This is a genomic window from Isoptericola luteus, from assembly GCF_020297055.1.
GTDB lineage: Bacteria > Actinomycetota > Actinomycetes > Actinomycetales > Cellulomonadaceae > Isoptericola > Isoptericola luteus.
The window spans coordinates 1-188,946 of the sequence record NZ_JAIXCQ010000001.1; the positions used below are offsets into that span (position 1 = coordinate 1).

176 protein-coding genes and 2 pseudogenes are annotated in these 188,946 nt (G+C 73.3%); 93 read left to right on the forward strand and 85 right to left on the reverse strand.

What is annotated here, in order from left to right; all coding sequences use genetic code 11:
- The first annotated feature begins 64 nt into the window (after positions 1 to 64).
- From LEP48_RS00005 to LEP48_RS00025, 5 genes are all read left to right on the forward strand, one after another.
- A complete protein-coding gene (locus LEP48_RS00005) occupies positions 65 to 355 on the forward strand; it encodes a hypothetical protein (RefSeq protein WP_225563467.1) in 291 nt (96 codons plus the stop codon).
- Positions 355 to 1,647: a DUF308 domain-containing protein gene (locus LEP48_RS00010; protein WP_225563468.1), complete on the forward strand. Its 1,293-nt coding sequence runs from the start codon at positions 355 to 357 to the stop codon at positions 1,645 to 1,647. Before LEP48_RS00005 ends, LEP48_RS00010 begins: the two co-directional genes overlap by 1 nt.
- A 5-nt stretch (positions 1,648 to 1,652) precedes the next feature.
- Complete coding sequence (locus tag LEP48_RS00015) at positions 1,653 to 2,351, forward strand: hypothetical protein (protein WP_225563469.1); 699 nt, start codon at positions 1,653 to 1,655, stop codon at positions 2,349 to 2,351.
- A complete protein-coding gene (locus LEP48_RS00020; protein ID WP_225563470.1) occupies positions 2,348 to 3,649 on the forward strand; it encodes a hypothetical protein in 1,302 nt (433 codons plus the stop codon). The genes LEP48_RS00015 and LEP48_RS00020 overlap by 4 nt, the downstream gene beginning before the upstream one ends.
- A 91-nt stretch (positions 3,650 to 3,740) precedes the next feature.
- The gene (locus LEP48_RS00025) at positions 3,741 to 4,697 is read left to right on the forward strand and encodes an endo alpha-1,4 polygalactosaminidase (protein WP_225563471.1); all 957 of its coding nucleotides are present in this window, start codon (positions 3,741 to 3,743) and stop codon (positions 4,695 to 4,697) included.
- A gap of 3 nt (positions 4,698 to 4,700) precedes the next feature.
- Here the strand turns inward: LEP48_RS00025 and hrpA are convergent, their stop codons facing one another.
- Complete coding sequence (gene hrpA / locus LEP48_RS00030; RefSeq protein ID WP_225563472.1) at positions 4,701 to 9,350, reverse strand: ATP-dependent RNA helicase HrpA; 4,650 nt, start codon at positions 9,348 to 9,350, stop codon at positions 4,701 to 4,703.
- A 162-nt stretch (positions 9,351 to 9,512) separates the two neighbouring features.
- Here hrpA and LEP48_RS18905 point away from each other — a divergent pair, with 162 nt between their 5' ends.
- Entirely contained in the window at positions 9,513 to 9,842 is a 330-nt protein-coding gene (locus tag LEP48_RS18905) for a LacI family DNA-binding transcriptional regulator (RefSeq protein ID WP_225563473.1), read from the forward strand.
- 198 nt (positions 9,843 to 10,040) lie between these two features.
- Here the strand turns inward: LEP48_RS18905 and LEP48_RS00040 are convergent, their stop codons facing one another.
- The 8 genes from LEP48_RS00040 to LEP48_RS00075 all read right to left on the reverse strand — a co-directional run bounded on the left by LEP48_RS00040 (position 10,041) and on the right by LEP48_RS00075 (position 17,733).
- On the reverse strand, positions 10,041 to 10,955 hold the full coding sequence (locus LEP48_RS00040; RefSeq protein ID WP_225563474.1) for an NADP-dependent oxidoreductase: 915 nt from the start codon (positions 10,953 to 10,955) through the stop codon (positions 10,041 to 10,043).
- A gap of 87 nt (positions 10,956 to 11,042) precedes the next feature.
- Positions 11,043 to 11,474 (reverse strand): cupin domain-containing protein, encoded by a 432-nt coding sequence (locus tag LEP48_RS00045; RefSeq protein ID WP_188524003.1) that lies wholly within the window; start codon positions 11,472 to 11,474, stop codon positions 11,043 to 11,045.
- A gap of 96 nt (positions 11,475 to 11,570) precedes the next feature.
- Complete coding sequence (locus LEP48_RS00050) at positions 11,571 to 13,508, reverse strand: heavy metal translocating P-type ATPase (protein WP_225563475.1); 1,938 nt, start codon at positions 13,506 to 13,508, stop codon at positions 11,571 to 11,573.
- Positions 13,509 to 13,823: 315 nt separating this feature from the next.
- Positions 13,824 to 14,243: a hypothetical protein gene (locus tag LEP48_RS00055; RefSeq protein ID WP_225563476.1), complete on the reverse strand. Its 420-nt coding sequence runs from the start codon at positions 14,241 to 14,243 to the stop codon at positions 13,824 to 13,826.
- Positions 14,244 to 14,710: 467 nt separating this feature from the next.
- Positions 14,711 to 14,950: a heavy-metal-associated domain-containing protein gene (locus LEP48_RS00060; RefSeq protein ID WP_154795784.1), complete on the reverse strand. Its 240-nt coding sequence runs from the start codon at positions 14,948 to 14,950 to the stop codon at positions 14,711 to 14,713.
- A gap of 130 nt (positions 14,951 to 15,080) precedes the next feature.
- Positions 15,081 to 15,902 (reverse strand): Crp/Fnr family transcriptional regulator, encoded by an 822-nt coding sequence (locus LEP48_RS00065; RefSeq protein WP_225563477.1) that lies wholly within the window; start codon positions 15,900 to 15,902, stop codon positions 15,081 to 15,083.
- A 79-nt stretch (positions 15,903 to 15,981) separates the two neighbouring features.
- Positions 15,982 to 16,203 carry a hypothetical protein gene (locus LEP48_RS00070; protein ID WP_168631482.1) on the reverse strand — a complete coding sequence of 74 codons (222 nt, stop codon included), beginning with the start codon at positions 16,201 to 16,203 and terminating at the stop codon, positions 15,982 to 15,984.
- Positions 16,204 to 16,215: 12 nt separating this feature from the next.
- Positions 16,216 to 17,733, reverse strand: a complete 1,518-nt coding sequence (locus LEP48_RS00075; RefSeq protein ID WP_225563478.1) for a molybdopterin-dependent oxidoreductase — start codon at positions 17,731 to 17,733, stop codon at positions 16,216 to 16,218.
- 873 nt (positions 17,734 to 18,606) lie between these two features.
- On the opposite strand from LEP48_RS00075, the gene LEP48_RS00080 reads away from it, so the two are divergent.
- From LEP48_RS00080 to LEP48_RS00090, 3 genes are read left to right on the forward strand one after another with little or no spacing between them, the layout of a single operon-like run.
- Positions 18,607 to 19,206 (forward strand): recombinase family protein, encoded by a 600-nt coding sequence (locus tag LEP48_RS00080; protein ID WP_225563479.1) that lies wholly within the window; start codon positions 18,607 to 18,609, stop codon positions 19,204 to 19,206.
- 3 nt (positions 19,207 to 19,209) lie between these two features.
- Complete coding sequence (locus LEP48_RS00085; RefSeq protein ID WP_225563480.1) at positions 19,210 to 20,607, forward strand: Mu transposase C-terminal domain-containing protein; 1,398 nt, start codon at positions 19,210 to 19,212, stop codon at positions 20,605 to 20,607.
- Entirely contained in the window at positions 20,604 to 21,422 is an 819-nt protein-coding gene (locus LEP48_RS00090; RefSeq protein ID WP_225563481.1) for an AAA family ATPase, read from the forward strand. The genes LEP48_RS00085 and LEP48_RS00090 overlap by 4 nt, the downstream gene beginning before the upstream one ends.
- A gap of 269 nt (positions 21,423 to 21,691) precedes the next feature.
- Here the strand turns inward: LEP48_RS00090 and LEP48_RS00095 are convergent, their stop codons facing one another.
- Positions 21,692 to 22,570, reverse strand: a complete 879-nt coding sequence (locus LEP48_RS00095; protein ID WP_225563482.1) for a sigma-70 family RNA polymerase sigma factor — start codon at positions 22,568 to 22,570, stop codon at positions 21,692 to 21,694.
- A gap of 77 nt (positions 22,571 to 22,647) precedes the next feature.
- Between LEP48_RS00095 and LEP48_RS00100 the strand changes: the two genes are divergently transcribed.
- Positions 22,648 to 23,028 (forward strand): DoxX family protein, encoded by a 381-nt coding sequence (locus LEP48_RS00100; protein ID WP_225563483.1) that lies wholly within the window; start codon positions 22,648 to 22,650, stop codon positions 23,026 to 23,028.
- 330 nt (positions 23,029 to 23,358) lie between these two features.
- Positions 23,359 to 23,976 carry a phosphoribosylglycinamide formyltransferase gene (gene purN / locus LEP48_RS00105; protein ID WP_225563484.1) on the forward strand — a complete coding sequence of 206 codons (618 nt, stop codon included), beginning with the start codon at positions 23,359 to 23,361 and terminating at the stop codon, positions 23,974 to 23,976.
- Positions 23,977 to 24,616: 640 nt separating this feature from the next.
- On the opposite strand, the gene LEP48_RS00110 is transcribed toward purN, so the two are convergent.
- The 3 genes from LEP48_RS00110 to LEP48_RS00120 form a co-directional block, all read right to left on the reverse strand.
- The gene (locus LEP48_RS00110) at positions 24,617 to 24,826 is read right to left on the reverse strand and encodes a hypothetical protein (RefSeq protein WP_225563485.1); all 210 of its coding nucleotides are present in this window, start codon (positions 24,824 to 24,826) and stop codon (positions 24,617 to 24,619) included.
- A gap of 62 nt (positions 24,827 to 24,888) precedes the next feature.
- On the reverse strand, positions 24,889 to 25,338 hold the full coding sequence (locus LEP48_RS00115) for a hypothetical protein (RefSeq protein ID WP_225563486.1): 450 nt from the start codon (positions 25,336 to 25,338) through the stop codon (positions 24,889 to 24,891).
- Positions 25,339 to 25,381: 43 nt separating this feature from the next.
- On the reverse strand, positions 25,382 to 26,332 hold the full coding sequence (locus LEP48_RS00120; protein WP_225563487.1) for a helix-turn-helix transcriptional regulator: 951 nt from the start codon (positions 26,330 to 26,332) through the stop codon (positions 25,382 to 25,384).
- 132 nt (positions 26,333 to 26,464) lie between these two features.
- Here LEP48_RS00120 and LEP48_RS00125 point away from each other — a divergent pair, with 132 nt between their 5' ends.
- Positions 26,465 to 27,601, forward strand: coding sequence for an epoxide hydrolase family protein (locus tag LEP48_RS00125; RefSeq protein ID WP_225563488.1), 1,137 nt, complete (start codon positions 26,465 to 26,467; stop codon positions 27,599 to 27,601).
- Positions 27,602 to 27,613: 12 nt separating this feature from the next.
- Here LEP48_RS00125 and LEP48_RS00130 read toward each other — a convergent pair whose 3' ends face one another.
- Positions 27,614 to 28,084: a pyridoxamine 5'-phosphate oxidase family protein gene (locus tag LEP48_RS00130; RefSeq protein WP_225563489.1), complete on the reverse strand. Its 471-nt coding sequence runs from the start codon at positions 28,082 to 28,084 to the stop codon at positions 27,614 to 27,616.
- 77 nt (positions 28,085 to 28,161) lie between these two features.
- Between LEP48_RS00130 and LEP48_RS00135 the strand changes: the two genes are divergently transcribed.
- A complete protein-coding gene (locus LEP48_RS00135) occupies positions 28,162 to 29,010 on the forward strand; it encodes a siderophore-interacting protein (protein WP_225563490.1) in 849 nt (282 codons plus the stop codon).
- Between the two features lie 49 nt (positions 29,011 to 29,059).
- Here the strand turns inward: LEP48_RS00135 and LEP48_RS00140 are convergent, their stop codons facing one another.
- A complete protein-coding gene (locus LEP48_RS00140) occupies positions 29,060 to 29,533 on the reverse strand; it encodes a hypothetical protein (RefSeq protein ID WP_225563491.1) in 474 nt (157 codons plus the stop codon).
- A 139-nt stretch (positions 29,534 to 29,672) separates the two neighbouring features.
- Here LEP48_RS00140 and LEP48_RS00145 point away from each other — a divergent pair, with 139 nt between their 5' ends.
- Complete coding sequence (locus LEP48_RS00145) at positions 29,673 to 31,373, forward strand: hypothetical protein (protein WP_225563492.1); 1,701 nt, start codon at positions 29,673 to 29,675, stop codon at positions 31,371 to 31,373.
- 106 nt (positions 31,374 to 31,479) lie between these two features.
- Here LEP48_RS00145 and LEP48_RS00150 read toward each other — a convergent pair whose 3' ends face one another.
- On the reverse strand, positions 31,480 to 32,241 hold the full coding sequence (locus LEP48_RS00150; protein WP_225563493.1) for an IclR family transcriptional regulator: 762 nt from the start codon (positions 32,239 to 32,241) through the stop codon (positions 31,480 to 31,482).
- 152 nt (positions 32,242 to 32,393) lie between these two features.
- Here LEP48_RS00150 and hutH point away from each other — a divergent pair, with 152 nt between their 5' ends.
- The 3 genes from hutH to hutI are packed head-to-tail and all read left to right on the forward strand — an operon-like array spanning position 32,394 to position 37,166.
- Positions 32,394 to 34,127 carry a histidine ammonia-lyase gene (gene hutH / locus LEP48_RS00155; protein WP_225563494.1) on the forward strand — a complete coding sequence of 578 codons (1,734 nt, stop codon included), beginning with the start codon at positions 32,394 to 32,396 and terminating at the stop codon, positions 34,125 to 34,127.
- Between the two features lie 16 nt (positions 34,128 to 34,143).
- Complete coding sequence (hutU, locus tag LEP48_RS00160; RefSeq protein WP_225563495.1) at positions 34,144 to 35,877, forward strand: urocanate hydratase; 1,734 nt, start codon at positions 34,144 to 34,146, stop codon at positions 35,875 to 35,877.
- Positions 35,878 to 35,879: 2 nt separating this feature from the next.
- The gene (gene hutI, locus LEP48_RS00165; RefSeq protein WP_225563496.1) at positions 35,880 to 37,166 is read left to right on the forward strand and encodes an imidazolonepropionase; all 1,287 of its coding nucleotides are present in this window, start codon (positions 35,880 to 35,882) and stop codon (positions 37,164 to 37,166) included.
- 39 nt (positions 37,167 to 37,205) lie between these two features.
- Here hutI and LEP48_RS00170 read toward each other — a convergent pair whose 3' ends face one another.
- On the reverse strand, positions 37,206 to 38,186 hold the full coding sequence (locus LEP48_RS00170) for an arginase family protein (RefSeq protein WP_225563497.1): 981 nt from the start codon (positions 38,184 to 38,186) through the stop codon (positions 37,206 to 37,208).
- A 459-nt stretch (positions 38,187 to 38,645) separates the two neighbouring features.
- Here LEP48_RS00170 and LEP48_RS00175 point away from each other — a divergent pair, with 459 nt between their 5' ends.
- The 13 genes from LEP48_RS00175 to LEP48_RS00235 all read left to right on the forward strand — a co-directional run bounded on the left by LEP48_RS00175 (position 38,646) and on the right by LEP48_RS00235 (position 52,497).
- Complete coding sequence (locus LEP48_RS00175; protein WP_422723783.1) at positions 38,646 to 40,094, forward strand: dicarboxylate/amino acid:cation symporter; 1,449 nt, start codon at positions 38,646 to 38,648, stop codon at positions 40,092 to 40,094.
- A 236-nt stretch (positions 40,095 to 40,330) separates the two neighbouring features.
- Entirely contained in the window at positions 40,331 to 41,062 is a 732-nt protein-coding gene (locus LEP48_RS00180; RefSeq protein WP_225563498.1) for an ABC transporter ATP-binding protein, read from the forward strand.
- Complete coding sequence (locus LEP48_RS00185; protein WP_225563499.1) at positions 41,059 to 41,886, forward strand: ABC transporter permease subunit; 828 nt, start codon at positions 41,059 to 41,061, stop codon at positions 41,884 to 41,886. Before LEP48_RS00180 ends, LEP48_RS00185 begins: the two co-directional genes overlap by 4 nt.
- Positions 41,887 to 41,930: 44 nt before the next feature.
- The gene (locus LEP48_RS00190) at positions 41,931 to 42,734 is read left to right on the forward strand and encodes a hypothetical protein (RefSeq protein ID WP_225563500.1); all 804 of its coding nucleotides are present in this window, start codon (positions 41,931 to 41,933) and stop codon (positions 42,732 to 42,734) included.
- Positions 42,735 to 42,776: 42 nt separating this feature from the next.
- Positions 42,777 to 44,171, forward strand: coding sequence for a sensor histidine kinase (locus tag LEP48_RS18640; RefSeq protein WP_225563501.1), 1,395 nt, complete (start codon positions 42,777 to 42,779; stop codon positions 44,169 to 44,171).
- The gene (locus tag LEP48_RS00200; protein WP_225563502.1) at positions 44,171 to 44,869 is read left to right on the forward strand and encodes a response regulator transcription factor; all 699 of its coding nucleotides are present in this window, start codon (positions 44,171 to 44,173) and stop codon (positions 44,867 to 44,869) included. The genes LEP48_RS18640 and LEP48_RS00200 overlap by 1 nt, the downstream gene beginning before the upstream one ends.
- A 188-nt stretch (positions 44,870 to 45,057) precedes the next feature.
- A complete protein-coding gene (locus LEP48_RS18645; protein WP_225563503.1) occupies positions 45,058 to 46,947 on the forward strand; it encodes a M15 family metallopeptidase in 1,890 nt (629 codons plus the stop codon).
- A gap of 25 nt (positions 46,948 to 46,972) precedes the next feature.
- Positions 46,973 to 47,485, forward strand: coding sequence for an aminoacyl-tRNA deacylase (locus LEP48_RS00210; RefSeq protein ID WP_225563504.1), 513 nt, complete (start codon positions 46,973 to 46,975; stop codon positions 47,483 to 47,485).
- Positions 47,486 to 47,655: 170 nt separating this feature from the next.
- Entirely contained in the window at positions 47,656 to 48,024 is a 369-nt protein-coding gene (locus LEP48_RS00215) for an STAS domain-containing protein (RefSeq protein ID WP_225563505.1), read from the forward strand.
- A 22-nt stretch (positions 48,025 to 48,046) separates the two neighbouring features.
- Entirely contained in the window at positions 48,047 to 49,234 is a 1,188-nt protein-coding gene (locus tag LEP48_RS00220) for a winged helix DNA-binding domain-containing protein (protein WP_225563506.1), read from the forward strand.
- Between the two features lie 77 nt (positions 49,235 to 49,311).
- Complete coding sequence (locus LEP48_RS00225) at positions 49,312 to 50,586, forward strand: FAD-binding protein (protein ID WP_308009939.1); 1,275 nt, start codon at positions 49,312 to 49,314, stop codon at positions 50,584 to 50,586.
- A 157-nt stretch (positions 50,587 to 50,743) separates the two neighbouring features.
- Positions 50,744 to 52,333, forward strand: coding sequence for a sodium-dependent transporter (locus LEP48_RS00230; RefSeq protein ID WP_225563507.1), 1,590 nt, complete (start codon positions 50,744 to 50,746; stop codon positions 52,331 to 52,333).
- Positions 52,330 to 52,497, forward strand: a complete 168-nt coding sequence (locus LEP48_RS00235; protein WP_225563508.1) for a methionine/alanine import family NSS transporter small subunit — start codon at positions 52,330 to 52,332, stop codon at positions 52,495 to 52,497. The genes LEP48_RS00230 and LEP48_RS00235 overlap by 4 nt, the downstream gene beginning before the upstream one ends.
- A 124-nt stretch (positions 52,498 to 52,621) precedes the next feature.
- Here LEP48_RS00235 and LEP48_RS00240 read toward each other — a convergent pair whose 3' ends face one another.
- Both LEP48_RS00240 and LEP48_RS00245 read right to left on the reverse strand, forming a co-directional pair.
- On the reverse strand, positions 52,622 to 53,038 hold the full coding sequence (locus tag LEP48_RS00240; RefSeq protein ID WP_225563509.1) for a phage holin family protein: 417 nt from the start codon (positions 53,036 to 53,038) through the stop codon (positions 52,622 to 52,624).
- Between the two features lie 96 nt (positions 53,039 to 53,134).
- Complete coding sequence (locus tag LEP48_RS00245; RefSeq protein WP_225564085.1) at positions 53,135 to 53,518, reverse strand: LLM class flavin-dependent oxidoreductase; 384 nt, start codon at positions 53,516 to 53,518, stop codon at positions 53,135 to 53,137.
- 72 nt (positions 53,519 to 53,590) lie between these two features.
- Here LEP48_RS00245 and LEP48_RS00250 point away from each other — a divergent pair, with 72 nt between their 5' ends.
- The 3 genes from LEP48_RS00250 (at position 53,591) to LEP48_RS00260 (ending at position 56,418) form a co-directional block, all read left to right on the forward strand.
- Positions 53,591 to 54,520 carry an ABC transporter substrate-binding protein gene (locus LEP48_RS00250; RefSeq protein ID WP_225563510.1) on the forward strand — a complete coding sequence of 310 codons (930 nt, stop codon included), beginning with the start codon at positions 53,591 to 53,593 and terminating at the stop codon, positions 54,518 to 54,520.
- A gap of 114 nt (positions 54,521 to 54,634) precedes the next feature.
- Positions 54,635 to 55,606, forward strand: coding sequence for an amino acid ABC transporter permease (locus LEP48_RS00255; protein ID WP_225563511.1), 972 nt, complete (start codon positions 54,635 to 54,637; stop codon positions 55,604 to 55,606).
- A complete protein-coding gene (locus LEP48_RS00260) occupies positions 55,603 to 56,418 on the forward strand; it encodes an amino acid ABC transporter ATP-binding protein (RefSeq protein ID WP_304608319.1) in 816 nt (271 codons plus the stop codon). Before LEP48_RS00255 ends, LEP48_RS00260 begins: the two co-directional genes overlap by 4 nt.
- A 47-nt stretch (positions 56,419 to 56,465) precedes the next feature.
- Here the strand turns inward: LEP48_RS00260 and LEP48_RS00265 are convergent, their stop codons facing one another.
- Positions 56,466 to 57,212, reverse strand: coding sequence for a hypothetical protein (locus LEP48_RS00265; RefSeq protein WP_225563512.1), 747 nt, complete (start codon positions 57,210 to 57,212; stop codon positions 56,466 to 56,468).
- Between the two features lie 167 nt (positions 57,213 to 57,379).
- Between LEP48_RS00265 and LEP48_RS00270 the strand changes: the two genes are divergently transcribed.
- Together LEP48_RS00270 and LEP48_RS00275 are read left to right on the forward strand one after the other, a co-directional pair.
- Positions 57,380 to 57,913, forward strand: a complete 534-nt coding sequence (locus tag LEP48_RS00270) for an RNA polymerase sigma factor (protein ID WP_225563513.1) — start codon at positions 57,380 to 57,382, stop codon at positions 57,911 to 57,913.
- Positions 57,910 to 58,692, forward strand: coding sequence for a hypothetical protein (locus LEP48_RS00275; RefSeq protein WP_225563514.1), 783 nt, complete (start codon positions 57,910 to 57,912; stop codon positions 58,690 to 58,692). The genes LEP48_RS00270 and LEP48_RS00275 overlap by 4 nt, the downstream gene beginning before the upstream one ends.
- A 10-nt stretch (positions 58,693 to 58,702) precedes the next feature.
- Here LEP48_RS00275 and LEP48_RS00280 read toward each other — a convergent pair whose 3' ends face one another.
- Positions 58,703 to 59,653 carry an excalibur calcium-binding domain-containing protein gene (locus LEP48_RS00280; RefSeq protein ID WP_225563515.1) on the reverse strand — a complete coding sequence of 317 codons (951 nt, stop codon included), beginning with the start codon at positions 59,651 to 59,653 and terminating at the stop codon, positions 58,703 to 58,705.
- 196 nt (positions 59,654 to 59,849) lie between these two features.
- On the opposite strand from LEP48_RS00280, the gene LEP48_RS00285 reads away from it, so the two are divergent.
- A complete protein-coding gene (locus tag LEP48_RS00285) occupies positions 59,850 to 63,809 on the forward strand; it encodes a TM0106 family RecB-like putative nuclease (RefSeq protein WP_225563516.1) in 3,960 nt (1,319 codons plus the stop codon).
- A 67-nt stretch (positions 63,810 to 63,876) separates the two neighbouring features.
- Here LEP48_RS00285 and LEP48_RS00290 read toward each other — a convergent pair whose 3' ends face one another.
- The 3 genes from LEP48_RS00290 to cspE all read right to left on the reverse strand — a co-directional run bounded on the left by LEP48_RS00290 (position 63,877) and on the right by cspE (position 65,574).
- Positions 63,877 to 64,443 carry a GrpB family protein gene (locus LEP48_RS00290; RefSeq protein ID WP_225563517.1) on the reverse strand — a complete coding sequence of 189 codons (567 nt, stop codon included), beginning with the start codon at positions 64,441 to 64,443 and terminating at the stop codon, positions 63,877 to 63,879.
- A 32-nt stretch (positions 64,444 to 64,475) separates the two neighbouring features.
- On the reverse strand, positions 64,476 to 65,237 hold the full coding sequence (locus LEP48_RS00295) for a hypothetical protein (RefSeq protein WP_225563518.1): 762 nt from the start codon (positions 65,235 to 65,237) through the stop codon (positions 64,476 to 64,478).
- A gap of 133 nt (positions 65,238 to 65,370) precedes the next feature.
- Positions 65,371 to 65,574 (reverse strand): transcription antiterminator/RNA stability regulator CspE, encoded by a 204-nt coding sequence (gene cspE / locus LEP48_RS00300; RefSeq protein WP_079576569.1) that lies wholly within the window; start codon positions 65,572 to 65,574, stop codon positions 65,371 to 65,373.
- 257 nt (positions 65,575 to 65,831) lie between these two features.
- Here cspE and LEP48_RS00305 point away from each other — a divergent pair, with 257 nt between their 5' ends.
- Together LEP48_RS00305 and LEP48_RS00310 are read left to right on the forward strand one after the other, a co-directional pair.
- The gene (locus LEP48_RS00305) at positions 65,832 to 66,686 is read left to right on the forward strand and encodes an aldo/keto reductase (RefSeq protein ID WP_225563519.1); all 855 of its coding nucleotides are present in this window, start codon (positions 65,832 to 65,834) and stop codon (positions 66,684 to 66,686) included.
- 167 nt (positions 66,687 to 66,853) lie between these two features.
- The gene (locus tag LEP48_RS00310) at positions 66,854 to 68,152 is read left to right on the forward strand and encodes an ABC transporter substrate-binding protein (RefSeq protein ID WP_225563520.1); all 1,299 of its coding nucleotides are present in this window, start codon (positions 66,854 to 66,856) and stop codon (positions 68,150 to 68,152) included.
- 221 nt (positions 68,153 to 68,373) lie between these two features.
- Here LEP48_RS00310 and LEP48_RS00315 read toward each other — a convergent pair.
- The 4 genes and pseudogenes from LEP48_RS00315 to LEP48_RS00330 form a co-directional block, all read right to left on the reverse strand.
- A pseudogene (locus tag LEP48_RS00315) lies at positions 68,374 to 69,150 on the reverse strand (ABC transporter ATP-binding protein); the annotation flags it as partial.
- A complete protein-coding gene (locus LEP48_RS00320; protein ID WP_225563521.1) occupies positions 69,147 to 70,127 on the reverse strand; it encodes an ABC transporter ATP-binding protein in 981 nt (326 codons plus the stop codon). The gene LEP48_RS00320 and the pseudogene LEP48_RS00315, both read right to left, overlap by 4 nt.
- A complete protein-coding gene (locus LEP48_RS00325) occupies positions 70,117 to 71,118 on the reverse strand; it encodes a branched-chain amino acid ABC transporter permease (protein WP_225563522.1) in 1,002 nt (333 codons plus the stop codon). The genes LEP48_RS00320 and LEP48_RS00325 overlap by 11 nt, the downstream gene beginning before the upstream one ends.
- A gap of 13 nt (positions 71,119 to 71,131) precedes the next feature.
- Complete coding sequence (locus tag LEP48_RS00330; RefSeq protein ID WP_225563523.1) at positions 71,132 to 72,625, reverse strand: branched-chain amino acid ABC transporter permease; 1,494 nt, start codon at positions 72,623 to 72,625, stop codon at positions 71,132 to 71,134.
- Positions 72,626 to 72,975: 350 nt separating this feature from the next.
- Between LEP48_RS00330 and LEP48_RS00335 the strand changes: the two genes are divergently transcribed.
- The gene (locus LEP48_RS00335) at positions 72,976 to 75,300 is read left to right on the forward strand and encodes a S9 family peptidase (RefSeq protein ID WP_340162847.1); all 2,325 of its coding nucleotides are present in this window, start codon (positions 72,976 to 72,978) and stop codon (positions 75,298 to 75,300) included.
- On the opposite strand, the gene LEP48_RS00340 is transcribed toward LEP48_RS00335, so the two are convergent.
- Positions 75,290 to 76,243 (reverse strand): diacylglycerol kinase catalytic domain-containing protein, encoded by a 954-nt coding sequence (locus tag LEP48_RS00340; RefSeq protein ID WP_225563524.1) that lies wholly within the window; start codon positions 76,241 to 76,243, stop codon positions 75,290 to 75,292. The two genes, LEP48_RS00335 and LEP48_RS00340, sit on opposite strands and share 11 nt — an antisense overlap.
- Position 76,244: 1 nt before the next feature.
- Positions 76,245 to 77,291: an SPFH domain-containing protein gene (locus LEP48_RS00345; RefSeq protein WP_225563525.1), complete on the reverse strand. Its 1,047-nt coding sequence runs from the start codon at positions 77,289 to 77,291 to the stop codon at positions 76,245 to 76,247.
- 117 nt (positions 77,292 to 77,408) lie between these two features.
- On the opposite strand from LEP48_RS00345, the gene LEP48_RS00350 reads away from it, so the two are divergent.
- The 3 genes from LEP48_RS00350 to LEP48_RS00360 all read left to right on the forward strand — a co-directional run bounded on the left by LEP48_RS00350 (position 77,409) and on the right by LEP48_RS00360 (position 79,884).
- Positions 77,409 to 78,200, forward strand: a complete 792-nt coding sequence (locus LEP48_RS00350) for an NUDIX hydrolase (RefSeq protein ID WP_225564088.1) — start codon at positions 77,409 to 77,411, stop codon at positions 78,198 to 78,200.
- A gap of 116 nt (positions 78,201 to 78,316) precedes the next feature.
- Positions 78,317 to 79,597, forward strand: a complete 1,281-nt coding sequence (locus LEP48_RS00355) for an inorganic phosphate transporter (RefSeq protein WP_422723784.1) — start codon at positions 78,317 to 78,319, stop codon at positions 79,595 to 79,597.
- Complete coding sequence (locus tag LEP48_RS00360; protein WP_225563527.1) at positions 79,594 to 79,884, forward strand: hypothetical protein; 291 nt, start codon at positions 79,594 to 79,596, stop codon at positions 79,882 to 79,884. Before LEP48_RS00355 ends, LEP48_RS00360 begins: the two co-directional genes overlap by 4 nt.
- Positions 79,885 to 79,939: 55 nt before the next feature.
- Here LEP48_RS00360 and LEP48_RS00365 read toward each other — a convergent pair whose 3' ends face one another.
- The 3 genes from LEP48_RS00365 to LEP48_RS00375 all read right to left on the reverse strand — a co-directional run bounded on the left by LEP48_RS00365 (position 79,940) and on the right by LEP48_RS00375 (position 82,617).
- On the reverse strand, positions 79,940 to 81,031 hold the full coding sequence (locus LEP48_RS00365; RefSeq protein WP_225563528.1) for a glycoside hydrolase family 3 N-terminal domain-containing protein: 1,092 nt from the start codon (positions 81,029 to 81,031) through the stop codon (positions 79,940 to 79,942).
- A 140-nt stretch (positions 81,032 to 81,171) separates the two neighbouring features.
- Positions 81,172 to 81,645, reverse strand: coding sequence for an SRPBCC family protein (locus LEP48_RS00370; protein WP_225563529.1), 474 nt, complete (start codon positions 81,643 to 81,645; stop codon positions 81,172 to 81,174).
- A gap of 84 nt (positions 81,646 to 81,729) precedes the next feature.
- Positions 81,730 to 82,617 carry a redoxin domain-containing protein gene (locus LEP48_RS00375; RefSeq protein WP_225563530.1) on the reverse strand — a complete coding sequence of 296 codons (888 nt, stop codon included), beginning with the start codon at positions 82,615 to 82,617 and terminating at the stop codon, positions 81,730 to 81,732.
- A 134-nt stretch (positions 82,618 to 82,751) separates the two neighbouring features.
- On the opposite strand from LEP48_RS00375, the pseudogene LEP48_RS00380 reads away from it, so the two are divergent.
- A pseudogene (locus LEP48_RS00380) lies at positions 82,752 to 83,948 on the forward strand (MFS transporter); the annotation flags it as partial.
- Between the two features lie 56 nt (positions 83,949 to 84,004).
- Here LEP48_RS00380 and LEP48_RS00385 read toward each other — a convergent pair.
- Both LEP48_RS00385 and LEP48_RS00390 read right to left on the reverse strand, forming a co-directional pair.
- Positions 84,005 to 85,183, reverse strand: coding sequence for a threonine aldolase family protein (locus tag LEP48_RS00385; protein ID WP_255640492.1), 1,179 nt, complete (start codon positions 85,181 to 85,183; stop codon positions 84,005 to 84,007).
- A gap of 104 nt (positions 85,184 to 85,287) precedes the next feature.
- On the reverse strand, positions 85,288 to 85,497 hold the full coding sequence (locus LEP48_RS00390) for a dodecin family protein (protein ID WP_225563532.1): 210 nt from the start codon (positions 85,495 to 85,497) through the stop codon (positions 85,288 to 85,290).
- A gap of 274 nt (positions 85,498 to 85,771) precedes the next feature.
- On the opposite strand from LEP48_RS00390, the gene LEP48_RS00395 reads away from it, so the two are divergent.
- From LEP48_RS00395 to LEP48_RS00405, 3 genes are read left to right on the forward strand one after another with little or no spacing between them, the layout of a single operon-like run.
- Positions 85,772 to 86,794: a 3-oxoacyl-ACP synthase III gene (locus LEP48_RS00395; RefSeq protein WP_225563533.1), complete on the forward strand. Its 1,023-nt coding sequence runs from the start codon at positions 85,772 to 85,774 to the stop codon at positions 86,792 to 86,794.
- Entirely contained in the window at positions 86,788 to 89,427 is a 2,640-nt protein-coding gene (locus LEP48_RS00400) for an alpha/beta fold hydrolase (RefSeq protein WP_255640494.1), read from the forward strand. The genes LEP48_RS00395 and LEP48_RS00400 overlap by 7 nt, the downstream gene beginning before the upstream one ends.
- Positions 89,424 to 90,419: an NAD-dependent epimerase/dehydratase family protein gene (locus LEP48_RS00405; RefSeq protein WP_225563535.1), complete on the forward strand. Its 996-nt coding sequence runs from the start codon at positions 89,424 to 89,426 to the stop codon at positions 90,417 to 90,419. The genes LEP48_RS00400 and LEP48_RS00405 overlap by 4 nt, the downstream gene beginning before the upstream one ends.
- Here the strand turns inward: LEP48_RS00405 and LEP48_RS00410 are convergent.
- Positions 90,398 to 91,441 carry a LacI family DNA-binding transcriptional regulator gene (locus LEP48_RS00410; RefSeq protein WP_225563536.1) on the reverse strand — a complete coding sequence of 348 codons (1,044 nt, stop codon included), beginning with the start codon at positions 91,439 to 91,441 and terminating at the stop codon, positions 90,398 to 90,400. The genes LEP48_RS00405 and LEP48_RS00410 overlap by 22 nt on opposite strands.
- A gap of 111 nt (positions 91,442 to 91,552) precedes the next feature.
- Between LEP48_RS00410 and LEP48_RS00415 the strand changes: the two genes are divergently transcribed.
- A complete protein-coding gene (locus LEP48_RS00415; RefSeq protein ID WP_225563537.1) occupies positions 91,553 to 92,707 on the forward strand; it encodes a Gfo/Idh/MocA family protein in 1,155 nt (384 codons plus the stop codon).
- Positions 92,704 to 93,777, forward strand: coding sequence for a Gfo/Idh/MocA family protein (locus tag LEP48_RS00420; protein ID WP_225563538.1), 1,074 nt, complete (start codon positions 92,704 to 92,706; stop codon positions 93,775 to 93,777). Before LEP48_RS00415 ends, LEP48_RS00420 begins: the two co-directional genes overlap by 4 nt.
- Positions 93,778 to 93,811: 34 nt before the next feature.
- Here the strand turns inward: LEP48_RS00420 and LEP48_RS00425 are convergent, their stop codons facing one another.
- The gene (locus LEP48_RS00425; protein ID WP_225563539.1) at positions 93,812 to 94,114 is read right to left on the reverse strand and encodes a putative quinol monooxygenase; all 303 of its coding nucleotides are present in this window, start codon (positions 94,112 to 94,114) and stop codon (positions 93,812 to 93,814) included.
- Positions 94,115 to 94,174: 60 nt separating this feature from the next.
- The gene (locus LEP48_RS00430) at positions 94,175 to 94,981 is read right to left on the reverse strand and encodes a class I SAM-dependent methyltransferase (protein ID WP_225563540.1); all 807 of its coding nucleotides are present in this window, start codon (positions 94,979 to 94,981) and stop codon (positions 94,175 to 94,177) included.
- 241 nt (positions 94,982 to 95,222) lie between these two features.
- Between LEP48_RS00430 and LEP48_RS00435 the strand changes: the two genes are divergently transcribed.
- Positions 95,223 to 95,417 (forward strand): helix-hairpin-helix domain-containing protein, encoded by a 195-nt coding sequence (locus tag LEP48_RS00435; RefSeq protein ID WP_225563541.1) that lies wholly within the window; start codon positions 95,223 to 95,225, stop codon positions 95,415 to 95,417.
- A 39-nt stretch (positions 95,418 to 95,456) separates the two neighbouring features.
- Here LEP48_RS00435 and LEP48_RS00440 read toward each other — a convergent pair whose 3' ends face one another.
- From LEP48_RS00440 to LEP48_RS00515, 16 genes are all read right to left on the reverse strand, one after another.
- A complete protein-coding gene (locus LEP48_RS00440; protein WP_225563542.1) occupies positions 95,457 to 96,671 on the reverse strand; it encodes an NAD(P)/FAD-dependent oxidoreductase in 1,215 nt (404 codons plus the stop codon).
- Between the two features lie 134 nt (positions 96,672 to 96,805).
- The gene (locus LEP48_RS00445) at positions 96,806 to 97,237 is read right to left on the reverse strand and encodes an Hsp20/alpha crystallin family protein (RefSeq protein ID WP_225563543.1); all 432 of its coding nucleotides are present in this window, start codon (positions 97,235 to 97,237) and stop codon (positions 96,806 to 96,808) included.
- Between the two features lie 140 nt (positions 97,238 to 97,377).
- Positions 97,378 to 99,093, reverse strand: coding sequence for a BCCT family transporter (locus LEP48_RS00450; RefSeq protein WP_225563544.1), 1,716 nt, complete (start codon positions 99,091 to 99,093; stop codon positions 97,378 to 97,380).
- Between the two features lie 122 nt (positions 99,094 to 99,215).
- Positions 99,216 to 100,121 (reverse strand): HNH endonuclease, encoded by a 906-nt coding sequence (locus LEP48_RS18650; RefSeq protein WP_225563545.1) that lies wholly within the window; start codon positions 100,119 to 100,121, stop codon positions 99,216 to 99,218.
- 98 nt (positions 100,122 to 100,219) lie between these two features.
- Positions 100,220 to 101,053 carry a phosphoribosyltransferase family protein gene (locus LEP48_RS00460; RefSeq protein WP_225563546.1) on the reverse strand — a complete coding sequence of 278 codons (834 nt, stop codon included), beginning with the start codon at positions 101,051 to 101,053 and terminating at the stop codon, positions 100,220 to 100,222.
- On the reverse strand, positions 101,050 to 101,970 hold the full coding sequence (locus LEP48_RS00465; RefSeq protein ID WP_225563547.1) for a phosphoribosyltransferase family protein: 921 nt from the start codon (positions 101,968 to 101,970) through the stop codon (positions 101,050 to 101,052). The genes LEP48_RS00460 and LEP48_RS00465 overlap by 4 nt, the downstream gene beginning before the upstream one ends.
- Positions 101,967 to 102,737: an HAD family hydrolase gene (locus LEP48_RS18655; RefSeq protein ID WP_225563548.1), complete on the reverse strand. Its 771-nt coding sequence runs from the start codon at positions 102,735 to 102,737 to the stop codon at positions 101,967 to 101,969. The genes LEP48_RS00465 and LEP48_RS18655 overlap by 4 nt, the downstream gene beginning before the upstream one ends.
- Positions 102,734 to 103,324 (reverse strand): TerD family protein, encoded by a 591-nt coding sequence (locus tag LEP48_RS00475; protein ID WP_225563549.1) that lies wholly within the window; start codon positions 103,322 to 103,324, stop codon positions 102,734 to 102,736. Before LEP48_RS00475 ends, LEP48_RS18655 begins: the two co-directional genes overlap by 4 nt.
- 19 nt (positions 103,325 to 103,343) lie before the next feature.
- Positions 103,344 to 104,018 (reverse strand): TerD family protein, encoded by a 675-nt coding sequence (locus LEP48_RS00480; RefSeq protein ID WP_225563550.1) that lies wholly within the window; start codon positions 104,016 to 104,018, stop codon positions 103,344 to 103,346.
- A gap of 1 nt (position 104,019) precedes the next feature.
- Positions 104,020 to 105,201 carry a DUF475 domain-containing protein gene (locus tag LEP48_RS00485; protein ID WP_225563551.1) on the reverse strand — a complete coding sequence of 394 codons (1,182 nt, stop codon included), beginning with the start codon at positions 105,199 to 105,201 and terminating at the stop codon, positions 104,020 to 104,022.
- 31 nt (positions 105,202 to 105,232) lie between these two features.
- Positions 105,233 to 105,820, reverse strand: coding sequence for a TerD family protein (locus LEP48_RS00490; RefSeq protein ID WP_225563552.1), 588 nt, complete (start codon positions 105,818 to 105,820; stop codon positions 105,233 to 105,235).
- Positions 105,821 to 105,839: 19 nt separating this feature from the next.
- Positions 105,840 to 106,427 carry a TerD family protein gene (locus LEP48_RS00495; protein WP_225563553.1) on the reverse strand — a complete coding sequence of 196 codons (588 nt, stop codon included), beginning with the start codon at positions 106,425 to 106,427 and terminating at the stop codon, positions 105,840 to 105,842.
- Positions 106,424 to 107,302: a hypothetical protein gene (locus tag LEP48_RS00500; protein WP_225563554.1), complete on the reverse strand. Its 879-nt coding sequence runs from the start codon at positions 107,300 to 107,302 to the stop codon at positions 106,424 to 106,426. Before LEP48_RS00500 ends, LEP48_RS00495 begins: the two co-directional genes overlap by 4 nt.
- Complete coding sequence (locus LEP48_RS00505; protein WP_225563555.1) at positions 107,299 to 107,862, reverse strand: TerD family protein; 564 nt, start codon at positions 107,860 to 107,862, stop codon at positions 107,299 to 107,301. Before LEP48_RS00505 ends, LEP48_RS00500 begins: the two co-directional genes overlap by 4 nt.
- Positions 107,863 to 108,390 carry a hypothetical protein gene (locus LEP48_RS00510; protein WP_225563556.1) on the reverse strand — a complete coding sequence of 176 codons (528 nt, stop codon included), beginning with the start codon at positions 108,388 to 108,390 and terminating at the stop codon, positions 107,863 to 107,865.
- On the reverse strand, positions 108,387 to 109,571 hold the full coding sequence (locus LEP48_RS00515) for a toxic anion resistance protein (protein WP_225563557.1): 1,185 nt from the start codon (positions 109,569 to 109,571) through the stop codon (positions 108,387 to 108,389). The genes LEP48_RS00510 and LEP48_RS00515 overlap by 4 nt, the downstream gene beginning before the upstream one ends.
- A 259-nt stretch (positions 109,572 to 109,830) precedes the next feature.
- Here LEP48_RS00515 and LEP48_RS00520 point away from each other — a divergent pair, with 259 nt between their 5' ends.
- Both LEP48_RS00520 and LEP48_RS00525 read left to right on the forward strand, forming a co-directional pair.
- Positions 109,831 to 110,478 (forward strand): DUF4352 domain-containing protein, encoded by a 648-nt coding sequence (locus LEP48_RS00520; RefSeq protein WP_225563558.1) that lies wholly within the window; start codon positions 109,831 to 109,833, stop codon positions 110,476 to 110,478.
- Positions 110,479 to 110,723: 245 nt separating this feature from the next.
- Complete coding sequence (locus tag LEP48_RS00525; RefSeq protein ID WP_225563559.1) at positions 110,724 to 111,188, forward strand: hypothetical protein; 465 nt, start codon at positions 110,724 to 110,726, stop codon at positions 111,186 to 111,188.
- Here LEP48_RS00525 and LEP48_RS00530 read toward each other — a convergent pair.
- Genes LEP48_RS00530 through LEP48_RS00540 form a run of 3 tightly spaced genes read right to left on the reverse strand, consistent with a single transcriptional unit; the run spans position 111,161 to position 112,564 of the window.
- Positions 111,161 to 111,748: a hypothetical protein gene (locus LEP48_RS00530; protein WP_225563560.1), complete on the reverse strand. Its 588-nt coding sequence runs from the start codon at positions 111,746 to 111,748 to the stop codon at positions 111,161 to 111,163. The two genes, LEP48_RS00525 and LEP48_RS00530, sit on opposite strands and share 28 nt — an antisense overlap.
- Positions 111,749 to 111,791: 43 nt before the next feature.
- Entirely contained in the window at positions 111,792 to 112,130 is a 339-nt protein-coding gene (locus tag LEP48_RS00535) for a HepT-like ribonuclease domain-containing protein (protein ID WP_225563561.1), read from the reverse strand.
- Positions 112,127 to 112,564, reverse strand: coding sequence for a helix-turn-helix domain-containing protein (locus tag LEP48_RS00540; RefSeq protein ID WP_225563562.1), 438 nt, complete (start codon positions 112,562 to 112,564; stop codon positions 112,127 to 112,129). Before LEP48_RS00540 ends, LEP48_RS00535 begins: the two co-directional genes overlap by 4 nt.
- A 218-nt stretch (positions 112,565 to 112,782) precedes the next feature.
- Between LEP48_RS00540 and LEP48_RS00545 the strand changes: the two genes are divergently transcribed.
- The gene (locus LEP48_RS00545) at positions 112,783 to 114,423 is read left to right on the forward strand and encodes a glycoside hydrolase family 10 protein (RefSeq protein WP_225563563.1); all 1,641 of its coding nucleotides are present in this window, start codon (positions 112,783 to 112,785) and stop codon (positions 114,421 to 114,423) included.
- 48 nt (positions 114,424 to 114,471) lie between these two features.
- On the opposite strand, the gene LEP48_RS00550 is transcribed toward LEP48_RS00545, so the two are convergent.
- Positions 114,472 to 114,849: an ArsR/SmtB family transcription factor gene (locus LEP48_RS00550; protein WP_225563564.1), complete on the reverse strand. Its 378-nt coding sequence runs from the start codon at positions 114,847 to 114,849 to the stop codon at positions 114,472 to 114,474.
- A 93-nt stretch (positions 114,850 to 114,942) separates the two neighbouring features.
- Between LEP48_RS00550 and LEP48_RS00555 the strand changes: the two genes are divergently transcribed.
- On the forward strand, positions 114,943 to 116,361 hold the full coding sequence (locus LEP48_RS00555) for an FAD-dependent oxidoreductase (protein WP_225563565.1): 1,419 nt from the start codon (positions 114,943 to 114,945) through the stop codon (positions 116,359 to 116,361).
- 74 nt (positions 116,362 to 116,435) lie between these two features.
- Here the strand turns inward: LEP48_RS00555 and LEP48_RS00560 are convergent, their stop codons facing one another.
- On the reverse strand, positions 116,436 to 116,855 hold the full coding sequence (locus LEP48_RS00560) for an arsenate reductase ArsC (protein ID WP_225563566.1): 420 nt from the start codon (positions 116,853 to 116,855) through the stop codon (positions 116,436 to 116,438).
- Positions 116,856 to 117,013: 158 nt separating this feature from the next.
- Between LEP48_RS00560 and LEP48_RS00565 the strand changes: the two genes are divergently transcribed.
- Entirely contained in the window at positions 117,014 to 117,901 is an 888-nt protein-coding gene (locus tag LEP48_RS00565; RefSeq protein ID WP_225563567.1) for an oxygenase MpaB family protein, read from the forward strand.
- Positions 117,902 to 117,920: 19 nt separating this feature from the next.
- On the opposite strand, the gene LEP48_RS00570 is transcribed toward LEP48_RS00565, so the two are convergent.
- The 3 genes from LEP48_RS00570 to LEP48_RS00580 all read right to left on the reverse strand — a co-directional run bounded on the left by LEP48_RS00570 (position 117,921) and on the right by LEP48_RS00580 (position 121,702).
- Positions 117,921 to 119,957, reverse strand: coding sequence for a hypothetical protein (locus LEP48_RS00570; RefSeq protein WP_225563568.1), 2,037 nt, complete (start codon positions 119,955 to 119,957; stop codon positions 117,921 to 117,923).
- Positions 119,958 to 120,051: 94 nt separating this feature from the next.
- Complete coding sequence (locus LEP48_RS00575; RefSeq protein ID WP_225563569.1) at positions 120,052 to 120,447, reverse strand: YchJ family protein; 396 nt, start codon at positions 120,445 to 120,447, stop codon at positions 120,052 to 120,054.
- A gap of 4 nt (positions 120,448 to 120,451) precedes the next feature.
- On the reverse strand, positions 120,452 to 121,702 hold the full coding sequence (locus LEP48_RS00580) for an MFS transporter (RefSeq protein ID WP_225563570.1): 1,251 nt from the start codon (positions 121,700 to 121,702) through the stop codon (positions 120,452 to 120,454).
- A gap of 60 nt (positions 121,703 to 121,762) precedes the next feature.
- On the opposite strand from LEP48_RS00580, the gene LEP48_RS00585 reads away from it, so the two are divergent.
- Positions 121,763 to 122,713, forward strand: a complete 951-nt coding sequence (locus tag LEP48_RS00585; RefSeq protein WP_225563571.1) for a coiled-coil domain-containing protein — start codon at positions 121,763 to 121,765, stop codon at positions 122,711 to 122,713.
- A 242-nt stretch (positions 122,714 to 122,955) separates the two neighbouring features.
- Positions 122,956 to 124,281 carry a serine hydrolase domain-containing protein gene (locus LEP48_RS00590; RefSeq protein ID WP_225563572.1) on the forward strand — a complete coding sequence of 442 codons (1,326 nt, stop codon included), beginning with the start codon at positions 122,956 to 122,958 and terminating at the stop codon, positions 124,279 to 124,281.
- A 125-nt stretch (positions 124,282 to 124,406) separates the two neighbouring features.
- Here the strand turns inward: LEP48_RS00590 and LEP48_RS00595 are convergent, their stop codons facing one another.
- Positions 124,407 to 126,083 carry a glycoside hydrolase family 53 protein gene (locus LEP48_RS00595; protein WP_225563573.1) on the reverse strand — a complete coding sequence of 559 codons (1,677 nt, stop codon included), beginning with the start codon at positions 126,081 to 126,083 and terminating at the stop codon, positions 124,407 to 124,409.
- Between the two features lie 82 nt (positions 126,084 to 126,165).
- Complete coding sequence (locus LEP48_RS00600; protein ID WP_225563574.1) at positions 126,166 to 128,277, reverse strand: beta-galactosidase; 2,112 nt, start codon at positions 128,275 to 128,277, stop codon at positions 126,166 to 126,168.
- Between the two features lie 226 nt (positions 128,278 to 128,503).
- Here LEP48_RS00600 and LEP48_RS00605 point away from each other — a divergent pair, with 226 nt between their 5' ends.
- From LEP48_RS00605 to LEP48_RS00620, 4 genes are all read left to right on the forward strand, one after another.
- Complete coding sequence (locus LEP48_RS00605) at positions 128,504 to 129,826, forward strand: ABC transporter substrate-binding protein (protein WP_225563575.1); 1,323 nt, start codon at positions 128,504 to 128,506, stop codon at positions 129,824 to 129,826.
- 67 nt (positions 129,827 to 129,893) lie between these two features.
- Positions 129,894 to 130,877, forward strand: a complete 984-nt coding sequence (locus tag LEP48_RS00610) for a carbohydrate ABC transporter permease (protein WP_225563576.1) — start codon at positions 129,894 to 129,896, stop codon at positions 130,875 to 130,877.
- Positions 130,878 to 130,879: 2 nt separating this feature from the next.
- Entirely contained in the window at positions 130,880 to 131,818 is a 939-nt protein-coding gene (locus tag LEP48_RS00615; protein ID WP_225563577.1) for a carbohydrate ABC transporter permease, read from the forward strand.
- 38 nt (positions 131,819 to 131,856) lie between these two features.
- Positions 131,857 to 132,873: a LacI family DNA-binding transcriptional regulator gene (locus LEP48_RS00620; RefSeq protein ID WP_225563578.1), complete on the forward strand. Its 1,017-nt coding sequence runs from the start codon at positions 131,857 to 131,859 to the stop codon at positions 132,871 to 132,873.
- A gap of 28 nt (positions 132,874 to 132,901) precedes the next feature.
- Here LEP48_RS00620 and LEP48_RS00625 read toward each other — a convergent pair whose 3' ends face one another.
- The 3 genes from LEP48_RS00625 to LEP48_RS00635 all read right to left on the reverse strand — a co-directional run bounded on the left by LEP48_RS00625 (position 132,902) and on the right by LEP48_RS00635 (position 136,268).
- Positions 132,902 to 135,118, reverse strand: coding sequence for a hypothetical protein (locus tag LEP48_RS00625; protein ID WP_225563579.1), 2,217 nt, complete (start codon positions 135,116 to 135,118; stop codon positions 132,902 to 132,904).
- Entirely contained in the window at positions 135,115 to 135,429 is a 315-nt protein-coding gene (locus LEP48_RS00630; protein WP_225563580.1) for a hypothetical protein, read from the reverse strand. Before LEP48_RS00630 ends, LEP48_RS00625 begins: the two co-directional genes overlap by 4 nt.
- Before the next feature lie 107 nt (positions 135,430 to 135,536).
- Positions 135,537 to 136,268, reverse strand: a complete 732-nt coding sequence (locus LEP48_RS00635; protein WP_225563581.1) for a hypothetical protein — start codon at positions 136,266 to 136,268, stop codon at positions 135,537 to 135,539.
- 238 nt (positions 136,269 to 136,506) lie between these two features.
- Between LEP48_RS00635 and LEP48_RS00640 the strand changes: the two genes are divergently transcribed.
- From LEP48_RS00640 to LEP48_RS00650, 3 genes are all read left to right on the forward strand, one after another.
- Complete coding sequence (locus LEP48_RS00640; protein ID WP_225563582.1) at positions 136,507 to 137,385, forward strand: alpha/beta fold hydrolase; 879 nt, start codon at positions 136,507 to 136,509, stop codon at positions 137,383 to 137,385.
- Between the two features lie 68 nt (positions 137,386 to 137,453).
- A complete protein-coding gene (locus LEP48_RS00645; protein ID WP_225563583.1) occupies positions 137,454 to 138,212 on the forward strand; it encodes a MerR family transcriptional regulator in 759 nt (252 codons plus the stop codon).
- A gap of 159 nt (positions 138,213 to 138,371) precedes the next feature.
- Complete coding sequence (locus LEP48_RS00650) at positions 138,372 to 138,797, forward strand: hypothetical protein (RefSeq protein WP_225563584.1); 426 nt, start codon at positions 138,372 to 138,374, stop codon at positions 138,795 to 138,797.
- Positions 138,798 to 138,846: 49 nt separating this feature from the next.
- On the opposite strand, the gene LEP48_RS00655 is transcribed toward LEP48_RS00650, so the two are convergent.
- Positions 138,847 to 139,812 carry a hypothetical protein gene (locus LEP48_RS00655; RefSeq protein ID WP_225563585.1) on the reverse strand — a complete coding sequence of 322 codons (966 nt, stop codon included), beginning with the start codon at positions 139,810 to 139,812 and terminating at the stop codon, positions 138,847 to 138,849.
- A 164-nt stretch (positions 139,813 to 139,976) separates the two neighbouring features.
- Between LEP48_RS00655 and LEP48_RS00660 the strand changes: the two genes are divergently transcribed.
- The 3 genes from LEP48_RS00660 to LEP48_RS00670 all read left to right on the forward strand — a co-directional run bounded on the left by LEP48_RS00660 (position 139,977) and on the right by LEP48_RS00670 (position 143,329).
- Complete coding sequence (locus LEP48_RS00660; protein ID WP_225563586.1) at positions 139,977 to 141,227, forward strand: GmrSD restriction endonuclease domain-containing protein; 1,251 nt, start codon at positions 139,977 to 139,979, stop codon at positions 141,225 to 141,227.
- Between the two features lie 22 nt (positions 141,228 to 141,249).
- Complete coding sequence (locus LEP48_RS00665; RefSeq protein WP_225563587.1) at positions 141,250 to 141,753, forward strand: heme-degrading domain-containing protein; 504 nt, start codon at positions 141,250 to 141,252, stop codon at positions 141,751 to 141,753.
- Positions 141,754 to 141,838: 85 nt separating this feature from the next.
- Entirely contained in the window at positions 141,839 to 143,329 is a 1,491-nt protein-coding gene (locus LEP48_RS00670; RefSeq protein WP_225563588.1) for an amidohydrolase, read from the forward strand.
- Between the two features lie 29 nt (positions 143,330 to 143,358).
- On the opposite strand, the gene LEP48_RS00675 is transcribed toward LEP48_RS00670, so the two are convergent.
- Positions 143,359 to 145,011, reverse strand: coding sequence for a glycerophosphodiester phosphodiesterase (locus LEP48_RS00675; protein ID WP_225563589.1), 1,653 nt, complete (start codon positions 145,009 to 145,011; stop codon positions 143,359 to 143,361).
- 128 nt (positions 145,012 to 145,139) lie between these two features.
- Between LEP48_RS00675 and LEP48_RS00680 the strand changes: the two genes are divergently transcribed.
- Both LEP48_RS00680 and LEP48_RS00685 read left to right on the forward strand, forming a co-directional pair.
- Positions 145,140 to 145,487, forward strand: coding sequence for a TraR/DksA family transcriptional regulator (locus tag LEP48_RS00680; RefSeq protein ID WP_225563590.1), 348 nt, complete (start codon positions 145,140 to 145,142; stop codon positions 145,485 to 145,487).
- A 120-nt stretch (positions 145,488 to 145,607) separates the two neighbouring features.
- Positions 145,608 to 146,264 (forward strand): nucleoside/nucleotide kinase family protein, encoded by a 657-nt coding sequence (locus LEP48_RS00685; protein WP_225563591.1) that lies wholly within the window; start codon positions 145,608 to 145,610, stop codon positions 146,262 to 146,264.
- A 12-nt stretch (positions 146,265 to 146,276) separates the two neighbouring features.
- Here the strand turns inward: LEP48_RS00685 and LEP48_RS00690 are convergent, their stop codons facing one another.
- The 3 genes from LEP48_RS00690 to LEP48_RS00700 all read right to left on the reverse strand — a co-directional run bounded on the left by LEP48_RS00690 (position 146,277) and on the right by LEP48_RS00700 (position 148,118).
- Positions 146,277 to 147,026 (reverse strand): VOC family protein, encoded by a 750-nt coding sequence (locus LEP48_RS00690; protein ID WP_225563592.1) that lies wholly within the window; start codon positions 147,024 to 147,026, stop codon positions 146,277 to 146,279.
- Between the two features lie 339 nt (positions 147,027 to 147,365).
- Positions 147,366 to 147,839: a hypothetical protein gene (locus LEP48_RS00695; protein ID WP_225563593.1), complete on the reverse strand. Its 474-nt coding sequence runs from the start codon at positions 147,837 to 147,839 to the stop codon at positions 147,366 to 147,368.
- Positions 147,840 to 147,935: 96 nt separating this feature from the next.
- Positions 147,936 to 148,118 (reverse strand): hypothetical protein, encoded by a 183-nt coding sequence (locus LEP48_RS00700; RefSeq protein ID WP_225563594.1) that lies wholly within the window; start codon positions 148,116 to 148,118, stop codon positions 147,936 to 147,938.
- A gap of 20 nt (positions 148,119 to 148,138) precedes the next feature.
- Between LEP48_RS00700 and LEP48_RS00705 the strand changes: the two genes are divergently transcribed.
- The 3 genes from LEP48_RS00705 to LEP48_RS00715 all read left to right on the forward strand — a co-directional run bounded on the left by LEP48_RS00705 (position 148,139) and on the right by LEP48_RS00715 (position 149,793).
- Positions 148,139 to 148,630, forward strand: a complete 492-nt coding sequence (locus LEP48_RS00705) for a phage holin family protein (RefSeq protein WP_225563595.1) — start codon at positions 148,139 to 148,141, stop codon at positions 148,628 to 148,630.
- The gene (locus LEP48_RS00710) at positions 148,627 to 149,238 is read left to right on the forward strand and encodes a DUF3618 domain-containing protein (RefSeq protein ID WP_225563596.1); all 612 of its coding nucleotides are present in this window, start codon (positions 148,627 to 148,629) and stop codon (positions 149,236 to 149,238) included. The genes LEP48_RS00705 and LEP48_RS00710 overlap by 4 nt, the downstream gene beginning before the upstream one ends.
- Positions 149,239 to 149,478: 240 nt before the next feature.
- Positions 149,479 to 149,793 (forward strand): hypothetical protein, encoded by a 315-nt coding sequence (locus LEP48_RS00715; RefSeq protein ID WP_225563597.1) that lies wholly within the window; start codon positions 149,479 to 149,481, stop codon positions 149,791 to 149,793.
- On the opposite strand, the gene LEP48_RS00720 is transcribed toward LEP48_RS00715, so the two are convergent.
- Positions 149,783 to 151,060, reverse strand: a complete 1,278-nt coding sequence (locus tag LEP48_RS00720) for an APC family permease (protein WP_225563598.1) — start codon at positions 151,058 to 151,060, stop codon at positions 149,783 to 149,785. The genes LEP48_RS00715 and LEP48_RS00720 overlap by 11 nt on opposite strands.
- 62 nt (positions 151,061 to 151,122) lie before the next feature.
- On the opposite strand from LEP48_RS00720, the gene LEP48_RS00725 reads away from it, so the two are divergent.
- The 8 genes from LEP48_RS00725 to LEP48_RS00760 all read left to right on the forward strand — a co-directional run bounded on the left by LEP48_RS00725 (position 151,123) and on the right by LEP48_RS00760 (position 159,843).
- On the forward strand, positions 151,123 to 151,809 hold the full coding sequence (locus tag LEP48_RS00725; RefSeq protein ID WP_225563599.1) for a TetR/AcrR family transcriptional regulator: 687 nt from the start codon (positions 151,123 to 151,125) through the stop codon (positions 151,807 to 151,809).
- Positions 151,810 to 151,866: 57 nt separating this feature from the next.
- Positions 151,867 to 152,832, forward strand: a complete 966-nt coding sequence (locus tag LEP48_RS00730) for an ABC transporter ATP-binding protein (protein ID WP_225563600.1) — start codon at positions 151,867 to 151,869, stop codon at positions 152,830 to 152,832.
- On the forward strand, positions 152,829 to 154,430 hold the full coding sequence (locus tag LEP48_RS00735; protein WP_225563601.1) for an ABC transporter permease: 1,602 nt from the start codon (positions 152,829 to 152,831) through the stop codon (positions 154,428 to 154,430). Before LEP48_RS00730 ends, LEP48_RS00735 begins: the two co-directional genes overlap by 4 nt.
- A 506-nt stretch (positions 154,431 to 154,936) precedes the next feature.
- Positions 154,937 to 155,380, forward strand: coding sequence for a hypothetical protein (locus tag LEP48_RS00740; RefSeq protein ID WP_225563602.1), 444 nt, complete (start codon positions 154,937 to 154,939; stop codon positions 155,378 to 155,380).
- Positions 155,381 to 155,392: 12 nt separating this feature from the next.
- A complete protein-coding gene (locus tag LEP48_RS00745) occupies positions 155,393 to 156,613 on the forward strand; it encodes a peptidoglycan-binding protein (protein WP_225563603.1) in 1,221 nt (406 codons plus the stop codon).
- Positions 156,610 to 157,275, forward strand: a complete 666-nt coding sequence (locus tag LEP48_RS00750; RefSeq protein WP_225563604.1) for an ABC transporter ATP-binding protein — start codon at positions 156,610 to 156,612, stop codon at positions 157,273 to 157,275. The genes LEP48_RS00745 and LEP48_RS00750 overlap by 4 nt, the downstream gene beginning before the upstream one ends.
- On the forward strand, positions 157,272 to 158,396 hold the full coding sequence (locus LEP48_RS00755; protein ID WP_225563605.1) for an FtsX-like permease family protein: 1,125 nt from the start codon (positions 157,272 to 157,274) through the stop codon (positions 158,394 to 158,396). Before LEP48_RS00750 ends, LEP48_RS00755 begins: the two co-directional genes overlap by 4 nt.
- Before the next feature lie 52 nt (positions 158,397 to 158,448).
- The gene (locus LEP48_RS00760; RefSeq protein ID WP_308009940.1) at positions 158,449 to 159,843 is read left to right on the forward strand and encodes an amino acid permease; all 1,395 of its coding nucleotides are present in this window, start codon (positions 158,449 to 158,451) and stop codon (positions 159,841 to 159,843) included.
- Between the two features lie 18 nt (positions 159,844 to 159,861).
- Here LEP48_RS00760 and LEP48_RS00765 read toward each other — a convergent pair whose 3' ends face one another.
- Positions 159,862 to 161,142, reverse strand: coding sequence for an NAD(P)/FAD-dependent oxidoreductase (locus LEP48_RS00765; RefSeq protein ID WP_225563606.1), 1,281 nt, complete (start codon positions 161,140 to 161,142; stop codon positions 159,862 to 159,864).
- 139 nt (positions 161,143 to 161,281) lie between these two features.
- Here LEP48_RS00765 and LEP48_RS00770 point away from each other — a divergent pair, with 139 nt between their 5' ends.
- Positions 161,282 to 161,944, forward strand: a complete 663-nt coding sequence (locus LEP48_RS00770; protein WP_225563607.1) for an MOSC domain-containing protein — start codon at positions 161,282 to 161,284, stop codon at positions 161,942 to 161,944.
- A gap of 15 nt (positions 161,945 to 161,959) precedes the next feature.
- Here LEP48_RS00770 and LEP48_RS00775 read toward each other — a convergent pair whose 3' ends face one another.
- On the reverse strand, positions 161,960 to 163,066 hold the full coding sequence (locus LEP48_RS00775; protein WP_225563608.1) for a hypothetical protein: 1,107 nt from the start codon (positions 163,064 to 163,066) through the stop codon (positions 161,960 to 161,962).
- A gap of 755 nt (positions 163,067 to 163,821) precedes the next feature.
- Here LEP48_RS00775 and LEP48_RS00780 point away from each other — a divergent pair.
- Positions 163,822 to 165,240 (forward strand): HNH endonuclease signature motif containing protein, encoded by a 1,419-nt coding sequence (locus LEP48_RS00780; protein WP_225563609.1) that lies wholly within the window; start codon positions 163,822 to 163,824, stop codon positions 165,238 to 165,240.
- Between the two features lie 98 nt (positions 165,241 to 165,338).
- On the opposite strand, the gene LEP48_RS00785 is transcribed toward LEP48_RS00780, so the two are convergent.
- Positions 165,339 to 165,872: a PH domain-containing protein gene (locus tag LEP48_RS00785; protein ID WP_225563610.1), complete on the reverse strand. Its 534-nt coding sequence runs from the start codon at positions 165,870 to 165,872 to the stop codon at positions 165,339 to 165,341.
- 40 nt (positions 165,873 to 165,912) lie between these two features.
- Entirely contained in the window at positions 165,913 to 166,551 is a 639-nt protein-coding gene (locus tag LEP48_RS00790) for a histidine phosphatase family protein (protein WP_225563611.1), read from the reverse strand.
- 141 nt (positions 166,552 to 166,692) lie between these two features.
- Here LEP48_RS00790 and LEP48_RS00795 point away from each other — a divergent pair, with 141 nt between their 5' ends.
- The 4 genes from LEP48_RS00795 to LEP48_RS00810 all read left to right on the forward strand — a co-directional run bounded on the left by LEP48_RS00795 (position 166,693) and on the right by LEP48_RS00810 (position 169,796).
- Positions 166,693 to 167,163, forward strand: coding sequence for an NfeD family protein (locus tag LEP48_RS00795; RefSeq protein WP_225563612.1), 471 nt, complete (start codon positions 166,693 to 166,695; stop codon positions 167,161 to 167,163).
- Positions 167,164 to 167,243: 80 nt separating this feature from the next.
- Positions 167,244 to 168,722 (forward strand): flotillin family protein, encoded by a 1,479-nt coding sequence (locus LEP48_RS00800; RefSeq protein WP_225563613.1) that lies wholly within the window; start codon positions 167,244 to 167,246, stop codon positions 168,720 to 168,722.
- A gap of 77 nt (positions 168,723 to 168,799) precedes the next feature.
- On the forward strand, positions 168,800 to 169,468 hold the full coding sequence (locus tag LEP48_RS00805; protein ID WP_225563614.1) for a DsbA family oxidoreductase: 669 nt from the start codon (positions 168,800 to 168,802) through the stop codon (positions 169,466 to 169,468).
- A 148-nt stretch (positions 169,469 to 169,616) separates the two neighbouring features.
- On the forward strand, positions 169,617 to 169,796 hold the full coding sequence (locus tag LEP48_RS00810) for a hypothetical protein (protein ID WP_225563615.1): 180 nt from the start codon (positions 169,617 to 169,619) through the stop codon (positions 169,794 to 169,796).
- 31 nt (positions 169,797 to 169,827) lie between these two features.
- Here LEP48_RS00810 and LEP48_RS00815 read toward each other — a convergent pair whose 3' ends face one another.
- Entirely contained in the window at positions 169,828 to 170,757 is a 930-nt protein-coding gene (locus tag LEP48_RS00815) for a DNA-3-methyladenine glycosylase family protein (protein WP_225563616.1), read from the reverse strand.
- On the reverse strand, positions 170,750 to 171,334 hold the full coding sequence (locus LEP48_RS00820; RefSeq protein ID WP_225563617.1) for a ribonuclease H family protein: 585 nt from the start codon (positions 171,332 to 171,334) through the stop codon (positions 170,750 to 170,752). Before LEP48_RS00820 ends, LEP48_RS00815 begins: the two co-directional genes overlap by 8 nt.
- Positions 171,335 to 171,525: 191 nt before the next feature.
- Here LEP48_RS00820 and LEP48_RS00825 point away from each other — a divergent pair, with 191 nt between their 5' ends.
- The 4 genes from LEP48_RS00825 to LEP48_RS00840 all read left to right on the forward strand — a co-directional run bounded on the left by LEP48_RS00825 (position 171,526) and on the right by LEP48_RS00840 (position 177,367).
- Positions 171,526 to 172,653, forward strand: a complete 1,128-nt coding sequence (locus LEP48_RS00825) for a VIT1/CCC1 transporter family protein (protein WP_225563618.1) — start codon at positions 171,526 to 171,528, stop codon at positions 172,651 to 172,653.
- A 103-nt stretch (positions 172,654 to 172,756) separates the two neighbouring features.
- A complete protein-coding gene (locus LEP48_RS00830; protein ID WP_225563619.1) occupies positions 172,757 to 174,067 on the forward strand; it encodes a hypothetical protein in 1,311 nt (436 codons plus the stop codon).
- Between the two features lie 78 nt (positions 174,068 to 174,145).
- Positions 174,146 to 175,846: a hypothetical protein gene (locus tag LEP48_RS00835; RefSeq protein ID WP_225563620.1), complete on the forward strand. Its 1,701-nt coding sequence runs from the start codon at positions 174,146 to 174,148 to the stop codon at positions 175,844 to 175,846.
- Between the two features lie 195 nt (positions 175,847 to 176,041).
- Positions 176,042 to 177,367: an MFS transporter gene (locus LEP48_RS00840; RefSeq protein ID WP_225563621.1), complete on the forward strand. Its 1,326-nt coding sequence runs from the start codon at positions 176,042 to 176,044 to the stop codon at positions 177,365 to 177,367.
- Positions 177,368 to 177,414: 47 nt separating this feature from the next.
- Here the strand turns inward: LEP48_RS00840 and LEP48_RS00845 are convergent, their stop codons facing one another.
- Positions 177,415 to 178,680 carry an MFS transporter gene (locus LEP48_RS00845; RefSeq protein ID WP_225563622.1) on the reverse strand — a complete coding sequence of 422 codons (1,266 nt, stop codon included), beginning with the start codon at positions 178,678 to 178,680 and terminating at the stop codon, positions 177,415 to 177,417.
- Between the two features lie 57 nt (positions 178,681 to 178,737).
- Between LEP48_RS00845 and LEP48_RS00850 the strand changes: the two genes are divergently transcribed.
- Positions 178,738 to 179,046 (forward strand): GNAT family N-acetyltransferase, encoded by a 309-nt coding sequence (locus LEP48_RS00850; protein WP_225563623.1) that lies wholly within the window; start codon positions 178,738 to 178,740, stop codon positions 179,044 to 179,046.
- An 18-nt stretch (positions 179,047 to 179,064) separates the two neighbouring features.
- Here the strand turns inward: LEP48_RS00850 and pgm are convergent, their stop codons facing one another.
- Positions 179,065 to 180,753, reverse strand: a complete 1,689-nt coding sequence (gene pgm / locus LEP48_RS00855) for a phosphoglucomutase (alpha-D-glucose-1,6-bisphosphate-dependent) (protein WP_225563624.1) — start codon at positions 180,751 to 180,753, stop codon at positions 179,065 to 179,067.
- A gap of 35 nt (positions 180,754 to 180,788) precedes the next feature.
- Between pgm and LEP48_RS00860 the strand changes: the two genes are divergently transcribed.
- Entirely contained in the window at positions 180,789 to 181,121 is a 333-nt protein-coding gene (locus LEP48_RS00860; protein ID WP_225563625.1) for a rhodanese-like domain-containing protein, read from the forward strand.
- A 4-nt stretch (positions 181,122 to 181,125) separates the two neighbouring features.
- Here LEP48_RS00860 and LEP48_RS00865 read toward each other — a convergent pair whose 3' ends face one another.
- From LEP48_RS00865 to LEP48_RS00875, 3 genes are read right to left on the reverse strand one after another with little or no spacing between them, the layout of a single operon-like run.
- Positions 181,126 to 182,721, reverse strand: coding sequence for a Na+/H+ antiporter NhaC family protein (locus LEP48_RS00865; protein WP_225563626.1), 1,596 nt, complete (start codon positions 182,719 to 182,721; stop codon positions 181,126 to 181,128).
- Between the two features lie 59 nt (positions 182,722 to 182,780).
- Positions 182,781 to 184,154, reverse strand: coding sequence for a M20 family metallopeptidase (locus LEP48_RS00870; RefSeq protein WP_225563627.1), 1,374 nt, complete (start codon positions 184,152 to 184,154; stop codon positions 182,781 to 182,783).
- A gap of 35 nt (positions 184,155 to 184,189) precedes the next feature.
- The gene (locus LEP48_RS00875; protein ID WP_225563628.1) at positions 184,190 to 185,818 is read right to left on the reverse strand and encodes a glycoside hydrolase family 10-like protein; all 1,629 of its coding nucleotides are present in this window, start codon (positions 185,816 to 185,818) and stop codon (positions 184,190 to 184,192) included.
- A 214-nt stretch (positions 185,819 to 186,032) separates the two neighbouring features.
- Between LEP48_RS00875 and LEP48_RS00880 the strand changes: the two genes are divergently transcribed.
- Complete coding sequence (locus LEP48_RS00880; protein WP_225563629.1) at positions 186,033 to 187,043, forward strand: peptidoglycan DD-metalloendopeptidase family protein; 1,011 nt, start codon at positions 186,033 to 186,035, stop codon at positions 187,041 to 187,043.
- A 13-nt stretch (positions 187,044 to 187,056) separates the two neighbouring features.
- Here the strand turns inward: LEP48_RS00880 and LEP48_RS00885 are convergent, their stop codons facing one another.
- The gene (locus LEP48_RS00885; RefSeq protein ID WP_225563630.1) at positions 187,057 to 187,869 is read right to left on the reverse strand and encodes an SDR family oxidoreductase; all 813 of its coding nucleotides are present in this window, start codon (positions 187,867 to 187,869) and stop codon (positions 187,057 to 187,059) included.
- A 113-nt stretch (positions 187,870 to 187,982) separates the two neighbouring features.
- On the opposite strand from LEP48_RS00885, the gene LEP48_RS00890 reads away from it, so the two are divergent.
- Positions 187,983 to 188,946, forward strand: a 964-nt coding sequence (locus LEP48_RS00890; protein WP_479691259.1) for a helix-turn-helix transcriptional regulator, incomplete at its 3' end; no start/stop codon positions are given.

Below are 188,946 nucleotides of genomic sequence, written 5' to 3' on the forward strand. Positions count from 1 at the left end.
ACGCGGGCGGGCCCATGTGAAATCCTCTGCGTCGAGACGTACACCGACCCCGGGGAGACCGCGCGTGACCGGCGACATCGTCATGAACGACGAGTTCCTGTCGGAGGTCGAGACCGACCTCGGGCGCATGAAGGAACGCCTCTACGAGCCGCTGGACGCGATCCGGTCGGCGGATCCGGCCGCGGTCGGCGAGCCGGAGCTCATCGAGAAGGTGTCGCACTTCCGCGACAAGTGGGACCACAGCATCGACCAGATGTGCGAGGCCACGGGCAACGCCAAGGACCAGCTGCTGAAGATCCGCGAGGGCTTCGCCAAGATCGACGCCGACCTCGCCGCGGCGCTCGGGGGCGAGTGATGGTCCACTACGAGCACATCGGGTACGACCCGGCACCCGGCGACCATGTCGTCACCGGCAGCCTCGCCAACGGCCTGACGGGCGGGCACGAGACCCTCGAGCGGGTGAAGTTCCTGCTCGGCAGCGTCGACGAGGGCGAGTGGGTCGGCGAGGTCGCGGTCGCCTTCCGCAGCATGCTGCACGACGACTTCGAGCCGAAGGTGATCGAGGCGGAGGAGGCCTTCCGCACGGCGGCCTCCGCGCTCGAGACCTGGGCCACCAAGCTCGAGAGCTACCGCGACCGTGCGAACACCCTGAACCACGAGCTCGGCGAGGCGAAGGCCGCTCTCAGCTCGGCCGAGTCGAACCTCTACGGCATGCCCGAGGGCCGCCGCCCGGAGGAGGACGCCCCGCAGCACGAGTGGGACCAGTACCAGGACGACGAGCGCGCCCGCGGTGTCGCGGAGGAGGCCCGCGCCGACGCCCAGGGGGTGGTCGACGGCGTCTGGACGCGCATCGAGACCCTCGTCGAGCAGTACGGCGCGGCGTCGCGCGCGCTGCTGGGGAAGTTCGAGACGGCCGCCGCGATGGCGCCGGACGACCCGTCGTGGTGGGACCGTGCGGTCGACTGGGTCGGCGACCGCTTCGAGGACATCGGCGACGCGTTCGCCGACCTCGGCGACATGATCCTCGAGTGGGCGGCCGAGAACGCCGGGCTGCTCGACCTGATCTCCGACATCATGGGCGTGGTCAGCCTCGTCGCCGGGATCATCTCCCTGCTGCCCATCCCCGGCGCGCAGGTCTTCGCGCTGGTCAGCGTCCTGGCCAGCGGGATCGGCACCCTCGCCGCCTACCTCAGCGCGGCGGGCCAGGCCGGGTCGTTCTCCGGCGGCTTCACCCCGGGCGTCATCATGGGCATGGTCGCGACGGCGCTGGGTGCCGGCGGTCTCACCGCGACGTTCCGCGCGGTGGCGGCGTCGGCCACCGCGGCGGGTCGCACCGCGCCGACGTTCCTGCAGTTCATGAACCCGGCGTCCAAGGTGGGGCAGGCCGCGACGAGCGCGTTCCCCGGGTTCTTCACGCTGGCGGCCAAGGGCGGGAGCATCGACTCCGTCGCGGAGCTGGGCTGGCGCACGGCCGACATCATGTTCGACCAGGGGATCTTCCTCGTCGCGGAGCCGTTCAACTGGTTCAGCGACTACGGGCACCTCAAGGGCGACGACTACAACGGCGTCCTGCCCGACTGGGGTGCCACGGCTGGCGAGACGGACGGCGAGGGCGCGCTGCTGCGCACCCAGCTCGAGAACAGGTGAGCGTGATGACCGAGAGCGACGTCCTCGACGCCGACAACCCCACCCGCTGGAAGCTCCGGATCCGTGTGCCCGACGACTGGGTGGAGCTCGCCGGGACGCAGACCGCCCAGGAGGCGGTCGGCGTCATCCGCGGGGCGCTCGACGCGGTGGACGTCGAGCTGCCGGCCCATGACGCCGGGCTGCTGCTCGACGGGCTGCTCGCCTGGCGGGACGTGTGGAGCGACCGGTCCGTGCTGCTGCACGGGCTCGTCTATCAGGGCAAGGAGTTCCGCGGCCCGACGGCGATCGACGAGGAGATCTTCCTCAACGTCGTGGGTTCCGTCCGGCAGATCGACGCGTTCGACGGACCGCTGTCGCTGCTGGAGGTGATCCGCCGGGTCGTCGCGGCGAAGATGGGCTTCGACCTGTCCGCCGCGTACACCGAGGCGTTCGAGACCGGCATCGGGCCGGCCCTCGGCATGACGGTGACCTACTCCGTCGACGCGCGGCTGCCCGGCGCGGCGGCAGGTTCCGCCCCGCCCGCGAAGCGCGACCTGGGGCTCGCCGTCGTCGTCACGGCACCGTCCGACGGCGGGCCGGGGCTGGTGCTCGTGGGGTGGTCGAGCGAGCCCCAGCACGTGCGCGCCGTCGGGATGCTGCTCGCCGCGATGGCGGGGCCTGCGAAGATCGTGCCGGTGGACGCGCAGGGCGAGGAGATCGGGTGACGGTGGCGCAGGCGGAGGTTCCGGGCGAGGAGGTCACGAGGCGCGGTCGTGCGCCGTTGCCCCCGTCGCCGCGCGATGTGCCCCTGCCTGCGACGTTCGGCGACTGGTACGACCTCGCGGCGGCGCACCTCGGGACCGCCCAGCGCCGTGACGGCGGCGGTCGCCGCATGCTGGCCGGGCTGCTGCTGCTCCTGGGCCTCCTCGCCGGTGCGGGGATCGGGACCCGGCCCGTCCTGGTGCTCCTGGGGCACGGTGCGGACGGCGACCGGGCGGACGTCGCGTCGCTCGTCGTCGGTGGCGTGATCGTCGCCGTGACGCTCACCTGGTGGCTGCGCCACCGGCGCGACTGGGGGCGCGCCCGCGTCCTGCGGCGCGCCTGGTCGCGCGCGCTGCGGCGGCCCGACGTCCTGGCGCTGCCGGTGCGCGAGCCCCGGCCCGCGGACGGTGTCGACCCGGAGGCGATGCACCACTTCCGCGCCCGCAGGCACGCGGAGCTCGAGCCGTACCCGGGGGTCAAGCCCGTGGACGGGGCGACGGGTCTCCTCGACGCCGCGCGCGCCGTCCTCTACCCGATCGTCGCGGCGGTCGGGCTGCTGCTGGTGGCCGTGGGTCTCGACCAGCAGCCTCTCGCGGACGGCGCCGTCGCGCTCGCGCCCGGCGTGGTGGTGCTCGTCGTCGGGCTCGCGGCGTCGGTGCGCGCCTGGTGGCGGCTCGCGGACGGGTTCGCGCTGGTGGGCCTCGAGCACGACGACGCCGCCCGGTGGTCCGGGTGGCGGGTGCTGCACGGGCTGCAGGAGCCCGCCCTGCTCCGGCCGTGGTGGAGGCGGCTCAACGTCGCGTTCCTGCCGATCGCGGGGGGCGGTCTGATCCTCGTCGTGGCGCGGCTGGGCACGGGCTCGATGCGGGTCGACGGCGTCGCCGTGGCCGTGGGCGTCTGCGTGCTGCCCGTCCTGGCCGTCTACGCCTCGTTCGCGCTGCGCGCCCTGGCCGGCCGGCTGCGCGCCCGCGGTGCGGACGTGGAGGTGCTGGTGCTGGCGGACGACGTGCCGGCCCTCGGCCCGGTCGTCGTCCCGCCGGGGCCGGCGCTGCTCCGGCTGGACGGGACGCCGGAGCTGCGCCCGGCGGGCGGGGTCCCGGTCCCGCTCGACGGCGCGACCCTGATCAGCGGTGCGCCGCACATGGTCGCGGCGCGCCGGCACTGGCTGGTGCTGGCCGACGCGTCGCAGGTGCCGCTGGTGTGCGCGGACGTCAGCCGCCTCCGACGCCGTGCGGCGGATGCCGGGCTCCGCGTGCTCTGAGCCGGCGCCGGGTGAACGCGCGCCCGGGTGCCGTCGCCCCGAGAATGGGGTGGGACGGCGAACGTCGTCGGTCCAGGCGAGGGGGAAGTCGATGCGTCGAACGGCGGCCGTGGTTCTCGGGTGCGCGCTGGCGCTGTCGGTCGTTGCCTGCGCCGAGGTGCCCGCGGACGCCGACCCGGTGCCGCACGTGGACGGCGCGCAGGGAGCGCAGGCCCCGGGGGACGACGCCTCGCTCGCCGGGGCGCCCGCTCCCGCGAAGCAGGTCGTGCTCCCGCCGGTGCGTGGCACGTTCGACTACCAGCTCGGCGGCGCGTACGACGCGGTGCCCGGCGGCGAGGGCGACGGCGGCGACGGCGGCGACGGCACGCCGACGATCGACGTCGTCGTCCGGGACGCGACGGCCGACCCGCTGCCCGGCGCGTACAACGTCTGCTACGTCAACGGCTTCCAGACCCAGCCCGACGCGGCGGGCCTGTGGACCGACGAGCACCCGGACCTGCTGCTGCGTGACGCCGACGGCGAGCTGGTCGTCGACCCGGACTGGCCGGACGAGTACGTCCTCGACCCGTCCACGGAGCCGCAGCGGGACGGGATCCTCGCGGTGATCGGGCCCGTGGTCACGGGCTGCGCGGACGCGGGCTTCGACGCCGTCGAGATCGACAACCTGGACACGTGGACGCGGTTCGACCAGATCGACGACGCCGGCGCGTACGCCCTCGCGAGCGCCTACGTCGACCTCGCCCACGCGCAGGGGCTGGCGATCGCGCAGAAGAACGCCGCCGAGATCGCGCCCGTGGCCCACCGCGAGCTCGGCTTCGACTTCGCCGTCACCGAGGAGTGCGGCGCCTGGTCCGAGTGCGCGGACTACACCGACGTCTACGGGGACCACGTGCTCCAGGTCGAGTACCCCGACGCGCTCGACGAGGCGGGGCTGACGTTCGACGACGTGTGCGCCCTCGACGACCGGGCACCGCTGACCGTCCTGCGGGACCTCGACCTCGTGGCGCCCGACGCGGAGGGCTACGTCTACGAGGCCTGCGCCGGCTGAGCTCTACCAGCCGTTCGGGCTGAGGATCTTGCGGATGCGCTTCTCGCTGACGGCGCCGTCGGTGCCGAGCTGCTGCGCGAACAGCGAGACCCGCAGCTCCTCGACGAGCCAGCGCACCTCGGCGAGCTCGGCGGCGCGCGCCGGGTCGGCGGGGCCCGTCGCGTAGGCGGCGCGCGCCTTGTCGTAGGCCTCGGTGACGTCGTGCACGCGCCAGGCCAGCTCGGCGTCCCGCGTGGGGTTGCCCTGGGCCTTCTCCAGGCGGGCCGACGCCGCACGCAGGTAGCGCACCAGGTGCGGGAGGCGCCGCGGCGGGGTCGCGGCGACGAACCCGTCGTGGACGATGCCGGCCACCTGGCCGCGGACGTCCTGGAGCGTGTTGAGCAGCGCCAGGGACGACGACGCGCGCACCTCGCCCTCGACGGTGCGCCAGGCGCTCAGCGCGGCGACGGCGTGCCCGACGACCCGGTGCACCTCGTCCTCGAGGTGCCGCCGGACGAACGCCACCGCGTCCACGTACGACGCGGCGTCCACGACACGGGCGGCCACGGGACCGCCCGTGGGGGTGCCGTGCGCCTTCGCCGCGTCCGGGCTGGTCAGCGCGGTGACGGCCGCGAGCTGCAGGTCGGCCACGAGGGCCTCGGTGTTCCGGTACGGCGCCGCCGCGAGCGTGAGCGACTGCGACGCCGTCCAGCGCGAGGTGATCCGCCCCGCCTGGAGCGCGGTCTCGCCCAGCAGCAGCCTCCGCACGCCGCGGGCGTGCGCGTCGTCGCGGCCCGACACGTCGGCCAGGACCCGCAGCGCCACCGACGGCCTGCGCTTGGCGTCCTCCTCCTCGACGAGCGCCGGGTACCCGCGCACGACGACGCCCCCGCCGAGGTCGGTCGACACGGCCGACGGCAGCGCGCCGTCGGGCAGCCCTGTGGGCCACGTGCTCAGGCCCACCTGCTCGGCCACGACCCGGGGTGCGCCGCCGGACCCGTCCGCGGCGGGAGCCGCCGCGCGGGCGGACGGGCTTGCGGGGGTGGTGGGCGGGAGCCCCGGAGGTCCGGCCTGGCGTCCGGGCGTGCCCGACGCGGCCGGGGCCCGCACCCCGGCCCCGGTGGCGGACGCACGGCGTGCCTCCTCGAGGGCGACGCCGACCGCGCCCTTGACGGCGGCCCGCACCGCGGCCTCGGACCTCGCGGCCAGCCTCCGCTGGAGGGCGAGCAGGTCCTTGGACTCGTCGACCAGGGCCGGGGCCGCCGCGCGGGGCTTGCGGCCGCGGCCCTTGCCCTGGGGGCCCGGGGCGTCCTGCGCGGGAGCACGCGGGCCCTCCTCGACGCGGAACGTCATGCGCAGGTGCGCGGGCAGCCGCTCGACCCGCTCGGCGTCCCAGACCTCGTCCGGGATGTCGACGCCGCGCAGCGCCCGGACGGCGCGCGTGAACTCGACGTGGAAGGGCGCGGCCATGTCCCCGGCACGGGTCAGGTCGTCCCACGACGGCGTGTGCTCGCGCAGCCAGCCGGCGACGGCGGCGCCGATGTCGGGCGCGGGCACGAGCTCGCGCCGCACCGTCTTGGGCAGGGAGCGGATGGTGGCGACGCACAGCTCGTCGAGCAGGCCGGGCACCATCCAGTCGAAGCCGTCGGGGGTGACGCGATTGAGGATCGACAACGGCACGTGCACCGTGACGCCGTCGGCCGCGGTGCCGGGGGAGAACTGGTAGGTGAGCGGCAGGGTGACCTCGCCCTGCGTCCACGCCTGGGGGAACTCGCCCGTGTCGACGGCGTCGGTGTCCACGAGCTGGTCGAGCGTGAACGTCAGCAGGTCCGGGGTCTCGCGCTGCGCCTGCTTCCACCAGGTGTCGAAGTGCGCGGCGCTGACGACGGACGCCGGCACCCGCTCGTCGTAGAACGCGAACAGGTCGTCCTCGGAGGCGACGAGCCCGCGCCGGCGGGAGCGCGCCTCGAGCTCTTCGGCCTCGGCGAGCAGGCGCCGGTTCTCGGCGAAGAACCGGTGGTGCGTGGTCCACTGCCCTTCGACGAGCGCGTGCCGCACGAACATCTCGCGCGCGGCCTCGGCGTCGACCTTGGCGAACAGCACGGGGCGGTCGGCGACGATCGGCACCCCGTACAGCAGCACCTTCTCCGTGGCCACGGCCGCGCCCTGCTTGGTGGACCAGTGCGGGTCGGAGTAGGTGCGCTTCGCGAGCGGGCCTGCGAGCTCCTCCGCCCACTCCGGCCGGATGCGGGCGACGTCGCGCGCCCAGAGCCGCGACGTCTCGACCAGCTCGCCCGCCATGATCCACTCCGGCGGCTTCTTGCTCAGCGGCGAGCCGGGGAAGATGGCGAACCGCGCGCCGCGGGCGCCCACGTACTCGTTGCGCGCCCGCTTGGCGGCCTGCCGCAGCGCGCGGGCGCGGGCCTCGCCCCGCAGGTGCGCGACCGACGACGCCTTGATCTCGCCCGTGTCCTGCATGCCGAGCTGGCTGAGCAGCCCCGCCAGCAGCGAGCGGTGGATGGTGTCGCCGTCCCAGCTGTGCCGATGGTGCGCGAGGTCCGCGGCGTCGGTGCTCGGGCTACCATCCGCGCCGCTCGTTCCTCGCGACGCTCCCGCCAGACCCTCCACGCCCTTCGCATCCGACGCCGCGGACCCCGCGCCGTCGCGCCCGGACGGCCGGGTGGTGTTGGGGGTGTAGCGCATGTCGATCCCGAGCGGCTTGGACATCTCGCGGAGCTGGGCGACGACGTCCTGCCACTCGCGGATCCGTAGGAAGTTCAGGTGCTCCGCCTTGCACATGCGGCGGAACGCGGACGAGCCCATCTCGTGCTGCTGGCCGCGCACGTACTCCCACAGGTTGAGGTAGGTGAGGAAGTCGGAGTGCGGGTCGGTGAACCGCGCGTGGAGCTGGTCGGCCTGGGCCCGCGTCTCGGCGGGACGCTCCCGCGGGTCCTGGATGGACAGGACGGCGGCGATGATCGCGACCTCGCGCGCCACGCCCTGCTTCGCGCCCTCGATGATCATGCGTGCCAGGCGCGGGTCCATCGGGAGCTGGGCGAGGGTGCGCCCGACGTCGGTGAGCCGGGTCCGGCCGTCCTGGTTCGCCAGGGCGCCGAGCTCGGTGAGGAGCTGCACGCCGTCGCGCACCGAGCGGGTGTCGGGCGGCTCGACGAACGGGAAGCGCGCGACGTCGTCAGGCGTGGAGACGACGCCGACGCTGATCATCTGCAGCAGCACGGACGCGAGCGAGGTGCGCAGGATCTCGGGCTCGGTGAACTCCGGCCGGCCGAGGAAGTCCTCCTCGGAGTACAGGCGGATCGCCACGCCGTCGGCCACCCGGCCCGAGCGGCCGGATCGCTGGTTGGCCGACGCCTGGCTGACGGGCTCGATCGGCAGGCGCTGCACCTTGGTCGCCTTGGAGTAGCGCGAGATGCGTGCGGTGCCCGGGTCGACGACGTAGTGGATGCCCGGCACGGTCAGCGACGTCTCGGCGACGTTCGTCGACAGCACGATGCGCCGGCCCGCGTGGGACTCGAAGACGCGGTGCTGCTCCGCGGCCGACAGCCGCGAGTACAGCGGCAGGATCTCGACGTGCTGCGGGTGCTTCGGGTCGCGGACCCGCTCCTTGAGGTGCCCTTCCAGCGCGTCGGCGGCGTCGTGGATCTCCCGCTCGCCGGAGAGGAAGACGAGGATGTCACCCGGCCCCTCGCGCATCAGCTCGTCGCAGGCCTCCACGATGCCGGTGACGAGGTCCTTCTCGTCGCGGTCGGAGCCGCCCTTGGCCTTCTTGGGTTGGTCCGGGTCGGTGTCGGGGGAGAGGGGCCGCCAGCGGATCTCCACCGGGTACGTGCGCCCGGTGACCTCGACGACGGGCGCGGCGTCGGGCAGGACGTCGACCACGGCCTCGGGCGCACCACCGACCTCCGCCAGGTGGGCCGGCGAGAAGTGTGCCGCGAAGCGCGCCGAGTCGATCGTCGCCGACGTGATGACGAGCTTGAGGTCCGGACGCCGGGGCAGCAGGCGCGACAGGTAGCCGAGCAGGAAGTCGATGTTCAGCGACCGCTCGTGCGCCTCGTCGATGACGATCGTGTCGTAGGCCAGCAGGTCCGGGTCCCGCTGGATCTGCGCCAGCAGGATGCCGTCGGTCATGACCTTGACGAGCGTCGAGTCGCTGGACTGGTCGGTGAACCGCACCTGGTAGCCGACGACGCCGCCCAGCTCGGTCCCGAGCTCGGACGCCACCCGCTCGGCGACCGACCGGGCCGCGATCCGGCGCGGCTGCGTGTGCCCGATCTGCCCGGCGCGCCCGCGGCCGAGCTCCAGCAGGATCTTGGGCAGCTGCGTCGTCTTGCCCGAGCCGGTCTCGCCCGCGACCACGACCACCTGGTGCGTGCGGATCGCGGACGCGATGTCCTCCCGGCGGGCCGAGACCGGGAGCTGCTCCGGGTAGACGATAGGCGGCACCTCGACGGCGGCACGCTTCGCGGCCGCCTTCTCGAGCTGCTCGCGGCTGACCCGGCGGGGGCCGGAGCGCTGGGGGGCGCCGCGGTTCCCGGCGCGGTTCTCGCGGCCCTGGCCGCCGCCCTGGCCGCGCCCGCGGCCCCGGCGGCGGGGACGACGCGCACCGCCGTCGTCCGACGACGACTGCGGTGCGGGGCTGGGCTCGGTGCTCACGACGTCCCATTCTCTCAACGTCCGCAAGGTGATTCGCGCGCTCAGGGGGAATGGCGCGCGACGGCGGGAGGCGAAGGGGTCTCGCCCGCGAAGGCGGACCTGCTGGGAGCGGTTCCATGATCGGGCCGCCGCAGTGGCCGACCACGACCGGAGGAGGCGCCGATGAGGGGACGCGTCACGACGCTGCGGGACGTCGCCGACCGGGCGGGCGTCTCACCCACCACGGTGACGCGGCTCATCAACGCCCACGGCTTCGTCAGCCGGGACGCGCGAGCCGCGATCCGGCAGGCCATCGACGACCTGGGCTACGTGCCGTCGGCGCTACCGACTCCCCGGCCGGGCACCGCCGACTCCCGATCGTCGCAGTCATCGCGGCCGCCGCCATCGCGACCGCGCTGGCCTACCGCGGCATGGTCCTGTTCGGACTCGAGGTCGCCGGCATGGTGCCCGCCGAGGCATACATGCTCGCCGGGTTTCTCGAGATCGCCCTGATCGCCGTCGCGCTCATGGCGCGCAGCGCGGCCCTCGACGGCCGCCCATACGAACTCCCAGATGTGACTTGCGCCGTTATATGGCGGGGTTCTATCGGGGTTGTGTGGCGGCCGGGTCAGCTGACGCCGATGACGAGGGTGCTCGCGGTGCTACCGGGCCCGGCCCAGGTGCTTCACATGCGCAACCGGTCAACCCGCGTCAGGCGTTGTGAGGCTGGATGACGATCTTGCCGGTGGCGTGGCCGCTCTCGACCGCAGCAATGGCTTCGCCCGCGTCCTCCAGCGGGTAGAGGGCCGAGACGTTGGGGTCGACGAGGTTGTATTCGATGACGCCGGTGATCTTCTCCAGTGCCTCGGTGGTGCGCTTCAGGGGACTGCCGCCGAGCTCGGTGACGGTGTCGGGGTCGGCGGCGGAGATGATCCTGGCCGGGTCGGTGACGAGTCCGGCGACCTGACGCAGGGCATCGCCACCGACGAGGTCCAGGATCAGGTCTACCCCCTCGGGGGCGATCTGGCGCACCTGGTCGGCGACATTTGCACCGGAGGGGATGAACGTTGCTCCGGTGGCTTGAACGATCTCGCGCTTGGCCTGCGAGGCGATGCCGATGACGGTGAACTGGTGGACCTTGCCGATCTGGGCGGCCATGAGTCCGACACCGCCGCCGGCCCCGAGGATGAGGAGCTGCTGGCCGGGCTCGAGCTCGATCTGGTGGGTGGCGTCGTAGGCGGTGGCCCCGGCGACGGGGATGGTGGCCGCGTCGGCGAAGGCGATCTCGTCCGGCTTGGCCACGGCATCGGTAGCGCGCACGAGGGTGTCCTCGGCGAAGGCGCCGTAGTCCGGGACCACATGGCCGAGGATCTCGTCGCCCACGGCGAAGCTTTCGACTCCCTCACCGAGGGCGGTGACGACACCGGAGACCTCCTGACCCATGGGGGCCGGCAACGGCTGGTCCCGACGGTAGCGGCCGGCGCGGATCTTGTAGTCGACGGGGTTGACACCGGCGGCGCGGACCCGGACGGCGAGCTCACCGGGGCCGGGCTGCGGCGCTGGACGGTCGATGAGTGCCTGGGTCTCGGGGCCGCCGAAGTCGGTGAATACGTACACCTTGGACATGGGGTTCTTCTCCTTCTGCTGTGTGTTCGAAGCGGGTGAGACAGGTGCGGCCAACAGCCGCTGAGTTCGCTGCGCGGGGATGGCCGGTCAGGCGGCGGTGGGAGGTTCGTCCTGGCCAGCGGCCTCGGCGGCGTCGGCTTCTTCCTTGGTGGGGTAGGCGCCGTCGGCCGCGTGCTCGGGCGGGGAGTAGATGGTGTAGAGCACGAGCGGCTCGTCGCCGGTGTTGCGGAAGTTGTGCCGGGCGCCGGCGGGGACGGCGCACTGGTCACCGGCCTCGATCGGGTGGGTATGGCCGTTGAGGTCGGCCTGACCGGCCCCGCTGACGAAGGTCAGGATCTGGTCGGTGTGCTCGTGGACCTCCTCACCGATCTCGCCACCGGCGGAGATCGTCATGATGACGATCTGGGCGTGCTGGCCGGTCCACAGCACCCGGCGGAAGTCGGGATTGTCCTGGGCGACCCGCGCGATGGTGAAGTGCTCGACGTTGCCCTCGATGGTGAAGTGTTCTTCGTTACTCATGATTCCTCCTGTTGTGGTTGTGCCGGGCTTACCCGGCGGTGATACATCCGCGCCTGGCCGGGACGGTGGATGAGGCGTCCCGCCCGGGGTAGAGGGTCAGGACCGGACCGCAGCTGGGATCGGTGCGGCGGTGGCTGGCGCGGAAGGTGTCGCCGTGGTGCTGGTGGTGTCCTGGTGGCGGCGCAGCAAGCGCATGGCGTTGACGATCACGACCAGGACCGAGGCTTCGTGGACGAGCATCCCGATGGACATGGTCACTCCGCCGAGCAGCACTCCGGCCAGCAGCACGGCCACGGTGATCAGGGCGATGGTGATGTTCTGGCGCATGTTGTTCACGGTGCGCCGGGCCAGGCCGATCGCTTCGGGGAGCTTGAGCAGGTTGTCGCCCATGAGGGCGATGTCGGCGGTCTCTACGGCCACGGCCGAGCCGGCCGCACCCATGGCTACGCCGATATCGGCGGTGGCCAGGGCCGGGGCGTCGTTGACGCCGTCACCGACCATGGCCACGACGTGACCCTGACGCTGCAGGTCCGCGACTGCGTCGAGCTTGTCCTCGGGCAGCAGGCCGGCGCGGACCTCATCGACCCCGGTCGCCGCACCAACTGCCTTCGCCACCAGCGGGGCGTCACCGGTGAGCATGACCACCTTCTTCACCCCGGCGTCGTGCAGACGGGCGACCATCTGCGCCGCGTCGGGACGGACCTCATCAGCCACCGCGACCACACCAGCCACCGCATCCTCCACGGCCACGATCATCGCCGTCCTGCCCGCTGCGGCGAGCTCCTCAGCGGCCTGCCCGGCGCCAACAGTGTCGGCGATGCCGTACTGCTCCAGCAGCGCCACGTTGCCGATGAGGACCCGGCGCCCGCCGATGGTGGCAGTGATGCCCTTGCCAGGCACGGGCTCGGTGACCTCGGGCAGCCCCGACGTGGCCAGCCCCTCCGCGGCTGCTGCCTCCAGGATGGGTCGGGCGAGCGGGTGCTCGGAGCCGGCCTCGGCCCGGGCTGCCCAGGTCAGCACCTGGGCGCGATCCATGGCTGGGGCCAGGACGACGACGTCGGTCAGGTGCGGGCGGCCCTTGGTCAGGGTGCCGGTCTTGTCCACCGCGACGGCGGTGATCTTGCCGGAGGTCTCCAGGTACTCCCCACCCTTGATGAGGATGCCGTCCTTGGCGGCCCGGCCGATGCCGGCGACGATGGAGACCGGGATGGAGATGACCAGCGCGCCGGGGCAGCCGATGACCAGCAGGGTCAGCCCGAGCACGACGTCACCGGTGAGCAGGCCCACCACGAGGGCCAGGACCATGATGGCCGGGGTGTACCAGGCGGAGAACCGGTCCATGAACTGGGCGGTCTTGGCCTTGGCGTCCTGGGCGTCCTCCACGCGGTGGATGATGCGGGCCAGCGTGGTGTCGGCGCCGATGCCGGTGGCGAGCACCTGGAGGAACCCACCCTTGGCGACGGTTCCGGCGAAGACGTGGTCGCCCTTGGACTTCTCCACGGGGATGGACTCCCCGGTGATGGAGGCCTCGTCCAGGGCGCCGGTGCCGGCCACGACCTCGCCGTCCACCGGGACCTTAGCGCCGTTCTTGACCAGGACGATCTCGCCCATGGCCACGCTCGCAGCGGGCACCTCCACCTGCACGCCGTCGCGCATGACCACGGCCACGTCTGGGGCCACGGCCACCAGCTCGGCCAGTGCCGAGCGGGTCTTGTTCAGCGTTGCGGACTCCAGGGCGTGCCCGATGGCGAAGAGGAAGGTCACCGCGGCGGCCTCCCAGTACTCCCCGATGATCACCGCGCCGATCGCGGCCACCGAGACCAGCAGGTCGATGCCGATGACCCGGGCCATGAGCGCCCGGGCTGCCTTGGTCACGATCGGGGTACCCGCGACCACGGCGGCGGCCACCATGAAGGCGTTGCTCCACGCATCGGAACCGAGGCCGCGGGCCACGAAGAACGAGATGAGGATCAGCGCCCCGGAGACCACTGGGATCGCCCACCTGCCGTACCACCACTGCTGCAGCTTGTTCATAGCTGTTCGACCTTCCTGTAGCTGTCCAACCCCAGTTCGGGGTGCTGACAACGACGTTATGAAGATCGGCACCGGGCAACCATGACCGGCGTCAATCAACCGCACACCCATCCGTGCACCGCCGCCGGGGCTGCTCTAGCGTGCTGGCGCAATGAAGAGCGTCACCGCCGAGTTGATCGGCGGTGACGCTTAGCTGGTCCGGCTCAGAATGCGACCGGACGAGCCACGTAGCCTCGGCCCGCGGGCGCCCATGACCACACCCCAGTCCGCGGGGCCCGTGGGGCCGGGTGTCACGCGCATGGCGGGACGGCCCCGTCAGGTTCGCCTGGTTGCCAGTTCCTCCACCATCAGGCCCAGACCGCTACCGAGCATGAAGACGTCCCGAGCGATCCCCATGCCAGCCGGCGCTGGACGGATTCCGTCATCACGGGTGAACCCTGGCGTCTTGAGGTACACGGCCATCAATGCGGCCGAGAATCCACTTAGGCCGGCCGCGGCCACCTGGGTGGGTACCATCGGGGCTAGTAGCGCCGTGCCCAGAGCGATCTCGAAGGTCGACAACGCCTTCCCGAAGCGGACCGGGTCCATCTTCTTCAAGAACGGGAACGCGTTGGCGGCCTGGTCCCGCAGCCCCGTTGCCCCGTCGACGTCCAATGACCGCTTAGTGATTCCGGTGTTCAATATGAAGGCCCCGCTCGCCAGGCGCGGCGGGACATGGTGAAGCTTGACGCTCATAGCAATCTCTCCTGAGTTCTTGGGACGTGGGTCTACCAGCGGTTCACACGTGAGAATGCAGCGGGCAGGCTTCCGCTGATCATTGACGGGCCCGGCGGCCCGGTGCGGCCCTCATGGGTGGCGGGATGACGCCCGGGCAGTGCGCTCGCGCTTGGTCTGGGCACCGGTCGACGTCCCTGGTCGCCCTAGTGGAGGCGGGTCCTAGGTCCTCCGAGATAACGCTTGCGGTAACGCCGGCACCGCCGACGGTCACCAGGATGTCCTCGACGTCCAAGCGTCGGGGGTCGTAGTCGACGTCAACCCGGTGCGAGTGCAGATCGATGTGCACGGCCTGCACCCCGGAAGACGCTTCAGGTGCCGGTTGATGTCGGTGGCGCACGAGGGGCAGAAAAACTCGCCCAGGCGCAGCTGCAGGTGCGCCGCCTGTGCCATGACGCTCACTGTCCTTCTCCTTGGCGCGGCGGGCGTCAGAACGCGGCAGGCTTGGCGACGTACCCGGCCTTGCCCACAGCGGCGATCAGGTCCTCGACGCTGGCCTTGGCCGGGTCGTGGTCGACCTCGATGCGTGCCGAGGCGAACTGGACCTTCACGGCGCTGACGCCGTCCAGGCGTCCGACACGCTTCTCGATCTTCGCCACGCAGGAGGGGCAGGAGAAGCCTTCGGCGCGCAGGGTCGTGTGGGTGGTGGTGGGAGCGGTGGTGCTCATGGTGTGTTCCTTCCTTCTCTGACGAGGTCTCACCCTTCTTGGGTGCTGACTACGACGTTACGAGCGGGCCAGGAACCGAACCATGACGTGCATCAATCAACCGCAGCAGACGTGAGAGAGTCCTCGCCCCTCAGGCACTGGCGGCCACGGTGGCGAGCAGACGGTCGCCGTCCAGGATGGCGGTCCATCTGCGGCCGGAGTCGATGATGCCGTCCTTGCGGAGCTGGCTCATTACCCGGGAGACGGACTCCGGTGTCGAACCGGTCATGCCGGCCAGGTCAGTGCGAGACAGCGGCAACTGGATCAATGTGGCACCGGAGGAGCTGTCCTGGCCGAACTTCTCGGCTAGGCGCAACAGCGTGGTCGCTACCCGCTGGGCGACGGTGGCGGTGGATTGCGCGGTGACGTCCGCACGCGCTTGCGCTAGCAGCGCGGTGACGTCGTCCACCACCCGTAGGGCGACCTCGGGGTGTTGCGTCATGACATCGCGGAAAGCGCGTGTGTCGATGCGTAACGCGCAGGTGGTGGTCAGGGCGCGAACGGTTTCGGGGTAGGTGGGCTGGCCCAGGGTGTGCATGCCTCCGAAGAGGTCGCCAGGGGCCAGGAGATCGACGACGACGTCCTGGCCGTTCGGGGTCGGGCGGGAGACCTTGGCGCGCCCGGCTGCCATGACGTAGAGATGTTCGGCCACGTCGCCGGCTGTGTAGAGCGGGTCGTCCTCAGCCCAGGACAGCGAGACCATGCGGTGGTCGATACCGACAAGATCCTCGTGGGACAGACCGGCGAAGAGCGGCACCTGGCCGAGAACCTTCATGCGTACCGGCAATGGACAGTGATGGGGCTGGGCGCAGGTTGAGCGCAGCGGGACTCGTCGTCGGCCAGGTGCGCCGGTAGCCGAATTGACCGGGGAGGATGCACCGTGCGATGCGGCGGAGCCGGGTTCGCTGCTCACGATTGCCTCCTGAAAGTGATGCTAGATGCGCCGAGACGAATAAGCACGTGCTTCGTCTCATTATTGGTAGCCGTAATGGTCAGGCGAGCGTGTATTCGCCCGCCTCCTGCACGGCTGCCTCGATGGCCGAGCGGTTCAGCTCGACGTCGTCCTTGTGCTTGAGGATGATGCGCGCTTCGCCGTCGGGAATGATCTCGGTGGCGACGGCACCGATACCTGCCACGAGATAGAGCCTGTCCTTGATGGCCCGCGCATCCTCGGCTGTGGTCATGCCGGCGACGGTGTAGATAGTGCTGATCATGCCCTGCTCCTGTCAGATCCGGCCGTTGAACGCCTGCATCGCGGCGTCCTCACGGGTGCCGCCACGACCCTCACCGTACGCGGCGTAGTCGGTGATCCACTCGATGGACTTGATCCACTTGACCATCTTGTACCCATGGTTCGACTCCACCCGCAGCCGCAGCGGCGCGCCCAGATGCACCTCCAACGGGTGCCCGTTGCGCTCGTACGCCAGGATCGTGTCGTCCTCGGCGACCGTGTCGAGGTCCAGCACCGCGTAGAACGGTTCCCGCGGCCGGTGGTCCCACATCTCCTGGGCCAGGCCGTGGGAGGTGATCATCACGTAGTTGGCACCCTCCGGGGGAGGTCCGAGGACCTCGAGGAGGTCACGGAGCCGGACGCCGGCCCATTTGGAGGTGGCCGACCAGCCCTGCATGCAGGTGTGGACCGCGATGTACTCGGTCTTCGGGAGCTGACGCAAGTCCCCCAGGCTCAGCTGCAGCGTCTTACCGCTCAGCTCACCACCGAGCTCGAGGCGCCAGTCACGGAAGCCGCTGTCCCGGTGGGCGAGCCACTCCGTGGACTCGTCCTTGGTCGGCGGGAGCCCGTTGGTCCAGTGGAACTCCGAGATGTCCTTCTCGGTGTAAGTACTCTGGCGTCCCATGCGGGGCTTCATCCAGTTCAGGGTGACCTTGCGGATCGGCTCAGTCAGCGCCACGAGCACGCGCTGGGAGCGCGGGCGGTCGGCCAGCGTGAGGTAGCTCAGAGCGATCCACAAGCCGATAACGACGACGATCGTGGCGATCGCGATGGTGAAGGCCTGCGCGTATCGGGCGGTGTCGGTGACACCGAAGACCATGTGCGGCAGGTTGTACTCGGGGTGGACCAAGAACACCAGACCGATGTGCATCACGATGAAAATGCTCATCAGGACCATGCCGATGAAGTGCAGCGAACGAGCGCCCTGGTGCCCACCCCACAGCTTCAGGTACCAGGGGAAGCGCGAACGCACGGCCGGGGACATCGCGATACCTGTCAGGATCAGCAACGGCGCCAAGATGAAGACGACGCCGGTGTAGGTGAGCATCTGCAGCGCGTCGTAGGGCTGGAAATGCTCGATCGAGGGCACGCCGAAGCCGAGGTAGATCCGCATGGATTCCCACGCCTCGGGGAACACATCCCACGAGTTCGGCACGATCCGCCGCCACAGGCCGGTGCCGAACAGCAGGACGACGTAAAGCAGGCCGTTGATCAACCACAGCGTCACTCCCAGTCCGTGCCAGTGCCGCCCCAGGCCGATGTTCTTCTTCCCCGGCAAGGTCAGCAGCGGGCTGGCGGATCGCTCGTCCATGAGGGAGGTGTAGACGCCCTCCTCCTTCGGCAGCTCCCGGCGGGTGAACTTGATCCACTCAGTGCCCGGCTTGGAGTCATTGCGCCACCACAGGCGGGGCAGCGAGGCGAGAATTTCCCACCCGCTGCGCAGCACAATCCCCATTAGGACAAAGTTGAGCAGGTGTGTAGCCCGCAGCCAGAGCGGGAAATCCGGGTCCAAGAATGCCTCCATAGATCGTCGCCGGCTGTAGCCGCGCCTGTCCTCGCCACACTAAGCCGCCCACCTATCCCGGGCATCTACGGGCTGCTCGATGCCGGTCCGCTGCCATCGGTCGGATCCCGTGTTGGCCTTCCATCCCGGGCATCTACGGGCTGCTCGATGCCGGTCCGCTGCCATCGGTCGGATCCCGTGCTGGCCTTCCACGGCAGGCTGCGGTGGGAGCTTTGGTGCGGGAGCCCAGACGTAGATGCTCGGAGAGCCGCCCTGTGCCCCGCGCTCGCATCGGAATCGGACAGAGGGAGTGGAACTCAACCCAGCGGCACACCCTGTGCGGCCATGGGAAAGGTTCGGGGTCGATGGGCTGGCCGTCGATGTGGACGGCGTACTGCAGGTGGTAGCAGCAGGCGAAGTTCCCGGCGTCGCCAACCAGGGCGATGACTAGCCGCAGGCGGCCCCCGAAGTCGGTGCCGTAGTGAAACATGCCGCCCAATAACTTGCGGGGCCCGAAACGTGAGGTGATCGGTGCATCCAGCGGCGCGGGCCGTCACCGAAGCGCTGGTGCCCCAACACCCCAACGCTCGGGCAGCCGTCGCTGCCTGCATGGCCAGAGTCCTCAGCGAGGTCGACGGCAGGCCCCTGACGTTCCACGGGCCATCAGCGATCCGCACTTCTCTTGGCAGCCACGACGCACCACTCGCAGTCTGCTGTACGTAATCGAACGATTCCGCTACAGCGGCGACGAGGGCTCGGCGCCCTCTTCAGGATGCTTGACGGTTCGCGGTTCTCGGCCCACGCCATTTGTAACGAAACTCAGTGCCGGATTCTATGGCTCGATACTTCCCGTGCTGAACGAGTATCGCTACAGTCAGCGCCATGGGGCATCTGCTGGGGTATGCGCGTGTGTCGACGACCGATCAGGACGCTGCGCTGCAGATCGATGCGCTGACTGCGGCGGGGTGTTATCGGGTCTTCGTCGATACGATCTCTGGCTCCCTGGATCACCGGCCCGAGCTGGCGAAGTTGATGGACCAGTTGCGCCCGGGGGACACGCTGGTGGTGTGGCGGCTGGACCGGTTGGGTCGCTCGATCAGGCATCTGATCGACCAGCTGCAGGTCCTGTCCGAGCAGGGCGTGGGGTTCCGCTCCTTGCAGGAGACGATCGACACGACCTCCTCGGGCGGGCGGCTGGTGTTCCACGTCTTCGCCGCGCTGGCCGAGTTCGAACGTGACCTGATCCGTGAGCGCACCCACGCAGGACTGGCCGCCGCCCGGGCCCGTGGCCGCAAAGGCGGGCGACCGCCCGCCCTGTCGCCGGACCAGGTCAAGGCGGCCCGTCGGATGTATGAGCAGAATGAGATGACGGTGGCGCAGATCGGTGCGGTCTTGGGCGTCAGCCGGGCCACCATCTACCGCGTGCTCAACCGCCAAAGTGTCCCAGTGGTCGAACCACGACAGTCGAGAAGCGCCGTGTAGGTCATGGACGCGGCCGGGCGCTGGCAGATCCTCAGGCTTCACGTCGAGGACCAGATCCCGCTCGCCGCCCTGGCCCGGGACACCGGGATCGGGTTGCGCACGCTGGAGCGGTGGCACGCCCGCTACCGCACCGAGGGATACGCAAGCCTCGATAGGCGGCAGCGCGCTGATGTCGGCAGCCGCCGCCTGCCCGCTGAGCTCGTGTCGTTGGTCGAAGGGCTGGCGTTGAGGAAGCCTCGGCCGGCGATCATCACCATCCACCGCAAGGTCAGCGCCATCTGCGAGGAGCAGGGATGGCCCGTGCCCTCCTATGGCGTCGTGCGCGCGATCATCGCCGACCTCGATCCGGGCATGGTCACCCTGGCCCTGGAAGGGCCGGCGTCCTACCGGGACAAGTACGAGATCGCGCTGCGCCGGCAGGCCGAGCGGCCGAACGCGATGTGGCAGGCCGATCACACCCTGCTCGATGTCCTCGTGGTGGGCACCGACGGCAAGCCCGCCCGGCCGTGGCTGACGACGATCATCGATGACTGCTCGCGCGCTATCTGCGGGTACACCGTGTTCCTCGGTGCGCCCTCGGCGATGAACACCGCGCTGGCGCTGCGTCAGGCGATCTGGCACAAGACCGACCTCTCCTGGCCGATGTGCGGCCTGCCCGAGGTGCTCTACGTCGATCACGGCAGCGACTTCATCAGCAACCAACTCACCGGCACGGCCGTGGACTTGCATATCCGACTCATCCACTCTGCCGTCGCGCGTCCTCAGGGGCGCGGCAAGGTGGAGAGGTTCTTCGGGACCGTGAACACCGAGCTGCTGGCTGGTCTGCCTGGGTACATCGCCGAGGGACACCACTGGCCGACGCCGAAGCTGTCCCTGGCTGAGCTCGACGCTGCGATGGAGGAGTTCGTAATCACCTACAACGACCAAACTCACAGCGAGCTCGGCACCTCCCCGCGCGCTGCCTGGATCGCCGATGGCTGGCTACCGCGCATGCCGGAGAGCCTGGAGGACCTCGACGGGCTCCTGCTCACCGTCGCCCAGACCAGGGTCGTGCGCCGCGATGGCATCCACTTCCAGGGCCTGCGCTACATCTCCCCGACCCTGGCCGGTTACGTCGGCCGGTCGGTCGTGATCCGCTACGACCCCAGGGACATCACCGAGATCCGCGTGTTCGACCACGAGGACTTCATCTGTAAGGCCATCAACCAGGATCACCACGACCAGAAGGTCAGCCTCAAGGAGGTCCAGGCCGCCCGCAACGCCCGGCGCCGGGCGCTGCGTCAGGGCATCAACGAGCGGATCGCCGTCGTGGCCACGCAGACCGACCCTGCACCAGCGACCGAGGCGCCGCCGCCGGCGCCTCGGCGGAAGTTGCAGGTCTATAGAGAGGACCTGAGGTGAGTCAGCGCTTCATCGTGACCAAAGAACACCGCCGCTTCACCGAGTTCGCCGACGCCGTGCGGCGCGGGCACACCATCGGCCTGTGCTTCGGACCAGCCGGCGTGGGAAAGACGCTCTCCGCGCGCCGCTACGCCCGCTGGGACAAGGCCCACGACCTGCTGACCTACTGGGGACCGCGCTCCGACAGTGACGCGAAGATCTACGCCGCGCTGGCCAAGAGCCGTACCGTGCTCTACACCCCCAGCGTGCTGACCACGCCACGGGCCCTGAAGGAGGAGCTCGACCAGGTCATCTCCCGCACCAATATCTGCATCGAGCAGCACCTCGCGCCGGCCGGACAGGTCACGCCAGAGACGCGCGGGTGGCGCCACAGCAGGAACTACGTCGAGCTGATCATCGTCGATGAGTCCGAACGCCTACGCCCCACCGCACTGGAACTGCTGCGCGATCGCTACGACCGCGACAACATCGCCCTCATCCTGATCGGCATGCCCGGCCTGGAGAAGCAGTTCAGCCACTACCCCCAGTTCTACAGCCGCGTCGGCTTCGCCCACCAGTACCGGCCCCTGGGCAAGGACGAACTGCTCTTCGTCCTTCAACGGCACTGGCGCGCCCTCACCAAGACCCTCGACCCAGAGGACTTCACCGACGCCCAAGCCATCGCCGCCATCGCCCGCATCACCCGAGGGAACTTCCGACTCCTGGAACGACTCTTCCCCCAGATCGAGCGCGTCCTGAAGATCAACGAACTCGACACCATCACCAACGACGTCATCGAAGCCGCCGCCAGCACCCTTGTCATCGGCGTCAGTTGACAGGCCGCCACATAGCACCTACAGAACCCCGCCATTTATCGGCGCAAGCCACAACTCCCAGAACCCGATTCTGGCGTGCCTCAGAATCGGTCAGTTCTGAAGCGACGACCTGACTTGTGGGAACGGGCCAAGACGTAGCAGTCGATGCCCTCAGGGTGACTCTGCTATGCCCGGGCCGAACCAAGGCGCCAGAGACGTGCCTCCTGTAGCCCTGGTCACGAATGCGCGGGATGGCGATCGAACCTGGACGGATCCTGGCGGCGAACAGGTCATGCCAGGTCCGGAAGCTCCATCCGGCCTAGCGTCGCCCTGTCGGCGACTGCGGTGATCGCCGTCATACGCCGGTGCTCCACGGTGCAGGTCATCAGGCCCACGGGACGACCGGTGGGAGCGAAGGCGAGGACCCCGGGTCGCCCGTCCACCACGACCTGGCGAGCGGTGAACCCCAGCTCGCTCCCCCGCACGACGGCGCGGACGAGTTCTGCACGGCCTCGTCTCACCGTCACGCCCCGCGGGCTGCGCACCTCCCAGACCAGGTCCGGGTGGAGGACCTCGAGCAGGGCCTCGAAGTCGCCGTCGCGGGCGGCGGCCAGGAACGCGTCGACCACAAGTCGTTGCCGGCGGTGACTACCAGTGGGGCGTGCGGCGTCACGGACCTTGCGGCGAGCACGGCTCGCTGCCATCTTTGCGGCGTCGACCGACTTGTCGATGATCACGCCGATCTCGGCGAACGGGACACCGAACACGTCGTGCAGCACGAAGGCGAGCCGTTCATCTGGCCGGAGCGAGCCCAGCACAGTGAGCAGAGCCAGGCCGAGTGCCTCGCTGTCGATCGCGTGGCTCTCCGGGTCCCCGTCGGTGGAGACGACGTCGGCCGTGACGACCGGGTCGCGGAACTGCGCTTCGAAGGACGTCTCGCCCTTTGCCGCCCGGGAGCGCAGGACGTCAATGCTCAGCCGCCCCACCACGGTGGTCAGCCATGCGGCGAGGTTCTCGATCGTTGCGGGGTCCTGACGGGCGAGACGCACCCACGCCTCCTGCACGACGTCCTCCGCGGAGCTCGCGCTCCCGAGCACCCGGGTCGCGATCGCCAGCAGACGCCCGCGCTCTGCCTCGAAGTTCTCTGCCAGGTCGGTCTGGGAGCTCATCGTTACCTCTCCTCGGTCTGTCCCGTCATCACGATGACGGGCCCGAGCGGGCCGACGTAACGACGAAGGAGAAGTTCGTGAACCTCGCCCTGTGGATCCTCGCCGGCGCACTCGCCATCGCCTACACCGCGGGCGGCACCAGCCTGCTGCTGATGCCCAAGGAGCGGTACCGCGCACTCGGGGCCAGCCAGCACTGGGTCGACGACTTCGAGGACCGGCACCTCAAGGTCATCGGCGTCGTCAAGATCATCGGGAGCCTCGGCCTCATCCTCCCGGCAGCGCTCGGCGTCGCACCGCTCCTGACTCCTCTCGCGGCCAGCGGGCTCGCACTCTTCATGGCCGGCGCCGCAACCACGCGCTTCCGTCGCAGCGAATGGAAACTGATGCTCATTGACGTGTTCTACCTCAGCCTCTTCCTCGTGCTGGCCTGGGGGCGGTTCGACCTCCAGCCGCTCTAGGTCTAACCGGCCACGACTTCGATGCCAGTTCGTGTTGTCGAAGTGAGGGTCTCCGGTTCGCGCAAGTGCCCGAACAGGAAGGAGCCCCCCTGAAGTTCCGAAAACTCCAGAACCCGATTCTGGCGCGCCTCAGAATCGGTCAGTCTTGGAGCGTTGACAGTGATTGTTGGGGCTCGACAGAACCGCCACTACTCCAGCGCGGCAGTCGTCACGTCGTGTGGATGAAACGAGGTCGACCCGGCCCTGCGCACCCACTATCGACCGCCCACCGGCCGCAGCGCACTCGTCACCGCGGTCTCACGCCGCAAGGGCGTGACGTACCGTGTCGCCATGTCGAGCGCCAGCGCCCCCACGCATCTCGCGATCTTCGCCTCGGGTGAGGGGAGCACGGCCGCGCGGATCATCGACGCGGCGGGCCGAGGGCTGGACGCCGCGGTCCGTCTGGTCGTCAGCAACAACAGCGGCTCAGGTGCGCTCGAGCACGCGCGCTCCCGAGGCGTGCCGACGCGCCACCTTAGCGGCCGGACCCACTCCGACCCCGAGGCGCTCGCCGCTGCAATCGCGGGGGCGCTCCACGAGGCCGGCGTCGAGCTCGTGGTGCTCGCTGGCTACATGAAGAAGCTCGGCCGCCGCGTCCTGGCTGGTTGGGACGGGCGCATCGTCAACACCCACCCGGCCTTGCTGCCCGCCTACGGCGGCGTCGGGATGTATGGGGACCGCGTCCACTCGGCCGTCCTTGCCGACGGGGCCACCATTACCGGCGCCTCGGTCCACGTCGTCACCGCCGAGTACGACGAGGGTCCAGTTCTCGCGCAGTGCCCCGTGCCGGTCGAGCCCGACGACGACGTCGCGAGCCTCCGCGCGCGCGTCCAGGCGGCCGAGAAGGAGCTCCTCATCTCGTGGCTCACCGCGTCCTGCGGCGTCCGCGAGACCGCCCTGCCCACCTGAGCCGCAGGCCGTCCCGCAGATCCGTCCTGCTCACCGCGTCCTCCGCCCTGCTCACCGCGCCCCCGTGGGCCGGATGCGAGTGAGCCGGCAACGATGCTCACCCAGCGAACCAGGTGACCGTGCGACATCGAACCGTCATCCGGTCCGGGCTGGTGCGGCTTCCGCTGCCTCCGTGTGGTCAGTCGGCCACGGCTCGTCAGGTTCCGAAACTCCCAGAACCCGATTGTGACGCGTCTCAGAATCGGTCGGTTGAGCGGTGTCTGAGAACTTGGCAGGCACACGGTGGCACTACGCGTCGTTGTGCTTCCGGTTCATGGAGTGGGCGCGGGCCAGGCGAGCAAGAAGTGTTGTTGGGACTGCTGCACGGATAGGTGACAGTGGTTCTCAGGCGGCGAGTGCGACCTGAGTGGTGATGATGGCTTCGTACTCGATGGGGGTCAAGCGTCCCGCCGCTCGAACCTGATTTTCTCGTCGTCGATGTCCACGACTTGATCGTCGACGGTGCGCGCGGTCGAGGGCTGCGGCGGTCCGGGCCGGATCACGCGCTAGCTTTCGGCCTTCGTGCGCGATATGTGGCCGGCCTGGAAATGCTGGACCAAGGTGACCGCAGCGAAGGTTGCCGCTTCCGCGTCTGCTCCACTCACTCCGAGAGGACCTCCGGGTCATCGGTCCCGTGACGGTCGAACTCGCTGCGCCACACCATCCCCGTCAGGTGGTGGATCGTGACGCGTGAGTCGTTGCGAATCAGCTTCCCGAGAGTCGCGTCGTCGTCATCGGGGGCGAACGTGCTCTTGCCCGCGGCTTCCACGCCGACGCCTACCAGACGGAGTACAACACCCTCCGCCCGCACGAGGCCATCGCGTGGAACCGGCCCCTGGACGCTGCGGCGCACCACCCGGACGGCGGCGGGCGTCAGATCGACGTGGCGATGCTGTCCACCGACGAGTACGAGGAGATCGCCGCGAAGAATCCGCCGAACATCGCGAGCACGATGAACAGCACGTACAGCACCCAGAACGACGTGAAGATGATCGACAGCCACAGCCCCCACCTGCCGAGGGTGTTGGGGTAGCCCACCTTCTTCGACTCCGACAGGGCCATCGCGGAGACGACGATCCCGGCGGGGGAGATGATGAACGCGAGGATGAAGCCGACGATGCCCATCGTCTTGCCGGGCGGGTCCGGGGCGTAGCCCGGGTAGCCGTAACCGGGCGCCGGGTACGGACCCTGGGGGTAGCCGGCCTGGGGGTAGCCGGCCTGGGGATAGCCGTGCTGGTCGTAGCCAGGCTGGGCGTAGCCCTGCGGAGGCTGCTGCGGGTTCTGCTGCGGGGACGGCTCGCCGGCCGGATACGGATCGCTCACGGGGACAGTGTCGTGGATCGACGGCGTCCGGCGCCAGCACGTGTCAGCCGTCGACCGCCCGGGCGTAGCGCACGGACAGGACCCGCAGGTGCTCGACGAGCTCCGGCGGCTCGGCCGCGTGGAAGTCGAGGCCGAGCATGCCGATCCACACGGCGACCACCTCGACGCTGTCGCCGCCGGTGACGAGCACGCTGCGGCCGTCCGGCAGCGGCTCGACGGTGCCCACGGCGGGGTTGATCCGCGCCAGCACCTCCTCGGCCGGGGCCTCGACGGTGATGCGGGCGTGCACCGCCCAGCCGGTACGCGCCACCTCCTGCACGACGAACGTCGTGAGGTCGCCGGGGAACGGGGCGGGGACGAAGCGCCGCCCGCCCGGGGTGCGTAGCCGCAGCCAGTCGACGCGGTACGGCGTCCACGCGCCCGTGGCGACGTCGCGTCCCACCAGGAACCACCGGCGCTGCCACGAGACCAGGTGGTACGGCTCGATCTCGGCGGGCTCGTCCGCGTAGAGGCAGCGCAGGCTCTGGTGGTCGCGGACGGCGTCGGCCACCGCCGCCAGCGTGGCGGAGTCGACGCGCGGGTCCTCGACGTTGGAGCCGGTGTTCTCGGGGCCGGCCGTGCTGGCGTCGCGGATGGCGGCGAGCCGGCGGCGGAGGCGGTCGGGCATCACCTGCTCCAGCTTGGTCAGCGCCGACTGCCCGGACTCCTCGAATCCCGCGGTGCCCGTGACGGTGCGCAGGCCCACGGCCACGGCGACGGCCTCGGTGTCGTCGAGCAGCAGCGGGGGCAGGCGGGCGCCCGCCCCGAGCCGGTACCGCCCGCCCGGGCCCCGGACGGCATGGACGGGATAGCCCAGCTCACGCAGCCGTGCCACGTCGTTGCGGACGGTGCGGTCGGTGACGTCGAGGCGTTCGGCAAGCTCGGCTCCCGACCAGTCCGGCCGTGACTGGAGGAGGCCGAGCAGCGTCAGCATGCGCGCCGAGGTGGAGCCCATCGCGACCTCCGGAAGTTCGTCGAGAAGTGGTCGAACCCTCCCAGAATAAAGGAAGGAACCTTTCCTGAACCGTCACTACGGTGGTCTCAGGAGCTGGGGCGAGGGCCCGGCTCACGACACCGGGAGAACGCCATGACCACCACCACCGCCGGTCAGGCCGGCATCGAGCTCCGCCCGTTCACCGCGGCGGCCCCGCAGGCCGACCTGGACGACCTGCGGCAGCGGCTCGAGCGGACCCGCTTCGCCCCGGCAGCCCCCGGCGACTCGTGGGACTACGGCACGCCGGAGTCCTACCTGCGCGACATGGTCGAGCGGTGGAAGGGCTTCGACTGGCGCGCCGTCGAGGCCCGGCTCAACGCCTTCCCGCAGTTCACCACCGAGATCGACGGGCAGACGGTCCACCTCCTGCACGTGCGTTCCGCGCACGCGGACGCGACGCCGTTGCTGCTGGCGCACACCTACCCCGGCTCCGTGCTCGACTTCCTCGACATGATCGACCCGCTGGTCGACCCGGTCGCGCACGGTGGCCGCGCCGAGGACGCCTTCGACGTCGTCGTCCCGTCGATGCCGGGCTTCGGCTTCTCGACCCCGCTGGTCGGGGAGTGGACGATGGCGCGGGTCGCGCAGACCTACGACACCCTGATGCGGGGGCTCGGCTACGAGTCCTACGGCATCCACGGCAGCGACGGCGGGGCGATGGTCGCGCGCGAGCTCGCCGTGCTCGACCCCGAGGGCTTCCTCGGCGCGCACGTGCTGCACCTGTTCTCCTTCCCGTCCGGCGCGCCGGGGGAGATGGACGGGTTCGGCGAGAAGGAGTACGCGGCGCTCGCCCACGCGCAGTGGTTCCAGTCGGTGGGCGCGTACAACGTGATGAACGCGTCGCGGCCGCAGACCGTCGCGGCCGGGCTGGCGGACTCGCCCGTGGCGACCCTGGCCTACTCCGAGCTCTTCGAGAGCTTCGGCAACGGCACGTCGCTGGTGCGCCCGGAGCAGGTGCTGGCGCAGGCCACGCTCTACTGGCTGACCAACACCTACGCCACGGCCGCGCGCTACCACTACGCGGAGCAGCGCTCCGGTGCCGAGCCCGTCGTCAGCCAGGGGCGGATCGGCGTCGCGGTCTTCAAGGACGACTTCCAGACCATCCGCAGCCTCGCCGAGCGGGACAACGCGCGCATCGAGCACTGGTCCGAGCTTCCCCGCGGCGGGCACTTCGCCGCGATGGAGGTGCCGGACGACGTCGTCGCCGACCTGCGGGTGTTCTTCGGCTGACGAGCCGGCGCATCATCCGAGCGGCACGGGCACCCGGCGGTCGGTGCCCGTGCCGCGCTCCGGATCACGGCCCCGCACCAGGACCTCCCACCGATCGACCTCCAGGAGGTACAGGCGGAGGTCGGACCCGCCGGCCAGCTCCTCAGGCGTGAACGACACCCCGTCGCGGGTGTCGGCGTACGCCGCGGCGCAGCGGGTCCCGAGCTCGTCGTCGGGCACGCGCCGTGCCCGGCCCGTGAGGTACACGGCCTCCGCGGACCCGACCCGGACGGTGGAGTCGAAGACGACGCCCTCGACGCGCGGCTCGCGCTCGACGTTCCGGGAGTGGTGCGCGGCGGGGGACGACACCCAGTAGACGTGGTGACCGTCCCGAGTGAAGAACACCGGCGAGACGCGGGGGGCGCCGTCCGGGTCGATCGTCGCGAGCGCGACGTAGCGGACGGTGGCCAGGACGCGTGCGGCGTCCGAGGTGAGGTCGGTCATGGTCGGCGGACCCGGCGTCGGCCGCGAACTCATCGGACGGTGGACCCGTCGGCGGGACCTCGTGATGGAATCGACGGGTGTTCACGCGATCCCGCACCCGCTTCGACCTCGTCCCCCGTCGCGTGCGCGTGCACGCCGTCACCGAGCTGACCGGCTCGATGCGTCGCACGACGTTCCGTGACGTCGACGGAGCCGACCCCGGCGCGCCGACGTCGCTGGCCGCGCTCCGGGCCCCTGGCCCGGAGGACCACGTCAAGGTCTTCCTCCCGGACCCGGCCACCGGCGAGCTGCACGCCCCGACGACCGCCCCTGACGGCGGGCTGCAGCGGCCCACCGGCGTCGTCTCCATCTCGCGGGACTACACGGTGCGTGCCACGCGCACGGTGGACGGCGTGGCCGAGCTCGACGTCGACTGGGTGCTGCATGGCGACGAGGGCCCGGCCTCCGCGTGGGCGGCGCGCGCCGCCGTGGGCGACGAGGTGGTGCTCGCCGGGCCGCGCGGCAGCGTGGGGGTGCCCGACGGCGTCGCCCGGCTCACGCTCGTCGGCGACGAGACGGGTCTGCCGGCCCTCGCGCGGTGGGTCCGGTCGACGGGGCCGCAGGTGCCGGTGACGGCCGTCGTCGAGATCGGCGACGACGTCGACGAGGAGTTCGTCGAGGCCGAGCTGGGGCGCGCGGAGGTCGAGATCCTCTACCGCACCGACGGCCCGGGGCAGCTCGAGACCGCGGTGCGCTCGCTCGGCGGACTGGAGGACGGCGAGTTCCTCGTGGCGCTCGGCGAGGCGGGCGAGCTGGTGCCGGTGCGTCGCTACCTGCGCCGGGAGCTCGGCCTGCCCGCCGAGCGGCTGTCCCTCGCCGGGTACTGGCGCCGGGGCACGGTCAACCTGGACCACCACCTGCCGCTGGACCCGAGCGACCCGGACTGACGGGAGGTGCCCCGCCCGCCGGGGCCGCGGTGAATGGCAGCGGGCCCGGTCAGCCGGCGGCGCGGTCGGTCTCGCCGCGCAGGGTGTCGATCTGCTCCTGCAGCCCGCCGAGCAGCCGCGCCACGTCGTCGGCCCCGGCGTCCGCGGCCTCCTGCGTCACGTGCCTGACCTCGGCCGACGCGGCCTCGAGCGCCACCTGGGCGTCCTGGAGCGCGACGACGGCGCCGTCCTTCGAGTCCTGGGCGCGCTGGAGCGCGTCCCGGGCCTCCTCCGTGGCGGCGGTGGCGGACGCCACGGCGTTCGTGACGTCGCCGGCCAGCGCGGCGGGGAGGTCGGACGCCTGCTGCTCCAGGCGCTGGAGGTCGTCCTCGATGGCCTGCGCCTGGTTCTGGGCATCGGCGATGAAGCGTTCGACGTCGGCGGGGGCGGAACACGCGCCGAGCATCATCGCGAGGGCGAGCAGGCTCGCGGCGGCAAGACGGGTGGTCGTCTTGCCCTTCGTCGATGTCGGCGCTGACGTCATGGACCGATTCTGCCCTGAGACGCCGCCGGTGCAGGGGTTCGAATCCACAGAAGGTGTGGAGATCTTGGACACGCTCGGCCGGGTCGGGACAGTGCTGGAAGGATTCGGGCAGCGAAGGGCCGCGACCGAGGGAGTGGCGATGACCGACGGGATCCGGGCCGACGGTGGCCGCGTCGCCGGCCTGGCCGCCCTCCTGCGGCACGGCGCGAGCACCTGGACCCAACGGGCGGACGCCACCGCGCTGACCGGTCTGGGACCGGGGGTCGCCGACGCCGCCACGCAGGCCGCGGCCACCTGGCGCGCCGAGCTCACCGTCGGCGGCGACGCCGTCCGCGACCTCGCCCGCTCCCTGGACGACGGGCTCGCCACCCTGCGGCAGACGGACGACGACGCCGTCCGCCGGGCCGGGCAGGTGCGGCACACCTCCTTCGCCGCCCCGACGCCGTCCGGCGTCGGCGTGCGGACGCAGGGCGCCCAGGCCGCCGCCCGCCGCTGGGGCGGCGACGTCCTCACCGCGCCCGAGGGAGCGCCCGACGACGTCCGCGCGGGCGCAGGCGAGTACGAGACCACGGCGGACCTCCTGGACGAGCGGGCGGACACGCTGACCGCGACGGCCCACGAGGTCACCGACGCCGACGCCGAGGCCGGGACGGCGGCGGCGCAGGGCGCGCTGGCACTCGCCGACCTGGCCCGCCTCGAGGCAGGCGGCTGCCGGATCATCGCCGCCGGGCTGCGCGCCTACGCGACCGCGCTCGACGGCGCGCAGAAGGACCACGCCGCGACGTCCGGGGCTGCTGCCGGCGCGGAGGACGCCCTGCGTCTCGCCCTCGGCGACGCCGCCGGGCACGCCCGGCTCGCGGGTTTCGCCCCGACCGGCACGGTCACCGCGCTCGACGCGGCGGCGGCGCTCGCGGCCGGTGTCGGCGACCCGGACAAGGCCGTCGTGTCCGCGGCCGAGTGGGCGGCGTACCTCGCGGTCCGCGACGACCTCTCCGACGCGGAGCTGGCCCGGTTCGACGCCGTGCTGGCGGACGCCCGGACCCCCGAGGAGCGGCAGGCGGTGATCGCCGCCCTCGCCACGGGGGCCGGACTGCCGCTCGCGCTCGCGCTCGCCCGGCGGCTCCGGCAGATGACGCCTGCCGAGGTGCGCGCCGTCGCGTCGCTCGGCCTCGCCGACGTGGGTGCGGGCGTCTCCGGGGTGGCGCTCGGGACGCCCGACGGCACCGACCTGATCCAGTTCACCGGCACCACCTGTGGTTCCGCGTCCCTGCTCCTGCTGGCCGCGCAGCGCGACCCGTACCTGGCGCTGTTCCTCGCGACCGGCGAGACCGTGGACGGCCACGTGCCCGACTACCTCGCCGACATCCCGCGGATCGACCGCCTCGCGGGCGCCGGGCTCACCACGGGCGAACGGCTGCGACACGTGCAGGAACAGGTGCGCGTCCAGACCAACAGGTTCACGTTCTGGCCGGGTCGCTGGCTCGGGTCCGCGCCCTGGGGCTACGGCGACGAGGTGAGCAGGATCCTCGGCGGGCAGGACGTCGACATGTCGTACAGCCTGCTGAGGCCGAAGGGCGGCGCGCGCGACCTGGTCGCGCGCGCCGTCGCCTCCGTGGACGCCGGGACGCCCGTGCCGTTCCTCGTGGGTCCGAGCGGTACCGACGTGCCGCGCCACTACGTGCTGCTCGTTGGGCACTCGGACGGTGAGCTGCAGTTCTACGAGCCCGGCAGCGGCGAGGTGCGCAGCGTGTCCGTCCAGGACGCCGTCGCGGGGACCGGCCCCGTCGGGGCGTTCGGCAACTGGCACGCCATCTACGGGGCGGCGGTCCCGGAGGGCTGAGCTGCCCGGGCCGTCGCGACCAGGAGGGTCGACGTCGCGCGGTGCGCGCGAGGGCGGCGGGACCTCAGGGCCAGCGGGGTTGGCGGAGCGCCCTCGCCAGCACCGGTCAGCCGCGAGCGCCCAGGCGCCGGCTGACCTCGGCGGCGGCCCGCCCGGCGGCCGCGGCCAGCTCCGCGCGGCGGGCGTCGTCGACGTCGTCGGACCAGAACGTCAGGGCGACGCCCGCGACCGGGTAGCCCGTGTGGTCGAGGGCGGCGTGCGCGACGGACGCCAGGCCGGGCGTCACCTCGCCGTCCTCGGTGGCGTGGCCGCGGCGCCGGACGTCACGGAGCACCTCGCGCAGGTCACGCAGCGTGCGCGGTCCGACGCCGGTCCGGTCGGCCAGGGCGACGGCGCTGGGGAACAGCGCCCGCACCTGCGCGGCGGGCAGCAGGGCGAGGACGGCGCGGCCGCTGGCGGTGAGGTGGCCCGGCAGCCGCACGTCGACGTCGGTGACGAGCGACGGCCGGTGCGGGGCGCGCTGCTCCACCAGGTAGAGCACCTCGCGCCCGTGCAGGACGGCGAGGTGCGCGCTCTCGCCCGTCGTCTCGACCAGGCGCGCGACGACCGGGCGCGCGAGGCGGGCGAGCGGCGCCTGGCGGGTGTACGCCGACCCGAGGGAGAGCGAGGCCACGCCCAGGCCGTAGCGGTGCTCCTCCGGCAGGTGCGTCACGAACCCCTCGTCGACCAGCACCGACAGCAGGTGGTAGACGGTGGAGCGCGGCAGCCCCAGGTGCTGGGCCACGGCCGCCGCCGGGGACGGCCCGGGCTGCGCCGCCAGGTAGGTGAGCACCCGCAGCGTGCTGCGCGCCGCCGGCACGTCCGCCATCGTCCCTCCCTTCGCGCGAGGTCGGGCCCCGCGTGCCGCCGGGGCCGCCGGGCCGCGGACACGAGGCACGGCCGCCGCGCGTGTCTGGGATACCAGACTGAACTTCCCGCCGGCCGGTGTCCAGCCGCCCAGCGGCGGTGTGTGCTGGCCGCATGACCGTCACCACCCCCTCGGCGGCCCCCGGCGCCGTCGCCGACGTGGAGCTCACCGGCGAGCCCCTCACCGTCGACGACGTCGTCGCCGTCGCCCGCCACGGTGCCCCCGTCCGCATCGCCGACCGTGCGCTCGAGGCGATGGCCGCCAGCCGCGCCGTCGTCGACGACCTCGCAAACGACGACCGTCCGCACTACGGCGTCTCCACCGGCTTCGGCGCGCTGGCCCGGACGCACATCCCTCCCGAGAAGCGGGCGCAGCTCCAGGTCGGCCTCGTGCGCTCGCACGCCGCGGGCTCCGGCCCGGAGGTGGAGCGCGAGGTGGTGCGCGCCCTGCAGCTGCTGCGGCTGGCCACGCTCGCCACCGGGCGCACCGGCGCGCGGCCGGTCGTCGCCGAGACGTACGCGGCGATGCTGAACGCGCGGCTCACTCCCGTCGTGCACGAGTACGGCTCGCTCGGCTGCTCGGGCGACCTCGCGCCGCTGGCGCACGTCGCGCTCGCCGCGCTCGGCGAGGGGCCGGTCCGCGACGACGACGGCGTCCTCCGCGACGCCGACGAGGCGCTCGCGGCCGCGGGGATCGCCCCGCTGGAGCTGCGCGAGAAGGAGGGCCTGGCCCTCATCAACGGCACCGACGGCATGCTCGGCATGCTGTGCCTGGCCCTGGCGGACCTGCGCTCCCTGCTCACGACGGCGGACGTCGCCGCGGCCTCCAGCGTGGAGGCGCTCCTCGGCTCGGACGCGCCGTTCGCCGCGGACCTGGTCGGCATGCGTCCCCACCCCGGCCAGGCGGCGTCGGCCGCGAACCTCCGGGCGCTCCTCGCGGGGTCGCCCGTCGTGGCGAGCCACCGCCGGCTCGACGCCGACGGCCGCCCCGAGTGCACCCGCGTCCAGGACGCGTACTCGCTGCGCTGCGCCCCGCAGGTGCACGGCGCGGCGCGGGACACGCTGGACCACGCGGCGTCCGTCGCCGGCCGCGAGCTCGCCGCCGCCATCGACAACCCCGTGGTCACGGTGGACGGCCGCGTCGAGTCGAACGGCAACTTCCACGGCGCCCCCGTCGCCTACGTGCTGGACTTCCTCGCCGTCGCCGTGGCCGACGTCGCCGCGATGAGCGAGCGTCGCACCGACCGGTTCCTCGACGTGGCGCGCAACGAGGGGCTGCCGCCGTTCCTCGCCGACGACCCGGGCGTCGACTCCGGGCTGATGATCGCGCAGTACACCGCCGCGGGGATCGTGAGCGAGCTCAAGCGGCTCGCCGCGCCCGCGAGCGTCGACTCCATCCCGTCGTCGGCCATGCAGGAGGACCACGTGTCCATGGGCTGGGCCGCTGCCCGCAAGCTGCGCCGCGGCGTCGACGGGCTGGGCCGGGTGCTCGCCATCGAGCTCATGACCGCCGCACGCGCCCTCGACCTCCGCCTCGCTGACCTGTCGGGGCGAGAGTTGTCAGGACGTGGTGCACGCATCGATGCACGTGAGCCTGACAACTCCACGGGGCGAGAGTTGTCAGGACGTGGTGCACGTCGTGATGCACGTGAGCCTGACAGCTCCGCGGGCTCGCCAGGGTGGCGGGCCGCCGAGGGCACCGGGGCCGTCCACGCGCTGCTGCGCACCGCCGTCGAGGGGCCCGGACCGGACCGCTTCCTCGCACCCGAGATCGAGGCCGCGACCCGGCTGGTGGCGGACGGCGCGGTCGTCGCGGCCGCGGCCGCCGCCGTCGGACCGCTGAGCTGAACCGAAGGAGACACCGATGTCCCACCCCACGACGTACGACCGGGGCACCCCGGTCCCCGTGCGCGCACCGCGCGGCACCACCCTCACCGCGCGCAGCTGGCAGACCGAGGCGCCGCTGCGCATGCTCATGAACAACCTCGACCCCGAGGTGGCGGAGCGACCCGACGACCTGGTCGTCTACGGCGGCACCGGCCGCGCCGCGCGCGACTGGCCGAGCTACCACGCCATCGTGCGCACCCTGACGACGCTCGCCGACGACGAGACCCTGCTGGTCCAGTCCGGCAAGCCCGTCGGCGTGCTGCGCACCCACGAGTGGGCGCCCCGGGTGCTGATCGCCAACAGCAACCTCGTCGGCGACTGGGCGACCTGGCCCGAGTTCCGCCGCCTCGAGGCCCAGGGCCTGACGATGTACGGGCAGATGACGGCCGGCTCGTGGATCTACATCGGCGCGCAGGGCATCCTGCAGGGCACCTACGAGACGCTCGCCGCCGTCGCGGCCAAGCGGTTCGGCGGCACCCTGGCCGGGACGCTGACGCTCACCGGCGGCTGCGGCGGCATGGGCGGCGCGCAGCCCCTGGCGGTGACGCTCAACGGCGGCGTGTGCCTGGTGGTCGACGTCGACCGGTCCCGCCTGGAGCGGCGGGTGCGCGAGCGCTACCTCGACGAGGTCGCGGACTCGCTCGACGACGCCGTGCGCCGGGTCTCGGCGGCGCGTGCCGCGAGGCGGGCGTTGTCGGTCGGGGTCGTGGGCAACAGCGCGCACGTCGTGCCGGAGCTGCTGGAGCGCGGGGTCGAGGTGGACGTCGTCACGGACCAGACGTCCGCGCACGACCCGCTGTCGTACCTGCCCCTCGGCGTCGACCTCGACGCCTGGGCCGACTACGCCGCCGCCAAGCCGGAGGAGTTCACCGACCGGGCGCGCGAGTCGATGGCTCGGCACGTGGAGGGCATGGTCGGCTTCCTCGACGCCGGCGCCGAGGTGTTCGACTACGGCAACTCCCTGCGTGACGAGGCCCGCAGCGGCGGTTACGACCGGGCCTTCGAATTCCCCGGCTTCGTGCCCGCGTACATCCGGCCGCTGTTCGCCCAGGGCAAGGGGCCGTTCCGCTGGGCCGCCCTGTCGGGGGACCCCCGCGACATCGCCGCCACCGACCGGGCCGTGCTCGACCTCTTCCCTGACGACGACCACCTGCACCGGTGGATCCGCGCGGCCCAGGAGCGGGTCGCGTTCCAGGGGCTGCCCGCGCGCATCTGCTGGCTCGGCCACGGCGAGCGCGACCGGGCGGGCCTCGCGTTCAACGACCTGGTCGCGTCGGGCGAGGTCAGCGCGCCGGTCGTCATCGGCCGCGACCACCTCGACGCGGGCTCCGTCGCGTCCCCGTACCGGGAGACGGAGGGCATGGCCGACGGCTCCGACGCCATCGCGGACTGGCCGCTGCTCAACGCTCTCACCGCCGCGTCGTCGGGCGCGACCTGGGTGTCGCTGCACCACGGCGGGGGCGTCGGGATGGGTCGCTCGATCCACGCCGGGCAGGTCTCCGTGGCGGACGGGACGCCGCTGGCCGCCGTGAAGCTGGCGCGCGTGCTGTCGAACGACCCGGGGCTCGGCGTGCTGCGGCACGTCGACGCCGGCTACGACGACGCCACGGCCGCCGCCGAGCGCGGCGGCCTGCGCGTGCCCATGCTGGAGGCGGGGGACGCCGGGGTCACCGGGGTCACAGGGGTCACCGAGCCGCAGCGGGAGGACTGAACGTGCCGGAGGTCGAACATCCCGGGGATGCGACGCTGATCCTCGGGATCGGCGAGCTGACGACGAACGCGCCCGGGACCGACGGCGCCGTCGGCCCCGACGACCCGACCGGCGTCGTCCGCGACGCCGCGCTGCTGCTCGACGGCGGCCGCGTGGCCTGGGCGGGCCCGGAGAGCGCCTGCGCGGCCGGGGTGGAGCGCGTGCTCGGGCGCGCGCCGGACCGCGTCGTCGAGGTGGACGGCCGCGCCGTCGTCCCCGGCTTCGTGGACAGCCACACGCACCTCGTGTTCGCGGGCGACCGGTCCGCCGAGTTCGAGGCGCGCATGGCCGGGCGCCTCTACACGGCGGGCGGCATCCGCACCACGGTCGCGGCGACGCGCGCGGCGTCGGACGACGCGCTGCGAGCCAACCTGCGCCGGCACGTCGCCGAGGCGCTGGCGCAGGGCACCACGACGCTCGAGGTCAAGAGCGGCTACGGGCTGAACGTCGCCGACGAGGAGCGGTCCGTGCGGCTGGCCCGCGAGGTCACCGAGGAGGTGACGTTCCTTGGCGCGCACGTCGTGCCGACCCGGTCCGCGGGGGACGCACCCGCCGACCGCGACGCGTACGTCGACCTCGTCACCGGTGACATGCTCGCCGCCTGCGCCCCGCACGCGAGGTGGGTCGACGTCTTCTGCGAGATCGGCGCGTTCACCCCCGAGCAGGCGCGGCGGGTGCTGACGGCAGGCGCCGCCGCGGGCCTCGGCGTGCGGGTCCACGCGAACCAGCTCGGCCCGGGCCAGGGCGTGCGTCTCGCCGTCGAGCTCGGTGCGGCGTCCGTGGACCACTGCACCTACCTGTCGGACGACGACGTCGCGGCGCTCGCGGGCTCGTGGCGGGACGGCGAGGGGACCGTCGCGACGCTGCTGCCCGGGGTCGAGTTCTCCACCCGGCACCCGTACCCCGACGCACGGCGGCTGCTCGACGCGGGGGCGGTGGTCGCCATCGCCAGCGACTGCAACCCCGGGTCGAGCTACACGTCGTCGATGCCGCTCATGGTGGCGCTCGCCGTGCGGGAGATGGGGATGACCGTGGCGGAGGCCGTCTGGGCCGCCACCGCGGGCGGCGCGCGTGCCCTGCGTCGTGACGACGTCGGGCACCTGGGCCGTGGCGCCCGCGCCGACGTCGTGGTCCTGGACGCGCCGTCGCGCACGCACCTGGCGTACCGCCCCGGCGTGCCGCTGGTGCACGCGGTCTGGAGGGACGGCCACCAGGTGGTGGGCCGGTCCGGTCGAACCGCGCCGGGATAGAGAGTCGTCAGGCCTCTCTATCTCGGCAGGGTGGGCTCTCTATCTCGGCGGGGTGGCCTCGCTGTCTCGGCGGAGGGCGACGCCGGCGAGGACCTCGAGGACGCACAGCGCCGCGAGGCGCACCGTGCGGCCGTCGGGAGCGTCGGCGGTGGCGTCCACCTCGGCGACGTCGACGGACCGCACGCGCTCGTCCTGCGCGGCGGCGCGCACCAGCGCGCGCAGCTCCCACGCCGCGAGCCCGCCCGGCACGCTGGCCGGGCACCCGGGCGCCACGGACCGGTCGCAGACGTCGACGTCCACGTCCAGGTGCACGGGCCCGCCCGCAGCGCCGGCGACGTCGAGGGCCTCGCGGACGAGGTCGTCGAGCCCGCCGATGCCGTCCCGACCACCCGCGCGCCGCACGTCGTCGAGCGTCACGACCGTGATCCCCAGGTCCCGCGCCCGCCGCACGTACGCCGCCGAGTTCGCGAAGTCCGCGATCCCGACCTGCACGACGCGGGACGGGTCCAGCCCCGCCTCGACGAGCCGGCGCACGGGCGAGCCGTTGGAGACGCCGTCGCGCAGGTCGTGGTGGGCGTCGAAGGTGACCAGCCCGGCCGTCGCCAGCGTCTCGCCCCACGCCCCGAGCGCGACGGGCACGGTGAGCGCGTTGTCGCCCCCGAGCGCCACCAACGCCCGTGCCCCGGCGAGCGCGGCGGCGACGGCGTCGCGCGCCCGCGCCTCGCCGTCGGGCCCGTCGGGCTCGTGGACGTCGCCGTGGTCGACGACGGCCAGGGCGCCCAGGTCGACGGGGTCGCCGCCCGGGCCGCGCACCAGGGCGGGGCCGTACCGCCGCAGCGCGTCCCGCACGGCGGCAGGCGTGGCGTGCGCGCCGGTCGCGGACAGAGACGTGCGCCACGTCCCGACGCCGAGCAGCGCGAGGTCGGCCGTCGGCCCGGGGGTGGCGGCGTCCGGCGACGGACCAGGCCAGCCGCCCGCACGCGGCCAGAGCGGGTCGTGGGGCAGGGGTGGGGTGCTCACCCGGCGACAGTACGTCGGCGTATGACGACGGTCACGTGGGGGAGCATCGGCGCCTCGACGCTGCTAGCCTCCTCGTGTCCGCGGGTCACCGGCCCGCGCCGTATCGCCCACGACTCCGTTGGAGATCCCGTGACCGTCAGCGTCCCCGTGAGGAACCTCCTCACCGCGCGCCTCGATGTCGACTTCCGTCGCGTCGCCAGCGCGCTGTGTCGCTGACCCTTCGCTGACCGCCGTCGACGCCGACGGCGTAGCACCCCGGCGCCTGCCGATCCCTGGTCCTCGGTGACCGCCGTCGTCCCCTGACGACCGCGCCGCCCCGACCGCCCCGGCCTGTGAGCGCCCGCCGCACGCGTCCGTGCGCCCGTCGTCCCCGGACGACGTCCCCTGCCCGACGGCGCCCCTACCCTTGCGCGCCGCCATCCCCGGTGCCACCCGGCACCAGAGGCGAAAGGTTCCCTCGTGTCCCGCACCTCCACGGCGAAGATCCCCGGCACGTCTGCGCGTGCCCGCGGACTGCGTCTTCCCTCGTTCTCCGTCCAGATCCTGCTGGGCCTGGTGCTCGGCGTGCTGCTCGGCTGGGCGGCCCTGGCCCTGGGCCCGCAGGCCGACGGCGAGACGCCCAACGGCCTGACCACGACGCTCGACACCATCGGCTCGTCGTTCGTCACCCTGCTCAAGGCGATCGTGCCGCCGCTGATCTTCACGGCGATCGTCGCGTCGATCGCCAACCTGCGCACCGTCACGAACGCCGCCCGCCTGGCCGGCCAGACCCTGCTGTGGTTCGCGATCACCGCCGCGATCTCCGTGGCCATCGGCATCGGCCTGGGCCTCGTGTTCCAGCCCGGCAACACCACGACGCTCACGACGGCGGACGCCGCCGAGCCGTCGCGCACCGGCACGTGGCTGGACTTCCTCAACGGCCTGATCCCGAGCAACGTGCTGGGCCTGGGCGCCTCGACGTCGGTCGAGGCGGGCGCCGACGGCGCGCTCAGCGCCGAGACGGGCGTGAGCTTCAACGTGCTGCAGATCCTCGTGGTCGCGCTCGTCATCGGCATCGCGGCGCTCAAGTCGGGCGCCAAGGCGGACCCGTTCCTGGCGTTCAACCGGTCCGCACTCGCCATCGTGCAGAAGGTGCTGTGGTGGATCATCCGCCTGGCACCGCTGGGCACGATGGGCCTCATCGGCTACGCCGTCGCGACGTACGGCTGGGAGTCGCTGCGCTCGCTCGCGTCGTTCGCGGCGGCGGTCTACGTGGGCCTCGCCCTGGTGCTGTTCGTCGTCTACCCGGTGCTGCTGCGAGTCAACGGCCTGAGCGTCCTGTCCTGGTTCCGCGGCGCGTGGCCGGCGATCCAGCTCGCGTTCGTGTCCCGCTCCTCGATCGGCACCCTGCCCGTGACGGAGCGCGTCACCGAGCGCAACCTCGGCGTCCCGAGCGAGTACGCGTCGTTCGCCGTGCCGCTGGGTGCCACCACCAAGATGGACGGCTGCGCCTCGATCTACCCCGCGATCTCGGCGATCTTCGTGGCGCAGATCTTCGGCGTCGACCTGTCGGTAACGGACTACCTGCTCATCGCGTTCGTCTCCGTGGTGGGCTCGGCGGCGACCGCCGGCCTCACCGGCGCGATGGTCATGCTCACGCTGACGCTGTCGACGCTGGGGCTGCCGCTCGCGGGCGTCGGGCTGCTGCTCGCCGTCGACCCGATCCTCGACATGGGCCGCACCGCGGTGAACGTCGCGGGCCAGACTCTGGTGCCGACGATCGTCGCCAAGCGCGAGGGCATCCTCGACCTCGAGCGGTTCCGCGCCGCGTCGGCGGAGCACCTGTTCGCCGACGACGAGCCGGAGTCCGCGGACGCCGCCGAGGCGCCCGCCGAGCGTGAGCTGGCGGAGGCCACCGCGCGCGGCTGACCCTGAGGTCGTTGTGAGCGGGCGTCTGGCCCGGTTCGGGACTCCGAACCGGGCCAGACGCCCGCTCACAACGTTGTGCCGGGGGCCCTCGGGTGGACGACCTCCTCCTCGAGGAGGAGGTCGTGCGGCCGCCGATCTCGGCCGTGCGCAGGTGACGGCGCCGTGCGGTGCGTCCCTACCGTCGACGACGACGGGCGGCACGACACCGACGCACGCCGCCGACACCAGGAGGACGCATGATCTCAGTGACGGCGCTCACCAAGCGCTACGGGCCCACCACGGCCGTGGACGGGCTGACGTTCACGGCACCGTCCGGGGCGGTGACGGGGTTTCTCGGGCCGAACGGCGCGGGCAAGTCCACGACGATGCGGATGATCGTGGGCCTCGAGCGGCCCACGTCCGGCACGGCGACGGTCGACGGCCGCCCGTACGCCGAGCTCGCCGCACCGCTGCGCACCGTCGGCGTCATGCTCGACGTCCGCTCCGCGCACCCCGGGCGCACCGCGTTCCGCCACCTGCTGGCGCAGGCGCGCACCCACGGCATCCCCCGGTCCCGCGTGGACGAGGTGATCGCCCTCACCGGGCTCGAGGCCGTGGCGCACCGCCGGGCGGGCACGTTCTCGCTCGGCATGGGCCAGCGGCTCGGCATCGCCGGCGCGCTGCTCGGCGACCCGGGGACGCTGATCCTCGACGAGCCGGTCAACGGGCTCGACCCCGACGGTGTCCTGTGGGTGCGCGACCTGGTGCGCCGCCTCGCCGCCGAGGGCCGCACCGTCCTGCTCTCCTCCCACCTGATGCACGAGCTCGCCCTGTGCGCCGACCGGGTCGTCGTCATCGGCCAGGGCCGGCTGCTCGCGGACGCGACCGTGCCCGAGCTCGTCGACGGCACCGAGGGCGGATCCCTCGAGGAGGCCTACCTGCAGCTCACCGCCGGCGCGGTGCAGTACCGGGGCGGTGACGTCCGATGACGGTGACCCTGCGGCGCGTCGTCGCCTCCGAGTGGACCAAGCTCTCCGGCCTCCGTGGCCCCGCCGCGATCGTCGTCGCCACCGTCGTGGTGTCCGGCCTCCTGACGTACGCCGCCGCGAACGCGTCGTCCGTGGACCCGGGGTTCGACCCGATCGACTCGCTCACGGCGGGCCTCGTGCTCGCCCAGGTGGGCCCCCTGATCCTGGGCGTCCTCGTCGGGACGGGGGAGTTCGGCTCCGGCACGTACCGCGCGACGTTCACCGCGGTCCCGCGCCGGCTCCCCGTCCTCGCGGCCCAGACCCTCGTCACGGCCGCGGTGGCGCTGGTCACCGCCCTCCTGGCCGTCGGCGCCGCCGTGGTCGCCCTCCTGCCGCCCGCCGCGTCGCGAGGGATCGCCCTCGACCTGACGTCGGACGGGACGCCGCAGGTCCTGGTGGGCATGGTGGCCTTCCTCGTGGGGCTTGCCCTGCTCGGCCTCGGGGTCGGGGCGCTGCTGCGCCGTCCGGTGCCGTCCGTCGTGGCCGTGGTCGCCGTGGCCCTCGTGCTGCCGATCGCGCTCGTGCTGGCGGCCGACGCCGGGACCGACCCGATGGCGGGCGCGGCGGGGAGCACCAGCCTCCAGGACACGGTCAACACCGTCGTCACCCTGCTGCCGAGCGGCGCGGGCGCGCTCCTGGCGACCCCGCCGGGGACAGGCGGTGTCGAGGGGGCCCCCGACCTCGGCCCGTGGGGCGGCGGGCTCGTCCTCCTCGCGTGGATCCTCGTGCCGCTGGCCGCGGCGGCGGCGCGCCTGCGCGGCCGGGACCTGACCGGGTCCCGGTGAGAGTCCCGGTGAGAGCCCTGGTGAGAGTCCTGGTGAGAGTCCCGGTGAGGCGGACGGTCGCCGGGCACGCCGGCGTCACCGTGACCCGCGTGGTCGCCTCGGAGTGGACCAAGCTGGCCGGCCTGCGCGCGCCGGTGTGGGTCGTCGTGGCCACCGTCGCCGCAGCGGCGGCGCTCGCGGCAGTGCTCGGGATGTTCCTGCGGCCGGGGGACGGCGGCAGCGGGGCCACGCTGGTCGTCTCGGGGCACCTGCTCGTCCAGCTCGGACCGCTGGTGCTGGGCGTGCTGGTGGGTGCGGGCGAGTACGGCGCCGGCACCGCGACGACGACGTTCACCGCCGTCCCCCGGCGGCTGCCGGTGCTCGCGGCGCAGGTGGCCGTGACGGCCGTCGTCGCGCTCGGCACCGCGGCCGCCGCCGTCGCCGCGGCGGCATGGGCGACGGCCGGCGTGCGGGCGGGCTCGGGGCTGGCGCTCGACCTCGGGGACGGCGAGACCGCCCGGGTCCTCGCCGGGTACGTGCTCTCGCTGACGGGCGTGGCCCTCCTGGGGCTCGGCCTCGGTGCCCTGCTGCGCCGTCCCGCGGCGGCGTTCGGTGCGGCCGCGCTGCTGCTCGTCGTCGTGGACCACCTGCTCGCGACGAACCCGGGTCGGGTGACCGACACGGTCCGCGCCCTCCTGCCGGGCGCCGGGTCGCGCCTGCTGCTCGACGACGCAGGGCTGGCGTCCCTGGACGCGGCGAGCCTCGGCCCCGACCTCGGGCCGTGGGGCGGGGGCGTCGTCCTCGGACTGTGGGTGGCCGGCCTGCTCGCCGCCGCCGCGCTCCGGCTGCGCCGTGGCGACGTCGTCTGAGCGCGGGGAGCGGTCGTGACGGGCGGTGGGAGAGTGGGGGACGTGACGACCCACCGCGCGGCCGGCGCCCTCACCGCGGGGCAGGTGCAGCACCAGGGCCCGGTGCGGCGCCTGCTCGCGTCCCGGCCGTGGGTCGCCGACGTGGCCCTCCTCGGGCTCGTGCTGCTGCTCGGGCTGTTCGCCGCGGCGCTCGCCCTGCAGACCGTCGAGGGGTCCACCCGCATCGGCCTGTACCGGCCGGGCGACCCTGCCGGATGGCGGGTGCCGGCGGCGTCGCTGGCCGGCACGGTCGCCGGTGCGGGCCTCCTGACCCTGCGTCGCCGACGGCCGCTCGCGGTCGTCGTGGCGCTGGTGGCGCTGTCCGCCGCCTCGCTCGCGCTCGCGGGCGTGCTGGGGGTGCTGGGGGTCTGTCTCGCGGGTGCGCTGTACGCCGTGGCGGACGCCCGCAGCCCCGGGACCGCCTGGGCCGTCTGCGCGGCCGTGTTCGCCGTGCTGTCGGTGGCGATGTGGTCGTGGCAGGAGATCGGCCTCGCGGAGATCCTGCTGTGGAGCGAGCCGATCATGGATCCCGCGGGCGAACCGGCCCGGCAGCTCGACGAGCCACCCTTCTCGGCCGGCCGGCGCTCGGCCTCGGTGTCCCTCCTGCTGGCGCTCCTGGTGCTGGGTGTCGCCGCCGGTTCGGCGGTGCGGGCCCGCCGCCTGCACGCCCTGGACATCGTCGAGCGGTACGAGGCGATGGCGCGGGACCGGGACCAGAGCGCCGCGATCGCGCGCACGTCGGAGCGCGCCCGCATCTCCCGCGAGATGCACGACGTGGTCGCGCACAGCGTCTCCGTCATGGTGGCGCTCTCCGACGGGGCGGGCGCCGCGCTCGACCGTGCGCCCGAGCGCTCCCGCGAGGCGCTGCGGGAGCTGTCCCGCACCGGCCGGGAGGCGCTGTCGGACCTGCAGCGGGTGCTGGGCGCCCTCGACCCCGGTGACGACGACGCCGCACCCGCCGACCCGGGGACGGAGCCCGTCGGGACGGACCTCGGTGCTGTCGTCGAGCGGTTCCGCGCCGCCGGGCTGCCCGTGACCGCGCGCGGCCTCGACACCCCGCTGCCGCCGGACACCTCGCTGCGCCTCGCCGTCGTGCGCATCGTGACCGAGGGCCTGACCAACGTGCTCCGGCACGCGCCCGGCACGTCCGGCGTGCACGTCGCCGTGGAGCGCGGCACGGGCACGGTCGAGGTGGAGGTGCTCGACGACGGCGGCACGCGGCCGCCGTCCGGTGGTGGCAGCGGCCGCGGCATCCTCGGGATGCGGGAGCGGGCTGCGCTCCTCGGCGGGCGTGTCGACGCCGGCCCCCGGGCGGGCGGCGGGTGGCGGGTCCGCGTCGTGCTGCCCTGGGACGAACGGACCGACCCCCGCCCCGAGGACGACGAAGGAGACCGGTGATGACCACGGTGCTGCTCGTGGACGACCAGGCGCTGCTGCGCATGGGCTTCCGCCTCGTGATCGAGTCCACCGACGACCTCGACGTCGTCGGTGAGGCGTCGGACGGCGCGAGCGCCATCGAGCAGGTCGCCGCGCTCGCCCCGGACGTCGTGCTCATGGACATCCGCATGCCGCGCATGGACGGCATCGAGGCCACGCGGCGCATCGTCGCGGAGCACCCGGCGGTGCGTGTGCTCGTGCTGACCACCTTCGACGTCGACGAGTACGCGTTCGCCGCGCTGCGCGCCGGGGCGAGCGGGTTCCTCCTGAAGAACGCGCGCCCCGACGAGCTCCTCGACGCGATCAGGACGGTGGCGACGGGGAGCTCGGTCGTCGCGCCGCGCGTCGTGCGCCGCATGCTCGACCTGTTCGCGCGGCACCTGCCCTCCGGGCAGCCGGACGACGGCGACGCCGCGGGGGACGGGCTGGACCCGCGGCTGCGTGCGCTCACGCCCCGCGAGCTCGACGTGCTGCGCGGGATCGCGGACGGGCTGTCCAACGCCGAGATCGCGGAACGTCTCGTCCTGTCGGCGACGACCGTGAAGACCCACGTCGGGAACGTCCTGGCCAAGCTCGCCGTCAGGGACCGGGTGCAGGCCGTGATCGCCGCGTACGAGTGCGGGCTCGTCGAGCCGGGCCAGGGGTTCAGGACCCGCTGACCCCGCGATGACCGTTGAGTGAATTCTGCTCTGGCGGGTGGCATGGCGCGGCAGCCTGGCGCACAGTAGGAACACGATGTGGTCGCCCGCGTCATCCGTGCGCGGGCCGATGTGCAAAGATGCGAGCGCTGCCGCATCGAGGCCAAGGGAGGTTCGCGGTCGTGACGCTTGCGCAAGGCGCTGACCAGGTGGAACGCCCTGGGTCGCGGACGTCCGGACGGCGGCTGCTGCGCCTGCTCGGCTCCGGCATGGCGGCCGGCTTCCTCGCGGTCGGCCTCGTCGCACTCCCGGTGATCGGCTCGCCCTCCGACCAGGCGCTGCTGCACGCGGACCAGGAGCTGCCCGCGCAGGGTGCGGGCAGCCCGACGGGCGAGGGCGTGTCCGTCGGGATGATCGGGTCGGCGAACGACCGGCCGACGACCGTCGACGAGGTCCTGGACGTCCTCGAGCGCGCCGAGCTGGCCGCCCACGACGCCGGGGTCGAGATGACGCCGCAGATCGAGCAGGCGGCCGCCGAGCTGGGCATGCTCCTGAGCAGCTACCTCGGCCACCAGGAGAGCGTCGTGGAAGGGCTGCGCACGTTCGCGGCGCCGTCCGACGGGGACCAGGCCGCGTCGCTCGCGCCTCCGGTGCTGGCGCCCGAGACGGAGGCGCCGGCGCAGACGCCGGTCACGGTTCGGCCCGTCGCCCGCGTCGTGGGCCTCGGCCAGGGTGCGGAGCCGGACGACGAGGCTCCCGCCGGCGAGGTTTTCGCGGACGACGAGGCTGAGGCACGCGACCACGAGGCCGACGAGGTCACGTTCGACGACGTCGTGGTCGCCGCGACGCGTCTCGCCGGGCTGCTCGACCCGTCGACGGCGATCGGCGTCTCGGCGATCGTCCCGGCCGGCGGCGCCGACGGGAGCGCGGCGGTCCTCACGGCGAGCCTGCGCGCCGTCGTCGCGAAGTACGCGGGCAGCACGTCCGGGTTCGCGAACGGACGCATCCCGACATCGGCGCTGTGCCCCCTCGACTTCGCCCCCGGCCACATGCTGCGGTGCGACGCGGCCGATCAGCTCACGGCCCTGAACGAGCTGTACGAGAAGGAGTTCGGGTCCCCGATCCCGATGACCGACTCGTACCGCCCGTTCGAGGTGCAGGTCCGGCTCAAGATCACCAAGCCTCACCTTGCCGCGGTGCCCGGCACGTCGAACCACGGCTGGGGCCTCGCCGTCGACCTGTCGAACCCGATCGCGGGCGGCGCGTCCGCCGAGTACGTGTGGCTGCGCGTGCACGGACCCGACTTCGGCTGGGACAACCCCTCGTGGGCGCGTCCGAACGGCTCCAAGCCCGAGCCGTGGCACTTCGAGTTCTTCGCCGCCGGTGCCATCCCGGACCGCGCGCAGAACGCCTCCGACGTCGGCGTGCGGGTGCGGGACGCGAGTGAGGACGGTCCGACGAAGCCGGCCGGCACCCCGTCCGACGACGGCAGCAAGGACACCTCCAGGACCGGCGCGGACAAGCCCCAGGACAGCACGAAGAAGCCCGCCGGCAAGGACACCGACAAGAAGACGCCCGCGAAGCCGGCGCCCACGCCCGCCCCGACCCCCACCGAGCCGTCGACCCCGTCTCCGTCCCCGACGCCCACGGACCCGACCGAGCAGCCGACGGAGGAGCCGACGGAGGAGCCGACCCCGACGCCCACGGACCCGACCGAGGAGCCGACCGAGCCGACTCCGACCCCGACCCCGACGCCCACGGACCCGACCGAGGAGCCGTCCGATCCGGAGCCGACCGACCCCCCGGCGGACGGCGGCGAGGGTGAAGAGGGCGACGAGGGCGACGAGGGCGACGAGGGCGACGAGGGCGACGAGGGAGCAGAAGGCGGCGAGCAGTGCCCGACGGACGATGCGGCGGCGGAGACCGAGGACTCCGAGGCCTCGGATCCCGACGCGGAGGGCACGGACACCGACGCGGCGGAGCCCGAGAGCGAGGAGCCGGAGAGCGACGGCGTCGACTGCGGTACGGATGACGAGAATGACTGCGCCACGGACGCCGCCCACGACCTGGCGGCCAAGCAGGACGAGGACGACGCGTGACGCCGTCGTCCCGGCGCGCCGCACGATGAGCGGCCCGGCCGCTGCCGACGGGCCGCGCACCGAGACGGACGGCGAGCGGCGGTCCCGGCAGGCGCTGGAGGCGTCGGGGATCCCGTTCGAGCTGGTGCGGCACGGCCGGGTGGCATCCCTCGAGGAGGCGGCGCGGGTCCGCGGCGTGTCGCCGGAACAGATCGTCAAGAGCATCGTGGTGCGCCGGGGCGAGGGTGATTTCCTTTTCGTCCTCGTGCCGGGCGGCCGCACGATCGCCTGGCCCCGCCTCCGGGCGCTGTTGGGCGTGACCCGGCTGTCGATGCCGGACAAGGACGTCGCGCGGGACGTCACGGGCTACGAGCGCGGCACGATCACGCCGTTCGGCTCGACGACACCGTGGCCGGTGGTCGCGGACCTGCGCGTCGCCGGCAAGGTCTCGGTCGGGGCCGGCGGGCACGGGGTGGCGGCCACGCTCGACGGCGCGGAGATGGTGCGCGTGCTCGGCGCCCAGGTCGCCGACGTCACGGACCCGGAACCCTCGGGATGAGGTGTGCCCCTGGGGGTGAGACCATGACCGGCAGCGGACGGACGCCACCCGGTGAGGGTGGACGAATCCACACGGCGGGGGAACACTCGACGCGGGCCCGTTGTTCGGAGCCATATCCGAGGGACCCGCTCGCCGATCGGCATTCGCACGTACGGGAGCTTCACGACGACATGGACATCGACATCAGCACTGAGCCGGAGCCCAGCTCGGGCATCTCGACACGCAACTCCGACGACGCGACCGTCCTGACCCTGTGGGGCGAGGTGGACGCGGCGCTGCGCGAGGCCGCGAGCGACGCCATGGCGGCGCTGGCGGTGCGAGGCACGGTGCGCCCGATCGTGCTCGACGTCCGCGACGTCACCTTCATCGACTCGTCGGGCATCGCCTTCATCCTGCAGGTGTACATGCTCGGTCAGGAGACCGGGACGCCGGTGCGCCTCCGCGACCCGTCCGACGCCGTGTCCGAGGTGCTGGAGATGGTCGGCATGGGCGGCCGGATCCCCGTCGACGCGTCGGAGCCGACGGGCCGCGTCGGCTGACGCCGCCGCCCGCCGCCCTCGGATGACCTTGACATTCGCCGCCGTCGACTCCGCGCGGGTGCGCGCGGCTCGCCTCGACGCGCTGCACCTGCGGCCGGACGTCGCGGGCGGCGCGCAGGACCTGACGTCGGCCGTCGCGCACCTGCTGGCCGTGCAGGGACAGGAGCTGCAGCCCGCGCTGTGGGGCCTGTCGCGCCGGGTCGCCCCGTCTCCCGGCGCGACGTCGTCTCCCGGTCGCACGGAGGCCAACGCCCTGCTCGCCGCCGGCGAGGTGCTGCGCACGCACGTGCTCCGCCCCACCTGGCACCTGCTGCGGCCCGACGACGCCCGCTGGCTGGTCCGGCTCACGGGCGAGCGCGTGGCACGGCTCGTGGCGTCCACGGAGCGGAGCTGGGGGATGGGCGACCTGGGCCCCGGCGTCGACGCCGTCGCGGCCGAGGTGGCCGACGGGCCGCGGACCCGCGCCGAGCTCAAGGAGGCGCTCGTCGCTCGCGGGCTGCTGGCCGCGGACGCGCCGGGGGTCGTGTTCACGCACGTGCTCATCCGGGCCGAGATCGGCCGCCTGGTCATCAGCGGACCGCCCACGGAGGGCCGGCCCACGCAGCACCAGACCTATGCGGCGTTCGACGACCGCGTCCCGTCGGGGTACGGGCCGCTCGGCGAGCGGTACGACGCCCAGGAGGCCGTGCTGGAGCTGTGGCGGCGCTACCTGCCGGCGCGCGCCTTCGCGACGGTGAACGACCTGCGCCTGTGGAGCGACATCACCGTCAGCGCCCTGCGCCGCGGGCTCGCGGTGCTCGAGGACGCGGGGGAGGTGGTGCGGCTGCCCGGCGCCGGCGACCTGGAGGGCCTGGAGCTGGTCGCCACGCGCGAGACCGCTGAGCGGTGGTCCGGCGCGGGGATCCCCGTCCCCTCGCGCGCCGGCCCGGTCGTGGACCTCCTCCAGGCGTACGACGAGCTCCTCCTGTCCTACCGCGAGACGCGGCACGTCGTCCTCGACCCCGCGCTGCCGCTGCCGGACCGGACGGGGTCGTTCGTCCACACGGTCCTGGTGGACGGCGTCGTCGCGGGTCGTTGGCGGTGGCCAGCGGGCCGTGCGGTCGACGCCGAGCACCCCGTCGAGGTGCAGTGGATGCGCGACCCGACGCCTGCGGAGCGCGCCGCGCTCGACGAGCAGTCGGCCGAGCTCGGCGCCTACCTGGCGCGCTGAGGTCGGTCGGAAGGACGACCGAGGATCCCCCCGGAGGCGGATTCCGTCGTCCGCGCCCAGATGGCAGGGTGGTGATCGTGCATCAGAACTGGGCTCGCAACCTCACGTACTCGGCGCGGGAGCTCGTGCGCCCCACCAGCCTCGAGCAGCTCGCGGAGGTGCTCACGGGTGACGAGCCCGTGCGCGCTCTCGGCTCGCGGCACTCGTTCAACGACGTCGCGGACACGCACGGCGTGCACGTCCAGGTGGACGCGCTCGACGACGGCCGCCCGGCGGTGGACCCGCTCACGCCCGACGGCGAGTCGACCGGCGTCGTGTCGGTCAACGCCGGCCTGCGGTACGGCGAGGTGTCGCGCGGCCTGCACGCCACGGGCCGCGGCCTGGGGAACCTGGCCTCCCTGCCGCACATCTCCATCGCGGGTGCGGTCGCCACGGCGACGCACGGGTCTGGCGACGCGAACCAGAGTCTCGCGAGCTCTGTCGTCGGCCTGGAGCTCATGACGCCGAACGGCGAGCTGCGGCGCCTGACCCGCGACGAGCACCCGGACGTGTTCGGCGGCTGCGTGGTGTCCCTCGGCGCGCTCGGCGTCGTGACGCGGGTGGAGCTGCTCACCGTGCCCACCTACGCCGTGCGGCAGGACGTGGCGGCCCACGTGCCGTGGGACGCGTTCGTGAGCGACTTCGACGCGATCACCGGGTCGGCGTACTCGGTGAGCGCCTTCACGAGCTGGGACGAGCCGGACGTGCGGCACGTGTGGTTCAAGTCGCTGGCGGGGGCCGACGGCGGGAACCGCCCGGACGTGCCGGCCTCCGTCCGGTCGTGGGCCGGCGCGCCCGTGCACCCGCTGCCCGGCGTGGACCCGGCGGCGTGCACCGAGCAACTCGGCGTCGCGGGGCCGTGGAACGACCGGCTGAGCCACTTCCGGCTCGAGTTCACGCCGTCGGCGGGCGACGAGATCCAGTCGGAGTACCTGTTCCCGCGGCGGAAGCTGGGGGCCGCCGTCGAGGCGATGCGCGCGATCTCGGCCACGGTGGGCCCGCTGCTGCAGACCAGCGAGATCCGCACGATCGCGCCCGACGACCTGTGGCTGAGCCCGTTCGACGAGCCGTCCGTGGGCTTCCACTTCACCTGGCTGTCGCGGCCCGCCGAGGTGCTGGCCGTGCTGCCCGACGTCGAGCGGGCGCTGATGCCGCTGGGTGCGCGGCCGCACTGGGGCAAGGTGAGCACCGTCGACGCGCGCGACCAGGCGGAGCTGTACCCCCGGTTCGCGGACTTCCGGCAGCTCGCCGACCGGCTCGACCCGGAGGGTCGCCTGCGCGGGGGCCTCGTGGGGCGCCTGCTCGCCGACTGACCGGCGTCGCCCGCGGACGGCGGTACGACGACGCCGATCCGCCGTCGGATCCGCGGCACGCCGGGCCGGCTTCGGATGCCGAGAGGGCCGGATGCGCGCATCATCGCTCGTGAGACACGTTTGACGCGGCGGTGATCACCATGGAGGTTCGTCACCTGTGAGCGCACCAACCACATCAGGCAACCATCCCCCACGGGAGCAGTTCAGCGGGCAGGTCGGCTTCATCCTGTCCGCGATCGGCTCGGCCGTCGGGCTCGGCAACATCTGGCGTTTCCCGGGCGTCGCGTACGAGAACGGCGGTGGGGCGTTCCTCATCCCGTACGTCATCGCGCTGCTGACCGCGGGCATCCCGATCCTCTTCCTGGACTACGCGCTGGGGCACCGGTTCCGGGGCGGCCCGCCCACGGTCTTCCGCCGCGTCAAGCGGTGGCTCGAGACGCTCGGCTGGTTCCAGGTGATGATCTGCTTCGTCATCGCCATCTACTACGCCGCGATCATCGGGTGGGCGCTGAGCTACTTCGTCTACTCGTTCGACCTCTCGTGGGGCGACGACACCGCGGGCTTCTTCACGGGCGACTACCTGCAGCTCTCCGACACGGCGAACGGCGGGGCCTGGTTCACCCTCGACTTCGTGCCGGCGGTGCTGATCCCGCTGGTGCTGGTGTGGCTCGCCGCGATCGTGGTGCTCGTCGCGGGCGTCGCCAAGGGCATCCAGCGCGCGAACGTCGTCTTCCTCCCGCTGCTGGTCGTCGCGTTCGGCATCCTCGTGGTGCGCTCGCTCTTCCTGGACGGCGCGGTCGACGGCCTCAACGAGTTCTTCACGCCGAACTGGACCGCCCTCGGCGACCCGAACGTCTGGATCGCGGCCTACAGCCAGATCTTCTTCTCGCTGTCCGTGGCGTTCGGCATCATGATCACGTACGCCTCCTACCGGAAGCGGCGGGCGAACCTCACGTCCCCCGGTCTCGTGGTGGCGTTCTCGAACTCGGGGTTCGAGCTGCTCGCCGGCATCGGCGTGTTCTCCGCGCTCGGCTTCCTGGCCCACGAGCAGGGCGTCGCCGTCGGCGACCTGGAGGGGATCTCCGGCCCGATCCTGTCGTTCGTGACGTTCCCCGCCGTCGTCTCGCAGATGCCGGCCGGGCCTCTGTTCGGCGCGCTGTTCTTCGGCTCGCTCGCGATGGCCGGGTTCACGTCGCTGATCTCGATCCTGCAGGTGGTCTCCGCGTCCTTCCAGGAGAAGTTCGCGCTGCGCCGTCAGACGGCGGCACTGTGGATCGGCGTGGTCTGCGCCGTGCTGTCGGTGGTCGGCTTCTCGACCACGACCGGCCTGTTCGCGCTCGACACGATCGACAACTGGTCCAACAACATCGGCATCGTGGCGTCGGCCGTGCTCATGTGCGTCTTCATCGTCTGGGCGCTGCGCCGCGGACCGGAGCTGCGGTACCACGTCAACGCGATCTCCACGTTCCAGGTGGGCCGGTGGTGGTACGCGTGCGTCGGCGTCATCGTGCCGGCGGTCCTCGCCTACATGCTGGTGGAGCGGATCATCACCCTGGTCGAGGAGCCCTACGAGGGCTACGACCCGACCTATCTCCTGTACGTCGGCTGGGGCACGCTCGTGGTGCTGGTGGTGGGCGCGATCGCCCTCTCGCTGCCGCGCTGGCGCCGGGACCCGGAGGACTTCGTCGCCTGGCCCCCGTTCCCCTCGTCGTCCGCGACGACGACCTCGAAGGAGGCCGCGCGATGACCACTCCCGCGATCCTGCTCATGATCCTGGCCCTGCTCATCGTGTGGGGCGGCCTCGTCGTCAGCATCCTGGCCCTGCGGGCGCGCCCTGAGCGCGACGACCTGCCGCCCGGCGGCGAGGACGACACCCGCGACGAGGGCTCGGTCATCGTCCACGACACGTGACGCGGACCTCACCTCGGCTCCCCGCCGAGATAGAGAGGGCTCCCCGCCGAGATAGAGAGGGCTCCCCGCCGAGATAGAGAGGGGCGGACCGCACCGGTGCGGTCCGCCCCTCTCCATCTCGGCGTCAGTCGTTCTCGCGCACCCGCTCCACGCCCTTCTTGAGGAGCACGAGGGGCAGGAGGAACGCCGCGAGCATGCCGACGAGCCAGACCACGACCGGCCCGAGGATCCAGCCCGCGGCACCGGCGACCTCCAGCCCGTCGGTGAGCAGCACGGCGAGGATGAGGGCGACGAACGTCGAGAGCAGCCCCACCGCACCCACGAGCGCCGGGGCGTTGTTCTGCGCCGCCTTGGCGAGGAACGGGGACAGGATCGCCTGCGCGAGCGCGAAGACGAGCACCGCGACGACGAAGCCCAGCGGCTCGGACCAGACGACGTTGAACGTCTCGAGGTCGAAGGCCCCGAAGATCCAGTCCGTCAGCAGGATGCCGACCGCCGCTGCCAGCAGGAAGATGCCTGCGCGAATCAGGAACCTGATCATCTTCGGAGCATAGGGAGCACCGGGCCCCCCGGCACGCCGGGAGGCGCCGGCGCTCGACGGGGGTGGCCGGCGCTCGACGGGGACGACCGCGGAAGCTCAGCTCTGCGCGTCGCGCCAGGCCACCCACTCCTGGGTGAGGCCCAGGTCGTAGTCGGGTCCGTCGACGCCCGTCGTGAACAGGGTGACGCCCGCGGCGACGAGGTCGTCGGCGACCTCGGACGGCGGCCGCGAGACCGCCACCGACCGTTCCACCTGCGCGGCGGTGTCCCGCCCGACGGCGCTGCCGTGCTCGTCGAGGATCGCGCTCTTGCGCGCCAGGGTCGCGGCGTCGCCGAACGAGTGCCACACGTGGGCGTGCTCGGCGACGATGCGCAGGGTCTTCTTCTCCCCGCTGCCGCCGATCAGGATCGGATGTCGCGCGTCGGTGCGGGGTTCATGGTGACAGCGTCCCGCCTGGGCGTGACCGACGTCATGCTGAATCGGTTGGCGAAATTCATGCGGGGCTCCGCATACTCATGAATACCCCCTCGCACGAAGATCCGGAGCACCACCATGCGCACCCTTCTCTCCGTCGCAGCCTCTGCTGCCGCGCTCGTCCTGCTCGCAGGCTGCACCACGGCCTCCCAGGACGGCGGAACCACCCCGGACGCGGCTGCCGCCAGCCCTTCGCCGACGGCCTCGGGCTTCGACATGTCCACCGTCCAGGTCGACGACAAGCTCGCCGCCGCGGTCCCCGCGGAGGTCTCCGAGGACGGGATGCTCACCATCGGCTCCGAGCTCACGTACGCGCCCGTCGAGTTCGTCGCCGTCGACGGCAAGACCCCGGTCGGCATCGACATCGACATCGCCGGCGCGGTGGCCGCCAAGCTCGGCCTGGCCCCGGACGTGCAGTCGTCCACGTTCGACGCGATCATCCCGGCCGTCGGCACCCGCTACGAGGTCGGCTTCTCCGCCTTCACGGTCACGCCCGAGCGGCTCGACACCGTGAACATGGTCAGCTACTTCAGCGCCGGCTCGCAGTTCGCCGTCGCGGCGGGCAACCCGAACGACGTCGACCCGAGCAACCTGTGCGGGCTGACGGTGGGTGTCCAGACCGGCACGGTGCAGCACGACGAGGTCGAGGCCGCCTCCGCCACCTGCGAGGACGAGGGCCAGGACGCCGTCGAGGTGCTCCCGTACGACTCGCAGGCGGACGTCGCGACCAACCTCGTGGGGGGCAAGGTGCAGGCGATGTACGCGGACTCGCCCGTCACCTCCTACGCCGTCCAGCAGTCCGGAGGCGCGATCGAGCCGATCGGTGACGTGACGGACGCGGCGCCGTACGGCGTCGTCGTCGCCAAGGAGGACGCCGAGTTCGCCGCCGTCATCCGCAGCGCGCTCCAGCGCCTCATCGACGACGGCACCCTGGACCGGATCGCCGAGACGTGGGGCAGCGAGGGCAGCGTCCTGACGACGGCAGAGGTCAACCCGGCCGCGCGCTGATTGCTGACCGGATGACCGTGGCCGGTGACGGCGGCCGCTGACCGCCGTCGTCGGCCACCGTCGTCGGCCACCTCGACCAGCGCGTGCGCCGGCTGCCGAGCACCAGGAGGAATCATGGAGTCCCTGCCCGAGCTGCTGCGCGCGCGCCCGGTGCCGCGCCCCGGCCGCTGGGTGTCCGCCGCCGTCGTGCTGGTGCTCGCCGCGATGGCTGTCAACGCGCTGGTCACCAACCCCGCGTTCCGCTGGGACACGGTGTGGCTGTACCTGCGTGACGTCATCGTGGTGCGCGGCGTCATGTGGACGCTGGTGCTCACGTTCGGCTCGATGGCGATCGCCGTCGTGCTGGCGATCCTGCTCGCCGTCATGCGGCGCGGCGACAACCCGGTGATGAAGTCCGTCGCCTGGTTCTACATCTGGTTCTTCCGCGGGACCCCGATCTACACCCAGCTCGTGTTCTGGGGACTGATCTCGGTGCTGTACCCGCGCCTGAGCCTCGGCGTCCCGTTCGGGCCGGAGTTCTTCGTCTTCACGACCCGCGACGTCATCACCGCGTTCTGGGCCGCCCTGCTGGGGCTCGCGCTCAACGAGGCCGCGTACCTCGCGGAGATCGTGCGCGCGGGGCTGTCGTCCGTGGACCCGGGCCAGGCCGAGGCTGCGCGTGCGCTCGGCATGAAGGACGGCAAGATCCTGCGCCGGGTGGTGCTGCCCCAGGCGATGCGCGTGATCGTGCCGCCCACCGGTAACGAGACCATCTCCATGCTCAAGACGACGTCGCTCGTCATCGCCGTGCCGTTCACGCTCGAGCTCACGTACGCGACGAGCGCCATCGGCAGCCGCACCTACCAGCCGATCCCGCTGCTGGTCGTCGCGGCGCTGTGGTACCTGCTCATCACGTCTCTGCTCATGGTCGGCCAGCACTTCCTGGAGCGGCACTACGGCCGCGGGTTCGACGGCGGGCGCACGGGGCGGCGAGCGGGCAGGGCACCCGGCGCCGGCCCGGGCGGTCGCGGGCGGCTCAGCAGGCAGCAGGCGATCGGCGCGGCCGGCACCACCAAGGACGACCCCTTCCTGGAGGTGACCCCATGACCGCGTCGGTCGCACGGGAGGAGCACGTCGGGCCGGACGGGACCATGGTGCGGGTCCGCGACCTGCACAAGGTCTTCGGACGCGGGCACGACGCGGTGCACGTGCTCAAGGGCGTCGATCTCGACGTCGCGCGCGGTTCGGTGACGGTCGTGCTCGGACCGTCCGGGTCCGGCAAGTCGACGCTGCTGCGCTGCGTCAACGAGCTGGAGGAGATCACCGCGGGCGACATCCGCGTCGGCGGAGAGCGCATGGGCTACCGGACGGACGCCAAGGGCGTCGTGCACCGGCTGCACCCCAGGGTGGTCGCCCGGCAGCGGTCCCGGATCGGCATGGTGTTCCAGCGCTTCCACCTGTTCGGCCACATGACGGCGCTGCAGAACGTCATGGAGGCACCGGTGCAGGTGCGCGGGCTGTCGAAGCGTGCCGCGCGCACCCGCGCGGTCGAGCTGCTCGACCGCGTGGGCCTCGCCGACCGTGTCGACCACTATCCGGCCCAGCTCTCGGGCGGGCAGCAGCAGCGCGTCGCCATCGCCCGCGCGCTGGCGATGGACCCCGAGCTCATGCTGTTCGACGAGCCGACGTCGGCCCTCGACCCGGAGCTGGTCGGTGAGGTCCTGGCCGTGATGCAGGACCTGGCCGCCTCAGGGATGACGATGATCGTCGTGACGCACGAGATCGGGTTCGCCCGCGAGGTCGCGGACCACGTCGTGTTCATGGACGACGGCGTGATCGTCGAGGAGGGCGCGCCCGCGGACGTGCTCGACCACCCGGCCGAGCCGCGGCTGCAGGAGTTCCTCGCCCACGTGCTGTGAGCGTCCGTGCACGCCGCGGCGGCCGACGCGCACGGTAGGCCACCGCGTCACAGGACCGAGCAGACCCCGCCCCAGTCGCGGTGGCCGATGGAGACCTTCCTCCAGAAGTGGGCGGAGTAGCCGCCGTTCTGCGTCTGCGTCTTGGAGATCGTCCGGGTGGTGCCGTTGCGCCACGACGCCGAGGAACCGGTGAGCCAGGTGCTGCCCGTGGGGCAGCCGTCCGCCGACGCCGAGACCCGGTAGATGCGAAGGAAGCCTGTCACGGTGCCGGAGCCACGGTACTTCCAGGACGCGTAGACGCGGCCGCTGCCCTTGGACAGGCATGCCGTCCCGGGGCCCGAGGTGCTGGCGCACCGGTTCCCGGACGGCAGGTCGGTGGCGGCGAACCCGGTCGCCCCCGCGGAGCGCGATGCGCCGTCGCCCACGGACTCGAGGGCGGCGTCGGAGCAGCTCTCCGCGAGGTCGACCCGGTGTGTCACGAGGTCGGCGGGAGCACCCATCGCCACGTTGTAGTCGCGATCGACCTCGTCGGTGACCGTCACGTCCTCGAGCACGCACCCGCGCGCCTCGGAGTCCGCGGCCCAGTCGGTGGCCTTCGCGGCGGCACGCTCCTCGGCGGCCCACGCCTCCCACTCCGCCGCGGGGCTGCCCGGCTCGGGGACCCCGGGGAGGTTCGCCTGCTCCGCCACGGCGGCGGGCGTCCCCGTGCCGGGCACCAGGGCCAGACCCAGGGTGAGGACGCCTGCAGCGAGCCCGATGGCCGCGCTCCGACGGGTGGACTGGGATCGCCTCATGTCGTTCCTCGCCTCGATGTCGATTCCGTTGTCGAGCGTTCGTTCGCGTGCACGAGTCGTGGGCGAGCGTACTCAGCGAGACGGTCCACGCAAGCCCGTGTCAACTACGGTGTAGCAGTCAGGACCCTGCCGGCAATGACAGGGTGATGGGTGGAAGGTTACGAAGCGTGGACGACGTCCAGGCGAGAGAGCGTCTGACCGGGCTCTGGGTGGAGCACCACGAGCCGGTCTCCCGGTTCGTCGCGCGCCGGGTCGGAGCCGGTCTCGTGGACGACATCGTCTCGGAGACGTTCCTCGTGGCGTGGCGTCGTCTGGACGACGTCCCGGACAGCGCGCGTCCGTGGCTCTTCGGCGTGGCCAGGAACGTGCTGGCCACGCACCTTCGCACCCACGGCCGGTGGCGGGCGCTCAGCGTCCGGCTCGAGCGCGAGCCCGAGCCGGGCCGCGAGGGAGCGGACGACGTCGCCGCCGACCGGGCCGACCTCCGGCGGGCGTGGGAGCTCCTCTCCGACGCCGACCGGGAGGTCATCGCCCTCGTCGCGTGGGACGGGCTCACGGCGGTCGAGGCGGCACACGTGCTGGGGTGCCGTCCCTCGACCTTCTCCGTCCGGCTCACGCGAGCCCGCAAGCGTCTCCTCGCCTTCTCCGAGGTGCCGAGCGAGACGGCCGAGGTCCTGCACAAGCTCCAGGAGGCGAGATGAAGTCCCCCATGATGATCGAGCTCGAGGCGCTGGACCCGGCGCGCGAGCTGCGCGCCCCGGGCGCTGCGGACGACGACGTCCTGCAGCAGATCCTGGACGCGCCGCGGACCGGCGGTGCTCCGGTGCGTCGCCCGGCCCGCACGGCGGTGCTCACGGGGGCGGCGGCCGTCGCCGCGGTGGCGGTCGCGGTGGCCGTGGTCACCAGCCCGGAGGCGCCGGCCGCGTACGCGTCGTGGACGCCCGTGCCCGCGGTGGTCCCCGCCGACGCCGTCACCGACCGCGTCGCGAGCTGTGACACGGAGGCCCACGTCGTCGACGACGCGGCGGCCGAGCCGCGGGTGGTGGACGTGGCGATGACGCCGGTGCTCACCGAGGCGCGCGGTGCGTACACGTACGTCGTGCTCGCCGGGGACGGCGTCTTCGGCGACTGCTTCGTGACGACGGCGGCCCAGGGCCAGGACGCGGTGGGCAGCTCCACGCAGCCCGGTACGCCGATCACGGAGCCGGGCGCGCGCGAGGTGACCGTCCTCCAGGCGGGTACGACGTCCTGGTCGGAGGGCAGCACCGGCGACGGCGCGGTGACCTCGGCCTTCGGGCGGGCGGGCACCGACGTCAGCGCCGTCGAGCTGACCCTGGCGACCGGCGACACCGTCGAGGCCACCGTGCAGGACGGCTGGTGGGCCGTCTGGGCACCCGGACCCTCGTCGATCGAGACCGACGCCACGGTGACGTTCGCCGACGGCACGACGTCGGCGGTGAGGGTGGCCCCAGGGCGCTGACGTCTCCTCGCTACTCGCCGTCCTCGCAGGCGATGCCGTTGCCGTTCGGGTCGAGCGCCCGGCGATAGGCGGCCTGACCCTGCGGGATCGGCGCCGCGCCGTCCTGCCGGGCCGCGTTGCAGTCCCAGTAGAACAGGGCCCCGCCGCCGGGCTTCGTCTCCGGCTGCTGGGGCTGCTGCTCCTGCTGGGTCTTCTGCTCGTCGAGCTCCTTCTGCCGGCTGGTCAGGTCGGCCTCCTTCGCGGAGGCATCCTCCTCGCGCTGCTTGACGGCCTCCTCGCGCTTCGTGACGTCCGCACGCAGGTTCTCGAGGTCCTGGCGCTCCTGCGCCGCCTCCGCGCGCAGGTTCTCGGCCTCCTGGAGCTCCGTGCGCGCGTCGACCCGCGCCTGGGCGGCGTCGGAGCTGCGCATCATCGACACGGTGACGCCGAGGATGCACCCGAGCGCGAGGCACGCTGCCGCCACCCCGCCGATGACCATGTTGCTCGGTCGTGCGGGCCGGGCGGTGGCGGACCTGCTCCCTGCGCCGTGCCCGCCGCCGCTCCCACCGCCCGTGGGCGCGGCCGCGGCGGGTGCCGGGTCGTCGGCGCCGCCGAGCGGGATCACCGACGCGTTGGTCCGCCGCGAGGCGCGCGTGGCCCCGGCGGGCGTCGAGAGGGTCTGCACCGGCGCGCCGACGACGGTCGTCGCGGTGGGGTCCATCGGCGCCGGCGGGGCCTGCCGCGCGGGGGCGGGCGCGGCGGTCCGCACGGGGGCGATGATGCTCGTCGCCTCGGCGGGTGCCTCCTGCCGCTGTGCACGCGAGGGTGCGGCCGCGACCGGGCGAGCCGTGGCCGCGTCGTCGACCCAGTAGTCCCACCCGGGGGGAGCCGGCGGCCAGGCGGGGTCGGGGGCCCACCCGGCGTCGGGCCGGAAGCCCGGGGGTACCTGCCAACCCGGGGGCGGATTGAATCGCACTGCCATGACCACTCCTCCGTCGTCGAGCGGGCCCTACTATGGCGGAAACGGGCGCCCCAGGTCCACGTCGCGCCACGTCGCACCACCCGGCGCCACGTCGCGCCCCGGCCCGCCGGGCCCGGAGCCGGCGCCCGCGGGCGGCCCGGGGACCTGCGACGGGGCGGTCGGGGGCGCTGTCGGGGGCCGCTGGTAGACCGGAGTCATGTTCCTCGTCACAGGCAGGCCCGCGGGCGGTCCCTCGGTGTCGGCGTCGGCGCCCGCCGCGTCGTCGGTCGTCCACTCCGCGAGCGACGTCGTGCTCGCCGCGGAGTGCGAGCACGCGCTGCTGCGGCGCCTCGACGAGGTGCTCGGCCGTGCACCTCGCCGGGAGCGGGTCGCCGACGCGACGCGCGAGCGGACGATCGCGCTCGGGGCGGCGCACGAGCGGCGCGCCCTCGAGGGCTACGTCGAGCGGTTCGGCGCGGCGGCGGACGGCGGCGGCGTCGTGGAGATCGCACCGCCGGGTACCACGGCCTGGGACGAGCTCGTGGGCGCGCACGCCACCACGCTCGCCGCCCTCGAGGGCGGTGCCGACGTCGTGGCCCAGGCGTCGTTCTTCGACGGGGACTTCCACGGTCGCGCGGACTTCCTGCTGCGGGACGATGCCCGGCCGGGCGCGGTGGCGGGCGCACCAGGTGCGGACGGGGCGAGGCCGCGCTACGCGGTGTGGGAGGCCAAGCTCGCGCGCCGGGCCAAGGTGCCCGCGCTGCTCCAGGTCGCGGCCTACGCGGAGCAGCTCGTCGCGGCGGGGGTGGACCCGACCGAGCACGGACACCTGCTGCTCGGGTCGGGCGTCGAGTCGCACCACCGGGTCGCCGAGCTGCTCCCCGTCTTCCGTGCCCGCCGTGACCGCCTGCTCGAGATCGTGGGGGAGCACGTCGCCGACGACGGCCCCGTGGCGTGGGGAGACCCGCGGTACGTCGCCTGCGGGCGTCTCGGGGTGTGCCCCGACTGCGCGGCCGCGGCGGCCGAGCACCGGGACGTGCTTCTGGTGGGCGGCGTCTACGACCGTCAGCGGTCCGTGCTCGCCGCCGGCGGGATCACCACCATCGACGCCCTGGCGGCGGCCACCGCGCCGGTGGCGGGGATGGCCGCGGGGACGTTCGAAAAGCTGCGCTTCCAGGCCGGCCTCCAGCTCGGCAGCGAGCCGGGGGACGGTCGTGTGCGGTACGACGTGGCGGGCGCGGACGGCCAGGCGGGGACGGCCGAGCTGCGCTGGTCGATGCCGGACCCGTCGCCCGTGGACCACCTCCCGGCGCCCAGCCCGGGCGACGTGTTCTTCGACTTCGAGGGTGACCCGATGTGGACGGACCCGGACGGGCGCGGCCCGGCCGCGGGGTTCGGGCTCGACTACCTCTTCGGCTGGGTGACGCGTCCGGGCGTCGACGACGGGTCGGACCCCACGGGGCCGCCGCCGTTCCACGGGCTGTGGGCCGACACCCTCGCCCAGGAGCGCGAGGCCCTCGTGACGTTCGTCGACTGGCTGACCGAGCGACGCCGGCGGTGGCCCGACCTGCACGTCTACCACTACGCCGACTACGAACGGTCGCACCTGCTGTCCATCGCGGCCCGGCACGGCACCTACGAGGACGAGGTCGACGACCTCCTGCGCGACGGCGTGCTCGTGGACCTGTGGAAGGTGGTGCGCCCCGCGCTGCGGATCTCGCACCGGTCGCGGTCCATCAAGAAGCTCGAGCCGCTGTACATGTCCGCCGAACCAGGGCGGGAGGGCGTCACCGACGCCGCGGCCTCGATCGTGGAGTACGCCGAGTACGCGGGGCTGCGTGCGGCGGGCAAGGACGTGGACGCCGCGGAGCGCAAGGCGCAGATCCTCGACTACAACCGGTACGACTGCGTCTCCACCCTGCGGTTGCTGGAGTGGCTGCGCGACGCCCGCGCCGGGCTCGACCCCGGGCGTGCGGCGGCGCCTGGCGCGGGGGCGGCCGAGGTGACGGTGCCGCCCGAGGTGACGGTGCCGGCCGAGGTGACGACGACGCCCGAGGTCCAGGCCGAGGCACCGGGCGCCGTAGAGCCGACCGCGCGTCAGCTCGACGTCCGACGCCGCCTCGCGCTGGAGACCGAGATCCGGGCGGAGGTGGAGAGTGCGTCGTCGATCGGGCCCGCCGAGTCCGTCACGTCCGTCGAGACCGTCGAGCTACCGGAGCCGCCCGTCGGGGCACCGGAGCCCGTCGGGACCGGCGGCCACGCCGGCGCGACGCTCCAGGCGCTGTCGCTCCTCGGCGCTGCGGTGGGCTACTACGGGCGCGAGGCCAAGCCTGCCTGGCACGAGCACTTCGCCCGGCTGGAGTCCCCGCCGGACGAGTGGCCCGGCCGCCGCTCCGCGATGGCGGCCGACCAGGTGGAGCTGCGGCGCGGCTGGCAGGTCGAGCCCGGCCGGACGGTCGCCTCGCGACTGGTCGCGCTGCGGGGCCGGCCGGTCGAGGGCACGGAGCTGGTCGCGGACGTGCCGGTCTGGCTGCTCTACGACGAGCCGACACCGCCGGCGGTCGGGCCGCCGGGCCCTGGGGCGGTGCGGGGGGCGCACCGGCGCGCGCGCATCGTGTCCGCGGCCCGGGTCGCGGCCCCGGCGTCCGCCACGCCTGGGGCCGCCGGCAACGGCCGGGCGCCGCGCGGCGACCAGTGGGAGGTCGTGGTGCGTGAGGACCTGCGTCGCACCGACCCGGAGCACGAGGCGCTGCCCATGGGCGTGGCCGTCAACGGGCACGTGCCCACGGAGCCGCAGGAGCAGGCCGTCGAGGATGCCGCTGCGACGGCGCTCGCGCAGTGGCGCGCCGACGGGCGCCTGGTCGCCGGGCCCGCCGTCGACCTGCTGCTGCGTGCCGCTCCGCGGCTGTCCGGCGGCCCGCTCCCGCGTGCGGTACCCGGGCCGGACGGCGTCCCGGACCTCCTCGCGGCCGTGGAGCAGGCCGTCCGGCGCCTCGACCGGTCGTTCCTCGCCGTTCAGGGCCCGCCGGGGACGGGCAAGACGCGCCTCGCGGCGGGTGTGGTCGCCGCCCTCGTGGCCTCGGGCTGGCGGGTCGGCGTCGTGGCGCAGTCGCACTCCGTGGTGGAGAACCTGCTCGACGCCGCGCTCGGTGCCGGGGTGCCTCCGGACCGGGTGGCCAAGAAGCGGCGTGAACGAGCCGCGGTGGGCGGTCGGTCCTGGGCCGAGGTCGACGCCGCGGGGCTTGCGTCGTTCGCCGCCGAAGCCGCGGGGTCGGGCGCCGGCTGCCTCGTGGGCGGGACGGCGTGGGACTTCGCCCACGGGCGGTGGCCGGTCGACGGGCTCGACCTGCTCGTGGTCGACGAGGCGGGCCAGTTCTCCCTCGCGAACACCGTCGCGGTCGCGCGGTCCGCACGGCGGCTGCTGCTGCTCGGCGACCCGCAGCAGCTCGGGCAGGTGAGCCGCGGGCGCCACCCCGAGCCGGCCGTCGCCGGGTCGGCGCTGGGCTGGCTCGCGGGCGGCCGCGACGTGCTGCCGGACCGGTTCGGGTACTTCCTGCCGGTGTCGTACCGCATGCACCCGGCGCTGTGCCGGGAGGTCTCGCAGCTCGCCTACGAGGGCCGGCTGCACGCGCACCCGCGCGCCGCGGCACGTCACCTGGAGGGCGTGGAGCCCGGGGTCGAGCACGTGCTGGTGGAGCACGCCGGCAACGAGGTCGCCTCGCCCGAGGAGGCCGCCGAGGTCGTGGCGCAGGTCCAGGCCGTCGTCGGGCGGCGGTGGACGCCCCGGGCGGGGGAGTCCCGTCCGCTCGAGCCTGCCGACGTGCTCGTGGTCGCCGCCTACAACGCGCAGGTCGCGACCGTGCGCCGCGCGCTCGACGGTGCGGGGCTGGACGCCGTGCGGGTCGGCACCGTCGACCTGTTCCAGGGCCAGGAGGCGGTCGTCGTGATCCTCACCCTGGCCGCGTCGTCGGCCGAGCACGTCCCGCGCGGCGCGGGGTTCCTGCTCGACCGCCACCGCATCAACGTCGCGGTGTCGCGTGGACAGTGGTGCGCACGGGTGGTGCGCTCGCCGGGCCTGACCGACTTCCTGCCGCACGGCGTGCGGGGCGTCGAGCAGCTGGGCGCGTTCCTGCGCCTCGGCAGCTCCTCGGGAGACGGCCCGGCTGCCCGGGCCTGACCCCCCGGGGCGGCCGGCCCGCGGTCCCGCCCGGCGAGCCGCCGCGGGCACGGGGAGCGCCCCGGGTTCACCGTCCGCGGGCCTCCCTCGCACGTGCCTTGATCGCGAGGATGACGTCGGTCTTGGCGTCGGCGTAGGCGTTCATGTCGTCCCACCGCCGGCTGAGCAGGGACCTCTTGGTGCTCTCGTAGAGGGCGCGGTCGTCGGCGTCCGCGCGGAGGTGGTCACGGAGCAGGAGGTACTCGCCCACCGCCGGGTCGTCCCGCTCGTACAGGTGCACGTGGACGTCCCGTGCCGGCGTGCGCACGAGGCGATGCCCCGGCTCACGGACCCGCAGCTCGTACCCCGCGGCCAGGAGCGCATCGAGGTAGTCCTCCTCGGCGGTGATGTCGTCCACCGTGACCACGATGTCGACGATGGGCTTCGCCGCCAGGCCGGGAACGGACGTGGAACCGATGTGCTCGACCCCGGCGTCCACCGCCGCGAGTGCGGCCCGGATCCTGGCCCGGTGCTCCAGGTAGACATCGGCCCACCGGCCGTCGGGGTCGTGCAGCTCGAGGTGCAGCGCCTCGACGCCTCCGACGAGCTCGACGGTGGTGACGTCCGGTCGGCGCCGATCGCTCCTGTGGGTCACACGGACATCTTCGCAAGGATGCGCGCGTGGGCTCAGAAGCCGCCGACGTCTCCGCCGAACCCGCCCCCGAACCCGGTATCACCGCCGAACCCGCCGCCCGAGGCGTCGCCGAACCCGCCGCCCGCGTCCGTGCCCGGGCCGGGATCGGCTGCGCTCACCTCGCCGGCGCCGGCCTCGGGGCCCGGGGAGTCCGCGACCTCCTGCGAGGGGTCGCCGAACGCCGCACCGAAGATCGTCGTCGCGACGGCCGAGCCGATCACCACGCTCGCGACGGTGGCCAGCAGGCTCGCCCCGACCACCGACCCGGCGCTGGGCACGGGGGCCGAGGCACCGGCGGCCTGACGGCCTCGGAACGTCTGCTCCAGGAGGCCGGGCCTGCGCATCTCGGCGCGGGTCGCCATGCGGGCGAGGTCGTGCGGCTCGTCGGACGGCGCACGCTCCGCCGGCGGGACGGCCGCGGAGAGCTCGTCGAGCACCTGTCGCCGCTGCGCCGGGCTCAGCCGGTCGAACGCCTCGGCGTGCGCCTGCTCGACGGCGTCCGGCGGCGCCGTGCGCAGGAGGTAGCGATAGCGCTCGATCGCGACGTCGTCCGGGTCGCGACGACCGGCACCGCTCGGGGCGCCGTAGCCCGGGGCGCCGACCCGCCCGCCGGGGTGCTGGTCGGGCTCGGGCGCATAGCCGTGCTTGTCGGGCGCCTGACCCGCATGCGGCGGCGGCTCGCCGGGCCGGCCGGGAACGCCGTGGTACGAGCGCTCATCGGGGGTTCTGCCGAGCAACCGATCGAGGAATCCCATAGGGGATCAACGTCCGGGGCCGGGAAGCCGTTCCCGGCCGGCGCGAGAACGACGAACGGCCCGCACCCCGCCGGAGCGGGATGCGGGCCGTTCGTTCACGCGGTGGGCCGAGCAGGCTGGGCCCTGCGGTGGATCAGAGCGGGCGGACGTTCTCCGCCTGCGGGCCCTTGGGGCCCTGCGTCACGTCGAACTCGACGCGCTGCTCCTCGTCCAGCGAGCGGTAGCCCTGGGACTGGATCGCGGAGAAGTGGACGAACACGTCGGCCGAGCCGTCCTCGGGGGCGATGAAGCCGTAGCCCTTCTCGCTGTTGAACCACTTCACGGTTCCGGTGGCCATGCTTACTCCTTCAAGAGGTGTCGACGACCTCGACCATCGAGATCGCGCATCACGGTGAATCGTCGCCAACTCTTGAAACCAAGGTCCGCACGGCACCATGTCAATCCTGACGACACGGTCACCGTAGCGCAGGACGGGCGAACCGTCCCGGTACGAGCGAGGCACTGCAACGAGGACAACGGTACGCGAGCGCGCGACCCGGCACCAGTGTTCTGCTGCGCAGGCGCCCTGTGGGCGGCGTGGACTAGACAGAGGCCATGACGCAGACCTCTGTCCCCACCGTGACCCTCAACAACGGCGTCGAGATCCCGCAGGTCGGCCTCGGCGTCTTCCAGGTGCCCGACGACGGCACCCAGGCCAACGTCGAGCAGGCGCTGGAGGTCGGCTACCGCCACGTCGACACCGCCGCGGGGTACGACAACGAGGAGGGCGTGGGCGCCGCGCTGCGCGCCTCCGGTCTGCCGCGCGAGCAGCTCTTCGTCACCACCAAGCTCCGCAACGGGGACCAGGGGTACGAGCAGGCGCTGCGCGCGTTCGAGGACTCGCGCCGCGCGCTCGGCGTCGACCAGGTCGACCTGTACCTCATCCACTGGCCCGTCCCGAGCCGCGACCTCTACGTGGAGACGTGGCGTGCCTTCGAGAAGCTGCTGGCCGAGGGCGCCGTGCGCGCGATCGGCGTCTCGAACTTCCTGCCCGACCACCTGGAGCGGCTGGTCGCCGAGACGGACGTGGTCCCGGCGGTGAACCAGGTCGAGGTGCACCCCACGTTCCAGCAGGCGGAGGTGCAGGCGCGGTGCCGTGCGCTCGGGGTGACCGTGGAGGCGTACTCGCCGCTCGGCCGTGGCGCCGACCTGGGCGCCGCCGCCGTCGTGGCCGCCGCCACGGAGCTCGGCGTGACGCCGGCCCAGGTCGTGCTGCGCTGGGCGGTCCAGCAGGGCCGGGTCGTGATCCCCAAGTCGATGTCGGTCGAGCGCCAGGCCACCAACATCGACGTGTTCTCGTTCGAGCTCAGCCCGGCGCAGACGGCGCAGCTCAACGCCCTCGAGTCCGGGGTGGAAGGGCGCACGGGCGCCGACCCGGCCACGGCGTCCTTCACGCAGTTCCGCCACTGACGCGCCCGGGCCCTGACATCTCGGGCATCAACTGTGATGCAGATAACAGGTTCGTCACGATCTGTCAGGTGTGACCCACGCGACACCTCGCGGACATACATTCCCACTACGTTCAGCGCCACTACACACGGTGTTGAGCAGTGGATGCCCAGATCGAAGGGGACAGCATGATCCGACGTAATACGACCGCCCGAGGCCTCGCCCTCGCCGCGGTCCTGTCCATGGGACTGACGGCTTGCGCCTCGTCCGGGGGTGGCAGCGAGGAGGGCAGCGGCGGCGGTGACGGCGAGAACGCGAGCGCCGAGCCCTTGAAGATCGGGACGATCCTCCCGGTGACGGGAACCCTCGCGTTCCTCGGCCCGCCCGAGATCGCCGGCGTGGGCCTCGCGGTCGAGGACATCAACAAGGCCGGCGGCGTGCTCGGCAACGACGTCTCGATCGAGTGGGGCGACTCCGGCGACACCACCGACTACTCGGTCGCGAGCTCGACGGCCACCGACCTCATCGGCAAGGACGTCTCGGCCGTGATCGGCGCGGCGTCGTCCGGCGTCTCGCTCGCCGTCGTCGACGTGTTCGAAGAGGCGCAGGTCATGCAGATCTCGCCCGCGAACACGGCGGCCGACCTGTCCGGCTACGGCGACTACTTCGCGCGGACCGCCCCGCCGGACACCGTCCAGGGTGCGGCCCTCGGGTCCCTCATCCTCGACTCCGGCGCCCAGAAGGTGGGCTTCCTCGTCCAGAACGAGGCCTACGGCAACGGTCTGCGCGACTACACGCAGGAGGCCATCGAGGCCGGCGGCGGGGAGGTCGTCTACGGCGGCAACGGCGCAGGCCACGAGTTCGCCCCCGGCGAGACCAACTTCGGTGCGCAGGTGACCGACCTGCTCGCGCAGAAGCCTGACGCCATCGTGATCATCTCGTTCGAGGAGACCGTCACCATCGTCAGCGAGCTCGTCTCGCAGGGCTGGGACTTCGACGGCACCACGTTCTTCTGCGACGGCAACCTGTCGAACTACGGTGACCAGTTCGACCCGGGCACGCTCCAGGGCGTCCAGGGCACGCTGCCGGGGGCCCAGGCCGACGACAGCTTCAAGGAGCGCCTGTCGACCTGGTACTCGGAGAACGAGGGTGGCGAGCTCGAGGACTTCTCGTACTCCGCCGAGTCGTACGACGCGACGATGCTGGCCGCGCTGGCGGCCGTGCGTGGCGGCGACACCGACGGCCCCACCATCGCCGAGAACATCGCGGCGGTCTCCGGTGCCGAGGGTGGCACCGAGGTCATGACGTTCGAGGACGGCGTCAAGGCGCTCGAGGCGGGCGACGAGATCCACTACGTCGGTCCGTCCGGCACGGGGCCGCTGAACGACCAGAACGACCCGTCGTCGGCGTTCATCGGCATCTACAAGTACGGCGAGGACAACACGTACACGTACGAGCGCCAGATCGAGGGCTCGACGAGCCGCTGAGGCTCTGAGACGACGAGAGGCCCGGTTGCCCCCGCGGGGGCAACCGGGCCTCTCGCTGTGCCCGTCCAGGACTACGTGGCGTCCGGCGTCTGCGTGTCCGGCGTCTGCGTGTCCGGTGCGGCCGCGTCCGTGACCGTGGCGGGGCCCGCCGCGGCAGGAGTCACCGCCGGCGGGGCGTCGGCCTTGGGTGCGTCGGCCTTGGGTGCGTCCGCCCCCGCGTCGACGTCCTCGGCGAGGGTGCCGAGGTACAGGGAGATGACCTTGGGGTCGGCCTGGAGCTCGCGGCCCGTGCCCGTGTAGGCGTCCGTGCCCTGGTCGAGCACGTAGCCCCGGTCGCAGACCTGCAGGCAGCGCCGCGCGTTCTGCTCCACCATGATCACCGACACGCCGGCCTTGTTGATCATGCGGGTGCGCAGGAACGACTCGTCCTGACGCACCGGGGACAGGCCCGCCGACGGCTCGTCGAGCAGCAGCACCGACGGGTTCATCATCAGGGCGCGGGCCATGGCCACCATCTGGCGCTCGCCGCCCGACATCGCGCCCGCCCGCTGCGCGCGCCGATCGTGCAGCACCGGGAAAAGGTCCCCGATGAACTCCCAGCGCTCGGCGAACGTCTTCGGCTTGAGGTACACGCCCATGCGCATGTTCTCCTCGACAGAGAGCGAGGGGAACACGTTGTTGTTCTGCGGCACGTACCCGACGCCGCGCGCGACGAGGGCGTTGGCCTTCATGCCGGTGATGTCCTGGCCCAGCATGGTGACGGTGCCGGAGTGGATCTTCACCAACCCGAAGAGCGCCTTGAGCAGGGTCGACTTGCCGGCCCCGTTGGGGCCGATGATGCCGACGAGCTCGCCCTTGCCGACCTCGATCGAGCAGTCGTTGAGGATGTTCACGCCGGGGATGTACCCCGCCACGAGGTTGTCGACCCGCAGCAGGACGTCGTCGGAGTCGTTCTTGCCCGCCGGCGCGGGTCCGGGCAGCGTTGCGGTGTCGCTCATCGCTTCTCCTCCTCGGCCTCGAGCCGGGCCAGGATCTTGGGGTCCAGCAGGGAGTCGTCCCCGAGGTCGGTGTCGTGGTGGGCCCCCAGGTAGGCGTCGACGACGGCCTGGTCCCGCATGACCGACGCGGGCGGTCCCTCGGCGACGATCCGGCCCTCGGCCATGACCACCACCCAGTCCGAGATGTGCCGCACGGCGTGCATGTCGTGCTCGACGAACAGCACTGTCATGCCCTCGTCGCGCAGGGCCTGGATGTGACCCAGGAGCGACTGCACGAGCGCCGGGTTCACGCCCGCCATGGGCTCGTCCAGCATGATCACGGTGGGGTCGGTCATGAGGGCGCGCGCCATCTCGAGCAGCTTGCGCTGCCCGCCGGAGAGCGACCCGGCGAAGTCCGACGCCTTGGTGTCGAGCTTGAACCGGGCGAGGATCTCCATCGCCTTCTCGGTCGCGGCCTTCTCGTGCTTCTGCCAGGTGAAGGGCAGCCAGGACAGCCAGAGGTTCTCGCCCGGGTTGTGCGTCGAGGCGAGCAGCATGTTCTGCAGCACGGTGAGGCGGGAGAGCGCCTTGGTGAGCTGGAACGTGCGCACCACGCCGATCTTGGCCACGGCCGCGGCGCTCTTGCCGGACAGCGACCTGCCCTGGAACGTCCAGCTGCCCTGGTTGGGCCGGTCGAAGCCGGTGAGCAGGTTGAAGAACGTCGTCTTGCCTGCGCCGTTCGGTCCGATGAGGGCGGTGATGGCGCCCTCCTGGACCTCGAGGTGGTCGACGTCGACCGCTGTCATGCCGCCGAACCGCCGGGTGACGTGGTCCGCCGTGATGATGGCGTCCGGCTTGGCTGCGCCGGGGACGTGGTCCACGGTGGCCAGCTTGGCGAGCACCTGCTGGTGGTGGGTGGTCACGGGCGCCACGGCGGCTGCCGCCGCGGTGTCGGCGACGCTCTCGGGGGTGGTCGTGATGCTCTCGTCAGTGGGCATTGAAGGCGAGCTCCCTCTTGTTCCCGAGGATTCCCTGTGGGCGGAAGATGACCAGAAGCATCAGGGTCACGCCGACGAGCATGCCGCCGATCTGCTCCACGTTGCTGGTGGTGATGACGTCTCCGATGCCCGTGTTGTCGGCCACGGCACGCATGCCGGTGCGCATCAGCATGTACGCGGCGAAGAAGACCATCGAGCCCAGCACCGGGCCGAACACCGTGGCCGCTCCACCGAGCAGCATCACGGTCCAGACGAAGAACGTCATGGTGCGGCTCATGGCGTCCGGCGCGATGGCGAGCGGGAGGGCGTAGAGCACGCCGCCGAGCGCACCGATGGCGCCGCCGAGCACGAGGGCCTGCATCTTGTAGGCGTAGACGTTCTTGCCCAGGGCCCGCACGGCGTCCTCGTCCTCGCGGATGCCTTTGAGCACGCGCCCCCACGGGCTGCGGGTGATGAGCCACACGAACAGCAGCACGAGGGCCACCAGGCCCCACGCGAAGATGCGGGTCCACCACGAGTCGGAGCCCGTGTTGATGTACTCGAGCGGTCCTAGCGCCATCCTCCCGTCGCCGAGCGGCGACGTCGCATGGAAGCTGTCCTTGTAGTCACGGCCCTGGAGGCCCGACGCGCCGCCGGTCCACTCCTGGAGCCAGGTGGAGCGCCCGATCCAGCGGATGATCTCCGCCGCGGAGATGGTCACGATCGCGAGGTAGTCACCCCGGAGCTGGAGCGTGGGCATGCCGAGGATCAGGGCGAAGACGGTCCCTGCGGCCAGCGCCACGAGGATGGCCACCGGAAACGGGAGACCGGCCATCGTGGCGATGCCGAACCCGTAGGCGCCGAGCAGCATGAAGCCGGCCTGGCCCATGTTGAGCAGCCCGGTGTACCCGAAGTGCAGGTTGAGACCGATGGCGGCCATGGCGTAGGCGGCAGTCGTGGGAGCGATGAACTCGGCCAGCGTCTGTTCGAGGATGCGGTTGAACTCGTCCATGGTGGTACTCCTTTCAGCCGATCCGCTCGCGGCGGCCCAGAATGCCCTGCGGGCGGAACAGGAGCACGAGGATGAGGATCACGAGAGCCGACGCGTAACGCAGGTCGGACTGGATGAACAGGTTCGAGAGCTCGACGACGAGGCCGATGAGGATCGAGCCCACGAGAGCGCCGAACGCCGTGCCGAGCCCGCCGAGCGTGACCGCGGCGAACATCAGCAGCAGGAGCTGGACGCCGAGCTGCCAGTTCACCGCTCCGAACGAGATGCCCCACATCAGGCCGGCCAGCGCGGCGAACCCGGTGGCGACCACCCAGACGATGCGGACGATCTTGTCCGGGTCGATGCCGGTCGCCGCGGCGAGCGCCGGGTTGTCCGACACGGCGCGGGTGGCACGGCCGATCCGGGTGCGGGTGAGGAACCACGCGACGGCCACCATGCACACGACGGCGACGCCCATGGAGATCCACGACGCCGCGCTGAGGGTGATCCCCAGCAGCGTCCACGGCCTCGGGTTGCTGGTGAGGATGCGTTCCGTGCCGCCGCCGATGAGGAACTGGATGAAGAACTGCAGGGCGATCGACAGGCCGATCGACACGATCATCATCTGCATGATCGGGGTGCCGCGGCGCCGCAGCGGCCGCCAGATCCCGGCGTCCTGCGCGAGCCCGGTGAGGGCGCAGACCGCGATGGTCAGCAGGCCGCCGAGCCAGATCGACATGCCCATCGTGTTGATCGTGAGGTACCCGAGCGCGCCACCGAGCGCGAACTGCTCGCCGTGCGCGAAGTTCGACAGGCCGGTGGTCCCGAAGATCAGGTTGAGCCCGATGGACGCCAGCGCGAGGAGCAGGCCGAAGCGGAGGCCGGAGCCGATCTGCTGCCACACCTGACCCCACGAGAAGGACCGTTCCGACGCGTCGCCCTCGGGGGCCGCGCCGACGCCGTCCCCGGCGTCCGTCGCCGCCTCCTGGCCGTCGTCGGCCGGGGCGGAGCTGGTCTCGCTCTGGGCGGGGGGCGCGGCCGCGTCGGCGCCGACGCGGAACGCCGCGCGGGCGACGCCGCCCGTCTGCGCGGTCACCTCGAGCTCGGCCGGCGCTCCCTCGGGGAGGGGCTGGTCGGCGGGCAGCGTCGTCGGGTCGATCGTCGCGGTGTACTGACCGCTCGTCGGGACGGCGACCGCCTGCACCTCCGAGGAGGTGGTGAAGGCCGCGCTGAACCCGTCCGGGCCCGTGATCGTGACCGCCACGTCGGGGATGCGCTCGTTCTCGTCGGTGAGGACGAACGCGGCGACGCACGCGGTGGTGTCGTCGGGCTTGCAGTCGGTCGCGACGTCCGAGGTCGTGGTGGTCGGCACGCCGGTCGCTGTGGTGGTGGCGACGCCGGTACTGGTGCCGGTGCCGGTGGCTGCTGTCGCCAAGGGTGTGGCGACGGCCAGTGGTGCGAGCGCGATCGCGAGTGCCGCTGCAGTGCGGCGCAGCACGGTCGCGCGGGTGGGTCGGTCCGCTGTCATTCGACCGGGTCCTCCGTCGGGTCGGGGTATGGCGCCCGAGGCAGCTCGGGGTCCTACCCGCTCGCCCCGGAGATGCAGAGACACTAAAAGGGCCATGTATCACCAGGGTTTCGCGAGCGTGCCGGAAGTGTAGCGAGCAAAATGTGACCCACGTGACACGCGCGGATCACAGTCTGGCATCGGCCCCGGCTCTCGCCGTGCTGCGGCCCAGGTCGGCAGCGGGAGGTCGTTCCGCGGTCGCGGGAATGCTCGCCGCAAACCGTTGCCGAGCCGTGATCTGCCGAGCGGCGCCGTGCGGAGCCGAGATGTCGCGCCTGAAGCGGCGTGGTGCCGCCGCGTACCCTGGCCGCGTGTCCGACGTCGCGCAGCCCACCGAACCGCAGAGCACCGAACCGCAGAGCACCGAACCGCAGAGCACCGAACCGCAGAGCACCGAACCGCAGACCGCTGAAGCGCAGAGCAGCGAACCCGACCAGGCTCCCGTCGCCCCGCGACGCCCGGTGCGGCGCACCCACCACGGGGACACCGCCGTCGACGACTACGAGTGGCTGCGCGCCAAGGAGGACCCGGAGGTCCTCGCCCACCTGGAGGCGGAGAACTCCTGGACGGCGCAGCAGCTCGCCGGGCTGGCGCCGCTGCGCACGGCGCTGTTCACCGAGATCAAGGACCGCACGCAGGAGACCGACCTGTCGGTGCCGACACGGCTGGACGCCGCCTGGTACTACACGCGCACGCAGGAGGGCCGGCAGTACCCGGTCCACGCCCGCGTCGCGGCGTCCGACGTCGCCACCGCGGACGGGTGGACGCCGCCCGCCGTCGAGCCCGGCGTGGTGCCCGACGGCGAGCAGGTGCTGCTCGACCAGAACGCCGAGGCCGAGGGCCACGACTTCTTCTCGCTCGGCTCGTTCGACGTCTCGGGCGACGGCACGCGGCTGGCGTACGCCGTCGACACCACGGGCGACGAGCGGTACACGCTGCGGGTGCGTGACCTGACCACGGGCGCCGACCTGCCCGACGTCGTCGAGGACACGGCCCCCGGAGCCGTGCTTGCGCCCGACGGGGAGCACGTCTTCTACCTCACCGTGGACGAGGCCTGGCGGCCGTACCGGGTGTGGCGCCACCGGATCGGCACCCCGGCGAGCGAGGACGTCCTGGTGCTCGAGGAGCCGGACGAGCGGTTCTGGCTGGGCGTGGGCCTGTCGCGCTCGCGGCGCTACCTCGTCGTGGAGCTGGGGTCCAAGACCACGAGCGAGGCGTGGGTGCTCGAGGCCGACGACCCGACGGGTGCCTTCCGGCGGGTGTGGGAGCGCCGCGACGGCGTGGAGTACTCCGTCGAGCACGTGGAGCTGCCCGCCGCCCCGGGTGCCGGCGTCGCGCCGCGGGACGCGCTGCTCGTGCTGCACAACGACGGCGCGCGGAACTTCGAGCTCGTGCTGACGGACGTGCCCGCGCGTCCCGCGCCGGGCGCCGCGGCGGTGCCCCTCGACCCGGCGGCCGCGCGCGTCGTCGTGCCGCACTCGGCGGACGTCCGGCTCGACGGCGTGGAGGCGTTCGCGCGCCACGTGGCGCTGGCCTACCGGGCGGACGCGCTGCCGCGCGTGGGCGTGGTCGACCTGGGGGCCGTGGAGCAGGGGTCGCCGTGGCCGGTCACCGAGATCGACGTCGACGAGCCGCTGTTCTCCGTGGGCCTGGACGCCAACCCGGACTGGCGCCAGCCCCTGCTGCGGGTGCAGCACACGTCGTTCGTCACGCCGGCGACGGTCGTCGACGTCGACCTGTCGACCGGTGAGCGGCACGTGCGCAAGCGGCAGCCGGTGCTGGGCGGCTACGACCCGGACGACTACGTGCAGCGCCGGGAGTGGGCCGTCGCCGAGGACGGCGCGCGGGTGCCGATCAGCCTGGTGTGGCGTCGCGACGCGGTGACGTTGGACGGGCAGGGCACCCGCGCGGAGCCGGCGCCTCTGGTGCTGTACGGGTACGGCGCGTACGAGACGAGCATCGACCCCTACTTCTCCGTGCCGCGACTGAGCCTGCTGGACCGGGGCGTCGTGTTCGCCGTCGCGCACGTGCGCGGCGGCGGCGAGCTGGGCCGCCGCTGGTACGACGACGGCAAGCTGGCCGCCAAGCCGCACACCTTCACGGACTTCGTGGCGTGCGGCCGGCACCTGGTCTCCACCGGCTGGACGGAGCCCGGGCGGATGGTCGCCGAGGGCGGCAGCGCGGGCGGCCTGCTGGTGGGGGCGGTGACCAACCTGGCGCCCGAGCTGTTCGCCGGGGTGCTCGCGGTGGTGCCGTTCGTCGACGCGCTGACGTCGATGCTGGACCCCTCGCTGCCGCTGACCGTCGTCGAGTGGGACGAGTGGGGCGACCCGCTGCACGATCCGGACGCGTACGCGCTGATGCGCTCGTACACCCCGTACGAGAACGTGCCGGACGACGCCGCGCACTACCCGCGCGTCCTCGCCACGACCTCGCTGCACGACACCCGCGTGCTCTACGTGGAGCCCGCCAAGTGGGTGGCGCGGCTGCGCGCCGCGGGGGCGCCGGCGCTGCTCAAGATCGAGATGTCGGCCGGGCACGGGGGCGTCTCCGGGCGCTACGCGCGCTGGGAGGAGATCGCGTTCGAGAACGCGTGGGTGCTCGACGTCCTGGGACGGGCGGACGTCAGGGCCTGACGAGCCGCAGCGGCTCCTCCGCGGTCCGCACGGTGACGGTCTGGCCCCAGGACGCGACCAGCCGGTCGTCCTCCATCCCGTCGCCGAAGACGACGAGCCGGTCGGACGCCACGGTGAGGGCGACGACGTCCCCCGGCTCGATCGTGCCCTCCGTGAACCGCGTGCCGGTGCCCGGGGACGGCCACGCCTCGCGGACGAACCAGCCCAGCCGGTCCTCGGTCGGGCTGGGGGCGGTGCGCCCGCCGCGGTCGTGCGCCAGGGAGGCCCACCAGCCGGACGCGCCCGTCCCCGTCGCCACCAGCAGCCCGGACGACGACTGACGCTCGCCCCCGGCGCCGCACCGCAGCGCGTACCGAGCGCTCTGGTGCGACGGGTGCCCGACGAACACCTCGTTGAGCGCCGTGAGGTGCTGCCCGTCGTCGAGGTCGGCGCGGACGGTGGTGAGCTCGTCGACGGGCAGCAGGGCGGCTCGATCTGCGCCGGCGCCGCCCGTCGCGCCGGCCGACGCTCCACCTGGTGCGCCACCCGGGGCGTCGCCGAGCGAGCGCAGCAGGCGCGTCGCCGCACGCACGGAGTGCCGCACCAGCACTCCCGCGTTGACGCCGGGCTCGGGGTCGACGCCCAGCACCGGCTGCCCGTGCACGTACTTCGCGACGTTCGCCACGAGCCCGTCCTGGCCCACCACCACGACGACGTCCTGGGGCGCGACGAGGAACCGCGACAGGTCCGCGCGCTCGACGTCGGCCCGGGCCCAGCCCGCGGGCAGGGCGCCCACGACGGCGGCGCGGGCGTCGGTCAGGGCGTCGTGCCGCTCCTGGACCTCGGCGAGGGTGCGCCCGCGGGCGCGCAGGAAGAACTCGGCCTGCCCGCGGGTGCCGTGCCGGTCCAGCAGCTCGTCCAGCTCGGTGCGGCGGTGCACGACGACGGCCCGGCGGCGCAGCACGTCAGGCCGCCTTCCGCGCCGGAGTGCCGTCACCGTCCGGGGTGCCGCCGAGCGCGCCCTGGACCAGCGAGCCGACCAGCCCGGTGAGGAGGTCGGGCGTCACGGTGAGGTGCTGGACGGCGGGCAGCGACGAGGCGGCGTCGCGCAGGGCGAGCGCGACGAGCGTGCCCTGCCCGGCCTCGGTGTACACGTCCATCCGGGCGCGCTCGGCGTCCGCCTCGGCCTGGCCGACCGCTCGGACCTGGTCGGCGCGGGACTCGGTCTCGAGCCGCCCCCGCTCGGCCCGCGCGCGGGCGTCGACGAGGGCGGCAGCGGCCTTCTCCTCGGCCTCCCGGCGGGCGTTCGCGCCCTCGTGCGCGACGAGGCGCTCGCGGCGGGTGGCGAGCTCGATCTTGCTGGCGAGCTCGTTCTCGGCGATGGCGCGCTCCCGCTCGACGGCGAGCGCCCGGCGCTCGTAGGTGGCGCGGTCGGCCTCGGCCTGCACGTGCTCGCGGGCGGGGGTCTGCAGGGCTCGTTCGACGTCCTTCTCGGGCCGCACGGCGAGCACCTGGACGCCGACGACGGCGATGCCGGTCGCGGCCAGCCGGGGGTCGGCGGGCAGCACCTCGCCGAGCAGCGCGCGGACCCGGGGCACGCCGGCCGTCATGGCCTGTGCGAGCGACATCGAGGCGAGCACGTCGGTGGCGTGGCTCTGGGCGAGCTGTCCGACGATGCTCGTCACCTGGTCGCGGCCGTCGGTGCTGGTGGCCCCGCTGTGCGGGTCGACGGCGAAGTCCAGGCGCTGCGAGGCGGTCACCGGGTCGGTGAACCGGTAGGTGACGCCTGCCTGCACGGTGACGTCCTGGTGGTCGGTCGTGACGGCGTGGAAGAAGACGGGCAGCTCCTGGTCGTCGACCGGTACCTCGCTGAGCACGGAGGTGGTGGGGCGGAACCAGAACGCCTGCCCCACGCCCTCGTGCGCCACGCGGCCGTGCCGCAGGTGTACGACGTGCCCGGTGGGGCTGCCGAGGAAGTGGCGGATCCAGGGGTAGCTGCGGATGGTGGCCATGAGGGGCACCCTCTTTCCTGTCAGAGTGACGATTAATTGATGTCAGGATGACACTAAGGGTGGTCGGGGTTCTCGTCAAGCTGACATCAAAGCCGGTAGGGTGGCGGGATGGACGCCATGCCTCCGCCCTCCCGACCGGTCGCCGGCGCCGAGGTGCCGCCGGGGGCCGCGCTCCTGCCGGTGACCGTCGACGTCGTCGCGCTCACGGTGCGCGACGACGCGCTGCACGTGCTGCTCGTCGAGCGCGGCGTCGAGCCGTTCCGCGGGGCGCTCGCCCTGCCCGGCGGTTTCGTGCTGCCGGGGGAAGGGCTCGCCGCCGCCGCGACCCGTGAGCTCGCCGAGGAGGCGGGCATCGCCCCGCCGGGGTACCTGGAGCAGCTCGGCACGTACGGGCCGCTCGGACGCGACCCCCGCGGGCCGGTGCTGTCCGTGGCCTACCTGCTCCTCGCGCCGGACTTCGGGCTGGTGCGGGCGGGCTCCGACGCCGCGGGCGCGGCCTGGCACCCAGTGGCGGACGTGCTCGACCCCGGCGCGCTGGGGTTCGACCACGGGCGGATCCTGGCCGACGGCGTCGAGCGTGCGCGGTCCAAGCTCGAGTACTCGCCGCTCGCCACGGCCTTCTGCGGGCCGGAGTTCACGGTGGCCGAGCTCCGGCGGGTGTACGAGGCCGTCTGGGGCGTGCGACTGGACCCGCGCAACTTCTCGCGCAAGGCCACGGGGACGCCGGGGCTGCTCGTCGAGACCGGCCGGTTCACCTCGGGTGGTGCGGGGCGCCCGGCCGCGCTCTACCGGGCCGCGGTCCGAGCCCCCGGAATCCAGGGCGTGGGCGGCTCCGCCGCGACCGGCGACGACGGCCCGGCGAGCGTCCCGGTGGTGCTCGACCCCCCGCTGCTGCGGCCCCGGAGCTGACGCGCCGGGCGACACACCGGGCCAAGATGAACAACAGGTGAACTCTCCTCGAACAGTTCACCCGGTGGTCCTCTCGTGGTCGAAAACCCCCGGGTCCACCCCCCACCATGGAAGGCGTGACCGAGACGCTTCTGCTCGCGCTCGTCGTCGTGACTGCACTGGCCTTCGACTTCACGAACGGCTTCCACGACACGGGCAACGCCATGGCAACCTCCATCGCCACGCGAGCCCTCAAGCCCAAGACCGCCGTGACCCTGTCCGCCGTCCTCAACCTGGTCGGCGCGTTCATGTCTCTCGCGGTCGCCGCGACCATCGCCAAGGGCATCGTCGACGCCGGAGTCATCACGCTCCCCGTCGTGCTCGCGGGTCTGGTCGGCGGCATCGTCTGGAACCTGGTGACCTGGCTGTTCGGCATCCCGTCGAGCTCGTCGCACGCTCTCGTCGGTGGCATGGTCGGCGCCGTGCTCGCGGCCGTGGGCACCTCCGGCGTGCTGTGGAGCGGCGTGATCTCCAAGGTGCTGGTGCCCGCGCTGCTCGCGCCCGTCATCGCGATCGCCGTCGCCGGGCTGGGCACGTGGTTCGTGGCCCGCCTGACGCGCGGCGTGCCGCAGGAGGTCAGCAACCGCGGCTTCCGCTGGGGGCAGATCGGCTCCGCGTCCCTCGTCTCCCTCGCGCACGGCACCAACGACGCGCAGAAGTCGATGGGCATCATCCTGCTCGCGCTCATCGCGGGTGGCGCCGTGCCGGCCGACTCCAGCGTGCCGTTCTGGGTGATCCTCAGCTGCGCCGTGGCGATGGCGCTCGGCACCTACCTGGGCGGCTGGCGGGTCATCCGCACCCTCGGCAAGGGCCTCGTCGAGATCGACTCGCGGCAGGGCATGGCGGCGGAGACGTCGTCGGCCGCCGTCATCCTGCTCTCGAGCCACTTCGGCTTCTCGCTGTCCACCACGCACGTCGCGACCGGATCGGTGCTCGGCTCCGGTGTCGGCATGCCCGGCGCGAAGGTCCGCTGGAACGTCGCGGGGCGCATGTTCGTGGCGTGGCTGGTCACCCTCCCCGCGGCCGGGCTCGTCGGCGCGGTGTGCCACTGGCTGGAGTCCGCGATCGGCGGCACGGCCGGCACGCTGGCGGTCTTCGGTCTGCTGATCGTCACCTCGGCCGCCATCTGGATCGCCTCCCGTCGCAAGCCCGTGGACCACAACAACGTCAACGAGGCGTGGGACGAGGAGAAGGGCGCGGACCTCGAGTCCGTCGCCGCCACCACCGGTGAGGTCGGCCCCGAGCGTGTGGGTCCGCTGCCCGCCGTGCCCACCGCGGTCGGCCCGATCCTCGGGTCGGTCGAGTCCGTCGAGTCGTTGGCGCCCGTCGGCGCCGCGCAGGGGAAGGTTCAGGCATGAGCTTCATCGACTGGGGCGCGCTGATGCAGGTCCTCGTGGCCGGGCTGATCCTCGGCGCCGGCGCCCCCGCGCTGTTCGCGCTCGGCCTGCGGCTGCTGGCGGGGACCGCACCCGTCGCGCCCGAGGGCGCTGCCGCGGCGTCGTCCGACGGCGAGGCCACCGCGAGCGCGACCGTGACCATCGCCCGCCCGACGCCGGTCCGCCTCGTCGGGGCCATCGCCTGCCTCGGTGTCGTGGTCGGCGCCGTCGCCTTCGGCCTGGTCTTCGTCGTCTCCGGCGGGCACTGACCGGCACTGACCGGCACTGACCGGCACTGACCGGCGCCCGTGCTCGTGGCTCGCGTCAGTCGCCGAGGGCCGCCTTGGCCGCGAGGATCCGGCGGGCGGACTCGTCGACCCTTTCCGCGAACTCCGGGTCCCGGCGGGCCTCCGCCACCAGGGCGTCCGCCATCGCCGGCACGACCGTCGGGTCCGCCGAGGCGAGCACGAGGTCGACTCCCGCGTCCACCGCGCGCACGGCCCGCTCGCCGGGCGTCCACGGCTGCACCTGTGCCGTCGCCGACACGTCGTCGGTCATGACGACGCCGTCGAAGCCCAGGTGGTCGCGCAGGAGGCCCGTGACGACGTCGCGCGAGAACGCGGCGGGATCGTCGGGGTCGATCCGGGTGTAGACGGCGGTCGCGACCATGACGTAGGGCGCCCCGTCGTCGATCGCGTCGGCGAAGAGGCGCACCGACGGCGCGCCGGGCCCCGTGACGTCGTCGGTGACACCCGCTTCGCCGTCCGTGTTCTGCGTGACCCGCCCCAGGCCGGGGAAGTGCTTGATCACCGGGGCCACGCGGGCCGACTCCATCCCCGCCGAGAACGCCTGTGCGGACCGGGACACGGAGGCGGCGGTGAAGCCGTAGCTGCGGTCGAACGCGCCGACGGGCGCGTTGTCCGCGGCTGACTCGCGTGGCACGAGGTCCATCACCGGTGCGAGGTTGAGGTTGACGCCGGCGTCGGCGAGCTCGGTGCCCCACCGTTCGGCGCGATTTTCCAGCGTGGTCACGGGCCAGGTGGCCTGCTCCGTCGCGGCGGGGATGTCGGAGAAGCCCGGCCCGGTCAGCACCTGGACCTTGCCGCCCTCCTGGTCGGTGGCCACGAGCATCGGCGTGCCGCGGGTGGTGCGCGGCGAGACGAGGCCCGTGTATCTCTCGACGAGGTCGCGCGTGGCGGCCACCCCGGCGTCGCTGCGGCCGTGCAGGAAGATGTTGCCGACGTGGTGCTGGCGCACGGCGCGGGCGCTCACGGGCTCCGGGTCGCTCACCGAGACGCCCACGACGAGAAGCTGGCCCACCTTCTGCGCCAGCGACCAGCCCGCCAGCTCGTCGTCGGGCGCGGAGCTGGTCGAGGGGGTCGCGCTGGGCGAGGGGGACTCGGGCGAGGGCGTCACCGACGGGGCCGTCGTCGTCGGCGACGCGGAACGGGACGTGGCTGCCGGCGCCGGGCTCGGCTCGCCCACCGGGCCGCCGCAGGCCGCGAGCAGCAGCCCGGCCGTGGCGACGCCGACGGTGCGACCGACCGCGAGACGCGTCAGCGTGCTGGTGCCCCGTCCCGGTGCGCGAGCGTCGCGAGCGCGTCCTTCCAGTGCCCCTCGGAGCGTGCGGCGTGCTCGGCCGTGTCGACGTTGCGCTGCTCGACGGTGACGACGGTGCCGGTGGCGTCGGGCTCCAGGGTGATCCGGATGTCGTGGTAGTTCTCGGGGGAGTCCTCGAGCTCGCCCAGCGGCGAGAAGTGCGTGAAGTGCAGCAGGCGCGGTCGCTCGACGGCGACCACCTCGCCCTTGTCCGCGAACACGCGGCCGAAGAAGTGCCCCTCGAACGTGATGGGGCTGCCCGGCCGGTAGTCCGTCTCGACGTTGGCGCCCAGCATCCACCGTGCGCCCGGGTGCATGAGCTCCGCCCATACCCGGTCCGGCGGCTGCTGGACGTGCACGGACGCGTGGGCGACGTGCTCGGTCCAGTGGCCGGCGGCGTCGGTGGCCTCAGGGTTGATCGGAGAGGTCATGGGGGTTCCTTCCGGCGGCGTCGGTGCTCCCCACGACCCTAGCGCCGGACCCGGTCGCGGTCGCACCGAGCGACGACGCAGGGCTCAGGTGGTGGTGGCGAGGCGGCGCACGACGTCGAGGGCGTCGTCCACAGACTGTGCGGGGTCGGTCACGGGCGCCTGGAGGTGCCGGACGACGCCCTCCGGGTCGACGAGCAGCGTGACGCGCTTGAGCCGGTCCGAGCCGCCCGCGCGGAACACGGGCAGCCGTAGGGCGGACGACGCGAGCCCGTCCTGGTCGGACGCCAGACGGTACGGCAGCTCCGCGTGCGCGGCGAACGCGGCGAGCTGCTCCGGGTGCTGGGTGCTCACGCCGAGCACGCGCGCCCCGGCACCGACGAGCGCGGCGTGCCGGCGTCCGTAGGTGACGCACTCGAGGGTGCAGCCGCCGGTCCCGGGCACCTCGCCCCAGCGCGGTGGATATCCGGCCGACCCGGGAGCGTACGCGCCGGGGAAGAAGAACAGGACGGTCCACGCCTCGGGGTCCACGAGCCGCACCTCGGTCCCGTCGTGGGCCTCCAGCCCGACGTCGGGCACCCGCGTGCCAGCGAGCCCGCGCACGCGGTGCAGCTCGGCCTCGCCGAGACCGCCCGTCAGCGACCCGTCGCCCAGCACGTGCCGCGTGCCCCACTCTTGCAGCGCGAGCAGCACGGGAAGGAGCCCCTCACCGCGCGCGGTGAGGCGGTAGTCGTAGCGCGGCGGGCGGTCCGAGTACGGCACCTTGACGAGCACCCCGTGCTCGACGAGCCCGCCGAGGCGCTCGGCGAGCGCGCGCCGGGACAGCCCGAGCTCACGCGTGAAGGCCTCGAAGCGGGTGACGCCCGCCGCCGCCTCGCGCACGATCAGCAGGGTCTGCCAGTCCCCGACGACGCCGAGCGCCTGGGCGATGCCGCAGTCGGTGTCGACGAGCTCCTCACGACGCATGGCGCTCATCCTCTCCTCGGTGACGGGCGTGCGTCCATCCGGGCCTGTCAGGTAAGTTCCAATCTGGAACTTGCCAAGGACGACGGTACCGCGCCTGTTCCCGGCCCGCCGTCAGGACCGAACCCTGATCGAGGAGGTGGCCGGTGGCCCCCAGCGCACGGCCGTTCTGGACCTATTGGGCAGCGAGCACCGCGAGCGGCGTCGGGACCGCCGTCACGACGGTCGCGCTGCCCCTGACGGCGGTGACCGTGCTCGACGCCGGTCCGGTCGAGACGGGTCTGCTGGCCGCGTCGTCGTACCTCGCCTGGGTGGTGCTCGGCCTCCCCGCCGGTGCGATCGTGCACCGGCTGCCCCTGCGCGCCACCCAGGTGGTGGCCGACCTGGTGCGGGCGGTGGTGATGCTCGCCGTCCCGCTGGTCTGGTGGCTGGGGGAGCTGCACCTGGTGCACCTGGTGCTGGCCGCCCTCGCGGTCAACGTGGCCGAGGTGTTCTTCTTCACCGCCAACACGACGTTCCTGCCCACGGTGGTACCGCAGCACGAGCTGACCGGCCGCAACAGCCTCGTCTCGGGTACTCATGCGGCCACCCAGCTCGGCGGCCCGTCCGCAGCGGGACTGCTCGTCCAGGTGGTGGGCGCGGTGCCGGCGCTGCTGGTCGACGCCGCCTCCTACCTCGCGTCCGCGCTGCTGCTGCGCCGACTGCCGGAGCGGCGCGAGCCGGCCCCCGCCGACGGCGAGGCGCGCCCACCGATGGGCGCGATGATCGCCGAGGGCTGGCGGTTCGTGGTGCGCCACCCGGTGATGGCACCCGCCACCTGGTGGGCGTGCACCGTCAACCTCGTGTGCGGGGTGCAGGCCGGACTGTTCGCCGTGTACCTGGTGCGCGACCTCGACGCGCCGCCCGCCATGGTGGGCGTGCTGCTGGCCGCCGACGGCGTGGGCTCGCTGCTCGCGGCGGCCGCCACGCCGTGGCTCGTGCGCCGGTTCGGGTCCGCACGGGTGCTCCTGTTCGACGGGCTGGTCGGGTTCGCCGGCGCGCTGCTCATCCCGCTCGGTGCAGGAGGCGTCGGCTGGCTCTGCTTCGCCGTCGGCACGCTCGTGTTCGGCGCGTCCGTGGTGCCGGGGAGCGTCGTGACCCGCACGTACCGGCAGGTGGCGAGCCCGCCGCAGCTGCTCTCCCGCGTCATGGCCACCGTGCGGTTCGTGTCGTGGAGCATGATCCCGCTGGGCTCGCTGGTGGCAGGGGTGCTGGCAGCGCGGTTCGGCAGCCGGGAGGTGCTGCTGGGGTCGGCGTTCGTGCTGCTGGCCGGGCCCGCGATCGTGGGGCTGAGCGAGATCCGGCGCCTGCGCGACCTCGAGGACTATCCGCCGCCGAGATCCGGCGTCGGGCCCGACCCTCAGGCGAGGGCGTCAGCCGCGGCCGCGACGAACGCGTCGACGTCGTCGGGCGTGGTGCTCCACGCGCACATGAGCCGCACCTCGACCCGGCCGGAGTCCTCGCCACCGGCCCAGTCGTAGAAGCGCGAGCGCTCGCGCAGCCGGTCGGCGACGACGCGCGGCATGGTCGCGAAGACGGCGTTCGCCTCCGTCGGGCGGGTCACGCGGACGCCCGACGGCGCGCCGTCCGGGTCGTCGGCCCCGCCCAGCCGCGCCAGGCCGGCACCCAGCCGGGCGGCCATGGCGTTCGCGTGCGCGGCATTGCGCCACCACAGGGGAGCGTCGCTCTCCGGTCCGCGGCCGGGTGCGGCCGCCGTCGGGGCGCCCGGCTCGCCGAGCAGCGCCAGGAGCTGCGCGGACACGAACCTCATCTTCGACGCGAGCTGCATCTGGGCCTTGCGCAGGAACGGCACGGCCGCCGCGGCCGACTCCCGCGCCCGCGCGGACGCGTCGTGCGGGGCGTCGTCCGGCCCCAGCACCAGGACCGCCTCGCCCAGCATGCCGCCGTTCTTCGCGGCACCCAGGGAGACGACGTCCACCCCGAGGTCCGTGGTCAGCGCACGCAGCGAGCAGCCGAGCGCCGCGGCGGCGTTCGCCAGCCGCGACCCGTCGACGTGCACCGCCATGCCCAGGTCGTGCGCCACGTGCACCAGCGCGCGCAGGTCCTCGACGGTGTACACGGTGCCGAGCTCCGTGGACTGCGTCAGGGACAGCACGGCCGGGTGGGCGCGGTGCACGTCGTCGCGCTGCGGTGCCCACCGGGCGACGTCGTCGGGCGTGATCCGGCCGTCCACCGACGGGCAGGCGAGCAGCTTGAGGCCGCCCACCCGCTCGGGCGCGCCGTTCTCGTCGGTGTTCGCGTGCGCGACGTCGGACGCCACGACACCGCCCCAGCGCGGAGCGAGCGCCGTGAGCGACACGACGTTCGCCCCCGTGCCGTTGAGCAGCGGGAACGCGAGCGCCCCCGCGCCGAACACCTCGCGGACGCGGGCGTCCAGCCGCGCCGTGACAGGGTCGTCCCCGTAGGCGACGGCGTACCCGTCGTTCGCCGCGGCGACCGCCGCGAGCACGTCCGGGTGGGCGGGCGCGTAGTTGTCGGAGGCGAACGGCGGGAGCTCAGGCACGGTCACGGCGCCCAGCGTAGGCCCGCCCGGCGCCTTGCCCACGCCGCGCCCACGCCGCGCCCACGCCGCGCCCACGCCGCGCCCGTGCCCCGCGCTCGTAGGGCGGGGCGCCCCCGGTCTCAGTCGTCGAGGACGAAGGTGATCTCCAGCGTCACCTGGTACGACGACGCCACGCCGTCCCGCACGTCGATCTTCTGCTCCTTGACCCACGCCCCCTGCACGTTGCGCAGCGTCGAGGCGGCGCGGGCGATGCCCGCCTGCGTCGCGTCCTCGAAGCTGCTGTCCGAGCGGGCCGTGATGGTGGTGATTCGAGCCACGGAGGTCGTCATCTCTGCTCCTCGTCGGTCGGACGGCGCCGCTCGAGCGGTGCCGTCCATCCATCGTGACCCGGTCCGGCGATGGTCGCCGCCCGGGGGTCATCCCCCGAATCCGGGCGTGGCCGAGCCCACAGGGCGGCGTGGAACCGCGCCGTCGCGCCGCGCGTCTTACCCTCGGAGGTGCGGATTGGCGGCGTGCTCGTCACCCGTGCGGGGCCCGAGACCGTGGCCCCGGCCATGTCGTCGTCGCCGCCGGGTGCCCTCCGCCCGGCCGTCTGGAGCTCGAGTGACCGGGAACGCCACCACCAGGTTCAGCAATGTCGCATTGCTGTCGGTCACGCGCCGGCTGCCCTCAGGGGTCCGGACGTCGGCCGACGTCCAGGCGCGCCTCGCCCCGTCGCTGCGCCGGCTCAAGCTGCCCCGGACGCTGCTGGAACGCGTGGCGGGCGTGTCCGAGCGCCGCGCCTGGGGTCCCGGCGAGGACTCCGACACGGCGACCGTCGCCGCCGGCCACGACGCGTTGCGCGAGGCAGGGGTCGACCCGAGCGACGTGGGCCTGCTCATCAACACCTCGGTGACGCGCAAGCACCTGGAGCCGTCGGTCGCCGTGCGCCTGCACCACGGGCTCGGGCTGCCGTCGTCGGCGGTGAACTTCGACGTCGCGAACGCCTGCCTCGGCTTCATCAACGGCATGAGCCTGGCCGCCACGATGATCGAGTCCGGGCAGATCCGCTACGCGGTCGTCGTCGACGGCGAGGACGCCGACGACATCCAGGACCGCACCGTCGAGCGCCTGCTGCGCGACGGCGTGGGCCGCGAGGACTTCATGCAGGAGTTCGCCACGCTGACCCTCGGCTCCGGGTCCGCCGCCGCCGTGCTCGGCCGCGCGGACGAGCACCCGCAGGGGCACCGCGTGCTCGGCGGCGTCACGCGTGCCGCCACCCGGTTCCACGACCTGTGCGTGGGCAGCGCCGACGGCATGTTCACCGACGCGAAGGCGCTGCTCGACGGCGGCCTCGAGCTCGTCGTCGACGCCTGGAAGGACGCCACCGCGGACTGGAGCTGGGACTCGATGGACCGGTACGTCACCCACCAGGTGTCGCGCGTGCACACGAACGCCATCGTCGAGGCGGTCGGCCTCGACCGCTCCAAGGTGCCCACCACGTACCCGCGCCTGGGCAACGTCGGACCGGCGTCCGTGCCGATCACCCTCGTCGAGGAGCAGGACTCCCTGGCCGCGGGTGACCGGGTGCTGCTCATGGGCGTCGGCTCGGGCATCAACACGGCGATGCTGGAGCTCGCCTGGTGACTGCGCGAGCAGGTGCGCGGGCCGCCGACACCGTCCCGCCGGGTCTGCCCGGCCTCGAGGTCCGGTACAGCCGTGTGCTGACCGACGCGTGCGGCGCGCAGTGGCACTACCTGGACAACCTGCCCGACCTCGCCGACGCCGCCGACGAGGCCCTGGAGGGCACCGTCCTGGCGGTGCACGGCAACCCGACGTGGTCGTACCTGTGGCGCCGGCTCGTCGCCGCGGGCGCCGAGGCCGGCTGGCGCGTCGTCGCCGTCGACCAGCTCGAGATGGGCCTGTCCCAGCGCGCGGCCGACCCGGCGGACCGGTACCGCACGCTGCCGGAACGCGTCGCGGACCTCGCCGCGTTCACCGACGCGCTGGGCCTGACCGGCCCGGTCGTGACGCTCGGGCACGACTGGGGCGGCGTCGTCTCGCTGGGCTGGGCGGTGGACCACCCCGACCGGCTCGCCGGGGTCGCGCTGCTCAACACGGCGGTCCACCAGCCCGACGACGTGCCGCTGCCCGCACCGCTGCGGCTCGCGCTCGCGGGTCCGGTGCTGCCGCTCGGTACCCGCAGCACGCGCGCGTTCCTCGAGACGACGCTGGCGCTGGCCCGCCCGGCGCTGCCGGCGCACGTGGCCGACGCCTACCGGCTGCCGTACCGCCGCGCGGACGAGCGGGCCGGGATCGAGGGGTTCGTCGCCGACATCCCCGCCGGCCGCGAGCACCCGAGCCGGCCCGAGCTGGACCGCATCGCGGCCGGCGTCGCCGCCCTGAAGGTGCCCGCGCTGATGCTCTGGGGTCCGCACGACCCGATCTTCTCCGACCGGTACCTCGACGACCTCGTGCACCGCCTGCCGCACGCGCACGTGCACCGGTTCGCCGACGCCGGGCACCTCGTCGCGGAGGACGCCGACTGGGTGGGGCCCGTCACCGGGTGGTTGCGCACGACCGTCGAGCCGTCCGGTCCAGCCGGGCCGTCGGCCGGGCCGTCCGCCGGGCCGCAGCCCCCGTTCGTGCCGCTCTGGGCGGCGCTGGACGCGAGGGCCGCGGACGCGGCTCCCGCCGTCCTGGACCTCTCGGCGGCCGAGGGCAGCGTCGCGCGCTCGGTGACGTGGCGGGCGCTGCACCGCCAGGTGCTGCGCGTCGCCGCGGGGCTGCACGCCATCGGCGTGCGGCGCGGCGACCGCGTGTCGTTGCTGGTGGAGCCGGGCCCCACCCTCACCGCGCTCGTGTACGCGTGCCTGCGGATCGGCGCCGTCGTCGTCGTGGCCGACGCCGGGCTCGGCGTGCGCGGGATGACGCGCGCGCAGCGGGGCGCGTGGCCGCAGTTCGTCGTCGCGCAGCGCAAGGGCCTCGCGGCCGCGCGGACGCTCGGCTGGCCGGGCGTGCGGATCTCCGCCGACGCGTTGTCCCCGGCCGTGCGACGGGCGCTCGGCGTCGAGCACGAGCTGGTCGACGTCGCCCGCGCGGGCCAGGGCACGGACCTGCCGCCGGAGCCCGGCCCGCTCGACGAGGCCGCCGTGCTGTTCACGTCGGGGTCGACCGGCCCTGCGAAGGGCGTCGTGTACACCCACGCCCAGCTCTCCGCGCTGCGCGACGTGCTCGCCGCGCACCTCGACGTCGGTGCCGGCACGGGCCTGGTCACGGGGTTCGCGCCGTTCGCGCTGCTCGGCCCGGCGCTGGGCACCCGCTCCGTGACCCCCGTCATGGACGTGTCCCGGCCGCGCACGCTCACGGCCCGGGCCGTGGCGGACGCCGTGCGCGCCGCCGACGGCGACATGGTCTTCCTCTCGCCCGCGGCGATCCTCAACGTCGTGGACACGGCGGGCGAGCTCGACGCCGCCGACCGTGACGCACTCGCCCGGGTGCGGACGTTCCTGTCCACGGGCGCCCCCATCGGTGCGGACCTGCTCGCCGCCGCCGCCCGCCTCATGCCCCGAGCCACCGCGCACACCCCGTACGGGATGACGGAGTGCCTGCTCGTCACCGACATCACCGGTGACGGGGTCCGCGACGCCGCCGCGGAGCCGGACGACGGCGTGTGCGTGGGCGTCCCCCTTCCCGGCGTCGAGGTGCTGGTGAGCGCGCTCGACGCCGGCGGCGCCGCGACGGGGGAGCCCGGGCGCGCACCCGGCGTGCTCGGCGAGGTGCTGGTGCGCGCCCCGCACCTCAAGCAGCGCTACGACCGGCTCTGGCTCACCGACCGCGCCGCCGAGCGCGACACCCCGCCCGGCCGCTGGCACCGCACGGGCGACGTCGGGCACCTCGACGACGCCGGTCGCCTGTGGATCGAGGGCCGGCTCGCGCACGTGCTCACGACGGCGGACGGCCCGCTCGCGCCCGTCGGGCCGGAGCAGCACGCCGAACGGGTGGCGCAGGTGCGGCGCGCGGCCGTCGTCGGCGTCGGGCCGGCCGGGGTGCAGCACGCCGTCGCCGTCGTGGAGACGCTGCCCGCCACGCGCCGACCGGGCCTCGCCCCCGCCCGGCTCGCCGCGGCGGTCCGCGGGGCGTGCCCGGTGCCCCTCGTGGCGGTCCTCGTGGCGCCGCGGATGCCCACCGACGTGCGGCACAACTCCAAGATCGACCGCGCGCGGCTGGCCGCCTGGGCGGACGGCATCCTCACCGGAGGCCGGGTGGGAGCGCCGTGACGGTGCTGGTCACCGGCGCGTCGGGGCTGCTCGGCAGCGTCGTCGCCCGCGTGCTCGTGGACCGCGGCGAGCAGGTGCGCACCCTCCAGCGCAGGCCGTCGGGCGTCGCGGGGGCGGTCGACGTCGCGGGGTCGGTCACCGACCCGGACGTGGTCGCGCGCGCCGTCGAGGGCGTGGACGGCGTGGTGCACCTCGCCGCCAAGGTGTCGCTGGCGGGTGACCCGGCCGACTTCGACGCGGTGAACGTGGGCGGCACCTCGACGGTGCTCGACGCCGCGCGGCACGCGGGGGTGCCGCGGTTCGTGCAGGTGTCCTCGCCGTCGGTCGCGCACGCCGGGTCGTCGCTGGTGGGCGTGGGCGCCGAGCCCGCGGACCCGACCCGCGCGCACGGCGACTACGCGCGCACCAAGGGGCTCGCCGAGCTGCTCGCCCTCGCCGCCGACGACGGGTCCGCGGGGACGGACGTCGTCGCCGTCCGGCCGCATCTCGTGTGGGGACCGGGGGACACGCAGCTCGTCGAGCGGGTGGTCGACCGCGCCGCCCGCGGGCGCCTCCCGTTGCTGGGGCACGGTGCCGCGCTCGTCGACTCCACGTATGTGGACAACGCCGCCGACGGCATCGTCGCCGCGCTCGACCGCCTGCGCGACGCCCCCGACGTCGTGCGGGGGCGTGCGTACGTGCTGACGAACGGCGAGCCGCGCACGGTGGCCGACCTGATGGCCGGCATCTGCGGCGCGGCCGGGGTGCCGGCGCCGGCGTGGCGGGTCCCCGCGGGGCTCGCGCGCGCGGCCGGGAGCGTCGTCGAGGCCGTGTGGCGCGTGCGCCCGGGCACCGACGAGCCGCCGATGACGCGGTTCCTCGCCGAGCAGCTCTCCACCGCGCACTGGTTCGACCAGCGCGCGACCCGGGCCGACCTGGGCTGGACGCCCGCGGTGAGCATCGACGAGGGCATGGAGCGGCTGGCGGCGTACTACGCCGACCGCACCCGCTGACCCGCGTCCCGCCCGCCTCCGGTGGACTCCCGCCAGACGACGCGGTGGATCGGCCCGTCCGTCGTGGGGCGCGGTTCGCCGCGGAGCACGGCCAGCAGCCGGTGCATCGCCCGGCGTCCGGCCTCGGTGAAGTCCACGGCGACGGTGGTGAGCGACGGCGTGAGGTGGGCGCCGATCTCGACGTCGTCCCAGCCCGTGACGGCGACGTCGCCGGGCGCGGTCCAGCCCCGCTCGCCCACCCCGCGCAGCACGCCCGCGGCGACGGTGTCGTTGGCCGCGATCACCGCGACCGGTGGGGCGTCGTCGGGCAGGGCGTGGGCGGCGAGCCGGCCGGACTCCGCCGACCACTCGCCGCCGAGCACGCCGAGCGACGTGACGCCCGCCCCGGCGAGCCGCTCCACCGACGCGAGGTAGACGTCGCGGCGGGCGCGCGCGGAGGCGTACTGCGCGGGGCCCGCGACGTGGGCGAACCGTCGGAACCCGGCGGCGGCCAGGGCATCCACGAGCTCTCGGACGGCGGTCGCGTCGGCGAGGTCGCCGAGGCTGCGCATCTGCTCGTCGAACGTCGCCTCGGCGACGACGGGTGTCCCGCCGTCGCGCTCGCCTGTCGCCGCTCGGTCGGTCAGCGCGTCGGCCCCCACGGGGACCAGCGTGAGGATCCCCTCGTACTGGCGGCTCGCGGCGAGCTCGCGGACGCGGTCGGTGCGGTGCTCGACGGTGCCGTCGATGCTGTGCGTCCGCACGGCGTAGCCGGCGGCCTCGGCCACCTCGCCCGCTCCGGTGAGCACGCGGAGCTGGTGGTCGAGCACCGTGCCGGTGACGACGGCGAGCTGGCCGGTGCGGCGGGTGCGCATCGAGCGGGCGGCGAGGTTGGGGCGGTAGCCGATCGACGCGGCGACCTGCAGCACCCGCTCGCGCGTCGTGGCGGAGATGGTGCCGCGCCCGGTGAGCGCGTACGAGACCGTCGCCTGCGACACCCCGGCGAGGCGCGCGACGTCGCGGCTGGTGGGTGGGTTCGGCACGGCCACAGTATGGGCTCCCTGCGGACTGGGATTGACACGGTCCCGGCTCCCCGCCAGGCTGATGGTCCTCACATGATACGTATCATTCGGGTTCCAGCGGAGGAACACACCATGCTCAGCATCGGGATCGTCGGCACCGGCGGGATCGCCCGCGCGCACGTCGACGCCTACCAGCGGTTCGCCGAGGAGTGCGAGGTGCTTGCGCTCTGCGACCCCGCACCGGGGAAGGCCGAGGCGCTGCGCGCCGAGCTCGGCCTCGACGGGGCCCGCGTCTATACCGACGTCGCGCAGATGCTCGCCGCCGAGCGCCTCGACCTCGTCAGCGTCGCCACGCCGCCGTCCACCCACGCGGCGCTGTCCGTCGCGGTGCTGCGGGCCGGCGTCGACGTGCTGGTCGAGAAGCCGATGGCGCCCTCCCTCGAGGAGTGCGACGCGATGATCGAGGCGGCGCGAGCGACCGGGCGGCTGCTGTCCGTCGTCGCGCAGAACCGCTTCCGCGACGACATGGCCACCCTCAAGGCCGTCCTCGACTCCGGGCTCTTGGGCCCCGTGTCGCACACGCAGGTCAGCTCGTCGTGGTGGCGCGGCACCGAGTACTACGACCTGTGGTGGCGCGGCACCTGGGAGCGCGAGGGGGGTGGGTGCACCCTCAACCACGCCATCCACCACCTGGACCTCACCCTGTGGATGCTCGGTGCCCCCCGTGCCGTGACGTCGGTGCTCACCAACGCCGCGCACGAGAACGCCGAGGTGGAGGACCTGTCCGTCGCCGTGCTGCAGTACGACCGGGGGCTCGCGGAGGTCACCAGCTCCGTGGTGCACCACGGCGAGGAGCAGGCGATCGTCGTGCAGGGGCGGCATGCGCGGGTGTCCCAGCCGTGGCGGGTCGTGGCGGAGGTCGCGGGCCCGAACGGGTTCCCGGAGCCGGACGGTGACGCCGACCGGGTCACCGCGATCGAGGCCGTGGCGGCGGCGCACCGCCCGCTCGAGCACACGGGGCACGCCGGGCAGGTGGCCGACATGCTCGCCGCCGTGCGAGACCGCCGGCGGCCCGCCGTGGACGGCGCGGACGGGCGCCGGGCGGTCGAGCTCGTCACCGCGATCTACGAGGCCGGGATCGAGCGCCGCACCGTCGACCTGCCGCTCGCGCCCGACGACCCGTACTACCGCGCCGGCACCCTGGAGGAGCGGGCGCCGCGGTACTTCGCCAAGACGGCGTCCGTCGACGCGCTGCCGGGCGAGATCATGGTGGGGGCGAAGGCATGAGCGGCGCGAGCGGGGACCTGTACGCGCCGGAACCGGTGCCCGCGCCGGTGGTCGAGCCGGGGGAGTTCGCCTTCGCGGCCGCGCGCCTGGACCACGGGCACGTCTACGGCATGTGCGAAGGGCTGGCCGCCGCGGGCGGCACGCTGACGTGGGTGTACGACCCCGACCCGGCCAAGGTGGACGCGATGCGGGCCAGGTTCCCCGACGTCCGGGTCGCGCGCAGCGAGGACGAGCTGCTCGACGACGACGAGGTCCGCCTGGTCGCGAGCGCCGCCGTGACGTCCGAGCGGTGCGCGCTCGGGCTGCGCGTCATGGACGCGGGCAAGGACTACTTCACGGACAAGGCGCCGCTGACGACGCTCGAGCAGCTCGCCGCGGCCCGCGAGGCGACCGCCCGCACGGGGCGCAAGTACGCCGTCTACTACTCCGAGCGCATCCACGTCGAGGCGGCCGTGCTGGCGGGCCAGCTCATCGACCGGGGCGCGATCGGCCGGGTGCTGCAGGTGATGGGCCTCGGCCCGCACCGCCTGGGCACCGGACGCCCCGACTGGTTCTTCGACAAGGAGCGGTACGGCGGCATCCTCTGCGACATCGGCAGCCACAACTTCGAGCAGATGCTGCACTACGCGGGAGCGAAGGACGCCGAGGTCAGCCACGCCGCCGTCGCGAACTACCACCACCCGGAGCACCCCGGGCTGGACGACTTCGGCGAGGCCGGCATCGTCATGGACAACGGCGCCACCGGGTACTGCCGCGTCGACTGGTTCACGCCCGACGGCCTGAGCACCTGGGGGGACGGGCGCACGTTCGTCCTCGGCACGGACGGCTACCTCGAGCTGCGCAAGTACGCGAACATCGCCACCGGTGACGGCGGCGGGCACGTGTTCCTCGTCGACGGCTCCGGTGAGCACCACCTGCGGGCCGACGGCGAGGTCGGCTTCCCGTACTTCGGCGCGCTCCTGCTCGACTGCCTGGAGCGCACCGAGAACGCGATGACGCAGGAGCACGCGTTCAAGGCGGCCGAGCTGAGCGTCAGGGCGCAGCTCGCCGCGCGGGTGCTGACGCCCTGAGCCAGCCGGCGGCGGGTCGGCAGGGAGCTGACCCTCAGGCCCGCAGAGGTGATCCGACCACGGTGAACCGGTCGCCGCCGAACTCCCCGGAGAGAAGCGGCCGCGCGTCGGAGATCGATGCCTGCACGCTGGGCAGCTCGAGCGACGCGCGGTGCGCCTCGGCGGAGGTCCACAGCTCGACGACGAACACCCGGTCCGGGTGCTCGTCGCTGGTGCCGACCTCGTAGAGCAGGCAGCCGGCGCCCACCAGCTCGTCGCTCGGCCGGGTGAGGAACGCGACGAGGTCGTCGCGCCTGCCGGGCGCAGCGCCCAACCAGCCCACGTTGGCGTACGTCATGGCCGTACCGTAAGCAGGGCGTTCGACGGCGCCCGGGACGGCGCGCGGATCGCGCCGGATTCAGGGGCGTCGCGCCTGGACCCACATCGCCGGCGTGTCCATGAAGGTCGCACGGGCCACCTCGTGGGCGTCGACCAGCCCGGCCGCCGTGAGGAGCCGCTGGATCCCCGCCTCGGCGTTGTCCGCGCGGTACTGGTTCTGGCCGATCTCGTGCTTGTGCTCGTGCTCGTGCTCGTGCCGGTGGTGGTGCTGCTGCGTTGCGTGCTTTCCGTCGTGCTGGTGCGCGCCGTCCTGCCCGTGGTCACCGTGCGCGTCGAGGTCGACGATGGTGACCACCCCGCCGGGGCGCAGCGTGCGGACGAGCTCGGCCGCGAACCGCTCCTTCTCGGCCATCGGCACGTGGTGCAGCGCGAGCGACGACACCACGTGGTCGAGGCTCGCGTCCGCGGCGGGCAACCGGTCGGCGTAGCCCCGCACCAGGGTCACCTGGCCGGGGTGGCGACGGCGCCGGACGCGCCGTCGAGCCTTGCGCGCCGCGTGCAGCAGCGCGTCGCCGTCGGGGTCGAGGCCGGTGACGACGGCGTCCGGCACCGCGTCGAGGACGGTCAGCAACAGGTTGCCGGTGCCGCAGCCCACGTCGAGCACGTGCTGGCCGGCGCTGATGCCGGCAAGCTCCACGGTCCGCCGGTGCAGGCGGCCGGCGCGGTGCCACCAGCCGAGCACGTCGTACCAGGGCATCTTCCACGCGCTGCTCATACCGGGGAGGTAGGGCTTGTCCGCCTCGTCCGCGCGCACATCGTCGTACAGCCGGACGGCGTCGTCCGGCCGGCCGGCGTGCTGGTGCCCCTGGGGTCCGCTCTCCACCATTCTCGGAACGTTACCCGGCGTCGGGACGCCGGTCCCACGTTGTCGTTTCGGCACCTGTCCGTTCTGCCGGACGGACGACGTCTCAGCGGTCGCGAGTCCGCCGGCGCGGTCTTCTACGGCACAGCCGGATCCGTGACACGCGAGCCGTCGCGAATCCTGCCCGTCCGACACCCGTCAGGACGACAACATCGGACCGGCGCCCTCATCGGCGGTCACGAGACCGGCAACGGAGAATGGCGGCATGACCACCGTCGAGCCACCCGACGACCGGGGCGACCTGCCCTCCGCCATCGGTCGTCCCGCCACCCGCGCCCTCGAGAGCGCCGGGATCACGACGCTCGCGGCCGTCGCACAGCGGTCCGACGCCGAGCTGCTCGCGCTGCACGGCGTCGGACCGAGGGCGGTGCGGATCCTCCGGGAGGCTCTCGCCGATTGAGCGGTGGCGAGGGGCGGAACCCGGTGCGGAGACGGGGAGTCAGGCCACCGGCACCGCGTCGGACGTCGCCGCGACCTCGCGCTCGCGAAGGGCCGCGCGGCGGCGGGGGTCGCCGACGAAGGCCGGGATGCGGAACCGCCCGGGCCAGCGGGCCTCCCAGCCCAGCTGTTTGACGGTGCTCCAGCAGACGAGCTCCTTGAGCCCGGCGCCGAGCCACGCGGCGCCCCGGCCGCCGAGGTGGACGCCGATCGGCGCGTCGTCCCGCCGGGAGAACTCGAACATCCCCGCGCCGCGGCCGAGGCTGAGGCACTGGCCGAGGAACGCGACGGCGACGTCGGCGGGCTCGGTGCCCGCGATCCGGCTCAGCACGGTGTCGCCGGCCATGCCGCCCAGCTGACCGGCGGCCTGGCAGCTCATCCGGAAGGGACGGTCCGACGGCGCGGCCGAGTCACCGGCGGCGACGATGCGGTCGTCGTCGACGCTCGTCAGCGTCTCGTCCGTGCGGAGGCGCCCGACGGCGTCGGTCGACAGGCCGCTGCGGGTGGCAAGGTCCGGCACGCCGAACCCGGCGCTCCAGATCGTCACCGCGCTGGGGATCTCCCTCCCGTCGGCGAGCTGCACAACGTGGGGAGTCACCGCCGTCACGACGGCGCCCGGCCCGCTGGCCACCGTGACACCGAGCCGGGCCAGCGTGGACGCGACGACCCGGCGGCCGCGCTGGTGCAGGTACGGTCCGAGCTCGTCGCAGACCAGCGTCACCGCCCGGCCCTGCTCCGCCAGCTCCGTGGCGGTCTCGATACCGGTCGGCCCGGCCCCGACGACGGTCACCGCGGCTCCGGCGCCCGCGGCGTCGAGCGCGGGCTCGAGCCGCTGCGCCTCTTCCAGCGTGGCGATCGGGTAGGCGTGCTCCGCCGCGCCGGGGACGTCCGGGACGGCGCTGCCGCTGCCGACCGCATAGATCAGGTAGTCGTACCCGGTCGTGCTGCCGTCGGACAGGATCACGTGGCGTCCTGGGGCGTCGATCTGCTCCACGGCGTCGACGACCAGCGTGACCGTGGGTGCCAGCACGTCGCGGTAGTCCACGACGGCGTCGTGCGTGCCGGCGACGCGCTGGTGCAGGCGGATCCGCTCGACGAAGCTCGGGCGCGGGTTGATGAGGGTCACGCTCACGTCGTCGCGCCTGGTCAGGCGGTTGGCCGCCGTCACGCCGGCGTACCCGCCGCCGACCACGACGACCTCGGTCTTGGTGTGCATCGTCTTCTCCTTCGTCTTCGGTGGCTCTGGAACCCCGACGGGACGACGGACGCAGACGTGACAGACCTCGCCGCGCGCGACGGCGCCCGGCCATCGTGCGATGACCGGGCGCCGTCGGGCAGGCGTGAGCGGGCTCAGGCCGCGGTGGTGACCTCGATGCGCTGCGGCGTGGTGCCGGCGAAGACGCCGGCCACGGTGACCGTCAGGACGCCCGCGTCGTAGGACGCGGTGACGGCGTCGCCGTCCACGGCCTTCGGCAGGGCGACCACACGACGGAAGGAGCCGAAACGGACCTCCGAGATGCGGCGGCCCTCCGACTCCTCGGAACGCTGGTCCTTGCGCTCGCCGCGCACGACGAGCTTGCGGCCCTCGACCTCGACGGTGACGTCCGTCGCCGGGTCGACACCCGGCAGGTCGAGGCGGGCGACGAGGTCCTCGCCGTCGCGGTACACGTCCGCGGCGGGCGCCGCGCTCGTGGTGTGAGCGGCCTCGGCCGCGAAGCGCGGGCTCCACAGGTCGCGGAGCCAGGCGTCGGCGAACGGGGTGCGGGTCAGGGTGGTGGTCATGCTGTCCTCCTCGGGTGGGTGGTGCTGAGGGGTACAACTTGAGCCACCCCGGCTCAATTTCCGGGTTCGCCGACGGCGATCACCGCGCGGCGTCGTCCCCGGCGCTCCGGCGCCGAACGCTCGCCCCGGCGGCACGGTGCTCAGCTCTCGTCGGGCCTCGCGTCGTCCGTGGTCGCCGGCGCCGGCACCCCGGTGGAGTCGCGGCTGCGCCCCTGCCCGGCGACCTTGGGCCGGCCTCGTCCCGCGTCGCGCCGGGTGAGCACGTCGGCGAACTGCGCCTCGACGGCCGCCCCTCGTGCGGCGTGCAAGCCCTTCATCAGGCTGAACATCATGATGACGGCCAGGACGAAGATGGGGAGCCCGATCACGGTGATCACCTGCTGGAGGGCGGCGAGCCCGTCTCGTCCCGTGAGCCCGCCCAGGATGATGAGCGACGCCGCCAGCGCCCCCTCGCTCACGCCCCAGAAGACGCGCTGGCGCACGGGTCCCGGGTCCGAGTCCCCGGTACAGAGCATGTCGACCACCAGCGACGCCGAGTCGGACGACGTGGCGAAGAACAGGGCGACGACGACCACGGCGACGCCGGAGATTAGCGTGGCGGCCGGGAAGTTGTCGAAGAACGCGAACATGGCGAGCGCCACGTCGTCGGCCACGGCCTCGGACAGGGGGCCTCCGGAGCCGCCGATCCCGTCGAGCTCCATCGCGGACCACCCGAAGACCACGAACCACACGGCGGTGAACAACGACGGTGCGAGCAGCACCCCGACCACGAACTGCCGGATCGTCCGGCCGTGCGAGATCCTGGCGAGGAACACCCCCATGAACGGCGCCCAGGTGACCGTCCACGCCCAGTAGAAGACCGTCCACCCGCCCTGCCAGCCCCAGCCGCCCTCCTTGGTGAACTGCGCCATCGCGTCGTTCCACAACGCGAGGCCGGCGAAGTCCTGGAGGTAGACCCCGATCGACTGGGGGATCTGCCGCAGCAGGAACAGCGTGTCCCCGGAGACGAGGATGAACACCAGGAGGCCGACGGCCATGAGGATGTTGAGGTTCGACAGCCGCTTCACCCCCTTGTCGAGGCCCGCGACGATGGACGACACGGCGACGGCGGTGAGCACGGTGATGATGCCGACCTGGAGCCACATGCCGTTGTCGACCGAGGGGATCAGCGCGTTGATGCCTGCCCCGATCTGCGACGTCCCGAGACCGAGCGAGACCGCCAGCCCGAACAGCGTCCCCAGGACGGCGAAGATGTCGATCGTCTTGCCGATCGGCCCGTAGATCCGCTCCTTGAGGAACGGGTAGAACACCGAGCTGACCCGCAGCGGCAGCTTGTACCGGTAGACGAAGAACCCGAACGCCAGCCCGGGCAGCGTGAAGATCGCCCACGTGTGCAGGCTCAGGTGGTAGAGCGAGACCGACATGGCGTCCGACGCTGCCTCGGCCGAGAACGGTGCCACCCCGCTGATCGGCGGGGTGGCGAAGTGCGACATCGGCTCGGCGACGCCGTAGAACATCAGCACGGTGCCGATGCCGCCCGCGAACAGCATCGCGAACCAGGACACGTTCCCGTAGGCGGGGCGCGAGTCGTCGTCGCCCAGGCGCAGGTGCCCGAACTTGCTGAGCGCGACATACGCGAGGAACAGCAGCCAGAGCGTGACGCCCAGGATGAAGAACCAGCCCAGGTTGGTGACGATCCACTCCCTGCTGCTGCCGAACGCGTCACCGATCTGCGCGGGATAGACCAGCAGCAGGATCAGGAACGCGACCATCAGCGCGGCGGAGACGAAGAAGATCGTCGGATCCGTGCGCAGCCCCAGCCGCCGTGCCAGCCCGTCGAGACGCTTCTCGGCCATCGCAACCCCCCTGTCACTGTCGCACCGGGTAGCCCGGCACGCCGGTCACGACCACCTTCACGAGCCTGGGCGCGGAAGTCCAGGAAGACCCGGGGCGCGCCGGAACGGGCGGTGAGGAATGACTATCCGCCGGCTGCGGCGGCGGCCGTGCCGAACTGCTCGTACCGCCAGGCGAGATGGTCGCGGTCGGGACGGTCTTGCCGCCGGCGAGGCAGTGAGAGCGTGCGGCCGTGCATCTCCTGCAGCCCGTGCTTGAGCATCGGCCCGTCGATCTCCTCGAGGAGGTCCAGGGCGATGCGCACCTCGTGGTCGGGGGTGACGCCGAGCATGTTCTGGTCGTACGCCGCGTGGTGGATCTTGCACAGCGCAAGCCCGTTGGTGACGGTGGGCGCGCCGAGCTCATGACCGTCCGGGACGATGTGGGCGGCGTCCAGCAGAGCCCCGTGCTTGAGCTCGCACACCGCGCAGCGGGTCTCGTAGGCGACGATGACCCGCGTGCGGAACGCCGGCTGGTGCAGGCGCTGCTTGGCGAGCCGGAGAGCGTACTCGCGCTGCGGGGTGGTCAGCTCCCGCGGGTTGTGGATGAAGGTGAACGACTCGTCGAGAGCGATGAGGAACTGCCGGTTCTGGGGCTCGTCGTCCACGACGTAGACCGGGAACACCGGCGTGTAGATGTTCGCGGTCTCCTTGCGGAACAGAATGAGCGGCATCCCTGTCTCCATGGCGCGCCGCAGCTTCGTGTTGTCGCCCGACCACGGGTCGCCCTTGCGGTACGCGTAGTGGAGGAGCCCGTCGTCGGACTCGGTGTCGTCATACGGACCGTCGGCCGTACTGACGATCGACAGCGTGGAGCTGAAGTTGCTCGGGTTGCGGATCCCGCGTGAGTAGTCGATGACCGGCAGCTTCCGGTCCCCGAGATGAAAGCCGAGCAGCTCCTCGCGGTAGAGGAAGCCTCCGTTGGCCTCGGCCCGCTCGTGGACCCACGCCATGATCTGCTTGCGCAGCTCCGCCTCCACCGCAGACTCCACGTCAGGAGCTCACCAGAACGCACCGCGTTTCGCAAGGGGCCGCCTGTGCCGCGGGGACAACGGAGGGTGTCACTAGACGAGCCGCACTCGGCGGCGGGTCACGCAGCCTGGCCGACCAGTTCCCGCACGACGTCTGCGCCGGCGGAGTACCGGGGGAGGTCGGCCAGCGGGTCGCACAGTGCGACCTCCAGCAGCCACGTGACCACCCAAGAGGGCAGCGCCCGCACCGCAACATCCAGCTCCGCCGCGGGCAGGCCCAGCAGCATCCGGGCGACGCGGGCGTTGGGGACGAACGTGGTGCCGCCCACAAGGGTCAGCAGGTCGTCGACGGTGTGCACGTCGTACCGATTGAGCTCGGACTCCACGTCGGGCACGTGTCGGAACGTGTGCGCGTCGACGACGTACAGGTGATGGATGACGGAGGCACCGGCGCGGCACAGCGCCTCGTCCATGGTGTGCTCGTGCAGTCCGGTCACGACGATGTCGTCGAGCGCGACGACGGTCGCGCCGGCGAGGGCGTCAGCCGCCGACCCGGCGTCGAGGGTGCCACCGATGGCGAGCATCCGAGCCGCGGTGTCCATCGTGGCGTAGTCCCCGTTCGACGGGCGTGTGCGCTGCACCTTCACGCTGTCGATCTGGACGGCGGACCCGAGCCGGGCCTGCAGCGCGTCGACGAACGGCGCGGTGAGCGAGTGCGACGCCGGGGGAGCGACGTCGAAGCCCGACGACGTGACGACCAGGCGGGACAGCCCTTGCAGCGGGAGGTGCCGGACGGCGTGGGTGGCCAGCAGCTCGCCGTACCGTTCGGACGCCGCGCCGTCGCCGTGCTTGAACCGGCTGTACTCCGCGGGGTCGAGGTCCCCGTACCGGCCGACCATCCGCAGCGCGCCCGACGCGTGCCGGTCCAGCCGGGACACCGCGTGCCGCTTCATCGCGCGCCCTCGGCGCCGGCGCCGGAGCGCAGGCCCTCAGCCACGTCGGCGAGCGGGGCGGCAAAGGTCGCGCAGAACTCCTCGCCCGTCGCCGCGGCACCGTCCAGGATCTCGTGCAGCAGCGTGGGCGGGCAGACGGCGAGGAACGCGGCACGGTCTGCTCGGTCGGTCTGGAGCAGCCGCTTGAGGAAACGGATCGTGAGTGCGAACTCGCCGCGCTCCACGGCGCCCGCCATGTCCGCGCACGACCGGACGGTGCCGTGGTTGAGGCGCGCCTCGACGGCGGGGTCCGTGGCCAGCGCGCCGTCGACGACGGCGAGGTAGCCGAGGACGACACGCGCGGGTCGGGACGTTGCCAGCGCCCGCAGGATCGTGGCCTCGGCGGCTCCCGTCACACGGACGTCGTCGACGACGACGAGCTGCGTGCCGTCCACGTCCTCGTCGAGCCGGAACGCGATGCGATCCAGCTCCGCGCTGCGGGCGGCAGCCGACGACGTCGCGTAGTCGGTGGTCGTCACGGAGCCCTTGGCGACCCGCACGATCCTGCCGGGCGCCAGCCCGGCGTCCGACCGCTCACGGTCGAGGACGTCCAGCACCGCCCGCGCCAGGAACCAGCACGCGGGGCGGACCGCCTTGTAGGCGATCGGCAGCACGGGTACCGGGCCGTCGGTCACCAGGGACGGCACCTGGTCGACGAGGGCGCACGCGAGCGGAGCGGCCAGTTGCCCCACGGCGCGCAGGTCGCCGTGCTTCATCCGGGAGTAGGCGTCGAGGTCCAGACCGCGCGTGGTGCGGGCGGCGCCGCCGCTTACGGGGCGCTGCCCGGTCAGGTCCTCCGCGCGGGTCAGCCGGTGGGTGGCGACGCGCGTCGTCGTCACCTGCGACGCCGCGGGGGACCGCAGTTCGGTGGCGGTCATCGCGCGCCCCCCGGCGCGACCAACCGGTCCGTGGTGCCGCGCACCGCATCCAGCAGGTGGACCACCGCGTCGACGGTGGTGAGGGCGTCGCCAACCAGGAGCGAGCCCATCCCGGCGGACCGGGCACCGCCGTCGTCGGCCACCGGGTTGTCTCCCACGTGCACGACACCGGCCCGCTCGAGGCCGGGCGCGTGGTCGCGCAGCCCGCGCAGCGTAGCCTCGAAGATCGCGGCGCCTGGCTTCGCGACGCCGACCTCGTCGGAGAAGACGCGGACGGCGAACGGTGCCAGCAGGCCGACCCCGTCCAGCAGCGCGCGCATGGTCGCGCCGGGGATCATCCCGGTGTTGCTGGTGATCGCCAGGGGGATGGTCGACGAGAGGTCGGTCAGGAGCTCCGGCAGGGCCGGGTCCAGCGCGACCGGGAGCAGGTCGAGGGCGAGGTCGTGCTGCCGGCGGCGCAGCTCCGCGACGGTCTCGTCGCCGAGCGCGTCGGTGGCGCGTCCGAGCTCCTGGAGCGCGAGGCGCACCCGGTCGCCCAGGTCCTGGTCCGTACCGGTCGCCTCCGCGAGCCGGTCCGCGCGGACGTCCGCCGCGCGCAGCGCGCGGGCGAACGTGTCGGCCTCGGTGTCAGGCGCGACGACGGATTGGATCAGCGTGTTGCGGGCAGCCTTGAACCCGGGGTTGCTGCGGATGAGCGTGAGCCAGATGTCGAAGCTGGCCGCCTGCGGGTGTCCGTCGGCAGGGCCGACGGACACCCCGAAGGTCACAGGCACTCGAGCGCCAGCGGGACGAGCTGCTTGGCCGTCCTGCCCTGGCCGGGGCGGCCGATCGCCGTGAACGTCCAGCCGTCGGACGTGCGCGAGACGCGCGCCATCACGAGGGCGGTGTGCGCACCGGATCCGGTCAGCGTGAACTTGCCGAGCTCGCGGTCACTCTCGGTGGAGTCGACGACGCGCACGGAGGCGTTGTCGATCTCGGCGAACGTCTGGCCGCTGTAGGAGTTGACGATGAACACGATGTGCGTGACGCCGGCCGCCACACGGGACAGGTCGACCTTGATCGATTCGTCGTCGCCGTCGCCGGCACCGGTGAGGTTGTCCCCGGTGTGGACGACGGAGCCGTCCTTGGTGCGCAGGTGACCGAAGTACACGGTCTCGACGACCTTGCCGCCGCTGACCAGCAGCGCCGACGCGTCGAGGTCGATCGACTTCTGCACGGTCTTCGTGCCGCCGAACAGCGTCTTGCGCTGCGTCGTCTTGACGTCCCAGCCGAGGCCCATGCGGACCTGGGTGAGGCCGCCGCCGGAGGGCTTGGCGAGGTTGATGGTCTGGCCCTTGGCCAGGGAGATGCTCATGGTCGGTCAGGTCCCTTCACTACTTGTAGGCGTTGATCTGGCCGGCGTCCATGACGACCCGGAGCGAGGGGTCGATGACGGGCCGCTGCTCCGAGCCGGCGCGTGAGTACAGCTCCAGGGACTCGACGCGCACGCCGTCGGCGGCGTTGAGGATGATTCCCGGCACGCACGTGTAGACGCGGTTGTTCGAGCTCGCGTTGGGGGCGGGGACGACGACGGTCGGGTCGCCGCCCTCGATCCGCATCGTCACCTGATAGCGGCGGAACGAGCCGGTGCCGTTCGACTGCGCGGAGTAGACGACGGGCGCGACCGCCACGATCTCCGGGTTCAGCCGGATCTCGAGGGTCTCGGTCGCCACCTGACCGCCGCCCCGCTGCACGTCGCCGAGGTGACGCACCGCGCCGTCCTGGGTCGCCGTCCGGAAGTCGGACGGCGCCTGCTTGGTGCCGAACGTGCTGACCACGACCTGCCGTCCGTCCCGGTAGTGGACGATCGCGTACACGTCGTAGTCGGTGCTGGGCGGCCAGGAGACGGTCGCCGTGATCAGCGCCGTCTTCTTCAGGCTGATCGACTGGCCCTTGGCAAGGTTGATGACCCCGCCGGCGGGTGCCGGTGCCGGCGCGGTCGGTGCCTGTGCCGGCACCGGGTCCTGGGGCGTCGTCCCGCCGGAGACGAGCTTGCTGAGGAAGCCCATGTCAGCCGACCCGCTCGGAGTCGTCGGACGCAGCGGCCCCCGGCGTGGCGGTGTCGTCGCCGTCGTCCCCCGCGATCCCGGACTGCAGACCTGTGAGCTCGGCGTCGATCCCCGCGGTGTCATTGCGGTTCGCCCGGACCGACGAGACGAAGGCCGCGGCGATGAACACGATGCCGATCAGGCCGATGACGATCTCCGGGATGTCGAACGCGAGCGTCAGCACCAGCAGGGTGGCGAGCGCGCCGATCGCCCAGTGAGCGCCGTGCTCGAGGTACCGGTACTCGGCGAGGGTGCCCCGCCGCACCAGGTAGATCGTCATCGAACGGACGAACAGCGCTCCGATGCCGAGGCCCAGGGCGATGATGATCGGGTCCGGCGTGATGGCGAAGGCGCCGATGACGCCGTCGAACGAGAACGTGGCGTCCAGGACCTCGAGGAACAGGAACATCGAGAACGCGGCCTTGCCGGCGAGGAGCACCTGGGCCCCGGCTCCGCCGGCCCGCGTGGCCTCGAGGGCCTCCTCCTTGGCGGCCTCCTGGTCCTCCATGACGGAGGCGAGGCCGTTGACGGCGATGTACACGACGATGCCGAGCAGGCCGGCGAACAGGACGGTGGCGCGCAGCTCGGGTTCGACGAGGAGCTCTGCGGCGAGCAGGAGCGCGACACCGGCGGTGACGGTGGCGAGCTGGTCGAGCTTGCCGATGCGCAGCAGCGGCTTCTCGATCCAGGACAGCCACGTGGACTCCCGCTCGGGGTCGAAGAGGAAGTTCAGGAACAGCAGCAGCAGGAACATGCCGCCGAACGCCGCGATGCTCGGGTGCGCCTGCTCGAGCAGGTAGCCGTAGGTGCCGGGCTCGTGCGGGTCGCCCTTCGCCAGCGCGAGCTGGACGGCCTCGACGGGGGTGACCCCGCCCGTCACGCAGACGATGACGAACGGGAAGACGAGCCGCATCCCGAAGACGGCGATGAGGATGCCGACGGTCAGGAACATGCGCTGCCAGAACTCGTTCATGCGTGCCAGGTACTTGGCGTTCACGGCGGCGTTGTCGAACGAGAAGACGATCTCGACGACGATGAGGATAGCGGCGAGCCAGACGGCGCCCCAGCCCTGGTAGAGGTAGGCCACGACGAGCGCCGCCACGAGGGCGAGGATGTCCCACTTGAAATGTCGAAGGGTGTCCATGAGTCTCTTCCTGAGATGAAGGGGGCGGCCGTCAGCCGGCGAACAGGCCGAACTCGGTGAGCACGCCGGCGAGGCCGCTGGTGTACCCCTGGCCGATGGCGCGGAACTTCCACTCGGCTCCGTGGCGGTACAGCTCGCCGAAGACCAGCGCGGTCTCGGTCGAGGCGTCCTCGCCGAGGTCGAAGCGTGCCTGGGTGTCGACGTTCGCCGCGTCGTCGGCGTCGTAGACGCGGATGTACGCGTCGGACACCTGACCGAACGTCTGGCGGCGCGCGTCCGCCTCGTCGATGCTGGCCAGGAAGACCACGCGGTGCGCCTCGGCCGGCAGCGCGGCGAGGTCGACGGTGAGGGTCTCGTCGTCGCCGTCTCCTGCGCCCGTGCGGTTGTCACCGAGGTGGGAGACCGCACCGCTGGGGTCCTTGGTGTTGTTGTAGAAGACGAAGTGGGCGTCCGAGAGCGCCTTGCCCTGCTGGTCGACGACGACGGCGGAGGCGTCCAGGTCGAACTGCGCGCCGTCCGTCGTGCGCGGGTTCCAGCCCAGGCCGACGCCCGCGTGCTCGAGCCCCGGGGCGACCTTGGTGAGCGAGATGTTCCCGCCCTTGCTCAGGTTGATGGTCATGATGCTGCTTCCCTTCTGGTCAGGCGGCGACGAGGCCGTAGTCGGCGATGACGCCCGCGAGGCCGCTGGTGTAGCCCTGCCCGATGGCGCGGAACTTCCACTCGCCGCCGCGGCGGTACAGCTCGCCGAAGACGAGCGCGGTCTCGGTCGAGGCGTCCTCGCCCAGGTCGAAGCGGACGACCTTGGCGTCGTTCAGCGGGTCGTCGCCGTCGTAGACGCGGATGTAGGAGTCGGACACCTGGCCGAAGTTCTGCCGCCGGGCGTCCGCGTCGTGGATGCTCACGAGGAAGACGATCCGGTCCGCGGCCGGCTCGACGGCCGAGAGGTCGACGTTGATCGTCTCGTCGTCGCCGTCACCCACGCCCGTGAGGTTGTCGCCCTGGTGGACGACGGTGCTGGCGGGGTCCTGGAGGTTGCCGTAGAAGACGAAGTGCTGGTCCGAGATGGCCTTGCCGTTCACGTCCAGGAGGATCGCGGAGGCATCGAGGTCGAACGGGGCGCCGTCGGTGGTGCGCGGGTCCCAGCCGAGACCGACGCACGCGTGCGTCATCCCGGGTGCGACCTTCTCGAGCGAGATGTTGCCGCCCTTGGCGAGGCTGACGGTCATCGAGGGATCCCTTCGTGGGGGTGGGTGTGGTTCGGAGGGAGCGGGACCTCTGCCGAGGCCCAGGCGATCGCGTCGTAGCCGTACGCCGACACCACGTCACGGAGCGTCCCGCGGATGCCGTGACCGCCCTCGGCACGCAGCACGAGGCAGCCGCGCGCGACGTGGCCGGTGAGTGCGACGCCCAGGCGGTCCCCGGACAGCTCGACGTCGACGCGCGCGCCGGTGGCCGTCGTCGTGACGAGAGTGCCCTCGGCGCCGCGGACGAGGACGGCGAAGCGCGTGATCTCGTCGAGGTGCCCCAGGTCCACGCTGACGTGGTCGTCCCGGCGCGAGACGCGCGGGTGGGTCGCCCCGGGTCCGTGGCGTGGGGTGCCGGTCGTGAGCACGCCCTGGATTCCGCGAACCTCGTAGGCGACGGCGAGCTCGGACGCAGCGGTCGAGACGACGCGGCACTCCAGCGCACCGAGACCGCTCGCGGCACGCGGGAGCATGGCGAGCGGGTCGTCCTCGCTCAGGCGGCGGTGCTCGCCCGCCGCGAGGGAGGGCACGCCCACCAACGGCGCCGGCAGTGGTGGCCGGGTCGGACGGCGCACCGCGGCCGGGGGCACGGCGGGGGCGGCGGCCATCAGCGGCTTCGGTGCGGGCGGGAGGTGAGGTGTCGTGAGGGCCGGGGCGGCTGCCAGGGGCTTCGGCGCGGGCGGAAGTGCGGAGGCCAGCGACGAGGTGGCGGAGACCTCCGGGGCGGGGAGCTCTGGGGCGGACAGCTCCAGGGCGGCGGGTGTCGGGGCGGCAGGTGCCGGGATGGCGGCACGCACGGGTCGCCGACGCCGGAGGAAGCCGAGGTCGGTGCGCGTCGTCGCTAAGGAGCCGGTCACAGCGGCAGGCCGAACTGCCGCGTGATGCCGACGACGCCGGAGGCGTGCCCCTGCCCGACGACGCGGAACTTCCAGTGCTCGCGATGCCGGTAGAGCTCGCCGAGGACGACGGCGCTCTCGGTGGTGAGCTCGTTCGCGAGGTCGACGGACTGCAGCAGCGCCGTCCCCGACCTCCCGTCGAGGACGCGGACGACGCACGTCTTCAACTGGTTCAGGGTGCGGCGCTTGGGGCTGCCCTCGTTGAGGTGGAGCACGAAGGCGATGCGCTCGACGTCGGCGGGGACGAGCGGGAGGTCGACCTCGATCTGCTCGAGGTCGGCGTCGCCGGGGTCTTCGCCCACGGCGACGGACCGGTCGGCCGACACCATCTGGTTGAAGTAGACGAGGTCGTCCGCAGACCGCGCCGCGCCGCCCGCCCCGCACAGGATCGCGGCGAGACGGAGGTTGTCGGCCAGGGCCGGGTCGATCGCCGGGTCCCAGGCGATGCCGACGACCACGTGTTCGAGGCCGGGCACCTCGCGGGTCAGCGAGACGTTCGCCCCGCGTTGGAGCGCTGCCATCTAGAGGTCTCCCTCGGTGAACTTGGTGGCCAGGAAGATCGACTGCGCCTCGAGCGCGCGGGCGTCGTCGTCGCGCACCGCCGCCAGGCTGTGCTGGACGGACTGGCGCATCGACTCGAGCTGTTCGAGCAGCTGTCGGCGGGCGTCGTCGGCGTCGGCGCGACGGGCGCCGTCGAACCGGGCGAGCGTGGTCGGGAGGTAGTCGCGCAGCAGGCCGTTGAGGGCGACGCGGCCGTGGATGTCGAGCCGCCCGTCGTCCGCCGTGGCCAGGATCTGCCGGGCGCCGTCGGTGATGAGCCGGGCGATCACGGTGCCCTCGGCAGGCAGTGTGCCGCCGGCGCGGTCGATCGCGCGCTCGACGACGATGACCTGCTCCGCCAAGGCGCGCGGGTCGTCGTCCGGCAGGACGGTCGCGTTCACGCGTGCTGCGACGGCCTCGGTGACGTTCTCCTGGGTACCGCGGAGCCGGGAGAACAGCCGCGCGACCCGCCCCGTCTCCGGGGCGGGTGCCTGGTGTGCCGTGCTCATCCGTCGATCGAGCGCTGTGCCCGGTCGAGGTACGGCTTGGCCCGAGCGACCTGCTGCTCGAGGGTGCCGATGGTCGCAGCCATCGACTCGGTGGCCTGGGCGCGGAACGTGTCGACGGCGTCCATGGTGGCGAAGACGTTGTCGAACGCGGCCTGCAGCTTCTCGACCTCGATGGTGCTCTCGGCGGCCTGCTGCTGGATTGCGGCACCCTGCTGGCGCAGTTGGAGCGACGTCGACTCGATGAGGCTGCTCGTCGTCGAGTTGAGCGCGTTGACCTGGTCGAGCACCAGCTTCTGCTGGCCGAGCGCCTGCGACACGATGACAGCGGTGCGCAGCGCCGCGATCGTGGTGTTCTGCGCACGGTCGACGCCGCGGATGAGCTCCAGGTTGTTCTTGCGGATGAGGTCCATCGCGAGGTAGCCCTGGACGGAGACCGCCATCTGGGTCATGACGTCCTGGTTGCGCTGGCGCACGGTGAACAGCACGTCGGAGCGCAGCGCCTCGGCGGTCTCGTTCTCCCCGGCGTACTCGAGCTGGGCGATGCGGTCGACGACGGCAGCGTCCACAGCATCCAGCTCGACCTTGAGCTCGCCGAGCTTGTTCATCGTGTCCCACATGCGGCCGCGCTCGACCTCGATCGCCGCGTTGTCCTTACGCAGCTCGTCCTGCCCGGAGGCGAGCGAACGGATGATCGCGTCGATGTGCGACTGCGCGGACTGGTACTTGGCGAAGTACTTGTCGATCTTGCTGCCGCCGGGCAGCCACTTGAGGACCTTCTTGACGCCGGTGAGGTCGGCGCGGTTCGGGTCGAGCTCGGTGACGGTGTTGCGCAGGTCGACCAACGTCTTGCCGACCTTGCCCTGGGGACTCTTGTCCGACGTCTGTGCGGCGGGCCGCTCGAGCATGCGGTTCGAGGCCTGCGCCGAGGCGCGCATGTCACGCTCGCCGAGCGTGCCGAGGGCGGACACCTTCGCCGTGAACTCCGGGGACCGGGGGTCGAGCGCGGACAGCTGTGCGACGAGACCCTGCGCCTTGGTGGTCGCCTCGGAGGCGTGCGCGACGACGGCGGGGTTCTGGGCGATCGTGGCAACGGCCTGGTCGTCGGTGACCTGCGGGGCCGCCGTCGGAGCCTCGAGCACGAGGGCGGGCGTCGTCCCGGTGGGCGCTGTCGTCACTGCCATCTCCTTGGTACGGGTGTACAAGCAGCCAGGAACGTAACAATGGGGCACTTGTAACACCAAGTACCTGTGGGCGTTTTCACCCGGTTCCGGCAAGCGGGGTATATCACGTCGAGATGTAGCCGATTTGTGATGTCCGCCTGATACGTCGCGGCTGGGCGGGTTGGGCGGGCCGGTCACCCATCCCGCCCCGCCGCCGCAGGGTGGCCAGCCTCCGCACGGCGACCAGGCCCACGCCAACCCGCCCTACGGTCAGCCGCAGATGCAGCAGCCCCCGGCGCCGGAGAAGCGCAAGAGCTGGTTCGCCCGCCACAAGGTGCTCACGGTTCTGGGTGCGGTCGTGTTCGTGTCGGTCATCGGTGCCAACCTCGGAGGCGGGGACGAGGACGGCGCCGGCACGGCCGCCGTCGTGCAGGACGAGGCGGCGACTCAGGACGACGCCGCTGCCGCGACCGAGAAGGGCGAGACCGAGAAGGACGAGGTCGCGAAGGCCGAGGAGGCCGACGCCGAGAAGGCTGCGGCCGTCGGGGACCCGGTCAGGGACGGCAAGTTCGAGTTCACGGTGACCGAGCTCGAGGACGGCGTGCGGGAGATCGGCGACGAGCTCCTCAGCCAGGAGGCCCAGGGCCGGTTCGTGCTCGTGCACATGACGGTGGAGAACATCGGCGACGAGGCACAGTACTTCGACGGCGACAGCCAGGAACTGATCGACACCGAGGGGCGCACCCACTCCGCGGACACGGCGGCAGCGATCTACCTCGGCGACTCCAACAGCTTCCTCAACGAGATCAACCCGGGCAACAAGGTCGAGGGCGTCGTCGTCTTCGACCTCCCGAAGGACGCGACCCCGCAGAGCCTCGAGCTGCACGACTCGATGTTCTCTGGTGGGGTGCAGGTCAACGTGAAGTGACCTCGGCGCGGCGGCTCTGACCAGGCGGTGACCGGTCAGAGCCGCCGAGCGGGTGCGGGTGGGCTTGCCGCCGCTGAGCGTCGTGTCCGTCACCGGACTCATCAGGACGCCGTCGCCCGGATCGTCCGCCGGCCTGGCGGGCTCTGGGTCTCCTCCCACAGCTGACGAAAGGCACAGCTTGGAGCTGATGATTCGTCAGCCGGCGTGAGCTGACGCGGCCAGAACCGCAGCTCAGGATCGACATCATGAACAAGAACACGACTCGACCGCCCGTCGATCTACCCGACTTCGCGACCGCTCCCGGTGGCCTGCCGTACGCCGTGCACTTCGGGGTTCCGTACCTGCACGTGATCGAAGCCCTGCGACGGCTTCGCCGAAGCCGGGAGGCCGTACGGGCGGACGGTGACGGATGGTTCGTCTGGGCAGAGGCGCTGGGGCAAGCGGGTAACGACGACACGACGTTTCACGTGGTCGCGTCGACGACGAACGTGGTGCGGACGCTGCGGATGATCGTGTCGCTCGGGGTCCCCCTGGTGGAACTCGGCCAGCGCGGCTGTGCAACCAGGCCCGGGGTGGTAGTCATCGTCACCGATCCGCTCGACAGCGAACTGGACGTTGCCGAAGTCACCGAGGACTGGCTCGCGTCGATGACGACGGACTGGCTGCGTCGTGATCAGTGGCGTCAGAGCGGCGGGATCGAGCGCCCGTAGCCGAACACGTGCACGCTCAGTACGTCGACTTCGCGACGGTCATCGCCGAAGAAGGCCCCGAGCCGCTGAGCGACGCGGATGAAGGGTTTCTCGCGAGCGTTGCCGTTGGCCTGCCAGTTCGCGATCGGAACGATGAGGAACAGGTGCTGTGCGTCGACGGCGATGTGCGCTTTCCAGAGGTCCTTGAGGTCGTGGTTGTTGTTCACGGTGCCGCCGCGTTCCACCTCCGCGAGGATTCCGCGCTCGGCGCCCAGGCTGTAGTAGAAGTCGGGCCGCGCACGGGTCACGAAACCGTCCTGCGGCGTGAGGACAACTTCCTGTCCGAACCCGAGCGTGCCGCACAGCAGTTCGGCAACGATCGTCTGCACGTCCATGCTTTTCGCGCCGTGCACGTGGACACGGTCGATCTGGGCCGAGCGTTGGTCGAGGTGAGCGCTCAGTTGGTGCGCCAGGTCGTCGACGCGACGAAGCTCGACGGCTTCATCCGTGGAGACGGCGTGCCGGGCGTAGCGGACGTAGCGGCTCACCACAGGAACGCCGCCGATCATCGAACTATCCATCGACTCTCCTTGCGGCATCGGTATTCACCCGGTCGGTCGCGCGTCAGCCCACGAGCCGAGCGACGCGGTCGGCGACCTGCGGGATGTTGGTCGACAGGATCGACCACAGCAGCTCGGCGTCGACGACGTCGGCGCCGTGCGCGATGACGTTGCGTGCGTCCTTGACGCGACGGAGCTCCAGGTCCGCATGGGCGTCGACGAACCCCGGGTCGTCGCGGTCGATGCGGCTCACGCACTCGCCGAGGCGGATGAGCAGGTCCTCGGCGGCGTAGCGGAGCATCTCGTCGGCGTCGTACGCACCCTTGCCGCGGGCGACGAGGCGGTCGACGGCGGCTGCATGCTCGACGAGGTCGCCCAGCCACCGTCGCGTGCGCGCGTTCACAGAGGCACAGCCGCGGCGAGGATCTCCCGGTGCTTGGCGCGCAGCCCGCGTTCGGTGACGACGTCGACGTGAACACCGAGCAGCTCGGACAGCTCCCGCGGGGTGGAGACGAAGCGCCACGCGTCTTCCGGACGCACGTCGACGACGATGTCGAGGTCGCTCGCGGGGGTGTCGTCGCCACGCGCCACGGAGCCGAAGACGCGCGGGTTGGTGCCCCCGTTGCGGGAGATGATCGTGAGGACCTCGCCACGCTTCTCGCGAAGTCGGTCGGACGGCCGGACCATGGCTCGCCGGATGCGCTCGACCATCGCCGGGGACACCGGCCGTCGGCCGGACTCGTAGGCCGACAGGTTGGACGGCGCGATCCCGGCGAGCTCGGAGAGGCGGGCCTGGGTGAGGCCCGCTCGCTTGCGTTCGGCTCGAAGATCGACCACGACATCGAGGTTATCAGTGATATTTTCCGTGTCCTGGACGACCGAGCGGGCACGGCCGCCACGGTGTCGCCGCGTTCGCCTGACGAACGAAACGTTTAGGCAGGTCGGGATCTTCGAAAACGATTGCGAAGTCCTTCGGGGGCCGTTAGCGTCGCCGTCGAAATCCTTTTCGAAAGGGAGCCGACGAGGGCTCCTCCCGCCGAGGAACAGGATCAATGATGACCCGAGCACTGTCCCCGCGAACCAGGAACCGACGGAGGGCCGGCGCGCTCGCCACCCTCGCCGCCGTGGTGGTCACCACCGGCATCGGCATCAGCTCGGCCCAGGCGGCCGGCTCCACCCTGCAGGACGCCGCCGCCGAGTCCGACCGCTATTTCGGCACCGCGATCGCGGGCAGCCGACTCTCTGACACGCAGTACACCACCATCGCGAACCGTGAGTTCAACATGATCACGGCCGAGAACGAGATGAAGATGGACGCGACGGAACCGTCGCAGAACCAGTTCAACTACAGCAGCGGCGACCAGATCGTGAACTGGGCGATCGGCAACGGGAAGCAGGTCCGCGGGCACGCGCTCGCGTGGCACTCCCAGCAGCCGGGCTGGATGCAGAACATGGAGGGGTCGCAGCTCCGCCAGGCGATGCTCAACCACGTCACCAACGTCGCAACCCACTACCGGGGCAAGATCCACTCCTGGGACGTGGTGAACGAGGCCTTCGCCGACGGCTCGTCCGGGGGTCGTCGTGACTCCAACCTGCAGCGCACCGGCAACGACTGGATCGAGGCGGCCTTCCGTGCCGCCCGCGCCGCCGACCCGAACGCGCAGCTCTGCTACAACGACTACAACACCGACAACTGGAGCCACGCCAAGACGCAGGGCGTGTACAACATGGTCCGGGACTTCAAGTCCCGCGGCGTGCCGATCGACTGCGTCGGGTTCCAGGCCCACTTCAACTCGGGCAACCCGGTGCCGAGCAACTACCACGAGACCCTGCAGAACTTCGCCGACCTGGGGGTGGACGTCCAGATCACCGAGCTCGACATCGAGGGGTCCGGCACCTCGCAGGCCGAGCAGTACCGCGGCGTGGTGCAGGCGTGCATGGCCGTCGCCCGCTGCCAGGGCATCACGGTCTGGGGCGTGCGCGACTCCGACTCGTGGCGGGCGTCGGGTACCCCGCTGCTGTTCGACGGCAACGGCAACAAGAAGGCTGCCTACCAGTACGTGCTCGACCAGCTCAACGAGGCTGACGGCGGTGGCGACGACGGTGGTGGCGACGACGGTGGTGGCGACGACGGCGGCACCGACCCGGGCGACGGCACCTGCTCGGTCTCGGTCGTGCCCGGCGACTCCTGGGGCGACCGGTTCAACACCACGTTCGTGGTCAGCGGTGCCGACGAGTGGGTCGTGACCATCCGGACCGGGTCCGGCCAGTCCCTCCAGAACTCGTGGAACGCAAGCGTCGCGGGGACGAGCGGGACGCTCACGGCCACGCCCGACGGCAACGGCAACAGCTTCGGGATCACCCTGTACTCCAACGGCAACACCGCCACCCCGACCGCCAGCTGCTCGTCGGCCTCCGGCGGCGACCCGTCCGACGCGTGCAGCGTCACCGTGACGAAGAGCCAGGAGTGGGGCGACCGGTTCAACGTCGCCCTCGCCGTGTCCGGCAGCTCGGACTGGCGCGTCTCGATCCGCCTCAACGGGTCGCAGAGCCTGCAGAACTCGTGGAACGCCTCGGTGTCGGGCTCCACGGGAACCCTCACGGCCACCCCCAACGGCAACGGTGACAGCTTTGGCATCACCCTCTACTCGAACGGGTCGACCGCGCTGCCCACGGCCACCTGCACCACGGCCTGACGGCCTGGCTCGGAGCACCCTCGGATCGGCGGTCCGGGTGGATCCGGGTCAGGCGTCGAGGCCGGTGGCCGTCGAGAGGGATGCGACGAGCCCGGCGAGGGCGCCCGGCGCCAGAGAGAAGTAGGCCCAGCGGCCACGCTGCTCGCGCTCCAGCAGTCCGGCCTCGACCAGGACCTTGAGGTGGTGGCTGACGGTGGGCTGCGACAGTCCGACGGGCTCGGTGAGGTCGCAGACACAGGCCTCGGCGCCAGGCTGGGTGGCGACGATCGCGAGTAGCTGGACGCGTGCGGGGTCACCCAGGGCCTTGAACGACCGGGCGAGCTCCTGCGCCACGCCGGGCTCGACGGCCTGGGTGAGCGCCGGCGCGCAGCAGCCGCCGTCCGCGGGTGCGGCGAGAGGCAGTGGTGCGGGCGCGGTCGTCGTCATGACCTCATCCTCGCATAGATTGACAACCATCGATAGGTGGTTCAGGATCGCCGTATCGATAGACATCGATGGTTCTCGATACGAGGAGTGGTGATGAGCGAGGTTGCTCGGAACGACCTGCCCGTGGTCGTCATCGGCGCGGGCCCGGTGGGCCTGGCTGCGGCGGCACACCTGCTGGAACGCGGTCTCGAGCCGCTGGTGCTGGAAGCCGGCGGCCGGGCCGGGGCGGCGATCGCGTCGTGGGGCCACGTCCGCCTGTTCTCCCCGTGGCGGTACGACATCGACGTCGCCGCGCGGCGGCTCCTCGAGCACACGGGCTGGACCGAGCCCGATCTCGACGCGCTGCCGACCGGCCACGAGCTCGTCGAGGGCTACCTCGCCCCCCTGGCCGCGACCGAGCAGATCGCCTCCCGGCTGCGGACGGGCACGCGCGTCCTGGCGGTGGCCCGGGACGGCGCGGACAAGACGAGGTCGCTGGGTCGCGAGCGGCGCGGGTACCGGGTGCGCACCGTCGACGAGACCGGCCGTGTCACGGACGTGCTGGCCCGCGCGGTGATCGACGCCTCGGGCACGTACTCGACGTCGAACCCGCTGGGGGTCAGCGGCCTGCCCGCGGCCGGCGAACCGGCGGCGTCCCCCTTCGTCACCGGCCCGCTGCCCGACGTCCTCGGCAGCGCCCGCGACCGGTTCGCCGGGAAGCACACGCTCGTGGTGGGCATGGGGCACTCGGCGGCGAACACGCTGCTGAGCCTCGTCCAGCTCGCGGAGGCGGTGCCGGGCACCACGATCACCTGGGCGATCCGCGGCGGCTCCGCGAGGCGCCTGTTCGGCGGCGGCACCGACGACGAGCTGCCCGCCCGCGGCCTGCTCGGCACCCGGCTCAAGGACGCCGTCGACGCCGGTCGACTCCGGCTGCTGACCAGGGTCTCCCTGGAGCAGCTCGTCCCCGGGCCGGAGTCGGTCCAGGTGCTCGGCACGGCCAAGGACGAGCCGCTGGCGCTCGACGTGCACGCGATCGTCAACGCCACCGGGTTCCGTCCCGACGTCGACATGCTGCGGGAGGTCCGTCTCGACCTCGACCCCGTCGTCGAGGCGCCGACCGCGCTCGCGCCCCTCATCGACCCGAACCAGCACTCGTGCGGCACCGTGCCGCCGCACGGCGAGGCGGTGCTGCGCCACCCGGACGACGGCTTCTACCTGGTGGGCATGAAGTCCTACGGTCGCGCGCCCACGTTCCTGCTGGCCACCGGCTACGAGCAGGTGCGCTCCGTGGTCGCGGCGCTCGCCGGGGACCGGGCGGCGGCAGACGCCGTCGAGCTGAGCCTGCCTGCCACCGGGGTGTGCTCCAGCGACCTGGCGCTCGACGCGGACGGCGAGTCCGGGGCGGGGTCGTGCTGCGGCACCGCACCGGCGGAGCCGCAGCTGGTCACGCTGGGGGTCGGCGCACCCGCGGGCCTCGGGTTCGCGACCGGTGTGGCGCACGGCCGGTCGGGCGACACCGACGACGCGTGAGCCGATGACGCACGACGGGCCGCACCCTCGACGGGTCGCGGCCCGTCACGCGTCGGGGCGTGGGACGGTGCGGGTCAGGCCACCGGCTCGACGCCGAGGGACGTGAGCAGCCCGCGCACGCGTCGCTCGATCTCGTCGCGGATGGGGCGCACGGCGTCGATGCCCTGCCCGGCGGGGTCGTCGAGCTGCCAGTCCTCGTAGCGCTTGCCGGGGAAGATCGGGCAGGCGTCGCCGCAGCCCATGGTGATGACCACGTCGGAGGCCTGCACGGCCTCGGTGGTGAGCACCTTGGGCTGCTCGGCGGTGATGTCGATCCCCGCCTCGGCCATCGCCTCGACGGCGACGGGGTTGATCTGCTCGGCGGGCATCGAGCCGGCCGAGCGGACCTCCACCGCGCCGCCGGACAGGTCGCGCAGGAACCCGGCGGCCATCTGGGACCGGCCGGCGTTGTGGACGCAGACGAACAGGGCGGACGGCGTGTCCGTGGGGGTCATGGGGGTCTCCGTCAGGGCAGGGGGTGGGCAGGCCGCGGTCGGCGGGCCGGTCGAGAGCATATTGACACATGTCGATGCGGTCGTGGCGGCCGTGTCATCACCTGCCGCCGTGCCTGGTGCCCTGCCTGCGGCGCCGCGCAGCGGGTCATACTGGCGGGATGACGGTGGTCACCAACCCGGTGGAGCAGGTGCGCGTGCGGCTGGGCGACGCCCTGTTCCTCAAGGTTGCGGGGCCGGACGGGCACGCGTCACGCGATCGCATCCACCTCACCCCCGGCCCGCGCTGGTTCGCCCCCGACAGCCCCATCGGGCGGGTCCACGGCGACGCGGCGATGTTCGTCGGCGGCCTGCGCGCGCTGCTGCTGCAGTCGCTGCACCCGCTGGCGATGGCGGGCGTGGCCGGGCACTCGGGATACCGCGGCGACCCGTGGGGGAGGCTGGCGCGCACCTCGACGTTCCTCGCCACCACGACGTTCGCCACCGCCGACGACGCGCAGCAGATGGTCGACCGCGTCCGCGCCGTGCACGACCGCGTGCGCGGGAAGGCGCCCGACGGCCGCCCCTACCGCGCGAGCGACCCCCACCTGCTGAGCTGGGTGCACGCCGCGGAGGCCGACTCCTTCCTCGCCGCGCACCAGCGGTACGGCGAGCGCCCGCTCAGCGCCCGCGACGCCGACGAGTACCTCGCGCAGTCGGCGCGCGTCGCCCGCGCGCTCGGTGCCGTCGTCGTGCCGGAGTCCGTGCCGGAGCTGCGGGACGTCCTCGAGGCCTACCGCCCGGAGCTCGAGGCGTCCCCCGCCGCGCTGGACACCGCGCACTTCCTGCTGCGCGAGCCCCCGCTGCCGGGACCGGCGCGCGGCCCGTACGGGTTGCTCGCCGCCGGCGCGGTGCGGCTGCTGCCGCCCTGGGCGCGCGACCAGCTCGACGTCGACACCCGGTTCTCCCGCGCGCTGGGCGGGCCCGCCGGGGGCGTGGCCGTCCGCGCCGTCCGCTGGGGCATGGGGACGTCGGAACGACGCCGCGGCCGGGCCCGACTATCGGCCTGACGGTCCGCGTCGCCGGGCTTCAGGGCTCGACGTCGTCGTGCAGCACCACGCGGGACAGCTCGACGGTGCCGTCGGGCAGCTTCCAGTAGTGCAGGCGCCGCGCCTGCGGGGAGTTGACCTGAAGCGACACCCGCCAGCACCCGGCGCCGTCGTCGCGCGTGCGCTGCGGGGTACCGCCCCCGTCGCTGGTGCGCAGCTGGTGCAGCTGCAGCCCGCCGACGTCGCGGTCGCGTCCCGTCACGACGTGCACCACCGTCTCGACGACCTTGCGCCGGCTCACGCCGTCCAGCCCGAGCGAGTCGAGGAACCGCGGCCCCAGCGTGTACCTGCCGAGCGGGAGCGCCGCCTTCTCACCCGCCACGACGGTCCGCACCCACGCGTCGTAGATCTCGTGGCGGAACTGGTCCGCCGGGTCGGTGAACCACGGGCCGTCGACGGTGACGGCGTCGCCGTGTTCGCGCTGCGCCTGCTGCCGCCGCTTGTCGGCGAGGCGGTACTTCTTCTTCTGCTCCCGCACCTGGTTCTCCAGCCTCTCCACCTGGCCGCGCAGATGCTGGATCTCCGCGAGCAGGTGTGTGCCCTCCTTCGCGAGCTGCGTCGCACGAAGCCCGGCGTCCATCGACTCCTGCTCGGCGCGCGCCGCCCGAGCCCGCGCCTCCGCGAGCGCGAGCTGGGCGTCCTGGAGCGCCTTCTTGCTCGTCCCGGGCTGCCCGTCGCCCGAGGGCGCCGCCGGGGCGAAGGGGCCAGGGTGGGCCGCGGCGGGACGCGGCATCGTCGGGTGCGTGCCGCGGGCCCGCTGCGCCAGGTGCGCCGGGGAGGGGATGGTGGGCGGCGGGGGCGCCGTCGTCGCCGGCACGATCGGGCCCAGCCCGAGGTCGGGTGTCCCGGCCGTCCCGCCGACGTGACCGTCCACAGGGCCCGCCTCGGCTGACAGGCTCCCGGCCGCCTCGGAGACGGCCGCCTCGGAGACGGCCGCCGTGGAGACAGCCGGCTCCGGCGCGCTCGGCGCCGGTGCCGGAACCAGCCACGGCGGCCCGCCCGCCAGCAATGCCAGCGCGGGGACGGGCACGTCGTCGGCGTCGTCGACGTCGTCGAGCCGCACCGCGAGCCCACCGGGGCTGGCGACGGTCCGCGCGAGGACCACCTCGCCGGGACTGAACAGGTCGTCGAGGTGGTCCAGGTCGTTCCCCGTGACGAGCCCGCGCGGCACGCGGCACCCGAAGCGCGGGGCGAGCTCGACGGTCACGGCGTCCCGCTCGGCCTCGCGGACCCGCACGAGGACGACGTCGCCCACCCGGTACGCGCTCTGCACCAGACGCCGGGACGCCTCGTCGTCGGGCAGGGATGGCCGCAGGTCGAGCAGTCGCGCACCCCTGTCGACCACGCCCCGCACCCGTTGACCGGGCGTGACGACCTGCGTCAGCGGGATCCCGGCGACGGTGAGCTCCTCCGCGACCGCGACCTGGCCGCCGTCGTCCAGGTCCACCAGTCCGCGCCCCCCGACGACGCCGCGCACCGTGCCCGTGGCGTCCGCGGCCGTCGCCTCGCCGTCGGACGTGCCGACGAGGCCGGCGCGGAGGGCGGCGGCCAGGACGTCGTGCACCAGCAGCTCACGGACCCGCTCGCCGTCGGTGGCGGTGTACGCGAAGCGCAGCCGTGAGCGGTACGGGTCGCTCGTCCAGTCGAGCTCGACGCCGTACACGCGTGACGCCCCGCCGTACACCTGGGTACGCGGCGGCATCGTCTCCGAGAACGCCCACGACGTGTCGCCCGTGGGTACCAGCACGACCTCGGCGAGGTCACCGACCTCGGCCTTGAGCGCGTCCACGTCGACGTACGGGCCGTCGCCCTGGACGGGCGTGGAGACGACGGCCACGGGCCATCGGCGTCCGGGCGTCAGCAGTGCGGCGGCGAGCTCGTGCGCCTCGGCGCGGGTCACGACCTGCACCACACCTGCCGGCGGCCGCGACGGCGTGGTGCTCGGACGGGCCGCGACCGCGCCCGGCACCTGCGCGAGCCCGTGGCGCTGCTCGCGGGCGCGGTGGCGCTTGGGCACGTCGTCCTCCCGAGGTCGGAGAGTCGACCTTACCTACCGGGGTGCACCGAGAGCGGGGACGCGGCCGGGGCGGCACGGACGTCGAGTGCCGGGGTCACGGCGCGACGTCGCCGTCGACGTAGGACCAGCGCCTGTCTGAGCGGACGAACCGGCTCACCTCGTGCAGGCGCCCCCGCTCCCGGCTGGCCGTGTCGCGGAACCGGGCGACGAACTCGACCTCGCCCGCGTCGTCGAACGGGCCGCCCGCGCGGGTGGCCAGGATGTCGAGCCCGCGCCACTCCTGGTGCGGGTCGAGCTCCAGCGACCGCGGCCTGGTGTCGGCGTGCCACGTGTCGCGCAGGTAGGCAGTGTCCCCGAAGGCGAACGCGCTGTAGCGCGAGCGCATCAGCGCCTCCGCGGTGGGCGCGGTGCGCTCCCCGCGGTGCAGCGGGCCGCAGCACGCGCCGTACGTGTCGCCGGAGGAACAGGGGCAGCGCTCGGTGTCGTCCACGCCCTCAGGATGACCGGTCGGCGGCGGTCGCGGGAGCGACGACACCCGTCAGCGGCGGGCTGAACCGTTCCTCGGCGAGCACGAGCAGCAGCGCCAGCAGCACCATGCCGGCGCTCACGAGCGGCACGGGTCGCACGCCGACGGCGGCGACCAGCGCCGCGCCCAGCCCGGACCCGGCGGCGATGCCGAGGTTGAACAGCGACGACGACACCGCCATCCCCATGGTCGTGGACCGGGGCGCCACGAGCATCACCCGGTGCGACAGCACGGGCGGGACGGTCGAGAACGCGAACCCGAACAGCGCGAGCGACGCGACCGCCCCCACCGGGTTCTCGCCGACCGCCCACATCGAGGTCGGGGCGACGACCAGCAGCACCGTCGCCGCGACGAGCACGCCCACGGGACGGGAGTCGATGAACCGCCCGACGACGACGGCGCCGACCACGCCCGCCGCGCCCTGAAGGAGCAGCAGCCGGGGCATGTCCGCCTGCGCGAACCCGGCGACGTCGATGAGGTACTGCGTGACGAACGTGATGACCCCGAACGCGCCGGTGACGACGAGCACCGTCGTGACCATCTGGAAGCCGAACCGGCGGGTGCTGGGGTGCGGGGCGGTGCTCGCGCCGCCCGACGCGGGCGGGATGGTGGGGAACAGCATCAGGACGACGACCGTCACCACGAGGGACAGGGCCGCGACGGCGAGGAACGTCCACCGCCACGACGTGTGCTCGCCCAGCCAGGTGCCCGCGGGCACGCCGAGCACCGGCGCGAGCGAGTTGCCGATGGCGAGCCGGGCCATCACCTTGCCGCGCACGATCGGGCGGAACAGCCCGGTGGTCGCGGGCACGACGGCGACCCAGAAGAGCGCCTGCGCCGCCGCGGTCACGAGCCGTGCGGTGAGCACCTGCTCGTAGCTGGGCGCGATCGCCGCCCAGAGCGTCGAGACGGCGGCCAGCCCCGCGCACGCGGAGAGCACCCAGCGACGCGGCACGGCGCGCGTCCAGTGCGCCAGCGGCACGGACGCGACGAGCACCACCAGCGCGTACCCGGTGACGAGCAGGCCGATCTCGGACGTGGAGCGCGCCAGGTCGGGCGCCATGAGCGTCAGCAGGCCGGACGGTAGCGACTCGACCGTGACGAACAGGAAGGTCGAGAGCGCCATCGCGACGAGGATGATCGTGGCGCGGCGCTCGTCCACCGGCGGGACGGTGACGGCGGGCAGGGAGGGCCGGCTCGGCGGCGGGGCGTCGGTCATAGGGATCGAATCGATTCTAGTCGTCGCGCCGTGAGCCGTCCCGCCCTTTACGCTCGGGGGGTGCCCACGCTGCTCGAGGTCGCCGCGGAGCTCTACGGACTGGACCCGGGCGCGTTCGTGCCCGCTCGCGACGCGCGCGTGCGCGAGCTCCGTACGGCGGGCGACGGCGAGCTCGCGCTGCGCGTCCGCGGGCTGCGCAAGCCCTCGACGTCGGCATGGGTGGTGAACCTGCTCGTGCGCTCGGAGCCGGACGACGTCGCCGAGGTGACGGCGCTCGGCGCCGCGTTCCGCGAGGCGCAGGCGGGCATGGACCGCGAGCGCCTGCGCGAGCTGACGGCACGGCGCCGCCACCTGGTCGCCGTCGTCACCGCGCGGGCTCGGGACCTCGCGCACGAGCGTGGGACGAGCGTGTCCGACGCGGTCGCGACGCAGGTCGAGTCCTGCCTCACGGCCGCGATGATCGACGACGACGCCGCACGCGCCGTGCGCAGCGGCCTCCTGGTGGGGGCGATCGAGGCCACCGGGTGGGGACCGGCCGAGGTCGCGTCTGCGGTGGCCGTCCCGGACGAGCTCGGCCTCGCCGAGACGCAGGCCGGCCACGACGTGTCGCCCGGCTCGGGACGGCACCTGCACGCGGTCCCCGACGCGCCGTCGTCCGGTGGTGCCAGCCCCGCCAGGGCGACGCGGCGCGGCCGGGAGAAGGAGGACCGCGCGGCCGCCGTCGAGCAGGCGAGGGCCGAGGCCACCGAGGCGGCCGACGACGTGCGGGCCGCGGAGGGCGAGCGCGACGCGGCGCAGGCCGAGGTGGGGCGCATCGAGGCTCTGGCGCTGCGGGTGGACGCCGAGCGCGACGTCGCCCGCCGGCGCCTGGACGAGCTGGACGCCGAGGCCGGCGCCGTCGACGCGGAGCTCAGCGGCGCCGTGCAGAGCCGCAAGCGGGCCGAGCGCACCCTCGCCGACGCCGTGCGCCGTCGCGACGAGGCCGCCGCCCGCTTCCGCGACCTCACCTGACCCCGAACCGAGTTGTCAGGACGAGGTGCACGTCTTTGTGCACGACGCCCTGACAACTACGAGCCGAACCGAGTTGTCAGGGCCAGGTTCATGTCTTTGTGCACGACGCCCTGACAACTCGCGGGGGAGGGGGCCGGGTCCCACGGACGACGGAGCCGGACTCCGTCGGAAGGGGGATCCGCGCGGTGCGGAGGCGGTGCGAGGGTGGTGCGGCCGATCGTTGCCGACAGCAAGGAGAACCCATGCGACGCCGCATGCGCACGACCCTGACCGTCACGACCGCAGCAGCCCTCGCGCTCCCGCTGACCCTCGGGGCCGCCCCGGCGGGAGCGGAGGCGGGCCCCGCGCCCGCCGTCGGTGCCGGGCTGCCGGCGCTGGACGAGGACTCGCAGGCCCTGTCCCGGGCGGTCGAGGCCGCCGTCGAGGAGGCCCGGCAGCAGGCGAGCGCCAGGACGTCCAGCGCCCCGGGCGAGGTACACGCGGGCGACACCCGCGAGGTCCGCAGGGCGCTGGACCAGGCGCTCGAGGACACGGTCGCCGGCGTCCCCGTCGGCGTCGTCGCCCGCGTCGACGCACCCGGCCTGCACTGGCGCGGGGCGGACGGGAAGCGCGAGCGGGGCAGGCGTGCGCCCGCCCGGCCGCACGACGGGTTCCGCGTGGCCAGCAACACCAAGATGATGATCTCGACGCTCGTGATGCAGGAGGTCGAGAAGGGCACGTGGGCCCTTGACACCCCCGTGACGGACGCCGTGCCGCAGGCGGCCGCCGTGATCCCCGACGAGTACGAGGACCAGGTCACCCTCGAGGCGCTGCTGACGCACCGCTCCGGGCTGCCCGACCACCTGGGACCGTTGGTCGCGGCCCGGATGACCGACCCGGCGGACATCGACGAGTTCTTCGCGGTGCTCGGCGAGGAGTACCCGGTGGCCGACCACCTCGCCGCGATGGACGACCAGCCGTGGCTGTTCGAGCCGGGCAGCGACGTCACCTACTCCAACGCCGGCTACGTGCTGCTCGGCCTGGCGCTGGAGGAGGCCACGGGCTCGAGCGTGGAGCGGCTCCTCGAGAAGCGGATCTTCCGGCCCGCGCGGATGTGGCGCTCCGACTACCCGGACGCGCCGGGCCTGCGCGGACCGTTCCTGCAGGAGTCCGCGTTCACCGGCGACGACGGCGCGGGCTGGTACTCGCTGAAGCACTTCGACCCGACCGGGTTCGGCGCCGCCGGCGCCGTCACGAGCACCACGGCGGACCTGGGGCGCTTCACCGAGGCGCTCGTCACGGGTGACCTGGTGGAGCCGGAGACCGTCACGGACATGCTCACGCCGCGCACCGTCGGCAGCGACGTCCTGCCCGACTACGGCCTCGGCGTCTACCGCCTGCCCGACCCGTGCCAGGAGGGTGCGTGGCTGTACGGGCACGACGGCGCGTCGTACGGGACGTTCAGCATCACCCTGACCTCCCCGGACGCCGAGCGTCAGGTGACCGTGGCGCTCACGGGCCGGGACTACACGACCCTCCCGTCGGACCTCATGACGGCTCTGGTGCCGGCGCTGCTCGCCACGTGCTGACGGAGCCCTGACGGAGCCCTGACAGAGCCCTGACAGAGCCCTGACAGAGCCGGCGGCGCGCACGGACGCGAGCCGTCAGGTCCACGTGCACGTCTCCGTGAACGTGGACCTGACGGCTCGGCGGGTCACGGGGCCAGAGCGGCAGCGACGGGCCCGAGCAGCCGGCCGTCATGGTCGAACACGGCCTGGTTCTCCCACGCGTTGCCGGACGTCGGGTCCTCGGGGTCCCAGCCGTTGCCCTCCACGGCCGTCCAGGCCGGCTCCCAGTAGACGGCGCCCCGCCCGCGCTTGCCGGGAGCCGCGGCCACGACGTCCTGCACCGCCCGGAACGCGGCCGCCTGACCCTCGGGCGTCGCGGGGTATCCGGCCACGAGCTCGGACTCGAGGTCGATGACGTTCTCCCAGGCGGGCTCGTCGTCCGCCAGCGTGAACGGGTACGCCGTCTCGACCACGAGCACGTCACGGTCGTACCGCGCGGACAGGGTGCTCACCGCGGTCTGCAGGTCGGCCAGCGAGCCGTGCCAGTAGCCGTAGTAGCTCAGCCCCACGACGTCGAACGGGACCCCGCGAGCCGTCACCTCGTCGAACCACCAGGTCAGCGACCCGATCCCGTTGTTGATGTTCGTCAGGTGCAGGATCGTCTCCGTGCCCGGGGAGATCTCCTTCACCGCGTCGTGGCCCGCCGTGAGGAACCCGGCGAGGGTGTCCCACTGCGCCCCGTCGACGCCGTCGCCCGCCGCGACGTCCCACGTCTGGCCGTACGGCCACAGCATGCCCGGGTTGATCTCGTTGCCCACCTGCGCGTACGCGACGTCGACGCCGGCATCGACGAGGGCGCTCATCACCTCGCGGGTGTGGTCGGCGAGCTGTGCCGTCATCCCCTCGACGCTCGACGCCGCCCACGCGGCCGGCACCCCCTGCGCGCCCGGGTCGGTCCAGCGGTCGGAGTAGTGGAAGTCGACCATGACGTCCATGCCCGCGGCCTGGATGCGCCGCGCCGCGGCGACGACGTGCGTCACCTCGTTGTACCCGTCGGCCGGGTCCACCCAGACCTTGAGGCGGCCCAGGTTCATGCCGTGGTCCGCGAGGATCTCGACCGCGTCGCCCGGCGAGCCGTCGACGTCGGCGTACGTGGCGCCGTGGTCCTCGTTCTTCGCCAGCCCCGACAGGTCGCCGCCGCGGACGTCGCGCGTCACGCGGCCTCGCTCGACCGCGACGTCGTCCACGCTCGCCCACGCCCCGCCGTCCGGGTCGGACGTCGTGACCCGGACGGCGCACGCACCCCCGGTGGAGTACGCCGACGCCGTCACCCGCACCCACGCGTCGTCCTGCAGCGTCTGCGGCAGGGTGACCGACCCGTGCGACGCCGCCGTCCGGCCGGTCTCGCCGGGCCTGCGGGGCTGGGTGTGCCGGCCCTGGTGCCCGTGGCCTCGGGGGTGCCGCTCGCCCGCGCACTCCAGCGCCAGCATCGTCGCCCCCAGCCCGCCGGACTTCACCCAGGCGCTCGCGGTCCACCACCCGGTGCGCAGGCCGGTCACCCGCTGCGAGGTGGTGACGTCGTACGGGTCGGCCGCCCAGTGGGTGAGGCGTCCGGGTTCCGTGCGGCCGTCGGCCTCGACCTTTGCCGCGGCGCGGTCCCCGGTCACCTCCCAGCCACGGAGGCCGTCCGTGAAACCGGCGTTGGTCAGCGTCACCGGGGGGCGCCGGTGGGCCTCGGCCCCGGGCGCCGTCGGGACGGAGGTCGCCGCGAGTGCTCCCGCGGCGACGAGGGCCAGCGCGGCCCGCCCTGCGGGTCCAGACATCGTCGTCCTTCCGTTCGGGTCTCGAGCTGTCAGGCCGGCGGCCACGTCGTCCTGCGCGCGGGCCCGACAGCTCCTGGGGTGGTCACCCGGCGGTGCGCAGCACGCGCGCCCCGCCCGCCGGGATCACCACGGCACCGGAGACGGCGTCCCCGGTGAGCAGGTCGGTGGTGCCGGGCGCGACGTCGGGCAGCTTCGCGTCGTCGCCCGCGTGGTTGATCGCCACCGTGTACACCACGGCTGCGCCGTCCTCGCCCGCGCCCGTCCTGCGCACCACCTCGAGCTCTGCGGGCAGGCCCGACGACGCCAGGCCGGCGTCGGCGTAGACGGGCGCCATCAGTGCGGCGAGCGCGTCGACGTCGAGCCGTGTCGAGACGTACCAGCCGGTGCCCGCGCCGAGGCGGTGGCGCGTCACCGCCACGCCGCCGGGCTTCGGCCCGCCGTCGTAGGTGGCGACGACGTCGGCGCCCTCGAGGGCGACGTCGTCCGCCCACACCGTGCCCGGCACGACGTCGTCCCCGAGGCCGACGACGCCCAGCGACTCGCCCTCGCGCAGCGGGAGGAACTCCTCGACCGTGAGCCCCAGCGCGTGGCGCAGCGGGGCACCGAACCCGCCGTCGTGCACGGCGTCGTGCTCGTCGACGACGGCGCCGAAGTAGCTCACGAGCAGCGTGCCGCCACCCTCGACGTACCGCGTGAGGTTGTCCGCCGCCACGGTCGTGAGCAGGTACGACGCGGGCGCGACCACGAGCCGGTAGCCCGACAGGTCCTGGGCGGGGTGCGCCATGTCGACGGTGAGGCCGTCGCGCCACAGCCGGTCGTAGAACGCCTCGGTGCGCTCACGGTGCGAGGCGTCGACGCTCGGGTGCCACTCGAGGTCCTGCGCCCAGTGCGACTCGTAGTCCCACAGCAGCGCGACGTCGGCCCGCACCCGCGCCCCGCGCACCTCGGCCAGGCGCCCCAGCTCGGCGCCGAGCTCGCACACCTCGCGGAACACCCGGCTGTCCGCCCCGGCGTGCGGGAGCATCGCCGAGTGGAACTTCTCGGCCCCCGACCGGGAGGCCCGCCACTGGAAGAACATGATGCCGTCGGCGCCCCGGCCCAGGTGGGACAGGGCGTTGCGCCGCTCCTCGCCGGGCCTCTTGGCCACGTTGCGCGGCTGCCAGTTCACCGCCGACGACGAGTGCTCGAGCAGGATCCACGGCTTGCCGCCCGCGACCGAGCGGGTCAGGTCGGCGGCCATGGCGAGGCCCACGTGGCCGCGCGGGTCGGCGGCCGTCAGATAGTGGTCGTTCGAGACGACGTCGACCTCACGCCCCCAGGCCCACAGGTCGGTGGACGGGCAGGCGGCCGCCATGAAGTTCGTCGTGACCGGCACGGTGGAGTGTGCCCGGATGGCGTCGCGCTCGGCGACGAAGCACTCGCGCAGCATGGCGTCGGTGAACCGGGCGAAGTCGAGCCGCATCGCCGGGTTGGTCACCGACGGCGAGACCGCGGGGACGCCCACGTGGTCCCACTCGCCGTACACCTGGCCCCAGAACCGGGTGCCCCACGCGGCGTTCAGCGCGTCCAGCGTGCCGTACCGGGCGTGGAGCCACCGGCGCCAGGCGCGCTGCGCGTGCTCCGAGTAGTCGTCCGAGACGGGTGCGCCGTACTCGTTGTGCACGTGCCACAGGGCGAGCGCGGGGTGCGTGCCGTACCGCTCGGCGAGCACGCCCGCGATCCGGGTGGCCGCGCGCCGGTACGCGGGCGACGACGGGGCGGCCATGCCCCGGGACCCGAAGTCGAGCACCGTGCCGTCGCGGGTCACGACGCGCGAGTCCGGGTAGGTGCGGAAGAACCACGCGGGCGGGGACGCCGTCGGCGTGCCGAGCGAGACGCGGATGCCGTTGGCGTGCAGCAGGTCGAGCAGGCGGTCCAGCCACCCGAGGTCGTGCTCGCCCTCGCGGGGCTCCAGCAGCGCCCAGCTGAAGATGCCGACGCTCACCAGGTTGACGCCCGCGGCGCGCATGAGGGCGACGTCCTGCTCCCAGACCTCCTCGGGCCACTGCTCCGGGTTGTAGTCACCGCCGTAGCAGACCTGCTCGACGCCGGGCAGCCAGCCGTCGAAGTCCGGCCCCGGCTGGACCGGCCCCGGCGGGACGTGGCCCACAGGGTGGGACGGCGTGGTGGGCCGGGCGCTCGTGGCGTCGGGCATGGCGTGCTCCTTGCGTCGGTGCTGTGCACTGGCGTCGAGGCAGTGCCGCGGCTGTGCACGATCACAGTCACGGTGAGGGTGCAACGACTAGGTAACACGATGAACGAGCCAGTTGACAATCCCCCGGCATTCGCAACTACTGTGACCGTGCACAGCCCACACCGTCGTGAGCCGCCGCCCGTGATCCCCACGGGCAGCGTGCGATGGTCCTTGACGAGGAGGAGTCATGCGCCTGTCCACAGGCACCCGGATCGCGGCCCTCGCTGCCGCTACCGCGCTGGTCGCGTCCGCCTGTTCCGGCGGCGGTGACGGCGACACGGGCGACGGCGCCGAGGCCGCCGGCCCGGTCGAGCTCACGTTCTGGACGTGGGCGCCGAACATGGAGAAGGTCGTCGACCTCTGGAACGCCGACCACCCCGACGTCCAGGTCACGGTGAACAAGCAGGACGGCGGCGACCCTGCCGTCACCAAGCTCCTCACGGCGATCAAGGCCGGCTCGGGCGCGCCCGACATCATGCAGGCCGAGTACCAGAAGATCCCGCAGCTCGTGTCCGCGGACGCGCTCGCCGACATCTCCGGCACCCTGGGCGACGACGTCGCCGGCCACTTCGCCGACGGCGTCTGGAACGCCGTCACGCTCGGGTCCGACGCCGTGTACGCCGTCCCGCAGGACTCCGGCCCGATGCAGTTCTACTACCGCGCGGACGTCTTCGCCGACCTCGGGATCGACGTGCCGACCACGTGGGACGAGTACGCCGCAGCGGCCGCCACCATCCACGAGAAGGACCCCGAGATGTACCTCGGGACCTTCTCCGCCAACGACGCAGGCTGGTTCACCGGCCTCACGCAGCAGGCGGGCGCCTCCTGGTACGGGATCGACGGCGACGCGTGGGTCGTGGACGTCGACTCCGACGCCACCCGCAAGGTCGCCGAGTACTGGGGCGGCCTCGTCGAGGACGGCGTCATCGACAACAAGCCGATGTACACCCCGGAGTGGAACGCCGCGCTCAACGACGGCACTCAGGTCGGCTGGCTCTCGGCCATCTGGGCGCCCGGCGTGCTGGCCGGCAACGCGGCCGACACGGCCGGCTCGTGGGAGATGGCTCCCATGCCGCAGTGGGACGCGAACGCCCCCGCCACCGGCACGTGGGGCGGCTCCGCGACCGGCGTGACCTCGCAGTCGGAGCACCCGGAGCAGGCTGCCGAGTTCATCACGTGGCTCAACACCGACCCGGCCGCCGTGCAGGCGCTCGTCGACGAGTCGGGCATCTACCCGGCGGACGTGCCCGCGAGCACGGAGGCGCTCTCCGACCCGCCGGAGTTCTTCTCGAACCAGCCGGACTTCTACGAGGTCGCCGCACAGACCGCCGGCACGGTGCAGCCGTTCACCTACGGCCCGAACATCAACGTGGCGTTCTCCGCCTACAACGACGAGTTCGCCAAGGCCACGAAGGCGAAGAAGGCCACGGCATTCGTCGACGCCGTCGAGGCCATGCAGCGGATCACGCTCGACGACCTGAAGAGCTCGGGCTTCAACGTCAGCGAGTGACGCCACGGACCGCCCGGGCCCGCGCCCGGGCGGTCCGCCGTCCTGCACCAACGAGGGGAAGGCTGCGATGACCTCGCCGACCACCACAGCGCCGGCCCGCGCCGGCCGCCCCGCCGTCGCCACGGCGACCCGGACCACGGGTCCGAGCACGTCCGGACGCCGGCGCCTCGCGCCCTGGGGCTTCCTCGCCCCCGCGATCGTCCTGTTCGTCCTGTTCCTCGCCCTGCCCATCGCCTACGCCGTCTACCTGTCGTTCCGCACGGAGAAGGTCAGCGGCCTGGGCCTCGGCGCGGGGGCGCGCACGGAGGTCTGGGCGGGCCTGTCGAACTACGCCTCGGCGCTGGGCGACCCCGAGTTCCTCGCGTCCGTGGGCCGGGTCGCGCTGTACGGCCTCATCGTGGTTCCGACGATGCTCGGCCTCGCGCTGGTGTTCGCCCTGCTGCTCGACGCGAGGCGCTCGCGCGCGACGACGTTCTCGCGGACGGCGATCTTCCTGCCGTACGCGGTGCCCGCGGTGATCTCCTCGCTGCTGTGGGGCTTCCTCTACCTGCCGGGCGTCAGCCCGTTCTACGACGTGTTCGACGCGCTCGGCTGGGACGTGCCCTCGCTCTTCGAGGGCGATCTCGTGATGTTCGCCGTCGCGAACATCGCCGTCTGGGGTGGCACCGGGTTCAACATGATCGTCATCTACACGGCGCTCAAGGCGATCCCGTCCGAGCTCTACGAGGCCGCCGAGCTCGACGGCGCCTCGCAGGTCGCCGTGGCGACGCGGATCAAGGTTCCCATCGTGCTGCCGTCGATCATCATGACGTCCGTCTTCTCGATGATCGCGACGCTGCAGGTGTTCGCGGAGCCCACGACGCTGCGTCCGCTGAGCAACGCGATCTCCACCACGTGGACGCCGCTGATGAAGGTGTACCGCGACGCGTTCACGCGCGGCGACCTGTACTCGGCCGCGGCGACCTCGGTGATCATCGCGGTGGCGACCTTCGTGCTGTCCTTCGGGTTCCTGCGGCTGGTCCAGTCCCGCGCGTTCGGTCAGGAGAAGTGACGATGACGATGCTGTCCAGCCCCTCCGCGGGCCCCGTCCCCGGGGGGTCGGCCGCCGTGCCCGACGGCGAGGGCTCTGTGTCGCGCGGCCGGTCCGGGCGCCGCAGCGCGGGTGAGCGGCCGTCGGCCGTCGCCACCGGGATCCTGCTGCTCGGGGCCCTGTACTGCCTGCTGCCCGTGGTCTGGGTCGTCGTCGCGTCGACCAAGTCCGGCTCGGAGCTGTTCTCGACATTCACGTTCGCGCCGTCCACGCACCTGCTCGACAACGTCGCGGACCTCGACGCCTACCGCGACGGACTGTTCTGGCGGTGGATGGCGAACACCGCGCTCTACGCCGGGGTCGGTGCGCTGCTGTCCACGCTCGTCTCCGCGATGGCCGGCTACGGCCTGGCCAAGTACACGTTCGCCGGCAAGAACACGGTGTTCAACCTGCTGCTGGCCGGGGTCCTCGTCCCTGCGATCGTGCTCGCGATCCCGCAGTACCTGCTGCTCGCCGAGCTGGAGCTCACCAACACGTACTGGTCGGTGCTGCTGCCCAGCATCGTCAGCCCGTACGGCATCTACCTCGCCCGCATCTACGCGGGGGCGTCGGTGCCGGACGAGATCGTCGAGGCGGCCCGCACCGACGGCGCGGGGGAGTCGCGCACGTTCTTCCAGGTGGCGGTACCCATGATGGTGCCCGGCCTGGTGACGGTGTTCCTGTTCCAGTTCGTCGCCATCTGGAACAACTTCATGCTGCCGTACATCATGCTGGGCGACGACCGGCTGTTCCCCATCACGGTGGGCCTGTCCGGCCTGCTCAACCAGGGGGCGTCCCAGCCGGCGCTGTACACGCTCGTCATCACGGGCGCGCTGCTGTCGATCATCCCGCTCGTCGCACTGTTCCTGACGCTGCAGCGGTTCTGGCGGGTGGACCTGGCGGCCGGCGCGGTGAAGTCGTGACCGCCGCCCGACCGCCCCGGGTCAATACACTCACCGGCGTGGAGAGCGAGGACGGGCGGGTGCGGCGGCCGACGATCCGTGACGTGGCCGCGGTGGCGGGCGTGTCCCGGGGCACGGTCTCGCGCGTGATCAACGGCGGGCACTGGGTGTCCCCCGACGCGCGGACCGCGGTGGAGGAGGCGATCCGCACCACCGGGTACCGGGCGAACCCGCACGCCCGCTCGCTCGTGACGGGACGGTCGAACTCGGTCGCGTTCCTGCTCACGGAGCCGCAGCACCTGCTGTTCGAGGACCCGACGTTCTCGCTGCTGCTGCGTGGGGCCACCCACGCCGCGTCGCAGCGGCAGATGCCGATGGTGCTGCTCGTGGCGGGCACCGCCGAGGAACGCCGCAGCGTCGCGCAGTACCTCGAGGCCGGGCACGTGGACGGCGTCCTCCTGATCAGCTCGCACCGCGGCAACCCGATGATGGGCGAGCTGCTGCGCCACGACATCCCCACCGTGGCCTGCGGCGTCCCGCTGGGGTACGAGGGCAAGGTCGGCTACGTCTCCGCGGACGACCGCTCCGGCGGGCGGACCATGACACAGCACCTGCTGGACACGGGGCGTCGTCGCGTCGCGACCATCACCGGGCCGATGGACACGCCCGGTGGTGTGCTGCGGCTCGAGGGCTACCGCGAGGCCCTCGGCGACGCCTACGACCCGGAGCTCGTGGCGCACGGCGACTACTCGCGAGAGAGCGGCCGGCTGGCGATGGCCGAGCTCCTGGAGCGGCGCCCCGACCTGGACGCCGTGTTCGTGCACTCCGACCTCATGGCAGCGGGTGCGCTGGTGACGTTGCAGACCGCCGGCCGGCGGGTGCCGGACGACGTCGCCGTGGGCGGGTTCGACGACTCCGGCGTCGCCGCCCAGCTCCACCCGCCGTTGACCACGATGCATCAGCCGTACGAGCGGATCAGCGCCGAGATGGTGCGCCTGCTGCTCGAGGTCGTCGACGGTCAGGAGCCCGCCGCGATCATCCTGCCCACGCCGCTGGTGGTGCGCGACTCCGCCTGAGGCCGCGAGGCCCTGTCGCGCGTGCGGGTCATCCGCACTCCTGTGCGCCGGGAGCCTGGGACAGGTCGTCGAACGTCGCGTCGAAGTCCCGGCGGAACTGTCCGTGCCGCGGGGCGGGGTCGATGGACTCCGCGCGTCGTGCGGCCTCGTCCGGCGTGAACCCCAGGTCGAGGTCGTGCTCCACGACGGCGTCGTGCAGCCGGGGCGCGTACTGCCCGAGGAGCTCCTCCTTCTGGTTGGCCACCCGGGCGTACGCCTCGTGCAGCGGTGCGTCGGTCTCCAGGGCCGACAGACCGGCGCTCCCGGCGGTCGCGAGGGCGGACTCGACCGTGCCGCGGGCGACCGTGGCCATGCCCAGCCCGGTCCCGGCGAGCGTGACGAGGTTCTCGCGCAGCTCCACCCTGTGGCGTGCGGTGGAGATCGTCTCGGACTGCATGGCGCCGGTGACCGCGCCGACGTCGCTCAGGGTCTCCCGGACCAGCGACGTGCGCGGGCCCGTGTCGACGTCGTGGTCGCCCGACGTCGCGAGGTCGATCATCTGGTCCACGTAGAGGTCTGTCGCGCCGAGCCAGACGTCGGCGGACCGAGGCGTGCGTGAGGAGGCCGTGATGACCTCACGCAGGGCGAACGCGTCGAGCGTCGGCTGGACGGTGGGGGCCGTCAGGCCGGTGCCGGGTGCCAGGCTGAGGTCGTCGTCGACGCCCGGTGCGGGCGGGGGCGCGGGCGCCGGCTCGAAGCAGGTCCGGTTCAGGGATTGTGCCTCGGCGGCGTCGCCCATGCTCGGCAGGTAGGGCAGGTAGGCCATGGCGACCTGGGCGGAGGCCTGGTCGCTCAGTGCTGTGCCGGCGAGCAGCCCGGAGGGCATCTGCGTGGTCGCGTGGGAGACGAGCGACGCGGCCCGGCGCTGGTCGCCCAGGCCCGGTGACGTCGTGCCCTCGCGGACGGCCGCGGCGAACGCCCCGGTCACGGCCGTGCCGCCGTCGGGCCAGCCGCCGCGCACCGGTGTGCCGAGCCACCGCCGGGCGGCGCGCTCGGCCTGCCCGGCGCCGGCGGGAGCCAGGCGGTCGAGGGCGAGGCGGGGATGCCGTGCGTATCCCGCCAGGACGGCGATCGCCGCGGGGGCGATCGCTGCGATCCGGGCATCGTCGAGCGACCCTCGACCGGTGGCCGGCCCGAGGCGGTCCCGGTACGCGTCGAGGGCGTCGCCGGCCCCGGCGAACACGGCCGTGGGCAGGGCGGGGGAGAGCAGCCCGGCGGCGACCTCGGACCGCTCCGTCAGCCCGAGCGGCTGCTCGCCGATCCCCTCGATCACCTCGCGGCCGAACGTGGTGAGCTCCTGGACGGACGCCGTGCCGGCCCACTGCTCGACGCCGCTGCGCAGGGTCGTGGCGAGCGACGAGGCCGGCGCCGGGAACGGGGAGCCAGCGGTGCCGAGCGCGAGAAAGAGCTGGCGCGGTGTCGCCGCGTCCCAGAACACCGCCCAGAACGCGGGGTCGTCGCGGTGCGACCGCAGGAGCGCGACGAGCTGCTCCCGTCGAGCCGCCCGCGCGGCCCCGGTACCGGTGGCCGCGGCCACCAGCACCGTGTGAGCCTGACGGGCCTGGGCCGCGGACGCCTGGTACCCGGGCACGGACAGGCCGAGGTCGCGCGCCGCCCGCAGGGCCCTGACGTCTCCCAACGACACCAGCACGGCCGCCGTCCGGCGCGACGCGTCGGTCTTCGTGTCCCGCGCCCTGCGCCACCGGCCCTCGGCGGCGGCGATGTCGGCACGCGCCGTGGCGAGCCCCCGCTCGGCCGCCAGCGCGCGCAGGTGCACGGCCGAATCGGTGATCGCGCCACCGAGCGCCGGCGAGGTCGCGAGGCCCCCGGTGTTCCACGTGGAACACCGGGCCTCGTCCAGCTCCGCCTGCCAGCGGTGCTCGCGCACGACGGCGGCCGATCGTTCGGCGAGCGCCCGCGCCGCCTCCTGCTGCGCGTCCGCGAGCGCGTCGGCGTGGTGCCGCAGCGCCGACGACGTGGCGCCCAGCACCCCGGCGCACGTGGCCAGCCGCTCGGCCGCGGACGTCAGCCGGTGCCGCGCGGCGCGGACCGCCTCGCCCGCCTGCCCCTCGAGCGCCGTCGCGACCCGGCGCAGGACGTCGTGCGCGTCGTCGAGGGCCGCCGTCGACCGGGCGGCGTCACGGGCTCGATCGGCCAGCGCGACCGGGTCCCCGCTGAGCGGGACGAGCTCGGCGTCGAGCATCACGAGGGGCCGTCGCCGAGCAGCTCCGCGAACCGCGCCGCCGTGAGCGTCTCCGCACCGGAGAACAGCTCGCCGGCGTGCGCGAGCCCGCCCGCCAGCGCGTCGAGCTCCGAGGCGAGCGAGGTGCGCGTGGCCGCCCAGGCCGAGGTCAGGTCCTCCAGGGCCGCGGCGAGCGTCGGGTCGCCGGTGACGGCCGCCGCGACCGACCGTCCACCGGTCCCGAAGGTGTCCGCTGCCGCCAGCGCGGAACCTGCGCCGCGGGCGCGCGAGCTCGCGGTCAGGAGCGTTGTCGTGTCGATGTCGAGGTAGGCCATCCGGTCCCGTCCCGCTGGTCGTCGTCCTGGTTGTCATCGTCGGTGCCGCAGCACCTGCACGACCGTAGCCAGGGCGGACCGGCGGGCCCGAAGGTTGTCCACAGGCCTCAGTCCCACCAGAGCCGGTACCAGTGCTCACGGACGTCGTCCCGGTCGCCGGGCTGGTGGTCGGGCCCGCGATCGGCGAGGTCCCGGACGATCCGGCCGCCCCACCACGAGGTGATCTCCTCGGGCGGGCCCTGCATGTCGTCGACACCCAGCTCGTGCGCGAGGTCGAGCAGCTCCTCGCACTCGCACGCCGCGCCGTGGTCCCGTTCCAACCACAGCTCGCGCTCCGCGCGCAGCAGCACCGTCGTCACGGTGATCCGCTCGTCGCAGCGGGAGGGCCCGATGACGTACCCGTAGGCGAGGACCCGGTCCGGGTGTCGCACGACGGCACGCAGCACCGTGCCGAGCGTCGGGCCCGCGTTCTGCCGCTCGGTCGCGAGGTGGTGCTCGTCCAGGCGTTCGAGCAGCGCCGCCGCCACCGTGGCGTCGACGGCGACGAGCGGGTAGTAGCCGAGCCCGGTCATCCGGTTGGAGCCGAGCACGGGCTCGAGCACCGCGTCGTAGCCGCCGTCGAGCAGCCAGCCGTGCTGGTCGTCGCAGCGGTCGTGCCGGTAGCCCGGGGCGGTGGCGAGGTCGCGCTCGCGCGCCCACGCGGTGCGCAGGTCGACGAGGTCGGGCGGGGCGAACCGCTCGCGCGGCGGGAGGTCGTGGGTGATCGCCCCGGAGACGGGCCGGACGGAGTCGTCGGGGGAAAGGTCGGCGTCGTCGGGCGGGGGGTTCGTCGTGGGCATGGCTCCACGGTCGTGGGACGGACCTCGTGCCGGAACCCCGGGGGGCGAACCTGTGGACGACCGCGCCCTGTGGACGAGGTCCGCGGTGGGCCAGTCCTCGACGCGACCCGATGATTTCGGCGGCATCGCACCGTCAGAGGGTGTAGCCAGGATGGGCCGCACGACGGTGCTGACCGTGCTTGAGGACGCCTGACGATGCTTGAAGATGCCTGACGACTGCCGACGGAGGCCGACCGACATGAGCGAGCGCAAGACGTACACCCTGGACGTGCCGGGCGCCGTCCTCACCTACGACGTGCACACCCCGGCCACGCCGGGCGACGCCCCGCCGCTGTTCGTGCTGGCCTCGCCGATGGCGGCGAAGGACTTCGGGCAGCTCGTGGAGCACCTGGACGACCGCTTCGTGATCACCTACGACCCGCGCGGCATGGAGCGCAGCATTCTCGCCCCCGACGGCGAGGTCTCCGTGCCGATCCACGCGGACGACTTCCACCGTGTCGCGCAGGCCGCTCGTGCTGTCGTCGGCGACGGGCCCGTGGACGTCTTCGCCTCCAGCGGCGGCGCGGTCAACGTGCTCTCGTGGATCGTCGACCACCCCGCCGAGCTGGGCACCGTCGTGGCGCACGAGCCGCCGCTGTGGGGGCTCGTGGAGGACAGCGCCGGGCAGCGCAAGGCCGCCGCGGACATCGCCGAGACGTACCAGCGCGACGGCTTCGGGCCGGCCATGGCCAAGTTCATCCAGCTCGTCAGCTACCCGGGGCTGGTCACCGACGAGTACCTGGCGCGGCCCGCCCCGGACCCGGCCATGTTCGGCCTGCCGACGGAGGACGACGGGTCGCGCGACGACCTGCTGCTCCGCTGGAACATGGCCACGATGCCCGCGTTCGACCCGGACCTGGACGCGCTGCGGGCCACCACGGTCCGCCTGCTCCCGGCGCACGGCGCGGCCGGGGAGGGCACGATGGCGCGTCGCGGCGGCGAGGCGCTGGCCGCCGCGCTCGGTGTCGAGCCCGTGGTGTTCCCCGGCGACCACGGCGGCTTCGTGGCCAACGAGTGGTCCCCCGACAACGACCCGGCCGCGTTCGCCGCGCGGCTGCGGGAGGTGCTGGCGGGCTGAGCCGGCCCGCACGGTGATGCGACAGTCCTCTTGCGCTTGACGCGACGTCAACCTCTACCGTCGACGACATGACCCGTTCCATCCAGGACGTCGCCCGGCTCGCGGGCGTCAGCAGCCGCACCCTGCGTCACTACGACCAGATCGGCCTGCTGCCGCCGTCGCGCACCGGGAACGGCGGGCTGCGCCACTACGACGACGGCGCCGTCCGGCGTCTGCAGCGCATCCTGCTGCTGCGCGACCTGGGGATGCCGTTGACCGACATCGGCACGGTGCTCGACGAGCAGACGGACGAGGCGCGCGCCCTGCGTGGCCACCTCGACCAGCTGCGCGCCGAGCGGGACCGGCTGGCGCGACAGATCGCGTCGGTGGAACGGACGCTGACCGCCGTCGAACAGGGAGGAAGGATCATGGCCGAGCAGATGCTGGACGGCTTCGACCACACGCAGCACAAGGACGAGGTGACCCAGCGCTGGGGCGCCGACGCGTACGCGACGGGCGATGCCTGGTGGCGCGGCCTCGGCGAGGACGGCCGCAAGGCCTGGCAGGCGCGGCTGCAGGAGCTCAACGATGCCTGGATCGGGGCCGCACGTCGCGGCGTCGACCCGACGTCCGACGAGGGGCAGGCGCTCGCCGCGCGCCACGTCGAGTGGCTGGGCGCCGTGCCCGGCACGCCCGGGTCGGAGCAGGGCCGCCCGGCGAAGGAGTACGTCGTCGGTCTGGCCGAGATGTACGTGGCGGACGACAGGTTCGCCGCCAACTACGGCGGCACCGACGGCGCGACGTTCGTGCGGGACGCCCTCGTCGCCTACGCGGAGCGCGCGCTCTGACGAGCCGGCCGAGTTGTCAGGCGCACGTGCGCGTCGACGTTCACCTGGTCCTGACAACTCGTGCGCCCGACACGTTGTCAGGGCCACGTGCACGGGAACGTGCACGTGGCCCTGACAACTGCGGCGGGGCGGGCGGGGCGGCCGTGCGAGGATGCCCGCGTGGACCACGCGGACGACTGGGCGGCACAGCGCACGGAGGCAGCGCGGGTGCAGGCGGAGCTGCTGGCGGCGCGCCAGGACGCCGAGCACGCCCGGGCGGAGGCGCTGCTGCGCGAGTTCGCCGCCGCCGCGCGGGACGCCGGCCTCGAGCCCGGACCGCTGCAGGTCAAGGGCTACGGCGGCCGGGGCACGGCCCGCACGTCGCTGCGAGGCTGGTACCTGCGCCAGGACCGCACCGCCGGCATCACCACCGACGGCACGTTCTACGTGCTCACGGCGCCGCTGTCATCCCTCGACCGGCTGCGCGGCGTGCGCCCGGAGCCTCGGCGTCCGCCCATGATCCTCGGTGCGGGCGGCAAGGACGGCAGCTCGATCGAGCTGGCCGCGGCGCTCGACCGGCTGCTCCCGGGCTGGCGCGGGGCGTGACGTAGCGGACTCTTCGCTTCTCGGCCCGGGAAGCGAAGAGTCCGCTACGTCACCCGCCGAGCAGGCTCCCCACGCCCCGGTCCGCGAGGTACCCCGCCCACGTGCCGTCGGCCAGGCGCACGGCGGCCGCATGGTGGCCCGGCGCCCGGTTGTCGACGCGCAGCGCCTCGATCCCGGGAGAACCGGCGGGCACCGGAAAGAGGTCGGGGGTCAGGTCGTGCAGGGCCAGCAGGTCGCGCGGGTCGCGCGCGTTGACCCACCGGCGCACTCCCCGGGGGAACGTGAGCCGGCCACCGTCCCGCAGCGCGTCGCGCACGGCGCGGATCCCGAGCGGCGACCCGAGCGTCAGCAGCAGGGCGACGTCCCGGTCGCCCGCCGACTCCTCGGCCGCACGGCCGGCCAGCGCGGAGCACGCCACCACCGAACCGAGCGAGTGCCCGACGACGACGGTGGGCTCGTCCGCGGGCACGGCGGCGATCACCTGGGCGTCGACGGCGTCCCGCACGGCATCGTCGTGCAGGTAGGCGTACAGGTCCCGCACCACGAGCAGGACGACGGCCGCGCTCAGCCCGGGCACGTACCGGTCGAGCAGGGCCAGGGCGCGGGCCACCGCCTCGGCCAGGGTCGAGCCGAGCCCCTCGGCCGCCACGCGCGCCGCCGCGCCACCCTCTCCGAGCCCTGCGCGTTCGCTCCCGAGCCCTGCACCGTCGAGCAGCTCACGGACGACGGCGAGCACGAACCGCAGCTCGTCGTCGGGCACGGGCTCGAGGGCGAGGGCGTCGACCCGGGGCCGCCCCGCCTCCACGACGACCGGCGGCGGCGGCCCCGGGAGGCGGCCGGTGAGGTGCGCCAGGGTGTCCCCGTAGAACACGAACGACGCGTCGTCGTCGGCCAGCCGCCGGGACGAACCGGCCCCCGCGAGGGCGCTGTTCAGCGCGCCGAGCCATCGCGCCTCCTCGCGCCGGGGGTCGACGCCGTCGAGGTCGCGTCCGTGGAGCAGCACGAGGCGGGTCACGCGCCCCAGGCTACCGATGTCATCCCCCGGGCGACGACGTCCGTCATGCCGACTGACCAGCAGGTTCACCCGGTCCGCGAGGGCGGTTCACCCGGTGAGAATGGTCCCTGTGCAGCGCGCTTCCGGCAGAGTGGGCGCGCACCCCCCACAGGCACGGAGGAACGATGACCGCAGGGCCCCCCGCACGCCGTCGCGCTTTCTGGGTCGGCCTCACCGGACTGGGACTGGTGATGCTGCTCGGAGCGTCCGGAGGCTGGAGGGCCTCGCTGATGCTGGCGCTGCTCTACGTGGCGCTCAGTGCCGGCTGGGGAATCGTCACGGCGCGCACGTGGTGGGGACGAATGCCGCGCGGGCGTGCCGCTGCTCTTGGCAGCGGCGCGCTCGCCGTGGTGCTGGTCGTGGCCGTCGCGGGCGGAGCGACGTCGTCGGACGACGATTCCGGCGCCGTCGCCCCAGAGCGCGGCCAGGTGTCCTCCGAGGTGACGGGCAGCGCTTCGACGGACATCGAGCAGGCCGAGCCGTCGCCGTCCCGCGAGCCCGCCGAGGAACCCGAGGTCGACGAGGCCGACGACGACCCCGCCGACGGGACCCCCGAGGCGGAGCCCGGTACGGCGCTCGCGGCGGTCGCGCTCCTCGACGTCAAGGGCCGCGCTCCGAAGACGGGCTACGACCGCGACGAGTTCGGCCCGGCCTGGGCCGACGTCGACCACAACGGGTGCGACACCCGCAACGACGTCCTGCGCCGTGACCTCGACGACATCACCACCCGCGCCGGGACGCACGGGTGCATCGTGCTCACCGGCACGTTCGACGAGCCGTACTCGGGCGAGAGCGTCGACTTCCGGCGCGGCAACACCACGTCGTCGGCGGTGCAGATCGACCACCTGGTGGCGCTCTCGGACGCGTGGCAGAAGGGCGCGCAGCAGCTCTCCGCGGGCGAGCGCAGGCTGCTCGCCAACGACCCGCTGAACCTGCTCGCGTCCGACGGACCGCTCAACATGAGCAAGGGTGACGGCGACGCCGCGACCTGGTTGCCGCCGAACAAGGCGTTCCGCTGCACGTACGTGGCGCGGCAGGTCGCGGTGAAGGTCTCCTACGACCTGTGGGTCACCGCGGCGGAGCGCGACGCGATGGCGGACGTGCTGTCCGCGTGCCCCGACGAGAAGCTGCCCACGGGCGACGCGACGGTGGCCGCGGCTGCGCTCCTGCCTGACACCGCCACGACCGAGGAACCGGCCACGGAACCGGCACCCACCTCGGCGCCCGCCTCGGAGCCCGCCGGCGCCCAGGACGCGTCCGTCTCCTACGCCAACTGCACGGCCGTGCGTGACGCCGGCGCGGCACCGATCCGCCGCGGAGACCCGGGCTACTCCACCAAGCTCGACCGCGACGGCGACGGGGTGGGCTGCGAGTGACGACCGTGCGACGCTGACCCCCATGAACCACAGGAGTCACGTGAGCACCGAGGACAGGGCCGCCGCGCAGTCGCTGGTCGCCGAGATCGAGGAGCAGGAGCGCGATCTCGTGCTACCGCGGTTCACTCACGACGACGCGTGGCGGCTCGGCTGCCTGCTCGTCGAGCTCGCCACCGAGCGGGCGCTGCCGGTGGCGATCGACGTCCGCAAGGGGCCGCAGCAGGTGTTCCACGCGGGGCTCGAGGGCAGCACGGCGGACAACGACTCGTGGATCGCTCGCAAGGTGCGCGTCGTGGAGCGGTTCGGTGCGTCGTCGTTCCTCGTGGGGCAGCGGTCCCGCGCCCGCGGCCTGGAGTTCAACGAGCAGCACGAGCTCGCGCTGCAGGAGTACGCCGCGCACGGCGGCGCGTTCCCGGTGCGGGTCGACGGCGTGGGGATCGTCGGCGTGGTCACGGTGTCCGGCCTGCCGCAGGCCGACGACCACGCGCTCGTCGTCGAGGGGCTGCGCGCGTTCGCCGGGCGGTGAGCGACGCCGGACGGCGCGGCCGGGCCCTGATCGCGCCGTGACGGCGCGCTCGCTACCGTGACGGCGCGCTCGCTACCGTGAGCGCGTGACCGCCCTGCTCCTGACCGACGCCCGCCTGGCCGGGCGCCCTGCCGTGCCCGTGGACGTGCTGCTCGACGACGGTCGTGTCGTCGCGGTGGCACCCGCCGGGGCGCGCGGGCGGCCCGCCGTCGTCGCCGCCGAGCGGGTCGACCTCGGCGGGCGCACGGTGGTCCCCGGCCTGTGGGACGCGCACACGCACCTGACGCAGTGGGCGCTGGTGCGCCACCGGCTCGACGTGTCGTGGGCGACCAGCGCGGCGCACGCCGCCGACCTGGTGCGCGACCGGCTGGACCGCGCGGCGGCCCCGACGGGCGGCCAGCCGCTGGTCGGCTACGGCTTCCGGTGGGCGACCTGGCCGGACGAGCCGACGGCGGCGCTGCTCGACGTGGTCGCGGGGGACGTGCCCGTCGTCCTGCTGTCGGGGGACCTGCACAGCGCGTGGGTCTCGACCGCGGGGCTGCGGTTCCTCGGCCTCGGCGACCACCCGACCGGGCTGCTCCGCGAGGAGGAGTGGATGGCCGCGAGCCCGCGCATCGTGACGCTCGACGACGGCGTGGCCGACGCGCTGGTCGCGGACGCCGCGCGCGCCGCGGCCGCCCGGGGGGTCGTCGGCGTCGTCGACTTCGAGGTCGAGGACAACCTCACCGCGTGGCGCCGCCGCGTGGCGGGCGGCTGGGACGGGCTGCGCGTGCGGGCCGGGGTGTGGGAGCAGCACCTGGACGCCGTGCTCGACGCGGGCCTGCGTGACGGCGACCCCCTGGTGGCGGGGACGGACCTGGTGCGCCAGGGGCCGCTCAAGGTCATCAGCGACGGCTCGCTCAACACCCTCACGGCGTACTGCTTCGACGCGTACCACGGGCACGCCGGCCCGGGCGCGCACGGCATCCTCAACAGCCCCACCGACCATCTGGCGCCGCTCATGGCCCGCGCCGCCGCGGGCGGGCTGCGGTGTGCGATCCACGCCATCGGGGACCGCGCGAACGCGCTGGCCCTCGACGCCTTCGAGGCGTCCGGGGCGCGTGGGTCGGTGGAGCACGCGCAGCTGGTGCGCCGCGACGACGTCGCGCGGTTCGCGGCGCTGGGCGTGACGGCGAGCGTGCAGCCGGAGCACGCGATGGACGACCGCGACGTCGCCGAGGAGCTGTGGCCGGGCCGGACGGAGCGCGCGTTCCCGCTGGCGGAGCTCCGTGCCGCCGGGGTCTGCCTGACGCTCGGCTCCGACGCCCCGGTCGCGCCGCTGGACCCGTGGGTGGCGATCTCGTCCGCGGTCACGCGGTCGCGCGACGGTCGGGAGCCCTGGCACCCCGAGCAGCGCATTGACGCGCGCACCGCCCTGGAGGCGTCCGTCGACGGAAGGTCCCTCGCCCTGCGGGCCGGCGCCCCGGCCGACCTCGCCGTCCTCGGCGCCGACCCGCTGGCTCCCGGGGCCGACCTGCGGGCGATGCCCGTGGCCGGGACGCTCGTCGCCGGCCGCTGGACCCACCACGCCCTGTAGGCGGGCGCGCCCAGCGGCCGGCGACCGGCTCAGCCGCGCAGCTCGGCGACCTCGGCCAGCAGGGCGTCGCGCTGCACCTCGTCGTCGACGTGCCGCTCGATCAGCCGCTCGAGCCGGTCCCACCGCTCGTGCTTGAGGGCCACGAAGATCTGCACGGCCTGACCGGTGGACAGGTCCAGCTCCGCGAGACCGGTGAGCACTCCCGGCGTCGGCGCGGGCTCCTCGGTGCCCTGCTCCTGCGCGGCCTTCCACCCCTCGTACTCCCCGGCACGGTTGGTGATGACGCCCTCGACGCCGAGGTCGGCGAGCTCCGCCCAGTCGGCGGGGGAGTCGACGGTCCACACGAAGACGCCGATGCCGGCCCCGTTGAGGTCCTCGACCACGGACGGGCGGGTGCGCAGGGCCGCGGCCGACGGGTTGTAGTAGTCGGCGTGCAGCGCGCGCGCCGTCGCGACCGGGTCGGCGTCGAGCGTGCCGCGCAGCAGCCCGAGCGGGATCTGCGGTGCCCTGTCGTGCGCGTACCGCAGGACGTTCTCGTCGAACGACTGCACGACGACGCGGTCCTCGAGGCCCGCCTCCGCGATCATGTCGATCACGCGGTCCACCTCGGCCCGGGTCTCCGGCCCCTTGATCTCCAGCAGCAGGTCGGAGGCGCCGGTGTCCATGAGGTCGAGGATCTGCGCGAACGTCGGCGCGGGCTGCGTCGCGAACGCCGGGGAGAAGAACGACCCCGCCTCGAGGCTCGTGAAGTAGCTCGACTGCAACCGCGCGACGTCGCCGGTGCCGTTCGTCGTGCGGTCCACCGTCTGGTCGTGCATGACGACGGGAACGCCGTCCGCCGTGGTGTGCACGTCGATCTCGACGAGCTCGGCCCCGGTCCTCATCGCTGCCGCGTAGGCGGCCAGGGAGTTCTCCGGGGTGACGGACGAGTAGCCACGGTGCGCGGCCGTCACGGGCAGGTCACCCGGGGCGTTGACGACGGGCTTCGGCTCGATCTGGGTGACGACGACGTCGTCGATGCTCACCCGCGCGCCGTCGGCAGAGAAGCCGAGGACGCCGTCGTCGGAGCGCCCGATCCGGCCCTCGAGGACCTCGGTGCCCTCGTACACCCAGGTGACGTCGCGGCCCTGCACCTCGATCGCCACGGCCACGTCGTCCCCGACGCCGGCGTCCGACGGTGCCGCGCCGGTGTGTGGCACGCTCCACGTGTTCGCGGAGGTGCGCTCGGCGATCTCGACGCCGTTGCTGGCCGTCGACGTCGTCCGCATCGCGGCCTGCCACCAGGGGACGTCGCCGGAGGGGTCGATGTCGAGGATCGGCGCCAGCCAGCGGGTGGAGTTGTTGACGGCGTCGAACCGGACGGTCGCCTCGAGGCGGTAGTTCTCCAGGTGCGGGCCGAAGACGATGCGCCCGATGGACGCGGGCTCGCCCACGAGACGCCCGTCCTGCACGGCCCAGTCGCCGGAGACGGCGGTCCAGCCGTCGGGCAGCGCGCCGTCCGCGACGTCGTCGAAGTCCTGGGAGTAGACGACGTCGCCCGGGTCGGCGGACGCGTAGGGGGTGGCGACCGTCGTGGCGACGAGTGCTGCGGCGGTGACGGCCGCGGCGATCGTGACGGTGTGCGCGGGGGAGATCGTGCGGCTCCCGGGGGGAGCGAGCAGGGCACGGCGTCGTGCGGACATGACGTTCCTCTCTGGCGTGACGGGTGGTCCCGTCGACGCTAGGACGCGGGTCTTCCGGTCGCCGGGCGAGCGGGTGGAGCGCCGATGACGGGCCGACGAACTTCCGGTGCCGGTGCGAGACTGCTGCGATGGACCACACCAGCGACGACGCCGCGCGGCGGCTGCGGTTGCGGCTGGCCGACGTCGAGGCACGGTTCGCGGCCCAGCGGTCCACCGTCGACGGCATCGTGGAGGCCGCCCGCGACTCCAACGCCGACGACGAGCACGACCCGGAGGGCGCGACCCTCGCCTGGGAGCGGCAGCAGGCGGCGGCGCTCGCCGACGGTGCCGACGCGGAACGACGTGAGCTCCTGGCCGCGCTGGACCGCGTCGCCGCCGGGACCTACGGCGTGTGCGAGGCGTGCGGGCGGCCCATCCCCGCTGCGCGGCTCGAGGCCCGGCCTGCCGCCACCCGCTGCGTCGAGCATGCCCGCTGACGATGCGGTCGCTGCCGATCAACGCGGCACTTTGAGATCGGTGCGGCAGTTCGGACTGCCGTACTGATCACGAACTGCCGCGCTGATCGCCCCGCGGGGACGTGAACCGCCGGACGCGGCGTGTCGTGGCAGCATGACGGCGTGCGCGTGGAGCCGGTGACCCCCGACGGCGTCGTGGCGCACGTCGTCGAGCGCGTGCTCGCCCTCGGCGCGGCGGACGACGGCGCCCGGCCGGTGCGCGTGCTGGTGGACGGCCACCCGTCGACGCGGCCGGAGGAGCTCGCGGACGCGCTGACCGAGCCGCTGCGCGCGGCGGGCCGGCCCACGGCCCGCGTGCGGACGCTCGACTTCCTGCGGCCCGCGTCGCTGCGCCTCGAGCGTGGACGCCGGGACCCGGACGCGCTGCTGGAGGAACGGATCGACGTCGGCGGCCTCAACCGCGAGGTGCTCACGGGCATCGTGCGGCGGGGACGCTGGCTGCCCACGCTGCGCGACCCGGACACCAGCCGCTCGACGCGGGCCGGCTATGTCGCTGCCGCACCGGGCACGGTCGTCGTGGTCGACGGGTCGCTCGCCCTGGGGGCGGGGCTCGACGTCGACCTCACCGTGCACCTGGCCCTGCAGCCCGCCACGGAGACGCGGCGCACCCCGCTCGACGACGCGTGGACGCTCGCCGCGTACGGGCGCTACCGGCGCGAGGTGCGGCCGGATCGACGGGCCGACGTCGTCGTCCGGTGCGACCACCCGGACCGCCCGGCGCTGGTGCTGCCGGGCTGAGGTGGGCAGCTCTCAGGACGTGCAGAGGCAGAACGGGTGCCCCGCCGGGTCGGCGAACACCCGGAACGTGTCCTCGTTCCCGGGCAGGCGGGTCGCCCCGGCGTCGAGCGCGGCGGCCTCCGCCACGTCGAGGCCCTCCTCGCCGATCACGAGGTCGAGGTGCACCTGCTGGGGGAACGCGGGGTCCGGCCACCGGGGCGCGGTGTACCCCTCCACCTGCTGGAACAGCAGGGCCCTCTGGCCGCCGAGCATCGCCGTCCCGTCGGAGTCGTGGACGACCGGCTCGCCGAGCAGCCGTGACCAGAACGCCGCGGCCGCGGAGGCGTCCGGGACGTCGAACGTCACTCCCATGACGGTCAGGCCGTCGTTGTCCGGCGCGTGGCACAGGTCGAACGGGTGGCCGGCCGGGTCGGCCAGGGTGGTCCAGCCCGGGTTCTCGCGGAGCACGGTGGCGCCCAGGGCGACGGCGCGGGTGGTGGCCGCCGCGACGTCGGGCACCCGCAGGTCCAGGTGCAGCTGCTGCGGGTGGTCCTGCCCGGGCCACTGCGGCGGCACGAGGTCCGGGGCGGGCTGGAAGTCGAGGCCCCACCCGTCGGGGGTGACCACCGAGACCCAGTCGTCGGCCGCCCTGTCGACCGTGCCACCGGTGAGCTCGCGCCAGAAGCGCGCGGCGGCGTGATGGTCCGGGGCGTCGAAGACCACGGCGCCCAGGGCGGCGACCCGTGAGTCGGAGCCGTGGGGAACGGTGCGTTCGTCGGACATGGTCGTCTCCTTCGTGACGTCAACAGTGGGCCGGTTCTCAGCCTGGCCCCAGCCACCGACGCTCGCTCCGATGGTGAGCAGGAGGAGACGGGGTCATCGTCGAGGAAGGTCATGAAGCGGCCGCCCAGGGAGCGCAGCGCAGGCTCGGCGCAGGCCCGTGGACCGGCTTGCCGCGACGCGCTCCGTCCGTCCGTCCGTCTCGGCGGGCGCGGATCGGAGGTACCACCCATGAGTGACACATCCTTCACCTCGGGGACCGGCACCACGCCCTCGGCAAGGTCGGCTCAGGAGGCGTCGACCGGCCCGGGCGAGCGGGCCGGGACCGGTGCGACGAACGATTCAGGCGGCGCCCGCGAGCGGGCCTCGCAGACGGCGTCCCAGGCGACCGACGCCGGACGCGACCTGGCCCACGAGGCCAAGGAGCGGGCGGGCGACGTCGCGCACGAGGCGGGCGAGCGGGCTCGTGACCTGCTCGGAGACGTGCGGTCGGGGCTGTCGTCGCAGGCCGGCTCGCAGCAGGAGCGACTCGCCTCGGGCCTGCACCACCTGGGTGCGGAGCTGTCCGACATGAGCGGGGCGAGCGAGGACCCGGGCTACGCGACCGACCTGGCGCAGCGCGGCTCCGACGTCGCGCACCGGCTGGGCGAGTGGTTCGAGCAGCGGGAGCCCGGTGACGTCCTGCACGAGGTCGAGGACTTCGCCCGCCGCCGGCCGGGGGCGTTCATCGCGATCGCCGCCGGTGCCGGACTCCTCGTCGGGCGCCTGCTGCGCGGGGCGAAGGACGCCGACGGCGGCTCGTCCCAGCACTCCCACGACGCCCCGCGCTCCCAGAGCCCGGCGTCGCACAGGGCGCCGTCGCCGAGCACGCCCTCCGTGGGCCCGTCGACGCAGGGTGCGTCGTCCGGCGCCTTACTCCACCGCCGGTGCGCCGCCGCAGCCGCCGTCGTTGCCGCCGTCGCGGCCGTCGTCCCCGCCGCCGTCACAGCCGCCGTCGCCCCCTGCGTCGGCGCCCGGCGTCGCGTCGCCGCAGACCCCGCCGTCTCCGGGGCCGTCCGTCCCGCCGGACCAGGGCCGGCCGGGGAACCCGTCCACGAACCCGGGTGGTGGGGCACATGGCTACGGTTCCTGACCCGTCCGCGCCCCGCTCGGGCCCGGCTGCGTCCGTGCCCCGCACCGGCGCGGTCCCGTCCGCGACGCCCCGGGCCGGGGGTGCAGACCCCGCCGAGCGTGGCCTCGGCGACCTCGTCGGCGAGGTCACACGCGACCTGTCCACCCTGGTGCGCCAGGAGATCGAGCTGGCCAAGGCCGAGGCGAAGCAGTCCGCCAAGCAGGCGGGCAAGGGCGCGGGACTGCTCGCGGGCGCCGGTTACGGCGCGGGGCTGGCCGTCCTGTTCGCGTCGATCGCGCTCTGGTGGGCGCTCGGCGACCTCATGGGGCTGGGGTGGGCGGCGCTCGTCGTCGCCGTGCTCTGGGCGGTCGTCGCCGCCGTCCTCGCGCTCGTCGGTCGTTCGCAGGTCCGCCAGGCACCGGGCATGGAGGGCACGACCGACTCGCTGAAGAAGATCCCGCACGCGCTGCAAGGCGAAGAGGAGAAGAACCGATGAGCACCGAACCGGAACAGATCCGCGCCGACATCGAGCGCACGCGCCAGGAGCTGAGCGACGACGTCGACACCCTGGGCGAGCACGTGCGGCCCGCCTCGGTGGCCCGCCGGCAGACCGAGCGGCTGCGGGGCAAGGCCCAGCGGTGGCGCGACCAGGCCATGGGTACGGCCGGCTCGGCGACCTCCCGGGCCGCCGACACCCTGCGCGACGGCGCGGACTCCGTGCGCGACAGCGCCGGCTCCGTGGGCGACACGGTCGCGCGGGCGCCCCACGCCGTGCGCGAGCAGGCGCAGGGGAACCCCGTCGCCGTCGGGCTGATCGCCTTCGGCGCCGGGCTGCTGGCGGCGGCATTCGTCCCCGCCACGCGGCAGGAGCAGGAGGCCGCGACGAAGCTCAGGGACGCCGCCGAACCCCTGGTGGAGGAGGTCAAGGAGGCCGGCGGGGAGATGGCGCAGGAGCTGCGCGGCACCGCGCAGGAGCAGGCGGAAGGGCTGCGCGACTCCGCCATGGAGGCCGGCCGCGAGGTGGCCGAGCACGGCAAGCAGGCCGCGGGGGACGTCGCCGACCAGGTGCGCGGGGACCAGGGAGAGGGGGGCGCGACCCGCTGAGCCGCCCCTCCCGCCAGGGCGCCGTCGCGGGCGACGCCCGCCGGTGCGTGCACCGGGGGCGTCGCCCCGGCGGGCCTCGCGCGGACGACCGGCGTGGGCGCGCAGATCGCCGCCGCGACCGGTCGGTGTCCGGTGTCCTGGACGGCGAGGAGCATGGTCCCCTCGGGTCGCGACGCCGTGGGCGATCTGTCATGCGTCGTGCGCCGCGCGTCGGCGCCCGGACGGTGCGAGAGTGGCGGCATGACGTCACGACCTCGTCTGCGCACAGCGACCGTGGTGCTCGCCGTCGGGGCGCTCCTGCTGCTGGGCGCGTGCGCCGCCGGCCCGAACCCCGGGGTCGACACCACGACGATCGGCGGTGCGGGACCCTACGGGTTCTGGTGGGGCCTGTGGCAGGGGATGATCCTGCCGGTCACCTTCGTGATCTCCTTGTTCACGGACTCCGTGTCCGTGTACGAGGTGCACAACAGCGGCAACTGGTACGACGTCGGGTTCGTGCTGGGCATCTCCCTGGTGTTCGGCGGCCCGTTCGGCGCCAGCCGCGTCAACCGCTGACCCGGCGCACCCGCACCCACCGCAGGGCCACCCCGAGCGCGAGCACACCAAGCCCGGCCAGCACCGACCCCAGCGGGAGGGTCGTGCACAGCACGAGGCAGCCGCCCAGCCCGACGCCCTGCAGCGCCCGGGGGTATCGCCGGTGCTCCGCGCCCTGCGTCCAGGCGGCGAGGTTCGCCACCGCGTAGTAGACGAGCACGCCGAACGACGAGAACCCGATCGCCCCGCGCAGGTCCACGGTGAGCACCAGGGCGCAGACGACGACGGCGACGGCGACCTCCGCGCGGTGCGGCACCTGGTAGCGCGGGTGCACCGCGGCGAGCGCGCGCGGCAGGTCGTTCTCGCGCGCCATGGCCAGCGTGGTGCGTCCCACCCCCGCGACCAGCGCGAGCAGCGCCCCCAGCGACGCGAGCGCCGCCCCCGCCCGCACGACGGCGGACGCCCACGGCGTGCCGACGACGGCGGCGGCCAGGGGCGCCGTCGACGCCGCCACGGCCGGCAGGCCGAGCACGGCCAGCAGGGTCACCGCCACCACGGCGTACAGCACGACGACCCCGCCCAGCGCGCCCATGATCGCCCGGGGGATGGCGCGCGCCGGGTCGCGCACCTCCTCGCCGAGGGTGGCGATGCGTGCGTACCCGGCGAACGCGAAGAAGAGCAGGCCCGCCGCCTGCAGCACGCCGTACCAGCCGGCGGGCCCGCCCAGGAGCCCCGCGCCGGCGTCGGGCCCGGCGACCACCCGCGACCAGGCGGGCGCGCCGCTGCCCAGCGCGACCGCCGTCCACACGCCGAGCGCCAGCAGCACCAGGGCCACGATCACGCGGGCGAGCCTGGCGGTGCGGGTGACCCCGCGGTAGGCCACCGCGGCCAGGGCGACGACGGCGAGCGCAGCGACCGGCCGCTGGGAGGCCGCCGGGACGGCGTAGGCGGCGAAGGTGAGCGCCATCGCCGCGCAGCTCGCCGTCTTGCCGACCACGAACCCCCACCCGGCGACGTACCCCCACCAGGGGCCGAGGCGCTCGCGGCCGTAGACGTAGGTGCCGCCGGAGGCGGGGTACTGCGCGGCGAGCTGCGCCGACGACGTCGCGTTCCCGTAGGCGACGACGGCGGCGAGGGCGAGGGCGACGAGCAGCGCCGTCCCCGTCCCGGCCGGGAGCACGGCCTGCGCGGCCGGGCCGAAGGCGGCGAAGACTCCGGCCCCCACCATGGCCGACAGGCCGACGACCACGGCGTCGGAGGTGGTGAGGCGGCGGGCGAGAGCGGTCACGGCCCGATCTTCTCGCGCCCGGGGTCTTGCGGTCGCGGCTGAACGCGTGTTTAGTGTTGAACATGCGTTCAGCATCGGCCGAGCCGGACACCGGCACCCGCGCCCGCATCCGGGACGCCGCGGTGCTGCGGTTCGCGAAGTCGGGCTTCGGGGCCTCGGTCCGTTCGATCGCCGCGGAGGCCGGGGTGAGCCCGGCCCTCGTCATCCACCACTTCGGCTCCAAGGACGAGCTCCACGCCGCGTGCGACGAGCACGTGCTCGCGTGGATCGTGGAGACCAAGCGGCAGAACATGGGCAAGGCGGCGCGCGGCCAGCTGCTGGAGGTCCTCGCCCAGGCCGACGACATGGCCCCGCTCGTCGGCTACGTGCTGCGGTCCCTGCAGGCCGGCGGCTCGGTGGGCAGGACGTTCGTCGAGCACATGATCGACGACGCCGAGCAGTACACGGCCGAGGCGGTCGCCGACGGCATCGTGAGGCCCAGCCGGGACGAGCGGGCCCGGGTGCGCTACCTCGTGTACTCGTCCCTGGGCGCGCTGATGCTGTCTGTCACGATGAACCCGCCGGAGGACCCGGAGGACGTCAACGCGGCCGTCCGCGCCTTCACGGACGACCTCTACCTGCCGATGCTCGAGATGTTCACGGAAGGCTTCCTCACCACGCGGCGCATGCTCGACGACTACCTCCTGTACGTGTCCGACCCGCCGGGGACCGGGGGCGAGGCCGAGGACACCGACGGCACCGCCGCCTGACCTCGCGTTCCCGCAGCCGCATCCCGGACACCGTCGTCACGAGAACGAGGAACCTCCATGACCACCACCCGCACCTCCGGCGAGCCCGCCGTCGAGATCCACGACCTGCGCAAGTCGTTCGGCTCCGTCCAGGCCCTGGACGGGCTGGACCTCACGGTCGCCACCGGCCAGGTGGCCGGCTTCCTCGGCCCCAACGGGGCCGGGAAGTCCACGACGATCCGCGTGCTGCTCGGCCTGCTGCGCTCCGACTCCGGCAGCGCCCGCCTGCTGGGCGGCGACCCCTGGCGGGACGCCGTCGCGCTGCACCGCCGGCTGGCCTACGTGCCGGGCGACGTGTCGCTGTGGCCTGGCCTCACGGGCGGCGAGGCGATCGACTACCTCGCTCGCCTGCGCGGCAACCCCGACAAGAAGCGCAAGGCCGAGCTGCTCGAGCGGTTCGAGCTCGACCCCACCAAGAAGGCGCGCACCTACTCGAAGGGCAACCGGCAGAAGGTCGCGCTCGTCGCGGCGCTCGCCTCCCGCGTCGACCTGCTCGTGCTCGACGAGCCCACGTCCGGCCTGGACCCGCTCATGGAGGCCGTGTTCACGCAGTACGTGCGCGAGGCCAAGGAGTCGGGCACCTCGGTGCTGCTGAGCAGCCACATCCTGTCCGAGGTCGAGAAGGTCTGCGACACCGTGACGATCATCCGCGGCGGCCGCGCCGTGGAGTCCGGCACGCTCGACGACCTGCGCCACCTCACGCGCACGAGCGTGACCGCCGTCGTCGACCGCGACCCGGGCGCGATCGCCGCGCTGCCGGGCGTGCACGACCTCGCGACGTCCCCCGACGCCGCCGGCACCCGCGTGACGTTCGACGTCGACAACGCGGCGATGGGCGACCTGCTGCCGACCGTCGGCGCGCTGGGCGTGCGGTCGTTCACCGCCACGCCGCCGTCGCTGGAGGAGCTGTTCATGCGGCACTACGGCGACGAGCCGGCGGGCGAGGCGGCCGCCGACGACGCCGCGCGGGCGGGTGCACGATGAGCACGCTTACGGGGACCGGGAGCCTGGTGCGGTTCATCGTGCGCCGCGACCGCGTGCGCATCGTCGCGTGGAGCCTGGGCATCCCCCTGCTGTACCTCGCGGCCCTGCCCGAGTACGTGCTGATGTCCGACGACGCCACCGGGCTGCAGGCGCGCGCCGCGCTGGTGCGCTCGCCCGCGATGGTCTCGATGACGGGCCCGGGCTACGGCACCGACGACTACACGGTCGGGGCCGCGGTGGCCAACGAGCTCGTGCTGTGGGTGGTGCTCGCGCTCGCCGTGATGAGCATCCTGCAGGTGGTGCGGCACACGCGCGCCGAGGAAGAGTCCAGCCGGTCGGAGCTGGTGCGGGCCGCCGTCGTCGGACGGCACGCGGCCGCGGTGGCGGTGCTGGTCGTCGTGGTGCTGGTGAACCTCCTCGTCGCGGTGCTGTCCGCGGGGGTGCTCGTCGCGAACGACCTGGCGGCCGTCGACTCGGTCGCGATGACCCTCGGCATCGCGCTGAGCGCGCTGACGTTCGGCGCGATCGCGCTCGTGGCGGCGCAGGTCACCGAGCACTCGCGCGGCGCCACCGGGATCTCGTTCGCCGCGCTCGGCGCCGCGTTCACGCTGCGCACCGTCGGCGACATGCAGGAGCTGGGGGGCAGCTGGGTGTCGTGGCTGTCGCCGATCGCCTGGGCCCAGCAGATGCGCTCGTACGTGGACCTGCGCTGGTGGCCGGCGGCGCTCGGTCTCGTCGCGATCGTCGTGCTGCTGCTCGTGGCGTCGGCGCTCGCGTCCCGCCGCGACTTCGGCGGCGGCCTCGTCGCCGACCGCGGTGGGCGCGCGGACGCCGGCGCGCTCCTGCGTGCGCCGTCGGCGGTGGCGTGGAGGCAGCAGCGCATGTCCCTGCTGTGGACGGCGCTGGGCCTCGCGCTCATGTGGCTCGCGACCGGCACCGTGGTCGCGCAGATCCCCCAGATGGCGGAGTCCCTCGAGGAGAACCCCGTCTACGCGGCCCTGCTGGGCGAGGGCGACCTCGAGAAGGCGTTCGTCGGCATCGTCGTGCTCTACGCGGCGCTCGGCGCCGGCGCGTACGGGCTGGTCGCGACGCTGCGCGCCAAGGCGGAGGAGGAGGCCGGGCGGGCCGAGCAGGTCCTCGCGACGCCGGTCTCCCGCGGCCGGTGGCTGGGCGCGGGCCTGGTCGTGTCGTCGATCGGGACGGCGGTCGTGCTGCTGGCGGGCGTGCTGGCGCTGGGGGCCGGCGTGGCGGCGTCCGGGATCGCCGAGCCATCGTTCGGCGCCGTCGCGGGCGTCGGGGCGCTCTACCTCCCCGCGCTCCTGGTTCTGGTGGGGCTGGCCGCGGCCCTGTACGCGTGGGTGCCGGGTGCCACCCCGTTCGTGTGGCTGGTCTACGGCTACACGCTCGTGGTCGCGATGTTCGCCGACCTGTTCGGCCTGCCCGAGTGGGCGCGCCAGGCGTCGCCGTTCTGGTGGGTACCGGACCCGCTCACCGCCGACGTCGACTGGGTCCACGTGGGCGGGCTGAGCGGCGTCGCCGTGGTGCTGTTCGCGCTGGGGTTCGCCGGGTTCCGACGACGGGACGTCGCGACGCGCTGAGCCGTCGCGCACGACCGACCTCGTTCGCGCCCGAACACCAATGACCGCGAGGCCTAGGGCAACGCGACATAGATCACAAAATTGCCACTACGATGATCTATATGGTGACAATCGGAACAAGTTGCATGCGGGCAACTCGTACGTTCTTGGCCCCTATCCGACGAGCGCGTACTCGTCCGGAACCAGCCACTGGCCGCCTGGTGCCGGATTCGGGAAGTTCTACAACGGGACGACGTGGAAGACGACCGCGAAGAACGGGAGCGTCATCGGCTGTGGCGACGGCTATTGGAGCGTGTACACCACGGGCGACCTGAATCTGGCGTAGACCTATGCATCCGCGCGCAAGATCGCGTGAACGGGGAGTGTCCGGGTTCGAACGAGTGAGGATCTCGTGGCTGTTCATCGCGGGATTGATGCTGTCGATTGGAGCTTGTGGCAGTCCGCAGGCCCCGGCTAGCAAGGCCACCGCGGGTCCGGATGTCGGGAATGTCGCGACGGCTGCACCTGTGACCACGGAGGAACTAGCGGCCGCCAAGGAGGGATTGGCCGCCAAGGAAGCCGCGCACGAAGACTGGATCGCGCAGTCCGTCCGGTGCTTGCGGGAGAAAGGCTGGGAGGGCGTGACGGCGGATGCCGGTGGCCTGTCCTACGAAACCCTTCCGCGGGACCAAGCAGGAGCTTTCACCGACGATATGGCCGCCTGCGAGGATGCCGTCGGACCGGGACCGTACGACGAGCCGCTGACCAGGGCCGAGGTTGCAGTCGTCTATGACCGGTGGGTTGACGCGAAGGCCTGCCTGGAGGGTCTAGGACACGAGATCTCGGAGCCGCCGTCGGTGAACGTCTTCATCGACGATTACCTGCACGGTGACGACGGACCGTGGTCACCGTTCGCGGAGCTCCCGGCCGGGGTAGCCCTCGACCGCGTGAAGCAGACGTGCCCGGAGTGACGTTGTCGGCCGATGGTTAGCGTCCGACACCATGGCTCCCGTACCTCCCGGCACGACTCGCGAGCGCATCGCGCCAGTCCTTGCACCGCATCGCCTGAGTCAGACACGCGCCCCGACAATGACGAGGAGAAGACCGGCATGAGCGGATCGAGGCTCCAGACGTCCTTCGGGCCACAGCGAGTGTGGGTAGCGGCCGGCATCGTCGTGGTGCTAGCGGCGGGGGCCGCGCTCGGCGTTGCGTTGAAGGCGCTCCTCGCCCCGTCGCCGGTAGTCCCCGCCAGCCCGCAGTATGCACTCGTCGTGGCGGATCACGGGACGGTGGGGCGATCGATCCGCCTCGACGTCACGGCTCGCCGCATTGGCGGCACGGCGGTGGTGAACGCGGTGCACGGCGTCCTCACCGAGCACCTCGTCGAGCAGGGGGGAACTGTCGAGTCAGGCAGGAGGCTGTACTCGGTCGACCTCCGCCCCGTCGTCGTCGCAGCAGGCGACGTCCCCGCCTTCCGCGACCTGGCCCGCGGCATCAAGGGGAGCGACGTCCGCCAGCTCCAGCAGATGCTCGTCGACGTCGGCGCGCGCACGGCGGACGCCGACGGCACGTTTGGAGCCGCCACACAACAGCAGGTCCGCGCCTGGCAGGAACGGGTGGGGCTCCCGGTCACTGGCACGGTTCCGCTCGGGCAGCTGGTGTTCGTCCCGAGGCTTCCTGGGCTCGCGGACTGGGCCGATGACGTCCCGCTCGGCACCACGCTGGGAGCGGGTTCCGTGATCGCTGAGGTCGTGCCCGATGACGTGACCTTCGAGATGACAGTTCCGGAGGACCAGTTGGGCCTGCTCGAGTCGGGCATGGTCGTCGAGATCACCGCGGGCGACGCCGAGCTGTCCGCCGTCATCGGCAAGATCGTCCGTCCGCAGGACGACGCCGAAGCTGCTGTCGCGACGATCGAGCCGCTGGCTCAGAGCACCGTCTGTGACGGCAAGTGCGAGGGCATCGCTACCGCAGGCGACCAGATCCTCCCTGCCCGGGTGGTGGTGCTCGCGCCCACCGAGGGCATCGTGGTGCCAGCCGCCGCGCTCGACGTCGGGCACTCGGGCAGGGCTCAGGTGACGCTCGACGACGGCACTGCCGTCGATGTCACCGTAGACGCCGTCGAGGGTGGCCGCGCCGTGGTGAGTGGCCTGGAGCCCGGCGCGCGGGTACGTGTACCGGTCGGCGGGCACGGCGGCGCATGACGACGGCACCGCGCCTCGCGATCGATGACGTCTCCTTCACCTACCCGGGCGGGAGTGAGGCCGTCGTCGACAGGTGGTCTCAGACTTTCGTCGCAGGCACGGTGACCGCACTCACCGGCCCCTCGGGGTGCGGGAAGTCGACGCGCCTGTACCTGCTGGCGCTACTCGCCCGTCCCACGGCCGGCCGGGTTCTGCTCGACGGGGTGCCCGTCGAGCGGCTCTCCGACCCGGTGCGAGCCCGCGTGCGTGCGCACCGGTTCGGGTTCGTCTTCCAAGACGCGGTGCTCGACCCGACGCGAACCGTCCTCGACAACATCGTCGAGTCCGTGCTGTACCGGCACGAGGATCCGGCGACGTTCGTCGGTCGAGCCGTCGAGCTCATGGACCGAGTAGGGGTCGAAGTGCCATTGCATCGTCGTCCGGCACAGATCTCCGGCGGCCAGGCGCAGCGCATCGCCTTGTGTCGCGCGCTGCTTGCGGACCCGGACGTCGTATTTGCCGACGAGCCCACGGGAAATCTCGACCGTGCCACGGCCGACGTCGTGATGGGCGCAATGCGCGACCACGCCGCCGCCGGCGGGTGCGTCGTCATCGTCACCCACGATCCGACCGTCGCCGCGCAGGCCGACGTCCACCTCGACCTCGGGCCGCAGGCAGCATGAGCCGCGGCCGTGGACCGGTGCGGGTGCTGCTGCGCGAGACTGTCGCCGCCGCCCGAGCGCAGCGGATCGTCTCGCTCCTGACGCTGCTCGTGGTGCTCGGCGCGACGACGACGACGCTCGTCACTGCTGGCCGTGCGGAGGGTGCGCAGTCCGCCGTCCTGGCGCAGATCGAGCAGGCGGGGATCCGCACAGTGAGCGTCCATGCGCCCGTGAACGGTGGTGCTCCGCTCATGTCCGACCTCGTGGACCGGTTCGCGGCGTACGACCTCGTCGAGTCTGCTCTCGGCTTCGGGCCGGCCACGGATGTCCGGGCGGCGGCCAACACGGCCGGCGAGCTCGTGGCGCTCCGCGACGTCTACGGCAAGATCGCCGAGGACGCGCCGGCGTCCCTCACTCCCGTCGCCGGGACCCGCCAGGTCTGGGCCACGGCGCAGGCCGTCGAGACGCTGGGGCTACCCGGGCGAGGACTGGTCCGGGCACCGTACTCCGAGACGGAGTACCTCGTCGCGGACGAGATCGAGCTGCCGATGGCCGTGCGGTCGTGGGACCCGGTGCTGCTCGCACCTGCGGTCGCGGACACAGGGGATGACCCTGCGCCGATCAACACCCTCGTGATCGTTGCCCGGCGGGCCGCCGACGTCGGTGCCGTCACCGAGCTGGTGCGCCAGGAGCTCGCGGACATCCCGGCCCAGGACTTGATGGTCGAGACGTCCCAGGAGCTCGCCGACGCGTACGGGATGGTCGACGGCGAGCTTACGCGGCAGAACCGCGCCATCATCCTGGGTTCACTGGCCTCGGCGGTCGCGGCGGTCACCGTGGTGGTCTGGGGGGCGGCGATGATCCGTCGTCGGGACTTCGGCCGCCGACGGGCCCTCGGGGCCACGCGCCGCATGATCCTGACGCTCGTGGTGGCGCAGGTCGCACTGCTCTCTGTGGCCGGGGCCGTGCTTGGCGCGGCCGTCGGCTCCGCCTGGCTGTGGTGGTCGGGGGACCCGCTCCCCGACCCCGCCTACGTGGCGTCGCTCGCAGTGGTCGTGGCGGCGACCACTGCTGTCATGAGCGCCGTGCCCGCGTGGTGGGCGGCGTGTCGTGATCCGCTGAGCGAGCTGCGCGTCCCGTAGCAGTCCTGCGTCGCCGCTCGCGTCCCGGCACCAGGGGTTAGCGTGGTGCGCCGTGACCACCACCGACCCGCAGGGCGCGCCGCCGCCCGACGCTGCCCTCGCGCACGGGCTGCGGCCCCGGCACCTCACGATGATGGGCCTCGGCTCCGCCATCGGGGCGGGGCTGTTCCTCGGGTCCGGGCAGGCGATCGGGACGGCGGGCCCCGCCGTGCTCGTCAGCTACGCGATCGCAGGCGCGATCGTCGTCCTCGTCATGCGGATGCTCGCGGAGATGGCGTCCGCGCTGCCGTCGTCCGGCTCGTTCTCCGTGTACGCGGAGGCGGCGCTCGGGCGCTGGGCGGGGTTCCTGCTGGGCTGGCTCTACTGGTTCATGCTCATCATGGTGCTGGGCGTGGAGGTCACCGGGGTGGCGGGCATCGTGGCCGGCTGGTGGCCGGGGGTGCCGCAGTGGGTGGTCGCGGCGGTCGTCGTGGCTCTGCTGGGCGGCATCAACCTGGTGGGGGTGCGGCAGTTCGGCGAGGCCGAGTTCTGGTTCGCCCTCATCAAGGTCGCGGCCATCGTCGGGTTCCTCGTGGTGGGTGCGCTCGTCGTGGTCGGCGTGGTCCCGGTGAGCGGCAGCGTGCTGGGCGACTGGGCCGCGCACGGCGGCTTCGCCCCGGCGGGCTGGGCCGGCGTCGCGGCGGGGCTGCTCGCGGTGGCGTTCGCGTTCGGCGGCATCGAGATCGTGGCCATCGCCGCGGCCGAGGCCCGCGACCCGCGCGACGCCGTCGCCCGGGCCACCCGCACCATCCTGTGGCGGATCCTGTTCTTCTACGTGGGCTCCGTGGCGATCATCGTGGCGCTCGTCGCGTGGGACGACGCCGCGGCGCTCGTCTCCCCGTTCGTGTCCGTGCTCGAGCTCGCCGGGTTCGACGGGGCGGCGCGGCTCATGGAGGTCGTGGTGGTGCTGGCGCTGCTGAGCGCCTTCAACGCCAACGTCTACGGGACGTCGCGGATGCTGTACTCGCTGGGGCAGCGCGACGACGCGCCGTCGGCCGTCACGAAGGTCTCCCGGCGCGAGGTGCCGTGGGTGTCGGTGCTGGTGTCGGTGTTCTTCGGCGTCGTGGCGGTGGGCCTGAACTGGCTGCTGCCCGACTCGCTCCTGTCGATCCTGCTCAACGCCGTCGGGTCGGCGCTGTTCGTGGTGTGGCTGCTCATCACGGTCTCGCAGCTGCGGCTGCGGCCCCGGCTGGAGGCGGAGGCTGCCCGGTCGGGCGAGCCGATGCGGCTGCGCATGTGGGGCTACCCGTGGCTGAGCCGGGTGACGCTCGCGGCGCTGGTGGGGCTCGCGGGCCTCATGCTGTCCGACGACGCCGCACGCGCCCAGATCGTCGCGACCGCGGGCCTCGTCGTCGTCATCCTCGTGGTCTACGCGCTGACCCGGCGGGTGCGTCCGGGACGGGGCTGACGGGGGCCGGACGGGGAGCTACTTCTCGGGCCGGACGGTCGGGACGTCGCCGACGATCGGGATGGGCCGGCGGTGGAACGGGAAGCCGTACCGCGTCACGAGGCCGGCGAGCGTCGTCACGCGGTTGCGCGGCCCGATCAGCGACATCACGTGCACGAACAGCCACATCAGCCACGCCGTCCCCCGGGTGAAGCGCAGGGGCGCGCGCAACCCCGGCGCCGTGACCTCCGCGACGGCGGCACGGCGCCCGATGACCGCCATCGTGCCCTTGTCGTGGTACGTCAGGGGCTCGGTGGGTCGCCCCTCGAGGAGCGCGAGGACGTTGCGTGCCGCTGCCTTGCCGCCCTGGATGGCGGGCTGGGCGAGCTGGGGGAGCCAGTCGGGGGTCTCGGCGATGTCGCCGATGGCGAAGACCCGGGGGCGCCCCTCGACCTGGAGGTCGGGCCCTACGGCCACGCGACCGCCCTTGCGGCGGGGCAGGTCCCAGTCGTCCACCTCGGCGTGCGGGCCGACGCCGGCGGACCACACGGTGAGGTCGGAGTGGATGCGGGTGCCGTCGGTGAGCACGACGGCGTCGGGGAGCACCTCGGCGACGCCGGCGCCGAGCCGCAGGGTCACGCCGCGGTGCTCGAGCTCGGCGGCGGCGTAGGACCGCAGGTTCTGGTGGAACCCCTTGAGCAGGTCGGTCCCGCGCTGCACGACGGTGATCTCGAAGGCGTCGCCGTGGATCTCGGGGTACGCGGGCTCGAGCCCGGCGGTGCGCAGCTCGGCGAGCGCCCCGGCGACCTCGACGCCGGTGGCGCCGCCACCCACGACGACGACGCGCAGGCCGTCGTCCGTGGCGGGCGTGAACGCCGAGTTCTCGAGCCGGATGAAGAGCTGGTCGCGGATCTTGAGCGCCTGCGAGCGCGAGTACATGCCGAACGCGTGCTCCTTGGCGCCCGGTGTGCCGAAGAAGCTCACGGTGACGCCGTTGGCGAGCACGAGGTAGTCGAACGAGACATGCTCGTCGTTGGCGAGCCGGATGGTCCGGGCGTCGTGGTCGATGCCGACCAGGTGCTCGTGCAGCACGCGCACGTTCTTCTGCTTGAGCCGCAGGCCCCGCAGCCAGTAGGTGACGTCGCCCGGGCTGAGGCCGCCCGTGGCCACCTGGTAGAGCAGCGGCTGGAACGTGTTGTAGACGCGGCGCTCGACCAGCGTGATGCGCACGGGGGCGCCGGCGAGGGCCTTGACGACGGCGAGCCCGCCGAACCCGCCGCCGACGACGACGACGTGCGGCAGGTCGTTGCGGTCGGTCACGGACCCACGGTAACGACGAGACCGGTGTCTCGCGTCCCCAACGGTCCCGCGGGCCGGCGGGCGCGCAGGTCGGCGGAACCGCAGGTCCGGACCCTGGGCGGGTGCCCCGGCGGCCCGGCGTGGTGGGAGGATACGGCCCATGGCTGACCTCCTCGCCGTGTGCCGTGTTTACCGGCTCCTGCCCGACGCCGGCACGGTGGGCGTCACCGCCATCGACAAGCGGCCCGTCGGGGGACCGGTGAAGGTCACGCCCTACGGCCTGTACGCCGACGTCCAGGCGGACCGGCGTGACCACGGCGGGCTGGACCAGGCGGTGTACGCGTACGCGCAGGAGGACGCCGAGGTGTGGGGCGCCGAGCTCGGGTACGACGTCGTCCCGGGACTGTTCGGGGAGAACCTGCGCACCCGCGGCGTGGACGTCAACGGCGCGGTGATCGGCGAGCGGTGGCGCATCGGGTCCGCGCTGCTCGAGGTGACGCAGCCGCGCACGCCGTGCCAGACGTTCGCGCGGCACCTGAAGTCGCCGCCGCGCTGGGTGCGCCGCTTCACGGAGGCCAACCGGACTGGCGCCTATCTGCGCGTCGTCGAGAAGGGGTCGCTCTCGGCGGGGGACGCCGTCGACGTCGTGGAGCGGCCCGCGCACGGCGTGACCGTCGCCGGGTGGTTCGGGGCATGGAGCGGGCTCGACGGGGCACCGCACCCCGTCGAACCCGCCCGCCTGCTGCTCGCCGCGCACGACGCGGGGCAGGTCCGCCTGAGCAAGGACATGCACTCGCGCGCACGGGGCGCCGTCCAGGCCTGACCCCGCTGCGGGGCGTCAGTGGACGCCCGCCCGGTGGCCGGCGTAGCCCCACACGGCGAGCGCCAGCGCGGGACCCCAGAACCACGCGGGGAAGATCAGCGCCGCCGTCACGCCGAACTCGAGGAGCAGCGGGATCGCGGCACCGCAGAGCATGACGGCGACGGCCCCGCCGGGGACGATCGCGGCGGCGGGCGGCACCGGCTGCCCGGCGCGGCGCGGGAACCAGCGCGGGAACCGCTCGCCCCACGGCAGGATCAGGCCGAGCGTGAGGATGATGCCCAGCCAGGCGCCGGACGACAGCGACAGTCCTTGGATCTTGACGGCGAGCGGGACGCCCTCGCCGCCGAACTGGGGCCACGGCGTGAGCCAGGTGAGCCGGGCGAGCGCGTACGGCAGCGGGCCGAGCGCGGCGATGACGGTGAACGTCTTGCGGTGGCGCGTCACCCACGCGGTCGCGTGCCGCAGCGAGCCGCGGCGCCAGGCGCCCACGGCGGCCAGCCCGGCCCAGACGATCGCCGTGGCGAGCGGGAGCAGCACCGCGAGGAGCTCCCAGCGCTCGCGGACGAACCCGCTCATGACGCCGCCGAGCTGAATGGCGAACGCGTCCCGGGCGACGACGATCCCGACGACGGCGAGCACGCCTGCCACGGCGATCGGGATCCGCCACGCGGGACGGGTGCGGAACACCTGCACCGCCGCCCACACGGTGAGCACGGGGACCGCCAGCGCGACGAGGTATCCGGAGACGCTGAGCGTCGACATGCTCTGGGCCAGGATCCCGAGTCCGAGGACCTGGACGCCGGCGACGGTCGTGACGAGACGGCCGGTACCGCGTCCCGTCCTGCCGTCCGTGGGCCGGGCGAGCGCCACGGCGGCGCCCGCGACGCCGACGAGGCCCACCGCCAGCAGGACCCAGGTGAGGACCGGGCCGCTGAGGAAGTTCCGGCCGAGCGTGGTGGCGCCCTCGAGGAACGGGTTGACCTCGGGGCGGGCGAGGAGGAGCCCGAGCAGCGCCGTCGTGGCGGCCGACGTCCCGAGGGCGGCGGCGCTCAGGATCCTGGTGGTCCTGGTGGTCGGTGTCGTGCGGGGTGCTGTCGTGGTCTCGGTGCGTGCCGTGGTCATGACGAGCCTCTCGTGGGGAACCGGTGTGCTCCCACGCTCGCGCTGCGAGGGTGCCGGGCACCTCCCCGGGTCGGGTGATCCGCCTCCCCCGTGCGCGGGACCCGCGGCTCTGACCGCTGGCTGGCAGCGGACTGCCGCGCGTCGTCCACAGGGCGTCGCGGACGTTGCCGGACCTGATCAGGCACGCTAGGGTCGAACACATGTTCGAAGACGCGCGGAATGGTTCGGCTGCTCCCCCAGCCGTCCCTGTGCGTGCTCGAACGTCCGGCTCCGATGCGGCCAGTGCCCCGGCCGCATCGGAGCCGGGCACGTTGCCGGCCGCAGCCGTGTCGAGCTTGCCGTCAGCCGCGACCTCCCACGCGATCTCGGCAGTGGCCGCGACCTCGACGTCGAGCACCTCGCGGGTCGAGCGCGTCCTTGCCCGTCTCCTCGATCTCGGTGACACGGCGCTCCGGTCGTTGCCTGACGGTGCGCCGCGCACGGTCCGCCCGGGTGGCCAGGACCAACGGGCGAGAGGCATGCGTCGGTGCCCCACCGTGTCGGGTCGTCGGTTCGGCTCCGTCGTGTCGCTCGCGCGGTCCACCCCGCGGTCCGAATCGGATGATCCCGTCCTCGTGCCGGGCGGGGTGCTGCTGCCGCGGGCCGCCTTGGTGCAGCGCATCGCGGACCCACTCGACTCGGACGCCTCCGACTCGGACGCACTCGACTCGGACGCACCTGGCCCCTCGCCACGCGGAGCGGCGCCGCGAGCCACTGTGGAGCAGCGAGTCGCGGCCGGGCCCGATGCTCTTACCCCGGCCCCTGTTGCCCCGGCCCCTGTTGCCCCGGCCCCTGTTGCCCCGGCCGCCGCCCTCACACTGGCGGCGCGGCTCGACGCGGCGCTGCCGGGGCCCGAGCTGGCCGAGTGGCTGGCCTCGATCGAGGTGGCAGACCTGGACGACCACACCCTCCTGGAGGTGCTCGCGGCCTGGGAGCGGGTCGCGTCGTGGGCCCAGGCCGGCTCGGCGCGGGCCCTGGCGGAGCTCCTGGAGCGGACGAACGGCACCTCGCAGCACGAGTTCGTCACCGACGGCGTCGCCTCCCGGCTCGGGCTGACGCGGGGCGCCGCCGGCCAGCACGTGGCGGTGGCGCACGGGACGTCACGCCTGCCCGAGGTCGCCAACGCACTGGCGGAGGGCGTCGTCGACCGGCGCAAGGCGGAGGCGCTGATCTCGGCGGGACGCCTCCCCGACGAGCAGCGGCGTACCGCCGTCCGCGACCTGCTTCCCAAGGTCGAACGGCTGACCGTCCCGCAGATCCGTGCCCGGATGAAGCGTGCCGAGATCGAGATCGACCCTGGCGGCGCCGAGGAGCGGCACCAGGCGGCACGCAAGGAACGGTTCGTGCGGATCGAGCCCGTGGGCGACGCGATGGCCTACCTGACCGCCTACCTGCCCGCGGACGACGCGTCGCGGGCCTTTGCCGCCGTCGACGAGCTCGCACTCGCGGTGCGCCGCGGCCAGGGGGAGGAGCGTCGGCTCGACGAGTGCCGGGCCGACGTCCTGACCGGCCTGCTCAGCGGACGCCTGCGGGCGGGCTCAGGCGCCGCGGCCGGCTCCGACTCGCCCGGAGCGGGCGGTGGTGACACGGCGCGCGGGCGCGGTGCCGACGGCCCGGTCACCCGGGGCCGGCGGGGTGGCGTACAGGTGAGCGTCGCGGCGTCGACGCTGCTGGGTACGGACGACCTGCCCGCGACGCTCGCGAGGTACGGCCCCATCCCCGCCGGGATGGCCCGTGCTCTGGCGAGCGACCCGGACGCCGTGTGGCAGCGCATCTTCACCGACCCGGGGAGCGGCGTGCTGACCGACGTCTCGTCGCGGTCGTACCGGCCGAGCCCGAGCCTGCGCGCCGCGGTGGCCGCCCGTGACGTGACCTGCACGTTCCCGGGCTGCCGGGTGCCGGCGTCGGGGTGCGACCTCGACCACGTCGAACCGTACGACCCGTCGGTGGGCGGCCCCCAGACCCGGGGCGACAACCTGCACGCGCTGTGCCGCACCCATCACCGGGCAAAGACTGTCGGCGGCTGGCGGGTCGGCCGGGATCCCGCGACGGGCGTGACGCGTTGGACAGCGCCGACCGGTCACCGGTACGACCGACCGCCCGACACGCCGCCCGGATCCCACCGGCGTCAGTAACCCGCGTCAGTAACCCGCGCCAGTAACCCGCGCCAGTAACCCGCGCCAGCAACGTCGCAGCCAGTGGTGAAACCCCGCAGCCCGCTCACAGCAAGAACTCAGCGGCGGGGCCCCCGCGGCGGCTCGGTCGGCGGGAACTCGCCGTCGTCGGAACCGTCGTCGTGGGCGTGCAGCAGCTCCTGGAGCTGCACGTGCACGTCGTCGACGCGCGGCACGTCGTGCAGCACCATGCCCGCCTTCTCGGTCGCGTCGGAGACGACGAGGGTGCCGCACCCGAGGATCCGGTCGACGAGGTCCTTCTCGAGGGCGATGTCGTTGACGCGGTACAGCGGGATGTCCCGGCCGGTGCGGGTGATCAGGCCGGTGCGCATCGCGATGCGCCGGTTGGTCACGGAGTACGACGAGGAGTGCCAGCGCGCCCACGGCAGGATCACCCAGACGACGGCGACGAGAGCCAGCACGCCGAGCGCGATCCAGCGCACGACGTCGGCGACGGGCACCAGGAACGACGCGGCCCCGCCGGCCAGCAGCACGAGCAGCAGGACGAAGGGCCACAGGAGGGCCTTGGGGTGCTCCCGCAGCTCCATGACAATGCGCTCACCCGTGGTGAGATCCTGCTCGTTCAGCGCCATGGCGCACATGGTGCCAGAACGTGACACCGCTGCGTGCACGTCAGACGGTGGGCGGAAGGTTCCAGCCCTCGATGGTGCGCAGGCCGTGCCCGTAGCCGAGCAGGCAGATCGCCGCGGTGCCCAGCTCGAGCCGTGAGCCGTAGCGGGGCTCGACGCCGAGCCAGGCGGTCGCGAGCACGCGCAGCAGGTGCCCGTGGGCGACGGCGAGCACGTTCCCGCCGTCGTTCAGCGTCACGTCGGCACGCTCCACGAAGCGGCGCGCGCGGGCGGACACCTCCTCGAGCCGCTCGCCTGGGCGGCCCTCGCCGTGCTCGTCGTCGGGCGGCAGCACCTGGACGCCGTCGTCGAAGATCTGGAAGTCGCGCCCGAGGATCGTCCCGACCTCGGCGGACGTGCGGCCGTCGACCGGGCCGTAGTCCCACTCGGCCAGGTCCGGGTCGACGACGGCGTCCGGGTGGCCGGCGAGCGCGGCGGTCCGCACGGCCCGTCGGAGGGGAGAGGTGTAGACCGCGCCGAACTCCAGGGCAGCGATCGCCCGGCCGGCGACGCCGGCCTGTTCCTCGCCGGCAGCGGTGAGCTCGAGGTCGGTGCGACCGGTGTGCTGCCCGCTGGCGCTCCACTCGGTCTCCCCGTGACGCAGGAGCACGAGCTGTGGGTCCTTGCTCGGCTGGAGTGGCATCACTGCATGATCGCGCACCCGGGGCGAAGTGGCAGGTCGGGCGGTGGATGACCGCACCGTCGCGACCGCCCGGTCCGCTAGGGTGGACGCGCTCACACTTTGGTCACGTTCTCGCCAAGGCATCGTCACAGGGAGTCACACGTGCTCGTCTTCATCCTCATCGGCGCTGCCGGGATGCTCCTGCTCCTCGTCTCGCTGATCGTGGGGGACCTCATCGACCTGGGGGACGGCGCCGTCTCCAGCACCTCGCTCGGCGTCGGCGGCGTCGTCTTCGGCGCGGTCGGCACCATCGTGGTCGCGAACGGCGGGCCGGTCTGGCTGGCCTACGCGGTCTCGGCCGTCGTCGGAATCCTTGCGGTGCTGCTGGCCCAGGCGCTGGTCCGCCGCCTCACCGCGTCGGAGGACGGCGTGAGCGTCTCCCTCGTGGGGGTGCAGGGCACGGCGACCACCGACATCACCCCGACGTCGGGCGAGGTCGCCCTCGACGCCGCGAGCGAGCTCGAGCGCCGGCTCGCCCGTGCCGACGAGCCGATCCCCGCCGGCGCCCGCGTGGTCGTCGTCGAGCACTTCGGCAGCACCGTCCGCGTCGGGCCGTTCGCGCCGACGCGCTGAGCCGGCCCCGGCACCGCCTGCCGCACGACCCCTGAACCGCACGTCCCGCGACCGGAAGGAGCCGCGCCCCGGCGCGCACCATGTTCGACACCTCTGACAGCAGCTTCATCACTACCATCGCGGTCGTCGCCCTCGTGGTGGCGTTCCTCGCGGTGGGCATCTTCGTCGCCCAGCGCATCCGCCGGGTCCCGCCGAACCAGGCCCTCGTCATCGTCGGCCGTGGTGCGGGGCGCAAGGAGTCTTCCGCGTCGGGCCAGAAGGTCGTCATCGGCGGCCGCACGTTCGTCTGGCCGGTCCTGCAGCAGGGCTTCGCGATCTCGCTCGAGCAGCGCCAGATCGGCATCACGGTCGAGGGCGTCGACAAGAACCGCATCAAGATCGCCATCAAGGCGTCGATCAACTTCAAGGTGCGGGGCGACGACGAGGGCGTGCGCCGGGCGGCGCAGCGATTCCTGTCGCAGCAGGAGATGCTCACCGAGATCATCAAGGAGTCCCTCGAGGGCTCGCTGCGCTCCATCGTCGGCGACATGACGATCGAGCAGATCATCTCCGACCGCAAGGGCCTGTCCGACCGGGTCGTGCAGTCCACCAAGACGGACCTCGCCGAGCAGGGTCTGCAGGTCGACCTGCTCAACATCTCCGACATCTCCACGCCCGGGTCGGCGTACCTCGCGAACCTGGGTCGCGCCGAGGGTGCCCGTGCGCTGCAGGTCGCCGAGGTCTCCGAGGCCGAGGCCCGTCGGGTGTCGGAGTTCGCCGTCATCGAGGCGGCCGAGCAGATCGCGGAGCGTCAGAAGGCGCTCGACCTCAAGAAGGCCGTCATCAAGGCGGACACCGACCGGGCGAACGCCGAGGCGGACGCCGCCGGCCAGCTCGCCCGCGCGGAGCAGGACCGCCTCGTGGCACAGCAGGAGCGCGAGGCTCTTGCCGAGAAGGCGCGCGTCACCCAGGAGCGCCTCGACATCGAGGTGCGCAAGCCGGCCGAGGCCAAGGCCTACGCCGAGGTCCAGGAGGCGAACGCCCGTCGTGACGCGGCGAACGCCGCCACCGAGGCCGACGCCTACAAGCGCACCACGATCGCCGAGGCGAACAAGAAGGCCGCGATGCAGGACGCCGAGGCCTCGGCCGAGGCCGTGCGTCGTGCCGGTGAGGCCGACCGTGACCGCCAGATCGCCCTCGCGGCCGGTATCCGGGCCGAGGGTGAGGCCCGAGCGGCCGCGACGGAGGCCGAGGGGCGCGCGGAGGCAGTGGCCACCGACGCCAAGGCAGAGGCGCTCAAGAAGTACGGCGAGGCCGCGCTCGTGCAGGAGCTCATCGAGCGCCTGCCCGACATCGTGCGTGCCGCAGCGGAGCCGATCGGTGCGATCCAGGGCATGACGGTCGTCTCGACAGACGGTGCCTCGGCGATCACCAAGAACGTCGCATCCGTCCTCAGTGAGGGCCAGGGTGTGATCAAGCAGCTCACCGGCGTCGACATCAACCAGCTCATCGCCGGGATCGCCGGGAGCCAGCTCCCCGGGAAGGACGCCGGGGTGAACGAGGCCGCACCGCTCAACTGAGCCGTCGGCTCGACCGTACGACGCACGTCACGCCCCGTCGTGGGAATCCCTTCCCGCGGCGGGGCGTTCGGCTGGGCATGACGACTCTGAAGGTCGACGTCTGGTCGGACGTCGCGTGCCCCTGGTGCTACATCGGCAAGCGCCGCTTCGAGTCCGCGCTGGAGCGGATGGCGGAGCGGGACGGCTCGGCACCGGAGGTGACGATCGAGTACCACTCGTTCGAGCTGTCGCCCGACACGCCCGTCGACTTCGAGGGCACGGCGACGGAGTTCCTCGCCGACCACAAGGGGATCCCGCTGGCCACGGCCCAGCAGATGCAGGACCAGGTGACCGCGCTCGCCGCTGCCGAGGGCCTCACCTACCGCATGGACGACGTCCGGCACACCAAGACGCTCAAGGCGCACGAGCTCCTGCACGTCGCGAAGGCGTTCGGCAAGCAGTCCGAGATGAAGGAGCGGCTGCTGCGCGCGTACTTCACCGAGGGCCGGCACGTGGGCCGGGTCGACGACCTCGCCGACCTCGCCGCGGACATCGGGCTGGAGCGGGAGGCCGTGCGCACGGCCCTCGAGACGGGTGCCTACGCCGAGGCGGTCGCCGACGACATTGCGCGCGCCCGGGCTTTCGGCATCAACGGCGTCCCGTTCTTCGTGCTCGACGGGCGCTACGGCGTCTCCGGTGCGCAGGACCCGGCGGTCTTCGTCCAGGTCCTCGACCAGGTGCTCGCGGAGCAGGGCGCCGACGTGTGATCGGGTGCGTGCCGCATCTCACAGCACCTCCCCTCGCATTGCGAGACGGAGTCGCACAAGATGGGGAGATTCCGTCTCGCAACGCTGCGACGGACCGACATCGGGCGCGCCGGCACCGTCGCTGAGCACCCATCGTGGAGGAGAGAGCATGAACGACGTCACCGAGAGCGCGTACCGCTCCATCGCCAACCCGCGCCGCACCACCCTCATGTCCACGAGCGCGGCAGAGGCCGCCGAGCCCCACCGCGCCACGGACGACAACCGCCTGCAGATGCTCACCGACGACGGCGGCGTGTGCGTCGACGGGTCCTGCGCGCTCCCGGAGTGACGGCACCCCAGGGAGTCCGAAGGCCCGGTAGTCAGAGCCCTCGGTAGTCGGGGATCGGCAGCCGTGGCCCGCGCCGTGGCGCCTGGGCCCGGCGGTCCAGGAACAGCAGCCGCACCACGCGGTGCCGGTGAGGTGCGTACGGTGCCAGGAGCTCGAGCATCCCGGCGTCGTCCGTACGCTCGCCTGTGAGCGCCCAGCCCACCGCCGCGGCGAGGTGGAAGTCGCCGACGGAGACCGCGTCGGCGTCGCCGAGCGCACGCTGCGCGACCTCGGCCGAGGTCCACTCACCGATCCCCGGCACGGCCTCGAGCCGCGCCCGTGCCTCGGCGCCGGGGAGCGTCGCGGTCTCCTCGAGCCTGGCCGCCACGCGCGCGCAGCGGGCCACGGTCGCCGCGCGCCGCGGATCCACGCCTGCCCGGTGCCACTCCCAGACGGGCAGCGCCGCCCAGGTGCGGGCGTCCGGAACGACCCGCAGCCCGGCGGGCGCAGGCCCGGGCGCCGCGCTCCCGCGCCGCAGCACCAGATGACGCCACGCGCGGTGCGCGGTGACGACCTGCACCTTCTGCTCCAGCACGGCCGGCACCAGGGCCTCCATCACCCGCCCGCTGCGGGTGATCCGCAACCCGACGGCACGGCGTGCCGCCGCCTGAGCCTGCGGCGGGGCCACGAACCCGTCGGTGGAGTCGTCCTCGCCGAGCAGCTGCGGCAGCCGGTCGGCTGCCTCGCGTGCGCCCGGACCCCACTGCTGGACGACGACCGACCGCTCGCCGTCGGCGACGAACCGCTGGGTGGCGGGGCCGCTGGGTAGCAGCGTCGTGCGCCAGACGGCGCCGTCGGTGGTGCGGGTGAAGGTGGGGTCGCCGACGCCGTGCCGTAGCGGGGCCAGCGTGGGCCCCAGGTCCAGCGGCCGATCGCTGAGGTGCCGGACCGTGAGGGCGTCTGCGGAACGGATCTCAGTCAAAGAGGGTGCCGAGCTCCCAGCCCGAGTCGGCTCGCGCGCCCACCGGCTCGCGGGGCGGGCGCGCTGCCCCCGGGACGGCAGCCGACCCGGCTCCGCCGTCAGAGTCCTCCGGTGCGACGAGCAGCTCTCCCACGCCACCTCGCCCGGCGGCCCAGTCCTGTGCGGCGAGCCCGGCGAGCTGGTCCGCCCGCTCGTTGAACGGGTTGCCGACGTGCCCGCGCACCCAGCGGAACCGCACCGGACCGCCCCGGTGGGCGATGGCCCGGTCGATGGCCTGGACGAGGTCCAGGTTCTTCACGGCGCCGCCGGACGCGGTGCGCCAGCCCTTGCGCTTCCAGCCCTCGAGCCACTCCGAAGCACACCGGATGGCGTACTGCGAGTCGGACTCGATGAGCAGCGGTTCGTCGCCCGGGTGGGCCTCGATGGCGCGCAGGAGCGCGGTGAGCTCGGCTATCTGGTTGGTGCCCGACACGGCCCCGCCGGAGTCGAACCGGCCGCCGTCGTGGGCGATCCACGCCCAGCCGATCGCGCCGCCCGGGTTGCGTAGGCAGGAGCCGTCGGTGCTGACAATGATCACGTCGGTGTCCCTCGGTATCCCGATGTGTGCACCCGGAGCGCCCCGGGTGTCGGCCCTATTGTGCACCGAGCCTGGGACACGACCTACGCGCCCCCGGCTTCGGCCGTCCGAATCCCCCCGCACCGACGGCCGGAAGTGGGCACGGCGCGGTGCACAACCCGTCGTGGGCGCGGTGACGCCATCATGAGAACGTGCAGCCACCCCACCCCGACGAACCCGGCGACCCGGCGCCGTCGCTCGCCCGGAACCCCGCCGACCTGCGTCGCTGGCGGCGCCATCTCGCCGACGAGCGCGCGGAGGCGGCGACGTACCGCGACCTCGCGCGTCGCCGCACCGGGGAGGAGCGGGAGATCCTGCTTGCTCTGGCGGACGCGGAGAAGCGGCACGAGCAGCACTGGCTCGACCTGCTCGGCGACGACGTCGGCCGGCCGCTCCCCGGAGACCTCCGTACCCGCATGCTCGGCCTCCTCGCCCGCCGGTTCGGCGGCGTGTTCGTGCTGGCTCTCGCACAGCGTGCGGAGGCCCGCTCGACGTACGACCGCGAGGAGTTCGCCACCGCGAGGATGGCGGCGGACGAGCAGATCCACGAGGAGGTGGTGCGCGGGCTCGCGACCCGCGGCCGCAACAGGATGTCCGGCATGTTCCGCGCTGCCGTCTTCGGCGCGAACGACGGGCTCGTCTCGAACCTCGCGCTCGTCCTGGGCATCGGCGCGTCCGGGGTGTCGTCCCAGACCGTGCTGCTCACCGGGGTCGCCGGGCTCCTCGCCGGCGCGCTGTCCATGGGTGCGGGCGAGTTCGTGTCCGTGCGGTCCCAGCGCGAGCTGCTCGAGGCCTCCGACCCCGACCCGAAGAGCGCCCAGGCGCTGCCCCACCTCGACGTCGACGCCAACGAGCTCGCCCTCGTGTACCGGGCACGAGGCATGGACCAGGACGCCGCCCAGGCCCGGGCCGACGGGGTGCTGGCGCGGCTCGCGGTCACCGAGGGCCTGACGTCGGGGTCGCTGGACCACGAGGAGTCGCCGGCGGACGACCGCGAGACGCACGGGACCGCCTGGGGCGCCGCCGTCTCCAGCTTCTGCTTCTTCGCGTCGGGGGCGATCATCCCCGTGCTGCCGTACCTGTTCGGGCTGACGGGCGCCCAGGCGATCGCCGTGGCCGCCGGCCTCGTCGGTGTGTCTTTGCTGATCACGGGTGCGGTCACCGGGCTGCTGTCGGGCACGTCGCCGCTGACGCGCGCGCTGCGGCAGCTCGCCATCGGCTTCGGCGCCGCGGCGATCACCTACCTCCTCGGCCTGGCGTTCGGCACCACCCTCGCCTGACCTCGCCCGGAGCGTGTGCGCTTGCGCGACGATTGCTCGGGCACCACGCTAGGGGGTGAGCCGTCGCCCAGGGCGACGGCGGAGCACGACGCAAGGAGGCAGCGTGACGCACAGCGACGCCGGACCGCCGGAAGCCGGACGCTTCCGCCGGTGGGCGCTGCGTGCCGCAGGCGCGGCCCTCGGGACGCTGGGCGGCCTCGCCCTCGGCGCCGGCCTGGCCTCCGCCGACGACGGCTCCGACGGGACCTCGGAGCGCAGCCGTGACGGTGTCGTGAGCTCCCTGGTGGAGCACGTCGCCGCCGACGTCCTGGATCCCGTGGCCCAGGGAGTGGGGAAGACGGTCGAGAAGGTCGTCACCGAACCCGTCGAGAAGGTCACCCAGCGGGTGCAGAAGGCGGCGGAGCCGGCCGAGAAGCCCGCGGAGACCGCTGAGCAGCCCGCCGAGAAGCCCGCCGAGCAGCCCGCTGAGCAGCCCGCCGAGAAGTCCGTCGAGAAGTCGACGATGCCTGTCGAGAAGGTCGTCGAGAAGTCGACGAAGCCCGTCGAGAAGGTCGTCGAGAAGGTGGCCGAGCCGGTGCAGCGGGTCACCGAGAAGGTGGCGGAGCCGGTGGAGCGGGTGACGAAGCCCGTCGAGCAGGTGCTGGCCCCCGTCGAGGACGTGCTGGACCCCGTCGTCGAGCCCGTCACCCGGGTCACGGACCCGGTCCTGGCGCCGGTGGGTGACGTGGTGCGGGAGGTCACCCGCCCGCTCACCCCCGTCACCGGCGCGGTGGGGAAGATCCTCGAGCCCGTCGTCGACGTGGCAGCGCCGGTGCTGGACGTGACCCGTCCTGTGCTGGACGTGGCGCGTCCCGTCCTCGACCCCGTGGTGCGTACGGTCGGCCCGGTGACCCAGGTGCTCGATCCCGTGGTCGCACCGGTCCTCGGTGCCGTCGACCCGGTGACCGCGCCCGTGGTGGCGACAGTGACGCCTGCGGGAACACCGGGGGTGACCCCTGCCCTCGCTGCCGAGCGAGCAACGCCTGGGGAGCAGCCTGTCGTGCGTGCCGCACCGGCGGAGCCGGCAGCGCCGACCGCGCGCGCCGGGCATGCGACGCCCTCGCTGCCCTCCCCGACCTCGCCGTCATCCGTCGAGACGGCACCTCCCTTCGCCGGGAGCGTCCCGGACCAGGCCGAACGTGCCGAGGACTCCGCGGCCTCGCCTCGCGGCGACGCGGACGGCGCGCCGACCGGGCCGGTCGCGAACGCCGTCGGCTCGTCGTCGTCGCTCTCGCGCGGCGGCGCGGGCTCTGACGTGGCGGCCGTGGTCGCGGACGCATCGCGCGCCGGCCAGTGGCTCCGGGCGGGCTCCGCCCCGGGGCACCAGGCCGATCTTCCGTCGATCGTCGACGACATCCCCGTCTCTCCTGCCTGAGGTGGCTCCGTCGCGCCGCGCGCGACGAGCTGGGAGCGGTATCTGCCGCCCCGTTCCACCTCAGACAGGAGAACTCTCATGCACACCTACGTTCGGCGCGCGCTGCGCACAGCGCTCGTCACGGGCGGCCTCGTGGTCGCCGGGGCCGGGATGGCCCATGCTGCGGAGGGCGACGTGGATCGCCCCGTCGTCGACCTCACGGTCGGCGAGGACACGTCCGTCGACCTCAATCTGAGCGAGGTCACCGAAGAGGCTTCGGACGCCGAGCTCGACACCCCGGTCGACCTGCCCGAGGTCGACACGGCGCCGGTCGAGAAGGTCGTCGACGCCGCCGTCGGAGCCGAGGGCGTGGTGGACGACGTCGCCGGGACGGACGAGCCCTCCGGCACGACGACCGACGACCTGGTCGACACCGTCGCGCAGGACGTCGGCGACACCGTCGCGGACGTGCAGGCCGGTGACGTCGAGGCCGTGGTCGCCGACGTCGTGGCCGACGACGGGATCGTCGACGACGCCGTCGAGGACGGCGCTGCGGACGCGGTCGAGGACGGCGCAGCCGACGCCGTCGCCGACGGTGCCGGCGCCGGTGAGGCTCTGGACCAGACGGTCGAGGAGGTGTCGGACACCGTGTCCGAGACCGGGGCCGCCGTGGACGACGTCGCCGGCTCCGGGACCGCCGTGCAGGACACACTCGACGGGCTGGTCGGTGAGGACGGGCTGGTGGACGACGTCGTCGGGGCGGACGTGCCCGAGGACGGCGTCACCGACCGAGCGGTCGAGGCGGCGCTGGACGACGTCGAGGCGACGGTCGAAGCCCTGGCCGCGGGTGACGTCGACCAGGTCGTGGACGAGGTCGTCGCACCGGAGGGGCTCCTCGACGACGTCCTGGAGGACCAGGGCGTCGACGCCGGCGTCGCGCAGATCTCGCAGACGTCCGGGTCGTTGGACGAGCTGCTCGGCACCGGGACGGCCGTCCAGGACGTCGCGGACGCTCTTGTCGGCGCGGATGCGCCGGCGGGCACGGACGGGCTGGTCGATGACGTCGTCGGGTCGGACGTGCCCGAGGACGGTGTGAGCGACCAGGTCGTGGAGGCGGTGGTCGAGGACCTCGACGGTGCGGCCGACGTGCTCGTGGCGGGTGACCTGCAGGGGGTGACCGACGCGGTGCTGGATGACGGCGGCGTGGTCGACGACCTCCTGGAGGACCAGGGTCTGGACTCCGTGCTGCAGGACGTCGCGGACGCGACGGGGACGGAGGGTCTGGCCGGCGAGGAGGGGCTGGTCGATGACGTCGTCGGGTCGGACGTGCCCGAGGACGGTGTGAGCGACCAGGTCGTGGAGGCGGTGGTCGAGGACCTCGACGGTGCGGCCGACGCGCTCGTGGCGGGTGACCTCCCGGGCGTCTCGGACGGCGTGCTGGCTGACAGCGGGCTGGTGGACGACGTGCTGGAGAACGGCGACACGGCCGCTCCGGCGGACCCCGCCGACCCGGCGGACCCGGGCGACACCACGCCGGGCACCACGCCGGGCCCCGACGCGGGCCCCGGTGCTGACGCGTTCGTCGGGTCCGGCCCCGACGCGTTCGTGGCCACGGGCTCCGACGCGTCGGCGGGATCGCTCACCGGCACGGCAGCGACGTGGGAGACGTCGGCCGCCGGTGCGCTCGCGGCGACGGGAGCGGACCTGCGGCTGACGTGGCTCGCGCTGCTCCTGGTGCTGGTGGGAACGCCGCTGGTGCTGCGCCGTCGGGCACGAGAGGTGGTGCGCTCCACCTCCTGACAGACCCCCCACCGGAGCCGTGAACGGTTCCGGACGGGGTGGAGCGGGCACGGCCGTCGCTGGGGAGCGGAGCGGCCCGTGCCTGTCCCACCCCGGCCGGGGTCGGCGGCGGGGCAGGGCGCAGGGGGCTCGGCCGCGTCGCGCACGGCTCCGGCACGGGGCCGCTCAGGGGCACGCTCGCCTACGCTGGCGGGCGTGCCCCGCCTGATCGCCGACCTCACGCCGCTGCGGGTCTCCCCGGAGTACCGCCGGCTGTGGTGGGGCCTCGGGGTGTCGAACATCGGTACGCAGATCACGGTGGTCGCGGTGGGCCTGCAGGTGTACGCGCTCACCGGGTCCACGCTGGCGGTCGGGACGCTCGGCATCGCGGCGCTCGTGCCGCTCGTCGCGCTCGGCCTGTACGGCGGGGCGCTGGTGGACCACTACGACCGGCGCACGGTGTCGCTGCTTGCGTCGACCGTGCTGTGGCTGGTGACAGCCGGCATCGCCGCGCAGGCCTGGCTCGACGTCGGCTCGGTGAACCTGCTCTACGGGCTCGTCGCGCTGCAGTCCGCGGCGTTCGCGATCAACAACCCGGCGCGGATGGCGATCCTGCCGCGCCTGCTGGAGCCGCAGCTCATGCCCGCGGCGAACGCGCTGCAGACGCTGTCGATGAACGTGGCACTCACGGGCGGTCCGCTGCTGGGCGCCATCCTCGTGGCCCGGCTCGGGTACGAGTGGGCGTACACGCTCGACGCGCTGCTCTTCATGGTGGCGCTGTGGGCGGTGTGGCGGCTGCCCCATCTTCCGCCCGAGCCCGTCGACGGCACGGGCGGCGCCGACGGTACCGACGGGGCGGGGCCGGTCGCGCGACGCCGCGTGGTCGGCCTGTCCTCCGTGCTGGACGGGCTGCGCTACCTCGCGACGCGGCCCAACGTGCGCACCACGTTCCTCGTGGACCTCGCGGCGATGGTGCTCGCGTTCCCCCGGGTGCTGTGGCCAGCGGCGGGCGCGCTCTACCTGGGCGGTGGCGAGACGACGACGGGCGTGCTGGCGGCCGGGTTCGCCGTCGGCGGCATCCTCGCCAGCGTGTTCTCCGGCGGGCTGGTCCGCGTGCGCTGGCAGGGACGCATCATCGTCTGGGCGATCACGTCGTGGGGGCTGTGCGTCGCGGCATTCGGTGCCGTGCTCGTGCTGGTGAGGCCGGGCGCCCCCGCGACGGTGCGCTGGGGCGCCGTCGTGTTGGCCGGGCTGGCGCTGCTCGCGGCGGGCGCGTCGGACGCCGTCTCGTCGGTGTTCCGGCAGTCGATCCTGCAGACCGCCACCCCAGACCACCTCCGTGGGCGGCTCCAGGGCGTGTTCATTGTCGTCGTCGCGGGCGGCCCCCGGCTGGGCGAGATGGTGCTCGGCGCGGAGGCGACGTGGTTCGGCGAGGGCTGGGCCGCCGTCGCGGGCGGGCTCGCGTGCGTGGTGGTGCTGTGGCTCGTGGTGCGCTCGCAGCCCCGCTTCTGGCGCTACGACGCCCACCACCCCGAGCCGTAGCCCGGGCCCGTCGTGGTCGTCGGGTCCATCGTGGTCGGCCCCGTCGTTCAGACCGTCGTGAGGGCGGCGTGAGGGCGCCGACGGCGCATGCTCGGCAGGGCCGCCAGCGCGAGGAGTGCGCACAGCCAGCCGCCCGACATCGTCACGAGGAAGCCTGCGTGGGAGTCCACGGCGTCCACGGCGGACCCGGCGAGCCACGACCCCAGCGAGACGCCGACGCCGAGCGCCGTGCCCACCCAGGTGAGCCCTTCGGTGAGCTGGTGGGGCGCGACCAGCGCCTGCACCAGGGCGTTGCCGTTGATGAGCGTGGGGGCGATGGCGAACCCGGCCACGAACATCACGGCACCCAGCGCCACGAGGTCCTGCACGAAGAAGAACAGCGAGACCCCGACGGCGATGCCGCCCGCCCCGATGACGAACCGGGTCGACAGGGGAGAGACCCAGTGCCTCGCGCCGTAGGCGAGGCCCGACACGAGCGAGCCGAACGCGAAGCACGCCAGCACCAGCCCGGCTCGGCCCTTGACGCCCTGCTCGTCGGCGAAGGCGACGGTCGCGACGTCGCTCGAGCCGAACATGACGCCCATGGCGACGAAGACCACCGCGAGCACCGGCATCCCCGGCATGCGGATCGCGGACCTGCCCTCGAGCGCGCGCACCTCCGGCGTCTGGACCGTGGCCACCACCTGCGCGTCGTCCGACGCCGCGACGCGCCCGGTCGCGGGCGGCTCGGTGCGCCGCTGCGCGAGGAACCACGCCGCCCCGCCGCCGCCGACGACGGCCGCGACCAGCAGGCCGCCGGAGGCCACGACGCTCGTGGCGAGCACGGTCGCGAGCACCGGGCCCACGATGAAGACCAGCTCGTCCAGCGCCGACTCGAGCGAGAACGCGGTGTGCACGCGCCGGGGCTCGGGCAGCGCGTACGACCAGCGCGCGCGGGCGAGCGACCCGTAGGAGCCCTGGCTGGCGCCGCCCACCGCGGCGCAGACCCACAGCACCCACTCGGGGGCGCCGAGCGCGGCGGCCACGACCAGGCCGAGCAGGCCGATCGTCGTCAGCACGAGCATCGGGGTCATGACGCGCGCCTGGCCGGTGCGGTCGACCAGGCGGGCGATCTGCGGTGCCACGAGCGCCTGGGCCACGACGAGCACCGCCGAGACCCGGCCGGCCATCGCGTACGAGCCGTACAGGCCCTGGACCATGAGGATCGTGCCGATCCCGATCATCGACATCGGCAGGCGCGCGAGCGTCCCTGCGGCGGAGAAGCGCAGGGCGCCCGGCACGCTCAGCACGTCGAGGTACGGGTTGCGCGGCACCCCCGGATTCTCGCACCGGGGCGGGACAACGGCGCCACGACGGGCCAGGATGGGGGCATGGCAGACACCGCAGCCGAGATCACCGTCGTCGACGACCCCGCCGGGCAGGTCTTCCGGGCCAGCCTCGCCGACGGCACCGCCGTCGGTGGTGCGTACTACGAGCGCGAGGGCGACGTCGTGACGTTCACGCACACCGAGGTGGACCCCGCGTTCGAGGGCCAGGGGATCGGGTCGCAGCTGGCCGCGGGCGCGCTCGGGCTGGTGCGCGACGCCGGCGGGCGGATCGTGCCGCTGTGCCCGTTCATCAAGAAGTACGTCGAGCGCCACCCGGAGCACGCCGACCTGCTGGCGCACCCGGCGGGTTGAGCCCCGGGCGGGGACCGCTCAGGCGTCGCCGAGGGAGCCGTCGACCAGCTCCTTGGCCGCCGCCTGCACCTCGGCGAGGTGGTCGGCGGACACGAACGACTCCGCGTAGATCTTGTACACGTCTTCCGTGCCGGACGGACGGGCGGCGAACCAGGCGTTCTCGGTGGTCACCTTGAGGCCGCCGATCTTCGCGCCGTTGCCCGGCGCCTCGGTGAGGGTCGCGGTGATCTCCTGGCCCGCGAGGGTCGTGGACGTGACCTGGTCGGGGGACAGCGCCGATAGCCTCGCCTTCTGCTCCCGCGACGCCGGGGCGTCCACGCGGGCGTACCAGGACTCGCCGTGCAGGGCGACGAGGTCGGCGTGGTGCTCCGACGGGGTGCGACCGGTGGTCGCGATGATCTCCGACGCGAGCAGGGCCAGCAGCAGCCCGTCCTTGTCGGTGGACCACACGCGGCCGTCCCGGCGCAGGAACGACGCCCCGGCGGACTCCTCCCCGCCGAACCCGACGTCGCCGGTCAGCAGGCCGGGCACGAACCACTTGAAGCCCACCGGCACCTCGACGAGCCGCCGGCCGAGGCCCGTCGCGACCCGGTCGATGAGCGCCGACGACACCAGGGTCTTGCCGATCGCCGCGTCATCGGGCCAGGCGGGCCTCGCCCCGCCGTACAGGTAGTCGATGGCGACGGCGAGGAAGTGGTTCGGGTTCATCAGGCCGCCGTCGGGCGTGACGATGCCGTGCCGGTCGGCATCCGCGTCGTTGCCCGTCGCGACGTCGAACGGTGCGGGCCCGCCGTCGCCGGTCATGCCCTCCACGAGCGACGCCATCGCGTACGGCGACGAGCAGTCCATGCGGATCTTGCCGTCCCAGTCGAGCGTCATGAACGCCCAGCGCGGGTCCACCTGCGGGTTCACGACGGTGAGGTCGAGGTCGTAGCGGTCGGCGATCGCGCCCCAGTACTCGACGGACGCGCCGCCGAGCGGGTCGGCGCCGATGCGCACCCCCGCCGCGCGGATCGCCTCCACGTCGACGACGTTCGCCAGGTCGTCGACGTACGTCGTGAGGAAGTCGTGCCGGTGCGTCGTCTCGGCGTCGAGCGCCGCCTCGAGCGAGACGCGGCGCACCGACGCGAGCCCGCCCGCGCGCAGGATCTCGTTCGCGCGGTCCGCGATCCACCCCGTCGCCTCGGACCCCGCGGGCCCGCCGTGCGGAGGGTTGTACTTGAAGCCGCCGTCGCGCGGCGGGTTGTGCGACGGCGTGACGACGATGCCGTCCGCGGCGCCCGGGCCCTCGGCGCGCACACCCTCGTCGGTGGCCGCACCGTTGTGGATGAGGATCGACTGCGAGACCGCGGGCGTCGGAGTGAACGAGTCGCGCGCGTCGACCATGACGGTGACGCCGGCTGCGGCGAGCACCTCGAGTGCCGTCTGCCACGCGGGCAGGGACAGCGCGTGCGTGTCACGGCCGATGAACAGCGGGCCGTCCGTGCCCTGCGACGCGCGGTACTCCACGATCGCCTGCGTGATCGCGGCGATGTGCGCCTCGTTGAACGCGGAGTCCAGGCTCGACCCGCGGTGGCCCGACGTCCCGAACACCACCTGCTGGGCCGGGTCGTCCGGGTCGGGCGTGAGGTCGTAGTACGCCCCCACCACCCGGTCGACGTCGATGAGGTCGGAGTCCTGGGCCGGCTGTCCCGCGCGCTCGTGCATGGGATCGATACTGCCAGGCCGCCTACCCTGGGGGCATGTTCTCGCAGCAGCCAGATGTGCCGACCCTCGACGTGCGCGACCTCGACGCGGCGGCGCCGCTCCCCGCGGGCGCGACCCTGCTGGACGTCCGCGAGCAGGACGAGTGGGACGCCGGGCACGCGGTCGGTGCGGTGCACATCCCGCTCGCCCAGCTTCCCGTGCGCTGCGCCGAGCTCGACGGGGACACGCAGATCTACGTCGTGTGCCACTCGGGCGGGCGGTCGGCGCAGGCCACGCGGTTCCTCGTGGAGGCCGTCGGGTACGACGCGGTCAACCTCGACGGCGGCATGGTCGCGTGGTCGTACCGCGGGCTGCCGATGGAGGCCTGAGGGCTCAGGCGGCGTCGGGCTCCGGCGCCTGGACGGCGGCGACCTGCGTCGTCGACGCCCGCACCACGACGGCGAACACCGCGAGCCCCGCGAGCGTGACCAGCAGGCCGACGAGCGTGCCGGCGCCGAGCGCGACCGCGACGTAGCCGAGCAGCGCGCACCCGGCCGCGACCGCGGCGTAGGGCAGCTGCGTGAGCACGTGGGTGATGACGTTGCAGCCGGCCCCGGTGGCGGACAGGATCGTCGTGTCCGAGATCGGTGAGGCATGGTCCCCCGCGACGGCGCCGGCCAGCACCGCACCCATGGCGGGCAGCAGCAGCTCGGGCGAGCTGGTGGAGGCGACGATGCCGCCCACCAGGGGCAGCAGCAGCCCGAACGAGCCCCACGACGTGCCGGTCGCGAACGCCATGGCGAGCGCGACGACGAAGACCAGCGGCACCAGCCACGCCGTCGGGATGCTCGCCCCCTCGACGAGGTCCCCGAGGTACGCCCCGGTGCCGAGCTCGTCGACCAGGGTGGCCAGCATCCAGGCGAGCACGAGGATCTCGATGGCGGGCAGCATCGAGCGCGCGCCCTCGACCCAGCCCCGGCCGAAGGTGCCGGCCGCGAACCTCGGGTTGGGCGCCGTGTACCTCAGGTAGAGCAGGGCCGCCGAGACGAGGCCCGCGATCCCTCCCCACACCAGGGCCTGCGCGGAGTCCGTCGCGGCGAGCACCTCGACGGGGTCCCAGGACCCGGAGCCGACGTGGCCGGTCCACGCGATCCCGGCGACCACGCCGAGCACCAGCAGCACGAACGGGACGACGAGGGCCCGCTTGGCCCCGGGACGGTGCACGGGCAGGTCCTCCGACAGCCGGCCCGGCAGGTCCGTGCCTTCCGCGTAGGGGCGCCCGTCGGTGACGGCACGCCGTTCCTCGCGGCGCATCGGGGCCAGGTCGAGGCCGAACAGCGCCACGAGCCAGACCAGCACCAGGGCGGCGATCGCGTAGTAGTTGGCCGCGGCGGCGCCGAGGAACGCCTCGACGCTGCCCAGGCCGAGGCCTGCGGCTGCCACGATCGGGACCATCAGCCCCATGATGTACGCGCCCCAGCTCGAGATGGGTGCGAGCACCGACACCGGGGCCGACGTCGAGTCGATGATGTACGCGAGCTTGGCGCGGGAGACCTGCTGCCGGTCGGTGACCGGGCGGCTCACCTGCCCGACGGCGAGGGCGTTGAAGTAGTCGTCGATGAAGATGATGATGCCGAGCACGGCGGGCAGCACCTGGGCACCGCGACGGCTGCGGATGCGCACCATCGCCCAGTCCGCGAACGCCTGCGTGCCGCCCGACATCATGACGAACGCCGTCGTCACCCCCAGCATCAGCAGGAACGCCAGGATGGAGACGTTCGAGGCGTTCAGTGCGCCGTCCACCCAGAAGATGCCCGCGAACGCGCCCCAGAGGAGCCGTAGCGTCTCCAGCGGCGCGAGCTCGGCGATGAGCAGGGCGGCGGCCAGCGCACCGGCGCCGAGGCTCACGAGCACCTTCTTGGTGATCACGACGAGCGCGATCGCCACCAGGGGTGGCAGGAGCACGAGCGCGGGATACGTCTCGATCACCCGGTCGATGCTACGCGCGGGTCGTGGTCGGTCACCGGCCGGACGGCGGCGGGCGGGGATCAGTCGAAGTAGCGTGGCACGTCCAGCGGCCCGCCCTGGGCGGTGAACTCGTCGTGCACGGCGGCGCGCAGGGCGTCGTCGCTCAGGTACTCGAGCGCCACGAGCGCGAGGCCGACGGCGCTGTCGACGGCGGCCGGGACGGCGCCGGGCCCGCCGGCGGCGGCGGCGAACTCCGCGGTGTGCAGCGCGACGTCGGGGCTCGAGACCTGGACGAGCGGGTGGATTCCCGGCACGCGGAACGACACGTTGCCGAAGTCGGTGGAGGCGGCGATGGTCTCGGAGACCACCCCGGGCGCGAGCGGGTCCCGGCCGCGTCGCCGCTGCGCAGCCACCCAGCGCCGCGTGAGCGCGGAGTTGGTGCGCACCGGCAGGCTCGGCAGGGCGCCGTCGTCCCACGCGATCGTCACCTCGGTGCCGGTCATGAGCGCCGCGCCGCGGGCGATGTCGTCCAGCCGGGCCGACAGGTCGCGCAGGGTGTCGGGGTATTTCGAGCGCGCGTACAGGTGCATGACGGCACGCTCCGTGATGACGCTGGGCCGGGTGCCGCCCTCGACGATCGTGGCGTGGACGCGGTCGACGGGCGGCATCTGCTGCCGGAGCAGGCCGATGCCCTGGTAGGCGAGGTTCGCCGCGTCCAGCGCGTTGCGTCCCATGAACGGCACGGACGACGCGTGCGCGGCCCGGCCGGTGAACGTCCAGGTGAGCAGGCGCCGGCCCAGCCACACCTGGTCCGCGACGTCCTGCCCGTACGGGTGCACCATGATCGCCGCGTCGACGTCGTCGAGCGCCCCGGCGCGCGCCAGCAGCTCCTTGCCCGTGCGCCCCTCCTCGGCCGGCGTGCCGAGCAGCACGACCCGGCCGGCGGGCGCGTCGTCGGCGGCCATCACCCGGGCCAGCACGAGGAACGCTCCGACCCCCGCCGCGGCGATGACGTTGTGCCCGCAGGCGTGCCCGATGACGGGCAGGGCGTCGTACTCGGCGCAGACGGCGATCGTCGGGCCGTCGTCGCCGGTGCCCGGGCCCGCACCCCGGGCGGCGCCCGCGCCGCGGAGCTCGGCGCGGAACGCCGTCGGGAGGCCGTGCACGCCGAGCTCCGCGTCGATCCCGTGCCGCGCCAGCACCTCGAGGAGCACCGCGGCGCTGCGGTGCTCCTCGAACGCCGGTTCCGGGTCGGCGTGCAGCCGCTCGACGATCTCCCGCAGGTCGGGCTCGAGCGCCTCGGCGGCGCGCTCGACGACGTCCGCCACGCCGTCGGCCAGGAGCGACGGCACGTCACCGGGCAGCGTCGTCGACCGGCGCCGGTGCTCGGCCTCCGCGGCGAGGTGGTCGAGGTAGGCGGTGCTCAGCCGGTCGGGAGGGGGCGACGGGGTCATGCAGGCATCGTAGGGACGCCTCCCGGGCGGCGGGGCTACAGGGTCCGGGCCCGGCTGGGGCCGGACTCGTTCCACACCCGGTCGAGCGCGGTGACCACGTAGGTGTAGCGCTCGCCGGGTACGGCGGTGGTGTCGGTGAACTCCTGCAGCCCGCGCCCGGACGACCGGACGGTCGCGACGAGGTGGGTGGCGTCGTCCACGTCGACGCGCCGGCGGCGGCCGCTCGCGCGGTAGATCGCGAACGACGTCGCCCGGCGGCGGTGCGGGGCGGCGTCCACCCAGCGCACCTCGACGCCGTCGTCGGCGCGGTGCAGGGGGGTGAGCACCGGCTCGCGGACGTCGGTGGCGGGCAGGTGCGGCATGGCCGGGATCAGCGCGGGGTGCGCGTAGTGGTCGGCCAGGACCCGCGTCATGGCGCCGTTCACGTCCATCGGGACGTGCTTGGCCGAGTACCAGACGTTGCCGTGCACGGGCGTGCCCTGGGCGGTGACCTCCGCGCAGTAGGTGAGGTGGTTCGACATCTCGGCGGGGTCCGTGAACACCCCGGACGTGACCTTGTAGAGCGCCTCGCCGATGTAGAGGTGGGTGCCGGACCGTGCCGCGACGTCGGCCCACCACGGGACGAGCTTGAGGTAGTCCGCCACGGCCAGGCCGAACTGCCAGTAGATCTGCGGGTTGATGTAGTCGAGCCAGCCCTCGAGCACCCACCTGCGGGTGTCGGCGAACTGGTTGTCGTACGACTGCGAACCTCCGGTGTCGGAGCCGCGCGGGTCGGTGGACGCGTTGCGCCAGATGCCGAACGGGCTGATGCCGAACTTGACCCACGGCTTGAGGTCCTTGATGCGCAGGGAGATCTGCCGCACGAACTCGTCGACGTTGTTCCGGCGCCATGCGTCGATGTCGTCGAACCCGGCGCCGTGCTCGGCGTAGGTGGCGGCGTCGGGCAGTTCCTGCCCCGCGACGGGGTACGGGTAGAAGTAGTCGTCGAAGTGCACGCCGTCGAGGTCGTAGTGCTCGACGCTGTGCAGGATCGCGGCGTAGATGTGCTCGCGGGCCTCGGGCAGGCCCGGGTCGAAGTACAGCTTGCCGCCGTAGGCCCACACCCAGTCGGGGTGGCGGCGGGCGGGGTGGTCGGGCACCAGCCGGGTCGGGTCGGTCTGCATCGAGACCCGGTACGGGTTGTACCAGGCGTGCAGCTCGAGGTTGCGGGCGTGGGTCTCGGCGACCATGAAGGCCAGTGGGTCGAAGCCGGGGTCGCCGCCCTGGGTGCCGGTGAGGTACTGCGACCAGGGCTCGTACGGGCTCGGCCAGAACGCGTCCGCGGTGGGTCGCACCTGGACGAACACGGCGTTGAGCCGGAACTCGGTGGCGACGTCGAGCCAGTGCAGGTACTCGGCCTTGAGCTCGTCGGCGCGCAGCCCCGTGCGCGACGGCCAGTCGATGTTGACGACCGACGCGATCCACATCGCGCGCAGCTCGCGCTTGCGGCTCGTGGTTCCGGACGACGCGGCGGAGCGGGTCAGGGGTGTGGCGTCGGCCGGTGTCATCGAGCCGATGGTCACCGACAGCGCGGAGCCGGCGACGCCGGCCGTCGCGAGGGTGATGAAGCCGCGTCGGTCGATCGCGGGGCGGGCAGCGGGAGAGGGAGCGGACGGGTGCGCCATTGCAGGTCCTCCGGGTTCGGGCGGCGACGGGGGGAAGCGACCCTCGTCGGCAAAAGAGTTTCACATTCTGTCCCCAGAGGGAAGGTTTGCGCCCCGGGTGAGGGTCGCCTGCGCGTGCGTGCCCCAGCGCCCGCGCATACCGTGCCCGTGGGCGCGAAGCGGGACGGGCGGGCGAGGGGACCGGTCGACCGTGGCGCGCGAGGGGAGCGGCAACGTGGCCGATCGACGCAGGTTCAGGGCAGGGTTCGTCACCACGGGGATCGGCGCGGTGGTCGCGCTGGCGCTCGCGACAGCGGGGGCGCCGGCAGCCGCGGCGCTCACGACGCCGGGCGCCGCGAGCGCGAGCGTCCACGGGGCGAGGCTGCCCCTGCCGGAGGACAGGTACGGGCTGTCGTCCTACTTCGGTCCGCGCTGCATGCCCATCAAGGCGGCCTCGACGTACCACCTGGGCCAGGACATGAGCGCCAAGAAGGGGACGAAGATCAGGGCCGTCGCCCCGGGGACAGTGATCAAGGCGGGGGCGACCCCGGGCTTCGGCCAGGTCGTCGTCATCAAGCACAAGGTGAGCGGCAAGAGCGTCTACTCCGTGTACGGCCACGTCATCGACGGCAACAAGTACGTCAAGAAGGGCAAGAAGGTCAAGCGTGGGCAGCGCATCGCCGACGTGGGCTCGTCCGGCACCTCCACCGCGCCGCACCTGCACCTGGAGATCTGGAAGGGCGCGTACAAGGGCTCCGGCGACGCGACCGACCCGATCCCGTGGATGAAGAAGTACGGCGCGTCGCTCACCGCCGGCGCGGCCTGGGCGAACAAGCGCACGGTCCCCAGGTCGTGCACCTACTACACGACGACGCGGGTCAACCTGCGCTCCGGACCGGGCACCGGGTACCGGATCCTCAAGACCGTCAACATCAACCGGAAGATGTCCGCCAAGCCGGGCGCCGGCTCCGGGGTATGGCGCAAGGTCCGGTACGGCGGCACCACCGGGTGGATGCACGCGAGCTACGTCTCGCCGAGCCTCACGTCCCTCGGGACGCGCTATGTGGACGCGAGCTCGCTGCGGCTGCGCTCGAAGCCCAGCACGAGCAGCTCCGTCAAGGCCACCCTGAAAAGAGGGAAGGCGGTGCGCATGATCTACAAGCCCGCCAACGGCTGGGTCAAGGTCACCGTCGGGGGCCAGCAGGGCTACGTCGCGACCAAGTACCTCAGGAAGAAGAGGCCCTGAGCGGGCCGCCCCCTCAGACCCGCACGGCGCGCGGGTCTGAGGGGTGCGGGTCTGAGGGGTGTGGGGTCGAGGGGCGCGGGTGTGCGGCGTTGAGCCGCGCGACGGTGGTGTCGTAGGCGCCCGACACCTCGGCGAACCGGAGCGGCTTGACGCGCTCGACGAGGATCTCGTGCGCGTCGGGCTGCGCTGCCAGGAGCGAGACCACCTCGTCCGCGTACTCGTCGAGCGGCATCGCGACGGGGCTCTCCTCCTGCCCGACGACGATGTTCGTGCGCACCGCCGGCGGCACGATCTCCACCACCCGCACGCCCGCCGGCTCCAGCTGGAGGCGAATGCCATCGCTCAGACGGTGGATCGCGGCCTTGGTCGCGTTGTAGGTGGGGGTCAGCGCCAGCGGGACGTGCGCCAGCCCGGACGAGACGGTGACGAGCGTCGCGCCCGGCCGGGTGCGCAGGTGCGGCAGGAACGCCGCCGCGAGCCGGATCGGGCCCAGCAGGTTGGTCTCGACGACCCGCTCGGCCGTGGCAAGGAAGTCGGGCGACGTCCAGTCCTCGAGCTGCATGACGCCCGCCATCGCGACGACGGCGTCCAGGTCCGGATGGCGGCGGAGCACCTCGTCGCGTGCGGCGTCGATGCTGCCGGGGTCGGTCGTGTCGATGCGGACGGTGTCGATGCCGGGGTGCGCGAGGGCGATCTCGTCGAGGAGCGCCGTGCGGCGCCCGCCGACCACCACGGTGCTGCCCTGGGCCTGGAGGCGTACGGCGAGCGCGAGGCCGATGCCGCTCGTCGCGCCGGGGATGAAGACGGTGCTCTGCGTGATGTCCATGGCCCCACCCTGCGTCGCGGCGACCGGCCGCGGGAGAGGAGCCGACATCGGGGGACCGGCGGTCCCTGGCTCGCCGCTGGCCCTCGGCACGACGACGCCGCACGATGGGTCGTATGGACCGTGCCACCGACCGTCGAGCCCTCGCCGAGTTCCTGCGCCGGCGCCGCGAGGCCGTGCAGCCCGGGGACGTCGGCCTCCCGGCGGGCGCGCGACGGCGCACCGCCGGCCTGCGCCGCGAGGAGGTCGCGGCGCTCGCGGCCATGTCGGCCGACTACTACACCCGCCTCGAGCAGCAGCGCGGCCCGCAGCCGAGCGAGCAGATGCTGGCCTCGCTCGCGAGGGCGCTGCGGCTGACGGACGACGAGCGGGACTACCTCTTCCGCGTGGCCGGGCGGGGGACGCCCGACCGGGTGACGGCCTCGCCGCACGTGGCTCCCGCCCTGCTCCGCGTGCTCGACCGGCTCTCCGACACCCCCGCGCTGGTGATGTCGGTGCTCGGCGAGACCCTCGTGGCGAACGACCTCGCCGTCGCCCTGTTCGGCGACCAGTCGGGGCTGGCCGGCTGGGACCGCAACAAGGTCTATCGCTGGTTCACGGTCCCGGCCGAGCGGGAGATCTACCCGCCCGAGGACCGTGAGCGCCAGGGCCGGGCCCTGGTGTCCACGCTGCGGATGGCCCACGGCATGCTGGGCCCACGGTCGCGCGCGGGCGAGCTGGTCGGTGTGCTGCGGCAGCGCAGCGCCGAGTTCGCCGCGATCTGGGACCGGCACGAGGTGTCGCAGCGCTTCACGGACCACAAGACGCTGCTGCACCCGCAGGTCGGCCCGATCGAGCTGGACTGCCAGGTGCTGTTCACCGAGGACCAGACCCAGGTGCTGCTGGTGCTCACCGCCGCGCCCCGGTCCGAGGCGGAGGAGAAGCTGGCGCTGCTCGCCGTCGTCGGGCGGCAGTCGCTCGCGGACGAGCGGCGCCCCGCCCGACCGGTGCCGAACAGGAGGTGGGGGGGGGGGGGGGGGGGGGGGGGGGGGGCACGCGCCCCGCCCCGCCCCGGGCGGGGCCCCGCGGGGGGGGGGGGGG

Bases quoted from the DNA above. Each gene is read 5' to 3' on its own strand.
- LEP48_RS00475 (WP_225563549.1), bottom strand. From the start codon at position 103,324: ATGAGCATCTCCCTGGCCAAGGGCCAGACCATCAACCTCGCCAAGCCC.
- LEP48_RS00485 (WP_225563551.1), bottom strand. From the start codon at position 105,201: ATGGACACCCTTCGACATTTCAAGTGGGACATCCTCGCCCTCGTGGCG.
- LEP48_RS00750 (WP_225563604.1), top strand. From the start codon at position 156,610: ATGACGACGGCACCGCGCCTCGCGATCGATGACGTCTCCTTCACCTAC.
- LEP48_RS00130 (WP_225563489.1), bottom strand. From the start codon at position 28,084: ATGACCGACCTCACCTCGGACGCCGCACGCGTCCTGGCCACCGTCCGC.
- LEP48_RS00525 (WP_225563559.1), top strand. From the start codon at position 110,724: ATGAACAAGAACACGACTCGACCGCCCGTCGATCTACCCGACTTCGCG.
- LEP48_RS00725 (WP_225563599.1), top strand. From the start codon at position 151,123: ATGCGTTCAGCATCGGCCGAGCCGGACACCGGCACCCGCGCCCGCATC.
- LEP48_RS00280 (WP_225563515.1), bottom strand. From the start codon at position 59,653: ATGGCAGTGCGATTCAATCCGCCCCCGGGTTGGCAGGTACCCCCGGGC.
- LEP48_RS00790 (WP_225563611.1), bottom strand. From the start codon at position 166,551: ATGCCACTCCAGCCGAGCAAGGACCCACAGCTCGTGCTCCTGCGTCAC.
- LEP48_RS00885 (WP_225563630.1), bottom strand. From the start codon at position 187,869: ATGGACATCACGCAGAGCACCGTCTTCATCCCCGGCGCGACGAGCGGC.
- LEP48_RS00200 (WP_225563502.1), top strand. From the start codon at position 44,171: ATGACCACGGTGCTGCTCGTGGACGACCAGGCGCTGCTGCGCATGGGC.
- LEP48_RS00325 (WP_225563522.1), bottom strand. From the start codon at position 71,118: ATGGACGAGTTCAACCGCATCCTCGAACAGACGCTGGCCGAGTTCATC.
- LEP48_RS00560 (WP_225563566.1), bottom strand. From the start codon at position 116,855: ATGACCCCCACGGACACGCCGTCCGCCCTGTTCGTCTGCGTCCACAAC.
- LEP48_RS00015 (WP_225563469.1), top strand. From the start codon at position 1,653: ATGACCGAGAGCGACGTCCTCGACGCCGACAACCCCACCCGCTGGAAG.
- LEP48_RS00545 (WP_225563563.1), top strand. From the start codon at position 112,783: ATGACCCGAGCACTGTCCCCGCGAACCAGGAACCGACGGAGGGCCGGC.
- LEP48_RS00255 (WP_225563511.1), top strand. From the start codon at position 54,635: ATGGAGTCCCTGCCCGAGCTGCTGCGCGCGCGCCCGGTGCCGCGCCCC.
- LEP48_RS00730 (WP_225563600.1), top strand. From the start codon at position 151,867: ATGACCACCACCCGCACCTCCGGCGAGCCCGCCGTCGAGATCCACGAC.
- LEP48_RS00425 (WP_225563539.1), bottom strand. From the start codon at position 94,114: ATGACGTACGCCAACGTGGGCTGGTTGGGCGCTGCGCCCGGCAGGCGC.
- LEP48_RS00420 (WP_225563538.1), top strand. From the start codon at position 92,704: ATGAGCGGCGCGAGCGGGGACCTGTACGCGCCGGAACCGGTGCCCGCG.
- LEP48_RS00095 (WP_225563482.1), bottom strand. From the start codon at position 22,570: ATGAGCTCCCAGACCGACCTGGCAGAGAACTTCGAGGCAGAGCGCGGG.
- LEP48_RS00415 (WP_225563537.1), top strand. From the start codon at position 91,553: ATGCTCAGCATCGGGATCGTCGGCACCGGCGGGATCGCCCGCGCGCAC.
- LEP48_RS00590 (WP_225563572.1), top strand. From the start codon at position 122,956: ATGCGACGCCGCATGCGCACGACCCTGACCGTCACGACCGCAGCAGCC.
- pgm (WP_225563624.1), bottom strand. From the start codon at position 180,753: ATGCACGAGCGCGCGGGACAGCCGGCCCAGGACTCCGACCTCATCGAC.
- LEP48_RS00875 (WP_225563628.1), bottom strand. From the start codon at position 185,818: ATGGCGCACCCGTCCGCTCCCTCTCCCGCTGCCCGCCCCGCGATCGAC.
- LEP48_RS00320 (WP_225563521.1), bottom strand. From the start codon at position 70,127: ATGCCCACTGACGAGAGCATCACGACCACCCCCGAGAGCGTCGCCGAC.
- LEP48_RS00275 (WP_225563514.1), top strand. From the start codon at position 57,910: ATGAAGTCCCCCATGATGATCGAGCTCGAGGCGCTGGACCCGGCGCGC.
- LEP48_RS00605 (WP_225563575.1), top strand. From the start codon at position 128,504: ATGCGCCTGTCCACAGGCACCCGGATCGCGGCCCTCGCTGCCGCTACC.
- LEP48_RS00800 (WP_225563613.1), top strand. From the start codon at position 167,244: ATGTTCGACACCTCTGACAGCAGCTTCATCACTACCATCGCGGTCGTC.
- LEP48_RS00045 (WP_188524003.1), bottom strand. From the start codon at position 11,474: ATGAGTAACGAAGAACACTTCACCATCGAGGGCAACGTCGAGCACTTC.
- LEP48_RS00755 (WP_225563605.1), top strand. From the start codon at position 157,272: ATGAGCCGCGGCCGTGGACCGGTGCGGGTGCTGCTGCGCGAGACTGTC.
- LEP48_RS00555 (WP_225563565.1), top strand. From the start codon at position 114,943: ATGAGCGAGGTTGCTCGGAACGACCTGCCCGTGGTCGTCATCGGCGCG.
- LEP48_RS00370 (WP_225563529.1), bottom strand. From the start codon at position 81,645: ATGACCTCTCCGATCAACCCTGAGGCCACCGACGCCGCCGGCCACTGG.
- LEP48_RS00645 (WP_225563583.1), top strand. From the start codon at position 137,454: ATGACCCGTTCCATCCAGGACGTCGCCCGGCTCGCGGGCGTCAGCAGC.
- hutH (WP_225563494.1), top strand. From the start codon at position 32,394: ATGACCGTCACCACCCCCTCGGCGGCCCCCGGCGCCGTCGCCGACGTG.
- LEP48_RS00265 (WP_225563512.1), bottom strand. From the start codon at position 57,212: ATGAGGCGATCCCAGTCCACCCGTCGGAGCGCGGCCATCGGGCTCGCT.
- LEP48_RS00180 (WP_225563498.1), top strand. From the start codon at position 40,331: ATGATCTCAGTGACGGCGCTCACCAAGCGCTACGGGCCCACCACGGCC.
- LEP48_RS00490 (WP_225563552.1), bottom strand. From the start codon at position 105,820: ATGACCATCAACCTGAGCAAGGGCGGGAACATCTCGCTCACCAAGGTC.
- LEP48_RS00185 (WP_225563499.1), top strand. From the start codon at position 41,059: ATGACGGTGACCCTGCGGCGCGTCGTCGCCTCCGAGTGGACCAAGCTC.
- LEP48_RS00640 (WP_225563582.1), top strand. From the start codon at position 136,507: ATGAGCGAGCGCAAGACGTACACCCTGGACGTGCCGGGCGCCGTCCTC.
- LEP48_RS00435 (WP_225563541.1), top strand. From the start codon at position 95,223: ATGACCACCGTCGAGCCACCCGACGACCGGGGCGACCTGCCCTCCGCC.
- LEP48_RS00580 (WP_225563570.1), bottom strand. From the start codon at position 121,702: ATGACCGACGCCCCGCCGCCGAGCCGGCCCTCCCTGCCCGCCGTCACC.
- LEP48_RS00060 (WP_154795784.1), bottom strand. From the start codon at position 14,950: ATGAGCACCACCGCTCCCACCACCACCCACACGACCCTGCGCGCCGAA.
- LEP48_RS00600 (WP_225563574.1), bottom strand. From the start codon at position 128,277: ATGCCCGACGCCACGAGCGCCCGGCCCACCACGCCGTCCCACCCTGTG.
- LEP48_RS00040 (WP_225563474.1), bottom strand. From the start codon at position 10,955: ATGTCCAAGGTGTACGTATTCACCGACTTCGGCGGCCCCGAGACCCAG.
- LEP48_RS00430 (WP_225563540.1), bottom strand. From the start codon at position 94,981: ATGGTGGAGAGCGGACCCCAGGGGCACCAGCACGCCGGCCGGCCGGAC.
- LEP48_RS00510 (WP_225563556.1), bottom strand. From the start codon at position 108,390: ATGAGCACGGCACACCAGGCACCCGCCCCGGAGACGGGGCGGGTCGCG.
- cspE (WP_079576569.1), bottom strand. From the start codon at position 65,574: ATGGCCACCGGAACCGTGAAGTGGTTCAACAGCGAGAAGGGCTACGGC.
- LEP48_RS00735 (WP_225563601.1), top strand. From the start codon at position 152,829: ATGAGCACGCTTACGGGGACCGGGAGCCTGGTGCGGTTCATCGTGCGC.
- LEP48_RS00850 (WP_225563623.1), top strand. From the start codon at position 178,738: ATGGCAGACACCGCAGCCGAGATCACCGTCGTCGACGACCCCGCCGGG.
- LEP48_RS00220 (WP_225563506.1), top strand. From the start codon at position 48,047: ATGACCTTGACATTCGCCGCCGTCGACTCCGCGCGGGTGCGCGCGGCT.
- LEP48_RS00550 (WP_225563564.1), bottom strand. From the start codon at position 114,849: ATGACGACGACCGCGCCCGCACCACTGCCTCTCGCCGCACCCGCGGAC.
- LEP48_RS00025 (WP_225563471.1), top strand. From the start codon at position 3,741: ATGCGTCGAACGGCGGCCGTGGTTCTCGGGTGCGCGCTGGCGCTGTCG.
- LEP48_RS00010 (WP_225563468.1), top strand. From the start codon at position 355: ATGGTCCACTACGAGCACATCGGGTACGACCCGGCACCCGGCGACCAT.
- LEP48_RS00505 (WP_225563555.1), bottom strand. From the start codon at position 107,862: ATGGCAGCGCTCCAACGCGGGGCGAACGTCTCGCTGACCCGCGAGGTG.
- LEP48_RS00495 (WP_225563553.1), bottom strand. From the start codon at position 106,427: ATGACCGTCAGCCTCGCCAAGGGCGGCAACATCTCGCTCGAGAAGGTC.
- LEP48_RS00745 (WP_225563603.1), top strand. From the start codon at position 155,393: ATGGTTAGCGTCCGACACCATGGCTCCCGTACCTCCCGGCACGACTCG.
- LEP48_RS00295 (WP_225563518.1), bottom strand. From the start codon at position 65,237: ATGGGATTCCTCGATCGGTTGCTCGGCAGAACCCCCGATGAGCGCTCG.
- LEP48_RS00085 (WP_225563480.1), top strand. From the start codon at position 19,210: ATGGACGCGGCCGGGCGCTGGCAGATCCTCAGGCTTCACGTCGAGGAC.
- LEP48_RS00260 (WP_304608319.1), top strand. From the start codon at position 55,603: ATGACCGCGTCGGTCGCACGGGAGGAGCACGTCGGGCCGGACGGGACC.
- LEP48_RS00390 (WP_225563532.1), bottom strand. From the start codon at position 85,497: ATGACGACCTCCGTGGCTCGAATCACCACCATCACGGCCCGCTCGGAC.
- LEP48_RS00140 (WP_225563491.1), bottom strand. From the start codon at position 29,533: ATGACGTCAGCGCCGACATCGACGAAGGGCAAGACGACCACCCGTCTT.
- LEP48_RS00125 (WP_225563488.1), top strand. From the start codon at position 26,465: ATGACCACCACCACCGCCGGTCAGGCCGGCATCGAGCTCCGCCCGTTC.
- LEP48_RS00635 (WP_225563581.1), bottom strand. From the start codon at position 136,268: ATGCCCACGACGAACCCCCCGCCCGACGACGCCGACCTTTCCCCCGAC.
- LEP48_RS00360 (WP_225563527.1), top strand. From the start codon at position 79,594: ATGAGCTTCATCGACTGGGGCGCGCTGATGCAGGTCCTCGTGGCCGGG.
- hutU (WP_225563495.1), top strand. From the start codon at position 34,144: ATGTCCCACCCCACGACGTACGACCGGGGCACCCCGGTCCCCGTGCGC.
- LEP48_RS00530 (WP_225563560.1), bottom strand. From the start codon at position 111,748: ATGGATAGTTCGATGATCGGCGGCGTTCCTGTGGTGAGCCGCTACGTC.
- LEP48_RS00050 (WP_225563475.1), bottom strand. From the start codon at position 13,508: ATGAACAAGCTGCAGCAGTGGTGGTACGGCAGGTGGGCGATCCCAGTG.
- LEP48_RS00310 (WP_225563520.1), top strand. From the start codon at position 66,854: ATGATCCGACGTAATACGACCGCCCGAGGCCTCGCCCTCGCCGCGGTC.
- LEP48_RS00465 (WP_225563547.1), bottom strand. From the start codon at position 101,970: ATGACCGCCACCGAACTGCGGTCCCCCGCGGCGTCGCAGGTGACGACG.
- LEP48_RS00055 (WP_225563476.1), bottom strand. From the start codon at position 14,243: ATGAGCGTCAAGCTTCACCATGTCCCGCCGCGCCTGGCGAGCGGGGCC.
- LEP48_RS00665 (WP_225563587.1), top strand. From the start codon at position 141,250: ATGAACCACAGGAGTCACGTGAGCACCGAGGACAGGGCCGCCGCGCAG.
- LEP48_RS00375 (WP_225563530.1), bottom strand. From the start codon at position 82,617: ATGAGCGCCATGCGTCGTGAGGAGCTCGTCGACACCGACTGCGGCATC.
- LEP48_RS00080 (WP_225563479.1), top strand. From the start codon at position 18,607: ATGGGGCATCTGCTGGGGTATGCGCGTGTGTCGACGACCGATCAGGAC.
- LEP48_RS00285 (WP_225563516.1), top strand. From the start codon at position 59,850: ATGTTCCTCGTCACAGGCAGGCCCGCGGGCGGTCCCTCGGTGTCGGCG.
- LEP48_RS00770 (WP_225563607.1), top strand. From the start codon at position 161,282: ATGGCTGACCTCCTCGCCGTGTGCCGTGTTTACCGGCTCCTGCCCGAC.
- LEP48_RS00345 (WP_225563525.1), bottom strand. From the start codon at position 77,291: ATGGCCACCATCCGCAGCTACCCCTGGATCCGCCACTTCCTCGGCAGC.
- LEP48_RS00070 (WP_168631482.1), bottom strand. From the start codon at position 16,203: ATGATCAGCACTATCTACACCGTCGCCGGCATGACCACAGCCGAGGAT.
- LEP48_RS00460 (WP_225563546.1), bottom strand. From the start codon at position 101,053: ATGAAGCGGCACGCGGTGTCCCGGCTGGACCGGCACGCGTCGGGCGCG.
- LEP48_RS00630 (WP_225563580.1), bottom strand. From the start codon at position 135,429: ATGGCCTACCTCGACATCGACACGACAACGCTCCTGACCGCGAGCTCG.
- LEP48_RS00715 (WP_225563597.1), top strand. From the start codon at position 149,479: ATGACGTCACGACCTCGTCTGCGCACAGCGACCGTGGTGCTCGCCGTC.
- LEP48_RS00870 (WP_225563627.1), bottom strand. From the start codon at position 184,154: ATGACCCCGTCGCCCCCTCCCGACCGGCTGAGCACCGCCTACCTCGAC.
- LEP48_RS00615 (WP_225563577.1), top strand. From the start codon at position 130,880: ATGACGATGCTGTCCAGCCCCTCCGCGGGCCCCGTCCCCGGGGGGTCG.
- LEP48_RS00860 (WP_225563625.1), top strand. From the start codon at position 180,789: ATGTTCTCGCAGCAGCCAGATGTGCCGACCCTCGACGTGCGCGACCTC.
- LEP48_RS00660 (WP_225563586.1), top strand. From the start codon at position 139,977: ATGACCGCAGGGCCCCCCGCACGCCGTCGCGCTTTCTGGGTCGGCCTC.
- LEP48_RS00710 (WP_225563596.1), top strand. From the start codon at position 148,627: ATGAGCACCGAACCGGAACAGATCCGCGCCGACATCGAGCGCACGCGC.
- LEP48_RS00680 (WP_225563590.1), top strand. From the start codon at position 145,140: ATGGACCACACCAGCGACGACGCCGCGCGGCGGCTGCGGTTGCGGCTG.
- LEP48_RS00350 (WP_225564088.1), top strand. From the start codon at position 77,409: ATGCCTCCGCCCTCCCGACCGGTCGCCGGCGCCGAGGTGCCGCCGGGG.
- LEP48_RS00595 (WP_225563573.1), bottom strand. From the start codon at position 126,083: ATGTCTGGACCCGCAGGGCGGGCCGCGCTGGCCCTCGTCGCCGCGGGA.
- LEP48_RS00785 (WP_225563610.1), bottom strand. From the start codon at position 165,872: ATGGCGCTGAACGAGCAGGATCTCACCACGGGTGAGCGCATTGTCATG.
- LEP48_RS00810 (WP_225563615.1), top strand. From the start codon at position 169,617: ATGAACGACGTCACCGAGAGCGCGTACCGCTCCATCGCCAACCCGCGC.
- LEP48_RS00145 (WP_225563492.1), top strand. From the start codon at position 29,673: ATGACCGACGGGATCCGGGCCGACGGTGGCCGCGTCGCCGGCCTGGCC.
- LEP48_RS00610 (WP_225563576.1), top strand. From the start codon at position 129,894: ATGACCTCGCCGACCACCACAGCGCCGGCCCGCGCCGGCCGCCCCGCC.
- LEP48_RS00565 (WP_225563567.1), top strand. From the start codon at position 117,014: ATGACGGTGGTCACCAACCCGGTGGAGCAGGTGCGCGTGCGGCTGGGC.
- LEP48_RS00520 (WP_225563558.1), top strand. From the start codon at position 109,831: ATGCAGCAGCCCCCGGCGCCGGAGAAGCGCAAGAGCTGGTTCGCCCGC.
- LEP48_RS00235 (WP_225563508.1), top strand. From the start codon at position 52,330: ATGACCACTCCCGCGATCCTGCTCATGATCCTGGCCCTGCTCATCGTG.
- LEP48_RS00120 (WP_225563487.1), bottom strand. From the start codon at position 26,332: ATGGGCTCCACCTCGGCGCGCATGCTGACGCTGCTCGGCCTCCTCCAG.
- purN (WP_225563484.1), top strand. From the start codon at position 23,359: ATGTCGAGCGCCAGCGCCCCCACGCATCTCGCGATCTTCGCCTCGGGT.
- LEP48_RS00305 (WP_225563519.1), top strand. From the start codon at position 65,832: ATGACGCAGACCTCTGTCCCCACCGTGACCCTCAACAACGGCGTCGAG.
- LEP48_RS00330 (WP_225563523.1), bottom strand. From the start codon at position 72,625: ATGACAGCGGACCGACCCACCCGCGCGACCGTGCTGCGCCGCACTGCA.
- LEP48_RS00705 (WP_225563595.1), top strand. From the start codon at position 148,139: ATGGCTACGGTTCCTGACCCGTCCGCGCCCCGCTCGGGCCCGGCTGCG.
- LEP48_RS18905 (WP_225563473.1), top strand. From the start codon at position 9,513: ATGAGGGGACGCGTCACGACGCTGCGGGACGTCGCCGACCGGGCGGGC.
- LEP48_RS00450 (WP_225563544.1), bottom strand. From the start codon at position 99,093: ATGGCCGAGAAGCGTCTCGACGGGCTGGCACGGCGGCTGGGGCTGCGC.
- LEP48_RS00240 (WP_225563509.1), bottom strand. From the start codon at position 53,038: ATGATCAGGTTCCTGATTCGCGCAGGCATCTTCCTGCTGGCAGCGGCG.
- LEP48_RS00250 (WP_225563510.1), top strand. From the start codon at position 53,591: ATGCGCACCCTTCTCTCCGTCGCAGCCTCTGCTGCCGCGCTCGTCCTG.
- LEP48_RS00150 (WP_225563493.1), bottom strand. From the start codon at position 32,241: ATGGCGGACGTGCCGGCGGCGCGCAGCACGCTGCGGGTGCTCACCTAC.
- LEP48_RS00515 (WP_225563557.1), bottom strand. From the start codon at position 109,571: ATGGCAGTGACGACAGCGCCCACCGGGACGACGCCCGCCCTCGTGCTC.
- LEP48_RS00690 (WP_225563592.1), bottom strand. From the start codon at position 147,026: ATGTCCGACGAACGCACCGTTCCCCACGGCTCCGACTCACGGGTCGCC.
- LEP48_RS00675 (WP_225563589.1), bottom strand. From the start codon at position 145,011: ATGTCCGCACGACGCCGTGCCCTGCTCGCTCCCCCCGGGAGCCGCACG.
- LEP48_RS00805 (WP_225563614.1), top strand. From the start codon at position 168,800: ATGACGACTCTGAAGGTCGACGTCTGGTCGGACGTCGCGTGCCCCTGG.
- LEP48_RS00480 (WP_225563550.1), bottom strand. From the start codon at position 104,018: ATGGGCTTCCTCAGCAAGCTCGTCTCCGGCGGGACGACGCCCCAGGAC.
- LEP48_RS00440 (WP_225563542.1), bottom strand. From the start codon at position 96,671: ATGCACACCAAGACCGAGGTCGTCGTGGTCGGCGGCGGGTACGCCGGC.
- LEP48_RS00775 (WP_225563608.1), bottom strand. From the start codon at position 163,066: ATGACCACGGCACGCACCGAGACCACGACAGCACCCCGCACGACACCG.
- LEP48_RS00445 (WP_225563543.1), bottom strand. From the start codon at position 97,237: ATGACCACCACCCTGACCCGCACCCCGTTCGCCGACGCCTGGCTCCGC.
- LEP48_RS00210 (WP_225563504.1), top strand. From the start codon at position 46,973: ATGAGCGGCCCGGCCGCTGCCGACGGGCCGCGCACCGAGACGGACGGC.
- LEP48_RS00835 (WP_225563620.1), top strand. From the start codon at position 174,146: ATGCACACCTACGTTCGGCGCGCGCTGCGCACAGCGCTCGTCACGGGC.
- LEP48_RS00215 (WP_225563505.1), top strand. From the start codon at position 47,656: ATGGACATCGACATCAGCACTGAGCCGGAGCCCAGCTCGGGCATCTCG.